The 227993-nt window shown below is 53.5% G+C and carries 219 protein-coding genes, 6 tRNA genes, 4 pseudogenes and 1 riboswitch (2 of these 230 cut by a window edge); of the genes and pseudogenes, 106 read left to right on the top strand and 123 right to left on the bottom strand.

Annotated features, from left to right (window positions below; translation table 11 throughout):
- Window positions 1-586 (bottom strand): IS3 family transposase gene (locus tag AC1RKG_RS09025; RefSeq protein WP_493182808.1). Its coding sequence is split into 2 segments (ribosomal slippage): window positions 1-325 and window positions 325-586, totalling 1113 coding nucleotides; it reaches 526 nt to the left of the window's first position; the frame shifts between segments, so codons are not numbered across the junction.
- Window positions 587-1609: 1023 nt separating this feature from the next.
- On the opposite strand from AC1RKG_RS09025, the gene AC1RKG_RS09020 reads away from it, so the two are divergent.
- From AC1RKG_RS09020 to AC1RKG_RS08930, 19 genes are all read left to right on the top strand, one after another.
- Window positions 1610-2596 carry a nucleotidyltransferase family protein gene (locus tag AC1RKG_RS09020; RefSeq protein ID WP_493182806.1) on the top strand — a complete coding sequence of 329 codons (987 nt, stop codon included), beginning with the start codon at window positions 1610-1612 and terminating at the stop codon, window positions 2594-2596.
- An 11-nt stretch (window positions 2597-2607) separates the two neighbouring features.
- Window positions 2608-3441 carry a hypothetical protein gene (locus AC1RKG_RS09015; protein WP_493182805.1) on the top strand — a complete coding sequence of 278 codons (834 nt, stop codon included), beginning with the start codon at window positions 2608-2610 and terminating at the stop codon, window positions 3439-3441.
- A gap of 43 nt (window positions 3442-3484) precedes the next feature.
- A complete protein-coding gene (locus tag AC1RKG_RS09010; RefSeq protein ID WP_493182803.1) occupies window positions 3485-4210 on the top strand; it encodes a class I SAM-dependent methyltransferase in 726 nt (241 codons plus the stop codon).
- Window positions 4182-5072 carry a putative PEP-binding protein gene (locus AC1RKG_RS09005; RefSeq protein ID WP_493182801.1) on the top strand — a complete coding sequence of 297 codons (891 nt, stop codon included), beginning with the start codon at window positions 4182-4184 and terminating at the stop codon, window positions 5070-5072. The genes AC1RKG_RS09010 and AC1RKG_RS09005 overlap by 29 nt, the downstream gene beginning before the upstream one ends.
- On the top strand, window positions 5020-5859 hold the full coding sequence (locus AC1RKG_RS09000; protein WP_493182799.1) for a putative PEP-binding protein: 840 nt from the start codon (window positions 5020-5022) through the stop codon (window positions 5857-5859). The genes AC1RKG_RS09005 and AC1RKG_RS09000 overlap by 53 nt, the downstream gene beginning before the upstream one ends.
- Window positions 5856-6896 carry a hypothetical protein gene (locus AC1RKG_RS08995; protein ID WP_493182798.1) on the top strand — a complete coding sequence of 347 codons (1041 nt, stop codon included), beginning with the start codon at window positions 5856-5858 and terminating at the stop codon, window positions 6894-6896. Before AC1RKG_RS09000 ends, AC1RKG_RS08995 begins: the two co-directional genes overlap by 4 nt.
- Entirely contained in the window at window positions 6893-7810 is a 918-nt protein-coding gene (locus tag AC1RKG_RS08990) for a cysteine synthase family protein (protein ID WP_493182796.1), read from the top strand. Before AC1RKG_RS08995 ends, AC1RKG_RS08990 begins: the two co-directional genes overlap by 4 nt.
- Complete coding sequence (locus AC1RKG_RS08985) at window positions 7801-8469, top strand: hypothetical protein (protein ID WP_493182794.1); 669 nt, start codon at window positions 7801-7803, stop codon at window positions 8467-8469. Before AC1RKG_RS08990 ends, AC1RKG_RS08985 begins: the two co-directional genes overlap by 10 nt.
- Before the next feature lie 155 nt (window positions 8470-8624).
- Window positions 8625-9266: a hypothetical protein gene (locus AC1RKG_RS08980; RefSeq protein ID WP_493182792.1), complete on the top strand. Its 642-nt coding sequence runs from the start codon at window positions 8625-8627 to the stop codon at window positions 9264-9266.
- Entirely contained in the window at window positions 9238-9960 is a 723-nt protein-coding gene (locus AC1RKG_RS08975) for a hypothetical protein (protein ID WP_493182791.1), read from the top strand. The genes AC1RKG_RS08980 and AC1RKG_RS08975 overlap by 29 nt, the downstream gene beginning before the upstream one ends.
- 6 nt (window positions 9961-9966) lie before the next feature.
- A complete protein-coding gene (locus tag AC1RKG_RS08970) occupies window positions 9967-10536 on the top strand; it encodes a hypothetical protein (protein ID WP_493182790.1) in 570 nt (189 codons plus the stop codon).
- A 5-nt stretch (window positions 10537-10541) separates the two neighbouring features.
- Complete coding sequence (locus AC1RKG_RS08965; protein WP_493182788.1) at window positions 10542-11600, top strand: PLP-dependent transferase; 1059 nt, start codon at window positions 10542-10544, stop codon at window positions 11598-11600.
- 67 nt (window positions 11601-11667) lie between these two features.
- Window positions 11668-13398, top strand: a complete 1731-nt coding sequence (locus AC1RKG_RS08960) for a hypothetical protein (RefSeq protein WP_493182786.1) — start codon at window positions 11668-11670, stop codon at window positions 13396-13398.
- Between the two features lie 43 nt (window positions 13399-13441).
- Window positions 13442-14833: an AMP-binding protein gene (locus tag AC1RKG_RS08955; RefSeq protein ID WP_493182784.1), complete on the top strand. Its 1392-nt coding sequence runs from the start codon at window positions 13442-13444 to the stop codon at window positions 14831-14833.
- The gene (locus AC1RKG_RS08950) at window positions 14833-15729 is read left to right on the top strand and encodes a hypothetical protein (RefSeq protein ID WP_493182783.1); all 897 of its coding nucleotides are present in this window, start codon (window positions 14833-14835) and stop codon (window positions 15727-15729) included. Before AC1RKG_RS08955 ends, AC1RKG_RS08950 begins: the two co-directional genes overlap by 1 nt.
- Entirely contained in the window at window positions 15707-16720 is a 1014-nt protein-coding gene (locus AC1RKG_RS08945; protein ID WP_493182782.1) for a hypothetical protein, read from the top strand. Before AC1RKG_RS08950 ends, AC1RKG_RS08945 begins: the two co-directional genes overlap by 23 nt.
- Window positions 16717-16944, top strand: a complete 228-nt coding sequence (locus AC1RKG_RS08940; RefSeq protein WP_493182780.1) for an acyl carrier protein — start codon at window positions 16717-16719, stop codon at window positions 16942-16944. The genes AC1RKG_RS08945 and AC1RKG_RS08940 overlap by 4 nt, the downstream gene beginning before the upstream one ends.
- 49 nt (window positions 16945-16993) lie before the next feature.
- A complete protein-coding gene (locus AC1RKG_RS08935) occupies window positions 16994-18103 on the top strand; it encodes a hypothetical protein (RefSeq protein ID WP_493182778.1) in 1110 nt (369 codons plus the stop codon).
- Between the two features lie 6 nt (window positions 18104-18109).
- Entirely contained in the window at window positions 18110-19273 is a 1164-nt protein-coding gene (locus tag AC1RKG_RS08930; RefSeq protein ID WP_493182776.1) for a cysteine peptidase family C39 domain-containing protein, read from the top strand.
- A gap of 261 nt (window positions 19274-19534) precedes the next feature.
- Here AC1RKG_RS08930 and AC1RKG_RS08925 read toward each other — a convergent pair.
- Window positions 19535-20645, bottom strand: a protein-coding gene (locus AC1RKG_RS08925) for an IS3 family transposase (protein ID WP_493182775.1) whose coding sequence is annotated in 2 segments (ribosomal slippage) — window positions 19535-20393 and window positions 20392-20645 — 1113 coding nt in all. Because the reading frame shifts where the segments join, the coding sequence is not laid out codon by codon here.
- An 83-nt stretch (window positions 20646-20728) separates the two neighbouring features.
- Between AC1RKG_RS08925 and AC1RKG_RS08920 the strand changes: the two are divergent.
- Window positions 20729-20863 (top strand): annotated as a pseudogene (locus AC1RKG_RS08920) (IS256 family transposase); the annotation flags it as partial.
- Between the two features lie 46 nt (window positions 20864-20909).
- On the opposite strand, the gene AC1RKG_RS08915 reads toward AC1RKG_RS08920, so the two are convergent.
- Window positions 20910-21422, bottom strand: a complete 513-nt coding sequence (locus AC1RKG_RS08915) for a hypothetical protein (protein WP_493182773.1) — start codon at window positions 21420-21422, stop codon at window positions 20910-20912.
- 170 nt (window positions 21423-21592) lie between these two features.
- On the bottom strand, window positions 21593-22645 hold the full coding sequence (locus AC1RKG_RS08910) for a LacI family DNA-binding transcriptional regulator (RefSeq protein WP_081667707.1): 1053 nt from the start codon (window positions 22643-22645) through the stop codon (window positions 21593-21595).
- A 207-nt stretch (window positions 22646-22852) separates the two neighbouring features.
- Between AC1RKG_RS08910 and AC1RKG_RS08905 the strand changes: the two genes are divergently transcribed.
- The 4 genes from AC1RKG_RS08905 (at window position 22853) to AC1RKG_RS08890 (ending at window position 28087) form a co-directional block, all read left to right on the top strand.
- Window positions 22853-23881: an ABC transporter substrate-binding protein gene (locus tag AC1RKG_RS08905; protein ID WP_413510051.1), complete on the top strand. Its 1029-nt coding sequence runs from the start codon at window positions 22853-22855 to the stop codon at window positions 23879-23881.
- A 106-nt stretch (window positions 23882-23987) separates the two neighbouring features.
- Window positions 23988-26216: an ABC transporter permease gene (locus AC1RKG_RS08900; RefSeq protein ID WP_020827658.1), complete on the top strand. Its 2229-nt coding sequence runs from the start codon at window positions 23988-23990 to the stop codon at window positions 26214-26216.
- The gene (locus AC1RKG_RS08895; protein WP_122079807.1) at window positions 26213-27274 is read left to right on the top strand and encodes an ABC transporter ATP-binding protein; all 1062 of its coding nucleotides are present in this window, start codon (window positions 26213-26215) and stop codon (window positions 27272-27274) included. The genes AC1RKG_RS08900 and AC1RKG_RS08895 overlap by 4 nt, the downstream gene beginning before the upstream one ends.
- Before the next feature lie 24 nt (window positions 27275-27298).
- A complete protein-coding gene (locus tag AC1RKG_RS08890; protein ID WP_065424731.1) occupies window positions 27299-28087 on the top strand; it encodes an inositol monophosphatase family protein in 789 nt (262 codons plus the stop codon).
- A gap of 73 nt (window positions 28088-28160) precedes the next feature.
- On the opposite strand, the gene gap is transcribed toward AC1RKG_RS08890, so the two are convergent.
- The 3 genes from gap to AC1RKG_RS08875 form a co-directional block, all read right to left on the bottom strand.
- Window positions 28161-29171, bottom strand: a complete 1011-nt coding sequence (gap, locus tag AC1RKG_RS08885) for a type I glyceraldehyde-3-phosphate dehydrogenase (protein WP_044552338.1) — start codon at window positions 29169-29171, stop codon at window positions 28161-28163.
- Window positions 29172-29249: 78 nt separating this feature from the next.
- The gene (locus AC1RKG_RS08880) at window positions 29250-30224 is read right to left on the bottom strand and encodes a GlxA family transcriptional regulator (RefSeq protein WP_041415496.1); all 975 of its coding nucleotides are present in this window, start codon (window positions 30222-30224) and stop codon (window positions 29250-29252) included.
- 67 nt (window positions 30225-30291) lie between these two features.
- On the bottom strand, window positions 30292-31314 hold the full coding sequence (locus AC1RKG_RS08875; RefSeq protein ID WP_046373166.1) for an LLM class flavin-dependent oxidoreductase: 1023 nt from the start codon (window positions 31312-31314) through the stop codon (window positions 30292-30294).
- Window positions 31315-31471: 157 nt separating this feature from the next.
- Window positions 31472-31574, top strand: a riboswitch (TPP riboswitch).
- A 65-nt stretch (window positions 31575-31639) separates the two neighbouring features.
- Here AC1RKG_RS08875 and AC1RKG_RS08870 point away from each other — a divergent pair.
- Genes AC1RKG_RS08870 through AC1RKG_RS08855 form a run of 4 tightly spaced genes read left to right on the top strand, consistent with a single transcriptional unit; the run spans window position 31640 to window position 34800 of the window.
- Entirely contained in the window at window positions 31640-32320 is a 681-nt protein-coding gene (locus tag AC1RKG_RS08870) for a TenA family protein (protein ID WP_020827664.1), read from the top strand.
- Complete coding sequence (locus tag AC1RKG_RS08865; RefSeq protein ID WP_187961635.1) at window positions 32317-33072, top strand: ABC transporter ATP-binding protein; 756 nt, start codon at window positions 32317-32319, stop codon at window positions 33070-33072. Before AC1RKG_RS08870 ends, AC1RKG_RS08865 begins: the two co-directional genes overlap by 4 nt.
- Window positions 33069-33836 (top strand): ABC transporter permease, encoded by a 768-nt coding sequence (locus AC1RKG_RS08860; RefSeq protein WP_129983864.1) that lies wholly within the window; start codon window positions 33069-33071, stop codon window positions 33834-33836. Before AC1RKG_RS08865 ends, AC1RKG_RS08860 begins: the two co-directional genes overlap by 4 nt.
- A 28-nt stretch (window positions 33837-33864) precedes the next feature.
- Window positions 33865-34800, top strand: a complete 936-nt coding sequence (locus AC1RKG_RS08855) for an ABC transporter substrate-binding protein (RefSeq protein WP_493182770.1) — start codon at window positions 33865-33867, stop codon at window positions 34798-34800.
- Between the two features lie 52 nt (window positions 34801-34852).
- On the opposite strand, the gene AC1RKG_RS08850 is transcribed toward AC1RKG_RS08855, so the two are convergent.
- The gene (locus tag AC1RKG_RS08850) at window positions 34853-35584 is read right to left on the bottom strand and encodes an ABC transporter substrate-binding protein (RefSeq protein WP_260628040.1); all 732 of its coding nucleotides are present in this window, start codon (window positions 35582-35584) and stop codon (window positions 34853-34855) included.
- A 291-nt stretch (window positions 35585-35875) separates the two neighbouring features.
- Between AC1RKG_RS08850 and opgB the strand changes: the two genes are divergently transcribed.
- The 3 genes from opgB (at window position 35876) to AC1RKG_RS08835 (ending at window position 40841) form a co-directional block, all read left to right on the top strand.
- Window positions 35876-38179 (top strand): phosphatidylglycerol--membrane-oligosaccharide glycerophosphotransferase, encoded by a 2304-nt coding sequence (gene opgB, locus AC1RKG_RS08845; protein ID WP_493182768.1) that lies wholly within the window; start codon window positions 35876-35878, stop codon window positions 38177-38179.
- Between the two features lie 164 nt (window positions 38180-38343).
- Window positions 38344-39804 (top strand): AMP nucleosidase, encoded by a 1461-nt coding sequence (locus AC1RKG_RS08840; RefSeq protein ID WP_046373160.1) that lies wholly within the window; start codon window positions 38344-38346, stop codon window positions 39802-39804.
- Between the two features lie 119 nt (window positions 39805-39923).
- Window positions 39924-40841 (top strand): bestrophin family protein, encoded by a 918-nt coding sequence (locus AC1RKG_RS08835; RefSeq protein WP_041415501.1) that lies wholly within the window; start codon window positions 39924-39926, stop codon window positions 40839-40841.
- Between the two features lie 49 nt (window positions 40842-40890).
- On the opposite strand, the gene AC1RKG_RS08830 is transcribed toward AC1RKG_RS08835, so the two are convergent.
- The 3 genes from AC1RKG_RS08830 to AC1RKG_RS08820 are packed head-to-tail and all read right to left on the bottom strand — an operon-like array spanning window position 40891 to window position 46659.
- Complete coding sequence (locus tag AC1RKG_RS08830; protein WP_493182766.1) at window positions 40891-42294, bottom strand: efflux transporter outer membrane subunit; 1404 nt, start codon at window positions 42292-42294, stop codon at window positions 40891-40893.
- Window positions 42291-45464 carry an efflux RND transporter permease subunit gene (locus tag AC1RKG_RS08825; RefSeq protein WP_493182764.1) on the bottom strand — a complete coding sequence of 1058 codons (3174 nt, stop codon included), beginning with the start codon at window positions 45462-45464 and terminating at the stop codon, window positions 42291-42293. Before AC1RKG_RS08825 ends, AC1RKG_RS08830 begins: the two co-directional genes overlap by 4 nt.
- Window positions 45457-46659 (bottom strand): efflux RND transporter periplasmic adaptor subunit, encoded by a 1203-nt coding sequence (locus AC1RKG_RS08820; RefSeq protein ID WP_337047862.1) that lies wholly within the window; start codon window positions 46657-46659, stop codon window positions 45457-45459. The genes AC1RKG_RS08825 and AC1RKG_RS08820 overlap by 8 nt, the downstream gene beginning before the upstream one ends.
- A 288-nt stretch (window positions 46660-46947) precedes the next feature.
- On the opposite strand from AC1RKG_RS08820, the gene AC1RKG_RS08815 reads away from it, so the two are divergent.
- Window positions 46948-47655, top strand: coding sequence for a heavy metal response regulator transcription factor (locus AC1RKG_RS08815; RefSeq protein WP_020827675.1), 708 nt, complete (start codon window positions 46948-46950; stop codon window positions 47653-47655).
- Window positions 47652-49109 (top strand): heavy metal sensor histidine kinase, encoded by a 1458-nt coding sequence (locus tag AC1RKG_RS08810; RefSeq protein ID WP_493183014.1) that lies wholly within the window; start codon window positions 47652-47654, stop codon window positions 49107-49109. Before AC1RKG_RS08815 ends, AC1RKG_RS08810 begins: the two co-directional genes overlap by 4 nt.
- Window position 49110: 1 nt before the next feature.
- Here the strand turns inward: AC1RKG_RS08810 and nac are convergent, their stop codons facing one another.
- Complete coding sequence (gene nac, locus AC1RKG_RS08805) at window positions 49111-50034, bottom strand: nitrogen assimilation transcriptional regulator NAC (protein ID WP_122079815.1); 924 nt, start codon at window positions 50032-50034, stop codon at window positions 49111-49113.
- Window positions 50035-50381: 347 nt separating this feature from the next.
- Between nac and AC1RKG_RS08800 the strand changes: the two genes are divergently transcribed.
- A tRNA-Asn gene (locus AC1RKG_RS08800) sits at window positions 50382-50457 on the top strand.
- Between the two features lie 324 nt (window positions 50458-50781).
- Here the strand turns inward: AC1RKG_RS08800 and AC1RKG_RS08795 are convergent.
- Window positions 50782-50985, bottom strand: coding sequence for a hypothetical protein (locus tag AC1RKG_RS08795; RefSeq protein ID WP_493182761.1), 204 nt, complete (start codon window positions 50983-50985; stop codon window positions 50782-50784).
- Window positions 50986-51152: 167 nt separating this feature from the next.
- Here AC1RKG_RS08795 and AC1RKG_RS08790 point away from each other — a divergent pair, with 167 nt between their 5' ends.
- From AC1RKG_RS08790 to AC1RKG_RS08780, 3 genes are all read left to right on the top strand, one after another.
- Window positions 51153-52130 carry a DUF1852 domain-containing protein gene (locus AC1RKG_RS08790; RefSeq protein ID WP_128865677.1) on the top strand — a complete coding sequence of 326 codons (978 nt, stop codon included), beginning with the start codon at window positions 51153-51155 and terminating at the stop codon, window positions 52128-52130.
- Window positions 52131-52157: 27 nt separating this feature from the next.
- A complete protein-coding gene (locus tag AC1RKG_RS08785) occupies window positions 52158-53189 on the top strand; it encodes a methionine synthase (RefSeq protein WP_493182759.1) in 1032 nt (343 codons plus the stop codon).
- Window positions 53190-53781: 592 nt separating this feature from the next.
- On the top strand, window positions 53782-54381 hold the full coding sequence (locus AC1RKG_RS08780; RefSeq protein WP_130016407.1) for a hypothetical protein: 600 nt from the start codon (window positions 53782-53784) through the stop codon (window positions 54379-54381).
- A 33-nt stretch (window positions 54382-54414) separates the two neighbouring features.
- Here the strand turns inward: AC1RKG_RS08780 and AC1RKG_RS08775 are convergent, their stop codons facing one another.
- Complete coding sequence (locus AC1RKG_RS08775; RefSeq protein ID WP_128865675.1) at window positions 54415-55347, bottom strand: LysR family transcriptional regulator; 933 nt, start codon at window positions 55345-55347, stop codon at window positions 54415-54417.
- Between the two features lie 144 nt (window positions 55348-55491).
- Here AC1RKG_RS08775 and AC1RKG_RS08770 point away from each other — a divergent pair, with 144 nt between their 5' ends.
- Window positions 55492-56379, top strand: a complete 888-nt coding sequence (locus AC1RKG_RS08770; RefSeq protein ID WP_493182757.1) for an SDR family oxidoreductase — start codon at window positions 55492-55494, stop codon at window positions 56377-56379.
- Between the two features lie 249 nt (window positions 56380-56628).
- Window positions 56629-58815 carry a TonB-dependent siderophore receptor gene (locus tag AC1RKG_RS08765; protein WP_493182755.1) on the top strand — a complete coding sequence of 729 codons (2187 nt, stop codon included), beginning with the start codon at window positions 56629-56631 and terminating at the stop codon, window positions 58813-58815.
- 53 nt (window positions 58816-58868) lie between these two features.
- Here AC1RKG_RS08765 and AC1RKG_RS08760 read toward each other — a convergent pair whose 3' ends face one another.
- Together AC1RKG_RS08760 and AC1RKG_RS08755 are read right to left on the bottom strand one after the other, a co-directional pair.
- The gene (locus AC1RKG_RS08760; RefSeq protein WP_371078261.1) at window positions 58869-59318 is read right to left on the bottom strand and encodes a DMT family transporter; all 450 of its coding nucleotides are present in this window, start codon (window positions 59316-59318) and stop codon (window positions 58869-58871) included.
- Window positions 59319-59337: 19 nt separating this feature from the next.
- Window positions 59338-59856, bottom strand: a complete 519-nt coding sequence (locus AC1RKG_RS08755; protein ID WP_187961644.1) for a GNAT family N-acetyltransferase — start codon at window positions 59854-59856, stop codon at window positions 59338-59340.
- Between the two features lie 39 nt (window positions 59857-59895).
- Here AC1RKG_RS08755 and AC1RKG_RS08750 point away from each other — a divergent pair, with 39 nt between their 5' ends.
- Window positions 59896-60465, top strand: a complete 570-nt coding sequence (locus tag AC1RKG_RS08750; protein WP_493182752.1) for a helix-turn-helix domain-containing protein — start codon at window positions 59896-59898, stop codon at window positions 60463-60465.
- A gap of 33 nt (window positions 60466-60498) precedes the next feature.
- On the opposite strand, the gene AC1RKG_RS08745 is transcribed toward AC1RKG_RS08750, so the two are convergent.
- The 3 genes from AC1RKG_RS08745 to AC1RKG_RS08735 all read right to left on the bottom strand — a co-directional run bounded on the left by AC1RKG_RS08745 (window position 60499) and on the right by AC1RKG_RS08735 (window position 62499).
- Complete coding sequence (locus tag AC1RKG_RS08745; RefSeq protein ID WP_020827688.1) at window positions 60499-60786, bottom strand: DUF2623 family protein; 288 nt, start codon at window positions 60784-60786, stop codon at window positions 60499-60501.
- A 156-nt stretch (window positions 60787-60942) separates the two neighbouring features.
- Window positions 60943-61530, bottom strand: coding sequence for a nitroreductase family protein (locus AC1RKG_RS08740; RefSeq protein WP_493182751.1), 588 nt, complete (start codon window positions 61528-61530; stop codon window positions 60943-60945).
- Between the two features lie 87 nt (window positions 61531-61617).
- A complete protein-coding gene (locus AC1RKG_RS08735; protein ID WP_201896449.1) occupies window positions 61618-62499 on the bottom strand; it encodes a LysR substrate-binding domain-containing protein in 882 nt (293 codons plus the stop codon).
- Between the two features lie 121 nt (window positions 62500-62620).
- Between AC1RKG_RS08735 and AC1RKG_RS08730 the strand changes: the two genes are divergently transcribed.
- Both AC1RKG_RS08730 and AC1RKG_RS08725 read left to right on the top strand, forming a co-directional pair.
- Window positions 62621-63256 (top strand): flavodoxin family protein, encoded by a 636-nt coding sequence (locus AC1RKG_RS08730; RefSeq protein WP_493182748.1) that lies wholly within the window; start codon window positions 62621-62623, stop codon window positions 63254-63256.
- A gap of 147 nt (window positions 63257-63403) precedes the next feature.
- The gene (locus AC1RKG_RS08725; protein WP_115058486.1) at window positions 63404-64510 is read left to right on the top strand and encodes a glycosyltransferase family 9 protein; all 1107 of its coding nucleotides are present in this window, start codon (window positions 63404-63406) and stop codon (window positions 64508-64510) included.
- On the opposite strand, the gene AC1RKG_RS08720 is transcribed toward AC1RKG_RS08725, so the two are convergent.
- From AC1RKG_RS08720 to AC1RKG_RS08685, 8 genes are all read right to left on the bottom strand, one after another.
- Window positions 64491-65666 carry an O-antigen ligase family protein gene (locus AC1RKG_RS08720; protein ID WP_493182747.1) on the bottom strand — a complete coding sequence of 392 codons (1176 nt, stop codon included), beginning with the start codon at window positions 65664-65666 and terminating at the stop codon, window positions 64491-64493. The genes AC1RKG_RS08725 and AC1RKG_RS08720 overlap by 20 nt on opposite strands.
- Window positions 65644-66552 (bottom strand): WaaZ-like lipopolysaccharide core biosynthesis protein, encoded by a 909-nt coding sequence (locus tag AC1RKG_RS08715; protein WP_122079831.1) that lies wholly within the window; start codon window positions 66550-66552, stop codon window positions 65644-65646. Before AC1RKG_RS08715 ends, AC1RKG_RS08720 begins: the two co-directional genes overlap by 23 nt.
- A 258-nt stretch (window positions 66553-66810) precedes the next feature.
- A complete protein-coding gene (locus AC1RKG_RS08710) occupies window positions 66811-67929 on the bottom strand; it encodes an alkylhydroperoxidase domain protein (RefSeq protein ID WP_493182744.1) in 1119 nt (372 codons plus the stop codon).
- Window positions 67926-68972: a putative FMN-dependent luciferase-like monooxygenase gene (locus tag AC1RKG_RS08705; protein WP_493182742.1), complete on the bottom strand. Its 1047-nt coding sequence runs from the start codon at window positions 68970-68972 to the stop codon at window positions 67926-67928. The genes AC1RKG_RS08710 and AC1RKG_RS08705 overlap by 4 nt, the downstream gene beginning before the upstream one ends.
- On the bottom strand, window positions 68962-70638 hold the full coding sequence (locus tag AC1RKG_RS08700) for a dipeptide ABC transporter ATP-binding protein (RefSeq protein WP_493182740.1): 1677 nt from the start codon (window positions 70636-70638) through the stop codon (window positions 68962-68964). The genes AC1RKG_RS08705 and AC1RKG_RS08700 overlap by 11 nt, the downstream gene beginning before the upstream one ends.
- Window positions 70635-71525: an ABC transporter permease gene (locus tag AC1RKG_RS08695; RefSeq protein WP_115058480.1), complete on the bottom strand. Its 891-nt coding sequence runs from the start codon at window positions 71523-71525 to the stop codon at window positions 70635-70637. Before AC1RKG_RS08695 ends, AC1RKG_RS08700 begins: the two co-directional genes overlap by 4 nt.
- Complete coding sequence (locus AC1RKG_RS08690; RefSeq protein WP_046373137.1) at window positions 71522-72466, bottom strand: ABC transporter permease; 945 nt, start codon at window positions 72464-72466, stop codon at window positions 71522-71524. Before AC1RKG_RS08690 ends, AC1RKG_RS08695 begins: the two co-directional genes overlap by 4 nt.
- 10 nt (window positions 72467-72476) lie before the next feature.
- Complete coding sequence (locus AC1RKG_RS08685; RefSeq protein WP_493182737.1) at window positions 72477-74102, bottom strand: TIGR04028 family ABC transporter substrate-binding protein; 1626 nt, start codon at window positions 74100-74102, stop codon at window positions 72477-72479.
- Window positions 74103-74277: 175 nt separating this feature from the next.
- Here AC1RKG_RS08685 and AC1RKG_RS08680 point away from each other — a divergent pair, with 175 nt between their 5' ends.
- A complete protein-coding gene (locus tag AC1RKG_RS08680) occupies window positions 74278-74526 on the top strand; it encodes a hypothetical protein (protein WP_044552423.1) in 249 nt (82 codons plus the stop codon).
- Between the two features lie 16 nt (window positions 74527-74542).
- Here the strand turns inward: AC1RKG_RS08680 and AC1RKG_RS08675 are convergent, their stop codons facing one another.
- On the bottom strand, window positions 74543-75172 hold the full coding sequence (locus AC1RKG_RS08675; protein ID WP_493182735.1) for an alanyl-tRNA editing protein: 630 nt from the start codon (window positions 75170-75172) through the stop codon (window positions 74543-74545).
- Window positions 75173-75256: 84 nt separating this feature from the next.
- Here AC1RKG_RS08675 and AC1RKG_RS08670 point away from each other — a divergent pair, with 84 nt between their 5' ends.
- On the top strand, window positions 75257-76192 hold the full coding sequence (locus AC1RKG_RS08670; protein ID WP_020827703.1) for a LysR family transcriptional regulator: 936 nt from the start codon (window positions 75257-75259) through the stop codon (window positions 76190-76192).
- On the opposite strand, the gene alkB is transcribed toward AC1RKG_RS08670, so the two are convergent.
- The gene (alkB, locus tag AC1RKG_RS08665; RefSeq protein ID WP_020827704.1) at window positions 76175-76822 is read right to left on the bottom strand and encodes a DNA oxidative demethylase AlkB; all 648 of its coding nucleotides are present in this window, start codon (window positions 76820-76822) and stop codon (window positions 76175-76177) included. The genes AC1RKG_RS08670 and alkB overlap by 18 nt on opposite strands.
- 139 nt (window positions 76823-76961) lie before the next feature.
- Between alkB and rarD the strand changes: the two genes are divergently transcribed.
- A complete protein-coding gene (rarD, locus tag AC1RKG_RS08660) occupies window positions 76962-77855 on the top strand; it encodes an EamA family transporter RarD (RefSeq protein ID WP_122079838.1) in 894 nt (297 codons plus the stop codon).
- Between the two features lie 37 nt (window positions 77856-77892).
- On the opposite strand, the gene AC1RKG_RS08655 is transcribed toward rarD, so the two are convergent.
- The 11 genes from AC1RKG_RS08655 to citC form a co-directional block, all read right to left on the bottom strand.
- The gene (locus AC1RKG_RS08655; protein ID WP_273854377.1) at window positions 77893-78588 is read right to left on the bottom strand and encodes a 4'-phosphopantetheinyl transferase family protein; all 696 of its coding nucleotides are present in this window, start codon (window positions 78586-78588) and stop codon (window positions 77893-77895) included.
- Between the two features lie 34 nt (window positions 78589-78622).
- Window positions 78623-78985 (bottom strand): HepT-like ribonuclease domain-containing protein, encoded by a 363-nt coding sequence (locus AC1RKG_RS08650; protein WP_493182733.1) that lies wholly within the window; start codon window positions 78983-78985, stop codon window positions 78623-78625.
- Complete coding sequence (locus tag AC1RKG_RS08645) at window positions 78982-79272, bottom strand: nucleotidyltransferase family protein (protein WP_142814853.1); 291 nt, start codon at window positions 79270-79272, stop codon at window positions 78982-78984. Before AC1RKG_RS08645 ends, AC1RKG_RS08650 begins: the two co-directional genes overlap by 4 nt.
- Window positions 79273-79389: 117 nt before the next feature.
- Window positions 79390-80619, bottom strand: a complete 1230-nt coding sequence (agp, locus tag AC1RKG_RS08640; protein ID WP_048762545.1) for a bifunctional glucose-1-phosphatase/inositol phosphatase — start codon at window positions 80617-80619, stop codon at window positions 79390-79392.
- Between the two features lie 150 nt (window positions 80620-80769).
- Complete coding sequence (locus AC1RKG_RS08635; protein ID WP_493182731.1) at window positions 80770-82233, bottom strand: anion permease; 1464 nt, start codon at window positions 82231-82233, stop codon at window positions 80770-80772.
- A gap of 39 nt (window positions 82234-82272) precedes the next feature.
- A complete protein-coding gene (gene citG / locus AC1RKG_RS08630; RefSeq protein ID WP_142816386.1) occupies window positions 82273-83196 on the bottom strand; it encodes a triphosphoribosyl-dephospho-CoA synthase CitG in 924 nt (307 codons plus the stop codon).
- Entirely contained in the window at window positions 83177-83725 is a 549-nt protein-coding gene (gene citX / locus AC1RKG_RS08625; RefSeq protein ID WP_493182729.1) for a citrate lyase holo-[acyl-carrier protein] synthase, read from the bottom strand. Before citX ends, citG begins: the two co-directional genes overlap by 20 nt.
- A gap of 4 nt (window positions 83726-83729) precedes the next feature.
- Window positions 83730-85235 carry a citrate lyase subunit alpha gene (gene citF, locus AC1RKG_RS08620; RefSeq protein WP_044552441.1) on the bottom strand — a complete coding sequence of 502 codons (1506 nt, stop codon included), beginning with the start codon at window positions 85233-85235 and terminating at the stop codon, window positions 83730-83732.
- Complete coding sequence (gene citE / locus AC1RKG_RS08615) at window positions 85235-86155, bottom strand: citrate (pro-3S)-lyase subunit beta (protein WP_020827712.1); 921 nt, start codon at window positions 86153-86155, stop codon at window positions 85235-85237. The genes citF and citE overlap by 1 nt, the downstream gene beginning before the upstream one ends.
- On the bottom strand, window positions 86139-86447 hold the full coding sequence (gene citD / locus AC1RKG_RS08610; RefSeq protein ID WP_142814851.1) for a citrate lyase acyl carrier protein: 309 nt from the start codon (window positions 86445-86447) through the stop codon (window positions 86139-86141). Before citD ends, citE begins: the two co-directional genes overlap by 17 nt.
- A complete protein-coding gene (citC, locus tag AC1RKG_RS08605; RefSeq protein ID WP_020827714.1) occupies window positions 86444-87517 on the bottom strand; it encodes a [citrate (pro-3S)-lyase] ligase in 1074 nt (357 codons plus the stop codon). The genes citD and citC overlap by 4 nt, the downstream gene beginning before the upstream one ends.
- A 331-nt stretch (window positions 87518-87848) precedes the next feature.
- On the opposite strand from citC, the gene dpiA reads away from it, so the two are divergent.
- From dpiA to AC1RKG_RS08590, 3 genes are all read left to right on the top strand, one after another.
- Window positions 87849-88535, top strand: a complete 687-nt coding sequence (dpiA, locus tag AC1RKG_RS08600; protein ID WP_046373127.1) for a two-component response regulator DpiA — start codon at window positions 87849-87851, stop codon at window positions 88533-88535.
- Window positions 88536-88648: 113 nt separating this feature from the next.
- A complete protein-coding gene (locus AC1RKG_RS08595) occupies window positions 88649-91738 on the top strand; it encodes a beta-galactosidase (RefSeq protein ID WP_493182728.1) in 3090 nt (1029 codons plus the stop codon).
- A gap of 113 nt (window positions 91739-91851) precedes the next feature.
- Window positions 91852-91927, top strand: a tRNA-Asn gene (locus AC1RKG_RS08590).
- 430 nt (window positions 91928-92357) lie between these two features.
- Here the strand turns inward: AC1RKG_RS08590 and AC1RKG_RS08585 are convergent.
- A complete protein-coding gene (locus AC1RKG_RS08585; RefSeq protein ID WP_493182727.1) occupies window positions 92358-93215 on the bottom strand; it encodes a DUF4435 domain-containing protein in 858 nt (285 codons plus the stop codon).
- The gene (locus tag AC1RKG_RS08580) at window positions 93216-94466 is read right to left on the bottom strand and encodes an AAA family ATPase (protein WP_493182726.1); all 1251 of its coding nucleotides are present in this window, start codon (window positions 94464-94466) and stop codon (window positions 93216-93218) included.
- 848 nt (window positions 94467-95314) lie between these two features.
- On the opposite strand from AC1RKG_RS08580, the gene katG reads away from it, so the two are divergent.
- On the top strand, window positions 95315-97513 hold the full coding sequence (katG, locus tag AC1RKG_RS08575) for a catalase/peroxidase HPI (RefSeq protein ID WP_493182724.1): 2199 nt from the start codon (window positions 95315-95317) through the stop codon (window positions 97511-97513).
- 130 nt (window positions 97514-97643) lie between these two features.
- On the opposite strand, the gene AC1RKG_RS08570 is transcribed toward katG, so the two are convergent.
- From AC1RKG_RS08570 to AC1RKG_RS08555, 4 genes are all read right to left on the bottom strand, one after another.
- Window positions 97644-99065, bottom strand: coding sequence for an MFS transporter (locus AC1RKG_RS08570; protein WP_234530175.1), 1422 nt, complete (start codon window positions 99063-99065; stop codon window positions 97644-97646).
- A gap of 190 nt (window positions 99066-99255) precedes the next feature.
- Complete coding sequence (locus tag AC1RKG_RS08565; protein ID WP_493182722.1) at window positions 99256-100446, bottom strand: sugar transporter; 1191 nt, start codon at window positions 100444-100446, stop codon at window positions 99256-99258.
- 161 nt (window positions 100447-100607) lie between these two features.
- Complete coding sequence (locus tag AC1RKG_RS08560) at window positions 100608-101549, bottom strand: sugar phosphate isomerase/epimerase family protein (RefSeq protein WP_116690162.1); 942 nt, start codon at window positions 101547-101549, stop codon at window positions 100608-100610.
- 23 nt (window positions 101550-101572) lie between these two features.
- Window positions 101573-102751, bottom strand: a complete 1179-nt coding sequence (locus AC1RKG_RS08555) for a Gfo/Idh/MocA family protein (RefSeq protein WP_048758603.1) — start codon at window positions 102749-102751, stop codon at window positions 101573-101575.
- Between the two features lie 321 nt (window positions 102752-103072).
- Between AC1RKG_RS08555 and AC1RKG_RS08550 the strand changes: the two genes are divergently transcribed.
- Both AC1RKG_RS08550 and AC1RKG_RS08545 read left to right on the top strand, forming a co-directional pair.
- Window positions 103073-104107, top strand: coding sequence for a LacI family DNA-binding transcriptional regulator (locus AC1RKG_RS08550; RefSeq protein WP_130016923.1), 1035 nt, complete (start codon window positions 103073-103075; stop codon window positions 104105-104107).
- A 37-nt stretch (window positions 104108-104144) separates the two neighbouring features.
- Window positions 104145-104831, top strand: coding sequence for an aspartyl/asparaginyl beta-hydroxylase domain-containing protein (locus tag AC1RKG_RS08545; protein ID WP_020827724.1), 687 nt, complete (start codon window positions 104145-104147; stop codon window positions 104829-104831).
- Here the strand turns inward: AC1RKG_RS08545 and AC1RKG_RS08540 are convergent.
- The 5 genes from AC1RKG_RS08540 to AC1RKG_RS08520 all read right to left on the bottom strand — a co-directional run bounded on the left by AC1RKG_RS08540 (window position 104828) and on the right by AC1RKG_RS08520 (window position 109974).
- Window positions 104828-105544, bottom strand: a complete 717-nt coding sequence (locus AC1RKG_RS08540) for an ABC transporter ATP-binding protein (RefSeq protein ID WP_020827725.1) — start codon at window positions 105542-105544, stop codon at window positions 104828-104830. The genes AC1RKG_RS08545 and AC1RKG_RS08540 overlap by 4 nt on opposite strands.
- Window positions 105541-106416, bottom strand: coding sequence for an ABC transporter ATP-binding protein (locus AC1RKG_RS08535; protein ID WP_044552471.1), 876 nt, complete (start codon window positions 106414-106416; stop codon window positions 105541-105543). Before AC1RKG_RS08535 ends, AC1RKG_RS08540 begins: the two co-directional genes overlap by 4 nt.
- Complete coding sequence (gene livM, locus AC1RKG_RS08530; protein ID WP_046373110.1) at window positions 106413-107699, bottom strand: high-affinity branched-chain amino acid ABC transporter permease LivM; 1287 nt, start codon at window positions 107697-107699, stop codon at window positions 106413-106415. The genes AC1RKG_RS08535 and livM overlap by 4 nt, the downstream gene beginning before the upstream one ends.
- 11 nt (window positions 107700-107710) lie before the next feature.
- Window positions 107711-108625 carry an ABC transporter permease subunit gene (locus AC1RKG_RS08525; protein ID WP_020827728.1) on the bottom strand — a complete coding sequence of 305 codons (915 nt, stop codon included), beginning with the start codon at window positions 108623-108625 and terminating at the stop codon, window positions 107711-107713.
- Window positions 108626-108855: 230 nt separating this feature from the next.
- Complete coding sequence (locus AC1RKG_RS08520; RefSeq protein ID WP_020827729.1) at window positions 108856-109974, bottom strand: branched-chain amino acid ABC transporter substrate-binding protein; 1119 nt, start codon at window positions 109972-109974, stop codon at window positions 108856-108858.
- Window positions 109975-110464: 490 nt separating this feature from the next.
- On the opposite strand from AC1RKG_RS08520, the gene AC1RKG_RS08515 reads away from it, so the two are divergent.
- Window positions 110465-110540: transfer RNA gene (locus AC1RKG_RS08515), tRNA-Asn, on the top strand.
- Between the two features lie 113 nt (window positions 110541-110653).
- On the opposite strand, the gene AC1RKG_RS08510 is transcribed toward AC1RKG_RS08515, so the two are convergent.
- Together AC1RKG_RS08510 and AC1RKG_RS08505 are read right to left on the bottom strand one after the other, a co-directional pair.
- Window positions 110654-111445, bottom strand: a complete 792-nt coding sequence (locus AC1RKG_RS08510; protein WP_262033043.1) for a PhzF family phenazine biosynthesis protein — start codon at window positions 111443-111445, stop codon at window positions 110654-110656.
- A 216-nt stretch (window positions 111446-111661) separates the two neighbouring features.
- A complete protein-coding gene (locus tag AC1RKG_RS08505) occupies window positions 111662-112615 on the bottom strand; it encodes a LysR family transcriptional regulator (RefSeq protein WP_262243982.1) in 954 nt (317 codons plus the stop codon).
- 139 nt (window positions 112616-112754) lie between these two features.
- Here AC1RKG_RS08505 and AC1RKG_RS08500 point away from each other — a divergent pair, with 139 nt between their 5' ends.
- Both AC1RKG_RS08500 and AC1RKG_RS08495 read left to right on the top strand, forming a co-directional pair.
- Window positions 112755-113924: a M20 aminoacylase family protein gene (locus AC1RKG_RS08500; RefSeq protein ID WP_115058456.1), complete on the top strand. Its 1170-nt coding sequence runs from the start codon at window positions 112755-112757 to the stop codon at window positions 113922-113924.
- Window positions 113925-113959: 35 nt separating this feature from the next.
- Entirely contained in the window at window positions 113960-114748 is a 789-nt protein-coding gene (locus tag AC1RKG_RS08495) for an ABC transporter substrate-binding protein (RefSeq protein WP_020827736.1), read from the top strand.
- Window positions 114749-114817: 69 nt separating this feature from the next.
- On the opposite strand, the gene tmaR is transcribed toward AC1RKG_RS08495, so the two are convergent.
- From tmaR to AC1RKG_RS08480, 3 genes are all read right to left on the bottom strand, one after another.
- Entirely contained in the window at window positions 114818-115135 is a 318-nt protein-coding gene (gene tmaR / locus AC1RKG_RS08490) for a PTS system regulator TmaR (protein ID WP_020827737.1), read from the bottom strand.
- 161 nt (window positions 115136-115296) lie between these two features.
- On the bottom strand, window positions 115297-116364 hold the full coding sequence (locus tag AC1RKG_RS08485; RefSeq protein ID WP_020827738.1) for an FUSC family protein: 1068 nt from the start codon (window positions 116362-116364) through the stop codon (window positions 115297-115299).
- Between the two features lie 99 nt (window positions 116365-116463).
- Window positions 116464-117231, bottom strand: a complete 768-nt coding sequence (locus tag AC1RKG_RS08480; protein WP_493182718.1) for an N-acetylmuramoyl-L-alanine amidase — start codon at window positions 117229-117231, stop codon at window positions 116464-116466.
- A 214-nt stretch (window positions 117232-117445) separates the two neighbouring features.
- Here AC1RKG_RS08480 and AC1RKG_RS08475 point away from each other — a divergent pair, with 214 nt between their 5' ends.
- Window positions 117446-118192, top strand: a complete 747-nt coding sequence (locus AC1RKG_RS08475; protein WP_020827740.1) for a LexA family transcriptional regulator — start codon at window positions 117446-117448, stop codon at window positions 118190-118192.
- A gap of 40 nt (window positions 118193-118232) precedes the next feature.
- On the opposite strand, the gene AC1RKG_RS08470 is transcribed toward AC1RKG_RS08475, so the two are convergent.
- Window positions 118233-119342 carry an SDR family oxidoreductase gene (locus AC1RKG_RS08470; RefSeq protein WP_046375008.1) on the bottom strand — a complete coding sequence of 370 codons (1110 nt, stop codon included), beginning with the start codon at window positions 119340-119342 and terminating at the stop codon, window positions 118233-118235.
- A gap of 258 nt (window positions 119343-119600) precedes the next feature.
- On the opposite strand from AC1RKG_RS08470, the gene AC1RKG_RS08465 reads away from it, so the two are divergent.
- The 3 genes from AC1RKG_RS08465 (at window position 119601) to sbcB (ending at window position 121609) form a co-directional block, all read left to right on the top strand.
- Complete coding sequence (locus AC1RKG_RS08465) at window positions 119601-119810, top strand: hypothetical protein (protein ID WP_122079862.1); 210 nt, start codon at window positions 119601-119603, stop codon at window positions 119808-119810.
- A gap of 76 nt (window positions 119811-119886) precedes the next feature.
- The gene (locus AC1RKG_RS08460; protein ID WP_046373098.1) at window positions 119887-120081 is read left to right on the top strand and encodes a DNA polymerase III subunit theta; all 195 of its coding nucleotides are present in this window, start codon (window positions 119887-119889) and stop codon (window positions 120079-120081) included.
- Between the two features lie 100 nt (window positions 120082-120181).
- The gene (gene sbcB, locus AC1RKG_RS08455) at window positions 120182-121609 is read left to right on the top strand and encodes an exodeoxyribonuclease I (RefSeq protein WP_128864579.1); all 1428 of its coding nucleotides are present in this window, start codon (window positions 120182-120184) and stop codon (window positions 121607-121609) included.
- 53 nt (window positions 121610-121662) lie between these two features.
- Here the strand turns inward: sbcB and AC1RKG_RS08450 are convergent, their stop codons facing one another.
- Together AC1RKG_RS08450 and AC1RKG_RS08445 are read right to left on the bottom strand one after the other, a co-directional pair.
- Entirely contained in the window at window positions 121663-123030 is a 1368-nt protein-coding gene (locus AC1RKG_RS08450) for an APC family permease (RefSeq protein WP_020827745.1), read from the bottom strand.
- Between the two features lie 533 nt (window positions 123031-123563).
- Complete coding sequence (locus AC1RKG_RS08445) at window positions 123564-124982, bottom strand: glutamine synthetase family protein (RefSeq protein WP_020827746.1); 1419 nt, start codon at window positions 124980-124982, stop codon at window positions 123564-123566.
- Between the two features lie 394 nt (window positions 124983-125376).
- Here AC1RKG_RS08445 and puuR point away from each other — a divergent pair, with 394 nt between their 5' ends.
- From puuR to AC1RKG_RS08415, 6 genes are all read left to right on the top strand, one after another.
- The gene (gene puuR, locus AC1RKG_RS08440; protein ID WP_020827747.1) at window positions 125377-125934 is read left to right on the top strand and encodes an HTH-type transcriptional regulator PuuR; all 558 of its coding nucleotides are present in this window, start codon (window positions 125377-125379) and stop codon (window positions 125932-125934) included.
- 20 nt (window positions 125935-125954) lie between these two features.
- Entirely contained in the window at window positions 125955-127235 is a 1281-nt protein-coding gene (locus AC1RKG_RS08435) for an NAD(P)/FAD-dependent oxidoreductase (RefSeq protein ID WP_493182714.1), read from the top strand.
- A gap of 119 nt (window positions 127236-127354) precedes the next feature.
- Window positions 127355-128866 carry a sugar ABC transporter ATP-binding protein gene (locus AC1RKG_RS08430; protein WP_493182712.1) on the top strand — a complete coding sequence of 504 codons (1512 nt, stop codon included), beginning with the start codon at window positions 127355-127357 and terminating at the stop codon, window positions 128864-128866.
- Window positions 128863-129858 (top strand): ABC transporter permease, encoded by a 996-nt coding sequence (locus AC1RKG_RS08425; RefSeq protein WP_020827750.1) that lies wholly within the window; start codon window positions 128863-128865, stop codon window positions 129856-129858. The genes AC1RKG_RS08430 and AC1RKG_RS08425 overlap by 4 nt, the downstream gene beginning before the upstream one ends.
- Window positions 129859-130104: 246 nt before the next feature.
- Window positions 130105-132099, top strand: a complete 1995-nt coding sequence (locus tag AC1RKG_RS08420) for a ligand-gated channel protein (protein ID WP_020827751.1) — start codon at window positions 130105-130107, stop codon at window positions 132097-132099.
- 58 nt (window positions 132100-132157) lie between these two features.
- Entirely contained in the window at window positions 132158-133105 is a 948-nt protein-coding gene (locus AC1RKG_RS08415; protein WP_493182709.1) for a siderophore ABC transporter substrate-binding protein, read from the top strand.
- 50 nt (window positions 133106-133155) lie between these two features.
- Here the strand turns inward: AC1RKG_RS08415 and AC1RKG_RS08410 are convergent, their stop codons facing one another.
- On the bottom strand, window positions 133156-133944 hold the full coding sequence (locus AC1RKG_RS08410) for an ABC transporter ATP-binding protein (protein ID WP_493182707.1): 789 nt from the start codon (window positions 133942-133944) through the stop codon (window positions 133156-133158).
- Complete coding sequence (locus AC1RKG_RS08405; RefSeq protein ID WP_020827754.1) at window positions 133941-135023, bottom strand: FecCD family ABC transporter permease; 1083 nt, start codon at window positions 135021-135023, stop codon at window positions 133941-133943. Before AC1RKG_RS08405 ends, AC1RKG_RS08410 begins: the two co-directional genes overlap by 4 nt.
- 352 nt (window positions 135024-135375) lie before the next feature.
- Here AC1RKG_RS08405 and AC1RKG_RS08400 point away from each other — a divergent pair, with 352 nt between their 5' ends.
- Window positions 135376-136473, top strand: a complete 1098-nt coding sequence (locus AC1RKG_RS08400) for a GGDEF domain-containing protein (RefSeq protein WP_142814834.1) — start codon at window positions 135376-135378, stop codon at window positions 136471-136473.
- Between the two features lie 55 nt (window positions 136474-136528).
- Here AC1RKG_RS08400 and AC1RKG_RS08395 read toward each other — a convergent pair whose 3' ends face one another.
- Window positions 136529-138007 carry an amino acid permease gene (locus AC1RKG_RS08395; RefSeq protein WP_041414759.1) on the bottom strand — a complete coding sequence of 493 codons (1479 nt, stop codon included), beginning with the start codon at window positions 138005-138007 and terminating at the stop codon, window positions 136529-136531.
- Between the two features lie 200 nt (window positions 138008-138207).
- Window positions 138208-139080 (bottom strand): DNA-binding transcriptional regulator YeiE, encoded by an 873-nt coding sequence (gene yieE / locus AC1RKG_RS08390; RefSeq protein WP_041415520.1) that lies wholly within the window; start codon window positions 139078-139080, stop codon window positions 138208-138210.
- 261 nt (window positions 139081-139341) lie between these two features.
- On the opposite strand from yieE, the gene AC1RKG_RS08385 reads away from it, so the two are divergent.
- Together AC1RKG_RS08385 and nfo are read left to right on the top strand one after the other, a co-directional pair.
- Window positions 139342-140430, top strand: a complete 1089-nt coding sequence (locus AC1RKG_RS08385) for a YeiH family protein (RefSeq protein WP_493182705.1) — start codon at window positions 139342-139344, stop codon at window positions 140428-140430.
- 103 nt (window positions 140431-140533) lie between these two features.
- The gene (gene nfo / locus AC1RKG_RS08380) at window positions 140534-141373 is read left to right on the top strand and encodes a deoxyribonuclease IV (protein WP_493182703.1); all 840 of its coding nucleotides are present in this window, start codon (window positions 140534-140536) and stop codon (window positions 141371-141373) included.
- A 56-nt stretch (window positions 141374-141429) separates the two neighbouring features.
- Here the strand turns inward: nfo and fruA are convergent, their stop codons facing one another.
- From fruA to fruB, 3 genes are read right to left on the bottom strand one after another with little or no spacing between them, the layout of a single operon-like run.
- Window positions 141430-143121: a PTS fructose transporter subunit IIBC gene (gene fruA / locus AC1RKG_RS08375; protein ID WP_414161250.1), complete on the bottom strand. Its 1692-nt coding sequence runs from the start codon at window positions 143119-143121 to the stop codon at window positions 141430-141432.
- Window positions 143122-143132: 11 nt separating this feature from the next.
- Window positions 143133-144074 carry a 1-phosphofructokinase gene (gene fruK / locus AC1RKG_RS08370; protein WP_012145945.1) on the bottom strand — a complete coding sequence of 314 codons (942 nt, stop codon included), beginning with the start codon at window positions 144072-144074 and terminating at the stop codon, window positions 143133-143135.
- The gene (fruB, locus tag AC1RKG_RS08365; RefSeq protein WP_493182701.1) at window positions 144071-145204 is read right to left on the bottom strand and encodes a fused PTS fructose transporter subunit IIA/HPr protein; all 1134 of its coding nucleotides are present in this window, start codon (window positions 145202-145204) and stop codon (window positions 144071-144073) included. Before fruB ends, fruK begins: the two co-directional genes overlap by 4 nt.
- A 247-nt stretch (window positions 145205-145451) precedes the next feature.
- Between fruB and AC1RKG_RS08360 the strand changes: the two genes are divergently transcribed.
- The 4 genes from AC1RKG_RS08360 to AC1RKG_RS08345 all read left to right on the top strand — a co-directional run bounded on the left by AC1RKG_RS08360 (window position 145452) and on the right by AC1RKG_RS08345 (window position 151130).
- Window positions 145452-145874, top strand: a complete 423-nt coding sequence (locus AC1RKG_RS08360; protein ID WP_187961681.1) for a nucleotide triphosphate diphosphatase NUDT15 — start codon at window positions 145452-145454, stop codon at window positions 145872-145874.
- Window positions 145875-146133: 259 nt separating this feature from the next.
- On the top strand, window positions 146134-147294 hold the full coding sequence (locus AC1RKG_RS08355; RefSeq protein ID WP_020827764.1) for a NapC/NirT family cytochrome c: 1161 nt from the start codon (window positions 146134-146136) through the stop codon (window positions 147292-147294).
- Window positions 147295-147306: 12 nt separating this feature from the next.
- A complete protein-coding gene (gene torA / locus AC1RKG_RS08350; RefSeq protein WP_020827765.1) occupies window positions 147307-149787 on the top strand; it encodes a trimethylamine-N-oxide reductase TorA in 2481 nt (826 codons plus the stop codon).
- Window positions 149788-149951: 164 nt separating this feature from the next.
- The gene (locus tag AC1RKG_RS08345; RefSeq protein WP_115060988.1) at window positions 149952-151130 is read left to right on the top strand and encodes a sugar efflux transporter; all 1179 of its coding nucleotides are present in this window, start codon (window positions 149952-149954) and stop codon (window positions 151128-151130) included.
- Here AC1RKG_RS08345 and AC1RKG_RS08340 read toward each other — a convergent pair.
- Entirely contained in the window at window positions 151127-151381 is a 255-nt protein-coding gene (locus tag AC1RKG_RS08340; RefSeq protein WP_044552526.1) for a YkgJ family cysteine cluster protein, read from the bottom strand. The two genes, AC1RKG_RS08345 and AC1RKG_RS08340, sit on opposite strands and share 4 nt — an antisense overlap.
- 284 nt (window positions 151382-151665) lie before the next feature.
- On the opposite strand from AC1RKG_RS08340, the gene mtr reads away from it, so the two are divergent.
- Both mtr and yeiP read left to right on the top strand, forming a co-directional pair.
- Window positions 151666-152910, top strand: a complete 1245-nt coding sequence (gene mtr / locus AC1RKG_RS08335; RefSeq protein WP_020827768.1) for a tryptophan permease — start codon at window positions 151666-151668, stop codon at window positions 152908-152910.
- A gap of 282 nt (window positions 152911-153192) precedes the next feature.
- Window positions 153193-153765, top strand: a complete 573-nt coding sequence (yeiP, locus tag AC1RKG_RS08330) for an elongation factor P-like protein YeiP (RefSeq protein WP_020827769.1) — start codon at window positions 153193-153195, stop codon at window positions 153763-153765.
- A gap of 38 nt (window positions 153766-153803) precedes the next feature.
- Here the strand turns inward: yeiP and uxuA are convergent, their stop codons facing one another.
- Window positions 153804-154994: a mannonate dehydratase gene (gene uxuA, locus AC1RKG_RS08325; RefSeq protein WP_217331650.1), complete on the bottom strand. Its 1191-nt coding sequence runs from the start codon at window positions 154992-154994 to the stop codon at window positions 153804-153806.
- A 336-nt stretch (window positions 154995-155330) separates the two neighbouring features.
- On the opposite strand from uxuA, the gene AC1RKG_RS08320 reads away from it, so the two are divergent.
- Window positions 155331-156812 carry a mannitol dehydrogenase family protein gene (locus AC1RKG_RS08320; protein ID WP_493182698.1) on the top strand — a complete coding sequence of 494 codons (1482 nt, stop codon included), beginning with the start codon at window positions 155331-155333 and terminating at the stop codon, window positions 156810-156812.
- Window positions 156813-156878: 66 nt separating this feature from the next.
- Here AC1RKG_RS08320 and AC1RKG_RS08315 read toward each other — a convergent pair whose 3' ends face one another.
- A complete protein-coding gene (locus tag AC1RKG_RS08315; RefSeq protein WP_041414761.1) occupies window positions 156879-157187 on the bottom strand; it encodes a YmdA family protein in 309 nt (102 codons plus the stop codon).
- Between the two features lie 317 nt (window positions 157188-157504).
- Here AC1RKG_RS08315 and AC1RKG_RS08310 point away from each other — a divergent pair, with 317 nt between their 5' ends.
- The 8 genes from AC1RKG_RS08310 (at window position 157505) to yejF (ending at window position 167778) form a co-directional block, all read left to right on the top strand.
- Complete coding sequence (locus tag AC1RKG_RS08310) at window positions 157505-158479, top strand: CobW family GTP-binding protein (protein WP_187961684.1); 975 nt, start codon at window positions 157505-157507, stop codon at window positions 158477-158479.
- Between the two features lie 52 nt (window positions 158480-158531).
- Window positions 158532-159236, top strand: coding sequence for a phosphatase PAP2 family protein (locus AC1RKG_RS08305; RefSeq protein ID WP_020827774.1), 705 nt, complete (start codon window positions 158532-158534; stop codon window positions 159234-159236).
- 415 nt (window positions 159237-159651) lie between these two features.
- A complete protein-coding gene (mepS, locus tag AC1RKG_RS08300) occupies window positions 159652-160227 on the top strand; it encodes a bifunctional murein DD-endopeptidase/murein LD-carboxypeptidase (RefSeq protein WP_041414762.1) in 576 nt (191 codons plus the stop codon).
- Window positions 160228-160572: 345 nt separating this feature from the next.
- Window positions 160573-162159, top strand: a complete 1587-nt coding sequence (locus tag AC1RKG_RS08295) for a cyclic di-GMP phosphodiesterase (protein ID WP_046373088.1) — start codon at window positions 160573-160575, stop codon at window positions 162157-162159.
- Between the two features lie 89 nt (window positions 162160-162248).
- Window positions 162249-164057, top strand: coding sequence for an extracellular solute-binding protein (locus AC1RKG_RS08290; RefSeq protein ID WP_493182696.1), 1809 nt, complete (start codon window positions 162249-162251; stop codon window positions 164055-164057).
- A 10-nt stretch (window positions 164058-164067) separates the two neighbouring features.
- The gene (locus tag AC1RKG_RS08285) at window positions 164068-165162 is read left to right on the top strand and encodes a microcin C ABC transporter permease YejB (protein WP_048759238.1); all 1095 of its coding nucleotides are present in this window, start codon (window positions 164068-164070) and stop codon (window positions 165160-165162) included.
- The gene (locus tag AC1RKG_RS08280) at window positions 165159-166184 is read left to right on the top strand and encodes an ABC transporter permease (protein WP_020827779.1); all 1026 of its coding nucleotides are present in this window, start codon (window positions 165159-165161) and stop codon (window positions 166182-166184) included. Before AC1RKG_RS08285 ends, AC1RKG_RS08280 begins: the two co-directional genes overlap by 4 nt.
- 1 nt (window position 166185) lies before the next feature.
- Window positions 166186-167778, top strand: coding sequence for a microcin C ABC transporter ATP-binding protein YejF (gene yejF, locus AC1RKG_RS08275; protein ID WP_187961688.1), 1593 nt, complete (start codon window positions 166186-166188; stop codon window positions 167776-167778).
- Between the two features lie 9 nt (window positions 167779-167787).
- Here the strand turns inward: yejF and AC1RKG_RS08270 are convergent, their stop codons facing one another.
- From AC1RKG_RS08270 to rsuA, 3 genes are all read right to left on the bottom strand, one after another.
- On the bottom strand, window positions 167788-168132 hold the full coding sequence (locus AC1RKG_RS08270; RefSeq protein WP_048759243.1) for a YejG family protein: 345 nt from the start codon (window positions 168130-168132) through the stop codon (window positions 167788-167790).
- Between the two features lie 602 nt (window positions 168133-168734).
- A complete protein-coding gene (locus tag AC1RKG_RS08265) occupies window positions 168735-169943 on the bottom strand; it encodes a Bcr/CflA family multidrug efflux MFS transporter (protein WP_041415525.1) in 1209 nt (402 codons plus the stop codon).
- 39 nt (window positions 169944-169982) lie between these two features.
- A complete protein-coding gene (rsuA, locus tag AC1RKG_RS08260; RefSeq protein ID WP_020827783.1) occupies window positions 169983-170696 on the bottom strand; it encodes a 16S rRNA pseudouridine(516) synthase RsuA in 714 nt (237 codons plus the stop codon).
- A 309-nt stretch (window positions 170697-171005) separates the two neighbouring features.
- On the opposite strand from rsuA, the gene radD reads away from it, so the two are divergent.
- Together radD and rplY are read left to right on the top strand one after the other, a co-directional pair.
- Window positions 171006-172763, top strand: coding sequence for a DNA repair helicase RadD (gene radD / locus AC1RKG_RS08255; protein ID WP_048759244.1), 1758 nt, complete (start codon window positions 171006-171008; stop codon window positions 172761-172763).
- Window positions 172764-172925: 162 nt separating this feature from the next.
- Window positions 172926-173210 carry a 50S ribosomal protein L25 gene (gene rplY / locus AC1RKG_RS08250; RefSeq protein WP_020827785.1) on the top strand — a complete coding sequence of 95 codons (285 nt, stop codon included), beginning with the start codon at window positions 172926-172928 and terminating at the stop codon, window positions 173208-173210.
- Window positions 173211-173294: 84 nt separating this feature from the next.
- Here the strand turns inward: rplY and yejK are convergent, their stop codons facing one another.
- A complete protein-coding gene (gene yejK / locus AC1RKG_RS08245; RefSeq protein WP_020827786.1) occupies window positions 173295-174305 on the bottom strand; it encodes a nucleoid-associated protein YejK in 1011 nt (336 codons plus the stop codon).
- Between the two features lie 304 nt (window positions 174306-174609).
- Here yejK and AC1RKG_RS08240 point away from each other — a divergent pair, with 304 nt between their 5' ends.
- The 4 genes from AC1RKG_RS08240 (at window position 174610) to AC1RKG_RS08225 (ending at window position 177645) form a co-directional block, all read left to right on the top strand.
- Window positions 174610-174837, top strand: a complete 228-nt coding sequence (locus AC1RKG_RS08240) for a YejL family protein (protein WP_020827787.1) — start codon at window positions 174610-174612, stop codon at window positions 174835-174837.
- 9 nt (window positions 174838-174846) lie between these two features.
- A complete protein-coding gene (gene yejM, locus AC1RKG_RS08235) occupies window positions 174847-176628 on the top strand; it encodes an LPS biosynthesis-modulating metalloenzyme YejM (protein WP_128864592.1) in 1782 nt (593 codons plus the stop codon).
- A gap of 78 nt (window positions 176629-176706) precedes the next feature.
- Window positions 176707-176783: transfer RNA gene (locus tag AC1RKG_RS08230), tRNA-Pro, on the top strand.
- Between the two features lie 154 nt (window positions 176784-176937).
- Window positions 176938-177645, top strand: coding sequence for an SOS response-associated peptidase family protein (locus tag AC1RKG_RS08225; protein ID WP_493182691.1), 708 nt, complete (start codon window positions 176938-176940; stop codon window positions 177643-177645).
- Here AC1RKG_RS08225 and umuC read toward each other — a convergent pair.
- From umuC to AC1RKG_RS08055, 34 genes and pseudogenes are all read right to left on the bottom strand, one after another.
- On the bottom strand, window positions 177642-178910 hold the full coding sequence (gene umuC / locus AC1RKG_RS08220; protein ID WP_493182689.1) for a translesion error-prone DNA polymerase V subunit UmuC: 1269 nt from the start codon (window positions 178908-178910) through the stop codon (window positions 177642-177644). The two genes, AC1RKG_RS08225 and umuC, sit on opposite strands and share 4 nt — an antisense overlap.
- Window positions 178910-179332 carry a translesion error-prone DNA polymerase V autoproteolytic subunit gene (gene umuD, locus AC1RKG_RS08215; RefSeq protein ID WP_493182687.1) on the bottom strand — a complete coding sequence of 141 codons (423 nt, stop codon included), beginning with the start codon at window positions 179330-179332 and terminating at the stop codon, window positions 178910-178912. The genes umuC and umuD overlap by 1 nt, the downstream gene beginning before the upstream one ends.
- Before the next feature lie 147 nt (window positions 179333-179479).
- On the bottom strand, window positions 179480-180385 hold the full coding sequence (locus AC1RKG_RS08210; protein ID WP_493182685.1) for a hypothetical protein: 906 nt from the start codon (window positions 180383-180385) through the stop codon (window positions 179480-179482).
- A complete protein-coding gene (locus AC1RKG_RS08205; RefSeq protein ID WP_493182683.1) occupies window positions 180386-182683 on the bottom strand; it encodes a hypothetical protein in 2298 nt (765 codons plus the stop codon).
- Entirely contained in the window at window positions 182684-185179 is a 2496-nt protein-coding gene (locus tag AC1RKG_RS08200; protein WP_493182681.1) for a host specificity factor TipJ family phage tail protein, read from the bottom strand.
- The gene (locus AC1RKG_RS08195) at window positions 185127-185558 is read right to left on the bottom strand and encodes an NlpC/P60 family protein (protein ID WP_493182680.1); all 432 of its coding nucleotides are present in this window, start codon (window positions 185556-185558) and stop codon (window positions 185127-185129) included. Before AC1RKG_RS08195 ends, AC1RKG_RS08200 begins: the two co-directional genes overlap by 53 nt.
- Window positions 185551-186021 carry a DUF1833 family protein gene (locus AC1RKG_RS08190; RefSeq protein WP_493182678.1) on the bottom strand — a complete coding sequence of 157 codons (471 nt, stop codon included), beginning with the start codon at window positions 186019-186021 and terminating at the stop codon, window positions 185551-185553. Before AC1RKG_RS08190 ends, AC1RKG_RS08195 begins: the two co-directional genes overlap by 8 nt.
- Entirely contained in the window at window positions 186022-186489 is a 468-nt protein-coding gene (locus AC1RKG_RS08185) for a hypothetical protein (RefSeq protein WP_493182676.1), read from the bottom strand.
- A 40-nt stretch (window positions 186490-186529) separates the two neighbouring features.
- Entirely contained in the window at window positions 186530-189991 is a 3462-nt protein-coding gene (locus AC1RKG_RS08180; protein WP_493182674.1) for a tape measure protein, read from the bottom strand.
- A 60-nt stretch (window positions 189992-190051) separates the two neighbouring features.
- A complete protein-coding gene (locus AC1RKG_RS08175; RefSeq protein WP_493182672.1) occupies window positions 190052-190747 on the bottom strand; it encodes a hypothetical protein in 696 nt (231 codons plus the stop codon).
- Between the two features lie 103 nt (window positions 190748-190850).
- Entirely contained in the window at window positions 190851-191285 is a 435-nt protein-coding gene (locus AC1RKG_RS08170; protein ID WP_493182670.1) for a type II toxin-antitoxin system YafO family toxin, read from the bottom strand.
- Window positions 191286-191299: 14 nt separating this feature from the next.
- Window positions 191300-191929 carry a hypothetical protein gene (locus AC1RKG_RS08165; RefSeq protein WP_493182669.1) on the bottom strand — a complete coding sequence of 210 codons (630 nt, stop codon included), beginning with the start codon at window positions 191927-191929 and terminating at the stop codon, window positions 191300-191302.
- Window positions 191930-192109: 180 nt separating this feature from the next.
- Window positions 192110-192790 carry a DUF6246 family protein gene (locus AC1RKG_RS08160; protein ID WP_493182667.1) on the bottom strand — a complete coding sequence of 227 codons (681 nt, stop codon included), beginning with the start codon at window positions 192788-192790 and terminating at the stop codon, window positions 192110-192112.
- A 54-nt stretch (window positions 192791-192844) separates the two neighbouring features.
- Entirely contained in the window at window positions 192845-193594 is a 750-nt protein-coding gene (locus AC1RKG_RS08155; protein ID WP_493182665.1) for an Ig-like domain-containing protein, read from the bottom strand.
- A gap of 61 nt (window positions 193595-193655) precedes the next feature.
- Complete coding sequence (locus AC1RKG_RS08150) at window positions 193656-194039, bottom strand: phage tail termination protein (protein ID WP_493182663.1); 384 nt, start codon at window positions 194037-194039, stop codon at window positions 193656-193658.
- The gene (locus AC1RKG_RS08145; RefSeq protein WP_493182661.1) at window positions 194036-194434 is read right to left on the bottom strand and encodes an HK97 gp10 family phage protein; all 399 of its coding nucleotides are present in this window, start codon (window positions 194432-194434) and stop codon (window positions 194036-194038) included. Before AC1RKG_RS08145 ends, AC1RKG_RS08150 begins: the two co-directional genes overlap by 4 nt.
- 2 nt (window positions 194435-194436) lie before the next feature.
- Window positions 194437-194784: a hypothetical protein gene (locus AC1RKG_RS08140; protein ID WP_261448212.1), complete on the bottom strand. Its 348-nt coding sequence runs from the start codon at window positions 194782-194784 to the stop codon at window positions 194437-194439.
- Window positions 194785-194955: 171 nt separating this feature from the next.
- Window positions 194956-195354: a DUF7370 family protein gene (locus tag AC1RKG_RS08135; protein ID WP_187961395.1), complete on the bottom strand. Its 399-nt coding sequence runs from the start codon at window positions 195352-195354 to the stop codon at window positions 194956-194958.
- Window positions 195355-195421: 67 nt separating this feature from the next.
- Window positions 195422-195715, bottom strand: a complete 294-nt coding sequence (locus AC1RKG_RS08130) for a hypothetical protein (RefSeq protein ID WP_493182658.1) — start codon at window positions 195713-195715, stop codon at window positions 195422-195424.
- A gap of 9 nt (window positions 195716-195724) precedes the next feature.
- Window positions 195725-196801, bottom strand: a complete 1077-nt coding sequence (locus AC1RKG_RS08125; protein WP_493182656.1) for a major capsid protein — start codon at window positions 196799-196801, stop codon at window positions 195725-195727.
- A gap of 11 nt (window positions 196802-196812) precedes the next feature.
- Complete coding sequence (locus tag AC1RKG_RS08120) at window positions 196813-197265, bottom strand: gp53 minor capsid family protein (RefSeq protein WP_187961397.1); 453 nt, start codon at window positions 197263-197265, stop codon at window positions 196813-196815.
- Window positions 197266-197276: 11 nt separating this feature from the next.
- Window positions 197277-198542 carry a hypothetical protein gene (locus tag AC1RKG_RS08115; protein ID WP_493182654.1) on the bottom strand — a complete coding sequence of 422 codons (1266 nt, stop codon included), beginning with the start codon at window positions 198540-198542 and terminating at the stop codon, window positions 197277-197279.
- A gap of 3 nt (window positions 198543-198545) precedes the next feature.
- Complete coding sequence (locus tag AC1RKG_RS08110; RefSeq protein WP_493182652.1) at window positions 198546-199472, bottom strand: phage minor head protein; 927 nt, start codon at window positions 199470-199472, stop codon at window positions 198546-198548.
- Window positions 199456-200784, bottom strand: a complete 1329-nt coding sequence (locus tag AC1RKG_RS08105; RefSeq protein ID WP_187961400.1) for an anti-CBASS protein Acb1 family protein — start codon at window positions 200782-200784, stop codon at window positions 199456-199458. The genes AC1RKG_RS08110 and AC1RKG_RS08105 overlap by 17 nt, the downstream gene beginning before the upstream one ends.
- Before the next feature lie 21 nt (window positions 200785-200805).
- A complete protein-coding gene (locus AC1RKG_RS08100) occupies window positions 200806-202053 on the bottom strand; it encodes a PBSX family phage terminase large subunit (RefSeq protein WP_493182650.1) in 1248 nt (415 codons plus the stop codon).
- Entirely contained in the window at window positions 202050-202505 is a 456-nt protein-coding gene (locus AC1RKG_RS08095; protein WP_493182649.1) for a DUF2280 domain-containing protein, read from the bottom strand. The genes AC1RKG_RS08100 and AC1RKG_RS08095 overlap by 4 nt, the downstream gene beginning before the upstream one ends.
- Before the next feature lie 31 nt (window positions 202506-202536).
- Window positions 202537-203010 (bottom strand): annotated as a pseudogene (locus tag AC1RKG_RS08090) (putative metallopeptidase); the annotation flags it as partial.
- A gap of 28 nt (window positions 203011-203038) precedes the next feature.
- A protein-coding gene (locus AC1RKG_RS08085) for an IS3 family transposase (RefSeq protein ID WP_493182648.1) occupies window positions 203039-204159 on the bottom strand; the annotation gives its coding sequence in 2 pieces (ribosomal slippage) (window positions 203039-203901 and window positions 203901-204159; 1122 coding nt in all).
- Between the two features lie 70 nt (window positions 204160-204229).
- A pseudogene (locus AC1RKG_RS08080) lies at window positions 204230-204412 on the bottom strand (putative metallopeptidase); the annotation flags it as partial.
- 352 nt (window positions 204413-204764) lie between these two features.
- Window positions 204765-205025, bottom strand: a complete 261-nt coding sequence (locus tag AC1RKG_RS08075; RefSeq protein ID WP_493182646.1) for a DNA polymerase III subunit theta — start codon at window positions 205023-205025, stop codon at window positions 204765-204767.
- Between the two features lie 863 nt (window positions 205026-205888).
- Complete coding sequence (lysC, locus tag AC1RKG_RS08070) at window positions 205889-206095, bottom strand: Rz1-like lysis system protein LysC (protein WP_493182645.1); 207 nt, start codon at window positions 206093-206095, stop codon at window positions 205889-205891.
- A complete protein-coding gene (locus AC1RKG_RS08065) occupies window positions 206055-206435 on the bottom strand; it encodes a DUF2570 family protein (protein WP_493182643.1) in 381 nt (126 codons plus the stop codon). Before AC1RKG_RS08065 ends, lysC begins: the two co-directional genes overlap by 41 nt.
- A complete protein-coding gene (locus tag AC1RKG_RS08060; RefSeq protein WP_493182641.1) occupies window positions 206432-206866 on the bottom strand; it encodes a lysozyme in 435 nt (144 codons plus the stop codon). The genes AC1RKG_RS08065 and AC1RKG_RS08060 overlap by 4 nt, the downstream gene beginning before the upstream one ends.
- Window positions 206856-207173, bottom strand: a complete 318-nt coding sequence (locus tag AC1RKG_RS08055) for a phage holin family protein (RefSeq protein ID WP_493182639.1) — start codon at window positions 207171-207173, stop codon at window positions 206856-206858. The genes AC1RKG_RS08060 and AC1RKG_RS08055 overlap by 11 nt, the downstream gene beginning before the upstream one ends.
- Before the next feature lie 208 nt (window positions 207174-207381).
- On the opposite strand from AC1RKG_RS08055, the gene AC1RKG_RS08050 reads away from it, so the two are divergent.
- Window positions 207382-207954 carry a DUF2441 domain-containing protein gene (locus tag AC1RKG_RS08050; RefSeq protein WP_493182637.1) on the top strand — a complete coding sequence of 191 codons (573 nt, stop codon included), beginning with the start codon at window positions 207382-207384 and terminating at the stop codon, window positions 207952-207954.
- 165 nt (window positions 207955-208119) lie between these two features.
- Here AC1RKG_RS08050 and AC1RKG_RS08045 read toward each other — a convergent pair whose 3' ends face one another.
- The 8 genes and pseudogenes from AC1RKG_RS08045 to AC1RKG_RS08010 all read right to left on the bottom strand — a co-directional run bounded on the left by AC1RKG_RS08045 (window position 208120) and on the right by AC1RKG_RS08010 (window position 212915).
- Entirely contained in the window at window positions 208120-208824 is a 705-nt protein-coding gene (locus AC1RKG_RS08045; RefSeq protein WP_493182635.1) for an antitermination protein Q, read from the bottom strand.
- Window positions 208821-209177, bottom strand: coding sequence for a RusA family crossover junction endodeoxyribonuclease (locus AC1RKG_RS08040; protein WP_060431945.1), 357 nt, complete (start codon window positions 209175-209177; stop codon window positions 208821-208823). Before AC1RKG_RS08040 ends, AC1RKG_RS08045 begins: the two co-directional genes overlap by 4 nt.
- Window positions 209174-210136 carry a DUF968 domain-containing protein gene (locus AC1RKG_RS08035; RefSeq protein WP_493182633.1) on the bottom strand — a complete coding sequence of 321 codons (963 nt, stop codon included), beginning with the start codon at window positions 210134-210136 and terminating at the stop codon, window positions 209174-209176. Before AC1RKG_RS08035 ends, AC1RKG_RS08040 begins: the two co-directional genes overlap by 4 nt.
- Before the next feature lie 581 nt (window positions 210137-210717).
- Window positions 210718-211167, bottom strand: a pseudogene (locus AC1RKG_RS08030) (helix-turn-helix domain-containing protein); the annotation flags it as partial.
- Window positions 211164-211346, bottom strand: coding sequence for a DUF4222 domain-containing protein (locus AC1RKG_RS08025; protein ID WP_187961413.1), 183 nt, complete (start codon window positions 211344-211346; stop codon window positions 211164-211166). The pseudogene AC1RKG_RS08030 and the gene AC1RKG_RS08025, both read right to left, overlap by 4 nt.
- Complete coding sequence (locus AC1RKG_RS08020) at window positions 211336-212076, bottom strand: KilA-N domain-containing protein (RefSeq protein ID WP_493182631.1); 741 nt, start codon at window positions 212074-212076, stop codon at window positions 211336-211338. The genes AC1RKG_RS08025 and AC1RKG_RS08020 overlap by 11 nt, the downstream gene beginning before the upstream one ends.
- A 288-nt stretch (window positions 212077-212364) precedes the next feature.
- The gene (locus AC1RKG_RS08015; RefSeq protein WP_373417521.1) at window positions 212365-212703 is read right to left on the bottom strand and encodes a CII family transcriptional regulator; all 339 of its coding nucleotides are present in this window, start codon (window positions 212701-212703) and stop codon (window positions 212365-212367) included.
- Window positions 212703-212915, bottom strand: coding sequence for a transcriptional regulator (locus AC1RKG_RS08010; RefSeq protein ID WP_115059005.1), 213 nt, complete (start codon window positions 212913-212915; stop codon window positions 212703-212705). Before AC1RKG_RS08010 ends, AC1RKG_RS08015 begins: the two co-directional genes overlap by 1 nt.
- A gap of 41 nt (window positions 212916-212956) precedes the next feature.
- On the opposite strand from AC1RKG_RS08010, the gene AC1RKG_RS08005 reads away from it, so the two are divergent.
- The 14 genes from AC1RKG_RS08005 (at window position 212957) to AC1RKG_RS07940 (ending at window position 220623) form a co-directional block, all read left to right on the top strand.
- Window positions 212957-213619, top strand: coding sequence for a helix-turn-helix domain-containing protein (locus tag AC1RKG_RS08005; protein WP_259217392.1), 663 nt, complete (start codon window positions 212957-212959; stop codon window positions 213617-213619).
- Between the two features lie 742 nt (window positions 213620-214361).
- Window positions 214362-214520 carry a DUF1391 family protein gene (locus tag AC1RKG_RS08000; RefSeq protein WP_187961416.1) on the top strand — a complete coding sequence of 53 codons (159 nt, stop codon included), beginning with the start codon at window positions 214362-214364 and terminating at the stop codon, window positions 214518-214520.
- A gap of 17 nt (window positions 214521-214537) precedes the next feature.
- Window positions 214538-214687: a hypothetical protein gene (locus AC1RKG_RS07995; RefSeq protein ID WP_187961417.1), complete on the top strand. Its 150-nt coding sequence runs from the start codon at window positions 214538-214540 to the stop codon at window positions 214685-214687.
- Between the two features lie 60 nt (window positions 214688-214747).
- Window positions 214748-214903 (top strand): hypothetical protein, encoded by a 156-nt coding sequence (locus AC1RKG_RS07990; protein ID WP_187961418.1) that lies wholly within the window; start codon window positions 214748-214750, stop codon window positions 214901-214903.
- 609 nt (window positions 214904-215512) lie between these two features.
- Window positions 215513-215656, top strand: a complete 144-nt coding sequence (locus AC1RKG_RS07985) for a hypothetical protein (protein WP_020826587.1) — start codon at window positions 215513-215515, stop codon at window positions 215654-215656.
- 2 nt (window positions 215657-215658) lie between these two features.
- Window positions 215659-215895 (top strand): hypothetical protein, encoded by a 237-nt coding sequence (locus tag AC1RKG_RS07980; RefSeq protein WP_493182626.1) that lies wholly within the window; start codon window positions 215659-215661, stop codon window positions 215893-215895.
- A 3-nt stretch (window positions 215896-215898) separates the two neighbouring features.
- The gene (locus tag AC1RKG_RS07975) at window positions 215899-216741 is read left to right on the top strand and encodes a chromosome partitioning protein ParB (RefSeq protein ID WP_493182624.1); all 843 of its coding nucleotides are present in this window, start codon (window positions 215899-215901) and stop codon (window positions 216739-216741) included.
- Window positions 216725-217255 (top strand): hypothetical protein, encoded by a 531-nt coding sequence (locus tag AC1RKG_RS07970; protein WP_493182622.1) that lies wholly within the window; start codon window positions 216725-216727, stop codon window positions 217253-217255. The genes AC1RKG_RS07975 and AC1RKG_RS07970 overlap by 17 nt, the downstream gene beginning before the upstream one ends.
- Window positions 217252-217434 carry a hypothetical protein gene (locus AC1RKG_RS07965; RefSeq protein WP_493182620.1) on the top strand — a complete coding sequence of 61 codons (183 nt, stop codon included), beginning with the start codon at window positions 217252-217254 and terminating at the stop codon, window positions 217432-217434. Before AC1RKG_RS07970 ends, AC1RKG_RS07965 begins: the two co-directional genes overlap by 4 nt.
- Window positions 217431-217952: a class I SAM-dependent methyltransferase gene (locus AC1RKG_RS07960; protein ID WP_493182619.1), complete on the top strand. Its 522-nt coding sequence runs from the start codon at window positions 217431-217433 to the stop codon at window positions 217950-217952. The genes AC1RKG_RS07965 and AC1RKG_RS07960 overlap by 4 nt, the downstream gene beginning before the upstream one ends.
- Window positions 217945-218802: a hypothetical protein gene (locus tag AC1RKG_RS07955; protein ID WP_493182617.1), complete on the top strand. Its 858-nt coding sequence runs from the start codon at window positions 217945-217947 to the stop codon at window positions 218800-218802. The genes AC1RKG_RS07960 and AC1RKG_RS07955 overlap by 8 nt, the downstream gene beginning before the upstream one ends.
- 10 nt (window positions 218803-218812) lie before the next feature.
- Window positions 218813-219157, top strand: a complete 345-nt coding sequence (locus AC1RKG_RS07950; protein WP_493182615.1) for a hypothetical protein — start codon at window positions 218813-218815, stop codon at window positions 219155-219157.
- Window positions 219158-219217: 60 nt separating this feature from the next.
- A complete protein-coding gene (locus tag AC1RKG_RS07945; RefSeq protein WP_493182613.1) occupies window positions 219218-219430 on the top strand; it encodes a hypothetical protein in 213 nt (70 codons plus the stop codon).
- Window positions 219430-220623, top strand: a complete 1194-nt coding sequence (locus AC1RKG_RS07940; protein ID WP_493182611.1) for a phage integrase Arm DNA-binding domain-containing protein — start codon at window positions 219430-219432, stop codon at window positions 220621-220623. Before AC1RKG_RS07945 ends, AC1RKG_RS07940 begins: the two co-directional genes overlap by 1 nt.
- Before the next feature lie 60 nt (window positions 220624-220683).
- Here the strand turns inward: AC1RKG_RS07940 and AC1RKG_RS07935 are convergent, their stop codons facing one another.
- From AC1RKG_RS07935 to AC1RKG_RS07910, 6 genes are all read right to left on the bottom strand, one after another.
- Window positions 220684-221520, bottom strand: a complete 837-nt coding sequence (locus AC1RKG_RS07935) for a hypothetical protein (RefSeq protein ID WP_493182609.1) — start codon at window positions 221518-221520, stop codon at window positions 220684-220686.
- Window positions 221521-221524: 4 nt separating this feature from the next.
- Entirely contained in the window at window positions 221525-221815 is a 291-nt protein-coding gene (locus AC1RKG_RS07930; RefSeq protein ID WP_493182607.1) for a hypothetical protein, read from the bottom strand.
- A gap of 524 nt (window positions 221816-222339) precedes the next feature.
- A tRNA-Thr gene (locus tag AC1RKG_RS07925) sits at window positions 222340-222415 on the bottom strand.
- A 6-nt stretch (window positions 222416-222421) separates the two neighbouring features.
- A tRNA-Ser gene (locus AC1RKG_RS07920) sits at window positions 222422-222509 on the bottom strand.
- 156 nt (window positions 222510-222665) lie between these two features.
- Window positions 222666-222995, bottom strand: a complete 330-nt coding sequence (osmE, locus tag AC1RKG_RS07915) for an osmotically-inducible lipoprotein OsmE (RefSeq protein WP_041414766.1) — start codon at window positions 222993-222995, stop codon at window positions 222666-222668.
- Between the two features lie 67 nt (window positions 222996-223062).
- Window positions 223063-224469, bottom strand: a complete 1407-nt coding sequence (locus AC1RKG_RS07910; RefSeq protein ID WP_187961689.1) for a PepSY-associated TM helix domain-containing protein — start codon at window positions 224467-224469, stop codon at window positions 223063-223065.
- 168 nt (window positions 224470-224637) lie between these two features.
- On the opposite strand from AC1RKG_RS07910, the gene AC1RKG_RS07905 reads away from it, so the two are divergent.
- Window positions 224638-225078 (top strand): DUF2946 domain-containing protein, encoded by a 441-nt coding sequence (locus AC1RKG_RS07905; protein ID WP_187961690.1) that lies wholly within the window; start codon window positions 224638-224640, stop codon window positions 225076-225078.
- 60 nt (window positions 225079-225138) lie between these two features.
- Here AC1RKG_RS07905 and blaSPR read toward each other — a convergent pair whose 3' ends face one another.
- The gene (blaSPR, locus tag AC1RKG_RS07900) at window positions 225139-226035 is read right to left on the bottom strand and encodes an SPR family subclass B3 metallo-beta-lactamase (RefSeq protein ID WP_493182605.1); all 897 of its coding nucleotides are present in this window, start codon (window positions 226033-226035) and stop codon (window positions 225139-225141) included.
- Window positions 226036-226114: 79 nt separating this feature from the next.
- On the opposite strand from blaSPR, the gene AC1RKG_RS07895 reads away from it, so the two are divergent.
- Window positions 226115-227017, top strand: a complete 903-nt coding sequence (locus AC1RKG_RS07895) for a LysR family transcriptional regulator (RefSeq protein WP_493182604.1) — start codon at window positions 226115-226117, stop codon at window positions 227015-227017.
- A gap of 6 nt (window positions 227018-227023) precedes the next feature.
- Here the strand turns inward: AC1RKG_RS07895 and AC1RKG_RS07890 are convergent, their stop codons facing one another.
- Window positions 227024-227491, bottom strand: a complete 468-nt coding sequence (locus tag AC1RKG_RS07890; RefSeq protein WP_414161240.1) for a nuclear transport factor 2 family protein — start codon at window positions 227489-227491, stop codon at window positions 227024-227026.
- Window positions 227492-227603: 112 nt separating this feature from the next.
- Between AC1RKG_RS07890 and AC1RKG_RS07885 the strand changes: the two genes are divergently transcribed.
- Window positions 227604-227993, top strand: the 5' portion of a protein-coding gene (locus AC1RKG_RS07885; RefSeq protein ID WP_122079883.1) for a TetR/AcrR family transcriptional regulator. The gene runs 189 nt beyond the window's last position; the window shows 390 of its 579 coding nt (coding positions 1-390); its start codon is at window positions 227604-227606; its stop codon lies beyond the right edge, outside the window.

Raw genomic sequence — 227993 nt, 5'->3', positions numbered from 1 at the left:
GGCGACGGGTTGCGTACCGGCAGCCGCTGTTTTCCCTTACGACGATAATTCAGTTTCAGCAGGCAGTAAATCGGGTGAACGCGTTTGTGGTTCAAGGTATTGCCCTGCCTGCGCAGCAGCTGGAACAGCTTCTTAAAACCGTAGCGCGGATAGCGTTCTGCCAGTTCAGTCAGCGCATGGATCACCGGTTCATCACGCCGGGCATCGGGCTGATAAAAATAGACCGTCCTGCTCAGCGATAACGTCCTGCAGGCCTGACGTAAACTCATGGCAAATTGCGCTGTCAGATAGCTGACGAGTTCACGCTTTATCGCTAGTTTTAAAGCTTTTTTTCGATGACGTCTTTAAGTGCCCGGCACTCAAGGCTGAGGTCAGCAAACATCTGTTTGAGCATCCGGTTCTCGTCTTCCAGATCTTTGATTTTTTTAATATCGGCCGCTTCCATTCCGCCATACTTTGCCTTCCAGTTGTAATAGCTGGCTTCCGAAATAGCGGCTTCACGGCACACATCCTTGACGGTACGTCCGGCTTCGACGGACTTCAATACGGCGATGATCTGGTGTTCAGTGAATCGGATCTTACGCATAGCGATCTCCTCTGGGGACATAATCAGTATGTCGGAAGATCTCTAAAAGTGAATGGTTCGGATTACAGGGATGCTTACATATTTTCACTTGTGCCACTCTTGGAGCGCTTTTATATCGTTTGGTACTTTCTCGCACCCGACTATATCAGCTTATCAGAGCATAGATATGATGGCGCGCATGCAAGGGCAGCAGCAAAAAATACAGCGCTCCACAGCTCAGAAAGCACGACATAGCAGAATCTTTATCAACAAAATTAAGCGCCATGACATCAGTATTACATTGAAACTTGAAGTGCTAACGATAATAAAGAAACTTGCGAATAAGTCGAAAACGATAGCTAATGGTATCCGCACAGAGCATTAGGCTACAGTTCGCCATACATAGCTAGCAAACCTGATTAAGACAGTCAGTATGTCTGGAATTATAGGAGATAATCCGGCAGCGATGTAAAAACGAGCCTTCCTAACTTGTGGGAGAAAACATTGATTCACACAAAACAATCTCATTTACGGTAGGTAAGTATGCCAAAAACCTCTAAAAGTGAGCGGCGCCATTCAGCAAGATGGCTACGGCTAAAATTTTAGCAACCACTTATAACTTTTTCTTATCGCAATCCTGTTGCCAAAATGTAAACAAAGCCTATAATTTATTTTTAACCATAAAAATCAACATATTGCATTTCATTTTTTTTTAAAATTACATTTATTTACAACGTAAATGTTAAAAAAAATTGAATGTATTTGAAATTTTAAAGATATTTGAAAGGCGGGTGTTTCTAAGTGAAAATGAAATTAGATTACTAAAATCTAAGGGCGGTAGCTTGGAAATAATATCGTATCAACTACTTTGTAGCCATACTTCATATAGAGGATTCAACATGAAAATGAATGATGAACTGGAATTAAATGAACTGGTTGAAGGCGAAGTACTTACTGAAGAAGAGATGATGGTTATCTCTGGCGGTTCGAAAGCCTGATTAAAAGCTCCCCTTAGGGGGAGCAATCAGATAAGCAGGAAGATATATGGTAAAAATCGACTTTTCACATAAACAAAATCTGGAAGTCGTCAGGGCATTATATCGTCTCTACATAGATGATGAGTCATCACTTGACTCTGATATAGATTGGTTAAAATCGGCCAGTCTAGAAGTCATGAACAGGAACAAACTGATTGCAATCTACAAATCGGTAATGGAAAAGTATAGATTACTTCCGACGATTGGAAAAAGAAACTTCAGGATGCTTAAGCTCGTCTGTAATTATGAGAGGTTATTAAGAGAAAAAAGAGAATATCATAATACCGCTCTATTTAACCAGATGAAAAAGGAGAATATCACCTTTGCAGTACGTAAAGGTGAAAGCTTATCGTGTTATTACAAGGATCCAACCCATAGAATATCAGGCGATACTGATATACTCATATATGAAAAAGACAAGCAGAAAACTGTCGAAATACTTGAGAGCCTAGGTTATAAAATGGGTGAGTTTGACCATTATAACGGGAAGATTAAAAACTACCGGCGTGAGGAACTGATAAAGTACCAAATGAGTCCTGATCATTTGCCCCATTACCTACTGATAGATGATGATTATCCTATTTCTGTTGACGTAGCCTGTAGTATTACTTGGCATAAAGATGATTCTTCTTATTCTCCCGAAAAACTGATCGATCCGGCAAGAGAAGAACTTAATGCTGATGCAAAAGTACTTGATACTACTCTGCATCTCTACAGAGAAACCTTCTTGAAGTCATCATTACTAGGGCGTCCTCCATATTTATTGGGATTATTTGACACCGTACTTATTACAAAAAAACAACCATGTGAAATTGAAGATACCAGAGTCACTGAAGTGAAATCATTCTCTTACGATGTATTGGTTAACCACGAACCTTACGAGAGCTTAAATAAGAAATACGCTTATTATTACTCTGCTAGTGAGAGAAAGGAAATGGAAAATAGTGTAATTTACTATATGTTAAGCAACCAGAACATACAGGTTAAAATTTAAATAGGAAAAATATGAATAAGCTCAATGCATGGTTAAATGCAAAAGGAATCAGTAATGACGACCTCATATGTGCATTGGTTATATCTGAGGAAGAAAGTGTCGTGTTAACAGGAAGTTTGCTTGCAGGTTACGGTGATGAGCATTCAGATATCGATGTTTATAAAATTGTCAGCGATGAACAGTTTAAGAAGCTGAGTAGTGGTGGTGATAGTGAAAGGAAGTTTCAACAGCAGCGGCAAAAATTCATAATCAACTATATCAACGTTAAGGGAGTCGAGTTCGACGTTGAAATTCATCCGTATTCAAAAATCAAGAAACTAATTGATGAGTTTGCAAAGATAGACATCGACTCGAAAGAAGGAATTAACGAGAGTTTTGATGGGTTGCCAAGTTTCGAAATCGCAGAGACGATTGAACTTCTAAACCGTCTCAGCATTGGTTTACCGCTTAACAGAAACACAGAGATAATTGACCAGATCGGGTCGATACCAAGAGTTAAATTAGCCAAATGGATGTCCGAAAGAAGGCATATTGATAGTCATGATCTGGGAAAAACCTTCAAAAGGAACCTCAATAAAAAAGAGTATCTCAATGCCTATATAGCACTAACACACCGGATTGACGCAGCTGTAGATTATGTTCTTTTCGCCAAAGGTAAAATCTTCGACAGATGGAAATGGAGAAGTAAAATGGTGAATAGTAGTAAAAATGAAAAGATGATAAAAACTTATCATGACGTATATTTATGCGGAAATATAAAAGAGGATAATCTTGTAAAACTAAATAATCTGATTAATGAGTTTATTAGTTCTGAACAGGCTATCTTACAAAAAAATCAATGTTGAGGTAGTGGACATAACATCAAGTGATTGTACATGGAGAGCGAAAATGCAAAGCAATGACATAATAATAGATATTATCACAGAGAACTTACAATATTTTTCAAAGCAATGTATAAAAACAATCACTAATGACATAGACAATGAAGATTCAAGATTATACAAATCAATAATAAAGAAATTCTATAATGAAATACTAGACAATTGTCGTTCCAATACATTAGCCAAAAGAATTCAATCATATCTCGAACCTACTGATAAAATCATTGATATTATGTGTGGTACCGGAACACTGACAAAAAAAATTGAAAGTTACGGTTACCATATCGATGCTATAGAAAGAGAAAGCTCTCTTTATGGAGTGAAAAATTTTGACTATCAAAACTATAATGAAGACTGTGAGTTAAATCATTATGATGTCAGCCTACTTATTACTGTACTACATCATGAGGAAAAATATTGGGATCTACTTGAGTTGGCAATGGCGCACAGTGATAAGGTTATAATTATAGAGAATGTCATTGACAAAAAGCATACCCAGCAAGTTCATGAAAAAATTGATGAATTCTTCAACCGGATGTTAAATCAATTTGCTGCTGATTGCCCTGGAAAACATTTAAGTGATATTGAATGGCGTATTCTTTTGAGCAGCATTCAGAATTTTAAATTAACTAAGGTTGAAAAAATAGGTTTTGTCCCTGGAATCCCAGTCCCACATTACTTATACATTCTGGAGCGGGAGTGCAATGCAAAAAAAAATGCAAAACTCATATGAAGCAATTTGTAATGGGGAATCTATTGAAGCATTCAATGGAAAAAAAATCTCATTTATACGTGGGGAATATCTTCTCAGAGACGATAACAGACTATTAGACAACCCGGAAAAATACCGTAGAGTAAAAAAATATCTGTACAACCTTTACCAGACTTATCCTGAAACCATGTACAGATTTTCAGATCTTGATTCTGGAGAAATGATTATTGCTGGCTATCACGATAGATTTTATGAAAAAAATACAATATCTGGACGGAGAGGTCACCGTAATGAAAAATTTCTAGCCGAGCACTATAAAAAAGAATTCGAACTAATTATCGATATTTCAGACGCACTCAAACTGCCAGTGTTGAAATTTATCATTCCCTTTATCAGCAGTCTGAGAGAGTTATATACGATCAGGGACTTTTTATACCGGGAAGGGAAAAAAATACGATTTATTCCAATGATTGAAACCCCCTGTATACTGGATGAAATTCTCTCAGCAAAGAGTCTAGAGTTTGACGAAGTGGTTGTAGGGCTAAATGACCTCACTTCACTCTATTATGGGATTACCCGCGAAGAGAATAGTATAAAAATAAGTGATATCTTACTAGAAAAGTTAACGAAGTTGACCGACAAAGTAGATAAGGTGACATTGGCAGGGAACATTACACCTAGGATGGTAACGAGTACAGAGAATAAATTCACAATTGCTATGCACTTATGGAATGGCTGGGATGATGATAGTGCAAGACAAAGAATAATAAAAATAAAAAACACCACACTAAATTTAAAACATGAGCATTTTAAACTAAAAGTGATAGAAGATGAAAAATATAGAATTTATACAATATACGAACAAAATAATCTCAATAAATGACATGGAATCTGTGGAAAATGATATCCATCATAACTTCAGCGTTGCTTTTTTAAGAACAGAATATTATATCCGAAAGAGTAAAGCATGGATAAACTCATACGAATTCAAAAAAAAAATATATAGCGACATAGCATGTCTTATCGAACATGGGTATCAGAAAATATTACTAAGAGCCCCGGACATTCAACTAAATGAACTATCACTCTATGATGCTAGAGTTAAGAAAGAAGATAACTCAATCATTGGTCACAGAGGTATTAGAATGTCCTACCTCTATGATTTCTATTTCACTGATTTTCATGCTTTATGCGATGAGCTGAAAAAAGACTTCAATATAGAAATCGACGTGGTACTGCCCTACGTTACACAGCTAAGAGAATGTGAGAATTATCATCAAACAAATAATTTGTATATAATGGTGGAAACACCTTCAATGTTAATACAGCTCGGAAAACATAAAATATTAAAAAACATAAAAGGCTATATCATAGGCCTTAACGATTTATACTCACTTTACTTTGGTGCTGCAAGACAAATAAATTACTATCGAAATGAAATGTCAGAGTTAGTTGATTTTGTTACAGATACTATTTGTCATGGTGGCATTCAAAAAGATCAGGTGTATTGGGCAGGCTACTATAGTGAAAAAAGTTGCCAGTCAATAGTCGAGCGTGGATTTAAAAACATAATTATCGATCAAAAAGCCTTATCCTCGAAGAATAAATCAATGGATGATGTATGGGGACTCTATGACAAACAACTTGAAAATATAAGAAGGAAACTATGAATATTCAATTGGCGCGAATCAAGATCACCGACCTAACTTTTCAACTGCATACAGTAATCAATAGTTTAAGAAGTGATATTTTATACAAACACTTTGTTGAGGCAAAAGATATCCTTGATGGATGTGACCATTTATATGAACTATCGAGATGTTATGCTTCATTGATGGAGAGAATCGCCGAACTAAAATGTCAATTTCCAGATGAATTTATCACTACAGGAAAAGATTACATCAGTGCTGCCGAGAATCTGAACAAAAAAATATCTGAATATATAGAAACGAGTAACAAGATATTAGATGCCCCTAGTTTGAAAATATTAAATGACTTATCTAACCGCCTTAATATATTTAGTTATCCGTTGTCGGAAAGTCATGAATTGATATATCACTCAGCATTGAATGGTATAAGTCGGAAAAAAAATAAACCAGTCTATCTGGAATCGAAAGGATATGATAAAGTTGAATTTAATGAGAAGTTAAGTACAACATTAACGAATGAAGAGATTAAAGATCTCTGGTTACAACGTGATGAGATAGATGCAGTAGAAACGTTTTTAATTGCACTCGAAGTCCATTTAAATGAAAACGATGTTAAAAATATTGTACGTACCGCCAGATTTGCATGGGATGAAGCGAGGCATCACTACTACGGATTAACAAAATTAGCTGAATGCGGCATTGATGAACATCACTTGCCATATAATATAGTAGGAATAGCAGTAAGGTCAAATCTAGAGCCTTTGCTGGCGCAAGCACAGATTCACTTATTTGGCGAAGTAGGCATTATTAGCAGGATAAAAGAAATCACCACCAATGATTCCGTCATCAGTGCAGATTTTCAGTGGATCTACAATGATGAAAATATGCATGTTAATGAAGGTATGGCACTACTTAAATCTAAAGGTGCTTATGGTAAAGATATCAGAAAAAAAATATCAGAAAATTGCAAAAAATCATTAATAAACCTGAATATATTCGATGAGGAATATATTTCTGCACTTGATGACAAACAATTAAACATGTTGATAGGTGAATGATGATTATTAAATTAAAAAATTTATCAAAAAAATACAATAAGGATATATATGGTTACCTTGGGTTTTGCAATCTAACAGGTTCAATAAAAGATAAACCTGCCTTAATGATGGTAGAACAACTAAAGAGACAAGGTGTTAAAAAAGGAACCTATATTATTGAGGGTACAGCAGGCAACACTGGAACTGGTTTAGCCTGGTATTGCCGTCGTGAGGGATATAAATTTATTGCTGTGGTTCCTGACAAAGTATCATCAGAAAAAATAGAAAAATTAAAAGGAGTTTGCGATAGAGTTGTTATCTGTCCAACAGTGGATAAAGATAACGAAGAGTTTTATATAAAAAAATGCACTGACCTAGAAAAAGAACTATCTGGAATTTATATTGATCAGTTCAATAATCAGAGCAATATTAAAGCTCATGAGGTTTATACTGGACCAGAAATAGAAAAGTATTTTGGTAATAATAAGTTAGATGTCATCGTTTGTGGTGTAGGTACCGGAGGAACACTGAAAGGACTGAGTAACTATTTCAGCACAGGAACATCAAAACCGCATTTTATCATTGGAGATCCGGAAGGCAGTATTTACCATAAAATCATTAATAATCAGATACCAGAAGCACAATATTTTTCCATCGAAGGTATTGGTAGCTCTTACATAACACCATTCTTTGACAAGAATATAGTGAACAAAGCGTATTCCATCCGTGATGACGATGCTTATCTCACATGTCGTGAATTCTATAATGATGAAGGACTATGCTGTGGTGGCTCATCCGGTGTGCAGTTAGAAGCGTTAAAAAAATACTGTCATGAGAACCAAAGTGAAGGTACGCGAGAAAGGATATTAGTGATTTTACCTGATCACGGCGCTAATTATATTGAAAAAATTTATAAGGAGCAGGAATGTATATAGCCGGGCATCTATATGTGGTAAAACAAGCCTTCGACAGACAGATAGATATATTTGAATTAATGCTAGCAGATATCTTCAAAACGCATGATTATTCAGCAATAACAAATAGGAATCAGTTGTTGATTGAAAGTTCACCTTATCTTTACCTTCATCTATTAGGTGATTATCATATACATTTTGGCAATAACTTCAAAGAGTTAAAATCTGGTTGGGTATATCAGAAAATGGGAGTCGCGATAGATACCTATAAAAAAATGACTGAGTTCGGTTATTCAATTAATGATAGCAAACGAGGGATTTGCCACTCTCTAGTTGAATATGCTATTGATATTTATCTCGAAAGAAGAAAATTATCAGTCAGTCTTGATGAAGTAAAAAGTGCATTGACACTGGATAAAGTTTCATCAACTGACTACAGTGATGAAAAAAAAGAGAGTGCTCGACATTATATTTCTAGAATACATCATTCACAAAGTTTCCATGAGATACTCGCAAGAGCAGCAGCAAATAAATTTTTTAAAACTCAGGATCAGAAGGTGATCAATTTCTTTTATAACCAGTTATCTATAATTTATGACAGACTAGACGATGAATCAATAGAGTTAGAACTTAATAATAACATTGATTTTATCAAGAGGAATATAAAATGGAAATCTTAGGTCACTATTATATTGCTAACAAAATAATTCCTTTATTCGAAATAAATAACTACAGTTCGAAGAACATGTATTTAATGTTCCCCAATTACATGCACTGCCACGAGTGGTGCTATCAACACTTATGGAGCCAATCTTGTTGTGAACCGAGAATGGAGATGATAAAGATCCATGCACTTTCAGATTGGTTCATTCACTATGGTGATACAACGGCAAATAAATATAAAATAGGTTGGGCTTATAACAAAATGGATCGTACCATCAAAGCGACCGATAAAGCCTTTATCCGTCTTGCCAGGTTAGGTTATCTTGATTACAAAAAAGGAGACTATCGTTTCTTCTCAGAAAGGAAGGCATTCAATATTTTCCATAGCATTATAGAATATGCGATAGAACTGCATTTTATAGATGAGTTTACTAAAGATAATATTGAATGCATTATTAAATCCTATCAAGATATACAGAACGAAAGCTCTAAACTATTTACATTTATGACTGAAAACAAAATCACTTCAGATCAGACAGAAAACGTTATTAAAAAGTCTATAGAACAGACGTCTACAATTGCCAATGAAAATAATATATTACTATTCCCAATTAACTCAATGCTGGAGAAAGGTAATGTGGAATCGAATGATGAGACTAGAATGATCATTCTAGAGTTAATGGAGGATGTATGTGAAAAAGTCAGTAAAAGTGAAGCATTGGCCGCCCTTGATTATGTCACTTCTAAAGTGATCAATTTTGAGCAATACTATGATGGTGATTTTAATGTTAAGAGTAATTATATTAACGCCTGACCAGTTTTATGTTAAAGGATTGACTGGGAAAACACTTGGTTTTTTAAAAAACAAAGACATTACTCTCAGCTACTTTTATCCAATCAATGTTAATACCGATAATATTCATATTATCTATCCAAATATGAAAAAAAGTCACTGTCCGGTGAGTATGTATTCTTTATCTGCCTCACTAGTATTAATTGTTAATATTCCTGATGGACTCGACCTCACACAGTTAAAGGGACTTAGTCGTTATTACAACATGGAAACCCTCAGAGGATTATCGGCACAAACCAGGAAGTCTTTCTCAGTCGTACATACCTTTGATAAATTTGAAGAAGATGAACAGTTTATCGCAAGTACACTAGGAGTAAAGCTGAGCGAGTTATCCGTTCGGAACATCAACTATAATGATACGCTGGTATTGTTACCAGTATACAACTTGTCAGATGAAAAAAAATTCAGAGCGTTAAAAACATTAAATCTGATGATAGCAGCCCTCAAGCAAGGGTTGGGGCCTGAATTGATTGCCAATAGTATGAAAATCAGAATGTGGTTAGATAAAATTGCGCACCTAGCAAGCTTGCTTGCTGTAGGGAAAGAGCCACAGCAAGTGTTCGGCCTGCTAGAGCAGTTGCGTTCGCTATCGTTACCACTTTCTTCAGTTCACGTGCATATATGCGCACTTGAACGACTCACTGGGGAAGGGTGATTCGCGATGTTGATCTCAAATGGGCGTTGCATCCTTACCGATTTGCCATGGGTAACGGATAGCTATTTTCCAAACATTAGTATTAATCTTGAATATGAAGGTAGTGCGTTATCTGAGCAAGCTATCATTCAGCCACTGTCAGTTTGGAAAAAGAAGTGCGGCCAGACAACAGTAGTTGCCTGCCACAGTTTTACCGTTTGTAAATCATTTTCTGACTCGGCGGCTATAGCAATCAATCAGCTGCTTACAGTTAATAAGCTAACCCCAATGTGCAACCGCTACTTGTGTACTCCGAATGACGATAAGTTTTTTTTGCATAACATTAGTAACGGAGTTTTTTGTTGTTTGGTCCATTTTCCTCTCTATCAACACAATGATGTTTTGCTATCAGCCCTCGTCAGCTGTGATAAGCGTCGGAGAAACGGCAGCAGACTGTTAAACCAACTTGAGAGTCTACTCCCAGATACTGCGACGATATATGCCTTCACAGAGAATGAAGAGAATCATCGTTTCTATCAAGCTAATAACTTCAATCTGACCAGCAGTTTTAAAGCAGTCTATCTCAGAAAAAGGTGAAAAAAATGATGACAAATAAAAATATAAGCCAGTATTATAATAGCATGTCAGAACTGCATGATGATGTTATTTTACAGAAATCAGGTAAAAGTGCCGCTGTATTGTGGGACCCTTTTATCAGCGGTGCAAGAAGACAGGCTGAACTTAATTTTTCTGAGCGAATGGGTTATGCAGATTGTAGACTGGTCAACTGCGGAATGGCAGCTATCTACAATGTCTTGCTGGCTGAAACAAGAAGCTGCATGCGAATTGTAACTTCCTGCAAATCATATTTTGAAACCGAAACTTTTTTCGATCACTTTCTACCATCTAATATTGATCTGATAAGGCGTCAGGATTTCTTCGAGATAAATGACTGTGAAAACAGTGTATTATACATTGAACCCTACATTAATGACCCAGTATCAGGTGCAGTTGTAGAAAGCACTGATGATATTAAGAAATTATGTGAAAAATATAAAAAGGTTATTGTGGATAATAGTCTTTTTGGTCCTGGGCTTAGTCTTTCATCTCTAGAAGTAGATAACCTTATCGTTATTGAAAGTGGGGTAAAACATTATTGCGAAGATTTTGTTTTTGGTGTTATTTTTTTCAACGCCCCTGTTCGCGACCTTGATAAATCTATTCAAACAACAGGAACCGCACTTTGTAGCCTGTTGGTGGAAAAATTTCAACAACATATCGACGCTGCAAACTTCACATATAATCAACGTTGTATCCCAGATATTCATGTTGACAAAATTATATCATCATTTTTTAATGTCAATATTCCTTCAATAGGCAACTGTGTGGCTCCGGTTATTTATTTGGTTGCTAAACCCGAGTATGCCGGGATACTTGATCTTGCCTCTATAGTTGATCTAACCGCAAAAAGTGGCTATCGTGATATTGTCCGCGCAGGTTTTGGGTGGTCTAAAACCTGTATGAGGTCTTATGCGGATGATGGGTTAAATCAAAAAGATGGTTTGAAATATTTGCGTATATCGTTAGGGTGCGAGGGGGTTAAATTTATATTGGGATTATTAGCCTTTCTTGAAGATTTATGTGAAGAGTTATATGGGTAAAACAAGAGGCAAATAATTTATGTTTTATTACATGATGAATTTTAATAACTTCCTTAAGGAAGTTATTATGAAAATAACAAATGGGCGTTCGAAATTATATATAACTATTTTAACTTTTTTTTATTTTTCCACCATAACTATAAGCTCGGTATTTTACTACAGAATAATTGATCCTGAAATATGGCATAGCCCGAATTTATTTACGAAATTGGCAACAAATATTTTACTTTACTATTTTTTTTATAACCTCTCTTTTATTATCTCCAACTTTTGTAGTTCGCTCAGTCAGGCACTTTATTTTAGTCGCATAGAAAAAAGCAATCTATTGCGTGCAACTCTAGAAAGAGATATTAAATCTGTTGGCGAGTTACATAATATAATACTAAACTACTATGTTACACTATCTTTACTTTTGATTACCGGCTTCAGACTCTATAATATAAATGTGCTTTTAATTAGCGTCTATGTTGTAGTTATTACTCTTATAATGTTAGCATTGAAAATATTACAAAGAAAAATTAAGTCTCTTGATAAAAATAGAAAGCGTGTAATCGATCGTTTTATTCATGTAGCAAAATTATCACACTGGAGTTGTGCATTTATTATTCGTTCTTATGAAAATAAGTTGGTCTGGAAATTACAGTTCTATATGACAGTATCCAGGGTAGTCTATAACTTAGCACCACTGGTAGCTCTTATCACAGCACTGTTCCTTACCTATCTTGATATATTGACATTATCACTTCCGCAGATAGCCAGTTTGGTCATCATTAGTACGGTATTAATTGATATTGCGGATGGTACTTCATACCTGATTTTTTACAGCTCACAAATCACTAATGGTATGGAGCGTGTAAAAACCTTCTCATTACAGAAAAACCAGGAAACTTATAACCAATTTAAGTTTCTTCATAGAGATATGCTCAGGTGTTTTATCAAAACCAGACTCAATTTCAAGTCATACTGGCTACAGCAATATCGTACCTACTTTATTCATGGCCAAGCCTCAGGGAGAACACTTTTTTTTCTGGTGTTATCTTTTATTCTTCTGACAGGTTATAGCTTTCTGAAGTTCAAATTTGATATATTTGTTGTAAAAGGAGTCAGTCTGCAAGCATTGATTGGGTTAATTACTCTTTCATTGTTCTCTCTGATGTCAGCTGATTTACTACTTAAACGGTTGTTTTATGTTAATGCAAAAGTCACAATCTTCACTTTGCTGAACAAACTCAGTAGGCGAAGTATTAATAACAAAGATATAGAAGTACTTTCCTATGATACAAAAATCCTTGACGATGGGATTTCTTTTTCATTGACAGAGTTTTTTTTCGCATTGTCAACATCAATGATCTTTATTTACTCCTATCTACAAATGGAAGCCAATCTCTACATACTACTTTTTGTGATTATAATGTTCATGTTCGGACAATATGCATACAGAAAGATCGCCATATTTACTAAGCAAATGGAGGTTTATTTCGTTACCCGTTCAGCAACACTGTTTTCTGCAGATGTAACGAATTACAACTATGCTGTACAAGTCTATTTTTCATCATTATCCTCACAACTGGCCAACACCATAAATAATCGCTCATTTATGATATATTGCTCACTATTAATTTCATCTGTTATTTATTCATTGTCATTTTTCCCCCTCACAACTCATTTTTCAGTGGTGGTAGCAACTGTCTCTCTTCTATTTAAATTGTCACACTCGCTCTCCTACGCAATACGTTATTTGAGCCAACTGGAAGGTTGGTCTATCTCTGTGGCACGAACGACCTCACGAATCTATTGAACGTCATAATTTTTCGTAAAATATTTTTTAAATGCGAGGCAATATGAATATATATTCTTATCTTATTTTAAGTTGCTACAGGAATCGCGATAACACTTTTTTAATTGAAAATGATGAAATTTATACCTATACGGATCTCTTAGAGAGCATGATCAGCACCAATAAAATTCTGAAGTTGTATATCGAGAATAATGATACTACTCATATTGAAATTATTGAAGGCAATGCCTTTTCGCTTACTGTAATTATCATGCTATGTTTATCAATCGGTAAACATGTAAAAATAAAAAATAGTGCCTATACCGAGACACTGCAGAAAAATGGCCAACTTATTATTGATAGCAGAACCTATCAAATAACTAAACACTGCTATGATGAAAGCGAAATTCAACAATTTATGACTGATACTATTGTTGGTGATCTATCTGACATGGCAAAACTATCTTTTTTTTCATCTGGTACATCTTCAGGACACGCGACAGAGATGTTATCAACACCTGAAAATGTTTTTTTCTCGATGATGAGCATATCTTCAGTGTTAAAATATAATAACAGTTCGCGTATTGCTGTTTGTACACCATTATCTTTTGATTACAGTCTCTATCAAATATTAATGTCTCTTTCTTCCGGTGCTACGGTGATCTACTATGATTTTCGTCATTATGCGCATCGAGTATTTGAAAAATTTGTACAATACAATGCAAATTACATGGCACTAATACCCGCTATTCTAAAGCACTATCTCGTTGCAAAAAAAAACAATCCGACACTGGATCCCCCCTCAAATATAACGCTTACTGGGGAAACATTCCCTCAGCATCTCTATGACAGTTGCAAGTTACTCTTGCCTGAGACGCAGATCATTACCATGTACGGCATTACCGAATGTAAACGTATTTCTATCATGCCTCCGTCATCGTGTGTCATCGACAGTCAATGCTGTGGCATAGCGATACCAGGTGTAAGTGTTTCGGTTCGTGATCTTACCACCAACAGCCTTTCAAGTCAGGGAATGGGAGAGTGCATTGTACATGGCGCTAATGTACTTGATGGTTATCACGATTCAGGGCCATGTCAGTTTATGCAGACTAAAGAAGGAAAGATGCTCTTTACCGGTGACCGTATCACTATTACCCCTCAAGGTTATATCTACTTTGAAGGACGTGAAAGCGAAATGTTAAAAATAAATGGTATAAGAGTAGATACACGCCCATTACTTGAAGAAGTTTTTAAAAAATTTTCTTTAAATCTGAAATTAAGGTCTAAAGATAACATCATCCAGGTACTAATCAATCAGTGCATAGTTGTTGACCCGGCGCTAACTGATTTTATAAAGAATTATATTTATACCTGTCATGGTGTGTTGATTAGAAGGGTGGAATTTATGCAAGTAGATGTACTTCCACAAAATTTAAATCTGAAGGAGTCAATATAATGCTTAACGCCGTACCAGTCGATTGCAGAACAAGCTCAATTTTAGGAATATTGAATAACTCTATCTATCAGTCAATTTCAGATTCAGTGTGTTATATTAATATTTTTCTTGATTTTAATAGTAGTAAGCGAAGCATTCGTATTGAACCTGATAATCCTATTTTATCTCTTGAAAGGTTTGGGTTTGAGATTAGCAATCAGTCATACCACTCGGAAGATTTATCTGAGGCGTATGATGAGATTTCACAATCACTCGGAATTGTTATCCAGCACTCATACAGCACACTTTTGCAGAGAATGCGTATGATAAAAGTTAACTTACCCGTGGATATTCCTCATTTGATTTTCAGTCAACAGATGAAGCGTTCAGGCGATAACTTGATATTTAACACTACTGATTCTCGCTTTCGGGTAATGAGCTGGAATCATTTTTTCTTGCGCGATGATGATGAGGTTATTATCTATTTTATCAGACGTAAACCTGACAACTTACTGGATGAAAGTCACTTTAGATACTCAGCAGAAAAATCAATTTTACATTATCTATCTTGTGTTACCACTGATTTAATTAGCAACATTCTTGACCACTTTTATTTAGATGTGATTTCATTGCAGAAATATGAGTCGGCAGCAGTTTGGAACCGTAACGTATGGAAGTTATATATAACACGAGCCTGGTATGCAAAATTCATTCATTCTTTTTATCCATTATGCTCCCAGCATAATGAGTTATCACAGTTGTCAGTGAAATATAAAAACATCAGTGATGATATTGTTGAAAAGGTAATTAAAAATAAAAACTTCAAGTCAACAGAATATATTGAAAGTTTCAGAGGTGTACTTAAAAATGAACGAGAAATCATGTCGAGAATCTATGAGCAAACCAGAAATCATTGAACTAGTTGCCCACAGTAAAAGCATTGAAGAACTTAAGAACGCGATATTAATTAGCAACTTCAATCAACTTTTCTCTCTAAAAATAATCACTAACGATGACATTCCGGGGATTTTAATAAATCTATCAAGGCATTCACTTTCACTAGGGGTGACATTTTCCCAACATATGCAGTCACTGTATGCACTGATACAATGTAATATTAATGACTTTACCGAGGTTGATCTTATCTGTTCTGCGACCACTACAGTAAAGGGTTCTAGCCTTACTGCCTTCGTCGAACTTACCCAATCTGATGGCTTATTGAGTCGCATTTGCCCAGTGGTTAGTTTTTTTAGTCTGGCTTCGCACATTCTTTTCACCGGAAAAATAGCCGATAAACCGGCGTTGATTTTTGCCCCCACCAAAAATTTGAATATCCAAGACCATCAATTTTTGCATGGACTTGGCATGAAGGAAAATAGAATTTCATCTGTTTCATTTTCTCTTCCAGAAGAAGACGGATTGGCAATAACTGATAATATTCAGTTCATTTTAAATGAAGTGATTGCTTATTACGCTCACTATCTCTGGAGCATATGTTGGAACAGCACTTTACGCGCTATGTTCAATGCCACTCTTGAATTGACACGAGACAGAATAACAGAACCTGCCTTTTCACGTCTTAATCAGTTAAATAATATCCTTGTCATTAATGACTCTCTTATTATGAGGCTAGCAAGCATTAACCATGAGAGAATTTCACATATTGATAAGCACCTGGTACTGAACTCAGCTAAAATAGTGATATCTGAAAACGCCTCATTAGGGGCTGATCTATGTCTCCAATCGTTAGGTTTTAAACATGGTTATATGGCGACACAGGGTGAATGGTTTCATCAACAGTATCATGATTTGAAATCGGCGATCTATATGTTTAATAATGACTCACTGTACGACATTAATCTTAAATCCATCAAGCTCTCTTTTCATCTTTCAGGAAGAAAAATATGATAGAAATAATTCAGAATTATCTTTACTCCAATACCGGAAAAAAATTTGGCGAGGAAATCTATCGGATGGATTTTTTTTCTGCCGGATTGGATTCATTGTTACTGGTAGGCCTGATTGTTGAGCTTGAGACAACTAATAACACACAACTCACAGAAGAGGTTTTGAGTGAACTTCTGACCACTTCGGATGCTACATTTGGGAGACTAATTAATGCATTCTCATGACCCCTATTCTATACCTCCAGCCAGTATCACTTATTCAAAACTGGAGATCATGAAAAACATACTCTCCTTGCAAAAGTTCTTACCCGAAACTTCATCTCTTATTTATTCATTGAAGGCTAATAATTACCATGAACTAATAAGTTTCATTGCTGATTTCACACAAGGTTTTGATATTTGCTCTCAGGAAGAGGCTGATATATTAATCAAAAAAAATATTGAAGGTAAAGATATTTTTATAACAGGTTACGATAAGGTAAATATTCAGCAGGAAACACTAATTAAACTGTCATCTCTCCGAAATAATCTTTTTTTTGTTCTAGAATCACCACGAGAGCTAGATTATTTTAAGACACTTATCCAACGTGGCGTGGATGGTAAGGGCTTGTTCAGATTATCTTACTTACCTGGAACTACTTATGGTATCTATAATGGATTACCGAAAGGGCATTTTGGCTTTACCCGACAACAGATTATCGACTGCTTGGCCAGAGGGGGACATTTTAATTATAAGCATATTGTTGGCTTCCACTGTTATATTGGTTCTCAGATCCAGTCTGTAGAGGCGATAATGATTTCACTGGTCAGCGCAATTACTGAAATCAAAGCAATATGCCAGCAGACTGATTTCTACGCCAGCGTTATAAATTTCGGCGGTGGTTTTCCACATGCTTTTGGTACGCAATACCAACCGCTATCCTATCCGGCGTTGCCATTGAAACAGGCTTTACACAGTGAATTGAGTAAGCTTCTTCACTTGCCGGAATCAATCTACTTCGAAAGTGGTCGGGCAATTGTGGGCACCTCAGGACACTTGCAGGTGAGCGTATTGGATTATCACCTGCGTCTAGAGGCTCCATACTTTGTGGTCAATGCAGGTATCTCACAGATTGGGGCTTTACACCTGCTCAGGTCGCTACGCCCTTCGCCGATGTTGTTTTATGCCGGGAAGCCACAGCCCGAGGGGGGAAGACATTTGCAAAAATTTGATGTCTATGGCCCTGCCTGCACTTCACTCGATCACCTCGGTACTGCACTTGTCGACCCTGCACAGTTAAGCAATTTAATGACGCTTTACTGTGACAATATGGGGGCTTATACCGCAAGTGCGGCGTTGAATGGTTTTCATGCCAAGTCTAGAATCGCAGAGAGGTTGATTTGATCGACAATGATGACATCTATTCTTCTCTTCCTTTATCTCTTTGATCAGATAATCAACCGTGCTGTTGTTCATTATAAAGGGGTGATCACGCCTGTTTATCAGCGTGAACAGTATGATTGCGGTCTAGCTTGTGCCAGCACACTCATATCCTGCTATGGAAATTTTGTTTCACTTAACCGCCTTAGAAAGGATTACAAATTAGATGCGAGCGGACTGTCACTGAAATCTTTAGCGGAGATATTAACTAGCTGTGGAATTCCGTGTTGTTGCAAGAAAGTGGCTGTTACCCATTTTTATCAGTTAGCTGGTCCAGTTATTTGCCATTTTAATCAATCACATTATGTTGTTTTCCTTACGTTGATAAATGAGGAGTATTATTACTTTGACCCTGCACGTGGCTTTTGCTACGCCAGTGCCAATGCCTGGCAGGACATGGCTAGCGGCTTTATCCTGTTTCCACTTCATCGAGCGAGCGCGAGGCAAGGATTGAAAAAAAAGTTGACGTCCAATCTATACCGCAGTCTGCCTTTTTACCGTTATATATACCATGATTTTTTGTTATCAATTACGCTGTGGTTCGCTGCATCCAGCTTCCCTGATCATAGCGTGATAATAGGTTTCTGTTATGCAATAATAACTGTAAACTTGTTGCGTATTCATTTGACACATCGTTTATATAGGCTAAGAGCAGAAAGCAGTTATCTGCCGCAAATGACTCGATATCTGTTTCATTACCGAAAGTCACTTTTCCGTCGTCTAAGTTCTAGTTTTTTTTATATTTATTTTGTGCTTACAGTTTTTTTCCTTTTTTCATCTTTATACTGGTTTTCTACGCCCATGCTGATTAGTGGAGCAATAATGATGCCACTAATGTTCTTGGCGTTTTTTCTTCATCGGAACGTATCCGATCGTCACTATATTAAGCGAACGCATGCGGATAAAAACAGTAGACAATATAAATATTTTACAACGACATTAACATTAATAAGAAAGGTCTCTATTTTATTGTTAATCGTCGGCTTTAGCGTCTGCTTTTATTGTTTCCATCATCAGTTTTTAGAAGTTTTGTTACTTTTTTTATATGTCGCATCATCCTCATCATTCCTACTTTTCACTTACCTTGACTTTAAAGAACTATTGTTTATCTCAAATGCTTACGATGTAAAATAGCCATTTATCCAGTAAAGTTAGAAATTAAAAAAAGCATTAACTAAATAAGGATGAAAAATCTGACCAAGCCGTTCATTCACTATAAATAATAATATCTACACAGTACACTGGGCCACGGTTTACCGTGGAAATACCTGAGTCGCTGGCTAACCTAAATAAGAGAGTAAAATATCTGAAGTCACAGATATCCACGTAACACCTTTACTTTAAATGAAAACATAACCCCACCTTTTACCTAATCACATTGTAAGCATACCCGTTTTAGTTCCTCGCACTTTTTGAGACTTCCGTGTTTTCAGCCATCAGCCGGTACTCTTCCGGCGTCAGGTTGTTCAGCGATTCGTGAGGGCGTTCGCTGTTATATTCCGTCAGCCAGCGCTCTGTGATTTCCCGGGCCTCATTCAGTGTTCTGAACAGGTAAAAATCCAGGATTTCTGTCCGGTACGTCCGGTTAAACCGTTCGATGAAGGCATTCTGTGTCGGCTTGCCAGGCTTGATGAATTCCAGCAACACACCATGTTCTTCAGCCCACTGTGCCAGCGTCAGTGAGACCAGTTCTGGTCCGTTGTCCATCCGCATTTTCAGCGGGTAGCCACGGTTTGCCACGATCCGCTCCAGTACCCGGACAACACGTTGAGCCGGGATATTCAGGTCGATTTCTATCGCCAGTACTTCCCGGTTAAAATCATCCACCACATTGAAGGTCCGGAAGCGTCTACCACAGACCAGCGCATCATGCATAAAGTCTATCGACCAGCTCTGGTTAAGTGCCTCAGGCGTCACCAGTGGCGACGGGTTGCGTACCGGCAGCCGCTGTTTTCCCTTACGACGAAAATTCAGTTTCAGCAGGCAGTAAATCCGGTGAACGCGTTTGTGGTTCAAGGTATTGCCCTGCCTGCGCAGCAGCTGGAACAGCTTCTTAAAACCGTAGCGCGGATAGCGTTCTGCCAGTTCAGTCAGCGCATGGATCACCGGTTCATCACGCCGGGTATCGGGCTGATAAAAATAGACCGTCCTGCTCAGCGATAACGTCCTGCAGGCCTGACGTAAACTCATGGCAAATTGCGCTGTCAGATAGCTGACGAGTTCACGCTTTATCGCTGGTTTTAAAGCTTTTTTCGATGACGTCTTTAAGTGCCCGGCACTCAAGGCTGAGGTCAGCAAACATCTGTTTGAGCCTCCGGTTCTCGTCTTCCAGATCTTTGATTTTTTTAATATCGGCCGCTTCCATCCCGCCATACTTTGCCTTCCAGTTGTAATAGCTGGCTTCCGAAATAGCGGCTTCACGGCACACATCCTTGACGGTACGTCCGGCTTCGACGGACTTCAATACGGCGATGATCTGGTGTTCGGTGAATCGGATCTTACGCATAGCGATCTCCTCCGGGGACATAATCAGTCTGTCGGAAGATCTCTAAAAGTGAATGGTTCGGATTACAGGGATGCTTACACCACGACTCAGTACGGAAGGTTATTTATCTTGCGATAAAGGATGCACCGAAAAAATGGAGTCTGCCGATCCAGAACTGGCGGCAGGCGATGAGCCGTTTTATTATCGAGTTCGGTGGCCGCCTGAGCGATCACCTTTAATACGCTGGCAGTTACATAGTGTTACTGACAGGCTCGAATTTATTAACTATTTTCTATATTTTGGTAACATTAATGGATACTCTATCCGCCAATTGTAAGCTGGGAATTCATCCATGTACCACTCGATTGCAACTCTGACGAACATCCGGAATTCATCATCATTCCAAAGATCAATTACTCGCTCTCTACTAAGCCTTCTAATTTGTTTAGAACCCTGATATACCCAACCTAAATAAGAGTCTAATTTAGATTGATTTTTCCCTTTATAATGACCGTGAGGGATTGAAGGGTGAAAATCTACGTCATACTGATGAAAGACCCAATCATTTAAGCCTTTTCTCTTCGATAAAAAGTGAATATCCCCTTTTTCATCTCTACTTATACCTGGCTGAATGTCGACTTTATAAGCAGGCTCATCTGTAGTGGATACGGATGAAGTGCAATCATGATCGTCATTTTCGGGGGGCCAAAAGTCTTCGTCGCTCCATTCTTCCACTAGAAGAATTCGATTAGCCCTCTCATAAATTGTATAGTTTAAAGCCAAAATTGTCTGCTCCATTCAAAAGCATATCACACCGCTAGAACTTCCGTTCCTGGCACCGAGCAGACTGTCAGAGCCCTTTGAATACAATCTCGCTTCGATCAAACACATTCTAGCTACCCTTCGCATACAGAGAACATTGTAGAACGATCGGCAGATGACAAGCCCGAATGGGTAACGGGTTTGTGTCAGGCACCGCGAATGGTGCCGCGCCAGACGAAATCGGCATGATACAGCCGGGTTTCACCCGGTATCTCCTGGCCCAGCGTCGGCATCGTATTCTCTTCCTTCTGCTCTTCCGCCATCAGCCAGGAAACCGCATCCTGAGCAAATAACGCCACCGGCTGGGTAAAGGTGGTGAGGTTATAAGAGGACCACGCCGCCTGCGGAATATCGTCGTAGCCCGCGACGCATAGATCTTGCGGAATGCGTAGCCCAAAACGATGGCGCGCCTCGTCCATAAAACCGCAGGCCAGCAAATCGGTGACGCAGAATACCGCATCAGGGCGTTCACGCCGGGTCAGCAAGCGGTGCGCCAGGATCTGGCCGCTCTCATAAGAGGTGGTGCCAAAACGCTCGACGCTCACCTCCAGCCCCGCAGCTTCCGCCGCCTGCAGAAAACCGCGCTCACGCGCCATCAGGCTTGGCGTACCGGCCAATGAGTTGGCGAATGCAATGCGTCGGCAGCCCGCACGGGCAAACGCCATCACCACCCTGCCAGCCGCCTCTTCGTTATCCAGCCGGATGCTGAGCGAGCCGGGCAAGGTATCGTTACGGTTGATCAGCACCAGCCGCTGTCCGTGTTTGTGGCACAGGCGGGCGATGCCGCTGTCCGGCATGCCGGAGAGTACAAAAGAAGCATCTGCGCGGAAGTTAATCGCCTGCTGCAATGCCTGGGACACGCTGTCATCGGAGCGATCGGTGTTAATCAACATGGCGATTTTTCCCGCATCCTGCAGATGCTGGGTCAGCAATCGCACCAGGCTGGCCCGATAAGGCGTCGCCAGCTCCGAAACGATCAGGCAGACAATGCCGCTGCGGTTGCGCACCAGTCCCCGTGCCAAATGGTTAACGTGATAACCCAGCTCTTCGGCCGCTCGCATTACCCTTTCGCGGGTTGTCGCCGACACGCTAGCGCCGGGCGTATAAGTCCGCGAGACCGCCGAACGGGAGACCCCGGCCAGTTCCGCTACGTCTTTCGCACTGATCATCGCCTTGTCCATCGCCATCTTCACTTCCATCCGTTACGCGCTCTGAGAAAAGTTTGCCGCATTTTGCAAAGCTGTGCAAATTTTTAGCGGTCAATTTGTTTCATTTTTGTGACGAGTAGGTTGAATTGTTTCATCACGCGATTGACAGCGCAATTTTTATCCTCTAGTTATTTGCACACACGTGCAAAAAGAATAGGCGACAACGTATCGCCACCCTACACAACCAAGGAGAACACCATGCAACGCGTTACTCTGATGGCGGTCCTCGCCGCCGGCACAGCACTCTCTGCCCTGCCAGCTCAGGCTGCCGGGAAACTGAATATGATCTGCTCCGCCGACGTGGTGGTCTGTGAGCAAATGACCAATCTGTTTGAGAAACAGCACCCGGATATCAAAGTCAGTATGGTGCGCCTCTCCGCCGGGGAAGCCTATGCACGTATTCGTACCGAAGCCCGCAACCCGCGCACCGATATTTGGTGGGCTGGCACCGGCGATCCGCATATGCAGGCCGCCGACGAGGGGTTAACCCAGCCTTACCAGTCACCGCTGCTGGATCAGCAGCACGACTGGGCGCGCAAACAGGCCGAAAGTGCCGGCTACCGTACCGTTGGCGTCTACGCCGGGGCTCTGGGCTGGGGCTACAACACCAAACTGCTGGCAGAGAAAAAACTCAAGGTGCCCGCCTGCTGGAGCGATCTGCTGGATCCGGCTTACAAAGGCGAAATCCAAATGGCCAACCCGAACTCTTCCGGCACCGCGTACAACACCCTCGCCACGCTGGTGCAAATCATGGGGGAAGAACCGGCCTTCGATTACCTGAAAAAGCTTAACGCCAACATCTCGCAGTACACCAAATCCGGCTCGGCACCGGTGAAAGCGGCGGCACGCGGCGAAACCACCGTCGGCATCGTCTTTATGCACGATGCCGTCGCGATGCAGGTCGATGGCTTCCCGATCAAGGCGATTGCACCTTGCGAAGGGACCGGGTTTGAAATTGGCTCCATGTCGATCGTGAAAGGCGCGCGCAACCTCAAGGAAGCCAAGGTGTGGTACGACTGGGCGCTCAGCGCTGACGCCCAATCGCACATGAAAGACGCTAAATCCTTCCAGTTGCCGTCAAATCGCAACGCGGCTATTTCCGAATACGCACCGCGCTTCGAAAACATCAAGCTGATCGACTACGACTTTAAAACCTACGGTGCGACAGAAAAACGCAAGGCCCTGCTCAGCCGTTGGGATAAAGAGATCGGCGCCAGCGCTCAGTAATTCAAGCCCTTCCCTCCCGCATGCGATGCGCTCTGTAATAAACCGGGCGAGGTCACGCTCGCCCATGCAGGGCGCGGTGAAGGACATATGAACTCTCGAGGTTAAGATGAATGCTCAAAACCGCCGCCTTGACGGGGCCCTCGTGCTGGGCGCACTGGCACTGTTGTTGCTGCCCTGGTACAGCCAGGAGGCCGGGTTCTTCGACTTTGGCTGGCTAACTACGCTGTGGCAGGATCAGGCGAGTGCACCCGCACTGTGGCAAATACTGACGTTTCAACGCCCGTGGCTGGCGATTGCCCTGCTGATGCTGCTGGTTTGCGCACTGGCTCGCCTGCTGAAAATTGGCCGTTTTCGCTCGCAGTTGCTGATCGCTGCCAGCCTGGTCGGCGTGGTCTTTCTGCTGTTTGAAGGCCATGCCATTGGTTACAGCGGCTGGAACTGGCAGTGGAGCGAACACCTGTTCGGCGCACTCAGCGACGGCCAGCCCGCTTTTGGCGCCGGCGCTATTTTACTGATCACCACATTTTTGCTGCTGTTCTCTTTCGCGCTGGCCGAACGCGGCGTGCTGAAGGGCGATGCCTTTGTGGTCGCCGCCATTGTGCTGCTGGTCGCGCTAGTCACCACTTTCGTGCTTTACCCGGTGCTGAGCATGTTTGTCGCCTCGGTGCAGGACGTGGACGGATCGTTCAAGCCCGACGGCCTGATCGCCAATATGCAGGATCCGGCCATTTGGAGCCTGAGCTGCCTGAAGGGCGGCAGCTGCGGTACTGCCTGGCGCACCCTGACGCTGGCGCTGATGACCGCCAGCGGATCCACGCTGCTCGGCCTGGCTTTTGCCCTGGCCGCCACTCGTACGCCGCTGCCGTTCAAAAAAGGGCTGCGCATGTTGACGGTGCTGCCGATCATTACGCCGCCGTTCGTGATCGGCCTGGCGCTGATGCTGCTGTTTGGCCGTGCCGGGGTGGTGACCGAGCTGCTCGCCGGGGTGTTCGGCATTGAACCCGGCCGCTGGCTTTATGGCCTGACCGGTATCTGGATTGCTCAGGTGCTCTCCTTTACCCCGATTGCCTTTCTGGTGTTGATTGGCGTGGTGGAAGGCGTCAGCCCCTCGCTGGAAGAAGCTTCGCAAACGCTGCGCGCCAACCGCTGGCGCACTTTCCGCTACGTTTCCCTGCCGCTGATGGCGCCCGGATTGGCCAACGCCTTCCTGATCAGCTTTATCGAAAGCATGGCGGACTTCGGTAACCCGATGGTGCTGGGCGGCAGCCACGGCGTGCTGTCGACCGAAATCTTCTTCTCGGTGGTCGGCGCGCAAAACGATCCGAGCCGCGCCGCCGTGCTGGCGATTATCCTGCTGTGCTTTACCCTCAGCGCCTTTATTTTGCAGCGCCTGTGGTTGGCAGGGAAAAGCTTCGCCACCGTTACCGGCAAAGGGGATTCCGGCACCCACTGTGGATTGCCGCGGGGCTTGCGCTACGGCGTGTACGCGTTGGTGATCCCCTGGGGCCTGTTCACGCTGGTCATCTACGGCATGATCCTGATCGGCGGCTTCGTGCAGTCATGGGGACTCGACAGCAGCCTGACGCTGGGCCATTACGCTCGCGCCTTCGGTTTCCACTGGAACAGCGGCCAGATCGTCTGGACCGGCGTCGCCTGGAACTCGTTCTGGACCACGTTGGAAATCGCGCTGATCGCCGCCCCGCTCACGGCCATCGTCGGCTTGCTCACCGCCTGGCTGATCGTGCGGCAGAAGTTTGCCGGCCGCCAGACCTTCGAGTTTATGTTGATGCTCAGCTTTGCCATCCCCGGCACGGTGATCGGCGTCAGTTACATCATGGCCTACAACCTGCCGCCGCTGGAAATCACCGGCACCGCCCTGATCCTGGTCGCCTGCTTTGTGTTCCGCAATATGCCGGTCGGCGTTCGGGGTGGGATCGCCGCCATGAGTCAGTTGGATCGCAGCCTGGATGAAGCCTCGCTGACCCTGCGCGCCAGCAGTTTCCGCACCCTGCGCAAAGTGATCCTGCCGCTGTTGAAACCGGCCATCAGCGCGGCACTGGTTTACGCCTTTGTGCGCGCGATCACCTCCATCAGCGCGGTGATTTTCCTGGTCAGCGCCCAGTACAACATGGCCACCTCCTACATCGTCGGGCTGGTCGAAAACGGGGAATACGGCGTGGCCATCGCCTACTCCTCCGTGCTTATCGTGGTGATGCTGGCGGTGATCCTCACTTTCCAACTGCTGGTGGGCGAACGTCGCCTGCGCCGTGCCATCCGTATTACCACACCGCCGGTGACGCCACCACCGGCCTTACATCAGGAGAATGCCGTATGACTGCCATTCGTTCCGGCTCGGTGGTGTTTGAGAACGTCACCAAACAGTTTGCCGATTTCACCGCCTTGCCCGGGCTTTCACTCACCGTCGAGCCCGGCACGCTGGTGACGCTGCTTGGCCCTTCCGGCTGCGGCAAGACCACTACCCTGCGCCTGCTGGCCGGTCTGGAACACCCGACCTCAGGCCGTATTCTGATTGGCGGCAAGGAGGTCACGCATCTGCCCGCCAACGAGCGCGACGTCGCGATGGTGTTTCAATCCTACGCGCTGTTCCCGCACATGAACTCTCTGGATAACGTGATGTACGGCCTGCTCGCCAGCGGCCTGTCGCGCAAAGAGGCACAGGATCGGGCACGTGAAGGGCTGAAATTGGTCGGTCTGGAAAGCATGGGCCAACGCCTGCCCTCTGAGCTCTCCGGCGGCCAGCAACAGCGCATCGCCGTGGCGCGTGCCCTGGTGCTGGAACCGCAGGTGCTGCTGCTCGACGAACCCTTATCCAACCTTGACGAACGGCTGCGTCGCCGCGTCCGCACCGAGATCCGCGATTTGCAGCAGCGCCTCGGCTTCACGGCGGTCTATGTGACCCACGATCAGGAAGAAGCCCTGGCGGTCTCCGATAAGATTATCGTCATGAAAGAAGGGCATATTGCCCAACAGGGCGCGCCGCAGGAGCTTTACCATTCGCCGGCGTCGGTGTTTATCGCCGACTTTATGGGCGAGGCCAATATCCTGCCCTGTGACATACAACAAGTGGTCGGCGGCGAAGCGCTGATCACCCTCGGCAGCCGCCAGTACCGGGTACCGGGTGGTAAGGCGCGTCCCGGCGCAGCGCAACTGTCGGTACGCCCGCAGTTTATCACCCTACTGCCGGAGCAAAGCGGCGCCTTGAACGGCGAAGTCACCCATAGCACCTGGCTTGGGGACCATATCGAATATGAAGTAAAAACCGATCTCGGCGCGCTGTTTATTGTCGATGTGCAGATGGAACGCCAATTGGCACCGACCACCCGCGTGGCCATTGACTTCAAAACTCAGGGTCTGGCACTGATTGCCCAGTGATCCTAACAACGTTAAGGAATGAAGATGAACGAACAGATTACTCAGCGCCTGACGCTGGCAGAACAGGCGGCCCGCGAAGCCGGAGCCAAGGCGCTGGATTATTTTAACCGCCGCGAGAGCCTGGTGATTGAAACCAAACGCGATGCGCAAGACGTGGTTTCGATTGCCGATCGCGAGGTTGAACTGCTGATCCGTGAACACATCACCCGCCAATTCCCGCAAGACGGTTTTCTGGGCGAAGAGTTTGGCCTGCAACCCGGCGATTCCGGTTACACCTGGGTGGTGGATCCGATCGACGGTACCAGCCCATTCGTTAACGGCATGCCGAACTGGTGCGTGTCCGTGGCGGTGATCCATCAAGGCGAGCCGGTGATCGGCGTAATTGTTGCCCCCTGCCAGCAGGAGTGTTTTAAGGCCGCGCGCGGCGCGGGGGCTACCCTTAACGGCAAACCACTGCGGGTGGATCCTAAGCGCACCATGCAAAACCACGTCACCGGTTTTGGTGCCAACAGCTATGTTAAACCGGAACGCGTCGGCGAAATTGCCGCCGCAATCACCGCCGTGGGCGGCAGTTTCTTCCGCAACGGTTCCGGCGCCATGATGTTGGCCTGGGTGGCGGCAGGACGGCTGGTGGGCTATTACGAACCCTACATGCACGCCTGGGACTGTCTGGCAGGTTACTGTCTGGTGAACGAAGCCGGTGGCTGGACCCACCCGTTCAATACCGAAGGAGAACGTTTACTGCGCGGCGGGCCGGTGCTGGCGGTGGCCCCTGGGGCGAAAGAAGAGTTAATGCGTATTGCACAGCTCTGAATTGACGTTGAATAGCCCCCTGATGGGGGCTATTGCCTGAGTGAAAGGACGAACATATTCGACCGCGAGGCATTTACAACCCGCGTTTTTCCATCAGCACCGCCAGATCGACCAGGCGGTTAGAGAACCCCCACTCGTTGTCGTACCAGGCAAGCACCTTGACCAACTTGCCGCCGATCACCAGCGTGGAAAGCCCATCAATAATCGACGAACGCGGGTCGCCTTTATAATCGCTCGACACCAAAGGCTCATCGCTGTAACCGAGAATGCCCTTCAGTGGCCCTGACTCCGCAGCCTGGCGGAAAGCGGCGTTGATTTCTTCGCTGGTCACTTCGCGTTTCAGCGTGACCGTCAGGTCGACGATAGAGACCACCGGCACCGGTACCCGCAGCGAATAACCGGTCAGGCGGCCATCCAGGCTCGGGATCACCTTGCCGAGCGCTTTGGCCGCGCCGCTGGAGTAAGGCACAATCGACTCCGCGGCGGCGCGGGCGCCCCGTAAATCTTTTTCCGGCTGATCGTGCAGCGCCTGGCTGTTGGTGTAGGCATGGGTGGTGTTCATCAGGCCGTACTCAATACCAAAGGCTTGATGCAGCACCTGCGCGGCGGGCGCCAAACCGTTGGTGGTACAACTGCCGTTGCTGACCACCCGATGCTTGGCCGGATCGTACTGATCCTGGTTAACGCCCATCACTATCGTAATGTCGTCGTCTTTTGCCGGCGCAGAGATAATCACTCGCTTGGCGCCACCACGGGTGATGTGCACTTCCGCCTTGGCTTTGTCGGCAAAAAAACCGGTCGCTTCGATCACCACGTCAACGCCCACGCTTTTCCATGGAATGGCGCCCGGATCTCTTTCAGAGAAGACATGAATCGGCCTGCCGTCAAGCAGCAGCTGGTTTTCACCGGCCTCGACGCTGGCCGCCAGCCGGCCCGAGAGCGAATCGTATTTCAGCAGATGCGCCAGGGTTTTGCTGTCGGTCAAATCATTGATCGCCACAACTTCAAAGTCGCTGCGACCTAACGCAGCGCGCAAAACATTCCTGCCGATTCTGCCGAATCCATTAATGCCTACTTTGACCATGATCTACTCCTTCGTTATTGGCTCTGGTGTAAATTTAAGCCGCAGGGAGCATGTCGTAAATGACGTTTGTAGATCAATTTACGCCAAAGTGCGTGAATGGAAGCGATCGCGGTATTCGGTTGGGGTCAGTTGCAGATGCCGTTCGAAAACGCGGCGCAGATTGAGCGCATTGCCGAAACCGCTGCTGGTGGCGATTTGTTCAATGCCTTGTGAGCTCTGTTCCAGACGCTGACGGGCGATGTACAAGCGCCCTTCTTCGACAAATTTGGCGGGTGAAATGCCGGTTTCGCGCGTGAACACACGCGTAAAGTTGCGCGGACTCATGGCAACCCGTTCGGCCAGTTTCTCAACGGAAAGATCCTCGGCCAGATTCTCCAGGATCCAGCTCTGCAGATCGCGGATAGGGCCCGGTGTTTTGGCCTGATTCAGTGGGTAACGGCTGAACTGCGCCTGCCCGCCGGGGCGGCGCAAAAACATCACCAAATCCTGCGCCACTTCGCGGGCCTGCACGAAACCGTAATCGTCCTCCACCAGCGCCAGTGTGAGATCAAACCCGGAGCTGACGCCGCCAGAGGTCCAGACCGCACCATCCTGTACGTAAATCGGCCCATTTTCGACCTTCACTTTGGGGAAGCGGGCCTGCAAGGTTTCCAGCAGCCGCCAATGGGTGGTCGCCCGGCGGCCGTCCAGCAGACCGGCCTCAGCCAGCAGCATCGCCCCACCGCAAACGGAGGCCACGCGCCGCGCCTTGGGGGCCGCACGGCGGAGCCAATCCACCACAAAGGCGCTTTCTTCCTCGGTCGCCCCTTTGCCGGTAACGATAATGGTATCGCGTTCCACCTCAGGGTCGAGATCCGCCAGGCGATGATCGGCCAACAGATTCAAACCGGACGAGCCATGCACCACCCGGTGGGTTTGCGTGGTGACTATCGCCATCTGGTAGAGCGGCGCGTCATCGGGCCGCAAGCGGTTGGCCTGCATCAGGATGTCGGCGATCCCCGCCGATTCGAACAGCATGCCCCCTTCCGGGACGATAATCAGAAATGTATGCATGGCCTTAAAATACAAAATCGACAAAATAAGTCAACAACGCTTCCCGGTTTGAGAAGCGTTTCTCTCATCAGCGCCAGCCCAGCGCCGGGGCGACATGGGTCAGGATCGACTCAATCACGTGGGCGTTGTAGTCAACGCCCAGCTGGTTGGGCACGGTCAGCAGCAAGGTATCGGCTTCGGCAATCGCTTCGTCCTGCGCCAACTGCTTGATCAGCAGTTCCGGCTCGGCAGCATAGCTACGGCCGAATACCGCGCGAGTCTGCTGATCGATATACCCCACCTGATCGCTGTCCTGGCCGCTGTTGCCGAAATAGCTGCGATCCTGCTGGTTCATCAGCGCAAAGATGCTGCGGCTGACCGACACCCGCGGCTGGCGTGCATGACCTGCGGCCTTCCAGGCATCGCGATAAGCGCGGATCTGCTTGGCCTGCTGCACGTGGAAGGGCTCGCCGGTTTCGTCGTTTTTCAGCGTTGAGCTTTGCAGATTCATGCCCAGCTTCGCCGCCCAGATCGCCGTGGCGTTTGAGCTGGCGCCCCACCAGATGCGATCGCGCAGCCCGGCGGAGAAAGGTTCTACCCGCAGCAAGCCCGGCGGGTTCGGGAACATCGGTTGCGGGTTAGGTTCAGCAAAGCCTTCGCCACGCAGCGCTTCCAACAGGACGTCGGTATGGCGGCGCGCCATATCGGCTTCGGTCTCGCCTTCGGCAGGCGTATAACCAAAATAACGCCAGCCATCAATCACCTGTTCGGGAGAACCGCGGCTGATGCCCAGTTGCAGCCGCCCGCCGGAAATCAGGTCGGCGGCGCAGGCATCTTCGACCATATAAAGCGGATTTTCATAGCGCATGTCGATCACGCCGGTGCCGATCTCAATACGCTGGGTTTTGGCGCCGATGGCTGCCAGCAGCGGGAATGGCGAGGCAAGCTGGCGGGCAAAGTGGTGTACGCGAAAATAAGCCCCATCCGCCCCCAGCTCTTCTGCCGCCACGGCAAGATCAATGGATTGCAGCAGCGCATCTGCCGCCGAACGGGTGCCCGACTGCGACGAAGGCGTCCAGTGGCCGAAAGAAAGGAAGCCGATTTTCTTCATGGGGTGATCCTTAGATTCATTAATGACCGGATTACAGTGACAAAAATCGCCCCCTTCCGGCCAGAAATATCGTGGCCGATCGCACTAAACGGATCCTTTTACGCCACGACGCCACACTGCCTGAGCATTGTAATCAAAAAGTAAATATCGTATAACAGGCTCCTCCGAGGGGTGTCCTGTTACGGGCTGAGATGGCGCAAGCCGAACCCTTTGAACCTGATCTGGGTCATGCCAGCGAAGGGACGGTCGGCAATCCCCTCACGGCGGTTGCCTGTTCATACCTCACCTCAGCGCGCCCGGATCTCCACTCACTTTTGGAGGTCCCATGTTTACTCCCTTATTCGATAACGGTCTTTACGGAAAGCTGCGCCAACAGGCCGGCGGTCACTGGCAGGACTATGTGGCACACCCCTTTATTCAGCAACTGGCCGCCGGTACGCTGCCGGAACCCGCTTTTCGCCGCTACCTGACGCAGGATTATCTGTTCCTGATCCACTTTGCCCGCGCCTATGCCCTGCTGGTCAGCAAACTGCGCACCCTGCCGGAAATGCGTGCCGCTACCGCTTCGCTCAATGCGATTGTCGCCGAACTGCCCCTGCACCTGGCCTATTGTGCCGACTGGGGATTGAGCGAACCGCAGATAGCCGCCGAACCCGAAGCGCCGGAAACCCTCAATTACACCCGCTATGTGCTCGATATCGGCCACGCCGGAGATGCTCTGGATCTGCTGGCAGCGTTAATGCCCTGCGTCGCCGGCTATGCCGAAATCGGCCTGCGCCTGCTCAACGATCCCAACACCGTGATGGAAGGCAATCCCTATGCCTCGTGGATCCGCAACTATGGTGATCCCGCCTATCTGAGCGGCGTACAAGCCTCCCTCGACCTGCTGGAAAACGTTGGCCTCCAGCGGGGTGCCCCAAGCCGTCTAAACGAACTGTCGGCGATTTTCACCACCGCCACCCGCCTGGAATCCGCCTTCTGGCAGATGGGGTTGAATGCCCAATGAGCCTCGGCGACACGCAGCACGGCAATGCCCGGCCCGGTATTCAGGTACGGGATCTGACCCTGCGCTTTGGTCAGCAGGTGATTTTCGATGGTCTGAATTTCGATATCGCCGGCGGCAGCTTCGTTGCCCTGCTCGGTGCCAGCGGCGCGGGGAAAACCAGCCTGCTGAAGATCATCGCCGGGCTGGCGAAACCCACCTCCGGTACGGTTATCGGCAGCGATGGCCTACCGATCGCCGGACGTATCGCTTATATGGGGCAAAAGGATCTGCTCTATCCCTGGCTGACAATTGACGAGAATATTAGCCTCGGTGCGCGGCTGCGCGGCGAAAAGGTCGACCGCGCCTGGGCGGAACATCTGCGGGAACGCGTGGGCTTGACCGGCTATGGCCGCAGCTTGCCTGCCGCGCTGTCCGGTGGCATGCGTCAACGTGCCGCTATTGCCCGCACGCTGTATGAGCGCCAGCCGATTGTGTTGATGGATGAACCCTTCTCCGCGCTGGATACCATCACCCGCGCCATGATCCAGCAGCTGGCCGCCGAACTGCTGGCGCAGCATACCGTGCTGCTGATCACCCACGACCCCATGGAGGCCTGCCGCCTTAGCCACCGCCTGCTGGTGCTGTCCCGTTATCCGGCGGGGCTGGACGACAGTCATGTTATCGAGGGCTTACCGCCGCGAGCACCGGACAATCCTCAGTTGCTGAAAAGCCAGAGCGAGTTGCTGCTGCAACTGGTGAGGGCCGCCGGATGAAAACCCTCCCTGAAAGCCGTCTGTCGCGGATGCGTCGCAGCCTGACGGTGTTCGCCGGCCTGTTGCTGCTGTGGGCACTGGCCACGCTGGGCGATATCCCCGCCTTCCTGTTGCCCTCCCCCTCGGCGGTGGCACAGGCGCTGTGGGACAACCGGGCGTACCTCGCTTATCACACGCTGATCACCGCCTCGGAGATCGCCTGCGGTTTGCTGGCCGGGGTTTTACTCGGTGCCACGCTGGCGCTGTGCATGATCTTTTCGCCGCGCCTGCAGCGCTGGTTGATGCCGTTGGTGCTGACCAGCCAGGCGATACCGGTGTTTGCGCTGGCGCCGCTGTTGGTGCTGTGGTTCGGCTTTGGCATGAGCGCCAAAGTGGTGATGGCGGTGCTGGTGATTTTCTTCCCGGTGACTTCCGCCTTCTTCGATGGGCTACGCCGGGTCAATAACGATTATCTCGATCTGGCCCGTACCCTACGTGCTTCTCCCTGGGCCCAACTGCGTCACGTACGGCTGATGGCGGCGCTACCGGCTTTCGGTTCCGGGCTGCGGATGGCCGCCGCCGTCGCCCCTATCGGCGCCATCATCGGCGAATGGGTTGGCTCGGCGGAAGGCCTGGGTTACGTCATGCTTAACGCCAACGCGCGCATGCAGACCGACATCTGCTTTGCCGCGCTGTTTATTTTGGTGCTGATGACCGTCTTGCTATGGGTGACGGTAGACGCGCTATTGCTGCGCCTGATCGACTGGGCACCGGAAAATGATTGATCGCCTCACAACAACAAGGGTAACAACCATGCTTAAAAATACCGTCTGCGGGCTGCTGCTCGGCGCCACGCTGGCAAGCCAGGCCAATGCCGCGGAAAAACTGACGCTGGTGCTCGACTGGTATATTAACCCCGACCACGCGCCCATCATGGTGGCCGAGCAGATCGGCGCCTTCAAGGCCGAAGGGTTGGACGTCAAGATTGTGCCCCCTTCCGACCCGGCGCTGCCGCCGCGCCTGGTGGCGGCAAAACAGGCCGATTTGGCCATCACCTACCAGCCGCAGCTGCACTTTTTTGCCGATCAGGGCCTGCCGCTGGTGCGCGTAGGCACCCTGATTAACTCACCGCTCAATACCGTGATGACGCTGGATAAAAGCATCACCACCCCAGCAGGACTTAAGGGTAAAAAAATCGGCTATTCGGTCAGCGGCATCGAACAAGCCACCTTGGCGACCATGCTTGAGCATGAACACCTCAACCCCAATGAAACCAAACTGATTAACGTTAATTTCCAACTGACCAGCGCCCTGCTGGCGGGCCAGGTCGATGCGGTAATCGGCGGCTATCGCAACATTGAAGCGCTGGAGCTGAAACTGCAGGGCAAAGATCCGGTGGTATTTAACGTGGAAGACTACGGTGTGCCGAGCTACGACGAGCTGATTATCGTCGCCAATCGCGATTCGCTGGCCGAGCCGAAAATCAAAAAATTCCTCGCGGCGCTGAAAAAAGGCAGCGACTATCTGCACGCCCATCCGAAGGAAAGCTGGCTGGCGTTCGCCAAAGCCCATCCGGAACTCAATACCGAGCTGAACAAACAGGCCTGGCAAGCCAGCCTGCCGCTTTTCGCAACCGATCCGGCGAAGCTGGATAAAGCGCGCTATCAAGCCTACGAACAATTCCTGTTCGACAACAAGCTGATCAAAAAAATCACGCCGGTGGAGCAATACGCGGTGGAGCTGAATTAAAGGTTATTCGCTTTATCAGGGGCGCAGTATGCCGCGCCCCTGCCATTCCCCCTCAGGCAGAAGGCGCGACGGTAACGTCACCCTGACCGCTGCGCTGCAAAGCCTGCAGCACCAGGCCACTCGCCTTGCACCGCTCCACAAAATCACGCACATAGGCCGCCCCCGACGCTTTTTGTCGCGGAACCGCCATGGCCTGCTGGATGGCAGTGAAATGCCCGGCCAGCACCCGATACCCCGGGTTTTGCGCTGCGGCAGCCAGCAACGGTTGACGCACGCCCGCAGCCGCATCCAACCCCTGTTCGAGGAACAAGGCGATCGCGTCGGCGGAGGTATCGGCACGCACCAGTTGCGCCTGCTTTAAGGTTCGCGACAGATACAGGTCGTAAGCCGCTCCCTGGCCTACGGCAATGCGCACCTCGGGCCGGTCAAGTTCGGCAACCTGTTGCCAGGGAGACGCCTGGGCCACCAGGTAGGTCCCCTCAATGATCGCATAAGGCGCACTGAACGCGATCTGCGCCGCCCGCACCGGTTCGATGGCCATAAAGGCGATGTTCCAGTCTCCGGTTTCCAACGCGGCAAAAACCTTGCCTGCGGCATCATAGGTCACCAACTCCAGCGCCACGCCCAACTCGCGGGCCAGCGCGCCGGCCAGCGTCACGGATACCCCCTGAGGTTCTCCGTCTGGCCCCCTCTGCGCCAACACCGGATTGCCCAGATTGATGGCCGCACGCAGGATCCCCTGCGGGGCCAAATCATCGAGTACGACGGCGGGAATGCTATGCATGGCTTTCTCCTGAAAAAAGGGTGTAGGTGTTTCGTCAACGCTCTCCGTTAAGGCTAGAGCCAAACCTCGGATGAGCAACATTCAGCCGCTTTTCGCCTCGCTGGCGTGATTCATGTCACACTATTGTCACAAAAACGACCGATCGCACTCTGCCACGCCAGGGCAGTGCAAACACGCATTGACCCTGGCGCTTTCAATGCGCTATACCCTTCCTCTTTCGCGTCGTGCTTGGGTCGGCGGCGTTTGCCAGGGCAGTTAAGATTTCCTTTTTAATCAGACAGGGTACGGTGGATGGTTTCAGCATTAATCTCGTTTGCACTTTTTTTAGCCTCAATTTTAATCTACCGCACCCGTGCCGCCGCCAACCGCTGGTGGCTGGCCACCCTGTTGACGCTGCTGGGCAGCTATCTGATCCTCAACGTGGTGCTGATCGCCAGCAACTACTTTACCGGTGACGGCATTACCGATGCGGTGATCTACACCCTCACCAGCAGCCTGAAGGGCGCCGGCGTCGGCAAATACCTGCTGCCGTTTGTCGGCCTGCTGGCGGTGCTGGCGCTGATCTTCACCCTGTTGACCTGGAGTCTGGTACGGCGCAAGGCGAAAAGCAGCAGCGTGGTTTACAGCGTGCTCGCCGTGCTGCTGGCGCTGTTTTCCGTCGGCACTACTCCCGCCTTTCAGGACATCTCGCTGTTGGTGAAGAGCCAGATTAGCGGCGATACCGCCGACTTTGACACCTATTACAAAGCGCCGAAGAAAACCGTACAGGGCAAAGCGCCGAACCTGGTCTATATCTATGCTGAAAGCCTGGAGAGAACCTACTTCGACCAACAAACCTTCCCCGGCCTGACCGACGAACTGAACCAGCACCGCGAAAACAGCATCGACTTCAGCAATACCCAACAGCTGCCCGGCACCGGTTACACCATCGCCGGCATGGTGTCTTCACAGTGCGGTATCCCACTGTTTGCGCCCTTTGACGGCAACGCCTCCAGCGCGGTATCCACCTTTTACCCGGAAAACGTCTGCCTGGGCGACGTGCTGAAATCCGCCGGGTACGACAACTACTTTTATCAGGGCGCCGAGCTGGCCTTCGCCGGCAAGGACACCTTCCTGAAATCGCACGGTTTTGACCATGCCTACGGCTTTAAGGAATTACGCGGACAGGTCAGCGACCCGGGCTACAAAAATGACTGGGGCTGGTACGACGATACCGTGCTGGACGTGGTGTTCGACAAGTTCGTCGAGCTGTCGAAGCAGAACAAAAAGTTCTCGCTGTTCGCCTTGACCGTGGACACCCATCACCCGGACGGCTTTATCTCCGCCAGCTGCAGCAAAAAGTCGTTCCGTTGGCAGAATAAAGAGAATCGGTCACTGAGCGCAGTGGCCTGCAGCCAACAGCATATCGCCGCGCTGATCGACAAAATCAAGGCGTCCGAGTACTTCAAAAATACCGTTATCGTGGTGTCTTCGGACCATCTGGCGATGAACAATACCGCCTATGACATCCTGACCAAGCAGAAACGCCGCAACCTGTTCTTTATTATCGACGGCACCCGCCCGCAGACCGCGCTGCATAACGAGAAGCGCAGCACCCTGGACAACGGCGCTACCGTGCTGGACGTGATGGGTGGCGATAACTACATTGGCCTCGGTCGCAGCAGCCTGTCCAGCCCAACGCTGGCGACGTTGTTTTTGAATATCGACGAAAAAATCAACGCCTGGAAACCGGCGGTGGTCAAGCAATGGGGCTTCCCGAACAGCATCACAAACTACAGTCTCGACGATCGGGGCAACCGCTTTACCTTCTCCGGCATCACCTTTAAGGTGCCGTTTATTCTGAAGGTGACGGACAACAAAATTGAGCCGATATTTAACGTCTACCTGTCCACGCCGCTGAAAAAACAGCTTGCCGGGCTGGGCGCTGGCGAGAAATTCGTCTGGGTCGACAAGTGTTATGAAATCGGTCGGGTGTGGTCGCCAGAACTGGCGTTGAGCACCGACACCTGCGTCGCGTCGGGCAGCCTGGCCGCCCCACCGCACATCGTGCAGGCCAAAGGGGGCAGCTATCGCGGCAAAATAGACTTTGAGCGTCCGCCAAACGATAGCATCGCCGCCTACCAAAGCGCCGTCGATAAACTGAAAGTCGACGACGCCGCCGTTAAATATCACGCGGACGCCATCGCCTTTATGCTGCCGGGCATGCCGGAACAGGTGAAAGCGATCACCGGCGTTTCCAGCGTCGAAGACTGGGGCCGTTGGTCAGACGCCAACCTGGCGCCGACGGTGAATATTGATTACGTCGATCCCCTGCCATCAGCATTCGATCTGGTGCTGCGCGCCCGCGCCTACGGTAAAAACGTCGGCGAACCTATCTCGGTGCGCGTCGGCAATCAGGAGCAGTTTGTGACGCTCAGCGAACAGGACACCACCGTGACGCTGCGCTTCGACAACCCTGCCGGAGCCAGAAACATCAGCATCACGCCGCCGGCCCCCACGGAGCCACAAGAAGGTGCCAGCGGCGGTTTTGTACCGAAGAAACTGGGTATTGGCCTGGTCTCGCTGAAAGTGGAACAGGCTGCCCCCGCTTCCTGATCATCGCGCTGCATGCGGCGTCCGCGTTATTCGGGGCGAATTTATTCGCCCCCTGCCGTTTCTCCAAAGCTTTTGCGCCCATCTTCGGCTAACCTGTTGCTGTGAATTGATATCGGCATCCGTATGCCTCCCCGCCGCATAGCCGGGAGAACCAAGGAGAGAGTATGAGCAGTCAGCAATCCGGCACCGGCCTCACCCCCGCTCAGGCAGTCGAACAACTGGAAGCGCTGTATGTCGCCTCGGTCGAGGCGCTGCGCCAGGCGGTCGGTGACTTTATCAGCCATGGCAGCCTACCCGATGCGCAGACCCGCGCGGCAGGGCTATTTGTTTACCCTGAGCTGCGCGTCAGCTGGGACGGGAAATCGCCCGGTCAAACCAAAACCCGCGCCTATGGCCGTTTCACCCACACCGGTTGCTATACCACCACCATCACCCGCCCGCACCTGTTCCGCCATTATCTGACCGAACAGTTGACCATGCTGGCCGGGGAGTACGATGCGCATATCGAAGTGCGGCCGTCACAGCAGGAAATACCTTTCCCTTACGTGATCGACGGTTCAAACCTGATGCTGGATCGGTCGATGAGCGCCAGCCTGGCGCAGCATTTCCCCACCACCGAGCTGGCGCAAATTGGCGATGAGACTGCCGATGGCCTGTTTCACGCCACCAGCACCTTCCCGCTTTCGCACTTCGACGCCCTGCGCGCCGACTTTTCGCTGGCGCGGCTGCGGCACTACACCGGCACCCCGGTGGAGCATTTTCAGCCCTTCGTGCTGTTCACCAACTACACCCGCTATGTGGATGAGTTTGTCCGCTGGGCCTGCGCCGAAATAGCCGATCCGGCCAGTCCTTATATTGCGCTGTCGAGCGCCGGCGGCATCTATATCACGCCGGAAACCACCGCACCGGATCAGGCGGTCTCCGACCTGGCCTGGAAAAACCACCAGATGCCGGCCTACCACCTGATCTCGCGCACCGGCCAGGGCATCACGCTGATCAATATCGGCGTCGGCCCCTCCAACGCCAAAACCATCTGCGACCATCTGGCGGTGCTGCGCCCCAGCGCCTGGTTGATGATCGGCCACTGCGGCGGCCTGCGCGAAAGCCAGTCGATTGGCGACTACGTGCTGGCGCACGCCTACCTGCGGGACGACCACGTGCTGGATTCGGTGCTGCCACCAGATATCCCGATCCCCAGCATTGCCGAAGTACAGCGTGCGCTGTATGACGCCACCAAAATGGTCAGCGGCATGCCCGGCGAAGAGGTAAAACAACGCCTGCGCACCGGCACCGTGGTCACCACCGACGATCGCAACTGGGAGCTGCGCTATTCCGCTTCGGCGCTGCGTTTTAACCTCAGCCGCGCCGTCGCGGTAGATATGGAAAGCGCCACCATCGCCGCTCAAGGCTACCGTTTCCGGGTGCCTTACGGCACGCTGTTGTGCGTGTCCGACAAACCGCTGCACGGTGAAATCAAGCTGCCCGGCCAGGCCAACCGCTTTTATGAAGGGGCCATTTCGGAACACCTGCAGATCGGTATCTGCGCTATCGACCTGCTGCGCGCCGAGGGCGATCGCCTGCATTCCCGCAAGCTGCGTACCTTTAACGAGCCGCCGTTCCGCTGATGATGAAGGATCTGGGCCCGCTTCGGCGGGCTTTTTAACTTTTCATACTCAGATCGTTGATGTACCGACCGCAAATCTGTTACAACAGCGGCTCTCATTCCCCAGACATCACCACACATATGATTGTCAGACCTCAGCAACACTGGTTCAGGCGGCTCTTCGTCTGGCACGGTTCAGTGCTATCCAAAATTCTGTTTCGCCTCAGCCTTAACGTGGCGATGTCCATCGTCGCCGTGCTGTGTTTTCAATGGTACGAACATCTGGGGGTCAAACTGACCCTGGCGCCTTTCAGCCTGCTGGGCGTGGCGATCGCTATCTTTCTCGGCTTCCGCAACAGCGTCAGCTATGCGCGTTTCACCGAGGCGCGGTTGCTGTGGGGCAGCCTGCTGATCGTTGAGCGCTCGCTGCTGCGCCAGATCAAGAGTCTTCTACCGCAGCAGGATCAGGCGGCGCGCGAGTTTGCCGCCCTGCTGATCGCGTTCAGCTACTGCCTGAAACACCAGCTGCGCGGCACCGATAGTAGCGCCGACCTGCAACGGCTGCTGCCCAACGTCGATCTGCGAGCGATAGAAAACAGCATGTCCCCCTGCAACCGGCTGCTGTTGATGATGGGCCAATGGCTGGGCGAAAAACGACAATCGGCACAGCTGTCGGACATGCTGTTTCACAGCATCGACCAAAACCTCAACCGGCTGTCGGAGATCCTCGGCGGCTGCGAACGCATCGCCAATACGCCGATCCCCTTTGCCTACAGCCTGATCGTTCATCGTACGGTCTACCTGTTCTGCACCCTGCTGCCTTTCGCGCTGGTGCCGGATCTGCATTACATGACGCCGCTGGTGTCGGTGTTTATCTCCTACACCTTCATCTCGCTGGACTCGCTGGCAGAGGAACTGGAAGATCCGTTCGGCACCGCCGCCAATGACCTGCCACTGAATGCCATGTGCAACGCGATTGAGATCAACCTGCGCGAAATGAACGACGAAACGGATTTACCGGCGGCCGCACGGCCGGACAGCCGTTACCAGCTCAGCTAACCGGCAACCACGTCAGGCGCGGTGAAGGCCGCGCCTGTTGGCAAACCCCTTATTCGCGCCACCCGCCGCCCAACGCACGGTAAAGATCGACGAGATTGGTCAATCGCGCCAGGCGCGTATCGACCAACACCTGCTGCGCCGCATACAGGGAACGCTGGGAATCCAGCACGGTCAGGTAGTTATCCACGCCCTGCTGAAAACGCTGCTGCGACAGGCTGTAAGCGCGTTGATTGGCCGCCACCAACTGCGTTTGCGCCCGGATTTGCTCATCCAGCGTGTCGCGACCGGCCAGCGCATCGGCGGTTTCGCGAAATCCCTGTTGTATCGCCTGCTCATAACGCGCCACCTCAATGCGTTTTTGCACCTCCGCCAGATCCAATCCCGCACGCAAAGAGCCGCCGGAGAAGATAGGCAGCGAGAGCTGCGGCACAAAACTCCAGGCACCGGAACCGGCAGAAAATAAACCGTCCAGGCCGGCGCTGGCCGTGCCGCCGAAACCGGTCAGGCTGAGGGTCGGAAAGAACGCCGCCCGCGCCGCGCCGATATTGGCATTGGCGGCGCGTAGCTGATGCTCTGCCGCTCGGATATCCGGCCGCCGGGTCAGCAAATCTGCCGGTAGCCCGGCCGGAATGGTTTCCGGCAACAGATCGTCCGGCAAGGTGCTGGCCTGCGCCAGACGCGAACTCATCGCCGAGCCCAACGGCTGCCCAACCAACAGCGTCAGGGCATTGGTGTCCTGCCGAACCTGACGCCGATACTGAGCCAAATCACGCTGCGCCGTCCGTACCCCAACCTCCGCCTGGCTGCGATCCAGTTCGGTCGCCACACCGAGCTGGAAGCTTTGTTCCACCAGCCCAAAGGCCGCCTGCTGTGAGCTCAGCGTTTCCTGCGCCAGCGCCAGAAGTTCGCTATCGGCGCGTAGCGTAAGATAAGCGTTGGCGGTTTCGGCGATCAGCGCCAGTTGCGCGGCGGCCCGGGTTTCATCCTGTGCCAAATACAATTCCAACGCCTGCTGGTTGAGGCTGCGAAGCCGCCCGAACAGATCCAGCTCCCACGACAGCGCTCCCCCGACCTGATAGCTGCGCCCCACCGCAGACTGCCCGCCTGCGGACAGACTGCCCGGGGTACGCTGTACCGAACCACTGCCCTGGGCCGCCAGGGTGGGCAGCGTATCTGCCCGTTGAATGCGGTAGCTGGCGCGAGCCGCCTCCACGTTCAGCGCCGCAATGCGCAAGTCACGGTTATTCGCCAGGGCCTGCGTAATCAGCGTTTGCAGCAGCGGATCGCGGTAAAACTCACGCCAACCGATAGCCGCTGCCGTTCCGTCGACCTGCGCGACGCCATAATCCGGATAGGCTGGCGCTACCGGCGCAGCGGGGCGTTGATAGTCCGGCGTCAACGAGCAGCCCGTCAGGGTGGCAGTGGCCAGCATGATAGCCAAAAGTTTTATCATGGCTCGGCTCCCGGCGCCGGGGCAGTTATCTCCGCTTCATCCTCTGCCCGGCGGCGTTCGCTGAGCCGTTTCACCCGAAACAGCCGCAGCATGATGACGAAGAATGCCGGTACGAAGAAAATGGCCAGGAAGGTGCTGGTCAGCATGCCGCCGATCACCCCGGTGCCGATGGCATTCTGACTGCCGGAGCCCGCCCCGCTGGCAATCACCAGCGGCACTACGCCGAGAATAAACGCCAGCGAGGTCATCAGGATCGGCCGCAGCCGCTGTCTGGCGGCCTGCACCGCCGCCTCTACCGGACTGGCGCCGGCTTCGAAGTGCGCCTTGGCGAACTCCACGATCAGAATGGCATTTTTGGCCGCCAGCCCGACGGTGGTCAGCAACCCCACCTGGAAATAAACGTCGTTGGCCAGCCCACGCAGCAACGTGGCCACCACCGCGCCAATCACCCCGAGCGGCACCACCAGCATCACCGCGCTGGGCACGCTCCAGCTTTCATACAGCGCCGCCAGACACAGGAAGACCACCAGCAGTGAAATCGCATAGAGTGCCGGTGCCTGGGCGCCGGACAACCGTTCTTCAAACGACAGTCCGGTCCAGTCGTAGCCCACGCCGGGCGGCATGGTGGCGGCAATGCGTTCCATTTCTGCCATCGCGTCGCCGGAGCTGAAGCCCGCCGCCGGTTCGCCCTGCAGGTTAAACGACGGTGCGCCGTTGTACCGATTGAGTTTCTGCGCACCGTAGGTCCATTCGGCGCTGGCAAAGGCGGAGAACGGCACCATATCGCCGTTGTCGTTACGCACAAACCACTGTTCCAGATCCTGCGGCAGCATGCGTGACGAGGCATCTCCCTGCACATAAACCCGCTTCACCCGACCGCGATCGATAAAGTCGTTCACATAACCCGAGCCCCAGGCCAGCGACAGCGTGCGGTTAATCTCCGTGATCGGCACGCTGAGCGCCCGCGCCTTCTCGCGGTCGATCAGCAGTTCATACTGGGGCGCATCCTCCAGACCGTTGGCACGCACGTTGTTCAACACCGGGCTCTGCCGGGCAGCGGCAAGGAACCTGTCGCGCGCAGCCAGCAATGGCTGATGCCCAATACCGCCGCGATCCATCAGTTGGAAGTTAAAGCCCGCCACGTTGCCCAATTCACGTACGGCCGGGGGCGAAACCACAAAGATACGGGTATCGCGAAAGTCGCGTGCGAACATGGCGTTGAGGCGGGCGGCGACCGCGTCGGCCTTTTGCGAGGCGTCCGGCCGTTGGTCCCAGTCATGCAGGCGAATAAACAGGGTGCCGACGTTCTGCCCGCGCCCGCCGAAGTTAAACCCGGAGATAGCGAACACCGAACGCACACTGTCCTTCTCCATTTTCAACAGGTACTCCGTGGCACCGCGCAAGGTGGCCTGCGTCCGTTCTGCGGTGGCCCCGGCCGGTGCCTGTACCTGCGCGAACAACATGCCCTGATCTTCCTGCGGCAGGAACGAGGTCGGAATGCGGGTAAACAGCCAGCCGGTGGCAATGGCAATCACCAGATAAATCAGTATCAGCCGACGCGGGCGGCCCAGACCGCGCATTACCGAAGCCGCGTAACTGCGGTTGGCCCACTCGACGCGGCGGTTAAACCAGCCAAAGAAACCTTTGCGTGCGGCATGCTCTCCCGGCTTTACCGGCTTGAGCAGCGTAGCGCACAGCGCCGGGGTAAACACCACCGCCACCATCACCGACAGCACCATCGAGGAGACAATGGTGATGGAGAACTGCCGGTAGATCACGCCGGTTGAACCGCCAAAAAACGCCATCGGCACAAATACCGCCGACAGCACCATGGCGATGCCTATCAAGGCACCGGTGATCTGGCTCATCGATTTACGGGTTGCCTGCTTCGGTGAAAGCCCCTCCTCATGCATCAACCGCTCGACGTTTTCCACCACCACGATGGCGTCATCCACCAGCAGGCCAATCGCCAGCACCATGCCAAACATGGTCAACGTATTGATCGAGTAACCGAAGGCCGCCAGCACGCCAAAGGTCCCCAGTAGTACCACCGGCACCGCCAGTGTCGGGATCAGCGTGGCCCGGAAGTTCTGCAAAAACAGGTACATCACCGCAAACACCAGCACAACCGCTTCCACCAGCGTACGCACCACGTTTTCGATCGACAGGCTAATGAATGGAATGGTGTCATAGGCATCCACGGCTTCCATTCCCGGTGGGAAGAAGGGTTTCAGCTCCGCCAGCGTGGCACGCACCGCCTGCGCGGTTTGCAGCGCATTGGCACCGGTTGCCAGACGCACGCCCAGCCCGACCGCCGCATTGCCGTTGTAGTAGCTATCAATCGCGTAGTTCTGCGCGCCCAGCTCAATGCGCGCCACGTCGGCCAGGCGAACCCGCGAACCGTCCGGATCGGTTTTCAGCAGGATTTGGCCGAACTCCTCCGGGGTCTGCAAGCGTGAGGGGCCAATTACCGTGGCATTCAGTTCCTGGCCGGGCAACGCCGGTTGTCCCCCCAACTGACCGGATGAAACCTCAACGTTCTGCTCCTGAATCGCATTGCTGACGTCGGTGGCGGTCAGGCTGTAGTTCACCAGCGCAGCAGGATCCAGCCAGATGCGCATCGCATAAGGCGCACCGAACAATTGGAAGTCCCCCACGCCGTTGGTGCGGCTGATCGGATCCTGTACATAGGAGGCGACGTAATCCGCCAGGTCCTGCCGGGTCATGCGACCATCCGTCGAGACAAATGCCATTACCATCATAAAGTTGGCGGTGGACTTGGTGACGCGGATCCCTTGCTGCTGTACCTCCAGCGGCAACAGCGGTTGTGCCAGCGCCAGCTTGTTTTGCACCTGTACCTGCGCGGTATCGGCATCGGTGCCCTGCGCAAAGGTCAACGCAATGCTCATGCTGCCGTCGGAATTACTTTCGGAGGAAATGTATTGCAGATTGTCGAGACCGTTCATCTGCTGTTCAATCACCTGCACCACCGTATCCTGCACCGTCTTCGCCGAGGCACCGGGATAGTTGACCTGAATGCTGACGGTGGGCGGTGCGATGCTTGGGTACTGCGCCACCGGCAGATTGGCAATCGACAGCAGGCCACACAGCATCATGATGATGGCCAGCACCCAGGCAAACACCGGGCGCTCGATAAAGAATTTAGCCATGCGCCGGCTCCTTACGAGTGCTGCTTAACAGCGTTGTGGCAGCCGGAGCCCACTCCACCGCATTGACCTGTGCGCCAGGCCTGACCTGCTGCACGCCTTCGACAATCACCCGATCGCCCGCCGCCAGCCCGGTCGACACCAGCCAACTGTCCCCCATCGCCCGTTCGGTGGTCAGTTCGCGCAGCTCAACCTTGCCCGCCTCGTTCACCACCAGGGCGGTCGCTTCACCGCGCGGGTTGCGGGTAATGCCCCGCTGCGGCACCAGCAGCCCCCCTTGCGCGGCCATGCCCTCTAACAGCCGGGCTCGCACAAACATGCCCGGTAGCAGCTTGCGTTCCGGATTGGGGAATACCGCGCGCAGCACCACCGAGCCGGTGGAACGATCCACCGTGATTTCTGAAAATTGCAATTTGCCGCCGTGGGCATAGCGAGAGCCGTCTTCCAGTGTCAGAGTGACCGCCGCAGACTGAGGGCCGTCGGCCTGCGCAACCGCGCCGCTTTCAAGCGCACTTCTCAACCGCAAAAGCTGGACGCTGGACTGGGTCACGTCCACATAAATCGGATCTATCTGCTGCACCGCCGCCACCGCCTCGGCCTGCTGCGCCGTCACCAGCGCCCCTTCGGTCACCAGCGAACGTCCAATAATGCCGTCGATGGGTGACAGCACCCGGGTATAAACCAGATTGATACGTGCCGTTTCCAACTGCGCCTCCGCAGACTGCACGTCGGCCACCGCCTGCTGATGAGCGGCTACGGCGTCGTCATACACCTGACGACTGATGGCCCGGCTCTCTGCCAGCGGCCGGTAACGTTGAATCAACAACGCGGCGGTACGCAGCTGTGCCCGCGCTCGCGCCAAGGCCGCATTGCTGCGATCGTATTCCGCCTGAAACAGCCCCGGGTCGATTTGGTAAAGCGGTTGCTGCGCCTTGACCTGCTCCCCTTCGGTAAACAGGCGTTTTTGCACTATGCCCCCGACCTGTGGCCGCACTTCCGCATTGCGAAAGGCGGCAACCCGTCCCGGCAGTTCACTGGTCAGGGGTATAGGTTCGCTTTTCAGCGTTACCACCCCGACCCGTGGCGGTGATGGCGGCGCAGTTGGCGGCGTATCGCGAGCGGCCACCACCAGCCACAAAGAGAGCGAAGTAGCGGCCACCACCACGCCGACAGCAAGAGAGGCGATTTTGAGGCTCATGAGTTCGTATCCTTTTAGATGCTGGGTCAAGGGTTGCGCGGCGCGCCACAAAGCGGCCAAAGGTTACTGTACGAGCGGCAAACTGACCTCAACGTGACCCGCAGATAACATTCGTGTCAGTTAACGCGTTTTTTATCCGACGGCGGCGTTAGCTGACAAAAATGTCAGCCAGCCGTCAGCTTCACGACCACATGACTGTCATAAACTCATCACTGAACATGATGTCTTGTGGCAAGGTGGCGGGTTTCATGATTAATTAATCATCAGGTGATAATGACGGGAGTGGCCATGCGATTACTGTTGGTTGAGGACGAAGAAAAAACCTCGTCCTACGTTAACCGCGCACTGAGCGAACTGGGCTACACCGTAGACGTCGCCGGCGATGGCATTGAGGGCTTGCACCTGGCGGTGCAGCAGGACTATGACGCGGTGATCCTGGATGTGATGCTGCCGGGCAAAGACGGCTATGCGGTATTGGAAGGCCTGCGCGCCAGCAAACAGACGCCGGTGTTGATGCTGTCTGCCCGCGGTTCGGTAGACGAACGCGTCAAGGGCCTGCGCCACGGCGCGGATGATTATCTGCCCAAGCCGTTCTCGCTGATTGAACTGGTCGCCCGCATCCAGGCGTTATTGCGCCGTCGCACCAGCGACGGCATTGACGTCACCCAACTGCAAATCGACGATCTGCACGTGGATCTGCTGGCGCGGCGAGTGACCCGCGGCGGGGAGCGTATCGATCTGACCGCCAAAGAATTTGCCCTGCTCAGCCTGTTGGCTCGCCATCAGGGGGAGATACTGTCCAAAATGATGATCGCCGAACAGGTTTGGGACATGAACTTCGACAGCGACGCCAACGTGGTTGAAGTGGCGATTAAGCGACTGCGCGCCAAAATCGACTCCCCCTATCCGCAAAAGCTGCTGCACACGGTGCGTGGCATGGGCTACGTGCTGGAAAATCGTCCGCTGCATCGCGATGCGCCACGGATAATCGCCTGATGAAAATTTCCATTTCCAGCAGGATGGCATTGATGTTCGCGCTGACCATGGCGCTGATCATGCTGGTGCTGGCGCTGTTTCTGCGCAGTTCGCTGCTGACCTCGTTACAAAACCAGATGCACAACGAGCTGCACTTTCGCCATTCGCTGGTCTCCCCCTTTATCGAAGCCAAAGGGACTGCTCGCGACTGGCCAATGGTGCAACAAAAGCTCAATACCCTGTCCAACAGTGAAGGCAGTCAGGTGAAATACTGGGTGATCAGCGAGGATCCGCGCTATCGCTTCGGCGGTGCTCCACCGCCGGGTACCCACTGGTCAAAACTGCCGGACGGTTTCGCCACTGCCGCCAATCCTGACGGCGATTGCCCGCTGTATATGCTGATCGCAACGCTGCCGCCGCTGGGCGCTCGTCCAGAGGTACGCTATGTGGTGGCGATTGATTCTGCCCCCTATATGGGCACGCTGAGGGAGTTCACCCAGGCGCTGGTGGTGATTTCGCTGCTGGGGATTGGGCTGGCGGCCCTGCTCGGCTACGCCATCTCGCGCTTCGGTATGCGGCCGGTGCTCAATCTCAGTGCACAGGCGCACCGCTTGGTGCCCGGCACAACCGGCCAGCGGCTGGACAGCGCCACCTTACCGGCCGAACTGCGCAACCTGGCGGAGTCTTTCAATGGCGTGCTGGCGCGCCAGGAAGTGGCCTGGCGGCAGTTGGAGAGCTTTAACGCCGACGTGGCGCATGAGTTGCGCACCCCGCTCACCAATCTGATTGGTCAAACCCAGTTGGCGCTGGCTCGTGAACGCAGCGTACAGGAACTGGAAGAACTGCTGCAGTCGAACCTGGAAGAGCTGGAACGCATGACCTCGATCGTCAACGACATGCTGTTCCTGTCCCACGCTCAGGCCGGGCAATATGCTACCCAGTTGAGCGAAGTGTCGCTGCGGGAAGAATCTCTGAAAACGGCGGAATACGTCGAACCTTCGTTTATGGAAAACGATTTGACCATTGAGATTTCCGGAGAAGTGCGGGCGCAGGTTGACCGGCGGCTGTTCCATCGCGCGCTGGCTAACCTGCTTGAAAACAGTGCGCGCCACGCCGTCGCGGGCAGCACCGTTTCGGTACTGCTGCAGGAGCAGCGGGGATTTGCCGTCGTCGCCGTTGCCAACCAGGGCGAAACCATCGCCCCCGAGCACCTGAGCCGGCTGTTTGAACGCTTCTACCGCGTCGACTCTTCGCGCGTTCGCAGCGACATGCACCACGGGCTGGGGCTGTCCATCGTCCGCGCCATTGCGCTGATGCACCAGGGGGATGCCTTCGTCCACAGTCTCGACGGCGTCAACACCTTCGGTTTCTCGCTGGCGCTGTCGCGGCCAGAGGAAAACCCGACGCCACCGGCGCCAAAACCGCTGCCGGCGGCTCCCGCCATCGCCGAGATTAAGCGGGAAAGCCTGTCGTGATTTATTGTACCAACGCCAACACGCGTTTTTCCTGACTGCGGCTTGCGGCGATCGACAGCAGGATCTCTTTCACCACCAACGCCGGCGCCGACAGGGAGTGCTGTGCGGAAATGCACAGCGACAGCGGCACGCTAAGCGACGGAGCGTTGATTCGAGCCATCCAGGCCTTGGCCGGGCCAATCATCGCCCGCGCCACCGATTCGGGTAAAATGGTGGCCCCCAGGCCGCTGGCGATGGCCGCGCTCAAGGTGCTGGAGGACTCGATTTCACCAATCACATTGGCGGCCAGCTTGCGCACCGCCATGGCTTCATCCACCTGGGTGCGTACCACATCACCTTCGCGCGGCAGGAACAGATTCAGGCGCGCAACGTCCAGCAGATCAACGCTGTTACCCGGGTTCGGCACCGCACGCGTCGCCACCAGATAGAGATCTTCTCGCATCAGCGCGGTGGCCTGAAGGCCCGCAGGCATTTTGGCACCGTAGATCACCGCCATATCCAGACTTTGACCGGCAACCTGTCCGGCGAGCGTAGAGCCGATGTTCTCATTCAGACTGAGTAAGATACCCGGATGCTGATCGCGTACCGCCTGCAACAGCGGCAGCGCCAACTGTGATGCCAGGCTACCCGGCGCCAGCCCGATGGACACCTGACCGCTCATCGCCTGGCCGGCGCTGTTGACCGCGCTCTGCGCCTGTTCGCACTGGCGCAAAATGGTCTGTGCATGGGCATACAGGATGTTTCCGGCCTCGGTCGGCATCACGCCGCGCTTGGTGCGGATCAGCAGTTGCTGTTTCAGCTCCCCTTCCAGGGTGGCCAACTGCTGGCTGAGCGCCGGCTGCGCAATATGCAGCACCTCCGCCGCCTGGGTCAGGCTGCCGATATCGACGATTTTCACAAAATACTTCAGACGTCTGAAATTCATATTGCCTCCGTCATGCCGCTGAACTGCGTTGACAGAACGGCAGCAAGATCCGGGCCAGACCGACGAAATAAGAGAAGCCGTCAACTAATCGCCGGAAAAATAAGAAAAAATGATGCTGGTGCTCAATGCCTCCCTGCGATGGACGACCCAGAACGGAGAAGGTTTGCACCAGCGTGAAGCACGCGGAGTGCAGCTCATGGCCGCTCCTGAACCATTGCGCAGCAGAGCATCAATAAAAGCCATAAAAAGCAGCAGGTTGAATAATCTTGCAGCAAACGAAACGGCAAGGCGTTTTCAGGCTTTACAAGCCCGCATCACCCCGCTATTATTCGCCCCGTTCACACGATTCCTCTGTAGTTCAGTCGGTAGAACGGCGGACTGTTAATCCGTATGTCACTGGTTCGAGTCCAGTCAGAGGAGCCATATTAAAGACGCCCGCTTAAGGAAACTTAAGCGGGCGTTTTGCTTTTGGTTTTCTATTTAATTAAAAGCTTCAGCTCAGAATAGCTTCCAGGCTGCCCAGCACCTCGTTCATGATACTGTCAAGTATACGTTCCAGTCGTTTGCCGCTACGAGCCCCCAGGTCAATGGTTCTGGGCTATGTGCGATTTTTAGTCAGACTCCTATGGCATTTGCCTTAACGTAACGAGGCGTACGATAGCAATTATTCTTACGGTTCAAATGATTATGACAATCAGATAAACAAAATGCGGCGCAGATTCCGGATCATGCTGCGCCGGGAATATCTCAGCGATAACGCGAAGGCCTGATTTGCTCTGGTGCGATATCGAGCGCTTCGGCAATCAGCCCCCCCACCTCGCCTTTATCCCCTTCCCATTGGCCTGTTCTGTTGACCGTTTCTGCCCGCAGGATGCCGCTGCGGATCGGTAAGCCCAGGGGGTTGGCAACTCTGCCGATACCCGCCGCTGTCAGATCATGAAGATAGCTCATGTGGTAATGAAATTTAGTCGCTTTCACTCATCCGATGGCTCTGGCATAAAATATGCAACATTAACTTATTGACAACATGAAGACTGATGAGTGAACAAACCAGTAACTTCTACGAAATCAAGAAGCCAATTCAGTTTTCATCTCAGAACTTAGGGTGCAACATCGCGATGAGCAGAGACTTTACATTTACGATTAAGCGCAGCCTTTTCGATGAGGATTATAACCCCTCTGAGAATACGCGTATTACCACCAATTTTGCCAATTTGGCCAGAGGGAAAAATCGCCAGGAGAATCTGCGCAACACATTGGTAATGATTGATAATCGTTTCAATACGTTAGCGCATTGGGACAATCCAAAAGGCGATCGTTACTCTGTCGAGCTTGAAATTATTTCTGTCGAGATGAGTGTTGAAGGCAATGGCAATACCTTCCCAGTGATTGAAATATTAAAAACCAACATTATTGATAAAAAAACTCACCAGCGGATTGAAGGCATTGTCGGGAATAATTTCTCTTCTTATGTGCGAGATTATGACTTCAGTGTATTGCTGCTGGAACACAACAAAAACCAACCTGGGTTTAGCATACCAGATGATTTTGGCGACCTGCACGGCAACATATTTAAGTATTTCGTCAACTCAACGGAGTACAAACAGAATTTTAAAAAGTCACCGGTAATCTGCTTAAGCGTCTCAAGTAAAGACACTTATCAGCGGACGGGTAACCAACACCCTGTATTGGGCATAGAATATCAGCAAAATGACTCCTCTTTGACTGAGAAGTATTTCGAAAAAATGGGATTACAGGTTCGCTACTTTATGCCGAAAAATAGCGTTGCGCCTTTGGCCTTTTATTTCTCCGGCGATTTGTTGAGTGATTACACTGATATTGAGCTTATCAGTACCATCAGCACGATGGAGACTTTCCAAAAAATTTATCGGCCTGAGATTTACAATGCGAACTCTGCCGCAGGGCAATATTATCAGCCAAGCCTGAATCAACAGGATCATTCATTGACGAAAATTGTTTATGACCGAGAAGAACGCAGCCAGTTGGCTATTGAGCAGGGGAAATTTACTGAAGAGCATTTCATCAAACCCTACAAGAATATTCTTGAGCAATGGTCTGCTCACTACGCTCTTTGATTAATCGAAAATAAAAGGTCATTTATTATGAAAATTTTGCTCCCAACTTCTACTGCCGGCAGTTTGCCGAAACCTTCCTGGCTTGCACAACCTGAGACACTTTGGTCACCGTGGAAACTGCAAGATGAGGAATTAATTGAGGGAAAACAAGATGCCCTGCGCTTGTCCCTGGAAGATCAACTGCGTGCAGGCATTGATATTGTCAGCGATGGCGAGCAAACGCGCCAACACTTTGTCACTACGTTTATCGAACACCTGAGCGGCGTTGATTTCGAGAAGCGTGAGGTGGTTAAAATCCGTAATCGCTACGATGCGAGCGTACCAACCGTGGTTGGCGCTGTGGCGCGTCAAAAACCCGTTTTTGTGGAAGATGCCAAGTTTTTACGTCAGCTGACCAAGCAACCCATCAAATGGGCCCTGCCAGGCCCGATGACCATGATCGATACGCTTTATGATAACCACTATAAGAGCCGCGAAAAACTGGCCTGGGAATTTGCCAAGATCCTCAATCAGGAAGCCAAAGAATTAGAGGCTGCGGGCGTCGATATTATCCAGTTTGATGAACCCGCCTTTAACGTTTTTTTTGATGAGGTGAACGATTGGGGGATCGCCGCCCTGGAAAGAGCCATTGAAGGGCTTAAATGTGAAACGGCGGTACATATCTGCTACGGCTATGGCATCAAGGCCAATACGGATTGGAAGAAGACGCTGGGGTCAGAGTGGAGACAATACGAAGAAGCGTTCCCCAAACTGCAAACGTCGAATATCGATATCATCTCGCTGGAATGTCATAACTCGCATGTTCCTATGGATCTGCTTGAACTGATCCGCGGTAAAAAAGTGATGGTCGGGGCCATTGACGTGGCGACCAACAGCATAGAAACCCCGGAGGAAGTGGCCAATACATTGCGCAAAGCCCTTCAGTTTGTCGATGCCGACAAACTCTACCCTTCGACCAACTGCGGCATGGCGCCTTTATCGCGTCGGGTAGCCACAGGCAAACTCAATGCCTTAAGCGCAGGTGCAGAGATCATCCGCAGAGAGCTTTCAGCAAAGTAACTTCGCCCAATATCCTGCTTTCGGCGGATAAATGTGCGAAGTGGTAAACCCTATTTGAGCCCGCTCAGGGAAACTTGAGCGGGCTTCGCGCATTTTTTCCGCCAACGTTGCTACACGTTGCATCGGTTTGCGCAGTGCTGCGCCTTTTAGTCTTTTCTCAACGCGACACACGTTCATCAATTAACTTCACCCTCACTATCGCCAGTAGAGTAAGTGCTATGAAATTTTTCAGACACCTTGTGCGTACGACAAATTTCGTACAATATACGGAGATAAGATGGGATTCAGGGACGTAAAAAAGCTCGCTATACGCTGTCTTCAGCAAGGCGCGTATGACCATGAGGTACGTGGCAACATCGATGTCAAGAATCTGTTCGCCACTGGTCAGGTTGATAAAAACGAGGTAATCGAACTTATCAGGAAAACTTCCGGAGACGCATATCAGTGCCGTCCACATCATCAGGATGCCGCTACTGACGTTCACATTCTTCAACCCTGGAAGTCCGGTTGCTGCTGGTACGTAAAATTTTATTTTATGGAACCCGACGTCATCTTTATCAGCGTGCACCAATAAATCGACAAGGAGTTCAAAGTGAAAATTGTTAAAGAAGGCGATACGCGTGCCGTTCTGTGTCACCACTGCGGGAAATCTATCGCGACTTATCGTTTACGCGATGTGGACTTCAGCGATCGGCGTGGCACGGTGAAGAATATTCTGGCCGCGGTCTGTAACCAGTGCGACTCCGTGGTCAGTGTCCCGGCTCAATCCACACCGCAAATTAAAAGCGAGTTTGAACAAAGCAAGTCGGCGCTGGAAGTCCGGGTTCCAGCGCACTATCTCGATATTCTTAACGTCGCCACGCAGAAAATAGATGCTTCACTGGGCGAAGATTTTCATAAGACGCTGATCTTGTATTACCTTCATGCTCTGACCACCGGCTACTATCATCAGGAAGGACTGAAAGCGCTGTTAGGCAGCGAGCTGGCAAATGCCAAGGCATCCAAACGGCTGTCAATGAAAGTCACTAAAAAACAGCTGGCTGAAGTCAATAGCCTAATGGAACAACAGAACCTGATGCGAAGCTCCGACGTAGTCAAAGCGGTGATCCTGAAAGTTTGTCAGGATATCGTGCAGGAGAAAAACCTGGGCGTGTTGCCGGAATTGCGCAACCTCGCCGCCGCCATTTCCTGAGAATTTTTCTGTCGCTGAAGTGCCTAACGAACCTCAGGCGCGCTCGGTCATGCTGCCATCTGGCCCCAGATTGTCAGTCAGGATCTTCAATAACGCGCGAACTTTCGGCAGCGCCTGCCGGCTCTTGAGCCAGGCCAGATTAATCGGTAATCCATCGGTTGCCAGATGAGGCAATACCTCCACCAGCGAACCCTCTGCAAGTTGCCGTTTCACCAACCAGGTAGGCAACTGCGCTATGCCGTGCCCGGCCAAAACCGCGGTAAGCTGCCCTTCTGCATCGCCGATAGCCACCCGCGCCGGTAACACCCTTTTCTCGCTGTTATTCGCCTGCACGCCGGCAAAATGCCAGGGGGTGAGCATACCGTTGCCTTCGCCGTAAACCACGCAGCTGTGATTATCCAAATCTTGTTCGTTGTTCGGCACGCCGCGCTTTTTCACATAGGCCGGTGAAGCGCAAAAAATATGCCGCTGCGCCCCCAGATAACAGTGTCCTAAAGTATTCGGCCAAATATCCGCGCCGCCGATACGCACAATAATATCGATCCCCTCTATCGCAGGATCGACAAAGCGGTCGGAAAACGAAATATGCGGCATTAACAGCGGATGATGCTCAATCAGCTTGAGGATCACCGGTAAAGCATGCAGACGACCGTAGGCGGCAGGAAGATCGATACGCACCCTTCCCCGTGGCTCGGCATTTTCGGCCTGCATGGCAAGCTCCGCCTCTTCCAGCTCGCCCAATACGCTGGTGCAGGTGCGGTAAAAGGTTTCCCCCGCGTCGGTCAGTGAGAGACGCCGCGTGGTCCGGTTAAACAAGCGAACCTGCAGCCGGCTTTCAAGACGGGCAATGCCTTTGCTGATGGCGGAACCGGTCAAATTCAGGCGTTCTGCGGCGGCCGTAAAGCTGCCCAGATCGGCTACGCAGACAAACAGATCGATACCTTTGAGTCGTTCGGAAGAAAACATAGCCCGTCACCATTAATGAATTTAATTCCATAAACTCGGTAATTTATAGCCTAAATAGGAAATTTATTCCCCGTAAACTCGATCTGGTAATACATCCTCAGGGCCAGGCCCGATTCAACCACAGACCATGACAAGGGTTTATTGATGAGCATAAACAAACCAAGGGTGCTGATTACCGGCGCCACCGGCCAGATAGGCGGCGATACTTTGCGTAACCTGCAGGCAGACACCACCATTGCGCTGGTGGCGGCGGTACGCTCCCCGAAAAAAGCCGAGCCTTTTACCGCTCAGGGCATCAGCACCGTTATTATGGATTTTGATCAAGAAGAAACGCTGGCGCCGGCGCTGCAGGGTATTGACCGCGCCTTTCTGGCGACCGGCTATACCGTCGACATGCTGCGCCAGAGCAAGGTGTTTCTCGATAAGGCGAAACAGGCCGGGGTGCAGCATATTGTGCACCTCGGTGCCTGCGGCCGCGACGACACCACCATTGCTCACTGGGCCTGGCATCAATTGATCGAACGTTATATTGAGGCATTGGGTTTCAGCTTTACGCATTTGCGGCCGGAGTGCTTTATGCAAAATCTGATCGGCTACGGTGGCATTCCCGCGGTGGTCAACGGCGTCATTCAGCAATACACCGGTGATGCTCCCTTCAGTTGGGTCGACGGCGAAGACGTCGCGCTGGCGGCAGCCTGTTCACTGCTGCACCCTGAACAGCATGCGGGCAAAACCTATCGACTGGGTTATGACGCCAAATCCTATGGCGAGATTGCGACCATGTTGACGGAAATACTGGGCCAGCCATTTCGCTATGAAGCGCTCGATTACCGGATTTTCCTGGAGAACATGCGGCAATCTGGCGCCGAAATGGCTTATATGAACTGCGTTGGCGACAATCTGCGCCGCATTGCCGAACGCGATATTCCCGGCGTTGAAGAAACCTTTGACAACTTCCCGACAATTGCCGGCAAAGAGCCGGTTCGTTGGCCAGAGTTTATCCGCAAACACCGGGCCGCTTTCGCCTATTAATTCCTTTTTTATCTGGCCCGTTTGGGGAAAACCAGGCGGGCTTTAGCTTTACATCTGCCCTGCGACACTTAGGCTCACCATCAGAAAAATTTTTTAAATATAAATTTATCAATCAGATAAAAACACACCCCGCCCGAAACGACATTGTGGAGATATTGTGAATTTGCACTTTCCTTACAATAAATGAGAATAGTTATCGTTATCATAATTATTCAATAATATTTGCACATACTTTCAGGGATAAGATGCATGATTTACACACACTCTTTCAAATTGAAACCAGGCGCGATTTTGCTGGCGGGATTAATTAGCGGGAGCGGCTATGCTGCCGATGATTTGGCAGCGGAAAGTGAGGAAATGGTAGTTTTGGCGCCGGCGGAAGAACAATTAAAACAGCAGCCTGGCGTTTCCATTATTACCGCCGAGGACATCGCCAAGGATCCGCCGGTCAACGATTTATCCGACATCATCCGCAAAATGCCCGGCGTGAACCTGACCGGCAACAGCGCCAGCGGCAGCCGTGGCAATAACCGCCAGATCGATATACGCGGCATGGGGCCGGAAAACACGCTGATTTTAATCGACGGCGTCCCCACCACGTCGCGCAATTCGGTTCGCTACAGCTGGCGCGGCGAAAGGGACACCCGCGGCGATACCAACTGGGTGCCGGCGGAAATGGTTGAGCGCATCGAAGTGCTGCGCGGGCCTGCGGCGGCGCGTTACGGTTCCGGTGCCGCCGGCGGCGTGATTAATATCATCACCAAACGCCCCACCAATGACTGGCATGGCAGCCTGTCGCTGTTTACCAATCAGCCTGAAAACGACAAGGAAGGCGCAACGAAACGCACCAACTTTAGCCTCAGCGGCCCGTTGGCCGGCGACGCGCTCACCATGCGCCTGTACGGCAACTTTAACAAGACCGACGCCGATGCGGCGGATATCAACACCGCGCAAAACGGTTCCTATGCTGCCGGTAGCGAAGGCGTACGCAACAAAGACGTCAACGCCCTGTTCTCGTGGAAAATGACCCCGACGCAGATCCTCGATTTTGAGCTGGGCTATAGCCGCCAGGGAAATATCTACGCCGGTGATACCCAGTACAGCAACGGTAATCTCAGCCCGAACGATCTGGTTTCGTCGCTGTACGGACAAGAAACCAACCGCCTGTATCGCCAGACTTACGGCATCACCCATAACGGCATCTGGGATTGGGGCCAGTCACGCGTCGGCGTTTACTACGAAAAAACCAACAATACCCGTCTTCAGGAAGGCTCTACCGGGCGTGTCGAAGGGATGATCAATAGCGACCAATTCAACACCAGTCGGCTGAAAAATGTCAGAACCACCGGTGAAGTGACGCTGCCGCTCAACCTGTGGTTCGAACAAACCATGACCCTGGGGGCAGAGTGGAACCGTGAGCAGCTCGACGATCCGGCCTCTATGCAGGTCACCGATGCCAGCGGCGTCACCATCGGCGATATCTCCGGCGATCCTTCCGGACGCAGCGCCAAAAACAGCGCGGAACTCAGCGCCCTGTACTTCGAAGATAATATCGAAGTCTTGCCCGGCACCCTACTGATCCCCGGCATGCGTTTTGATTATCACAGCAAATTCGGCAGCAACTGGAGCCCAAGCCTGAATGCCTCGCAGGAACTTGGCGACCATTTCAAACTGAAAGCCGGGATCGCCCGCGTCTTCAAAGCCCCAAACCTGTATCAGTCCAGCGAAGGCTACCTGCTGGCCACCCGCGGCAACGGCTGCCCGGACAACATTGCCACGGGGAGCTGCTACCTGATGGGCAATGCCGACTTGGATCCGGAAGTCAGCATCAACAAAGAAGTCGGCCTGGAGTTCACCTATGAAGGGTTCAACGCCGGTATTACCTATTTCCGTAACGATTATAAAAACAAAATCGTTTCCGGGACCGATCTGGTGGGCTACGCCTCTAACGGCTACAACATTCTGCGTTGGGAAAACGGCGGCAAGGCGGTAGTGGAAGGGCTTGAAGGCAACCTGGTGATACCGGTAGTGAAAGATCGGCTGAACTGGCGTACCAACGCCACCTATATGATCACATCGGAAAATAAGGATACCGGGAACCCGCTTTCCGTGATCCCGAAATACACCGTTAACACCATGCTGGATTATCAGGTAACCGACAAACTCTCGACCAACCTCACCTGGACATTCTATGGCCGTCAGAAACCCCGCGAATATGCCGAGATCCGTAATGAAGTCGGTTCGCTGGCGACCAATGAAGTGGGAGCTTACACCGTGGCTGCGATTGGCGTGAATTACGATCTGACCAAGGATCTGCGCCTGAATACCGGTATCAGTAACCTGTTCGATAAACAGCTGTACCGCGAGAACCAAGGGGCATCAACTTACAACGAACCTGGGCGCGCGTATTACGCCGGTATGACCCTGTCATTCTGATCGAATAAATAAGCAGGCCCGTTCGGGGGGAAACCGGGCGGGCTCTTTAGGCGTTAAAAACTTCTTCTGGCCACCAGAAAAGCACCAACCACCAGCAACACGGCCCCCAGCAGCGCGGGCAAATTTTCACGCATTGCCGCCGGCCCGGCCTTATAAATATCGGCCATCAATCCCGCCACCAACTGGCTGGCAACCAGTACGGCAATGGTGGTTGCCGCCCCCAGCTTCTGGTAACCCAAAATGCCGGAAAACACAAAAAACGATCCCAACAAGCCAGGCAACAACATCCACAACCGCAGGGAACCCGTGACTTCGGCCAGAGCCGTGACACCGTTTTTGGCAAACAGCAGGCCCATCAACAACACCAGGCCAACACTGGAGTTGATCACCAGCGTAATCAGCACCGTCGACACGCTCTCTGTAATGCGCACCATCAACAGGTTCTGAATGACCAGGCTGACCCCGGCCGCAACCAGCAGCAATAGCATGATATTCATAGAGATCCCGGTTTTCGCTGTGCCATTAGCGCTTTGGTGGGGCGTTGGCGTCGTCGAGCTTCAGCTGCAGGAAGGTCAAATCCAGCCATTTGCCAAACTTGGCACCCACTTCGCTCATGCGGCCGACCATCTCGAAGCCCAGATTAATGTGCAACTGCACAGACGCGTGGTTGCCGGACTCAATGCCCGCCACCATCACGTGTTTGCCGATCGCCCGCGCCTGCTCAATCAGCGCAATCAGCAGCGTTTTACCTACCCCGCCGCCGCGGCTGTCTCGCCGAACATACACCGAATGCTCGACGGTGTGTCGATAGCCGTCCCACGCCCGCCAATCGCCAAATGAGGCATAGCCCATCACCTCACCCGCTGCGTCAATCGCCACCAGCACCGGGTAGCCCATCCCCTGCCGTTCTGTTATCCACGCGGCGCGGTTTGCCTCGTCGACGCTAAGTTCATTCCAGATTGCCGTGGTGTTCAGCACGGCGTCGTTATAGATAGCGGCAATGCCTGCGCTATCGGTTATAGTCGCGTTACGGATAAGCATGTTGACCTCTTGGTTGACCGTCTACTATCATACTACGATATGGATAATAAATTAGACAACCTAAATCAGCGCATCGGCGCGAGGATCCGCATCGAACGTGAGGCACGCCATTGGTCGCTGTCCGATCTGGCGGAACGGGCCGGCGTTTCACGCGCGATGGTGCACAAAATTGAACGCGGCGACAGTAGCCCAACGGCGATGTTGCTGGGGCGGCTTTCCGGCGCGTTCGGTCTGAGCATGTCCAAACTGATCGCCCGGGCGGAAACGCAGGAAGGCCGGTTGATGCGTACGCAGGATCAACCGCTGTGGGTCGATCCCGACAGCGGCTACGTGCGCCGCCATGTGTCGCCGCAGTCGGATCTGCCGCTCGATCTGGTGCGCATTGAACTGCCCGCCGGGGCCGCGATCCCCATGCCGGCTTCGGCCTATGCCTTTATGCGGCAATTGATCTGGGTTTTGTCCGGCTCGCTGGTGTTTCAGGAAGGCGAAACCCGCCATGAAATGGACCAGGGCGATTGCCTGGAACTTGGCCCACCGACCGACTGCGTGTTCAAGAATGAAAGCGCTGAACTCTGCATCTATTTGGTGGTGGTGATGAACAAGGCCTGAGTCGCTCAGGCCAAAGCGTGGCGGTGCTTAAGGTTATCCTTCCCGGTTGTACCCCGCGCAGAAAAACTTTTCTGCCAGGCGGTTGCTGCCGCCGGTGAAGAACTCACTCATCATCTCGCCGTTAAGATCGTAAGCCCGGCAGAGCAAGCCGGCCTCGAACGCAGCCTGATTTTCGTCACCCAGGCTTTCCGCTAGGTGGTGCGCATAGCCCAATACAAAGCCACGTTTGTAGTCACAACAGAAACGGGACAGTTGCGCAGCAGGCTTGGCGTCCCGCGCGGCTAACCCGGCCATCAGCCCCTTACCGAAGTGATTGTCCATGTACCCTCCCCTAATTTTCAACAATCGCTATATAAAATATTATATAGCGATCATCGCACTCATGGACATACTCACAAAGTTTTACCTCATCTACGCAAGGCAATAAAAAAGCCCGCAGAGGGAACCCTGCGGGCCGATCAGTCTCAGAAAAAGCGATTACAGGGTAAAGTTCAGCCCTTCCACCACCGTCTGCTCCAGCGGCAAACGCCCTGAAGGGATCTCTTTTTGCTGCAGGAATTCAGGCAGCAGGGATTTGTCGCCCGCCTTGCCGATCGCCACCATGCCATGCACCTGATAGTTATCCGGCAGGTTGAGCGCAGCCTTGATTTTATCGTGGTGAACGCCGCCCATGCAGTGGGTCAGCCAGCCTTTCAGATGCGCCTGCAGCGCCAGATTGGCCCAGGCAGCACCGGTATCAAAGGAATGGCTTGGGTTATCCACTTCCTTCTCGCCGTTCAGGCTGGTCGTTTTCGAAATGATCACCACCAGCGCCGAAGCGTGCTGCGCCCAGCCGCGGTTGAATTCAATCAGGAAGTCCAGGTAGCTATCCCAACTGGCCGAACCGTGCTTGCTATAAGCGAAGCGCCACGGCTGGATGTTATACGCCGAAGGCGACCAGCGTGCCGCTTCGAAGAAGCTCAACAGGGTCGTATCGTCGATAGCATCATTCGCCAGCGCGCGCGGCGACCAGCGTTCAATAAACTGCGCATCAATCGGGTGATCGGAAACTCTTGGCTGGCTCATGGACATCTCTCTCATGGGAATGGAATACCAAATTTATCCAATATTCCCATGCCGCACGCCAGAAAAACTTTTATTTTGTGCTGTTCATCAGCCGCCAAGTTCCTGCTGTAGCCAGTCGAGGAATGCCCGTACCGGCGGGTGCCGTTCACGCCCGGGTACACACAACGCGGTGTAGGCCGCTCCCGGCACGCGAATATCCGGCCGATAGGGTACCAGCAAGCCATTACGCACCTGATCGGACACCATTACCGAGCTGGCCAGCACCAACCCCTGCCCGGCCACCGCCGCTTGCAGCGCATAATGCTCTTCGTCATAGGCCCGCAGCGTCGTGTGGCGCTGCCACCAATCGACCCCGGCAGCCAGGCACCAATCGCGCCAGCGGGTTTCGTAGAGGGTGGAATCCCGCCAGCGCACGGTGATCAAGGTTGGTGCAGGTTGCTCCGCCGCACAAAACCCCGGGGCGCCGTAAACGCCAAAACTCTCTTCCAGCCGCGCCGCCTGATACAACTGCGGGTAGTTTGCACTGCTGTAACGAATAGCGATGTCTACGCTGGCGTCCTGCTGCAGATCAATCACCTCAGCGCAGGCCTCCAGGCGTACCAAATAGTGCGGATAGGCCTGATAAAAACGCCCCAGGCGCGGTACCAACCACAGCGCCGCGAAGGAATGGGTAACGGAAACGCACAGCGACCCCGCACTGGGCGTTGGTCGCAGAGCATCCAGCACCGTTGCCACGTCGAGCAATGCGCCGTGCACTCCGGCGAACAAACGCTCGCCCTTTGGCGTCAACCGCACGCCCCGCGGTATCCGATCGAATAATGCAAAACCCAGCTGCTGCTCAAGCGCTTTTATCTGATGCGATACCGCCGTCGGCGTCACCGCCAACTCCAAAGCCGCCTGTTTAAAACTACGCAGCCGGGCGGCGGATTCAAAGGTGCGCAATGCGGTAACCGGCAGCGAGGCAAACATGGTCAGGGCTCCCTACAGATGAATTGAACTCATCCTGAAAGAATAGCCGTCATTTGTCACTACAGCTTTATTCACCCTAAATTGATTCTCGTGTTCTACACCCCCATCAATGGAGAACGACATGAATTCACCTCATCAGTCAAAACGACTTATCGTCCTGGTTGGCAGCCCACGTCGCGACGGCAACAGTGCAACCCTGGCGCAGGCCATCATGGCGGGTGCCGCGGAGGTCGGCACCGACGCCAGCCTGTTTTTTTTAGACGATTACATCAACGGTTTTTTGGTGGATGAGCGCCACGCCACCCCGCCTGCCGACCGTTATGGTGAACTGTTCCTTGAGCATTTTCTGCCGGCGGACGCTGCGGTGTTCTGCACCCCGCTTTACTGGTACGGCATGTCGGCGCAAACCAAAGCCTTTTTCGACCGCTCTTTCAGCTACTACTCCAGCGCCTACCCCGATGCGGAACAGGTGCATCAGCGTATGAGCGGCAAACGCATCGGGCTGGCGGTAGCCTCGGAGGAAACCTATCCCGGTGCCGCGATGGGGATTGTGCATCAAATTCAGGAGTTCAGCCGCTATTCGCATTCCGAATTCGTCGGGCTGGTTCATGGCGCGGGCAACAGCCGGGGCGAAATCAGCCGCGATCCGCGTAACCCGCTGCAAGCCGCCCGCGAGCTGGGGCGCGAGATATTCACTCGTCCCTATTCAGACTACCGAATGGATACGCCGCGCAGCCCGCAGGTTTGGCAAAACTGACGCCGCCCAGGGGCAGCCTTGCTGCCCCTTTATCAAGGTTGCGCAAGCATATGTAGCAAGATATTGCCGCCCATTGGCCCACCAGAACAAACGTCATATGATGCCAGGGTTCAGATCGGCATGCCCATCAACCCAAAGCGGAACAAGATGTCAAAACAGTGGAAAATAGCGGCGGCCAACCTTGGCCTGCGGATGTATACCCGGCTGGGTGGCAACTTTAAGGATAAGGCCCATTTTCAGCCTGAGCAGGTTTTTGAACGCATCGTGATTTTTTCCACCAGCGCCCTCGGCGACCTGATGTTTAACACGCCGGCGATCCGCGCGGTGCGTGAACGCTACCCGGCAGCAAACATCACCCTGATTTCCAGCCACAAGAACAAACAGTTGGTCGCGACCAGCCGCTGCTTTAATCAGGTTATTTATTGGGATCATAAAGCGAAAGACATGCTCGGTGTTATTCGCCAACTGCGCCAACACCGGCCTCAGTTGGCGATTATCCTGCACTCCAAATCCCCTTATGATGTGATGGTCGCCATTACTGCCGGTTGCCAATATGTCTTCAAAGACGCTTACGGTAATAAAGCCACCGGCATGGAGCCCTGGCTGTGTGGCGTGAGCCGCAGCACCGGCGGCCATCTGATTCAACGCAAGCTGGATCTGGTGGCTCAGTTGGGTTGCCAAAGCGACAACACCGAGATGTTTATTCCTGTCGAGTTTTCGCCAGTGGCTAAAGCCGCAGGAAAAATTTCGATCGGCTTGCAAATGGGCGCTTCTGAAACGCTGCGCTGCTGGCCGGTCGCGCAGTTTATTCGTCTGGCGAAACTGCTGCTGGCATCTTCGCCGCACCACCAGATTGAATTAATCGGCAGCCCCAAAGAACTGTCTATTGAACGGGCGTTTATGGCGGGGCTGACGGCAGCCGAGCAGTTGCGCGTGGTCAGCCATATTGGCAAAACCACCCTGCCGCAACTGCTGGCGGTGATGTCGAACATGCAGGTGCTGGTCACTGGCGACACCGGCCCACTGCACCTGGCCATCGCCCTGAAAACACCGACCGTCAGCCTGTTTGTTACCGCCAATCCACAGCACACCGGCCCCTATCAAAACAGTGAATTGCATCAGGTGATGTACGTCCCAGTGGATGAACAAAAGCTCAATGCCGCGCAACGCCAACAGCCGCTCAGCATCATCACTGAAAATGAGGTGTTTGAAAAAGTGACGAACGCGCTGAAAATTAGCGCGCCGGTGGGCTAATCAGCGGAGGCTGGGCAAAGACCATCGCCAGCGGGAACCAAAACAGGTACCAAAACTCGGCTGGGTTCGCGATGACAAACATGCCCTGTGAACAGTAGAAAATCAGCATAAACAGGTACAAAGCCGCTTCCAGGCGGCGACCGGCCCGGAGATGACGCACGGCCAGCTGTGTGCCAAACGTCAATAAAGCGGCAAACAGGCAAAACCCCACCAACCCGCCTTTGAGCAACGCTCCCAAATACAGGCTATGGGTAGTATGAATAAACTCGCCGGTGTAATTGGTAAAGGTCAGCTGCTTATCAAAGCCATAGCCAAAGAACGGTGCCTGTTCGACCAACGACAGGCTGTGCCGCCAGATGCTCATCCGCACAAAGCTCTGTTGATACAGCTCTTCAAAACGCGTAATCAACATTTCACCGATTGGTGAAAACAGCACTGCACCCACGGCAAATAACACCGCGGCCGCAATGGCCAGCAGCGATTTTTTATTCAGCGCCAGATAGGAGGTGGTTAACGCCAACGCCGTCAATAAGGCCATCAGGGGGCCGCGACTTTGGGTGAACACCATAAAAGCGAACAACAGCGGGATCGCTGACAGCGCCCTTTTCTTCCCGGTATCACGGAACACCATCAGGCTTAGAATGATGCCCAACGCCGCATAGCCGGCCAGGTCGATCACGTTGCGCGGGCCAGGGTTGGCTCCGGAGGTTTCTCGGAGAGTATAAATTTCCCGGAAATCAACGCACGCCAGATACAAACACAGCAGCGTGATGCCGGCGATCACGGCGCAAAGCAGCAGGTTGCGCTCCGGACTTTCCAATACGGTGACCAGCAAGGCCAGATAGAGCAGGATATAAACGCTGTGCGTCAGGGTAGATGCCGTATCATCCGACGTGCCGCCCCAAAGATTGCTGACGGCATAATAGGCAAGAAAGCAGGCTGCCAGCGCCATTCCCGCGCTTGCGGCACGCCGGTTAAGCCAGGCAGAGCGAACTCCGGGGCGTGTGGCCAGCGTCAGCAGAAAAAAGAATGCCGCGATGTGGAATAAATTATTGACCCGGGTAAAACCGCAAAAAATGGCGCTAAAAAAAGAAAAGGCCAGCATGGCGTAAAAAGAGAGTCGTTCGGTGAACTCAATTATTTTTGAAAAAATCATTACTATCAACCTTTTCAAAAATACCGGTATCTATTGCGCTGTTTAATGAAAAGTTTCTAATCACCATTTTTCTCATCTTCATTCTCTCACCGGCATGGCTAAATGCCGGAATAATCAGGTCATCGACCTTCTCCGGCAAAAATGTCGGCAACTTATTTTCATGAGTTTCATAAAAACGCGGCAAATTAAAATTATTCATATCCAGCCCGGCAATAAATAGCTGTTTAAACCCAAGAAAGGCAATGATCTGAAAAGCCCAATACACTACCGTGCCGGCATCAAAAACTCCGTGTCGAATATCGTGGCTGAAGGCGATGGTTTTGTTGCCAGGCGAGAAAAAAACGCTGCGGTCTTTGTGATAATGGTCCCACAATGCCGAGAGAGGAATTTGGGGACTGTAAATTTTGCAGCTTGCGTCCTCAACCACTGAAAACCGGCATTTCACGCCTGCCAAAGTGAAGCAATCAATAATTTTCGCCACGCCGTGAACCGTGGTAAAAAGGATTAAATCCGGCGCCTGAATAATGTTTTCGATAATATCCGGCCGCCGATCGATAAACCCCATATCGACAATCACATAAAACCGAAAGTTAACCTTTTGGCTCAGACTAAAAGCCCCATTGACCCCGATGGCCGGCATCTCAGGCAGTTCACTAAAGCGAATGGCGTTCACCGACGGCCCCGTAGCGGTCAATAATATGGGCCCCTTGCAGCTGTCTTTAACAGCTGACAGCGTCACTATAGGAACAGTCTGCTTTTTATAATGCAATTCGGCAATCTCGCCGCTGTCTGCACGTTCGATTTTTACGTAGGGCCAGAGATTTTCATTGTGCCGATAAGGCCGTGAATGAGAATAACGATACACCTGCTTAAGAAAACTGCCCATCGTATCCCTGCCCTGTAAAAATGTATTTGCGCCGAACAGAACTGTCCTGACCGCATTAGATTTATTGTAGGGCTGAGTATCTGAGCATTAATGAACATGGGCAATTATTGCATTTTGAATTCTTCGTAATGTTAACGAAAAGAGGTGTGTGGATTTGTTAACCGAGTTAAAAACCTGTAGGGAACGGTAATAATTATTCTTTAATTGCCTAGGGGCGCATACTTTCGCCCCATTAACGTGGATTGTGCTGAAGGTTGTTTATAGATCGTCGAAAGGCTCGCCGAGCGTCAACATCAGCCGATTGGCCCAGGCGAAGAACGCGGTCGATTGCACCAGATCCAGCAACGCCAGTTCGTCCAACCCTTGCTCGCGCAACGCCGCCAGATGCCCGGCATTGACCTGCGGCGGCGTGGCGGACAGCGCAGCGGCGAAGTCTATCTGCGTCCGCCACGGCTCCCGTTGCCCCTCGCTCAAAATGCCGCCCGGGGGCACATCCAGCAGCCGCTGTACCTCATCCGTTTGCTTGGACAACAGCGCCGCCTTGCGGGCATGCACCGAAGCGCAATAGATACAGCCATTCACCTTACTGGCCACCGTTGCCGCCAGCTCGCGATCCTTACGTTCCAACCCACCCGGCGTGTAGAAAATGGCGCGATCCGCCAACGTTCTCTGCTCCAGCACCGGATGGTTACGCGCCAGCAGGCGGAAATAATCCGAGTCGCTGTGCCCGAAGCGCGTCAAAAGCGCCTGGCCTTGCTCATCAAACTCTGCCAGCGGCTTGGCAGCAATCCAGGGCTCCCAACCCAGTTCCTGGCGGGTAAACACCGGTGGTGCGTGGCGGCCGCCAAGAGTCACGGATTCGGTACGCCACCCGCCAGCCCTGACGGGTGCTCCGCCGGAGCTTTCGAGTGGTTTTCCTTCAAGCTGCCGATAACCCGTCAGCAAGCGGCTCTGGAAACTAACAAAGGCGATCAGCTGCGACAGGGTGACGATAGCGTCCAGCGTCCAGCCGGCCTGTTGCAATGCCTGCAAATGCTGCGCGTCGGCGCTGGCGGGTTTGAACGCCAGTCTTTCGGCGTGATCGAACGCTGCCTGCAAATGCGGGCCAGGCTGAACGCCCCCCTCCTGCTGCAACAAGGTGCCGTAGTGTGCAGCAAGCAGTTTGTCCGCATGCCATTCGCTGATGCGCTGCGCGAGCTGCAACCGTTGCACGACGGGGAAATCGCCGGCATCAGCGGGGGAGAACAGCGCCAGATAGCTGGCCTGAATCGCATCTGTCGCCGCTTGTCGGGTAGCTCTGGCCTGAGCCAATGCAGAATTGGGGGCGATCTCTGCCAGCTCAGCCAGCAAATCTTTAGAGAGCAATGTTGCAGTCATACCTTTTCCTCAGCGTGATGTTCGTAGGAGACGGATGCGGGATTGCGGCGTTGCCAGCCCAGCTCCGGGGCAACGTGGCGGGCGATCAATTCAATAGAACGCAGGATGGTGGCGTGCGGCGGATCGATAGAGTGCACCTGGAATGCCAGATCGGTCACTCGCGCCAGCGCGCTGTCTTTTTGCAATGAAGCAATCACCTGCTCCGTGGTGCCAAGGTGCACGTCAAAAGCGCGGATCAACCCATCAAGCGACTCGTCGGACGGCCGGTGGCCACTGGCACGCAGGCGCTCAAGCCCACGGCTCAACCCTTTGGCGGCAAAGTCCCGCGCCTGTTGGCCGTGGTCGGTTACCAATGCGGTGCGCGATCCCATGATGCGCGGCGCAATGCCGGGCGGCAGCGCCGCCAGATAAGCGTCGATAATCGGGTTCTGCAATTCGTCCAGCGGCAAATCCGGCGCATCTGCCGGGCGCGGCTGAGTACGCGACAGCATCAGGCCGTCACCGGCCCGCCCGGCGCGCTCGCCGCCTTCCACCGAAAAGGTCGCCTGCCAGACCCGTTCGGCCAACTGCGGTGCCGCCGGATACAGGCGGTTATCTTCACCACCCAGGGCCTCACCGCGCCAGGCTCGCAGCAGGGTGCTGAAATTGTCGGCAAACACCGTGTGACGCTGTGCGGCGTCGAAACCGAAGGCGCTGAACGAAGAAGGCGTGCCGCCTGCAGCGATACCGACTTCCAACCTGCCGTCGGACAGCAGATCCAGCACCGCAGTGTCTTCGGCCACCCGAATCGCAGACTCCATCGGCAGCGTGATCACCCCGGTGCCGAGCCGGATATGGCGGGTTCGCGCCGCCACCTGCGCCAGAAACACCAGCGGTGAAGGCAGGCCGCCCTCGTCTTCATGAAAATGGTGCTGCGCCACCCAGGCGCTGTCAAAGCCGGCCCGTTCGGCATGCACGATCTGTTCGGTCGCCAGCCGATAACGCTGCTGCGCACTGCCCTGATCCAGCAGCCGGGTGAAAAAACCGAGTCTTTTACTGCTCATAGAATGCATCCTCAATCTGGGGCTGTTCGGCATAAAGCTGACGGCCGGGAATGGCTTCAATCAGCTGACGTGTGTAATCGCTGCCCGGCATGGCGAACAGCTCACCGGTCGCCCCGCTGTCCACCTGCACGCCGCGGTGCAACACCGAAACGCTGTGGGAAATCTGCCTGACCGTGGCCAGGTCGTGTGAGATAAATAAATAGGTCAGCCCCAATTCCTGCTGCAAATCCTGTAGCAACCGCAGGATCTGCGCCTGAACCGTGACATCCAATGCCGAAGTGGCTTCATCCAGCACCAGTACCCGCGGCTGCAGCACCAGCGCCCGGGCGATCGCCACCCGCTGTCGCTGGCCGCCGGAAAGTTCGCGAGGTTTACGGCTCAGCAATTCGTTCGGCAGCGCCACGCGTTCAAACAAATCTCGCACCCGGCGATAGCGCTCGGCCTGGGTCAGCGGCTCGAAATTCAGCAGCGGCTCTTCAATCACCTGATACAACGTCTGGGACGGATCGAGCGAACCGAATGGGTTCTGATACACCAGCTGAATGCGGCGGCGGAACTGGCGCAGCGCTTCGCCCTTCAAGCGCGTAAAGTCGACGCCGTCGATAATGATTTGCCCGGCGTCCGGCCGTTGGAAACCGAGCAGGCAGCGCGCCAATGTGGTTTTACCGGATCCGGACTCCCCCACCAGCGCATGGGTAGTGCCGCCAGGCACGCTGAACGACACCTGATCCAGCGCCCGATAAGTTTTGCCACCGCTACCGGCCAAGGGGAAATCTTTCACCAGTCCATTGACCTGGATCGCCAGCTCCTGCGTGCGGTGACCGGGTTGCGGCACCACTGCACGGCTCAATGAGGGCACGTCAGCAAACAGCCGGCGGGTATAGTCGCTGGCAGGGGCGCGCAGCACCTCGGCAGTCACTCCCTGCTCCTGTACCCGGCCATGGCGAAATACCAGCAGCCGATCGGCGCGTTCCGCCGCCACCGCCAGATCGTGGGTCACCAGCAGCACCGCAGTGCCAAACTCCTGCCGCAGTTCGTCGATCAGATCGAGAATGCGTTTTTGCACCGTGACATCCAGCGCACTGGTCGGCTCATCGGCGATAATCAACGCCGGTTGCAGCGCAATGGCAATGGCGATCAACACCCGCTGTTTCATGCCGCCGGAAAGCTCGTGCGGATACTGACGCGCCCGCAGCTCCGGATGCATCAAACCGACGCGGGTCAACAACGCCACCACCCGCTGCTGCAGCTGCTTGCGCGGCAGCCGACGGTGAATGTTGATGATCTCTGCCACCTGATCGCCAATGGTTTTCACCGGATTGAGTGAGCTGGAAGGATCTTGTGGGATCAAACTGATTTGCGCCCCGCGCACCGCATCCAGACGCTTTGATGACCAGTGGCTGATGTCGGTGCCGTTCAGCCGTATTGCCCCCTGCTCCAGGCGACCGTTTTCCGTCAGCAAACCAATGATTGCCTGCGCGGTGGTGGTTTTGCCGGAACCGGACTCGCCGACCAGCGCCACCACTTCCCCAGGCTGAATGGCAAACGACACCTGATGCACCACCCGCTGATTGCCAGCCGCGCCCTGATAGGCGATCGAAACCTGTTCCAGCTCCAGTACCGGTGGTGTGGCGCTCGCCCGTTGTAATGCGCTCTGAATACTCATACTGGCGTTCTCCCCAATGCGCGGCTGATGCGGTTGGCCGCCAGAACCACCGCCACGACCGCCAGCCCCGGGAAGGTGGTTAGCCACCAGGCGGTGGAAATATAGTTGCGCCCTTCGGCGATCAGCAGCCCCCACTCTGGCGTCGGCGGTGGCGTGCCGTAACCCAGGAAGCTCAAGGTAGCAATCGCCAGAATCGCGCTGCCGAACTGCAATGCCGAGAAGGCAATTACCGAGGTTAACGAGTTCGGCAAAATGTGCCGCCACAGCACCGCCCAGAAGGTACCGCCGCTGCCATAGGCCGCCTCGACGTAATCGCTGTGGCGTACCCGCACCACCTCGGCGCGCGCCAGGCGGGCAAAGTTCGCTACCGAGGTAATCCCCACGGCGATGGCGGCATTTACCGTGCCGAAGCCCAGCAAAATAATGATGCTCAACGACAGCAGCAGACCGGGAATCGACAGCAACACGTCGACAAGGCGCATCACCGCGTCATCCGCGATGCCGCCCACCGCACCGGCAATCAGCCCCAGCGCGGTGCCCAACAGCAGGCCTAAAGCGACCGCCACCAGCGCGGCGGACAGCGTCTGCGAAGCGCCATAAACAATGCGCGCATAGAGGTCGCGCCCCAGTTGATCGGTGCCCAACCAATGTTCGCCCCCCGGTGCCAAACGCTGCGCCCCGGCAATGCCTTCGGTGCCGCTGTAGGCCGTGAACAGCTGCGGTGCCAGCGCCCACAGCACCGCGATGGCAATCACCGCCCAGGCCAGCAACAGCGTCAGCGGTACACGACGGCGGCGCGGACGGTGCGTTGGCAAAGTGCCTTCGCTTTCCACCGCGCCCAGATCGCGCTCCGGCACGCTGGATTTCTCAAAGGAGATACTGCTCATACGGCGGCTCCTGTATGGGTTTTCAATCGCGGATCCAGCAGCGGGAACAGCAGATCCACCAGCAGATTGAGGGTGACGAAAGCGGCGGCGGAAATCACCACGATCGCTTGCAGCACCGCGACGTCCTGATTCAGTACCGCCTGCAAGGTGAGTTGCCCCAGCCCGCTGCGGCCAAACACGGTTTCGGTGATCAAGGCGCCGGCGATCAGTTCGCCGAGTAAAATACCGGCGATGGTCAGCACCGGCAGCATGGCGTTACGCGCCACGTGCCGCCACAGCACCCGGCTGCGGCTGGCGCCTTTGGCACGGGCCACGGCGACAAAGGGTTGGGTTTGTACCTGGTCGATACTGCGGATCAGGATCTGCGCCAGCGGGGCGGAAATCGGTATTGCCAGCGTCACAATCGGCAGGATCAGCCCTTCCCACTCCCCCGGATTGATCACCGGGATCAGCTTGAGCCGAAAAGAAAACAGCTGGATCAGCACAATGCCCAACCAAAAGGTCGGCACCGAGACAAACAGCGATGGCAGCGACTGCAGCAATGACCTCAGCCAGCCAAAGCGGGTCAAATTGGAGATAAAGGCCAACGCCAACGCCAGGATCAGCGCCAGCGAAAACCCCAATAGCGCCAGTTGCAACGTGGCGGGCAAGTTGGTGGCCAACAGCTCCGTCACCGGCACGCCGGCCTGAATGGAATAGCCGAGATCCCCGCGCAGCACGTTGCCCAGCGCATGCAGATACTGCTGCCACAGCGACACATCGGCGCCATAGGCCGCGCGCATATCGGCGATCTGCGCCGGGCTGAGGCCCATGTCCGGGTTCTGAAACTTAATCAGAATGGCATCACCCGGCAGCACCTGCAGTAAGATAAACGACAGGCTAAAGGTCGCCCACAGCACCAGCAGCGCCTGCCCGATACGCCGTGCCAGATATCGGCTCATCATGGTCTCCTCAGCGTTTTTCCAGCCATGCGCCGTAGAAACTCGGGCGGCCGACCGCTTCAAAACTTACGCCCTTGAGATAAGGCGCTCCGGCAAACACCTGCGGCTCTTCGAAGAACGGGATCACGTAGGCCTGATCGAGCAGGTAGTTTTGCGCTTCGCCGGCAATCTGCAGGCGTTTTTGGGCATCCACCTCTGAATCGATGCCCAGCAGCAGCGCGTTCAGCTTGTCATCTTTAAATGCGCTGTTTTTGCCCGTCCCGCCTTGCTGCAACAGCGCATCGCGGTTGGTCGGGTAGAACTGACTTTTAGTCACATCCGGATCGGCCCGTCCTACTTCCACCACCGCCGCCGGGGTTTTCTGCGGATCCAGGTTATCCGCCACCTTGCTGCCGGCGTCGCCCGCCAGAATGTTCAAGCGCGCGCCAACTTTGCCCCACTGCTGCGAAACCAGCTGTAGCACCGCCTTGTTCTGCGGTTGCGGCAGCGATTCATAAACGTTCAACAACAGTTTTTTGCCATCCTTCTCACGCAGACCGTCGCCGCCCTTCTTCCAGCCGGCTTCATCCAGCAGACGGTTAGCCAGATCCGGGTCGAATTTCAGTTTGGCGGAAAGATCGACAAAACCGGCGGCGGAAGAAGCAATCACCGATTTGGCCTGCGGATAGTTAACGGAGAACAGCGTCTCGACGATCTGCTTGCTGTCGGTGGCGTGCAGCAATGCCTGACGCACGCGCAGGTCGCTCACCAACGGGTTGTCCGGCCGGAAGGCCACGCTGTCATTGACGCCGCGCGTTGGGGCGGCGTAGATAGTGAAACCCTGATCCTGGGTTTGTTTCTCGTCATAGGCCTGGATCTGCCGAATAAAGTCCGCCTGCCCGGCCTGCAATGCGCCAATACGTACGCTGTCTTCGCCGGTCACGATCACCTTGATACCGTCCAGATTGGCGCGCCCCTGCTGCGTCAGCCTGGCCGGGCCCCAGCGGTAATCTTTGCGCACGCTGAGATCCACTTCGCGCCCCAGCGTTTCGGCACTGACCACGAATGGGCCGGAGCCGATGATATGGCGCGCGTCACCCAATTCGTCATAATTACGGTTTAAGGTGCTGAGAGAAACCAGCCCTGACCCTATGGTGGCAGTACCCTGCAGGAAACCCGGCGAAGAGCGCTTGAAGTAGAACTTCACGGTCAAGGGATCGATCACTTCACTGTGGTCATAGTTATTGATCACCTCGGAGACCGGCAGACGTTTCTCTTTGTTGCCCAGGCCATAGGTATCGAAGTTCTTCGCCACCGCGTTGGCGTCCAGCGGCGTACCGTCCGAGAAGGTCACGCCCGGCCGGAGCTTGAAGGTGTATTCGGTTTTGTCGGCATTACTGCTCCAGGATTCGGCGATCCACGGCTCAATCTCCAGCGTTTTGGGGTTCTGGTAGGTCAGCTTGTCGGTGATCTGGTTGAGGATGCCGCCGTTGGGGTAGAAGCCGCCGGAAGGCGGATAAAGGTTGGTGTGCGCCTGCTGTTCCAGGTAGATCAGCGTGCCGCCCTGCACCGACGCCAGCGCCGGAGTAGCCGCCACCGTCAAGCCCAATGCCACTGTTATTCCGCTGGTTAATCTATTGAAAGAGAACTTAAACATAGTGTGCCACGCCTTCTTTATTTCGGAATGTTATGGATTAGATAACAAACCAAATCGGCGGGGAGTTGAACGAACTAATTTCGCTAACCTATGGCGGAAAATGCACAAGGCAGCGACGGTTGGCAGAATGGGTGTTTTGTTATAACGTATCAGAAATCACATCGGGGAGACGAAAATGAAAATTCAGCTTTCGCTGTTGTTCCTTGGCCTGTTGGCCGGTCGGGCCGCCGCGTTTCAGTCCAAGGTGCCCGAGCCACAGCCTGAACAGGCGCGCGCAGCGGAAAACAGCCTGGAGAATATGTTTTACGGTTTTCACGCGATGGACGCGCAGGCGGTCAATATCGGTACCTGCGCCGCGCTGCCGCAGGCGGGATGCCAGTGCGCGTTCTGCACCATGCTGCGGCAGGCCGGGCCGGCGAAATAGCCACCCGGACGACGTTTTAATCTAGCGCGTACTGAACAATCAACTGGCCTTTTTTCACTTTGAGCGCCGTGATGTTTACCGCGCCCAGCTCCGCCAGCGAGGGCACATGGGTACCGCCGCAGCCATAGGTCGGCAGTTCGCCAAATCCCACCTGCCGCAGGCCGTCAACCGCCACCTGTCTGCGCAGAAGGTCTGCCGCAATCAGCCTTGCCAGCTCCGCCTGAAGAAAATCCTGATCCAGCGTTTGTGGCTCCGCGCCCGGAGTGAAAGTGATCCGCCCTTCGCCCGGCCAGTGGTGCGCCTTCACCGGTTGCCAGCCGCGGGTTTCCCCCAGCCAGCCGATCAGATGCCCGGCGGAGTGCCAACGGGTATGCAACCGCCGCTGTTCGCCATCAATCTGCACGCTCACCGGCCCGGCGGCCAACGGCTCGGCGGTGAAATGCAGCACCTTGTCGCCCTGCTGCGCCACGCGTAGCACCGGGATGCCGCCAAGCTTACCGCCGTCGGCCGGTTGTCCGCCGCCCTGCGGGTGAAACAATGTGGCGTCCAGCTCTATCGCGTATCCACCCTCTTCCATCGGGGTACAGGCCAGCACCTGCGCTGCGCCCTGTAATTCGTCGCTGTAATAATAAAGCCGTTCGGTCATGGTTTTTCTCCTGATTAGAGAGCCCATTATATTCATGCCATAATCAAAGGATAATCCGTCAATAACACAATGGACCTTTGCGCTGTGAGCACAAATCTCTCTCATTCGCTGCTGGCCGAAATGGCCGTGTTTGTCCAGGTGGTGGAGAGCGGCAGTTTTTCCGCCGCCGCCCGTCGACTGGGCACATCCCCCTCTGCCGCCAGCCGCAGCGTGGCTAAACTGGAACAGGCATTAGCATTGCAACTGCTACACCGCACCACGCGCAAATTGCGGCTAAGCGAACAGGGCGAAGAAGTATTTCAACGCTGCCGCAGTATGCTGGACGCCGCGCACTCGGTGATGGAGTTCAGCGGGCGCGGTGCAGTAGAGCCTGAAGGGTTGGTCAGCGTCAGCGTGCCCAAGGCGGTAGGGCGCTATGTGCTGCACCCGCATATACCGGCGTTTTTACGCCGCTATCCCAAAGTCGACGTTCGCCTGCGGCTGGAAGACCGCTATATGGATTTGATTGATGATCGGGTCGATCTGGCACTGCGCATCACCGAACGCCCTTCCCCTGGGCTGATTGGCCGCCAACTGATGACCATCGACCACCTGCTGTGCGCCACACCGGCTTATCTGGCACAGCAGGGAACGCCGCGGCATCCGCAGGATTTGGCGCAGCACAGCTGCATTTATCTGGGTGAAACACCGAACGACGCCCGTTGGAAATTCCGCCAGGCCGGGAAAACGGTGACGGTCAACGTACGTGGGCGCTACGCCGCCAACCATACCGGCGTAAGGCTGGATGCGGTGAAACAGCACATTGGCATTGGCAGCCTGCCGTACTTTACCGCCCGTCAGGCGCTGGACGACGGCGAAGTGGTGCAGGTGCTGCCGCAATGGGACTTCCTCAGCAGTTACCACGGCGGGCTGTGGTTGCTGTATGCCCCCAATCAGTACCTGCCGCCCAAGCTGCGGGTGTTTATCGACTATCTGGTGGCCTGCCTGGCGAAAGAGCCGCAGCTAAAGCGCCTTGCGTAAGGTGATATTGATACGGTGCGGCCCCACCAGCGAATGGTAGCCTTCCTTGATCGGCATAATGCCGTGAAAACACAGCCGCGACGGGCCGCCCCACACCACCACGTCGCCGTGCGCCAAAGGAATGCGCTGGGCCCGATCGCTACGTTGCATGCCGCCGAACTGGAATACCGCCGGCAGCCCGAGGGAAACGGAAACGATCGGCGAGCCGAAATCATGCTCGTCTTTGTCCTGATGCAATGACAGCTTGCTGCCCGGATCGTAGCGGTTCATCAGGCAGGAATCCGGTACAAACGGGGCAAAGCCCGCCTGCTGTGCCGCTTCATCCGCCAGCGCCATCAGGATATCCGGGATCGGCGGCCAACGTTTGCCGCTGCGCGAATCGCGCTCCGAATAGCGGTAACCGCGGCTGTCGCTGCTCCAGCCGTTACCGCACCAGCTCATCGCCACCGACATCACATGACCGCCCGGCGTAGTCATGTGCCGCCAGGGCACCTGAGCAATCACCCCATGCACCGCCGCCAGCAGTTCTGGGCCGTGATCGCGCACAAAACCGTGCATCACCACCGCGCCTGGCGCAATCTGTTCCCGCCACGGCGGCGGCACGGAGTCTTCAAAAAGATCGAGGGTCATGACAAAACACCTGTATTAATACACAGTATTTATTTTAACTTGCCGTTGGCGATTGTCCAGCCTGATGCGCCGCATTGTTGTTAGCGCTACACTTCTCTAGAGTAGCGGCAATAAAATCAATAACTTTTCAGGATCGCATGTGATTAAAGGGATCGTTCTTTCCGTCATCGCCTCGGTATTGTTCGGCGTGATGTATTACTACACCTCTACCCTGACCCCGCTTGACGGCGAGCAAGTCTTTGGCTGGCGTACTCTGCTGACGGTGCCGTTTTTGACGCTGTTTATGGTGCTTTCCGCCGACTGGCGCAAGGTCAGCGAGACCTTGAGTTGGATAAAACAGCGGCCGCGCCGCCTGCTGTTTCTGCCGCTGAGTTCGGCGCTGCTGGGGGTTCAGCTCTGGCTGTTTCTCTGGGCACCGCTGCACGGCAAGGCGTTGGAGGTATCGCTCGGCTATTTCCTGCTGCCGCTGACCATGGTGCTGGCAGGACGCCTGATCTTCCGCGATCGCCTTTCGCTGCTGCAAAAACTGGCGGTCAGCTGCGCCATTATCGGCGTCGGCAACGAGTTGTATCAGGTCGGCGGCGTGTCCTGGACCACCTTGCTGGTGGCGCTGGGCTACCCGGTGTACTTTATCCTGCGTCGCCGTTTCGGCACCGACAACCTGGGTGGCTTGTGGTGTGAGCTAACGCTGATGCTGCCGGTCGCCGCCTGGTTCGCTTTCGGGGGCAACGGGCCACTGGCGGCGTTGAGCATCAGCCCGGCACTTTATTGGCAAATCCCGCTGTTGGGGGTGATCAGCGCCGCTGCGCTGGTGTGCTATATCCTGGCCAGCCGTCTGCTGCCGTTCAGCCTGTTCGGCCTGCTGAGCTATGTGGAGCCGGTGCTGTTGGTGGTGGTGGCCTTGCTGCTTGGCGAGAGTATCGGCCGGGATGAATGGCTGACCTATATTCCTATCTGGCTGGCGGTGCTGCTGTTGGTGTCGGAAGGGGCCAGCCACCTGCTGCGCCGCAGGCGAATCCACCGGAAAATGTGACAGTGCAACGCCGAATTCTTGGCTTTATTTTATTGATTTATAAATAAATAAAAGTTGTGACATCGTCACCTTGTTGCCAGTAACGGCCGCAGAAACGGCGACCTGCATGGCACTGCGGCGTAAGGGTTTTGAGCAGTTCCAATTCGAACGTCTGTCGTTGCGTATCCAGCGTGACCAGGCGTGCGTCAAGAAAGTCAAAATAGCAGCGCACCTGCGGATATAGCGCTTTGAACAGGCTCTCTTTGGCGGAAAAGGCCAAGGTCAGCAGGTGGTTAAATGGCTGTAAATGAGCGTGCAGTTGGGCAGATTCCGCCTCGCTAACGATCGCTCGCTGCAGCTCCTCCGCACGCGCGGCGGGAATGAGCGTTTCAACGTCCAGCCCCACGCCGCCCACCCCGGTTTCCGGATGCACCGCGCAAAGCGCTGTGCCTGCATTATGACTGAGCGCACCGGCGATACCCTGCGGCCACTGCGGTGCCCGGTCTTCGCCGCGCAACAGCGTGAAATCCGCAAAACCCAGCGGTGCCAACAAGGTCCGCGCCAGATAACGCCCGGCCAGATATTCCGCCCGCCGCTTTGGAACCGCACGCGCCAGATGTTCGGGGAGCGCCATGCCAATGGCAGCGAAACAGTCATCCTGGTAGTGCGCCACAGAAAAGCGGCAACGGGCAACCTGCCCCGGGTAATCGTCCAGGTTCAACCGTTCAAAGGTGGGAATAAAAGAAGAGAACACGGGTTGTCCCTATTGGGTGTGCTGCAATGACACTTCAGTTTTTGCCTTCGGCATCACGACATAAAGCTTGCAGTTGAATCAATAACTCAGGTAGCGCTGTTTGCACCGTAGCCCAAACAACATCGAGGTTGATATCGAAATAACCATGTGCGATTCGATTACGCATGCCCCGCATACTACGCCACGGCACTTCAGGGTGTTGCTGAGTGAATTGCTCGTTATTGTCCATCACTTTAGAGGCAGCTTCACCTATGATAATCAAACTCATTATTACTGCTTGTTGAGTGCGTTTATCATCGAGAAAGTCCACCTGGCATACACCTTCAACAAAACTGCAAGCATCTGACGCCGCCTGCATCATATGATCCAGGTAATCCCCAAGACGGTTGTCTTTCATACGGGTTGCGCCTCGGCAAGCACCTTGGCCCTAAATTTGAACGGTAAATCGGCGGGCGTTAAGAGATCAACCTGAATGCCCAACAAAGTCTCTAGCTCTGCCTGTAAGCCCCCCAAGTCGAACATCGTTGCGCCAGGCAACGCGTCTACCAGCAAATCGAGATCGCTACCGTCATCATCAGTTCCATGCAGTACCGAGCCAAATACCCGAGGATTTGCCGAACGAAACTGCCCCACCATTTCGCGAACGGCTTGGCGTTTTTCAGCAAGTACGATGGATGGCCGCATTGGTTAGCTCTCCCAGACAGGACTTATTGAAATGCTAGGTGATCCTCGGAGGGGTTTCAAGCCTAATCATTCTTGCCCTTGCCTCTCCCCCGTTACTGAGGGAGAGGCACGACGGGATTACAGAATCCCTTTCATGGTTTTTTCGAAGTCGCTCCAGGCGCAGTAGCCCTGCTTATCGATTGGGCAGCCTTTTAACGCCATCGTCACGCGCTGTGGCGGGGTTTTCAGCGTTAGCGGAGTGGCATTGCGCAACTGGTCGGTGGATTGATACACGTACTCGATTTTCAGCAAATCGCGATCGTTTTTCTTATCGTGCCAGCGCTGGAACACCAGCTTGCCGCCAATCGGCGTTTTCTCATATTGATGCGGCAGTTGGTACGGCTTGAACTCCATCGCCGACAGCAGCGAGGCAATGTTGGAGTCGTGACCCACCAGCACCGTTACCTTCGGCGAATCCGGCTTGCGTTCGCCAATCAATGCGCCGTTGATATACGTCAGCAGCGGTTTGGCCACGTTTTGCGCCACTACCGGCGAGGTAAACAGCGAATCCTGATAGCCGTCCTTCAGCTGCGCCAACTGTTTCCACTGCTGTGGCGTGGTGATTTTGCCCCAGGCCACGTCCTTCATCGGGAAGCCTTCGTAATATTGCAGCATAAAGGCGTCCACCAGCGAGTTCCCTACCCGCAGCGGCCCGGCCACACCCGGCTCTTTGCCCGGCACCGCGCTCATTTTGCTGGCTTCTTTGGTCAGATCGCAGTGCTTGTCGGTTTTACAGGCGCTGGAATCTTTGTAATCGATGATTTTTTCTAATTGCTTGTAGGAGGCGTCCAGCTTCAACGAGGCCAGTTCGGCGTTCATTGCCCCCAGAGCCTGCTGATTGAAAGCTTCGCTGTTGTCAGTGATGATCGGGTTAAAGGTGGGATCCATCTCCCCCATTTTGTCCTGATGATGCACGCTGACGTCACAACCGGGGAAAGCACCGTTGGTAAAGAACTGCGCGGTCGCCACCGTGCGTTGCAAACTGTTGGCATAGACGTAAACGCTGCCGGCGGTCGGGCAGCCTTCCTGCGGCAATACTCCGGTTTGCTTGAGCCACGCATTGAAGTAGTGGCCCATATACACTTCCAGCACCCCGCCCTTGGTGGTCAGCAGACCACCCGGCGTGTCCCAGGCCGGCCAGGCTTTAGGGGTGGACTGCGCCAATACGCTGCCGTTGTTGGCCAGCGGCGCACGCAGGTTATGGCGGCTCATCACCAGCACCTGATCCAATTGATAGTCGTTGGTTTCCGCCAAGGCAGTCCCGGTCATAAATAACGGCAAGCACAGCAATAAAGTTTTTCTTTTCATCCGCAGAGGCTCCAGGATTGTGATTATTTTTAATGTGTTAGCTATTGCTTCGCTATCATGGAGAGGTTAACGCCGAAAGTGTGTGATGAGCATCACAGGGAAAGGTCTGCTCAGCGGCCCTTCGCCGAGGGCCGCTGATAATTTAGAAAATCACATCCACAAACGCATGATCGGCCAGCCGATCAACAACAGCGCGGCGATGTACACCACGCCCAGAATACCGCCCATCCGCCAGTAGTCTTTCGACTTCACGTAGCCACAGCCGTAGATGATAACCCCAGGACCGGTGGCGTACGGCGTCAGCACGCCCATGATGCCGATCGACAGCACCAGCAGCATCGACAGCTGCTCCATAGGCACGCCCGGCAGGCCTTTACCGACGGCAAGGATCACCGGCAGCAGGGTTGCCGTGTGCGCCGACAGGCTGGCGAACAGGTAGTGAGCGAAGTAGAACACCAGGACCAGCGCCACGACCGTCATATTCGGCGAGAATCCGTCCAGATGGGTGCTCATGGTCAGCGCGAACCAGTCGATAAAACCGGAGCGCGTCAGGCCGTTGGCCATCACCACCAGCGTCGCCAGGTTCACCAAGGTGTTCCAGGCGCTGGAGTATTTGGTGATGTCCTTCCACGACACTACGTGCAAGGCCAGCATCAGCGATACCGCCAACAAACAGACCGTGGTGGCATCCAATATCTTGCCGCCAAACACCCACAGACACAGGCTGAGCAGCACCAGGCCAATCAGCGTGTACTCCTTGCGCGTCAGCTTGCCCATTTCCCCCAGCGCGCTATTGGCCCAGGAAGCGACTTCGCTGCTGTGCGTAACGCCCGGTTTGTACAGGTAATAGGAAATCAACGGCGCAATCACCAGCAGCAGCAGACCGACCGGCAGGAAGGCCAGGAACCACTGCATCCAGCTGATATGCACGCCGGCGATTTTGCTGACGAACTCGATACCCAGCACGTTAGGCGCGGCGCCGGTGACAAACATCGAGGAGCTGATGCTGGTCCCGACCACCATCATCCACATCAGGTAACCGCCGATGCGCCGTGAGGAGGGATCGTTGGGGAAGGAATCAAACAGCGGCGGCAGGTTTTTCACCACCGGGAACACGGTGCCGCCGGTACGGGCGGTGTTGGACGGGGTAAAAGGCGCCAGCAGGATGTCGATGATCACCACCGCATAACCGAGCGTCAGGGTACGCTTGCCCATAAACTTCACCAAAAACAGCGCAATGCGTCGCCCCAGCCCGGTGGCTTCGTAGCCGAGCGCAAAGATAAATGCGCCGAACACCAGCCAGACGGTGGTGCTGGAGAATCCGGCCAGCCCCCATTTCAGCGCCTCTTTACCGGCCTTGAAGCCCGGCTCCGCTAATTCCTGCGCCCCGAACAGCACCCAGTTGGCGCTCAGCACGCTGAGGGTCACGGCGATAAAGCTGATCGCCGTCGCCGGGATCGGCTCCAGGATCATGCCGACAATCATCGCCACAAAAATGGCGAAGTAGCGCCAGGCCTGCGGCGGCATGCCGTCGGGCGTGGGTATCCAGAGCAGGATCGCCAGCACCAACAGCGGCACCAGCGCTTTCCAGATTTTTTCCTTGGTTTCGGACATAAGTTTCTCCTGAAGACGGGTTATTTTTTTAGCTATGCCCTAGGGATTCCAAGTTGTGGCTTGAAAGGCGGCGGGCTTAGTGGAATTCGGTAATTGCGCCAGCAGCCAGGTGACGATCAACAGATCGGCACTGCCACCTGGGCTGAGATTGCGGTGAATGCACTCGGCGTCGAACTGCCGCAGGCGTGCTATGCCCTGCTTGCCCTGGGCTCCCCCCTGCGCAAGCAGTTCGCCGGCACGCCGCTGCAACCAACGCAGGCCTTCGAGACCGCCGCGTGAGGCGACGTTGGTGTCATCGTTGTTGGCCATTAGCCACAGCAGGCTGTCCATCAGCGCCGTTTGCTCATCGCACCCGTCGTTCAGCCGTTGCAGGTACAGCGGCAGCGCACCGTTAATCACCCGCTCGAAGCCGGACTCTGCCTCGCCGCGCGCGCCGCTCAGGCCGTGTTGGGCAAACAGCCTTTGGCCGGCGGTCTGCAACGCATTGCGCTGTTGCAGCTCGCGTGCCACCAGCCCACGACACATCGACGCCACTTCGGCGCACAGCGTGGCGGCGTCAATAGGTTGCGGCCTCTGGGACAGGCGACCGAAAGCGGTGCACAGCAGACCGAGGGAAAATACGCTGCCTTTATGGGTGTTGACGCCACCGGTGGCCTGGAACATGTGGTTTTCGCAGGCCAGCCCCAGCGGACGCAGCCTGACCAACTGCTCGGCAGCCGGGCAACGGGCGTCTTCCTGCCCCTGACGGACAAAGCGCGGCAACCAGATGCCGATAGCGCGGGCGCTGCGGTAAAAATGACCGATGTTCATGTCCCGGTGGGCACCGTTGTTGTGGCGATCCACCAGCCCCGGTTTGGGCGTCAGGTTCACTTCGACCAACAGGGCGCGGTAGGCGGCATGGGCAAAGCCACTGACCGGCGCCGATGGGCTACACCGGGCGAGTTCAACGGGTTGAGAGCGCATCATTGAGCATCCTTTCCATTTCCTGCAGCAGCTGTTCGCTGCTGTGTCGCCGCTGACGGGCGCAGATTTTGGCCGGCTGGCTGCACAGCAGGCAGCGGCGCTCCGCCAGCCCCAGATCGCGGCGCGATAAAATACGGCCCTCGGGATCCAGCACGTCGATATCCCACAGCCGACCTATCGGCTGCTGAACCTCCAACTGCATGGCGCAGTCTTTCACCCGTTGGGCATCGGCCTGCAGCGCCATAAACCCTTCGCAACCGGTGGAAAGCGCCAGCGCTTCCGCCTGCAGGCAGTGCCAGTTTTGCGCATGCCCCATTTGCTGCAGTGCCTGCCAGCCGAGGTTGAAGATGTTGCGGGTCAGGGCACTGTCTTTTACCGCACCGGGCACCACCAGCGTCAGCACCAGCAGCGTGGAAGCGTGCTGAGCCTGCCACGCCTGCTGCCGTGCCTGGCGGCACTCGCGGCTGGTCAGCAGTTCCGGCAGGCTGACGGCGCGGTTGGCGGCCAGTTCAGGAGGGACGCAGGTCATCACGTTACTCCGCCACCTGATGCACCACGTCGATCACCGAACCGTCGCGATAACGCACGACCGCCACCACTTTGTCGGTGAAGGCGATCGGCTGCGGTTCGCCGGTCAGCAACAGCGCACGCTGGCGTAGCCAGTCGATGCCAACCACCGGCAGCCCGGCCTCTTGCAGCCGCTGCGCCAACTCCGGCCGCGCCGGGTTAACGGCAATACCGTGATCGGTAACCAAAATGTCGATGCTGGAGCCCGGCGTGACGCAGGTGGTCACCTGCTCGACCAGCGTTGGAATGCGCCCGCGCACTAGCGGTGCGACGATGATCGCCAACCGTGCCGCCGCGGCGGTGTCGCAGTGACCGCCAGAAGCCCCGCGCAGCACGCCGTCGGAACCGGTCAGCACGTTGACGTTGAAGCCGGTATCGATTTCCAGTGCGCTTAGCACCACCACGTCAAGCCGGTCGACCGAAGCGCCCTTCGAACTGAAGTTGGCATACTGATTGGCGCTGATTTCAATGTGGTTGGGATTGCGCGCCAACGACATCGCCGCCGCACGGTCAAAACTCTGCACGTCCAGCAGGCGAGCAATCAGCCCTTTTTCATGCAGATCCACCATGGTTGAGGTAATGCCGCCGAGGGCGAAACCGGCGCGAACGCCACGCGCGCGCATTTTGTCTTCCAGAAAACGCGTCACCGCCAACGAAGCCCCACCGGTGCCGGTTTGCAGCGAGAAACCTTCGGTAAAGAAGCCGGAACCGGCAATCACTTCGGCGGCGCGGCGGGCAATCAGTAATTCACGCGGGTTAGAGGTCATGCGGGTGGCATCGGCACCGATCTTGTCGGCGTCCCCCACTCGCTCGAGTTGAACAATCAGATCGACCCGATCCTGCGCCAGGCTGGCCGGATGATGCGGATAAGGCAGGATCGCTTCGGTCAGCAACACCACGGTGCCTGCGGTATCGGCATCCACTTTGGCGTAGCCCAACGAACCGCAGCAGGCTTCGCCGCTGTAGCCGTTGGCATTGCCAAATTCGTCGCAGGCCGGAACCCCGAGGAAAGCGACGTCTATCGCCAGTTCACCGGACTCGATCAGGTTGACGCGGCCACCGTGGGAGTGAATTTGTACCGGTTCGGCCAGCAGGCCGCGTGAGATGGCATCCGCCAGCGGGCCGCGCAGGCCGGAGGTGTAAATGCGGCTCACCACCCCGTTGCGGATATGGCCGACCAGCGGCGCATGGCATTCGCTCAGCGAGCTGGAGGCCAGCGTCAGGTTGCGGAACCCCATCGCCGCCAGCGTTTCCATCACCTGATTCAGCGCCAGATCGCCGCCGCGAAACGCATGGTGGAAAGAGATGGTCATTCCGTCCTGCAAACCGCTGCGGCGTACCGCCTGTTCCAGCGTATCGCAGCGTTTGATATCGCGCGGCTTGCGCGCCTGCAGGTTGGCCTTGGAGGCATCCTGATAGCAGCGCAGGTCCGCCAGGTTGTTTAGGGTCATCAGTCGTTGTTGGCGTTTCATTATGCTTCCTCTCCGTGCTGAACCGACGCTTCGCGGATGCCGGAAAGCGCTGCGCGTTGCAATACCAGCCGCGCGCGTTCAATCACCGGGCTGTCGACCATCTTGCCGTTGAGCGACACTACCCCGCGCCCTTCCTGCTCAGCCGCTGCCGCGGCATCCACCACCCGCTGGGCGTGAGCCACTTCTTTGGCGGTTGGCGCATACAGGTTGTGCAGCAGTTCAATTTGCCGTGGGTTAATCAGGGATTTGCCGTCGAAACCGAGCTGTTTGATCAGCGCCGCTTCCTGCAGGAAGCCGGTTTCGTTATTGGCATCGGAATACACGGTGTCGAACGCCTGAATGCCCGCGGCACGCGCCGCCTGTAATATCGAGCAACGCGCAAACAGCAGCTCAATACCCTCCGGCGAACGTTCGGTACGCAGGTTGCGCACGTAGTCTTCCGCGCCGAGCGCGATGCCGATCAATCGCGGTGAGGCATGGGCGATGGCGACCGCCTGGGTGATCCCCGCCGCCGACTCAATCGCCGCCAGCAGGCCGGTACTGCCCACCGGACGCCCGCAGTCGGCTTCGATGGCGGCAATTTCGCGATCCATATCCACCACGTCCTGCGCGCTGTCGGTTTTCGGCAGGCGCACGATGTCCGCCCCGCCGCGCACTACCGCCTGCAGATCCGCCAGCCCGTAGGCGGAATCCAGCGCGTTGACGCGCACAATGGTTTCCACTTCCTGATACAGCGGGTGTTGCAACGCGTGATACACCAACCGCCGCGCGGCGTCTTTTTCGCGCAGGATCACCGAGTCTTCCAGATCGAACATCAGCGCATCGGCCTGATAGATAAAGGCGTTGCTCACCATGGCCGCATTGGCACCGGGCACGAACAGCATGCTGCGGCGCAGACGGTGTTTATTCAGCGTTTTCATGATGCGCCCCCCATGGCTGTAGGCCGTTGTCGCTGGCGCGCATCAGCGCGGTTTCCAGCCGGGCCCGCAGCACGCAGTCGAGCGCGCCTTTGTCGTCGACCATCACCTGCACCGGCTCCACCTGATAACGTTGCAGCACCTCCAGCAACGTTTGGCGGATGGCTTCGCCGAACTGTTTCTCTACGCTGCTGGCGATCAGCAGATCGTGTTCCGGCCCCTCGGCGGGGGCGATGCGCACCATGACATCGCTGGATTCCAGCGTGCCGGCCATTGCTTCTCGGATAATTTTCATCTTTCACCTGATTGTGCGGATTCAAAGGGGTGTGCCGCCGGCTTGGCCCGGCGCTGCGTTTGCAAATCTTGCAGGTAATACAGGGTGTCCGGCGGCACCAGCGGCGCGGCGGCGTGAAAGTCCCCGGCGGCCAGCAGCTTGCGCACCCAGGAGGCGGAGATCGCCGTGCCCTGATATTGCAAACGTTCGATTTCCACCAGCGCGATCGGCGGGCTGGGTAGCGCAGGGGTTTCCAGCCAATAACGCATATCGCGGTTGTACTTGGCGGTGACCGCGCAGAAAGGCTCGTTGCCGACGAAGCGGTGGGTAATGCCCAACGCGGGCGCCAGATACTGGCGGAAGATCTTCAGATCGATTTCGGTGTAGCAGTCGTCGGCAATACCTTGATCTTTAATGAAGTAACAGGGGAAGGTGGCGCGTGAAATGACGTATTGCGACCCTTCGTGCACCGTCAGGTTAGGAATGTCTGCGGTGCCCGCCAGCACCAGCCGCCGCCGATCTTCATAGCTGAAGCGCGAGGTATTTTCCTTGACCAAAAACAGGTGCAGCCAGTCGCATTGCGCAGCGGCCTGGCGCACCAGGTATTGGTGGCCGCGGGTAAAGGGGTTGGCGTTCATCACGATACTGCCGATGGTGGTGCCCGGCCGGCGCTGGCCCGCTAACTGAGCGGCATAGCGTTTAAGCCGGCACGGGCTGTTTTCCATCAGCACCACGATGCCCGGTACCCGGGCGATGGGGTAGAAACCGCATTGCTGGAACAGCGGCTCATTTTGGATTTTGGTGTAGATAAACAGCTGGGTGTGATGGCGTTCATAAGCCAGATTCACCAGCTCCGTTGCCAACGTCAGCCCCAAACCTTCGCCGCGCATTTGCGGGCTGATGGCGACGCATTTGATAATATTGTCGGCAATGCCGCCGCAGGCGACCAACTTATCGTTTTGCGTCACGGTAATAAATATTTCAACCGTGGTGTCAATATTCAGATCGTTACTGCGCAGGAAAGCATTAATCTGCGCGATACTTTTATGATCGGACCTTTTGACTCGATTAAATAGGGTGTCGCCCAACATAACACGCTCTCTGGGTTAACTATTAAATAACAAAATAAATACAAAAAAGAGTGTCAGTTAACATTTATCACAGGAATTAAAACCTTAAAAACCATGGAGATAAATCCAACAAGGACACTTAATGAAACAATGGTAAACAGAAAAAAATAGCGAATTATTGACCTATTTCACAAACCCCTTTCGGTTAATAAGTTATTTAATGTTCTTTATTTACTTAATTATTTTTATGGTGTTTATTATTGAGATAATCTTTATTTTACGCGGCAATTAACTTACATTTTCGTAGCATATTGATCGCAATCTGCAAGACGACGGGGAGACGGGATTCACTATGGAATGGCTGAATATACTGATCGTCGAAGACGAAACGCCGCTGGCAGAAATGCACGCGGAATTTATCCGGCAAAACGGCGGCTGCCGACAAATCTGGTTGGCGGGTACCCTGGCGCAGGCCCGTACCATGGTCGAGCGCTTCAAGCCGGATCTGATCCTGCTGGATAACTTCCTGCCCGACGGCCAGGGCATTGAGCTGCTGCGCGAACTGACGCTGAGCGGTTATGCCGGCGGTATCGTCTTTATCACCGCCGCCAGCGACATGGATACCGTGGCCGAAGCTCTGCGCTACGGGGTGTTCGATTACCTGATCAAACCGCTGGCCTATGATCGGCTGGCCCACACGCTATTGCGTTTCAGCCAGCGGCACCAGGCGCTGAAGGATAAGGCACACCTTAACCAGCGCCGCATTGATCAGATGTTCAATACCTACGCCCGCGGCGAGCCTATGGCGACATTGCCGGCAGGCATCGATGAGCTGACGCTGGTTAAAATACGCGGGCTGTTCGAACAGCCCTCGGCCAGCCACACCGCTGAAAGCGTTGCGCAACAGATGGGTTTAAGCCGCACCACGGCACGCCGTTATCTGGAGTTTTGTACCGCCGCCCAGCAGCTGCGCGCCGAAATCATTTACGGCAAGGTAGGCCGTCCGCAGCGGATTTACCGGCCTGCTCAGCCAGAATAAGCGGTTATTTGATCGCCCCTGCAAGCTTGAATGTAACCGCTTTACTTTTTGGGTTCTCCTCAGCATCTTATTCGGCATGATGCCCCTCTACTCTGCCGACAGGACGACCGCCGATGAGTGCTCTGCCCTCTCCTTCCCTGAAAGACCTTATTGCCCGCCGGGACTGGCAAAATCCGGCCTGCACCCATTATCAGCGGCTGGCTGCGCATCCGCCGTTTGCGAGCTGGCGCGATCTGAACGCGGCGCGTGACGACAGCCCCAGCAGCAGCCAGAAAACGTTAAACGGCGACTGGCAGTTCAGCTATTACCGCAGCCCGCAGGCGGTGCCCGAAGCCTGGCTGCGCCAGGACCTGCCCGATGCCGACCGGCTGGCGGTACCGTCCAACTGGCAACTTGCCGGTTATGACGCGCCGATCTACACCAACGTCCGCTACCCGATCCCGGTTAACCCGCCGCTGGTACCGGAAGAAAACCCGACCGGTTGCTATTCCCGCCAGTTTACCGTCGATCCCGCCTGGCTGGCCGAGGGGCAGACGCGCATTATCTTTGACGGCGTCAACTCGGCGTTTTACCTGTGGTGCAACGGCCATTGGGTCGGCTATTCGCAAGACAGCCGCCTGCCCGCCGAATTTGACCTCAGCCCCTGGCTGCAGGCCGGTGAAAACCGACTGGCGGTGATGGTGCTGCGCTGGTGCGATGGCAGCTATCTGGAAGATCAGGATATGTGGCGCATGAGCGGGATTTTCCGCGACGTCAGCCTGCTGCATAAACCCGCCACCCACCTGAGCGATATTCGCATCACAACCCCGCTTTACGACGGCTTCCACCGTGGCGAACTGGTGGTGGAAGCGCACGTCAATCGACCGACACAGCACCGGGTACAACTGCAGCTGTGGCGCGATGGCCAGCTGATTGGCGAAAAAATCCAGGCGCTCGGCAGCGAAATTATCGACGAGCGCGGTGCCTATGATGACCGCACAACGCTGCGTCTGCCGGTGGAACAGCCTGCGCTATGGAGCGCTGAAACCCCAACGCTGTACCGGGCCACGCTGGCACTGTTGGCACCAGACGGGGAAATTATTGAGGTGGAAGCCTATGACGTTGGCTTCCGTCAGATCGACATCAGCAACGGGTTGCTGAAGCTGAACGGCCAGCCGCTGCTGATCCGCGGCACCAACCGGCATGAACATCATCCGCAGCACGGCCAGGTAATGGATGAAGCCACGATGCGCCACGACATTCTGTTGATGAAACAGCACAACTTCAATGCGGTGCGCTGCTCGCACTACCCCAATCACCCGCTGTGGTACCGGCTGTGCGACCGCTATGGGCTGTACGTGGTCGACGAAGCCAATATTGAAACCCACGGCATGCAGCCGATGAACCGGCTTTCCGACGATCCGCTGTGGCTACCGGCGATGAGTGAGCGCGTGACGCGCATGGTGCAGCGGGATCGCAACCACCCCTGCATTATTATCTGGTCGCTGGGCAACGAATCCGGCCACGGCTGCAACCACGACGCGCTTTATCGCTGGGTGAAAAGCCAGGACCCTACTCGCCCGGTGCAGTATGAAGGCGGCGGCGCCAACAGCGCCGCAACCGACATTATCTGCCCGATGTACGCCCGGGTGGGTCAGGATCAGCCGTTCCCTGCCGTGCCCAAGTGGTCGATCAAGAAGTGGATCGGCCTGCCGGATGAACAGCGGCCGCTGATCCTGTGCGAATACGCTCACGCGATGGGCAACAGCTTCGGCGGTTTTGACCGCTATTGGCAGGCCTTCCGCCAGTATCCGCGCCTGCAAGGTGGCTTCGTCTGGGACTGGGTCGATCAGGCACTCACCCGCCGCGATGACAACGGAGATGAGTTCTGGGCGTACGGCGGCGACTTCGGCGACACGCCTAACGATCGGCAATTCTGCCTTAACGGCCTGGTGTTCCCCGATCGCACGCCACATCCGGCGCTGTTCGAGGCGCAACGCGCCCAGCAATTTTTCCAGTTTGCCTTCGATGCCACAACGCTGACGTTGACCGTCAGCAGCGAGTACCTGTTCCGCCATAGCGATAACGAACGGCTGGACTGGCGACTGGAGCTGGACGGCGTAGAACGCGCCAGCGGCAGCTTTGACCTCGCGCTACCGCCGCAGGGCTGCGCCAGCTTCCACCTGCTCGACCGCTTGCCGATACTTCATCAGCCCGGCGAGCTGTGGCTGAATGTGGCGGTGGTGCAGCCCAAGGCCACCGACTGGTCCGAAGCCAACCATCGCTGCGCCTGGGATCAATGGCCGGTACCGCGCACGCTGCATTTGGCGCCGCCGGCAACGAAAGGCCTTGCCCCACAGCTGAACCAGAATGAGCGGACGATTGAGATCGGCCATGGCGAGCAACGCTGGCAGTTTACCCGCGAAAATGGCCTCCTGAGCCAATGGTGGCAAGATGGCGAAGCGCTGCTGCTGACGCCGCTGCAAGATAACTTTATCCGTGCGCCGTTGGATAACGACATTGGCATCAGCGAAGTGGAACGTATCGATCCCAATGCCTGGGTCGAACGCTGGAAGCTGGCCGGCATGTACCGGCTGGAAGAGCACTGCGTGCTGCTGCAGGCCGATCTGCTGAGCGACGGCGTAAGGGTGGTGAGCGAGCACCGGTTCGGGGTAGATGGGGAAACGCTGTTATGCAGCCGCAAACAGTGGTTGTTCGACAGCCAGGGCGCGGTCAGCGTCAGCGTTGACGTCGCAATCGCCGCCAGCTTGCCGCCACCGGCGCGTATCGGCCTGACCTGCCAACTGGCGGACACCCATCCGCAGGCACAATGGCTGGGCCTGGGGCCGCATGAAAACTATCCGGACCGTCGCCTCGCCGCGCAATTCGGGCGCTGGCAACGACCGCTGGAAGAACTGCACACGCCGTACATCTTCCCCGGCGAAAACGGCCTGCGCTGCGACACCCGCCAGTTGCAGTACGGCGACTGGCACGTCGACGGGCAGTTCCACTTTTCACTCAGCCGCTACGGCCTGCGTCAGTTGATGGACTGTAGCCACCAACATCTGTTGCAGCCGGAAGCCGGTACCTGGCTCAACCTGGACGGCTTCCATATGGGGGTCGGCGGCGACGATTCCTGGAGCCCGAGCGTCAATGCGGACTACCTGCTCAGCCGCAGCCATTACCACTATCAGCTGCGGTTAAAACGCGCGGAACTGGGCTAAATCTGCCAAAACCTCAACGGGTTGCGCATTCTGTAAGCAAACAGTCACAGAATGCGTAATCCGCCTTTGACATGCTGCCAACACCCCGTTATGATTCCGGCCGTTCACACGATTCCTCTGTAGTTCAGTCGGTAGAACGGCGGACTGTTAATCCGTATGTCACTGGTTCGAGTCCAGTCAGAGGAGCCATATTAGAGAAGCCCGCTCAGGGAAACCTGAGCGGGCTTTTTGCTTTTGGAGTTTTGGTTGGCGGCTTGGGGTGAAGAGCGGAAGTTGCGACTTATCATTAATAGTCATTGCCGGCCACTTAAATGGCGCCTACCGTAGCCGTGGCGATTCAGTGCAGGTAATTGAGAAGGATGGATAGGTGAGGAACAACGAGATCATGAAGTAAAAGAAAGGCTCCGGCAGGATCTTTTTTAAGCATTTCAATACGATGAAATAACAGGATTTATTTCAGGTCACGTTCACACATTGACCATATCGATTAAAGAAGCCCCCACAATTGCGGGGCTTCATGTTTAAATAAAGTAAAAAAAATCGTTCTCTGAAAACCATAAAACTTCACTTGGCTGCTGTGAGTAATGATGAGATTCCATGGACTACGCTAGCTTAAGTCTTAATGTAAAATTAGTAATTCATTCAAACAGCTATGTAGTTTTGTAGTTCTGAAAGTGTGATGATCGTAACTCATACGCAAATAACTATCTATCTCATCCAGTCGCATGTTCTTATTTATAGATATATCCGTTCCATACATCATTTTTAATATGCATGTGAAATCATGCCCATTGCATATAGAGAAGTGGTCTGGTGACATTAATTCTAATCTACGCACTTCGTTATATAAGTCTGCCGCATTAAAATCCCCACTGGCACGACTTCTATTAAGTACATGGCTTATATATTCATTCTCATCGACTAAAACATCTGTTCTATTAATACTTACGAAATCTCTGTGAGTTATTCCTTTGAAATTAAGGTTGCTGCGTGTGAGATAATTGTACCATTTAAGAAGCCCGATTTTATAACATGCACAAAGGATACTCATCTTTACATCAAGGCAGAATGCTTCAGCCAATTCCCCTTGAATTAGTTTTCTATCCGTGTGTGACATAATGAATTTATCAACTACTCCACCTTTCACTAACATCATTTCAAGATCATGAGCATCAGTATAAAAAACACCTTCGTAATTTATTCCACTCAACTCATCAAAATCAGCGTCACATACACCATACACAGCATCATTCCCTGCATGACGTAATTGACTAACTGCCGATATTACCTCACGCTTTCCATTTTCAGGTGATTCATAAATCATCCTATTATCAAGCCGATATGCATTAAAAAATCGAATATCTGTAATACCCTCTACTACAATCAATATACGACGCCGATACATTTCGCTTCTGAATAAAAGCATCATGCTACTCAGCCAATCATCTTCGCTAACAGCATCGCGTAATGATGTCATTTACTCATCTCCTTTTGAGGACTGTTGGCTTTCACTTTTATTTTTAATCATTTCATATAGATCGTAGGTTAATGCCCAATTCTTACTGATTACTTGTGGTGAGTGGGTAGCAATAATGACCTTTTCATATTCATTAATTTTTTGTATTTTTTTAAGAGAATCCAAGAAAGTTTGTTGCCAAGCGACATGCAGTGATATCTCGGGCTCGTCTATAAGAATTACTTTCTGTGAAACGAGATCGAAAATCAAATTAAAAAGAAGAACTATTTGATTCTGCTCACCCGATGAAAGCATATTACGATCAATGAAATCACCATTTGAACTTTCGAAATAAAATCCATTCTCTCTATCAATCATCACTTTTTTAAAAGCTAAAATCTTTTCATGCAGAATTGATTCAAATAAATCAATCTTTTGATGCAATATCTGAAACGGTGATAATTTTCCTAGGGCATCTTCAATGTATAGATCCAAGACACCTAGATACTCATTACTACTATATAGACTTGTGCTTTTTTCAGGCATTAGATCGTTCTCAGCCTGAATAAGACCATACCGCATGTAATGGCGGCGTTTATCTTGAATACCATTTAAGCGTGTTTGAATATTTTCTGATGAAAATCGTTTTTGTTGTTCTAAACGCTCAAATAATCGGATAGGAAATGTAGCATCTAATTTTTGTGATAATGCAGCAGAATCATCTTGTGCACTTTCCATCAAATATTTTAACCTTCTTGCACATAAATCAATAACTGTTTCATCATCAACTTTGACTTGTAATCGATCTGCACATATGAAAGAAACGTCTTTTTTTGATGTAATATGGCTTAGCACCTTAGAAAACAATGGTTTATCTAGTTGTGTTTTCGGTTTTGGTTTTGGTTTAACTTCCCCCTCATGCCAGCGTATATAATATACATCTTCCATACTGGGTTCATTTTTTTGTAACTTGAGTTTTTCTGACGTTGTTTTACCTGAATTATTATCTAGATGATTCAATATCAAGCCATCTTTATTAGTATCATGAGAAATTGAAACAGAACCACCTTGATAATCAATTTTAATCAAACCAAACTTAAGTTTACAGAGAATGTTTAATTCATTTGCAAGAATACTATTGATAATTTTAAGGATCATCGTCTTACCATACCCATTTGGACCTGTAAGCATAGTAATTTCATGGTTATCTAGGGGGATATCATAATCAAGGAGACCAAATAGTTTGTTTATTTTCAGATGTATTAATTTCAAGTCAAACCCCTTATGTAAACGATTAATTGCAACTATATGTTAAATAAATTCACATGACATGCAATATATCAAAATTATTATTATAATACCATTAGTGTAAACATATGCAAACCTCCAAGCTCTGCGATAACTCATTGATTAAAAACTAATATCTTACTTGTTTTTATTGATGGCTTTTGTCCTAATAGCTTGGAAGTAACACTTCTAAATTTATAACGAATAGTCTTACACCCACTGCATTTTTTGTTGACCTGATAATGTCGGGTGCTGCGGTGCGGGAACTACTTCGCCAGGCGAAACTTGCTTCCCGTTGATTAACATAACTGATTTAGCTACTTCCGCTTCTGACACAAAACAGACCTATCATCTTACCAAAACGCTACCAACCCCCATAGTTTGACTAGAAATCCATTTATCAGCACGCCAACAATTAATTAGCTTATTATTGGATAAGTTATTTTCCATCGGTTAAATCATTTTATAACCTCCCACCAAAGAAGCATTAACCAAGAAATCCCCTTTATTAACGTAATTAACGCAACGCCTCGCTTCCCTTATCACCCCTATCAATAAAACAAAATTCAATAGCCAAAAACTATCACAACATTCAACTATTCCTATTTTATCTATCTGCATCTACTGACTACGCTTAATGCTGAGTGTCGGTAGGCTCCCCGCTGCGAGCCTGACGAAGAGAGCTCATTTTTTATTTTTGTAAATCAGTTGATTAGTTAAACCCTTAGCGCAACACCCGATGTGGGCTTTCGCCCGCGATAGCAAGCTAACGGCTCCCTCAGGCATCAGACATTTCGGGCCTGGCGAGCAACCTACGAAGCAGAGAGCGCAACATGACAACTGAAAGCAAATGCCCCTTTTCGGGCGGCGGTAAACTGAATGCACCGCGCCGCGGCCCTTCGAATCAAGACTGGTGGCCCAACCAACTTAGCCTGAAGCCGCTGCACCAACACTCCCCCCTCTCCAACCCGATGGACCCGGACTTCGACTACGCCAAAGCCTTCAACAGCCTTGATCTGGCGGCGGTGAAACAAGACCTGCACGCCCTGATGACCGACTCGCAGGAGTGGTGGCCGGCAGACTTTGGCCACTATGGCGGCCTGTTCATCCGCATGGCCTGGCACAGCGCCGGGACCTACCGCATCGGCGACGGTCGCGGCGGTGCGGGTGAAGGCCAGCAGCGTTTTGCACCGCTCAACAGTTGGCCCGACAACGTCAGCCTCGATAAGGCCCGCCGCCTGCTGTGGCCGATTAAGCAAAAATATGGCCGTAAAATTTCCTGGGCCGACCTGATTATCCTGACCGGCAACGTGGCGCTTGAATCCATGGGCTTTAAAACCTTTGGCTACGCGGGCGGCCGCGCCGACACCTGGGAACCGGATGATGTTTACTGGGGCTCGGAAAAGATCTGGCTGGAACTGAGCGGCGGTCAGAACAGCCGCTACTCGGGCGATCGCGACCTTGAAGACCCATTGGCCGCAGTGCAAATGGGCCTGATCTACGTCAACCCGGAAGGCCCGGACGGCAACCCCGATCCGGTCGCTGCGGCGCGCGACATCCGCGAAACCTTCGCCCGCATGGCGATGAACGACGAAGAAACCGTGGCGCTGATTGCCGGCGGCCACACCTTCGGCAAGACCCACGGCGCGGGCCCGGCGTCGCACGTCGGTGACGATCCTGAAAGCGCAGGCCTTGAGCTGCAGGGCCTCGGCTGGCATAGCAGCTTCGGTACCGGCAAGGGTAAAGACGCCATCACCAGCGGTTTGGAAGTCACCTGGACCACCACCCCAACCCAGTGGAACCACGACTTCTTCCGGCACCTGTTCGAATACGAGTGGGAGCTGACGCAAAGTCCGGCCGGTGCACACCAGTGGGTGGCCAAAGACGTCGGCGAAACCATTCCCGATGCCTTCGATCCCAACAAAAAGCAGCGCCCGACCATGCTGACGACTGACCTGTCGCTGCGTTTTGATCCGGCCTATGAAAAGATCTCACGCCGTTTCTATGAACATCCCGATCAGCTTGCCGACGCCTTCGCTCGCGCCTGGTACAAACTGACCCACCGCGATATGGGGCCGCGCGCTCGCTATCTCGGTCCGGAAGTGCCGGCCGAAGAGCTGATTTGGCAAGATCCGATCCCGGCGGTCGATCATCAGTTGATCAACGATCAGGATATTGCCGATCTCAAAACGCGGATCCTGGCCTCGGGCCTGCCGGTATCGGTGCTGGTTTCCACCGCCTGGGCATCCGCCTCCAGCTTCCGCGGTTCCGACAAACGCGGCGGCGCCAACGGGGCGCGTATTCGTCTGGCGCCACAAAAGGATTGGGCGGTGAACGAGCCTGCTCAGCTGGCACAAACCCTGGCCACGTTGGAAGGTATTCAGCAGGCCTTTAACCAGGCGCAGACAGGTAACAAACGCGTCTCGCTGGCTGATGTGATCGTGCTGGCCGGTGCGGCCGGCATCGAAAAGGCGGCGATCAGCGCCGGGCACCCGGTGAGCGTTCCCTTCACGCCGGGCCGCATGGACGCAACGCAGGAGCAGACCGACGTCGAATCCTTCGAAGCGATGGAACCGGTGGCCGATGGCTTCCGCAACTACCTGAAGCAGCAATTCAGCGTGCCGGCCGAGGCGCTGTTGGTCGATAAAGCGCAGCTGTTGACGCTGACCGCACCGGAAATGACGGTATTGGTGGGCGGGTTGCGGGTGCTGAACGCCAACGTCGGTCAAAGCCAGCACGGCGTGTTGACCCAACGCCCACAGGCGCTGACCAACGACTTCTTCGTCAATTTGCTGGATATGGGCACCACCTGGAAAGCGGCCAACGAAGACGGCGTGTTTGAAGGGCGCGATAGCCAAACGGGTGCGCTCAAATGGACGGCGACGCGTGCCGATCTGATCTTCGGTTCGCACTCTCAGCTGCGGGCTTTGTCGGAAGTTTACGGCAGCGCAGACGCCCAGGGCAGCTTCGTACGCGACTTTGTCGCCGCCTGGACTAAGGTGATGAACCTCGATCGTTTTGATCTCGCCTAAGAGATATAACGGGCGCAGCATGCAGCGCCCCTACGCCAAACACCAGTGAAGGCTTTGTCAGTAGCCTGAAAGCCCGCTTAGGTCAGCTTAAGCGGGCTTTTTATTTCACAGGATCTCGCGCGAGTAGTACTCAAATATTTTCCAGATCGATGCCGCGCGTTTTCGGGCCAAACACGCCGATCACCACCATCACAATCAGCATACTGGCCACGATAAACGCGATAACCCCCACCGAGCCGCCGTATTGCAGGATGATGCCGATGATCAGGCTGCTGAATACCGTCGACAGTCGGCTGAACGAATAGCAGAAGCCGACAGCGCGGGCGCGTATATAAGTCGGGAACACTTCCGATTGATAAGAATGGTAGCTATAGGTCAGCCAGGCATTGGACCAGGTGATGAAGAAACCGCAAAGGATCAGCCAGACGGGGTTGTTTTGCAGGGCAAACAGCGAGCCGAAGATCACCGTCACCAGGCAGGAAAGTACAATCTGCCACTTGTTTTCCATCTTGTCGGCATAGCGGCTGCACAGCAGCGATCCCAACGGGTAAGCCAGAGTAATAAAGAAAGCATACAGCAAGCTGTGGGTGATGGAGGCTCCCTTTCCGGCCAGCAAAGCGGGCAGCCAGTTGCCAAAGCCAAAGAATCCGATGGCCTGGAAGAAATTCATCACCACCAGCATCAGGGTACGACTGCGGTAACGCGGCGACCAGATATCCTTAAAACTCCCCTGCGCCGGCATTTCGCTGTGTGCTTGCGCGTCATGCGCGGGGAAATCCGCCGTATGGGTGACGCCGCAGCGTCGTTCCATCGCCTGCATCACCTGCCGGACCTCCGGGTAGCGCCGCTGCTGTGCCAGCCAGCGCGGCGATTCCGGCAGGCCTTTACGCACCAGCCAGATCACCAGCGAAGCCACCGCACCGGCGATCACCACGTAACGCCAGCCGCTCAGGCCCAGGATGGTTTGCGGCACCAGCCACCAAGACATTAACGCCACCGTCGGCACCGAGAGAAACTGAATGAAGAAGGAAAAGGCAAACGCCCGGGTGCGCAGATGTGCGGGCACCCATTCGGTCAGGTAAGTATCGATCGTCACCAGCTCAATACCCAAGCCGACGCCGACCAAAAAGCGCAGGAAGATCACCCATTCGGCCTGATGCTGAAAAGCCAGACACAGCGAAAAGATGCCATACCAGGCCAGGGCAAACATAAAGGTGGTGCGGCGGCCAAAGCGGTCGGCATAGGGGCTGAGCAGGCTGGCGCCGATAAACAGGCCAAGGAATGTGGCGGAGGCGAATGCCGCCTGGTCGGAGACACCGAACACGCCCTGCGCTCCGGTATGGAAGATACCTTCGGCGATTAAGCCGGTGCTGATGTATCCGGTCTGGAACAGGTCGTAGAGTTCAAAAAAGCCGCCTAACGCCAGCAAAGCAATAAACCGCCACAGCCCGGCGGAGGTGGGCAATGCATCTATTCTTGCTGACAGATCCCGTTCATGGATCGGCGACTGGGCCGCCCCCACGCTTCCCGCAACCAAAGACTCACTCACCATTAACCTCGCCATAACATAATCGATAGTTTTCTATGCTATCGGCTCGGCGTCGGAGTTAAATATTTAATTAGCAGACTATGAAAAAATTTTAAGCATAAAAAACTGCAGCAATCTGTTTTGCTGAGAGAAAATTCAACCGAAGTAGCAATGCACGACAGCGAACTGATGGCCCGCTGTCGTGCGGTGGGGCTTAGCGGATGTGGTGGTGTTGCAGGCGTTCGCCGCGGTAAAAGTTCAGCACACACCAGCCGAGGGCGATCAGCGCCAGCGGTGCAGCGACAAAACCGATGTTGCCCATGCCCAGATGCTGGCTGACCTGGTTACCCAGCAGCGCGCCGCCGCCTATACCAAAGTTGTACAGCCCGGAGTAGATCGACATCGCCACGTCGGTGGCGTCCGGCGCCAGGTTTAACACCTTGGCCTGCATCGACAGGCCAATCGCCATAATGGCCATGCCCCACACCGCAAACAGCAGCGTCAGGTGATTTTCATTGCCGGAGGCCGGCAACAGCAGCAGCAGGCTCAGCATCAACAGCGCGATGGCGCCGATGAAAAAGCCCGACGGAAAACGTTCGCTGAAGCGGCTAAACAGCAGGCTGCCAATGATACCGGCGGCGCCGAACAGCAACAGCATCAGCGTGGTGAAGTTTTCCGACAGCCCGGCCACGGTCTGAATAAAGGGTTCGATATAGCTGTAGGCGGTGAAATTCGCCGTCACCACGATGATGGTCAGCATATACAGGCTGACCAGCGCCGGACGCTTAAACAGCATCGGCACGCTGGACAGTGAACCGGAATGCTCGCTTTTCAGCACCGGCAGCAGACGCCACAGCAGCACCAGCGCCAGGGTGGCGCAAACCGCGATGCCGATAAAGGTCATGCGCCAACCGAGGATCTGACCAATCACGCGGCCCAGCGGCAGGCCGAGCACCATGGCCAGCGCGGTACCGCCCGCCAGCAGGCTCAACGCCTGCGCCTTTTTGCCCGCCGGGGCAACCCGGATCGCCAGCGAGGCGGTGATCGACCAGAATACCGCGTGGGCCAGCGCCACACCGGCACGGGAAATCACCAGCGTGGTGAAGTTCCAGGCCACAGCGGTCAGTACATGGCTGGAGATAAACAGTATGAACACCCCGATCAGCAGCTTGCGCCGTTCAATTTTGCTGGTGAGCAGCATACACACCAGAGAGGCGGAGGCGACAATCCAGGCGTAAATGGTGATGATCAAACCCACTTGCTCGGTTTGCATTGAGAAACTTTTGGCGATGTCGCTCAGCAACCCCACCGGAATAAATTCGGTGGTATTGAAGATAAAGGCCGAGACGGCAAGGATGACCACGCGCAACCAGGCGGTTGAGCGAGATACCTGGGTTTGTTCCATGTTAAACGGGATCCGGACAGGTGCGGGAAGTAGCGATATTTTAACCAACTGGCGGGGTAAATGCGATATAGATCACACTTTTATTGGCCTGTTTTTTTCGACAGTCTTTTGCCACGCAAAGGCCTGCAAACCTGCAGGCCTTTGGCAGAAATAAACAGGCGTTATTGGCTGATGCAGCGTTGTAACGCCTCAACCGAGGTATTAATACCGGCATCGACCGACATGGTCAGATCCTCCATCTCCAGCGAGACCCAGTCGTTGTAACCCATCATGCGTACCACCGAGAAGAATTCCTTCCACCACTGCAAATCCTGCCCGCACCCGACGGCCACATAGTTCCAGGCACGTTGTGCAACCTGTTCCACCGGCCGTGTTTCCAGCAGCCCGTTGACCGCCACTATCCCCCTTTCCAGCCGCACATCTTTGCCGTGCACGTGGTGGATCGCGTCCCCCAGGCGCCGTGCGACGGCAATCGGATCGGCCCCCATCCAGATCAGATGGCTGGGATCGAGGTTCAAGCCCACCATCGGCCCCACCGCGTCGCGCAGCCTGAACAGCGTGTCAGGGTTCCACACCAGCATCGAGCTGAAATTTTCCAGCGCGAACTTCTCTATGCCGAACGCCTGCGCCTTATCCACCAGCTTCTGCCAATACGGGATCGCCACCTCGTTCCACTGGTAGTCCAGGCAGTTTTTCAGCGTCGGCGGCCAACTGACGGTATAGGTGATCCAGTTAGGGATGCTGTCGCCGGGCGCCGCAGGCGGCAATCCGCTCATCATGACGATTTTTTTCACCCCCAGGCCGGCGGCCAGCGCCAGCGTGTTGTCGGTATCATGGCGGTGTTTTTCGCCCAGCACGCCTGGCTCCAGCGGATTACCGGAAACGTTCAGCGCCGCAATTTTCATGCCGCGGCTTTCCAGCGCTGCCATCAGCCGCCGCCGTTTGCCCGCGTCCTGCAACAGCGCCACGGTGTCCAGATGAGGTGCCGAAGACCAGCCGCCGGTGGTCATTTCCACGCCAAACACCCCCAGTTCGCCCAGGCGATCCAGCATGGCTTCAAACGGCAGGTGGCCCAGGCTATCGGTACAAAAAGAAAGTTTCATGCTATTGCTCCGGATAAATAGGTTTATTCAAAGGCCACCCAACGGGCGCCCTGGTTGGCGGAACGCACGCAGTTTTCAATCCAGCGCACGCCCTCGATCCCGGCGTCGATATCCGGATACACCAGTTGCGCCAGCGCCTGCCGATCGCCGCGGCGGGTAGCGTCGATAGCCAGAGCAAATTTCAGGTAGATGTTGGCCCAGGATTCGGTCAGGCCTTCGGTATGCAAAGCCCCCAGCCGTTCCCAGGCGTTGCAGGTATCGTCCAGATACGCCATGCCGCGATACAGCGTCTGGTTTGGCTGCCCCTGCACCTCGTAGCGCAGCTCGCTGGGGTTGATGTCGCTCCACTCCAGGCTGGCCTTCGACCCCACGATGCGAATGCGCTGGCTGCTCATCGCGCCGGCATTCACCGATGAAGCCCACATCCGCCCTACCGCGCCGCTTTCATAGCGCATCATCACCAGCGCGTTGTCTTCCAGCGGCGCACGCGAGGGAATAAAACTTTGCCGATCGCAGAGCAGCTCGCGGATCTGCATCTGCGGCATGACCAATTGGGAGAGGTAGTAGGTGTGGGTGGAAATATCCCCCAGCACAAAGCTCGGGCCGGAGATCTTGGGGTCAATGCGCCATTTCTGCGCTTCGCTGAGGCGATCCACTTCGTCCGTGGCATTAAAACCGTGGGTATATTGCAGATCCACCATCCGTACTTCGCCAATCTGGCCGTTGGCGATCATCGCGCGCATTTGCAGCAGCAGCGGGTGGCCGGAGAAACCGTAAGTCACGCCGACGATCAGGTTTTTTTCCGCCGCCAGCGCTTTAATTTCATAGGCTTCCTGGCTGGTGAAAAACAGCGGTTTCTCGCAGATGACGTGCAACCCGGCCTGCAGCGCCGCACGGGTAATTTCGTAATGCGTACCGTTCGGCGTCGCTACCGACACCACTTCAATGCCGTCCTCACGCAGCGCCTCTTGAGCGAACAACGTGCGGTAATCTTCATAGCAGCGTTCGGCCGCTACCCCCAGGTTCACGCCAAACTCGCGGCCGCGATCCGGCACGATATCAAACGCGCCGGCCACCAGCTCAAAAGCGGTATTATCCCGTAGCGCCCCGCAGCGATGCTTGTATCCCACCTGCCCCAACCGCCCGCCGCCGACCATTGCCCAGCGCAGAGGGCGCGCCGTTTTTCTTTCGCCATTTAGCATAGTTGCTCCCGAAACCTTGGATTTCACTGTTTTCGTTGCATTGCACCCGGGTGCAAATTTTAACTGCACCCGGGTGCAAAATTAGGTAGCAACTTGACCGCTCAACAAATGCCACTTGCGATGGACTATTGGAGAGGGTTAAAAATAAGTCAAATGCGCCATAATAAATCTGCCAATCAGGATCACAAAATACCGCTAAAAAGATCCGCTGCGTTGTGCCGATGGCCCGCAGGATCCTCGCGCCGACGTCGGCAACTCCCGCATTCGACCACGCTGTGCTAATCTGTTGAACCCATACCGTTTTTTCATCACGAGCGAAAGATGATGGCGAAGAAACCCGGCTCTACCCCGGCGCCTGCAGCACGCAAGGCGACGGCCAGCGATGTGGCCGCCCGCGCCGGCGTGTCTAAATGGACGGTATCGCGTGCCTTTACCGACGGCGCGTCGATCTCACCGCAGGCCATGCAACGGGTTCAAACCGCAGCGCGTGAATTGGGTTATCGCCCTAACCTGCTGGCGCGCAGCCTGTCGAAAAAGAGTACCCGCATCATCGGGCTGGTGGCGGACGAACTGAAAAACCCGCATATCTTTACGCTGCTGGATGAAGTGACCCGGCAGTTGCAAAGCCGCGGTTATATGGCGTTGCTGCTCAATATCACCTCTGAGCACGATTACGAGTCGGTGCTGACGCTGGCGGACCAAATGCAGGTGGACGGGCTGCTGTTCCTCGGCACGCTGCTCAATGACCGGCTGATCAGCCTGGCGCAAGACATTCACCGTATTCCGCTGGTAGTGCTGTATCGCTACAGTGAAAGCCCCTATATCCAGGTGCTGGCGACCCACGGTTATCAGGCTGGGTTCGACATTGGCGAGTTGCTGCTCCAGCAAGATTACCCGCGTATGGGCTATCTGGCGGGGCCAATCAGCGAATCTACCCAGTTGCGCCGCCTGGACGGTTTCCGTGCCGCGCTGGCGCAACAGCAGCGTGAGGTCAACCTGGTGCTGCAGGCTCCGCACTACCAGCGTCTTTGCGGGATGGAGGCCTTTTCGGCCTACCTGGCCGCCACCCCGGCAGAGCAACGGATAGACGCCATTTTTTGCGAGAACGACATTCTGGCAGTCGGTGTTATCGATGCCATACGCGCCACGCCGGGCTGTGCGCCGATTGCCGTGGTGGGCTTTGACGACATTGAGCTGGCGGCCTCCCCCAGCTACCAGCTAACCACTTACCGCCAGCCGATGCAGCAGCTGATAGCCGATGGCATTCACTGCCTGACGCAGGCCTTCGAACCCGGCGGACAACGGCTGTACACCGGCGAATTGATCGTCCGGCAATCACATCTAAAACAACCCTAAGACGGCGAGAAATCGGCTCACTGCTATTGAGGTCACTATGTCAGCTATCTACGATTGGTCTGTGCTTGCTCTTCGCCGTATTTACGATCGTCGCATCAGCAGTTCACCGGTCCTCGACAGCAACCGGCTGTTTCCCGACGCCCAACGCTTTACCGCTCACTGGCAGCAGATACGCGAGGAAGCGCTGACCGTAGCGCAAGATCTGCGTAATATCCCACGTTTTCACGAGATCATGAGCGAACAGGCGTCGATCTCCGCCAACGACGCTCGCGACTGGCGGATGTTTATCATGCAGGCCTATGGGCAGCCGATAGCGCGCAACCTCGCCCGTTGCCCGCAGCTTGCACAATTGATCGCCTCTTCCCCGGATGTGCTTTCAGCCTCATTGTCGTTCCTGGCACCCGGCAAACAGGTGCCCGCGCACCGTGGCCCATTCCGCGGCATTCTGCGCGGCTATCTGGTGTTGTCGATGCCCAAACGCGCCGACGGTGAACCCGCTGCGGTGTTGAAAGTCGACGGGCGGGAGTACCGGCTGAACGAGGGGGAATTTATGCTGTGGGACGACACCTTCGAACACGAAGTGTGGAACGACAGCGACCAGGTGCGCACCGTGTTGTTGCTAGATATCCGCCGCCGCGATTTGCCCCGCGGCCTGCGGATCTTGTCCAGTGGCATCATCGCTCTGGTACGGCTGAACGTGCGCGTGATCCAACGCCAGTTTTAAGCGCCGCCCAGATAAGCCTTCCTCACCTCCTGATTGCTTAACAGCTCCGCGCCGCTGCCGGTCAGCCGGATTTGCCCGTTGACCATCACATAACCGCGATCGGACAGCTTGAGCGCATGGTTGGCGTTCTGCTCCACCAGGAACAGCGTCATGCCGCCACGGGTCAATTCGCGCAGAATGCTGAAGATCTGTTTGACGATAATCGGTGCCAGCCCCAGGCTCGGCTCATCCAGCAACAGCAGCTTCGGGCGGCTCATCAAGGCTCGGGCAATCGCCAGCATCTGCTGTTCGCCGCCGGACATGGTCATCGCCCGCTGGTTGCGCCGCTCCTTCAGGCGTGGAAACAGCTCGAACATGCGCTGCAGGTCTTCATCCACATAGCGATTGCCGACAGTGATGGTGCCCATCAGCAGGTTTTCCTCCACGCTCATGTCCGGAAAGATCCGTCGCCCCTCCGGCGCCTGGGCGATACCGCTGCTGGCAACGTAATGGGTAGAACGCTGGCTGATATCCTCTCCGCGAAACAGGATCTGCCCGCCGCTGATGCGCGGTTGGCCGAAGATCGACATCAGCAGCGTGGACTTGCCCGCGCCGTTGGCGCCAATCAGCGCCACCGTTTCCCCTTCATTGACCTGTAACGAGACCTGCTGCAACGCCTGGATCGGGCCGTAAAACACGTCCACATTGCGAAACTCCAACATCACATTGCTCATCCCGCCAGCTCCTCTTCATCCGCGCCAAGGTAAGCGGCGATCACCGTGTCGTTATGCTGTATTTCTTTCGGCGTGCCTTCGGCGATCACGTCGCCATGGTCCAGCACAATCACCCGATCGGAAATTTCCATCACCATGCCCATATCGTGCTCGATCAGCAGCACCGTAATGCCGTGGTGCTGACGCAGGAAACGGATAATGCGGCTCAGGGTCGCCGTCTCCACCGGGTTCAGCCCGGCGGCGGGTTCGTCAAGGCAGATCATCTCCGGCGTGGTGCACATCGCCCGGGCGATCTCCAGCCGCCGCTGCTGGCCATATGACATCTCCCCCGCCAGCCGGTTGGCGCAGTCCACCAGCTCCACCACTTCCAGCCAGTAAAAAGCGCGATCCAGCGCCTGGCTTTCCGCCCGGCGATAGCCCGGCGTATTGAGCACCCCGGCGACCAGATTACGGTTGCTGAGCATGTGCTGCGCCACCAGCAGATTCTCCACCACCGACATTTCGCGAAACAAACGGATATTCTGGAAGGTGCGTGCCAGCCCGGCGCGATTGACCAGATGGGTCCCGCCGAACATTTTGTAGTACAGGCGCGATCCCAACCGCTTCGGGTTTACCCAGTCGCCGGCGCGAAACTTCTGCCCCAGCACCTGGATCACGTCGGTTGGCCGTTTGTGGGTGTTAAGCAGGATGGCACCGCCGGTGGCGCGGTAAAAGCCGGTCAGGCAGTTGAACACCGTGGTTTTGCCGGCGCCGTTGGGGCCGATCAACGCGGTGATCGAGCCGCGTTCGACCGCCAGATTCACGTCGTTGAGCGCCTTGATGCCGCCAAAATGCATCATCAGATGCTCAACCTGCAAGATTGCGTCGCTCATGGCGCCACCCCCTTGCGTGGCGCAAAGCTGGTTCGGCTGATCCTTACCAGCCCACGCGGTCGCCAAATCATCATCGCCACCATCAGCACGCCAAACAACAGCACGCGGTACTCGGCGAAGCTGCGCAACAGTTCCGGTGCCACCGTGAGCACGAACGCCGCCAGCACCACGCCAATGGTCGATCCCATCCCGCCCAGCACCACGATCGCCAGGATCAACGCCGATTCGAAGAAGGTAAACGAGGTGGGGTTGACGAACCCCTGATAAGTGGCGAAAAACACCCCGGCCAGCCCGGCGGTGGACGCGCCCATCATAAAGGCCGACAGCTTGACCAACACGTGGTTTAAGCCGAGCGACCGACAGGCGATTTCATCCTCGCGCAGGGCTTCCCAGGCGCGGCCGATCGGCATGCGCGTCAACCGGTGCTTGATGTACAGCACCAGCAGCACCACCAGGAACAGCACCGCATAGATAAAGATAAATTTCAGGTTAGGGTTATAAGTGATGCCAAGGAATTCATGAATCGGCACGCCGCCGTCCTTCGCGCGTCGGCCAAACTCCAGGCCAAAAATCGTCGGCGCCGGGACCGAGACGCCATTCGGCCCGCCGGTCAGCGACATCCAGTTGTTCAGCACCAGCCGGATGATCTCGCCAAACCCCAGCGTGACGATCGCCAGATAGTCGCCGTGCATACGCAACACCGGGAACCCCAGCAGCGCGCCGGCCAGCGCCGCCATCAGCGCCCCCAATGGCAGCATCGCCCAGAACCCGAGGCCGAGATACTGGTAGCCCAGCGCCAGCCCATAAGCACCAATGGCGTAGAACGCCACGTAGCCCAGATCGAGCAGCCCGGCGAGCCCGACAACGATGTTCAAGCCCAGCCCGAGCAACACGTAAATCAGTCCCAGTATCGCCACCGTCAGCAGGTATTTGGTGGCGACAAACGGAAACAGCAGCGCGATGACCGCCATTAACGGAATAATCCAGCGCAGGCTGGTCTTGGCGCCGATCGGCCGGACATACACCCCGTCGTTACCGCCGTCAAAACGCGTCAGTAATTTACGGCCCGGTGCAGTTTGCAGAAACAGGCTCAGTAACAGCCGCCCGGCCATCACCACCGCGATAATCCACACCAGACGGTGCGGCTCGAAGTTAAAGCTGTAACCGTTCAGAACGATGCCGACGATCGGCCCAAACACGATCAGGGCAATCAGCCCGGCCAATACGGCGTCCAGCAGGCTGCGCTTAACGTTCAGCCCTGGGTGAACCTCAGAGTGCGACATAAGTTTTCCCCTCAAACCTTAGCGACCATTGGCCGTCCGAGCAGGCCCTGAGGGCGGAAAATCAGGATCACCACCAGCAAACCGAAGGAGAACACGTCTTTGTAATCCGAGTTCACCATGCCGGCGAACTGCGCCTCCGCCACGCCCAGCAGGAGGCCGCCCAGCATAGCGCCGGGTAACGACCCTATCCCGCCCAATACCGCGGCGGTAAAGGCTTTGATGCCGATGATAAAGCCGACGTAGAAATCGAAGGTGCCGTAGTTCATGGTGATCAACACCCCCGCCAGGCCGGCCATGGCGGCGCCGATCACGAACACCAGGGAAATGACCCTATCGGTGTTGATGCCGAGAATTGACGCCATTTTGCGGTCTTGCTGAGTGGCGCGACAAATGCGCCCCAGCCGGGTGTGTTGAATGATGTAAGTGAGGATCGCCATGCCCAGCAGCGACGCGAACAGGATAAACACCTTGGTGTAGGTGATTTGAATCACCCCGCCGTCAAAGTTGAGGCGGAACACTCCATCCAGCAGGGTTGGGATCCCTTGCTGGCGTGGTCCCTGGCTGATTTGCGCGTAGTTTTGCAGGATCAGCGACATGCCGATTGCGGAGATCAAGGGGGCTAAACGGGTAGAGTTGCGCAAGGGTTTGTAGGCGATACGTTCGATCACCCAGCCATACACGCCGGTGATCACGATGGTAAACACCAGCGTACCGAGGATCAGCAGCGGGAACGACTGCAGGCCGAAGAACGACAGCAGCGCCAGCCCGATGGCGCACAGGTAGGCGGAGATCATATACACCTCGCCGTGGGCGAAGTTGATCATGCCGATAATGCCGTAAACCATGGTGTAGCCGATGGCGATCAGGCCATAAACTGCGCCGAGCGTCAGGCCGTTGATCAATTGTTGCAGAAAGAAAACGTCCATAATGAGCAGTCTCGCCTGGTGGGACCGCAAGCAACAGCAGGCGCGGCCCAAGGGAAGAATCGGCGCGGATCCGCAGCACATGCGGATCCGCTTGCTGGTTAATCCTCAATGGATTTCAAACTGCAGCCAGGCGGCAAGTACGTGAATCCCCAGGAGCTTAGGTCCACTAGGTGACTGGGGTGAACGTAGGCAGCCAACAACGCTGCGGCTTGAAAGACGCCGAGGATTGTTTAGAGTTGGTGATATTTGCCTTTGTCGTCCCACTGATAGACCACGTAATCCGATACCTTCAGGTCACCTTTCTTATCCCAGGCCTTTTTGCCCATCACGGTATCCACATCATGAGATTTCAGCCATTCGCTGGCCTTGGCGCTGTCTTTGCCGCCGGTGGCGTTAAAGGCCGCGGCGATCGCCTGAATAGAGGCGTAGGAGTAGAGGGTGTAACCTTCCGGCTCGAAACCGCTGGCGCGGAATTTGGCGATCACCGCCTTGCCTTCCGGGATTTGGCGCGGATCGTTACCGAAGGTCATCAGCACGCCGTTGGTGTACTGCGGCCCGCCGGCAGCGGTCACCAGCTCTTCGGTCACGATACAGTCGCCGGAGAAGAACTTGGCGGTGACGCCCTGCTCACGCATCTGGCGCACCAATGGTCCGGCTTCTGGGTGGCAGCCGCCAAAATAGACCACGTCGGGTTTAACCGAGGCAATTTTGGTCACCAGCGCGTTAAAGTCTTTTTCACCGCGCGACAGCCCTTCATACAGTACCTCTTTCACGCCGCGCTTGTTCATTTCCGCCCTGGCGGCATCCGCCAGCCCCTGGCCGTAGGTGTCCTTGTCGTGGATCACCGCGATGCGCTTGGCTTTCAGGGTATTCAGCATGTAATTGGTGGCGATCACCCCTTGCTGATCGTCACGGCCGCACATGCGGAACATGTTGGTCATGCCGCGCTCGGTGATCTGCGGGTTGGTAGAGCCAGGGGTGATGGCGATAATACCGGCTTCGTCATACACCTCGGAGGCCGGCATGGTGGAGGATGAGCAGAAGTGTCCCACCACCGCTGCGACCTTGTCCTGATCGACCAGGCGGTTGGCGACCGAAACCGCCTGTTTGGGTTCACAGGCGTCATCCCCCTGCACCAGCTTAATTTTTTCCCCTTTAATCCCGCCGGCGGCGTTGATATCCGCTGCCGCCTGCGAGGCACCACGCCAGTACTGATCGCCATAGGTCGCATTCGGCCCGGAGAACGGCCCGGCGACGCCGATAACGATATCGGCCTGAGCATAAAAAGCAGAACCTAAACAACCGATAAGCAGAGCAGCGAGCGGACTTTTAATCAATTTCGATGACATTGTTGTATTCCTCAGCACTGTTTTAGCGAAACGCCCAGAGGCGTGGAGCAGTCACTTTATGTGTAGACGGGGAAAATAATTTGCGCGAGAGCGCAGTCGCATTACCCGAATTTAAGTAAGCAAAAATCCAGCCATTGTGACGGCCAATACATATTTTCTGTTTATTCATCCTACATATCAGAGGGAAAACACGGGGCAATCACTGCCGTCAGGTGGCTCTGTGGGGGGCTCTGGCGGCAATTGTGTGAAAAAACGTCTCGGCGATGTTGGCCACATACAAATCAACCGCAAGATCCTTCGCACCGTAAATGTGCAAAGGCCGGTGCAACATCACGCCAGGGGTTTTACAGTGATAATCAGAGCTGACAGGGGGGATAAATGCCGAAAAACAACGCAACATGTTCATTCCGACAGCAAACGCACTTTTTTCGCAGTTTAGTGCTTTGACAAAGCCGCACCACCCCGCTATTATTCGCCCCGTTCACACGATTCCTCTGTAGTTCAGTCGGTAGAACGGCGGACTGTTAATCCGTATGTCACTGGTTCGAGTCCAGTCAGAGGAGCCATATTAAAGACGCCCGCTTAAGGAAACTTAAGCGGGCGTTTTGCTTTTGGAGATTGGGAGAACGGCGGCTAAGGGTGGCAGCAGACCTTATATTTTGAGCAGCATTCAATAGGTCTAGCGCAACAGCACTTTGCCTATCAAATAGGTTGTTGCCTGTCCGCCGATGTAAACGCGATCGCCCACTAGCTGGCAGCGTAAATCCCCGCCACGCTCTAATCCCTGATGCGCCAACATCTGCGTTTTATTCAGTTTTTCAGCCCAGTAAGGAATGAGCATGCTATGCGCCGAACCTGTAACAGGGTCTTCCGCTACGGCTTCGCCTGGGCAGAAGAAACGGCTAACAAAATCGTATTCACCGTCACCTGGAGCCGTTATACACACCATTTTTCTCAGGGGAAGCATGCCATTGATATTCGGGCGTACAGTTTCGACCTGCTGCCGATTCTCCATTACTACCAGGTAATCACGCGCCACGCGCACTTCTTTGCATTCTGTGATGCCCAACGTGTCCAGCAATAATGCCGGTGGCATGACAGGCTTGGTTTCCCATGCAGGAAAATCGAGCGTCAGCCATTTATCGTTGCGTACCACCGTCAGCGGGCCAACAAATCGGGTAGCAAAATGAATAGTCGAACCTGGGTAATCAAGATGTTCAAAGATAACGTGCGCAGCTGCCAGTGTGGCATGCCCACACAGATTTATTTCAGCCAGGGAGGTAAACCATCGCAACTCAAAGCCAGTATCATTTGCGACAAAGAATGCTGTTTCTGACTGGTTATGCTGCTGGGCCATTTTCAATAATGTCTCATCAGGCAACCATTCTGTTAACGGACATACCGCTGCGGCATTACCGCCAAAAGTCGTGTTGCTAAAGGCATCTATCATGTAAAAATCAATTTGTTGCATGGCGTAAATCTCTAATCGATCTTCGGGCAGCCCACACTCTACCACGCCACGACAACATGCAATTTCGTATTTTTCATGTATCCACATCCCCCCGAAAAAATGAAGATAGCGTCTAACTAACACTGAATACGGTATAGCGTTTTCTTGCGATATGAAGATGTCTGCTTCACGCCCTGAATATCCGGCCCTCTAACCCGCTCGTACCACTCCCTATTCCTAAATCAACAGCCGCACTCGATCATAAATCAGTCGGTCCTCCTGTCGTGCGGAGCGGGCGTGCTGGCGCAGAGTGCGAATCAAGTTATCAATCAGCGCATGGGCGGCGGTACTGAGAATGCTGTTGCGACGAGTCACGATATTCAGCCGTGCCGGATCGCAACTTTCCCGCAGCACCAACGGCTGCAAGCGCCCGGCAAACTGCGGCAAGCCGACCAACGGCGCCGGACACCAGGTACACATGTCCGCCGACTCTACCATCGCCTGCAGCATGCCCAGGGAATGCGCATGAATAATACGATTCGGATCGAGGTGAGCGCCGTGTTGGCTGAACAGTTGATGAATTAAATCGTCATGATTTTCCGGTGTGTAGTTCAGCACCCAATCCTGCTCCAGCAACTGGTGAATCGAGGTGCTTTGGCTCAACGAATGCCCCTGCCGCACCATCACCGCCGTTTCATAATCGAGCAAGGGTTCGCAATGAAACTCCTGCGGTGCCATCGAAACCGGAAGCGGCGTGATGGCAAAATCCATCGTGCCCTCACGCAGTTGTGATTGCGCGTTGGCCATCAGGCTTTCAAACAGTTCCAGTTTCACCTTGGGCATCTTTTTGCGAAAGGCCAACACCGCCGTCGGCAACACCGTCAACATCAACCACGGCGTAATAGCCGCTTTCACCTGCTCTTGCGCTAACCCGCGTAACCCCGCCATTTCATTATTAGCCTGTTCCAGCTGATTCAGCACCAACCGGGCATGCGCCAACAGCGTTTTCCCGTACGGCGTGAACCCCAGACCGCTCGGAGAGCGAAGCAGCAACGGCAGTTCCTGTTGTTGCTCCAGTTCACGCAAAGCGCGCGTAACCGCTGCCTGTGAAAGCCCCAATAGCCTCGCGGCGGCGCGGATACTGCCGCCGTCAGCGCTGGCCACCAATGCCTGTAACTGATGCAGTTTCATGATGCCCCCATGACAACCTATTGTTGTCAGCATAACCGAACGGCGGCTCCCCGACCAACGGGTTGTTTGCTAGTGTCGGGAGTATCTTGTTTTCCGCTTATCGAACGTCGGAAATCGAATATTCAATCAGGATACCGCGATGAACAATCCGCTTGTCTTACCTGAAATAGCGGCAGTTAAGCATGAAATGGTCGCTATCCGCCGCCATATTCATGCTCACCCCGAATTGGGATTCAACGAGTTTGCCACCGGCGAGTTGGTCGCAAAACTGCTGTCCAACTGGGGCTACCAGGTTACACGGGAATTGGGGCAAACAGGCGTTGTCGCCACCTTGCGGCGAGGCTCGGGAAAATCACTGGGTTTGCGTGCCGATATGGATGCATTGCCGATTGAAGAAACCAGCGGATTAAGCTACACCAGCACCCACCGCGGCGTGATGCATGCCTGCGGTCATGATGGCCACACCACTATGCTGCTGGCAGCGGCGCGTTACCTGGCGCAACACTCTGATTTTACCGGGACTCTGCATCTGATTTTTCAGCCAGCGGAAGAAGGCGGCGGCGGCGCCAGAGTGATGATTGAAGACGGCTTGTTCGAACGGTTTCCCTGTGATGCGGTGTTCGCCATGCACAACGTACCCGGCTTTCCGGTCGGCCAGTTGGGCTTTGCCAGCGGCGCTTTCATGTGTTCGGCCGATACGGTCAATATTACCCTGCACGGTCACGGCGGCCACGGCGCGGTGCCGCAGCACACGGTCGATCCGGTGGTGGTTTGCGCCGCCATTGTGATGAGTCTGCAAACCATCGTCTCCAGAAATATCGATCCGCAGGAAACGGCAATCGTGACGGTTGGCGCGATCCAGGCAGGCCGTGCCGCCAACGTGATCCCTGCCACAGCAACCATGACGCTAAGCGTACGCGCACTGGATGCGGGCGTTCGCCAACGACTGGAAAACCGCATTACGGCGCTGGTAGAAGCGCAAGCCGCCAGTTTTGGTGCTCGGGCGGACATTGATTACCAACAGGGTTATCCGGTTTTGGTAAATCACGTGGCGGAAACTGAGCTGGCACGCACAGTCGCATTGGACTGGGCGGGTGAACAGCAGTTGATCCCGTCTCTGCGCCCCTTTACCGCCAGCGAAGACTTCGCATTTATGTTGGAAAAATGCCCCGGCAGCTATATCTCGATCGGCAATGGGGATAGTACGCCCGGCAATTCGCTACATAACGCCGGTTACGATTTTAACGACGAGTGCCTGCCGATTGGCGCCACTTACTGGGTCAAGCTGGTTGAGCGCTTTTTGGCTTAATCCCTTTTGCACACCATTACGCCGAGGAACATAAAATGAAAACAAAGATTAGCCTGGTTCTCCTGCTGCCGCTGGCGTTAAGTTTCGCCGTTTCTGCTGGGGAATTCAGCGGAAAAGTAATTAAACTCGGCGTGGATCCGACCTATCCACCGCTGGAATTTAAAACGCCACAGGGGGCGTTGACCGGATTTGGGGTCGATATTGCACAGGCAATGTGCGATCAAATGCAGGCCAAATGCGTTTGGGTTGAGAGCAGTTGGGATGGAATGATCCCGGGGTTGCTGGCGAAAAAATTTGATGCGATTGCCTCGTCGATGACCATTACGCCGCAGCGCCAGGCGCAGATCGCCTTCTCGGACAAGGTGTCCAATGCGCCTGCACGATTAGTGGCCCGGAAAGGCAGCAACCTGCAACCCACGGCGGCTTCGCTGAAAGGCAAATCCATTGGCGTGCAGCAGGGATCCAGTCAGGAAACTTATGCCAACGCCCTGTGGCGGCCGGCCGGCGTTAACGTGGTGTCCTACCAGAGCCAGCAGGAAGCCAATGAGGATTTGATCAACGGCCGCTTAGATGCTTCGTTGCTGGCCAGCGTCAGTGCCAGTGAGTTTTTCCACACCCCAGCAGGAAAAGACTTTGCCTTTATCGGTGCCGAACTCAGTGACAGCAAATATTTCGGTATCGGTGACGGCATTGGGCTGCGTAAAGAGGATATCGCCCTGCGTAACGCGTTCAATGCTGCGCTGCAGGCGATCATCGCCAACGGCACCTACAAGAAGGTGAACGATAAATACTTTGATTTTGACGTGTACGGCGCAGGCCACTAAAGGGGCTGGACTGGGGATACAGGGAAAACAATAAAAGGGCCAGGCGAATGCCTGACCCGATAAAAACGGTTACTTCACTTCGCCCATAGCCTTCAGCTTTTTGGACAGTTCGCGACGTTCTTTGGACAAATCGGCATTTTTGATGATGTAATCATCAACGCGATCTTCATAGTCGCTGCGCATATTGGCAATGATGCCCTGAACGTCTTCAATGCTCATGCCCGGCTTGATGTACTCGCTCAGGTTATCGAGCAGCAGCACGCGTTTTTGGTTATCACGAACTTTCTTCTCGTTGTCGACAATTTCACGCTGCAGCTTATTTTTACGTCGGAACATACGCACAAACTCCAGAACGTCCTGGAAACTCGGCTTATTTGCATTATCCATCTTCATACCCTTGCTTTAGTAATACACAGATTCATTTGCTTACGGCCACAATGGTACCAAGATACAGGTTTGTGGCGGTCAGACACAACACTCATCGCCCTATCTTACTCACTTTGACGTCATGACAAAAACCCGAAGCGCCCGCTTCATGATCTGACCCCCTATTCACGCCCGCTGGCGGTACACACCTTGAGCAGATCGCCCAGTTCTTCCAACTGTTGCGTCAGTTCCATGCTCAACCATACGTAGCCATAAATTGGCGCTTCGCCGTGCTGACTGAAGCTGGCCTCCTGCATCAGGGTTTTCAATTCGGCGGCAATTTCGCTCAGTTGCCCCGCTTCTGCCGACAACTGTGTCTGCGGGCCGTCACGCATCGTTACTGCCAGCGACTGCAGCGAATTCAGCGTTAGCAGTTGCGCACTGCGCAGCGTTTTGGCATTCAGCATAATAAAGTGGGTTTCGCGCGAGGCCCAATAAGCGTCGGCCAGCAATTCCAGCGTACAAACCAGGTTGCGGCTCAGCGTCTGCACCGCCTCGAAAACCGCTTTGGGGATGTGGGTCTCTTTGCTGCTGGGGACAATCAGGCCGCGTAATTTAACGACCTTATTGAGCAGGTCTTTCAGCTGTGGCTCCAGCCGCGGCCGTTCTATCATATTTGGTGACAGGTACGCGCCGTAGATCTTGCTGACGTTTTCCAGGCAATCCGCCATCTCCATACGCCACAAAATATAAGCACGTTGCGGATAAATGCTGGTGAACAGCAACGCCAACAGCGAACCAAAAATTACGTCACCGCTGCGCCACAGTGCGGTATGCATATCACCTGCCCCCGCACCGCAAACCACCGCCAGCGTGATCCCCACCAGCAGCGCCATGTAGGGCCGCTTACCGAGCGTCAGATAGCCACAGAAAAACATCACCACCCCGCACCACACCAGCATCAGCGGCAATGAGTAAAGCTCGAGATACAGGGCAATCAGCCCCGAGGCGGCGCCAAATACCGTACCTGCGATACGCTGCAACGCCCGTTGCAGCACATTGCCCCAGAACGAGATCGGTCCCATCACCACCACCAGCGTAATCAGTGGCCAGGTGCCTTCCGGCACTTCGAGCAGGCGGATCAGCATAAAGGTCAGGATAAACGCCAGCCCAATGCGCACGCCGTGCACAATGCGGTAATGGCGATAGGTCAGACGTTCGAACGAGGATATTTTTCTGTCGAGGCGCACGATGCATCCCGTTATCAGTGGCGAGAAAGAGCATCAGTTTAGCGGAGGAAAGGGTTGGGAGAAAAGGCGGATAAGGCGTCCCTCATCCGCGCTCAAGCCTTAAGCGGCATATTTATCCACCAGCGCGCGTAAAATGGCGGCGGTTTCGGCATCCATCACACCGTCATACTGCCGTTGACGGAAATGCAGTTGGAAGGCGCGAACCAGCTGGCGGTAACCCTCTGCATTGGTCGCCGCCGAGGTGTCGTACCCGTACCTGGCAAATAGCGCCAGTAAATCTTGCTGTGCGGGTACACCCTGGCATTGATACTCATGCTGATAACGCTGCTTCACCGCGTCGTCATACCAGGCACCGACACCGGCCTGGTACAGCTGATGCCAAGGAAATTGCGGGCCGGGATCGCTTTTGCGGCCGGGGGCAATATCGGAATGTGCCACTACGTTAACCGGCGTGATATCCGGATAGCGCTGCAAAATATTTTGCGTCAATTGAGTTACTGCCGCGATCTGCTGCGGGTTAAAAGGTGGGAAAGTGATGTCCTCGCCATCGCCGCTCGCCAGATTGACGATCTCAATGCCAATCGCGGTATCGTTGAGGTTCGAACGATTGCCCCACTGGCTGGTGCCGGCGTGCCAGGCCCGCTCGACTTCATCGACCAGATTGAAAATCCTTACGCCGCTAAAGCCTGCCGCCTTATAGGTTGGATCTTCGGGATCCGGCACCAGATAATGGGTGCTGACCGACTTGCCGGTCAATGACTGCACCGAGTCGGCAAAATTCTGCGCGGTATAGTGCAGCACCAAAAAGCGCACTCGGTGGCCGAAGCTGGCTACCGAACGGTAGCTGTTGTAATCCATACTGAACATCGTAGATTCCTTGTGGGTTAAACACCTGTGATCCAACCACTGTAAAGGGCAAGAGTATTCGCCCCGGTTCATACTGGCGCAACTTGCAGCGCCCTACAATTCCTTCATGGACCTTGTCCACCCGTCAATGTTTAGCTAATTGCTAAATAAAAGGCAAGCTTAATTTAGCAAAAACGATATTTACCTTTTTGCTAAAGAATGCGATCATCGCCCAATGGAAACCAAAGAAATAAGACGCAATAATTTGCGCGAGCTGATGGCCAGCTACGCCCGTCAGGGCATTAACCAGAACGACTTTGCAGTGCTGGTTGAGTCCTCTTCGCCCACGTTGAGCCAAATCAGCGGTGAAAAGTCCTCCCGCAACCTGGGCGATAATCTCGCCAGGCGGATCGAGGCCAAGCTGAACTTGCCCAAGGGCTGGTTCGACGTGTTCCATGAAAAAGAATTGGTGCGCCCGTTCGATAACGTGGCGGCAGAGTCGGATTTTCAACCTGCCCGCCTCAAGCCGGTGGTGTGGGAAGATACCGAACAGGACAAGGAAGAGTTTGTGGAAATTCCCCTGCTGGATATCAATTTTTCTGCCGGCGATGGCTGTTATGAAATTGTCGATCGTGAAGAGTTTTCGCTGATTTTCCGTCGCTACTACCTGCACAAGATGGGGGTGGCGGTGAATGCCGCGCGGATCATCCGCATTTCAGGATCCAGCATGGAGCCCCGGCTGCAAGACGGCGACGTAGTGGGGATCAATACCGATGATACTCGCATCCGCGAAGGGAAAACCTACGCGATTCGCCACGGTAACCTGCTGCGGGTAAAAGTGCTGATCGAACAGCCCGACGGTGGCGTCACCATTCGTTCGTTGAACCGGGAAGAATACCAGGACGAACACCTGAGCTACCCGCAGCGCAAAGACCAACTGGTGGTGCTGGGGCGCGTTTTCTGGTCGTCTTCGTCCTGGTAATGCGAGGATGCAGCAGGCGCCGCTAACCGGCGCCGTGCTGTTATTTGAAATCCACCACCATCTGCTGCTGAATGGACAGGCCCCGGGTCGACTGCACGCAACAGGCGATGTAGTCGGTAAAACGCGGCGGTTTCGGCATGCCCAGCTTAAGGATTTTGTCATTGCTGAACCGCACGTTGAGCATGGCAAAAGATCCATACAGGCGCATCGCTTTCAGCATCAGGCGTTCATTACATGGCCCGAAAATATCTTTGAGCTGCTTGCGCATTTTCAACAGGGCTTCATAACTGACCTGCGCATAGTGATCGCCGAGCGGAGGCTTCTCCAGCGCAGCGGCAATGGCGCGATCGATATCCGCGAAGCTAACGCTGCTCTCTTCACCGGCGGAGATATGATAAACGTCGTTATCCAGCGTTTCGCTGTTCAACAGCATCACCATCGCATCAGCACAGTAATCAACCGGGATCACATCGATATTGTCCTGCAGCGAACACATAAACTTGCGCAGCATCAGCGCCATGCTGAACACCCAGAAAATACTGCTGGAAGGCTGACAGCCCAGGCGAGTATGCCCTACCACGATCGAAGGACGCGCAATCACCAGCGGTAGCTGCGGGCAATGTTGACGCATGAGCTGCTCAATGGTGGATTTGGAACGGGTATATTCCACCAAATGCTCGGCCGTTTCTTCAAATTCACCGCTCTCCGCTACCAGTGAACCGGGTTCCGGCGCGCAGGACATTGCCGTCCCCACATGCAGGAAACGTTTTAATCCAGACACCTGCGCCATTCTTTTGGCGAATGCCAAAGTGCCTTCCACGTTAACCTTCCAAATAAGGGGGTTATTACCGAAAGAGGCTACGGCGGCACAATTAATAACGTGCGTTACATTGTTAATCCTTGTGTCTGCTAAAAAGTCAGCTGGCTCACTCAGATCCCCCAACAATATATTTTCTATCGTGATTTTAGAAAATAGTTCGGCTTCAATATTAAACTTCTCCATATTCATCCGAATACGGTCTAACCCCTGCTGTGCATTATCAGCCCGCACTAACAGAAGATAGTTAATCGCCTGATTTTCTTTCAGTAATTTCTCAAGCACTGCACCACCGAGAAAGCCGGTAGCGCCGGTTAACAGCAGAGTTTTCATAATGTGCACCCACATTGGTATTGAATGCTGCTGATTGTATGTGGGGATAATTAAACGGATATTAAATAAAACTCAGTGGCACAAACTTATCTTTTCTTAATATTATCTTAAGGAATGTTTTGAAACATGGCTGCGGCATTTGGTAACACATTAATAAGAAAACAACCATAATAAACACCGCCGTTGACAAAGCATTGATATAAACTCTGATTTAATTCTCTGGTAAATGTTATTCCCTTTTATCATCCGGAGTTTTTTATGAGCTATAACCAAAAAGTCTGGTTGGGCGTCCTGGTCCTGTGCAGCCTTTTCTGGCTGGCGGTGATTGGTGGTGTGTTATCAGCCCATAAAGCCTTTGATCGCGCACAAATGCAAAATCAGCAGGAATATACGGCCAAATACTCTCAGCATTATCAGGGGACTGCGGCATCAGGCCAGCCCCTGCAGGCACGCTCACACACTTCATGAGCCTCCCCCCTGAATGGGGTAGGGACAAGTCAGGTTAACGATCCTATGATGCCCTTACAATCACAGGGAGAATCATATGGGGCGAAAGCTGGATAGCTTACCGCAAGCAGAACGTGAAAAGATTGAAGCCGATTTACTCGCTCTCAGCGTTATTTATAACGAACGTTATGGCATCAGCACCAACAACAACGGTGCCAGTGCCGAAGAACAAGTGCCCGATTATTTACGCCCCTACTTTCGTCTGCGCCTGAACTACTATCGCAATGCGTAATCCCGCGCATTTCGGCGATTAACGCTAACGACTGCTTGGCATCGCACATCTCGCCGTTACAATAGAGCAATATTTCCTACGCCACCTGAGAGATGCGAATTTGAGCAGCAAGGCACCGGCCACATTTTATATTCACGATTATGAGACCTTCGGCAAAAGTCCCTCCCTGGACCGCCCGGCGCAGTTTGCCGGTGTGCGTACCGATATGGATTTCAACATTATCGAAGAGCCGTTGGTCATCTACTGCACCCCGGCCGATGACTACTTACCCGATCCTGAAGCGGTGATGATCACCGGTATCACGCCGCAACTGGCGCTGGCCAAAGGCGTCAACGAGGCCGAATTTGCACGCCAGATCCATCAGGCGTTCAGCGTGCCTGGCACCTGCATTCTCGGTTACAACAATATCCGCTTCGACGACGAAGTCAGCCGTAATATTTTCTACCGCAGCTTCTACGATCCCTACGCCTACAGCTGGCAGAACGGTAATTCGCGTTGGGATCTGCTCGATGTCATGCGCGCCTGCTATGCGCTGCGCCCGGACGGCATCGTGTGGCCAGAAAACGAAGATGGCTTCCCCAGTTTCCGGCTGGAACACCTGACTCGTGCCAACGGCGTCGAGCATGAGCATGCCCATGACGCCATGTCGGACGTTTACGCCACTATCGCCATGGCCAAACTGGTCAAGCAGGCACAACCACGACTGTTTGATTTCCTGCTGCAACACCGCAATAAGCATAAGCTGAACGCCCTGATCGACATCGCTGAGATGACGCCATTGGTGCACGTTTCCGGCATGTTCGGCGCCGCGCGCGGCAACACCAGTTGGGTATCGCCGCTGGCCTGGCACCCGGACAACAAAAACGCCGTCATCATGTGCGATTTAGCCGGTGACATGACGCCATTACTGACGCTGAGTGCCGATGAACTGCGCGAACGGCTGTATACCCGCCGGGAAGATCTGGCGCCCGAACAATCGCCGGTACCAATCAAACTGGTGCATATCAACAAGTGCCCGGTATTGGCACCGGCCAAGACCTTGTTGCCGGAAAACGCCGAGCGACTGGGGATCGACCGTCAGGCCTGCCTGCAAAACTTGCAGTTGCTGCGCCAGCATCCGGAGGTGCGCGAAAAAGTGGTGGCGTTGTTCGCCGAAGCCGAACCTTTCAAAGGCTCTGACGACGTCGACGCCCGGCTGTATGACGGTTTCTTCAGCGATGCCGACAAGGCTGCGATGAAAATCATCCAGCAAACCAAGCCGCAGAACCTGCCGGCACTGGATCTGACTTTCAGCGATGGGCGCATGAAGGAGCTGTTGTTCCGTTTTCGTGCCCGCAACTACCCCAATACGCTGGACGACGCCGAGCAACGCCGCTGGTTACAGCACCGCCAGGAAGTATTAAGCGCCGAGCGAGTGCAGAGCTACGTGCTGCAACTGGAGTCGTTGTATAACCTGCATGAAGGCGATAAAGAAAAAACCGCGCTGTTGAAAGCGCTGTTTGAATACGGCAAAGAGTTGGTGGGGTAACAAAAACAATAAAGGGCGCCAAGGCGCCCTTTTTAATGCTTAGCGATAAAGGCTTAAGCCACGTCTTCGCTAGCCTGCGGTACCGGCAGACGGAAGCTGCGCGTCACGAAGGCCAGATAAATCAGACCAATCGCCGCCCATACCAGACCCAACGTCATTGAGCTGGCTTCCAGATTGATCCACAGTGCGCCAACAGTTAGCGCCCCCAATACCGGCAGGATCAGGTAGTTGAAGGTATCTTTAACGGTACGGTTCAACTTGTCGCGGATATAGAACTGCGAGATAACCGACAGGTTCACGAAGGTGAACGCCACCAGCGCACCGAAGTTAATCAACGCCGTCGCAGTCACCAGGTCAAACGACACCGCAGACAGTGCAATCACGCCGACCAACAGCACGTTCAGCGCTGGAGTACGCCATTTCGGATGCACATAACCGAAGAAACGCTCCGGGAAGACGCCGTCACGGCCCATCACGTACATCAGGCGTGAAACACCGGCGTGCGACGCCATGCCTGAAGCCAGCACGGTTACGCAGGAGAACACCAGGATCACCGACTGGAAGAACTTACCGGCCACGTACAGCATGATTTCCGGCTGGGACGCATCAGGATCTTTGAAGCGCGAGATATCCGGGAAGTACAGCTGCACGAAGTAAGACACCACGATAAAGATGATGCCGCCGATCAATGCCGTCAGGAAGATAGCTTTCGGGATCACATTCTCTGCATCTTTGGTTTCCTCAGACAGCGAACTGATACCGTCAAAACCGAGGAACGAGAAGCACAAAATGGTCGCGCCGGTAATCATCGGCACCACGTGCGCATTCTCAGACCAGAACGGGCGGCTGCTGATCAGCGTGCCTGCACCTTCGCCATGCGAAATGCCATTCACCACCAGGAACAGGAACACGATCATGATCGCCACCTGCACCACCACGATAATGGAGTTCAGGTTTGCTACCAGCTTAATGCCACGCAGGTTGAAAATCGTCATCAGCCCGACCAGCGCTGCCACGAAGATCCACGAAGGCACGCCCGGGAAGATGGCTTCCAGGTAAATTTTTGCCAACAGAATGTTGATCATCGGCATGAACAGGTAGTCCAGCAGTGATGACCAGCCCACCATAAAGCCGACGTGCGGGCTGATGGCCTTCTGGGCATAGGTATAAGCAGAACCGGCGGACGGGAATTTCCGTACCAGTTTGCCGTAGCTCAATGCGGTAAACAGAACCGCCAGCAGAGCAAAGGCGTACGCCGTCGCGACGTGACCATCGGTCAGGCCGGAGACGATGCCAAAGGTATCGAAGATGGTCATTGGCTGCAGGTAAGCCAGGCCCATCATCACTACCGGAACTAAAGTCAGGGTTTTACGCAGCTGTGCGCGTTGAGCCGGTGCGGCGCTGATGATGTTATCGGACATTGCGCAGCCCCCCCTTACCTTCTGCCTTGCGGAATATAGACACGCCAAGACTTAAGGTTGCGGGGAAACTTCGCAACTTGCGACTGAATTCAAAAAGAAGGGGATTGGAAGCTGGATAACGAGTCAAGGCTGCCTTGGCTGCTCCATAATCGCTGCGACCGCAGCGGAAACCGGCGGGCACCGGTGCTAAAGTGAAAAATTGCCCCATCTTTCTTATCCTCATGAGTCACGACCATAAAGTTTTGTTTGATCGCGCACGAAACTATTTATCTATCCGGATCGGTGTCCGGCCTCGCTTGGTGTATGAAACGCACAGTTTGTAGAACATAAATGCAAAAAAAATAACCGACGCGTTAAAACGTCGGCTATCTGCATTAGGGATATTTTGCACCAAAAACCCTCCTGATGACAAGATCAGGAAGGCTTCTTAAACAAATTCTTTTCGCGATCGTTCGGAAAACAACCCTTACAGGTGAATTAATCCGCTATCGTTCTATCGCACATCAAGGTAATGCCACACATTTTACGCCCCTTCAGGCATTTTTCAACATCCAATCAATCTCGGTTTCAGTCACCAGACGCTCAAATTGCATCAGTTCATCCATCTTGCAGGCATGGTAAACGTGGGCAAAACGTTCGCCCAGATACTGCGTCAAGGCTTGCTGATGCTCAAACTCGTACAGCGCGTCGCTTTGGCGAATGGGGAACGGCACCCCTTCTTGTTCAAGACCATTACCGGTCACCGGCTCAGGCAATGGCAATTCATTGTCCAGCCCGTAAAGTATGCCTGACAGGATCGCCGCCACCACCAGATAAGGGTTGGCATCTGCCCCCGCTACGCGGTATTCCACGCGATGATTCTCCGGCTCGCCGCAGGGAATGCGCAGCGCCACAGTGCGATTGTTGTGCCCCCAGGACGCCTGAGTGGGTACATACATGCCCGGCTGGAAGCGGCGAAAGGCATTCACATTGGGAGCCAGTAGCGCCATCGAGGCCGGCATCAGGGTGATCATCCCCGCCAGCGCACGGTGCAACAGCGCCGAGTCTTCGCCATCGGGTTGCACGAACAGATTATTGCCGTTGCCGTCCAACATGCTGATATGCACATGCATGCCGCTACCGGCGTATTCCTCATAGGGCTTGGCCATAAAGGTGGCGTGCAGGTGATGATTTTCCGCCACCAGCCGTACCAGGCGTTTCAACGACAGCGCGTGATCGCAGGCCAGCAGCACGTTATCGGTATGCTGCAGATTTACCTCAAACTGGCCGGGTGACGCTTCCGCCACCGCACCGTCCGCCGGTAAGCCCTGCATCTGCGCCAGGGTGTCGATGTCGTTGAGCACTTCGGCAAAATGATTCAGATTGTCCAGCGAGTAAACCTGGCTCTGCATATTGCGCTCCTGGGTGCCGGGCGCACAGGGCGGTTGCAAATACCCCTCAGAGTCTCGCTGTCGATCAATGAGATAGAACTCCAACTCTACCGCTACCACCGGGAACATGCCGCGCTGGCGCAATGCCTGCCAAACTCGATTCAGGACATTACGGGGTTCAACGTCAAAGGGAGTACCATCTTCATCCAGCATGGTCAGCAACACCTGACCGATATTGTCCGGATCCGCCGCTGACGGCGTCAGCGTTCCTGCCACCGGCATACACACGCGGTCCGGTTCGCCCAGTTCCTGACCCAGGCCCGCCTCTTCCACCACGTTGCCCAAAATATCCATAGCGAATACCGAGGCGGGGAAGTAGCAGCCTTTTTCCAATTTTTTCAGTCCGGAGACGGGAATACGTTTACCGCGGAAGGAACCATTCAGGTCAGTGAGAAGGATGTCGATATACTGCGTTGAGGGATGGCGTTCCAAATAGTGAGCAACTTCACGTTGGAACGCGCTACTTCGCCTCTCTTCATTATGCTGCGCAAAATTTTCAACTGCTGCGATATTGGTTTGCATACATCACCCGCCATTATGCTTTGAGAACGCTGCTGCGTCCGCCTGCCGATAGGTTCAACACATGGTCTGATTTCTCTGTAGACTGCGCCACAGCGGGCGCTCAAAATAACATCCATAATATGAAACATAGCCTTAACACAAATAGTTTGCAAATGTTACAATCCTGTTTGATTATTCGCCACCGGCTGCTAAATTGATAAAATATTGACCGAAAAGGCGTTAACACTCTTTTTACGTGCAGAATTTCGTCCGCCAGAACGGGGGTGGTCATGGGCAATATATTTTCCAATTCCGACACAACTACCGATATCATGCTGTGCCGATATCACTCAGGCAGGCACCTGATACCCATATTCATTTCTGCCTGTCGTCCCTACCAGAAGGAAGTACCGCTATGAGCGAAGTCAGCTTGGCGCCGGGTAAGCGCCTGTCACAGATCCGTCTGCAATTGGGTTTGTCGCAGCGCCGGGTCGCCGAACTGTCCGGGTTAACCCACAGCGCAATCAGCACCATCGAACAGGATAAAGTCAGTCCGGCTATCAGTACGCTGCAAAAGCTGCTGAAAGTTTATGGGCTTTCGCTGTCTGCCTTCTTTGCCGAACCTGAAGCCGCCAATGAGCCCAAAGTGGTCATAGAAGCCGAGGATCTGATTGAGATAGGCAGCCAGGGGGTATCGATGAAGCTGGTGCATAACGGCAGTCCAACGCGCAATCTGGCGATGATGCTGGAAACCTATCAGCCCGGCACCACCACCGGCGAAAAAATTAAGCACCAGGGCGAGGAGATCGGCACCCTGCTGGAAGGTGAGATCATGCTGACGATCAACGGCCAGACCCATTGCCTGACCGCCGGTCAAAGCTATGCCATCAACACCGGCATTCCACACAGCTTCAGCAATACCTCGGCGCGCGTCTGCCGCATCGTCAGCGCACATACCCCGACTACCTTCTGACCTTGTTCGGCGGAGGCCCCATGACGGAACACGTTGCCAGTTATTATGCCGCCACCGCCAACACGTTCGCGCCCTACTCGGCGCTGAACGAGGATATCCGCTGCGACGTCTGCATTATTGGCGGCGGCTTCACCGGCCTGTCGTCGGCGTTGCATCTGGTCGAGGCCGGTTATGACGTGGTGGTATTGGAGGCCGCGCGCATCGGCTGGGGTGCCAGCGGCCGCAACGGCGGGCAGGTAGTCAACTCTTACAGCCGCGATATCGACGTCATTGAAGCGCGTTATGGCGCTGACACCGCCGCCATGCTCGGCAGCATGATGTTCGAAGGCGCAGAGATTATCCGCAAGCGCATCGATCAATACGCCATCGCCTGTGACTACCGGCCCGGCGGTATCTTCGCCGCTTTGAACTCTAAACAAAGCCACGTGCTGCAGCAGCAACAGGCCCGCTGGCGGCGCTATGGCAATAACCAATTGGAATGGCTGGATCGGCAGGCTATTCGCCGCGAGATCGCCAGCGATCGTTACATTAGCGGGCTGCTGGACCGCAACGGCGGCCATTTGCACCCGCTCAATCTGGCGCTGGGCGAAGCCGACGCGGTGCGCCGTCACGGTGGGCGGCTGTTCGAACAGTCAGCCGCCACGCGCATTGATTACGCGGAACCGGCAAAGGTGCATACCGCCCAAGGCTCGGTCAGCGCCAACTTTGTGATCGTTGCTGGCAACGCCTACCTTGGCGATCGGCTTGAACCGCGGCTCAGCCGATTGAGCATGCCCTGCGGCTCGCAAATTCTCGCCACCGAACCGTTATCCAAAGATATGGCGCTGTCGCTGCTGCCCAATAATTTCTGCGTCGAAGACTGCAATTACCTGCTGGACTACTTTCGTCTGACCGCCGACAACCGGCTGCTGTATGGCGGCGGCGTGGTATATGGCGCTCGCGATCCCGCCGATATCGATCCGCTGATCCTGCCCAAAATGCTGAAAACCTTCCCGCAGCTGAAACAGGTGCGCATTGATTACCGCTGGAGCGGCAACTTTCTGCTGACGCTCTCGCGCATGCCGCAATTCGGTCGCCTGGAAAACAATGTCTATTATATGCAGGGTGATAGCGGCCACGGCGTCACCTGCACTCATTTGGCCGGCAAGCTGATCGCCGAAGTGCTGCGCGGTGATGCCGAACGTTTTGACGCCTTCGCTCGCTTGCCACACCTGCCCTTCTTTGGGGGCCGCCAACTGCGTGTGCCTTTCACCGCCCTGGGGGCGGCCTATTATGCGTTGCGCGACCGCCTGGGGTTCTAGCGATCCGCCAGGAATTTTTTCATCTCAGTTATGCCTTTTAGTTTGTTGCGAAATACGCAATCTGTGTTACAAAAGACTTACTTTGGCCATCTAAACACCTAAACGTCTTTAATTACACTATGCCAACCCCTACGCCCTCACGCCTCGAGATGCGCAATATCTCGATCGCCTTTGCCGGCTTCAATGCCCTGCAAAACGTCGATTTCACCCTGCAAGGAGGCTCAACACACGCATTGGTCGGGGCCAACGGGGCAGGAAAATCCACCTTGATGGCGATCCTTTCCGGCGCGCACGACCATTATCGCGGCGAGATTTTTATCGACGGCCAGCAAGTGGATATTCATTCCCCGCTGCAGGCCCGGCAATATGGCATCCACGTGGTGCAGCAGGAAGTGGACGTGGCGTTGATCCCCACGCTATCCGTGGCGGAAAACATCATGCTCGATTGGCTGAACGAACCGGGCCATCTGCTTAACTGGGCGCAGTTGTACCGCCAGGCGTCGCAGCTACTGACACAGCTGGATTTGACTATTAACCTGCGCCAGCGTTTGTCGGAGTGCACCCTGGCGGAAAAACAGCAGGTGCTGCTGGCACGCGCGCTCTCCCACCGCTGTCGTTTTCTGGTGCTCGATGAACCCACCGCCCCGCTCGATCGCGCCGAAAGCGAACGCCTGTTTCGCGTGGTGCGCCGCCTGCAGTCCGAAGGTATCGGCGTGGTGTTTATTTCCCACCGTATCCACGAATTGAGTGAAATTTGCGACCGCCTGACGGTGCTGCGCGATGGCCGTCACGTCAGTGAGGATGCCATGCAGGGCCTGACCGGCGAGCAGATCGTCGAGAAAATGCTCGGTCACCGGTTGGACGATATTTTCCCGCCCCCACGCCCACCGCACGGTTCTCGCCCGCTGCTACGGGTGGAAGGCCTGCACGATCGCCATAAGCTGCGCGACGTCAGCCTGCAACTGCATCAGGGGGAAATTCTTGGCATCGCCGGGCTGGCCGGTGCGGGAAAAACCGAACTGTGCAAGGCGTTATTTGGCGCCTCACCGGCGCGAATTGAACGGGGTGAACTGCTGGGGAAACCCTGGGCCCCCCACGCTCCACATCTTAGCGTCGAGCAAGGGCTGGCGCTGGTGCCGGAAGAGCGGCGTAAAGAAGGCATTTTTATCGACGAAGCTATTCCGATGAACCTGAGCGTCAGCGCCGACGACAGCTTTTCCCGCTGGAGCCTGTTCAGCCGCCGCCAGGAACTGCGTTGGGCGCGCGACATCATGCAGCGCCTGAATATTCGCGCCTCCGGCCCGCAGCAGAAGCTGGCGCGGCTTTCCGGTGGCAACCAGCAAAAGGTAGCGATTGGCAAATGGCTGCGCGGCGACGCTAGCGTACTGATTTTCGACGAACCAACCAAAGGTGTGGACATCAAGGCCAAACAAGAGCTGTTCACCCTGATCGACGGCCTGGCACGCAACGGCAAAGGCATTATTTATGCTTCCGGCGAGTTCTCGGAGCTGGTCGGCCTGTGCGATCGCATCTGCGTGTTGTGGGATGGCCGGGTCGTCGCGGAACTGAATGCCGCCGACATTGATGAAGAAACCCTATTACTGTATTCCACCGGAGGAACCCCAACGTGAGTAAAGAATTGTCCCTGCAAACTGCGCAACCCTGGCGCCATCAGCTGTTTGAGTTTCTCTACAAATGGGGGATGTTACTCACCGTTGTCGCGCTGATTGCCCTGTTCGGGATAGCGTCGGACAACTTCCTCGATCCGAACAACATCATCAATATTCTGCGTTCGATTGCCATCGTCACTGTCATCGCCATCGGAGTATCGATATCGCTGTCGGTCGGCGGTTTCGATCTTTCCGTTGGTTCCACCGCTTCACTGGCCAACGCCCTGGTGGTTTCGCTGTTCGTCTGGTACGGCTTCGGCACCACCGGTGCGATTGTGCTGACGTTACTGATTTGTACCCTGGTCGGCCTGTTCAATGCATTCCTGATCGTGGTGTTGAAAATCCCCGATATGCTGGCGACGCTGGCCAGCCTGTTTGTGATCCAGGGCGTGGCGATGACCTACAGCTACGGCGGATCAATCACCCAGAATATGCTGCTGCCGAACGGCGATATGGCCGAAGGCCTGATCCCGGAGGTCTTTTCCTCACTGGGCCAGGTGCCGGTGATCGTGTTGATCATGCTGGCAGTCACGGTAGTGGTGCAGCTTTTCCTGTCGCTGACCAAACATGGCCGCCGCATGTATGCCATTGGCGGTAATCCGGAAGCCGCGCGCCTGTCGGGCATTCGGACAGTACGTTACAGGGTTGCCGCCTATGTTATCTCTGCCCTTCTGGCCTCGCTTGGCGGCATATTACTGGCGTCACGTATCGGCTCTTCGCAGGTGAACGCCGGTGGCGGTTATCTGATGGATGCGGTCGCTGCCGCTTACATTGGTTTCTCGCTGGCCGGCTCCGGCAAGCCCAACGCGCTCGGCACGCTGGTGGGCGCGGTGATCCTCGGCGTGTTGCAAAACGGCCTGGTGATGCTCTCCGTTCCCTACTATGCCATGGACATTATCAAAGGTTTGGTGTTGGCCCTGGCGCTGGCAATCACCTACATCCAGAAACGCTAACCCCTCTCTCTCGGCGCAGGTTCTGCTGCGCCCTTTTTCCCTTATATTCATGCGGTTAATGATTCCCCTCGCCTAAACACATACAAATGATACGAATTATCATTTGCGTTTACATTTTGTCGAAAATCCTTACAATAGCCTGACGAAACGGCGAACCCCGCAATGACGGGGCAAGTTTCTAATTATTATTCAACACGTTAAAACGACACTTTGTCGATTTACATCAGACCAGGAAAGGTTTGCCTCATGGAAAAGCCACGTTATAACAAATTAACCGCATTGATCATTGCTACATTGACCAGCGCCGGCGCCGTCGCTGCGCAACCAGACGCTCAGGACACCATGGTGGTAACCGCTTCCGGTTTCCAGCAGAAAATCCAGGACTCCCCGGCGTCCATTTCGGTCATCCCACGTCAGCAAATTGAAGACAAAGCCTACCGCGATATTACCGATGCGTTGAAGGACGTGCCGGGCGTCGTTGTTACCGGCGGTGGCAGCAGCAGCGATATCAGCATCCGCGGCATGTCCTCCAAATACACCTTGATCCTGGTCGACGGCAAACGCGTAGACACCCGCGGCACCCGCCCGAACAGCGACAACGCAGGCATTGAACAAGGCTGGCTGCCGCCGCTGGAAGCGATTGAACGCATCGAAGTGGTACGCGGCCCGATGTCTTCGCTGTACGGCTCCGACGCCATGGGCGGCGTAATCAACGTCATCACCCGTAAAACCTCCACTACTCAGGCATGGAAAGGTTCACTGCACGGTGACGCCACCTTCCAGGAAAACAGCAATTCCGGCGATATTTTCCAGACCAACGCCTACGCTTCCGGCCCGCTGATTGAAGGCCTGCTGGGCCTGCGGGTCAATGGCCTGCTGTCGCGCCGCGCCGAGGACCAAATCCTCAACGGCTTCAATGAACAGCGTATGCGCAGCGGCACCGCGGTATTCAGCCTGACGCCAAACGAACAGAACGACTTCGATTTCGAAATCGGCCGCTCTTTGCAGGATCGAAACAGTACGCCGGGCAAATCCATGGCGACCGAAAACTGCCGCAACAAAAAGTGTACGCCGAACAGTGCCAGCGACAGCCTGTACACCCGTACCAACTACGCGGTAACCCACAACGGTTATTACGACTTCGGCAACACCACCAGTTATATTCAGCGCGAAGAGACCAACAACCCCGGCCGCGATATGAAGATGTACAACACCATCTTCAATACGCAAACCCAGTTTGATCTCGGCAGCCATATGCTGAACCTGGGCGGCCAGTACCGTTACGAAAAATTGAGTGATGGCGGTAATCAGTTAGCCGCAGCCGATAAGCTGAACCAGCTGACGCGCTGGAGCTGGGCGCTGTTTGCCGAAGACGAATGGGCGATGACCAACGACTTCAGCCTGACCAGCGGTATCCGTATGGATCAGGACCAGAACTACGGCAACCACTGGACGCCGCGCATGTATGGCGTTTGGCACCTGACCGAGCAATTTACGTTGAAAGGCGGCGTCTCCGCGGGCTATCGCTCACCGGATCTGCGCCAATCCTCTGCCGGCTGGGGGCAAATCACCGGCGGTGGCCGCACTTCAATCATTATCGGTAACCCGGATCTGAAGCCAGAGAAGAGCCTGAGCGAAGAGATCGGTGTGATGTGGGATAACCTGCAAGGTCTGAACGCCAGCGTTACCCTGTTTAACACCGACTTCAAAGACAAAATCACCGAAGTGCGTCGCTGTGACAGCGGCGACGGCGACGCGCAGTGCATGATCGGCAATACGCCGTATTACTTTATCAGCGACCGTACTAACGTCGATAAAGCCAATATGCGCGGCGTAGAAGCCACTTTCGGTTGGGAAATCACCAAAGATTGGCAGTTGACCACCAACTATACCTACACCACCTCCGAACAGAAGAGCGGGGATTTCCAGGGCAAACCGCTGAACCAAATGCCGAAGCATATGGTTAACAGCGTCCTGGACTGGCAGGCCACGCATGACGTCAGCCTGTGGTCGCGCGTTAACTTCCGCAGCAAGACTTCGGACTACATGAGCCGTTCTTCGATGGCCAAGAGCACGCCGTCTTATACCTTTGTTGACGCCGGCCTGAGCTACCAGGCGAATAAAAATCTGATGGTGACCGGCGGGGTTTACAACATCCTCGACAAGACCGTCGATTACGATAACTACAATACCGTTCTGGATGGCCGCCGTTACACCGTCGGCATGACCTACAACTTCTGATGCCACTTTGGGCGCGCGCTGCGCGCCCTTTTTATTTCTCTCACCCAAGGAAGCCACAATGACATTACGCCGCTCCCCTATGGTTCTCGCCCTGCTGGCCTGTATCGCGCTGGCCGGCTGTAACGGCAAGGTTCGCACACCGGCCGCGGATGCCCCTGCGACCGTCAGTTTTCAACATCTGAACGGCACCACCGAAGTGAAAAAGCACCCACAGCGCGTAGTGGTGCTGGACTATGCTTCGCTGGAAACATTGCAGTTGCTGGGCGTAGAGCCGCTGGCACTGCCGGGCAACCGCACCATGCTACCGGACAGCCTGAAACAGTACCAAAATGCCAAATACCTCAATGCCGGGACCCTGTTTGAGCCGGATATGGCCACGCTACGCGCTGCCAAACCGGATCTGATCCTGATCGCCGGTCGTTCCTCCAAGGCCTATGCCGAACTCAGCGGCATTGCGCCGACGTTAAATATGGCAATCGATCCGCAGGATCAACTGGGCAGCCTGAAACAGCGCACCCTGCAACTGGGTGAGCTATTCGATAAACAGCCGCAGGCTCAGGCTGCAGTAGACAAACTGGACGCCGCGATTGCAGCGATCAAACCGCAGGTGGCCAAAGCCGGGCGTGGCCTGGTGGTGTTGTTCTCCGGCGGGAAAATCAGCGCCTACGCGCCCAAGAGCCGCTTCAGCTTTACCTATGACGCCCTCGGGTTCCAGTCTGCGCTGCAGAGCGACAACGCCGATGTCCGCGGCAATAAACTCACCCCGGAACAAGTGGCTCAGTTGAACCCGGACTGGCTGTTCATTATCGATCGCGATGCAGCCACCGGTCGTCCGAACGCGGTAGCTCCGCAGAAGATCCTCACTACCACGGCGTTGAAAAATACCGTAGCGGTCAAGAAAGGTCAGGTGGTTTATCTGCCGGCGGCTGAGGTCTATCTTTCCGGCGGCATCATCACCAGCCAGCATATCGTCGAACGCGTCGCCGAGGCGCTGAACAAGAAGTAATAAAAAACCCGGCGCTGTGAAGTGCCGGGTTTTTTGCTATCCACCAGGGATCAAATAGACGGTTGGTTCACCAATCCGTCAATCAGCACCTGCGGCGTTCCCTGCGAGCAACGCTCAATGCGCCCACGAACGCCATACACCCGCGCCAGACTCTGCGGCGTGATCACCTCTTCCGGCGCACCGTCGGCAATCAATTCGCCATCCTGCAGCATCAGCACGTGATCGCCATGACGCAGCGCTATATTGATGTCATGCACCACCACCACCGTGATGATATTGCGTTTGCGCGTCTCTTTGCGTACCAAATCCATCACGTGGAACTGATAGTTAAGATCGAGCGCGCTCAGCGGTTCATCCAGCAGCAGCAACGAAGGCTGACGGATCAGCGACTGCGCCAACCCCACCAACTGTTTCTGTCCGCCGGAAAGCTGATCGAGATAGCTCAGCGCCAGGTGGGCAATGCCAAGCTGCTCCAGCAGCGCCATTACCTCGGCCTCGCTGCCGGCATTGCTGCGGCCGCCCGAAGCGCGTTGCGCCACGATGATCGATTCCAGCACGTGCAGATGCACACCGGCTGGCAATGACTGTGGCAAATACACCACCTTCTCCGCACGGCGGGCGAATGGCATCTGCATCAAATCGATGTCGTCCATCCACAGTTTCCCCTGTGCAGGGTTTAAACCCGCCAGCGAGCGCAGCAGCGTTGACTTACCGCTGCCGTTCGGCCCCAGCAGCACGGTGATTTGCCCGCGTGGCAGCATCGGAACCGCCAGGTTGCTGATAACCTGACGCTTGGGGTAGCCAGCGGAGAAGCCTTCAATACGCAATCCCTGATTCATACATTCCCCCGATGACGCAGAATAATGCTCAGGAAGAACGGCACGCCCACCAGGGAGGTAACGATGCCCACCGGAATGATAATGCCCGGGATCAGGTTTTTCGACGCCACGGAGGCCATCGACAGTACCAGCGCGCCAATCAACGCACTGGCCGGCAGATAGAAACGGTGATCTTCACCGAAGATCATTCGGGCGATGTGCGGCGCCACCAGACCGATAAAACCGATAGGCCCAACAAAGGCCACCGCCAGCGCGGAAAGAATGCTGATGCGCAACAGGGTCGTCAGGCGCAGACGGCGCACGTCGATACCGAAGCTCACTGCCCGATCTTCCCCCAAACGCAGCGCGGTCAACTTCCACGAGCTCATCATCGACAATGGCAGCAGCACGACGAATACGCCGAGCAAAATGCCCAGTTTGTCCCACGAAGCCCGCGCCAGGCTGCCCATAGTCCAGAACACCAGCCCCTGCAGCGTGTCTTCGCTGGCAATAAACTGCATCATGGAAACCAGGGCGTTAAAGGTGAACACCAGCGCGATGCCGAACAGCACCACGCCAGAGGTGGCCACCCGTGTCCAACGCGTAATGCCGTCCAACATCAATGCGGCGAACAGGGCGAAAATAAACGCGTTAGCGGAAATAAACCATTGATCGGGGATGCCCGGAACGCCAATCCCCAACACGATAGCCAGCGCCGCACCGAAAGCCGCGGCAGAAGAGACGCCGAGGGTAAAGGGGCTGGCCAGTGGGTTGTTGAGGATGGTCTGCATTTCTGCACCGGCCAGGCCAAGCGCAAAGCCCACCACCACCGCCATCAAGGCGTAAGGCAGGCGGATATCCCAGACGATAACCCGCGTGCCGGCGTCGGCCGCCGCAGGATCAATCAGGGTTTGCCACAGGGAAGACAAAGAGAGCCCGGATGGGCCCATGGTAAAATCCAGCAGCAGCGAACCCATAATCGCCAGTGCCAACACCCCCATCATCAATAAACGGTGGCGGAGAATATGGTGATAACGCCCCATGGCGTTGACGTCGGGTTTACCCTTGGCGTCAGGCATAGGATCGGTGGATACGCTCATTATTTCGGATACCTGTTACGACAATGACCACAGCGGCGCGGAAACGGCCGCCTGAACGGAATAAGCAGCCGCTAACAATAAAGCAAACGATAATACTTATCAATCATATCAATAGCTATTACCTGCCATATAAAGATGTAACACTTTATTTTATAACGTTATTAACCGACCCCTTGCCATACCCTCGCCGCAGTGCCCAGGGTTAACAATTCCGAAAATATCGCCCCACTCTGCACAGCTGTGACAAATTGCAATAAAACCACATAGAATCCAAATCCTGACTGGTCACTGGCGCCCGCGCCGGGCCGGATATTTAGGGCCGATTTTCGGGACCCTTATCAAAGAGGCTGCAATGAGAAGTCGAACACCTGCGTTAACGCCTAAAAAACCCGCCCTGTTGCACTGGCTGGTGCAAAGCCCACGGCTGGCTGATGACGCCAAATTACAACGCCAGATGCGGCTTACCTTGGTGCCTTCTCCCGCCACGCCATGGTTGAATGCCGCCGGGGTGGCGCTGCTGCTGCTGGGCTATATCTGGCTGAGCCACAAAGCGATCGGCGTGGGTCTGTTGCTGCTGCTGTTGTTGCTAACCGGCGGACGTTGGTGGCTGGCGCGAGCCAATCCGCTCCGTTGGCCCAACGCGATGCTGGTGACGGTACTGCTGTGGTGCGCACTGGTGGGCGCTGTCGCCCTGATGGCCATGCTTTCTGGCCGCATGGTGCTCATCTTGTTTGCCGGCTTGCTGATTACCGGACTGGCCTTCTGGCTGATGCAACGCCACGCCGCAGCACCGCGTTTTGCCCTGCTGGAAATCATGGTGCTGACGCTGCCCTATTTGCTGGCCGCGCCGCTGTCACGCGTGCAAAACCTGTTTTTACTGGCGGATATCATCCCGCTGTGGCTAGTGTTGGCCCATGGGTTAACCACGTCTTATCATCGTCAGCTCGCTGAGCGCGTCACCCTGAGCGCGGAAAAACAGCAAGCCGCCCATCAGGATCATTTGACCGGTTTCCTCAACCGTGCAGGGGGTGAAGCCGTGATGCAGGATATTTGTCGTCCTTCGGCAACGGTGCATCCGCTTTCCCATCTGTTTATTTTCGACTTTACCCCGCTGGCGGCGTTGTATCAGAGCCACGGCGTGCAGATCGGCGATGACGTGCTGCGCACCATCGGCGAACGCCTGAAAATGTTGGTGCGCCCCAGTGATTTTGTCTGCCGCTATACCGGCGGCCAGTTTCTGATCCTGGTTCACGACCTGCCTTACGGTTCCGAAGGTGAATTTTTGGCACGCTTCATTCCGGCGCTGGAAGCCCCCTACGTTTTTGGCGCATTCGGTGAGGTATCGCTGCAGCTCAATACCGGCGTATTGGCGTTAACCCAGGATTATCAATCGGTTGACATTTTGATGACCGCGGCGCAGCGGGCGCTGACGGTAAAAGGGAAGGAATAGCTAGTCAGGGGATAAGGATAACGCGGCGGGCTCCCGCCGCGTTTCATACAAGACGTTAATTCACGTCCATTTTCGGGAATTCCATTTCGCTGTACTTCACGACACGGGTGCCGCGCGTCAGCTTGTAACCGAACCAAATGATCAGGAACAGCGGAATGCCGATGTAGGTCGCGGTCACGCCGTACCAGTCGATTCGATCTTGCAGGAATGCCTGATAGTTCTGACCCAACGTGATGATCAGGCACAGCACAAAGGCAAAGATCGGGCCCAGCGGGAAGAAGCCGGAACGGTAAGGTAAGTCGTTCAGGTCATGCCCCTGGATCATATAGCCACGACGGAAGCGGTAATGGCTGATGGCAATCCCCAACCAGGCAATAAAGCCGGTCATACCCGAGGTGTTCAGCAGCCACAGGTAAACCGACTGGTTGCCGAACATCGAACTCAGGAAGCACAGGCCCGCAACCACGGTCGTCGCATACAATGCATTACGTGGCACCCCGCCCTTCGACAGTTTGGCGAAGATACGCGGCGCTTTGCCTTCCGACGCCAGAGTAAACAGCATACGGGTTGAGGCGTACATCCCGGAGTTACCGGCAGACAATACCGCCGTCAGGATCACCGCGTTCATCACCGCCGCCGCCGACAGCAAACCGGCATGCTGGAACACCAGGGTGAACGGGCTGACGCTGATGTCTTTCACATCATTGCGCAGCAGGCTCGGATCGGTATAAGGAATAATCAGGCTGATAATCAGGATCGCGAAGATATAGAACAGCAGGATACGCCAGAACACCTGACGCACCGCGCGCGGGATATTTTTGCCCGGATTTTCAGATTCGCCGGCCGCGATGCCGATAAGCTCGGTACCCTGGAACGAGAAGCCGACAATCATCGCCACGCCTATCATCGCCGAGAACCCTCCGGCAAACGGCGCGTCGCCGATGGTCCAGTTCTGCCACCCCGCGTGCTCGCCCCCTTTGAGGATGCCGAAAATCATCAGCACGCCAATGGCGATAAAGATGATGACAGTGGTCACTTTGATCAGTGAGAACCAGTATTCTGCTTCGCCGAAACCCTTAACCGAAATGTAGTTCAACAGGAACATCAGGCACAGGAACAGCGCGCTCCAGATCCAACCCGGAGTATCCGGGAACCAATAGGTCATGACCAACTGCGACGCTACCAGGTCAACGGCGATGGTCACCGCCCAGTTGTACCAGTAGTTCCAACCCAGCGCGAAGCCAAAGCCTTCTTCCACATATTTGGCGCCGTAGGTGGAGAAAGAACCGGATACCGGCATAAAGGCCGCCAGTTCACCCAGGCTGGTCATCAAGAAGTACACCATCAGCCCGATCAACGCATAAGACAGCAATGCCCCGCCTGGGCCTGCCTGCGAAACGGTCGCCCCAGAGGCGACAAACAGACCGGTGCCGATAGAACCACCAATAGCAATCATGGTTAAGTGCCGCGCTTTCAGCTCGCGCCGCAATCCGGGTGCTGGTTGCCCCGATGTTTTTATATCCTGCTGAGCCATTCTTACCCTATCTGCTGGTCAAAAAAAATAAGGGCGGATTGTAACAAATACCCGCCGGCGAACTAGTAACATTGCACTGATATAAGATAGCTTCATAATTCAGGGCTAATTATTAGCAACGGCCCTCTAGGCCTTACTTACTGTCATTAATGTGACAGGGTGCAGATTTTTATGCTTCGTTTCTGCTTGCGGAGGCATTTTCAGGACGCAAGCGTGCAGTAGCTGAGAAAACGCTGCAGGGCATTGGAGATGTGCTTTTGCCGGTGATGGATCAGATAAAGCGTTCGCATCAAGGGCGGCAACGGCAGTTGCAGTTCCACCAGCGCGCCGCTGGCCAACTGTTCCCCTATCACCCGCCGCGACAGGCAACTGATACCAATGCCGTGGCGAACCGCATGTTTGATCGCTTCCGAGTTCCCCAGCTCCATCACCAGCTGAAAGTGCGGCAGATGCGCCAGTAACAGATGATCCAACACTTCACGCGTGCCCGAGCCCCGTTCACGCAGGATCCACGGCGCATTCGCCAACATCGCCAAGGTTAAAGGCTGGCCCGCCAGCGGATTGTCCGGTGCAGCGAACACCACCAGCTCATCCTCCAGCCACGGCTGGGTGACCAGCTCCGGCATATGGCAAGGGCCTTCGATCAGGCCTAAATCGACCCTAAAATCTGCGACCGCGACAATCACGTCCTGACTGTTTCCCACATTGAGCTCCAGCGGCGTGGCGGGAAAATCTTGCCGATAACGGGCAATCATCTCCGGCAACATATAGTTGCCGATGGTACTGCTGGCCGCTATACGCAGCGCACCACCGTCATGACGGAAGAGTTGCTCAATCTCTCCGGCCTGCTCCAGCAACGCCAGCGCCTTCGGGTACAGCAGCCGCCCATGCTCATTGATGACCAGACGTTTACCGACACGATCGAACAACTGCACGCCCAGCTGCCCTTCGAGGTCGGCCAGCGCCGCACTGACTGCCGATTGCGATAACGCCAGAACTACCGAGGCCTGCGTGGTCGAACCGCTTTTCAGCACTTCGGTAAAAACTTCCAATTGACGTAAGGTGATATGCATAAACTTCTCGATATACAAAAAAGCGGCCTGTCAGTAAAGCCACTGAAACTAATGCTAAATCTGCGCCACTGGCCGGCAGCAACGCACAGGGTGAATAACACTAAGGTTATCACGTTTGCAGAAATCGACATGGGGGTCACTCATGCTTCAGGCCGCAGACTAACCACTTATTCAGATAGGTTATAAATATATAATCAATTTCTCTTTTATGTCGCCAGCACGTAGTCTTTGGCTCAAGGATTTGATGACAAGGGCTGACTTATGGCGACCAATACCACACACGATTTTCCAACGCGGCAATTTCCGCTATTCGGTCTACCTCGGCTGGTGCCGGGGCTGCTGCTAACCGGTGCCATCACTGCGCTGGCGGTCTGGGTAGGTGATATTCCCTGGGTAGCCGGGCTGGGACTGGGCGCGCTGACGCTGGCGATTTTGCTCGGTATTTTAGTCGGCAATACGCTGTATCCCTGGCTACAGCCGAGCTGCCACGGCGGTGTTCAGCTCGCCAAACAGCGTTTATTGCGTCTGGGTATTATCCTTTACGGTTTTCGCCTGACGTTTCAGCAAATTGCTGACGTAGGCACCACCGGCATCATCATTGATGCATTGACCCTGAGCACCACTTTCCTGCTCGCCTGCTGGCTGGGTAAAAAAGTGTTCGGTATCGACAGCCAGACCGCGATGCTGATCGGCGCCGGCAGCAGCATTTGCGGCGCGGCGGCCGTGATGGCGACCGAGCCGGTGTTGAAAGCCGACTCCAACAAGGTGGCGGTGGCGGTAAGCACCGTGGTGGTCTTCGGTACGCTGGCGATCTTCGCTTATCCGTGGCTGTATCAGTTGAACGAGCATTTCCAGTGGCTGCCGTTTAATCAGGAAAGTTTCGGCATCTTTACCGGTTCAACCATTCATGAAGTGGCGCAGGTGGTCGCTGCCGGGCACGCTATCGGGCCGGATGCTGAAAACGCCGCGGTCATCGCCAAAATGATCCGCGTCATGATGCTGGCCCCTTTCCTGCTGCTGCTCTCAGGCTACATCAGCCGCAGCCGTAGCGCAGGAAGCACCGGTAGCCAGGCGGAAAAATCCGCGATAACCATTCCGTGGTTTGCGGTGCTGTTTATCGCCGTTGCCGGGTTGAACTCATTCGACCTGATCCCGGCGGCGCTGGTAAAACACCTGATTACCGCCGATACCTGGATGCTGGCGATGGCCATGGCGGCGCTGGGGTTGACCACCCACATCAGCGCGGTGCGCCAGGCCGGGGTTAAGCCAATCCTGCTCGCCACGCTGCTGTTCGCTTGGCTGATTGTTGGCGGCGGCGCCATTAACCTTCTGGTGCAGTATTTTATCTGATTTGCTTCCCTTCAGGCCCGCAACCGCGGGCCTGCGCTTTTCCTGCCATTCAATCCTTCCGCTATCAATGCCATAATGACGCCGATTACACAGGAGAATGAAAATGAAGTTTGTCGGTGCACATGTCAGCGCGTCAGGCGGCGTGGATCAGGCGGTTATCCGCGCGCACGAATTGGAGGCGACCGCATTCGCCCTGTTCACTAAAAATCAGCGTCAATGGAAGGCCGCCCCGCTGCCTGCCGACGTGATCGATAAGTTTAAAAGCGCCTGTGCGCAGTACGGCTACGGCCCAGGGCAGATCCTGCCGCACGACAGCTATCTGATTAACCTTGGCCACCCGGTGACCGAGGCGTTGGAAAAATCCCGCGAAGCCTTTCTTGATGAAATGCAGCGCTGCGAACAGCTGGGGCTGACCCTGCTGAACTTCCACCCAGGCAGCCACCTGTTGCAAATTGAGGAAGACAAATGCCTGGCACGCATCGCTGAATCCATCAACATGGTGCTGGACAAGACCGAGGGCGTGACGGCGGTTATCGAAAACACCGCCGGTCAGGGCAGCAATCTGGGCTTCAAATTTGAACATTTGGCGGCGATTATCGATGGCGTGGAAGACAAGAGCCGCGTCGGCGTTTGCATCGATACCTGCCACGCCTTTGCCGCCGGTTACGATTTGCGTACCGAAGAAACCTGCGAGCAGACGTTTAAAGAGCTCGGCGACATCGTGGGGTTCAAGTACCTGCGCGGCATGCACCTGAACGACGCCAAGAGCGAGTTTGGCAGCCGCGTCGACCGTCACCACAGCCTGGGTGAAGGCAAGATCGGTAAAACAGTATTCAGCTATATCATGCGTGACGATCGTTTCAACAATATCCCGCTGATCCTGGAAACCGTAAACCCGGATATCTGGGCGGAAGAGATCGCCTGGCTGAAGGCACAGCAATAATTGCCAGATAAAAAAACCGGAGCCTGAGCTCCGGTTTTTTATTGCCTGCGCCAGCGTTAAGCTACCGTAGCCGCAGGGACTTCAGCGCGTTTCAGCAGTGCGTAAGACACCCCCGCCAACAGCGTACCGGCAACGATCGCCACCAGATACAACAACACCGGTGTGATAGCGCCAGGGATCAGCAGAACGAACAACCCACCGTGCGGTGCCATCAGCTTGGCGCCGAATGCCATCGACAGTGCGCCGGTCAATGCGCCACCCGCGATGCAGCATGGCAACACGCGCATCGGATCACGGGCGGCGAACGGAATGGCGCCTTCGGAGATAAAGCACAGGCCCAACACCAGCGCTGCTTTACCGCCTTCCTGCTCGGACTTCTCGAACTTGCGACGCGCCAGTAATGTTGCCAGCCCCATCGCCAGCGGTGGCACCATACCGGCCGCCATAATGGCCGCCATAGGGGCATATACCGACGAGCTCAGCAGCGCCACACCAAAAGCGTAGGCCGCCTTGTTAACCGGACCACCCATATCGGTACACATCATGGCACCGAGGATCGCCCCCAGCAGTACCGCATTGGCGGTACCCAGTGATTGCAGCCAGTGAGTCAGGCCTTCCATAATTTTCGCTACCGGCGTACCGACGATGAAAATCATGATCAAGCCGACAATCAGGCTGGCGACCAAGGGAATGATCAGGATCGGCTTCAGCGCTTCCATACTCTGCGGCAGACGCAGTTTGGTGCTGATAAATTTGGCCACATAGCCCGCCAGGAAACCGGCAATGATACCGCCGAGGAAACCGGCGCCGGTGCTGACGGCCAGCATGCCGCCAATTAACCCTGGCGTCAGGCCCGGACGGTCAGCGATCGAGAAGGCAATAAAACCGGCCAATACCGGCACCATCAGCGCAAAGGCTGAGCCGCCGCCGATCTGCATCAACGCCGCTGCCAGCGTGCCCTTGACTTCGAATGCCTTGATACCGAACACGAACGACAGTGCGATACACAAACCACCCGCCACCACCATCGGCAGCATGTAAGACACGCCGGTCAACAGGTGACGATACGGGCCGGCGCTCTCTTTCTTCTTACCGGCGGTGGCCGGCGCACCGCTTTTTTGCGGTTGGAAAATCTCGGCTTCGGCCTGCGCCTTGTCCAGTTCCTGCGCCGTTTTTTTCAGCGCCAGGCCGGTAGAGGTACGGTACATCGGCTTGCCGGCAAACTTATCCAGATCCACTTCAATGTCCGCCGCCACGATCACCAGGTCGGCCGCCGCCACTTCTTCTGGCGTAATGGCATTGCCGGCGCCGACGGAGCCGCGGGTTTCAACTTTCACCCACCAGCCACGCTTTTTGGCTTCGCTTTCAATGGCTTCGGCCGCCATAAAGGTATGGGCCACGCCGGTCGGGCAAGCGGTGATCGCCACGATACGTTTTTGACCGGCGGCTTTAGCCGGTTCGACGGCTGCCGCGGCCGGTGCCTGATAGGCTTTCGCTTCGGCCATCGCCTGCGCCAGGAAGGCTTCCGGCTCACGCACCGCATGCGCCACGTCACCCACATAAACCCGTTTGCCGTTCAGCGCGGCGTCAGCAGGTACAGTTTGCCCTGCCACCACCACCAGTTCAGCGTCGGCGGCTGCCTCAACCAACGTCAGGCCGGTTTTCACCGCAGCAGCGCCAAGCATGCGTTTCGCCAGGTGACTACGTGCCTGCCCCAGCGAATTGTCTATCATCAGCAGTGTTTTCATTCTGCCTCCTGCTATTGATTAAAAGGTTTCAGATCGACACGCGCCATCATCGCGGCCAGCTGTGGACGGTCGGTCACGCCAACGTTGCTCTGGCTTACCGCCAGCGCAGCCACGGCGGTGGCCAAACGCAAAGTGTGTTCACTGGATTCACGCATCAGCAGGCCGTAAATCAGGCCGCCGACCATCGAGTCGCCGGCACCCACGGTGCTGACCACTTCGCAGGCCGGTGGCTTGGCAATCCAGGCGCCGGACGCGTTGACCCACAGCGCGCCTTCGGCACCGAGGGAGATAACCACGTGGGCAATGCCCTGATCGCGCAGCGCATGCGCCGCTTCGACCACGTCAGCCAGCTGCGGCAACGGACGCCCGGCCCAAATTTCCAGCTCGCGGCGATTAGGTTTCACCAACCACGGCGCCGCTTTCAAGCCGGCAACCAGGGCTTCACGGCTGCTGTCGAAAATGATGCACGGGCACTGGGCGCGCAAACGGATCATCCAGTCGGTGAAAGCGTCGGGATCGACCCCCGCCGGCAGGCTGCCGCTGACCGCGACCATGTCGAACTGGCCCAGCCAGCTCAGGGAATCGGTCACGAAACGTTCCCAGTCCTGCCCGCTGACTTCAAAACCGGAGAAATTGAAATCGGTGACTTCACCGTCTTTTTCGGTCAGTTTGACGTTAATACGAGTGCGTCCCGGCACCACCTGGAAGCGGTTGGCAATGCCCAGATCGCTGAACAGCAGTTGGAAACCGTCCTGGTTGTCTTTTCCCAGGAAGCCGCCCACCGTCACATCAATACCCAGATCCTTCAGCACCTTGGCGACGTTGATGCCTTTCCCGGCGGCGTGAAGGCCGGCGGTTTTGACCAGGTTCACTTCACCGCGCTCGATCTCCGGGCAAAAGCCCACCAGATCGTAAGCCGGATTCAAGGTAATTGTTGCTACTCTTCTGCTCATGCTGCGCCCTCGCCCAGTCCTTCGTTAATCGCTTCACCGATCGCCTTCAGCGCCGTTTCAGCATCTTCACCTTTGGCGGTAAAACGCAGGTGATGTCCTTTTTTCACGCCCAACGCCACCACCTTCATCAGGCTACGTCCGTTGGCCGGTTTGCCACTGCCATCCAGGTTAGTGACGGTAATTTCACTGCTGAATTGCTTGATCACATTGACCAGCGCCGTGCCCGGACGGGCATGCAGGCCGTGTTCGTTACGGATCACGTACTCAGCGCTCAGCGTGGTGTTTTCTTCTTCCACCTCACTGGTCAGCAATGCCAACAGGGTGACGGCATCCGCGTTCAGCAAGCGTTCAGCTTTGTTCGCCAACAGCAGATCGCTGAGGTAATTCAGCACCGCCAGCGGCTGCTGGTCGGCCACCGACAGCGTCAGCAACAGCGCAACCTGCTCGCCCTCTTCGTCAAACGGCTGCGCCGGACGGCTTACCGTAGCCGCGCTAGCCAAGTTGCCTTCGGTGCTGTCGCTCAGCCAAATGCCCTGCCCCAGATTCAGCGGCTTGCGGGTGATGACGTCGCTGACGAATTGAGCGTTAACCGCACCAATTTTCTGCAGGCGGCCCGCATTCAGCGCCTGCAGCGTCATCAGGCTGTCGGCGGCCACGTCTAGCACAATCAAGGAAGCGTCGAACTTGAATTCCGCCGTCAGCTTTTCGCCCATCAACAAGCTGCGTAACTCTTCTGCCGAGGTGGTTTTCGCCAGCTGTTCGGCTACGCTGTCGTCGCTCAGAACGTGGGTCAACTGACGCAACAGCGCCAGGTGTTCATCGGAACGTGCGGCAATGCCGATCACTACGTAAGCAGTTTGGCCTTCGCCCCACTCGATACCCTGAGGGAACTGAAACACCTGCACGCCGGTGTTCAGCACCAGATCGCGGGTATCGGTAGTGCCATGCGGGATGGCGATACCGTTCCCAAGATAAGTGGAGGTTTGCAGCTCACGCTGCAACATGCCGTCCACGTAAGGCGCGCTGACGCAGCCGGCCTTGGTCAGTGCGGCAGCCACCTGACGGATGGCTTCCTGTTTGTTACTCGCGGTAGCACCCAGGTGAATATCTTGCTGTGACAACTGGAACATGATTCTCCTCTCCTGCTGAATTGAATCGTTTCAGCTTCGTTGGGAAAAAGGAGCGTTACCGGTACGACATTATCGCGCCCATAACGCTGAAACGTTTCAAGGAGTGTGTAAGGCCCCATGAGCGAAAGCAAGTTTTCTCAATTTTGACGTGATAGATTTTTGACCTTACGCACACTTTTCCAGAAGGGTTACCCGTTGCAGCGCTAAAATGACATACTGTGCTGAAATTTTGCTGACGGAGGGAAACATGACTGTAGTGGCGGGCGTAGGCGTAATCATTGTCAATGAACAAGGGGAAATTTTGCTGGGCAAACGCTGCGGCAAGCACGCCCCCTTCTGGTCCATCCCGGGCGGGCATCTGGATGCTGGCGAAACCTTTGAACAGTGCGCACAGCGCGAGATCGCCGAAGAGACCGGGCTGATCATCGCACCACCGAGCTTTGTCGGCATCAGCAATAATCTGCAAACCTGGCGCGTCGAGGGAAAGCATACGGTTTCCATCTGTTTGCTGACGCCCCATCCTGGCGGGGAAGCCGAGCTGAAAGAACCGGAAAAATGTGCCGAATGGCGCTGGTGCCTGCCGGAAGCATTACCTGAACCGCATTTTGAAGCCAGCCGTAATGCCATTCATCTGTGGCTGACGGGCCAAACTTACCTACCGGCAAAATAGCTGTTTTCAATCACGGTTTCTCTCTCCCTTCCGTGATCTCGCTCATAGTCTGATAAATCCACATGAAAAATGCGTTATATAATCCAGAATATAACGCTGAAAAATCCCCCGAACGACCATTTTTCTTCTAAAAATACCCCTATAGTATTAGATGACTTTACCAATAGTACCTATACTTCCTCAGGTATGTCGGCGCTCGTCCGGCACTTTTTTTTGGCAAGGTTTTCCTTGGTATTTCATAATTATAAGCGGATTCAATATGACCAATAAACTCACTGGCTTGATAAAAAAGCACCGCTGGGGATGGCTGTGGATTTTGCTGCTCGGAATTATCCTCGGGGCAGCATTATTGGCGGGTACCGCCACCGTATTCCATAAAACCAGCGACACCGCCTTCTGCGTCTCCTGCCACACCATGCAACAACCGCTGGCCGAATATCAGGGCAGCGTTCACTTCCAAAATACCAAGGGCATTCGCGCTGAATGTGCCGACTGTCACGTTCCCCATGAGCCCCTCGACTACCTGTGGACCAAAATCCGCGCGGTAAAAGACATTTATGGCGAGATGGTGGGCACCATCGATACGCCTGAGAAATACGAGGCGCACAAGCTGGCCATGGCGCAGTCGGTCTGGAAAACGCTCAAAGAAAACGACTCCGCCACCTGCCGCTCTTGCCACAGCTTTGACGCAATGGACATCACCGCCCAACGGCCTGAAGCGCGTATCCAACATCCGGTGGCCATCAAACAGGGTGAAACCTGTATCGACTGCCATAAAGGGGTCGCGCATATCCTGCCGGACATGAGCGGTGCAGCCCAGGCCGGTGCCGCCGAGTTGGCGAAAGCCGCCGCTGAAACCTCGCCAACCGCCACCACGTTGTACACCATTGCCACAGAACCCTTCTTCCTCAAACCGGACGACAGCCACAATGCCGGCAACCTGATGCCATCAACCGAAGTGCAGGTGGTGAAACAGGAAGGCGACAAAGTGCTGGCCAACGTCACCGGCTGGCAGCAAGACGGTGTCGCTGAAGTGTTCTACGCCGCGCAGGGCAAACGCATCCTCAGCGTGCTGCTGGGTGAAGACGCTCGCAAACTGCTGAAAACCGGCACCACCATGACCGATGCCGAAACCGGTCTGGTATGGCATCAGGTTTCTCTGCAAGTTTGGCTGCCACGCAAACAACTGATCGACGATCAGCAAAAGATCTGGCGCTACACGGCAGATATGATGTCGGCCAACTGCACCGGTTGTCACGGCCTCACGGCCCTCGATCGCTTCAACGCCAACCAGTGGATCGGCGTAATTAAAGGTATGGCTCCACGCACTTCGCTGACGCAGGAACAGCTGCGCGTTCTGACACAGTACGTGCAGAAACACGCCAGTGACATGCAGCCAGCCGCACCAGCCAAGCTTTAAGGGAGAAGCGAAATGAGCAAATATCAACAACAAGCGTTAAAAATGAGCCGCCGCCGCTTCCTGACTGGCGCGACCGCACTGGCCGCAGCACCGCTCCTGGCGGGCCTGTGGCCCAAGTCAGCGTTGGCCCAGGCCATCAGCCAGGCGCTGCCGCAATTCGTCGTGTTGCGTCAGGCGCAAAAAGGCATTTTGACCGGCGCGCACTGGGGCGCCTTCGAAGCCATCGTCCAGGACGGTAAAATGGTCGGCGTGCAGCCGGTCAAAGACGATCCTTATCCGAACGAACTGATCACCATGGCGCCCTATCAGGTGCACGCCGAAAACCGTATCAAATACCCGATGGTGCGCAAAAGTTGGCTGGAAGGCGGCCCTGGCAGCCGTACCGAACTGCGTGGTCGTGACGAGTGGGTACGCGTCAGTTGGGACAAGGCGATTGATTTGGTCTGTGGTGAGATCACCCGCTTGCAGAAAGACCATGGCCCGCAGTCCATTTATGCCGGTTCTTATGGCTGGAAAAGCGTCGGGATGCTGCATAACAGCCGCACGCTGCTGCAACGCCTGATGAACCTGACCGGCGGCTTCCTCGGTTACGCGGGCGACTACTCCACCGGTGCCGCGCAGGTGATCATGTCGCACGTGGTGGGCTCCATGGAGGTTTACGAACAGCAGACCGCCTGGCCGAACGTGATTGAAAACAGCCAACTGGTGGTGCTGTGGGGCTGTAACCCGATGATCACGCTGAAAAACAGCTGGAACGTCCCGGACCACTACGGCCAGACGGGCTTTGAGGCGCTGAAGAAGAAAGGCACCCGAGTGATCAGCATTGATCCGGTACACAACGACAGCGCCAAATTCGTCGATGCGCAGTGGATCGCTCCGCGTCCTTATACCGACGGCGCCATGCTGATCGGCATCGCCCACACGCTGCTGACCGAGAAGCTGCATAACCCGGACTTCCTGAAAACCTACACCGCCGGTTTCGACAAGTTCCAGGCCTATCTGTTGGGTGAAACCGACGGTACGCCGAAAACTGCCGAATGGGCGGCCGATGTGTGCGGCGTCGATGCTGACGTGCTGCGTCAGTTAGCACGCGACATGGCGAAAAATCGCACCATGATCATGGGCGGCTGGGGGATCCAACGCCAGCATCATGGCGAACAGCAGCATTGGCTGTTGGTTACCGTGGCGGCGATGCTCGGCCAGATTGGCCTGCCGGGCGGCGGCTTCGGCTTCAGCTATCACTACTCCTCCGGCGGCAGCCCGACGGCGAAAGGCGGCATTATTTCCGGTATCTCTGCCGGTAACGCACCGAAGAACTCACCGGCACCGATCCCGGTGGCGCGCATCGCCGAATGCCTGACCAACCCGGGCAAGACAATTAATTTCAACGGCGCACAGGTCACCTACCCCGAGGTGAAAATGGTGTATGTGGCGGGCGGCAACACCTTCCACCAGCATCAGGACACCAACAATCTGGTCAAGGCCTGGCAGCGGCCGGACACCATCGTGGTGAACGAACCTTATTGGACCGCCACCGCCAAGCATGCCGATATCGTTCTGCCGGCCACCACCAGCTACGAACGCAACGATCTCGAAATGGGCGGCGATTACTCACAGCTGTATGTGTTCCCGATGCATCAGTGCGTCGCGCCGCAGCATGAATCACGCAGCGATTTCGATATTTTCGCGGCCATGGCGGCCAAGCTGGGGGTGCAGGACGCCTTTACCGAAGGCAAAGATGAAACTCAATGGCTGAAAGGCATGTACGATGACATGAAAACTCAGGCACGTGCTGCCCGGGTAGCCCTGCCACCGTTCGACATGTTCTGGGAGTCCAACAATTACGTGCGCTTCCCGGTGCCGGAGGCCAATACCCAATGGGTGCGTTTCGCCGACTATCGCGAAAACCCGCTGCTCAATCCACTGGGGACGCCATCCGGTAAAATCGAGATCTACTCCGACGCCATTGCCAAAATGAAGTATCAGGATTGCCCAGGTATTCCGACCTGGATGCCACCGCATGAATGGTATCGCGGCCCGGAAGCGGTGAAATACCCGCTGTCGCTGAACACCGCGCACCCGATCAACCGCCTGCATTCGCAGCTCGACAACACGCCACTGCGCAAGAAATACGCGGTAGCCGATCGGGAAGCGATTGTGATCCACCCGCAGGACGCCCAGTCACGCGGCATTGCCAATGGCGATCTGGTGCGGGCCTTTAACGATCGCGGCCAGATCCTGGTGGGTGCGGTGGTGAGCGAAGACGTGCGCCCTGGCGTGGTGCGCATCAGCGAAGGTGCCTGGTTCGATCCGGCCGATCCGTCACAGCCGGGTTCGCTGTGCAAGAACGGCAACGTCAACTGCCTGACCTTCGACGTCGGCTCCTCCAGCCTGGCTCAGGGTAACTGCGGGCAAATGGCACAGTTGCAGATCGAGAAGTATCAGGGCGAGGTGCTGAAAAACACCGCGCACGACGTGCCGGCTGGCGCCTAACGTCGAAGTTTGTCATACCCAGGGCGATGGTGACATCGCCCTTTTTTTAGCCTTATGCAGGAAAGAACTTTTTACCATTAAGCAGAATGAAACCGGTTTTTGTTCTTTTTAAACAGGCGTATTATGCGCGCGACTCCCTCATTTACGGCTATTTGCTGACCTCTATGCCTACTTCAACTGCGGTAACGCGACGCTCGCCCGATCTGACTTCGCTGGCCTTTTTAGTGGTGGCGTTCCTCACCGGGATTGCCGGTGCGTTACAAACCCCGACGCTGAGCCTGTTCCTGGCAACCGAGGTGAAGGTGCGCCCTTCCATGGTTGGATTATTTTTCACCGGCAGCGCGGTGATCGGCATCCTGGTCAGCCAGTTTCTCGCTCGACGTTCGGATCAAAAAGGGGATCGCAAAACGCTGATCTTCCTCTGCTGCATGTTAGGGGCACTGGGCTGCGTACTGTTCGCCTGGAACCGTAATTATTATCTGTTGCTGGCAGTCGGCGTAATGCTGACCAGCTTCGGCTCCACCGCCAACCCGCAGATGTTCGCTCTGGCGCGCGAACACGCCGACCGCACCGGCCGCGAAGCGGTGATGTTCAGCTCTATTCTGCGGGCTCAGGTTTCTCTCGCCTGGGTTATTGGGCCGCCTATCGCCTTCGCGCTGGCATTGGGATTCGGTTTTAAGGTGATGTATCTGGCCGCCGCAGCAGCGTTTATCCTGTGTGGCGTGCTGGTGTGGAAAATGCTGCCGTCGATGCGTAAAACGCCGGTGGCTTCCAGCACCACGCTGGAAGCTCCGCGGAAAAATCGCCGCGATACGCTGCTGCTGTTTTTAGCCTGCACCTTTATGTGGACCGCCAACAGCATGTATTTAATCAATATGCCGCTGTATATGGTGCATGAGCTGCAACTGCCGGAAAGGTTGGCCGGAATATTGATGGGGACGGCGGCCGGGCTGGAGATACCGACCATGTTGCTGGCCGGCATGGTAGCGAAGCGCTTCGGTAAACGTTTCCTGATGCGTTGCGCGGTGGCGGCGGGCCTGCTGTTTTACTTCGGGTTACTGTTTATCACCGGCACCTGGCAACTGATTGCCCTGCAATTGCTCAACGCGGCGTTTATTGGCGTGCTGGCAGGCATTGGTATGCTCTATTTTCAAGATTTGATGCCCGGTCAGGCCGGCGCGGCAACCACTTTGTTTACCAACACTACGCGCGTGGGCTGGATTTTTGCCGGTTCAATCGCCGGCGTGGTGGCGGAGGTCTGGAACTATCACGCGGTGTTTTATTCCGCGTTGGCGATGGTGGTCGGCGCGGTGCTGTGCCTGTGGAAACTGAAAGACGCTTAAGGTGCAGTATCCGCTTCCAGCTTGATCAGATAGACCAATGCCTGGTCGCGGTGGTCATGGCACATTTCGCGGCTGGCCTGCAGGCTGCCGCAGACCTTGGGCCGCAGCGGTGAATGAAACAGGCCACAACGCAGCTGCTCGCTCAGATGAATGCAGCGGGTGTTGGCGGGCTTGCCGTTAGGCATGCCGGGGATCGGGCTGGATATTGAAGGCGCAATACAACAGGCGCCACAGTCGGTACGACAGTCCATCAGCGAGTCTCCCGGTGGGCTGGCGGAATTGAAGCGCGACAATATCAGTCGCGCTCATCGGCCGCCAGCATAATCCGTGTTGGCGCGCGAATCTTTACATCTCGCGTTTTAAATCGTGAATCGCCCCGTTTTCTCACCCGCCCGCAAATTGCCATAAGCTCCCCTTCCTCCGCCAATTAATGCATGAAACAAGCGTATTAGCGGCTTTACATGCGCCAACCGCACATGTACCATTGAGCTAGTACAAAAGAATCCACGGCCGACGAGGCCAATCAGGAGCAAAAATGTCCGCGGACACCATCCAGAAGCTTTCCCGCCCTTCAGTGCTTGGCGGCGCGATGATCATTGCAGGCACCGCCGTCGGCGCTGGCATGTTCTCCATTCCCATCGTCACTTCTGGCGTGTGGTTCAGCGGCTCCGTCGCGCTGCTGGTTTATACCTGGGCCTGCATGCTGATTTCCGGCCTGATGATCCTGGAGGCCGCCCTGCACTACCCAAGCGGCGCCAGCTTCCACACCATCGTCAAAGATCTGCTGGGTAAAGGCTGGAACGCCATTAACGGTATTTCCATCGCCTTTGTCCTGTACATCCTCACCTATGCCTATATCTCCGCCGGTGGCTCGATTATCGCCCACACGCTGGAAGGTATCGTCGGCGTCGGGCAGTCCACCGCCGGGTTGGTGTTTGCCGTGGTGGTCGCGTTTATCGTGTGGCTCTCCACCCGCGCCGTTGATCGCCTGAGCACGATCCTGATCGGCGGTATGGTGATCACCTTTGTGATGTCGGTGGGCGACATGTTCACGCATGTGCAGCCGGCAGTACTGTTCAACCGCGGTGACGACCAGGCCAGTTACCTGCCTTACGCCTTGGCGGCGCTGCCTTATCTGCTGACCTCCTTCGGTTACCACGGCAACGTGCCGGGACTGGTGAAGTACTACCACAAAGACAGCGGCGCAGTCGTGCGCAGCCTGGTGTACGGCACCCTGCTGGCGCTGGCGATCTATATCCTGTGGCAGTATGTGATTCAGGGCAACATCGCCCGCGATGCCTTCAAACAGGTGATTGCCGAAGGCGGCAACATTGGCAGCCTGCTCAAGCAGATGGGCAACGTTTCCAGCAGCCAGACCGTCGGCCAGCTACTGAACGCCTTCTCTTATATGGCGCTGGCGAGCTCATTCCTCGGGGTGTCGCTGGGGTTGTTCGATTACCTGGCAGACTTCTTCAAATTCAGCGATGACACCGTCGGACGCAGCAAAACCGCGCTGGTGACGTTCGCGCCGCCGACCATTGCCGCCCTGCTGTTCCCGAACGGCTTCCTTTACGCCATCGGCTTCGCCGGCCTGGCCGCCACCGTTTGGGCGGTAATAGTGCCGGCCATGATGGCGCGTGCCAGCCGCCGCCGCTTTACCGAAGCGCAATATCGCGCTCCCGGTGGCTACGGCATGATCCTGTTCATCATTCTGTTCGGGGTGATCAACGCCGTCGCGCACGTGTTGGCATTGCTGGGTCTGTTACCGGTGTTCCAGTAATACCGTAGGGGATGGCGCCAGCCGTCCCCTTAGTCTGATGACAAACACCCGAAAAACGTGGTTTTCGGATGTTTGAGGTAAATCAGAAGACACCATCCTTTGTTTTTATTTGCCCCCAGAACAGAACTTTTAACTGCAAAGGACGTTGTCAGCAATTTGAGGGGATGGCGGCCGCCGTCCCCTTTTTCTGTCACTGTTTTTGCTCGATCTGCTTGCCTGAAATCAGCGGCGCGAGTAACTTGTCGCAACTTCCCAAATACTCTTCATTGCAGGTTATTTTATATGGCAAAAGCTAACGAAATTAAGCGCGGCATGGCGATCAACTACAACGGCAAACTGCTGCTGGTGAAAGACATTGATGTGCAAAGCCCAAGCGCGCGCGGTGCCAGCACCTTGTACAAAATGCGCTTCTCTGACGTCCGCACCGGGCTGAAGGTTGAAGAGCGTTTCAAGGGCGACGATATTCTGGACACCATTAGCCTGTCACGCCGCAAGGTGAACTTCTCTTATATCGACGGCGAAGAATACGTGTTTATGGATGACGAGGATTACACCCCGTATATCTTTAAGAAAGACCAGATCGAAGATGAACTGCTGTTTATTCCTGAAGGCGGTCTGCCGGGCATGCAGGTACTGACCCTGGATGGCCAGGTGTTGGCGCTGGAACTGCCGCAGACCGTGGATATGGAAATTGTCGACACCGCACCGGGCATCAAAGGTGCCTCTGCCAGTGCCCGCAACAAGCCGGCCACCATGGCGACCGGCCTGACCATTCAGGTACCGGAATACCTCAGCGCCGGTGACAAAATCCGCATTCATATTGCCGAGCGCCGCTACATGAGCCGCGCTGACTAGTCGATACTCTGGGGCCAGTGTGGCCCCTTTTTAATGGCTTAAGGCAAATCCGGGAAGAAGCGGCGTTTAAGCGCCAGCTCCACCCCGCGCAGTTCCGCCAACCCCTTCAAACGACCAATCGCCGAGTAGCCCGGGTTGGTTTTTTTCTTCAGATCGTCCAGCATCTGGTGTCCATGGTCGGGACGCATCGGGATCGGCCGGCGATCGCCTGCCTGATGGCGCCGTTGCTCCTCAGTGAGGATCGCCTCGATCACCGCCACCATGTCCACGTCGCCTTGCAGATGCGCACCCTCGTGGAAACTTTTCGGGTTTTCTTCGCGACAGGTAGCACGTAAATGGGTGAAATGGATGCGATCGCCGAAGGTTTCGATCATCCGCACCAGATCGTTATCGGCCCGAACGCCGTAAGAGCCGGTACACATGGTGAAGCCGTTATACCGGCTGTCGACCGTTTGCTTGAACCACTGCATATCTTCAATGGTAGAGACGATGCGCGGCAACCCCAAAATCGGCCGCGGCGGATCGTCCGGATGCACCGCCAAACGCACGCCAACCTCCTCCGCCACCGGCACAATGGCGCGCAGGAACACCGCCATATTCTCTCGCAGCTGCGCCTTGTCGATCCCATCGTACTCCGCCAGGCGGGCGCGGAATTGATCGAGGGTATAGCCCTCTTCGGCCCCCGGTAATCCGGCGATAATATTGCCGGTTAGCTTGGCAACCTCCGCCTCGTTCATCGCGGAAAAATAGGTTGCAGCCTGCTCCTGTTCTTGCAGCGTGTAATCCTGCTCTGCGCCAGCGCGTTGCAGGATATGCAGATCAAAAGCCGCGAAGGCGGTCTGATCGAAACGCAACGCTTTCGACCCGTCCGGCAGTAAATACTCCAGATCGGTGCGCGTCCAGTCCAGGATCGGCATAAAGTTGTAGCACACGGTGTCGATGCCGCAGGCCGCGAGGTTACGCAGCGATTGCTGATAGTTAGCGATATGCTGCCGGTAATGGCCGCTGTGGGTTTTGATCTCCTCATGCACCGGGATACTTTCCACTACCGACCACACCAAGCCTTTCTCCGCCAATAGGGCCTGACGGGCCTTGATCTCTTCGACCGGCCACACCTCGCCATTCGGGATATGGTGCAAGGCGGTGACGACGCCAGTGGCGCCGGCCTGGCGCACATCATCAAGAGAGACCGGATCGTTCGGCCCATACCAACGCCATGTTTGTTCCATTATTTATCCTTGTAAAAATTGCCCAGTATCGCGGAAGTGATAAAGATCGCCCTGCTCCGGCCATCTTGTTATACCAAAATAAAATAGATATCGGTTATCTTTCACCTTACTCTTTCGCCAATTGCTGTCAAAAGTGAAACCGCGATTGGTTGATCCACTTCACGGATCTGGCTTATTTTGCACGCGCGCATGTAATTAGTGCGCTTACAGCCTTACACTGGCGGCAGAAAATTCGTGCATCCCCGGTAGAAGGAGCGCCGTATTCTGCACAAAAAAACTGGTCTGATAACTTTTAAAGTTAACCGCCAACACATCTACTCAGCCTTGGAGCTTTGCATGAAGACTATCGCCAACACGCCGCTTCCGGATGCCGTCCAGCAGCCAGGTTACGATCGCAGCGCATTACAGAGCCGCATGGTGCACATTGGATTTGGCGCCTTTCACCGCGCCCACCAGGCGCTACTGACCGATCGAGTGTTGAATCGTCAGGGCGGCGACTGGGGGATCTGCGAAATCAGCCTGTTCGGCGGTGATAATTTGTTCCGGACGCTGCGCCAGCAGGACCATCTTTACAGCGTGCTGGAAAAAGGCGCGGCGAGTAATCAGGCTATCGTGATCGGTGCGGTGCATGAGAGCGTACACCGCAAGCTGGAAGGGATTGGCGCCGTATTGGAAAAGCTGGCGGAGCCACAGGTGGCGATTGTCTCGATGACCATTACCGAAAAAGGCTATTGCATTGAACCCGGCAGCGGAAAACTGGATCTTCAACATCAGGCGATCCACGCCGATCTGGCGAATCCCGGCGAGCCTTCCACCGTGCCGGGGATCCTGGTGGAAGCGCTGCGCCTGCGTCTGGAACGTGGGCTGCCCGCCTTTACCCTGCTCTCTTGCGACAACATCCCGGAAAACGGCCACGTGCTGCGTAACGCGATCGTCGGTTTGGCCGAAGCGCGCGACGGCGCGCTGGCCGACTGGATTGCCCGCGAGGTGAGCTTCCCCAGCACCATGGTAGACCGTATCGTTCCCGCCGCTACGCCAGAGACGCTGGATGAGGTGGCCGAGGCGCTCGGTGGCGTTCGTGATGAATGCGCCATCGCCTGCGAACCCTTTATCCAGTGGGTCGTTGAGGATAAATTTGTCGCCGGCCGCCCGGCCTGGGAACGGGCCGGTGCGCAGTTGGTCAATGACGTGCTGCCTTTTGAGCAGATGAAACTGCGCATGCTGAACGGCAGCCACTCTTTCCTGGCCTATCTCGGGTATCTTGGGGGCTATCAGTACATCAACGACTGTATGGGCGATGAGTCTTATCGCCGCGCCGCACTCCACCTGATGCTGGCTGAACAGGCGCCGACGCTGAACGTTAGCGGTATCGATTTGCCCGCCTATGCAGCACAGCTGATTGAGCGCTACAGCAACCCGGCGTTACAACACCGTACCTGGCAAATCGCCATGGACGGCACGCAAAAATTACCGCAGCGTATGCTGGACTCGGTGCGTTGGCATCTGCAGCATGGCGGCAGCTATGCCGGTCTGGCTCTCGGGGTAGCAGGCTGGATGCGCTATGTCGGCGGCGTGGATGAGGCCGGGCAGCCAATAGACATCCGCGATCCGTTATTGGCTACGCTGCAACAGACAGTGGCTTCAACGCCGGATGATGAACAACGGGTAAAAGGCCTGTTGGGTCTAACGGCTATTTTTGGTGAGCCGTTGGCGGCCAACGAGGAATTTGTCACGGCGGTCACCCGCGCCTACTTGTCATTACGCGATCGCGGTGCGCGTCAAACGGTGCAAAACTGGGTGTCGACTCAGTTGGCTTAGCCATTGAACAAGAAGTAAAACGGGGAAAATGACGATGCCGGATATCATCCGGCATCGCCGAACGACTTAACGATAAACTACCGTCATCACTGCAAGTTTTTTCTGTTGATCCACCCACTTCATTTCGGTCGAACCTAAATTCAGCGGCAGTTCTTTGCGTGTAGCATCAAATTTCGACAGGGCCTGTTGGTCTTGATAGTGCTGCCCATTTCGGTAACATTGCGTATTGGCCGTTGAAGCGGTAACTTTCACCGTACAGGGGCTTTCCACAATAGATCCGACAAAACGAATAACTCCGCCAGTGGTTCCTGCATGACTTACTGCCGTCCATGAAAACAACATTCCTGCGATCAAAAATAACCGAAAGACATTCATGGCAACCTCATTTTTTGTTAAGCCAATTTAAACATAGAGGATCTTCTTAGGAATAATCGCAAGGTAAGGGCATTTATTTGGCGGGTAATCGGGCAATTAACAAAGTTAAAACAAGCTACTAACAACTATTTCCCTTAGGTAATATCCGGTTTTTGCTGGGATTTTTCCTAATGATGATCGCCATTTTGTTGCTTTAAAATGACGTATCTCAATCTGTCGGATTTGTGACTTAACGCAGGGAGAGCAGCGCCATCCTGCCTGGTGAAGTAGAATGGCCAAACTATTGCCCTTAAATTCATTAACATCAGGAATAATTAATGACTAAAACTAACCTGATCACCGGTTTTCTAGGCAGCGGCAAAACCACCACCATCCGCTATTTGCTGGCTAACAAGCCGGAACATGAACGCTGGGCGGTGCTGGTGAATGAGTTCGGTGAAATTGGCATCGACGGCGCGCTGCTGGCTGACAGCGGCGCAGTGTTGAAGGAGATCCCTGGCGGCTGCATGTGTTGCGTGAACGGGCTGCCGATGCAGGTCGGGCTGAACATGTTGCTGCAACAAAACAAGCCTGATCGCTTGCTGATCGAACCCACCGGGCTCGGTCATCCGAAACAGATCCTGTCATTGCTGACGCAAGACAGTTACGCCGGTTGGATCGATCTGCAGGCCACGCTGTGCCTGTTGGATGCACGCCAACTCAGCGAACCGCGCTACCGCGACAACGAAAACTTCCGCGATCAACTGGCGGCCGCCGACATTATTCTGGCCAGCAAAAGCGACACCTATCAGCCGCAAGATCTGATGGCCCTGCAGCAATGGATGGAACAGGATGGCCACCAGCGTCCGCTTTATCATATTGAACGCGGTCAGGCCGATGTCGCGTGGCTCGACCAACCTCGCACTAATCGTACAGAATTACCCGATGCACAACATCATCATAGTCATGCCAAAACGCAGGGCCTGGCCGCATTGCGACTGCCGGAAACTTCCCGCTGGCGTCGAGCGCTCAACCAGGGCCAGGGTTTTAACAGCTGTGGTTGGATTTTTGACGCCGATACGGTGTTCGACACCGTTGGCATTATGGAGTGGATACGTCTGGCGCCGGTCGAACGCGCCAAAGGTGTGGTACGTATTGCTGAAGGTACACTTTTAATCAACCGTCAGGGGCAAGATCTCAATATCGAAACGCGCCCTGTTACACCGCTGGACAGCCGAATTGAACTGATTCACAGCGAGAATGCGGACTGGAACGCGTTGCAATCCAAGCTGTTTAGTATTCGTTTAAGTTGAGATCTTTACCGTTAATGCCCTTTTACTCTTTAGACAGACTACAGGTTATGCCATGACTCGCCGCAACTTACCCCTCATCATTTTCTTCAATATATTGGGCATTGTGCTGTTCTTGTCCTGGTTTTTGCCGGCGAATCACGGTTATTGGTTTACTCTGGATTCGGAAATTTTCTTCTTCTTTAATCGTCATCTGGCTACCGATCCCGGTTTTTTACATCTGGTGGCTATCACCAATAACCGCGCCTTTGACGTCATTTCGCTGCTGGCCATGGGGCTTCTGTACCTGTGCTTTTACCTGCAGCAGGATGGCGCCGGCCGTCGCCGCTTGTTGATTACCGGCGTTGTTATGCTGCTGACCGCCGTGGTGCTGAACCAGCTTGGGCATTTGCTGCCGGTCAAACACCCTAGCCCGTCGCTGAGCTTTGAGAATATTAACCGCGTCAGCGAACTGACCGGTATTCCGACTAAAGACGCTTCAGGCGACAGCTTCCCCGGCGATCACGGCATGATGCTGATGATATTTTCCTGCTTTATGTTGCGTTACTTCAACCGTCGCGCGTTCGCCGTCGCACTGCTGATTACGGTGGTATTTTCATTGCCGCGCGTGATGATTGGTGCCCACTGGTTTACCGATATTGCCGTCGGCTCGCTGTCGGTGGTGCTGGTTGGCGCCAGCTGGTGTCTGATGACGCCGTTTAGCGATGTGCTGATCCGGGGTCTGAATCGCCTGCTACCCGGTAAACACCGTCCAGCATAGTCATAACTATTGGTTATGATCCCCAGGAGGCCCGCCGGCCTCCTGATTATTTCCCCACCGCATTTCGTTTATTTCCCCATCAGCGCGTTAACGCTTTCGCCACCTGATTTCACGCAAAACCATCACAACGGACAATCAGCGTTTTTTATATGAAGATTTACATTATGTTACATCACAAATTCATATAAAAAAGGGTGGAAAAAGGCTCGCAATCCCCAATTCGTTACGGTAATCTCGGATGCGTTTGTGCCTGGTTTAACCTGACTCAGCTTCAAATCCACTAAAAATGTGCGTTCCAGCACGTTTTCAGAGGTAACTGATTGTCGTTAAAACAGCTGCAGATTAGTCTCGTTCCGTTTGGCATTTTTCAGGTAGCGACTGACGTCGTTAAGGACTTCAAGGGAAAACAATAACAATGGTCAAATCTCAACCGTTTCTGAGATATTTTTTGCGGGTAGTACCTGCAATTGCCGCAGCGGTAATGCTCTCCGCGTGCAGCACGACTCACACTTCGAACTTGAATAACGCACAAACTGAGATGCGTGCAGTTAATGACAAAGACGGTCTTTTACTGCAAGCCTCTCAGGATGAATTCGAAGCAATGGTCCGTAACGTTGACGTCAAGTCAAAGATTATGGATCAGTATGCAGACTGGAAAGGCGTTCGCTACCGTTTAGGCGGTGAAACCAAGCGCGGCATCGATTGCTCGGCGTTTGTACAGCGTACTTTCCGCGAACAGTTTGGCATGGACTTACCGCGTTCGACCTACGAACAGGAAGACATGGGCAAGAAAATCTTGCGCACCAAACTGCGTCCTGGCGATCTGGTGCTGTTTCGCGCCGGTTCAACCGGGCGCCACGTCGGCATCTATTTAGGTAACGATCAATTCGTTCATGCCTCTACCAGCAACGGCGTGATGATTTCGAAACTGAGCGATAACTACTGGAATAAACGTTATCGCGAAGCCCGCCGGGTGCTTACCAGCAGCTGACGGCGCATGACCTGATTGTCCTGAATACCAAACGAGCGATAGAACGCTGCCTTCGGGCAGCGTTTTTTTTTGCACTGCAGTCTGCTCCGGATTGAGATCTTATTATCCGTTCGCCGCGCTTTGCCCCTACCCCAGTATTTCGCGATATTATTTGTAGGAAACTACGCACCGATGAAAAACTCACCTATTATCGTCAAATGGGATAATGGTAGTCATGCCTGATTTAAACGATTAACAACCGTTAAATAATCGATGAATAATGACTGCAACAGCGCCGTTGGGATATATTACGCAGTCACTCTATAACAAAAACAAATTGATACGCCGTGCTCAGGGGGCAGGTTTATGGGCTTGAAAAGGGCATTTGCACGCCACGTCTCTCACAGACGACGCAGTTTGGCTAAAAGCGCCATCGTAGCCCTGGTCTTTTTTATCCTGTTCATGGCGATTACACTCTCTCTGATTGACCACCAGCGCACGCAATATCAACATCGGGTCGAGCAACGCACGCAAAAATTCACAGCCGATACGCTTAATGATCTGACAACCATCATGCAGCAGTTAATGCCGCTGATTGACCGCCCCTGTTCTGCCAGCCAACCGGATATTACTTACCAGGCTGCTTTCCATTCCGGCGTACGCACTTTTATGCTGGTAAAAAATGGCTTTGCCTATTGCTCTTCGGCCACCGGCGAAATGATGCTGGCGCTGAAAAACATCTATCCGGAGATTGACCCACATCAGTCGTTGGATCTCAAATTGCAGCAGGGAACGCCGCTGGTACCGGGGAAACCGGCAGTAGCCGTCTGGTTACGTCAACCTGGAAAAGAAGACACCGGTGTGCTGGCGACGCTGGATATCGCGCTTATGCCCTATCAGTTGTTTACCTCTCGCCCGGAGCGGGCACCGGCGATCGCTATTATCCTGGGCGATCGTGCGCTGACCAGCTTTAGTCCGAATTTAATGCCGGTGAACCAGTTACCGAACGAGAAAGCCGATCGCATCTCTATCGCCGGCACGCCGATGACCATTCTGTTTTATAACCAAAAGCTGACGCCCAACGATATTCGTCTGACTCTGATGGGCAGTCTGGTACTGTCATTAATGATCGGCGTGCTCTGTTATTACATGCTGTTGCTGCGCCAGAGCCCGGAACGCGCCCTGATGCGCGGTATCAAGCGCAACGAATTCTTTATCGAATATCAGCCGGTGTTCCATACCCAAAGCGGCACCATCGGCGGGCTGGAAGCCTTGATCCGCTGGCAGCATCCGATTGAAGGCCGCATCCCGCCGGATCTGTTTATTCCCTATGCCGAAAGCGAAGGACTGATTGTGCCGCTAACGCGCCATCTGTTCCGCCTGATTGCCGAAGATGCACCCAAGCTGGCGACGGCGCTACCGCAGGGGGCCAAGCTCGGTCTGAACATCTCCCCTTCCCATCTTAGCGCCCCCTCCTTCCATCACGACGTGTATGAATTGCTGGCGCAACTGCCGGGCGATTACTTTACGTTGGTCTTTGAGATTACCGAGCGCGGCATGGTGGAAGAAGGCAATGCGCTGGCGGAGTTCGACTGGCTGCACCAGCAGGGCATCGAGATCGCCATTGATGATTTCGGTACCGGCCACAGCGCGCTGATCTATCTGGAACGCTTTAGCATGGATTATCTGAAAATAGATCGTGGTTTCGTTAACTCCATCGGCCAGGACACGGTCACCGCCCCGGTCCTGGACGCGGTGATTTCGCTGGCGAAAAAGCTGAAGATGCAAACCGTAGCGGAAGGCGTAGAAACCGCAGAACAGGTGAGCTTTCTGCAGGAACAGGACGTGAATTTCATGCAGGGATATTATTACAGCAGACCACTGAGCATCGACAACTTCGTGGCCTTCTGCAATGCCCATACCGTAATGGATCATCAGGCGCTAAAGGGCTGATCTTTTAACTTCTTTACCCTGCGGCGCGGCGGCAAATGTTATGCTGGCCGCAGGCTTAATTGACTTTACAGCAGGAGCTTACCGTCAAGATGTCCGTGCGCGTTTTTGCTGCCCTGGTGCTCTCAGCACTGAGTTTCGGTCTGCAGGCTGAAACCCTCAATGAAAGCTATGCTTTCGCCCAACTCGGTGAGCCCAAGTACTCCACCGATTTTAGCCATTACGACTACGTTAACCCGGCGGCGCCCAAAGGTGGCGATGTGCGGCTGGCAGCGATTGGCACCTATGATAACTTCAACCGCTACGCCCCCCGCGGCGTGCCCGGCGAACGCACCGACGCATTGTATGACTCTCTGTTTACTACCTCGGACGATGAAATAGGCAGCTACTACCCGCTGATTGCCGAATCTGCTCGCTTCCCGGCCGACATGCGCTGGGTAGAGATCGATATCAACGCCCGCGCCCGCTTCCACGATAGCACGCCCATCACCGCCGCCGACGTGGCCTTCACCTTTAACAAGTTTATGACCGAGGGCGTACCGCAGTTTCGCGTCGCCTACAAAGGCATTACGGTCAAGGCTATCTCACGTCTGACGGTACGTATCGAATTCCCGCAGCCGGATAAAGACAAACTGCTGGGGCTGTTTAGTCTCCCCATATTGCCGCAAAGCTTCTGGAAAGATCACAAGTTGAATGACCCCCTGAGCACGCCGCCGCTCAGCAGCGGGCCGTACAAGATTTCCAGCTACCGGCTAGGCCAATATATTACCTATCAGCGCGTGCGAGATTATTGGGCGGCTAACCTGCCGGTTAACCGTGGCCGTTTTAACTTCGACAGCATACGCTACGACTACTACCTGGACGATAAAGTTGCGCTGGAAGCCTTTAAGGCCGGTGCCTATGACTTCCGCATTGAAGGCTCGCCAAAAAACTGGGCAACCCAGTACCAGGGGGGCAATTTCGCCCGCAACTATATAATCAAACAGGACGAAACCAACCAGTCGGCGCAAAATACCCGCTGGATGGCCTTCAACATGAGACGCCCGCTGTTTGCCGACCCCAAGGTTCGCGAGGCGATCACGCTGGCGTTTGATTTTGACTGGATGAACAAGGCGCTGTATTACAATGCCTATCAACGCACCAACAGCTATTTCCAAAATACGCCTTACGCCGCCAGCGGTTATCCTGACGCGGCTGAATTGGCGCTGCTGGCACCGCTGAAGGGCAAGGTACCGGCGGAAGTCTTCACCAGTATCTACCAGCCACCGTCCTCCGACGGCAGCGGCAACGATCGCCAGAACCTGCTGAAAGCCACGCAGTTGCTGAACCAGGCCGGCTGGGAAGTGAAAAACCAGCGGTTGGTGAACAGCAAAACCGGCCAGCCCTTCAGCTTCGAACTGATGCTGCTGAGCGGCAGCAACTTCCAGTACGTATTGCCGTTCCAGCACAACCTGAAACGGCTGGGCATCGATATGCAGATCCGTGAGATCGACATATCCCAGTTCACTAAGCGTATGCGAGACGGTGATTTCGACATGATGCCGACGGTCTATTTGGCTATGCCCTTCCCAAGCTCCAGCCTTGAGACGCTTTGGGATTCCAAATACATCAACTCCAGTTGGAATACCCCCGGCGTCACCGATCCGGCCGTCGACAGCCTGGTCAGGCAGATCGCCGCGCACCAGGGCGACGAGAAAGCCCTGCTGCCGCTGGGCAGGGCGTTGGATCGGGTACTGACCTGGAACAGGTACATGCTGCCGATGTGGTATTCCAATCACGATCGCTACGCGTACTGGGACAAATTCTCCACGCCGCCTATCCGCCCGGCCTATGTGATCGGCTTCGATAACTGGTGGTTTGACGTCAATAAGGCGGCGCGTTTGCCGACTCAACAACAATAAGGAATCTGCGATGGCGGCTTATTTAATTCGCAGACTGCTGCTGATTATCCCCACCCTGTGGGCGATCATCACCATTAACTTTTTTATCGTGCAAATTGCGCCCGGTGGCCCGGTCGATCAGGCCATCGCCACTATCGAAATGGGCCAGAGCAGCGGCTTCGGCGGCGGCGGAATAGGCGACGGCCTGGGGCATGCGCGCACCGGCGTTGCCAGTGCCACGGACAGTCAATACCGCGGCTCCCGCGGGTTGGATCCGGAAGTGATCGCCGAAATCACCAAACGCTATGGCTTCGACAAGCCGCTGCACGAGCGCTATTTCACCATGTTGTGGAATTACATGCGCCTCGACTTCGGCGACAGCCTGTTCCGCGGCGCGTCGGTGATGCAGCTGGTCGGTCATAGCCTACCAGTCTCCATTACGCTGGGGCTGTGGAGTACGCTGATCATTTACCTGGTGTCGATCCCGCTGGGGATCCGCAAAGCCGTACATAACGGCAGCGCCTTCGACACCTGGAGCAGCACCCTGATTATCATCGGTTACGCCATTCCCGCTTTTCTGTTCGCCATTCTGATGATTGTGCTGTTCGCCGGTGGCAGCTATCTCGACTGGTTCCCGCTGCGTGGTCTGGTTTCCAGCAATTTCGATACCCTGCCGTGGTACAGCAAAATCACCGACTACCTGTGGCATATCACCCTGCCCGTTCTGGCGACGGTGATTGGCGGTTTCGCCACCCTGACCATGCTGACCAAGAATTCGTTCCTCGACGAGATCCGCAAACAGTACGTGGTTACCGCCCGCGCCAAAGGGTTGGACGAGAACAAAATCCTTTATCGTCACGTGTTTCGCAATGCCATGCTGCTGGTGATCGCCGGCTTCCCGGCGACCTTTGTCAGCATGTTTTTCACCGGTTCTTTACTGATCGAGGTGATGTTCTCGCTTAACGGGCTGGGCCTGTTGGGCTATGACGCCACGCTGCAGCGCGATTATCCGGTGATGTTCGGCACGCTGTATATCTTCACGCTGATTGGCCTGCTGTTGAATATTCTCAGCGATATCACCTATACCCTGGTCGATCCGCGTATTGATTTCGAGGCCCGCCAATGAGCCGCTTAAGCCCAATTAACCAGGCGCGCTGGGCACGTTTTCGCAGCAACCGCCGCGGCTACTGGTCGCTGTGGATTTTTCTGGTGCTGTTTGTCCTCAGCCTGGGGGCCAACCTGATCGCCAACGACAGGCCACTGCTGGTGCGCTACGAAGGGCGCCTGTATCTGCCGTTCATCATCGACTACAGCGAGACCACCTTCGGCGGCGAGCTGAACACCGCCACCGACTATCAGGATCCCTTCGTAAAAAAACAGATCGACAGCCACGGCTGGGCTGTTTGGCCGCCGATCCGTTTCAGTTATGACACCATCAATTTCGCTACCGAAGTGCCCTTCCCCTCCGCGCCTTCACGCCACAATCTGTTGGGCACCGACGGCAACGGCAGCGACGTGCTGGCCCGCGTGCTGTATGGCTTTCGTATTTCGATGCTGTTCGGACTGGCGTTGACGCTGTTCTCCAGCGTGATTGGCGTTTGCGTCGGTGCCGTACAGGGCTACTACGGCGGGCGCATAGACCTGTGGGGCCAGCGCTTTATCGAGGTGTGGTCGGGCATGCCGACGCTGTTTTTGATCATTTTGTTGTCGAGCATCGTACAACCCAATTTCTGGTGGCTGCTCGGCATCACCATTTTATTCGGCTGGATGAGCCTGGTGGGCGTGGTGCGCGCCGAGTTCTTGCGTACCCGCAACTACGACTATATCCGCGCCGCACGCGCCATGGGGGTGCAGGATCGGGTCATTATGTATCGCCATATGCTGCCCAATGCGATGGTGGCGATGCTGACTTTCTTGCCGTTTATTCTGTGCGGCTCCATCACGACCCTGACCTCGCTCGACTTCCTGGGTTTCGGCCTGCCAATAGGCTCCCCGTCGCTCGGCGAACTGTTGCTGCAGGGCAAGAACAACCTTCAGGCGCCGTGGCTCGGCATCACCGCTTTCCTGGTGCTGGCGGTGCTGCTGTCTTTACTCATTTTTATCGGCGAAGCGGTACGCGACGCCTTTGACCCCAGCAAGGCGCATTAATATGGCTAGCACTCCTCTGCTTTCAATTCAGGATCTCGGCGTGGCTTTTCGTCAGGGAGAGGTATTGAACCCGGTGGTCAACGGCCTTTCGCTGCAGATCGAAAAGGCAGAGACGCTGGCGTTGGTGGGTGAGTCCGGTTCAGGCAAAAGCGTCACTGCGCTGTCGGTATTGCGCCTGCTGCCCTCGCCTCCGGTGGTCTATACCGCCGGCGATATCCAGTTCAACGGCAATTCGCTGCTGCATGCGCCAGAGGGCGAGCTACGCAAGGTGCGCGGCAACCAGATTTCGATGATATTCCAGGAGCCGATGGTGTCGCTCAATCCGCTGCACACCATTGAAAAACAGCTGGCCGAAGTACTGGCGCTGCATCGCGGCATGCGGCGCGACGTCGCACGCGGCGAGATCATCCAATGCCTGGATCGCGTCGGTATCCGCAATGCCAAAGGACGGTTGAAAGACTATCCGCATCAGCTTTCCGGCGGCGAGCGGCAGCGGGTGATGATCGCCATGGCGGTGCTGACCCAGCCCAAATTGCTGATCGCGGATGAACCCACCACCGCGCTTGATGTGACTATCCAGGCGCAAATTCTGCTGCTGCTGAAGGAGCTGAAGCAGGAAATGGGCATGGGGCTGTTGTTTATCACCCACAACCTGAATATTGTGCGTCGCCTGGCGGACAACGTGGCGGTGATGCGCCAGGGCCAATGCGTTGAGCAGAACGACCGTGTCCGCCTGTTTAGCCAGCCGCTGCATCCTTACACCCAGCAATTGCTGGCGGCGGAGAACGTGGGCGATCCGCTGCCATTGCCGGCGGATGCCGCTCCGCTGCTGAAGGTGGAAAACCTGCAGGTCAGCTTCCCAATCAAGCGCGGTTTGCTGCGCCGCACGGTCGGTCATCATTATGCACTGAAGGATTTGAGTTTTGAGCTGAAGGCCGGGGAAAGCGTTGGGCTGGTAGGAGAATCTGGTTCGGGGAAAAGCACCACCGGGCTGGCGCTATTACGTCTGCTGAGTGCCAAAGGCGCCATGTGGTTTAACGGCCAGCCACTGCACCAGTTCAGCATGAAGCAAATGCTGCCGTACCGCAGTCAGATGCAGATTGTGTTCCAGGATCCTTTCTCGGCGCTGAACCCTCGGCTGAACGTGCTGCAAATTATTGCCGAAGGTCTGGAAGTACACCAGAAACTGAGTGCCGAGCAGCGAGAACAGCGGGTGATTGAGGTGTTGCAAGAAGTGGGATTGGATCCTGCTTTGCGCCACCGTTACCCAACCGAGTTTTCCGGCGGCCAACGCCAACGTATCGCCATCGCACGTGCGCTGATTTTACAACCGCAGTTGCTGATCCTGGATGAGCCAACCTCGTCGCTGGACAAATCGGTGCAGGCGCAAATCCTGACGTTGCTGAAATCACTGCAACAACGCCACCGGCTGGCCTATCTGTTTATCAGCCACGATTTACAGGTAGTGCGTTCGCTGTGTCATCAGGTCATTGTATTGCGACAGGGAGAGGTGGTTGAGCAAGGCGATTGTCAGACGATCTTTAACTCGCCCGCCGCCGCTTATACGCAGCAGCTGTTGCAGTTGGCGGACTAGCGGCGGGAGTCAGAAAGGGTATTGCGCACTCATGGGTTCGGCGATAGCGGCACCGACGTTTTTGAGCCGGCACAGGGTGGTACTTTCGTCACAGCGTTGCACAAACAGGCAAGGCTCCCCTTCCCACTCCACGATGGCGCAGTCGACCTGAATCTCCTGCAAAGACAGATTAAGCTGCTGCATGACCTGCCAGGCGTCAGCCCCTTCATGGCTGAGCAGTTTCAGGCCAATCAGGTTGTTATCTTCGTCTATTCCGCTGATCGGAATCGGTTCGACCTTGACGCCGGTAGAGCCTGATAGCCAACGATAACTTTGCGGCAAGCGATGCACTACCGAAAGTTGGATACTTTCCACATGAAATCCCTAGTTTGAAAAATGAAACGCTTTTAACCTGACAGGGTAACTAAGTTATAGCCGCTGCGTCCCGACTCTGCCGCCCATGAATGTTATTTAAATGTAAATAATGTCACAAACAGTTAACTTACCCCTGCGCTTACTGATGTCCGGCCGTTTTCAGACACTCTGCGTTGTCGTTTCACAGCATTTTGCGACTCAGCTCGCATTTTTGCGTTATATGTAACCCTTTCCCGCCGCAATCTCAACTCTTTTTTCTCTCAATGCGGTTACTTTTCGCTCTTTATAATTTTACATTGTGGAAACATTTAACTTCTTGACGCCGAGTTCAACCTTAAGTTAATGCCTTGATTATCAATGACCCTAACCTAAACACCCGCCGATTTCCCTTCAAAACCCGGAGTGTAAATACCCGCCGCCGCTTGCCACAGGCAGAGCAATTTATTTAACAAAAAGCACACAGCATGAACGGCAACCTGTTGATTGGCGCGTGGAGGCTTAGCAATAAACCGACTGACGTCATTGAAGTTCAGGGAGGCATAACGGAAGGTGCAACCCACTCAGGCCCAAACGTAACGTTGAGCCTGAGTCAGGGAGGAGAACTACGGCGTGTTCGGTGAGGCTTTATGGCGCGGCCGGCTGGCGTATAAATAGAACAGTACCGCAACGATACTGCACAACGCCATCGACGAGACCATCGGCCAGGCGCTCTTGCCGGGCGCCATCGCCAGTATCGCGCCCACCAGCGCACCAATACTGAAACGTAGCGTACCGGCCAGAGAGGAAGCGGTGCCCGCCATATGCGGGAAATCGTCGAGGATCACTGCCATGGCGTTTGACGAAATCATGGCGATACAGCCCAGATACACCGCCACGCCCAGCACCAACGCCCAGAAGCCCAGGCCGATTGCGCTAACCGCCAGTAACCACAACCCCATCGCCAATTGAACAAACAGGCCCAAACGGAACATTTTGATCGCCCCCAGCCGCCGCACATTGCGGCTGTTGACCAGCGTCGTCAGGAACAAAAACACAATGTTCAGCGCAAAATAGTAACCAAAATGCTGCGGCGATACGTGATTAAGCTCGATATACACAAACGGCCCGGCGCTGAGGAACGAGAACATGCCGGCAAACGAGAAGGCGCTGGCCAGCATGTAACTCAGCACCCGCTTGTGTCGGAACAATGAAGCGAAGTTGCCCAGCGTGGTTCGCAGATGAAATTTCTGCCGTCGCTCCTTCGGCAGCGTCTCCTTGATAAAGAACGCCACCAGCAACGACCCGATCAGCGCCGCCGCGCCCATGGTCCAGAAAATCGCATGCCAACTGAACCACAGCAGCAGCGCACCGCCGATCATCGGCGCCAGCAAAGGGGCGATGGTCATCACCAGGATGACAAACGACATCATGCGTGAGAATTCGTCCTTGGTGAACATATCGCGCATCAGGGCGTTAATCACCACGCTCGCCGCCGCCGCAGACAGCCCGTGCAGGAAACGCAGGTTGATCAACTGGTCGATCGACTGCGCCATCGCACAGGCGCCGCCGGCAATCGCGAAGATCAGCGTTCCCCACAGGATCACCGGCTTGCGGCCGATACTGTCTGACATTGGCCCGTAGAACAGCTGCCCCAAAGCAAAGCCGAGCATATAGGCGCTGAGCGTCATCTGCACGCTGCCCGCCTCGACGCCGAACTGTTTGGCAATCACCGGCATACTGGGCAAATACATGTCGATAGCCAATGGCATCAGCATGGAAAGCAGGCCCAGAATAAAAATCAAACCGAGGTGAGATGACCGGTTCTGTTGCACGTTCAACGACTCCTTCATCAGCCGTAGTAGAGTAATGAATTAATCCTGCAGGTGCGGTGCGCCCACGCTGGCAATCTCTTCTTCGGTCAGCGGACGGTATTCGCCCTCGGCCAGATCCTCATCCATCACGATGGCACCGATACGTTCGCGGTGCAGTTCAATAACCCGGTTGCCGACCGCCGCAAACATGCGTTTCACCTGGTGATAACGCCCTTCGCTGATGGTCAAACGCACCAGGTTGTCTTCTATCTTTTCCAGTTGCGCAGGACGGGTCAGATCTTTTTCGTTATGTAATTGCACGCCTTCGGCAAAGCGCTGCGCGGTGTCTTCCGCCAGCGGATGCTCCAGCGTCACCAGATAGGTTTTCTCACAGTGGTGTTTCGGTGAGGTGATGCGATGCGACCATTGACCGTCGTCGGTCATCAGCACCAAGCCGGTGGTATCGATGTCCAGACGACCGGCGGCGTGCAGCTTATAGGCAACCGGCTCATCGAGGAAATACAGCACCGTCGGATGATCGGGATCGTCCGTAGAACACACGTAACCCTGCGGTTTATTGAGCATAAAGTAGCGCGGGCCCGTGAGCTGCTGCAGCGGGTTGCCGTCAAACGCCACCACCTGCTCCGGAGTCAGTTTCAGGGCTCCGCTCTTAACCACTTCACCGTCGACGGTGACGCGTTTGGCCCGAAGTTCACGCGCTACCAGCGCACGGCTAACACCTAACTGCTGAGATAAAAACTTGTCCAGTCGCATTGAATCTGCTTTGCCTGTCGTTGTTATGATCGCATTGATCGTATTGCTAAAATATGACACCCACCGTTGCACCAGGTGCAACAGGGCAGGTTCGAAGAGGGGGGAACAGCGATTACTGTCACACGAGTATAGCGGCGGAAACGGCCCCCTGACAGAGGTAATTTCCACGCTTCTCGCACCGCGCGCGCTCAGAAGGCATAATAATAGAAATTTTTTAGCCATCAGGGGAGTAGAATGTCACTGTTTTTGTGGGTTCAGATGTTACAAAACCTGTTCCCGATGGCCCTTCTCAATCCACGGCGTTAATTTATGGCCTTTACTCTGCGCCCCTACCAACTGGAAGCGGTCGAAGCCACCATTAAACATTTCCGCCAGCACCCGCAGCCGGCGCTGATTGTGCTGCCGACCGGCGCCGGTAAAAGCCTGGTGATCGCCGAGCTGGCGAAGCGCGCGCGCGGCAGGGTCCTGGTGTTGGCCCACGTGAAAGAACTGGTGGCGCAAAACCACGCCAAATATCGCGCTTACGGACTGGAGGCGGATATCTTTGCCGCCGGTCTGCAGCAAAAAGACAGCGCCGGTAAGGTGGTATTTGGCAGCGTTCAATCGGTGGCGCGCAATCTGTCGCTGTTCGACGGCGCATTTTCCCTGCTGATCATCGACGAATGCCACCGCATCAGTGACGACGACGAAAGCCAGTACCAACAGATTATTCAGCATCTGCAGAAAACCAACCCACAGCTGCGGCTGCTGGGACTGACCGCCACCCCGTACCGGCTGGGAAAAGGCTGGATTTATCAGTATCACTATCACGGCTTTACCCGCGGCGATGCCAGCAGCCTGTTCCGCGACTGCATTTATGAGCTGCCGCTGCGTTACATGATCAAGAACGGCTATTTGGTGCCGCCGGAACGGCTGGACATGCCGATTGTGCAGTATGACTTCAGCCGTCTGGAGGCCAGAAGCAACGGCCTGTTCAGCGAGGTGGACCTGAACCGCGAACTGAAGCAGCAAAATCGCATCACTCCGCATATCATCAGCCAAATCGTGGAATACGCCGAAACGCGTAAGGGGGTGATGATTTTCGCCTCCACCGTTGAGCACGCCCGTGAAGTTCACGGTCTGTTGCCGTCAGGCGAGGCCGCGTTGGTCAGCGCAGAAACCCCTGCCGCCGAGCGTGATGCCCTGATTGAAGCGTTCAAACAGCAGCAATTGCGCTATCTGGTGAATGTGGCGGTACTGACCACCGGTTTTGATGCACCGCATGTTGATCTGATCGCCATCCTGCGCCCAACAGAGTCCGTTAGCCTATATCAACAAATCGTCGGCCGCGGGCTGCGGCTGGCCCCCGGCAAAGAGGATTGTCTGATCCTCGACTACGCCGGGAACCCGCATGACCTGTTCACGCCGGAGGTGGGGGTCAGCAAGCCGCACAGCGATAGCCAACCGGTGCAGGTATTTTGTCCCGGCTGCGGCTTCGCCAACCTGTTCTGGGGCAAGTGCACCGAGAATGGCGATATCATCGAACATTACGGTCGCCGTTGTCAGGGTTGGCTGGAGGACGATGAAGGCCATCGCGAGCAGTGCGATTACCGTTTTCGTTTCAAAAGCTGCCCGCACTGCGGTGCGGAGAACGACATTGCCGCCCGCCGCTGCCATCAGTGTCAGGAGGTGCTGGTCGATCCCGACGATATGCTGAAGGCGGCGCTGAAGCTGAAAGACGCTCTGGTATTACGCTGTGGCGGCATGGAGTTGCAAAGCGGCCGCGATGAAAAAGGCGAGTGGCTAAAGGCGACCTATTACGACGAAGATGGCACCAGCACCAGCGAACGTTTTCGTTTGCAAACGCCGGCTCAGCGCAAAGCCTTCGACATGCTGTTCCTGCGCCCACATCAGCGTGCGCCTGGGGTGCCGTTCGCTTGGCAAAATGCCGCCGACGTGCTGGCCCAGCAAGCGCTGCTGCGTCATCCGGATTTTGTTGTGGCGCGCAAACGCGGGCAATTCTGGCAGGTACGAGAAAAAGTGTTCGATTATCAAGGACGCTTCCGCCGCGCCAATGAGCTGTACTGATCTTTGCCCCTTGCAAATCAGGCAGGTTTCCATTGCCCTGTGGGCGGCTTTCCGTTAAAATGCCGCCCGCTTTGCCTGGGTTCGCCCGGTGCTAAAGCAGGTTATCGAACTTGCTACTGGGTCGCCTGTAGCAGGGTAAATTTTCTTTTAAGAGAAAAAACAATGTTCACTATCAATGTAGAAGTACGTAAAGACCAGGGTAAGGGTGCGAGCCGCCGCCTGCGTGCAGCAAATAAATTCCCAGCTATCGTTTACGGTGGCGAAGAAGCTCCAGTTTCCATCGAGCTGGACCATGATTCTGTTAAGAACATGGAAGCTAAAGCAGAATTCTACAGCGAAGCTGTAACTCTGGTTATCGACGGTAAAGAAACCAAAGTTAAAGTTCAGGCTGTACAGCGTCACCCGTTCAAGCCGAAGCTGACCCACATCGACTTCGTTCGCGCGTAATCGCAACGTATTCGAGCTTTTCGGGACGCCGAAGTAGAAAACGCCGCAATTGCGGCGTTTTTTATTGTCTGCGATCCGGCGAAATTATTTGTTGCCGCCGCCCAAACGACGTTGTAACTGATCGCGCAGGTTCGGCGGCGTGCCTTTAATGGTTAACGTGTCGGTCGCCGCATCCCAGAATACACGTTCCCCCAGCAGCATGGCGTCAAAATTCATGCTGATGCCGCCGCCGCTGCCGGCAAACTTGGTTAACTGACGCAGCGTACCGCGATCGGCCGGGAAGCTGTCTTCCAACTGATAGCCCTGCTCGCTGGAAAACTGCAGAAAATCTTTCTCGCCCACCGGCGCAATCTCTTTCGACAGCTCCTGCAGCTCGATCTCTTCACCGGCCTGCAGCTGCTCGTTGCAATAGCTGTAAACCTGCTGGCGCACCGACTGGCGTTCATTTTTGTCCAGCTGCGCATCGGCACAATAATCGTCAACCGCCTGCAGTAAGCCGCGGTTCTGCGCCTTGGTGTCCAGCCCTTCCGCCGCCGCCAGGAAGTCCATAAAGAAATCGGAAACCTTACGGCCCACACGTCCACGCAGGAAGGTCAGGTAACGGGTCGATTCTGGATTGGTTTCCCACTCGGTCAGATCGATACGCGCGACGATGTCGGCGTGGTTGATGTCCAGATAATGGGTGGTGTTGATATCCAGTTCTTCGTTAACGCGCGAACTGTTGCGGCTGTTGAGGACCGCAATCAATAAATACTCCGCCGCCAAATAGCGGTACTGGCCAAACAGCACCACGCCACCTTCGGCAAACGGATATTTGGCCAGCTCATCGCGCAGACGGCCGGTCGCTGCACGGCTGAAAGCCAGAAAGTCTTTGTCTTCCTTACGGCAGGTGCGCAACGCGTCCGCCAGTTCACTGCCCTCGTTGAACAGGCCGTAAGCCTTGCTCTTGGCGCTGTAGACACGATGCAGCTCTTCCATCATCTCTTCTACCGCCGCATTGGTGGGCAGCAGAGTATCGCGCAGCACCACGTCCAGCGTTTGTTCGTCACGTTTGATCAACTGGTGCAGAGCAATCTGGTCGATATCCAGACTCATGGTAAATCCTCCTGTTCTTTTAGCGCGTATTCAAACACTGAAGGCCCCCGCGCTGCAACTTTAAAGCAGTGTTCAACCCGTCGACGATCAATATATTTCCACCATCCATACAGGCGCTAAATACCTCGATTCACCGACGTATTACAGGCTATACACCGGCAATCGCGCAGAATCATTGATATGGCCCGCAGGCTCCTCTCGCCACGCTAGGGTTTGAAAGACAAAGGGAATCGATAAAAGAGCAGAAAATCACTGTCCTATACGGTAAGATATGGGACTTTGTCAGGCTTTGAGCGCAATTTTTATGCCACAATCATCCCGTTACAGTGACGAACACGTCGAACAACTGCTCTCCGAGCTGGTTAATGTTCTGGAAAAACACCATACTCCCACCGATCTGTCTTTGATGGTGCTGGGCAACATGGTGACTAATTTGATCAATACCAGCGTTGCTCCGGTTCAGCGGAAGACGTTGGCCAGATCGTTTGCAGAGGCTCTGCAAGCTTCTATTCGTGAAGATAAAGCGCATTAATAAATACTTATGGTGACAAACCGTCAGCGTTATCGTGAAAAAGTCTCCCAGATGATCAGCTGGGGGCACTGGTTCGCCTTATTCAATATCCTGCTCGCCCTCGGGCTGGGTAGCCGCTACCTGTTTGTCACTGACTGGCCCTCTTCCCTGTTGGGCCGGGTTTATGCCCTGGTCAGCTTACTGGGGCATTTCAGCTTTATCGTTTTCGCCGGCTACCTGCTGGTTATTTTCCCGCTCACCTTTGTGGTGATGTCGCAGCGGTTGTTGCGATTTATCTCCGCCGCGCTGGCCACCACCGGCCTGACGCTGTTGCTGGTCGACAGCGAGGTCTTTACGCATTTCCACCTTCACCTTAATCCGGTGGTGTGGGAACTGGTGGTCAACCCGGATCAAAGTGAGCTGGCGCGCGACTGGCAGCTGATGTTTATCTGTGTGCCGGTGATCTTCCTGGTGGAGATGCTGTTTGGCACCTGGAGCTGGCAAAAGCTGCGCAGCCTGAACCGCCAACGTTTCGGCAAGCCTCTGGCGGTGCTGTTTATCAGCGCCTTCTTTGCCTCGCACCTGATTTATATCTGGGCCGATGCCAATTTCTATCGCCCGATCACCATGCAGCGGGCGAACCTGCCGCTGTCGTATCCAATGACCGCGCGTAAATTCCTTGAGAAACACGGCCTGCTCGATTCGCAAGAATATGAACGTCGGCTGGTGCAGCAAGGGAATCCGGAAGCCGTTGCGGTGGAATATCCTCTTAACGACCTCAGCTACGACGACAAAGGCAGCGGTTATAACCTGCTGATGATCGTGGTAGACGGCGTACGTCAACAGGATATGAAGCAGGATATGCCTGCCCTCAGCCGCTTCGCCCAGGAAAACATTCGCTTTAGCGATCACTACAGCTCTGGCAATCATGCAGATACCGGCCTGTTTGGCCTGTTCTACGGCATTTCGCCGACCTATCTGGACAGCATTCTTGCCGCGCGCAAACCTTCCGCTCTGATCAGTGCGCTAAGCGCCCAGGGTTATCAATTTGGTTTGTTCTCATCCGACGGCTTTAACGCCAGCCTGTATCGCCAGGCGCTGTTGACCGATTTCACGCTGCCGGCACCTGTCCAGCAAAATGATGCGGTGACCACGCAGCAGTGGCAACGCTGGTTGGCCGATCAAAACAGCAACGCTCCGTGGTTCTCTTACATCAACTTCCGCGGTGCAGAACCGGCAGCCAATGAGAAAACCCCTGCCCCGGCTGACTTTATTCAGCGCTACCGGGCCGGCGCACAGGATGTGGATGCGCAGATTGCCCAGGTGCTCAACACGCTCAAAGAGCGTGGCGTACTGGATAAAACCGTGGTGGTGATCACCGCAGAGCACGGCGTTGAATTTAACGACACCGGTAAAGGTTACTGGGGCGCAGGCCGCAGTTTCAGCCAACAGCAGCTACAGGTGCCGTTGATTATCCACTGGCCGGGTACGCCAGCGCAGACCATCAATAAACTGACCGGTCACAATGACGTAATGCGTACGCTAATGCAGCGTTTGCTGCACGTGAAAACGTCCCCGAAAGACTACTCGCAGGGTGAAGACCTGTTTACGGCCCAACGCAGAAACAACTGGGTGGCTACCGGTGATAACAGCCTGTTGGTGATCACCACACCAACGCAAACCCTGGTGTTGGACAGCAGCGGCAATTACCATGCGTACGATAAAAACGACAAAGAGATCAAAGACGAAAAACCACAGCTCGCTCTGTTGCTGCAGGTATTGACCGACGTGAAGCGCTTTATCGCCAACTAATCGCTTAAAATACAAGCAGTCAGGCGAATTCGCTCTTGCTTTGAGATTGGGAAAGGGTAGTATTATTTCCCACAGCGTCGGCATGTAGCGCAGCTTGGTAGCGCACCGTCATGGGGTGTCGGGGGTCGGAGGTTCGAATCCTCTCATGCCGACCAGAAATCCTTAGAGAAACCAACCATTTGCGGTTGGTTTTTTTATTGCCAGAATTCCACCATGGTAAACTGATGGTAAAACCATGGTAAAACCTCCCCCAAACACTCCGTTTTAATCTCCTATACTTACCTAAATCAGCATCAAAAAGGTTTGGTTATGTGTGGCCGATTTGCCCAAGTACAGACCCGCGCCGACTATCTAGACGTACTCGCCTCCGATCTTGAATTTGCCAGCGCGCTGGATAACGTTCCGATCGCTCGCTTTAACGTAGCGCCAGGAACCCGCGTGCTTTTACTTAATCAACGTGACGATAAATTGCACCTCGATCCTATTGAGTGGGGTTACGGCCCGGATTGGTGGCGGGAAATGAAACGCCAGCCGGTTATCAATGCCAGAGTTGAAACCGCAGCCACCAGCAGAATGTTTAAACCATTATGGGATCACGGCCGGGCGCTGGTGATGGCAGATGGTTGGTATGAGTGGAAGAAAGACAAGCACGACGCCAAAGTAAAGCAGCCTTACTTCATCTATCATGAATCGAAATCGCCGATATTTTTCGCTGCAATAAGCCGCCTTCACCCCGATGAAAATGATCCTCCTGATGATGACGGTTTTGTCATTGTGACCAGCTCTAGTGAATCTGGCCTACTCGATATTCATGATCGGCGTCCCGTTGTTTTACCGCCGGCGGCAGCGCGCGAATGGATGGACCCGAGCACGAGCTCAGAGCGCGCTGAAGAACTGGCAAAGGAAGCGGCCACGCCTCCCGATGATTTTTCATGGTATCCAGTAGGTAAATCAGTCGGCAACATCCGTAACGATAATGCCGAACTGATAAAACCAATCTCAAGCCCGCTGGTTTAATACACTCGCGCACGGGGAAGATCACTGAGTCGGGTGGTATATGCCGGTGAAAGCAGCTCACGCTTCATTGACCACGCCTGGTCTGCTCCTTGTCCTGCGAACCATAGCTTTGCCCTACCCGAGTTGTTGATACGGTCAAGTACGCCCATCAACTGCTCACTGTTATGCCGCGGCTGATATTCATCGAACAGCCCAAGCTGGGCAACACCCTGGCTGAAGAAGTCTTGCAGCATTACCCCGCCTTTCTGATACCGATGACCGGGTTGCCAAATCGCATCAAGGCAGCGCATAGCCGCGGCAATTATGTCCCGGGTATCCTGCGTCGGCGTACTCAATTTTATACTGGCCGTATTGCCGTAGTATTCCTCATTGATGGCGAACGGACTGGTTTTAAGCCAGGCACTGACATGCCGGCAATATTGCCGCTCTTCACGGAGCTTCTCCGCCGCGCGCGTCGCGTACATGCAGATCGCCTGATGCATCTGGTTATATTCTGTGATGCGATCACCAAAGCTTCGGCTGCAAATGATCTGCTGCTTCGTCGGTGCAAATTCTTCGAGTTCAAGGCAAGGCTGGCCACGTAGTTCACGCACAGTCCGCTCAATCACAACGCTAAAGTGTTTTCGGATCATCGTAGTGCTGGCGTCGGCCAACTGCAGCGCGGTTTCGATACCCATCATATTAAGCTTTTTCGATATCCGCCGGCCGATCCCCCAGACCTCATTCACTGGCAGTAAGTCCATTAGTTTGCGCTGGCGCCCTTCGTTGGACAGATCAACAACCCCGCCAGTCTTGTCCCACTTCTTAGCCGCAAAGTTCGCCAACTTCGCCAGTGTCTTGGTTTGGGCAATGCCAACCCCGACAGTTAGCCCGGTATTACGTAACACTTTAGCCCTCACCTGGCGGCCGTAGGTTTCAAGGTCGATACAGTTACGCACGCCAGTCAGATCCATGAAACTCTCATCGATCGAGTAAATCTCAACACGTGGCGCCATCTCTTCTAAAACGGCCATCACTCGCTGTGACATGTCAGCATAGAGTTCATAATTGCTGCTGAACGCTATGCCCCCGACGCTCTCAAATTCGCGCTTAATTTTGAAATAAGGCTCTCCCATCTTCAGGCCCAACGCCTTCGCCTCTTTGCTCCTGGCTACCACGCATCCATCGTTATTAGACAGAACCACGACTGGACGCCCACGTAAATCAGGACGCCACAGCGTTTCACAACTCGCATAGAAGCTGTTCACATCGGCCAGGGCGTACATTATTTAAGCCTCGTTATTGATGACACAACGACGCCTACAACTTCAAGGTCATCGCCGGCATCCTGCAGAACAATCGGCTCATATTTGGGGTTCATTGGTTCAAGCTGAGCGCAAGGGTGTAAGCACAAACGCTTCACTGTGAATTCTCCTGCGATACTCGCGATCACAATATCACCATGCGCAGGGGCGATACTCCTATCCACGACGAGCATAGATCCCTCAGTTATACCGGCCTCAAGCATTGAGTCACCGGTAGCGTAAATAAAATAAGTCGCGTTAGGATGACTAATGCAGTACTCGTTAAGGTCTATGCGAGCGCTAACGTAGTCTGCTGCTGGACTGGGAAAACCCGCCGGTACTTTGTCAGAGTACAGAGGAAGTTCAAGTTTGGTTGGGTTGGGTGTTGGATAAAAGAATGTCATAGCCTTGCCTTGTTACTGTGTTTTTATACAGTATAAACGCAAGTTTTTGGCGGGGGAAAGTTCGGAAATCTCTTAGAAAGGTAGGATATTGATCGGTAAAGAAAGATAGTTTTGATGAATAGCCGGGGTCCATCCCGGCATAATGGACTACATACCCAGGCGTGAAGCAAGCACAGCATCAGATTCATCAGCCGTATGCAGATATAGCGCGTCCATAAATGCTCCATAGCAAGCACCAACGCTACCGGCACCCTGCTGCCCTCCAACAAGTAAAGGAGCAGTATAACCGCTCAAGTCTGCGAGCTTACCTGTAGTGGCTACTGGTGATTGTGCTGATAATTTCCCTTTCTCATATCCCTCAATAACACCTGAGGAAACCTTAAACAATCCAGATGAAGGGATATAGTCCGCATAAAGTGTTGTGGCCGCCGCAATCGCACCGCCAGTTCCTGCTGGCCAAGCACTATCACGCGTACCGTAACGCCATGCTTCTGTTGTCGCCTGATTGTTCGTGATCATTGTGCGCATGAATGCCAATGACAGATTGTTAATGTTGTATCCCATATGGATGCCATTATTATCAGCCCGATCCAGATCACTCATGCGCCCAGCGATCAGATACGTTTTACCTTTTTGAATAATTTGGTTAGCGCGACTTTTCAGGAACCAGCCACCGCCAGAAGTGATCTGAATGATGACTGCTCGAGCGGTTGCATCGTAAGTCATAGCGCGTGGCGGAGTGCCCTGGGAACCTGCGAGCAAATCACCGGAGGCACCAAGCAGGTTATATACCACCTGAACATTCCCTGAGCCATCAACTTTAAGGCCAAAAGCTGGAACTGCGCAGACAGTTGCACGGTCATACATCCCGTTACTCAGGAGAAAATTAAAACGCGCCAGACACCCTGTTTCATCTGGAATAGTTCCTCCATCAGCAACTACGCGGGCCTTATAGGCATTGAACAGTGCCTGCGGGTCTAGTATAGATGCTGATAAATCGAGGGCTGGGCGGAAACCCGCATAGGCTTTACCTGTGTTAATTGCTGCTGTCATTTAAAATTCTCCGGTCAGTGGAAGGCGATCAAGGCATGCCCAGTTATAAAGCGGGAAAGGCTGGCCGTTTTTTGTAATCCAGCGCGATTTTCGTGGGGATGAATCCCTAAAGCATGTCAGCGGATAAATTGAACCATTTGAATGCGGTGTGGTATTGGTGAAGCCAATAAGCAGCATATCGCTATCTGCAGGGGCTTGGTCAAATTCGACACGAATTATATTGCCATCAACAACAGAAACGCTCTGTACTGTAGCCGAATTATTTTCAAGTCCAATTCCTTTATTTAGGCAATCGGCAATGAATGTTGAATCGATAACAATTGGTGCGAATGGCACATCACAGAGTAAATCAACAGTAGAACCGTTACGTGTTAATGATTTAACTTTCAGCCCAGTCCAGGTTCCCTTTCTTGCAGGGTCATAAAGATGCCAATAAATTGCCTGAGCCGTATACTCCCCCTGCAATACTTTCCCATTGGCGTTGATATGGCTCAAATCTACGCCATATAACCAATTAAGAAGGTATTTAGGGCCATACATTATTGCAGTAGATGCGTTCTGCCGTACATAATTGAGTTGATCTGTGGCTGCAACCGAATACGGCTGAACTACTACCGGCGTACCAATAGGGTTTCCAGCTTCATCGACTGGCTGGTTTTTCGTGTTAATCCTGCTGCCAAGCTGACCAATTACAGTGATAAAGTTTTCTTGTTGCCCAGATATCTCCTTAAAGTCCACCTGAAGGCCAGAAAAATAGGGGTTCATTTTCGCTAAGTAGTCACCAGGGTTTTGTGAACTACCGTTGTCGTTATCGGTTTCACCATGTTCGAACGTCAAAAACTTGAAGGTATAAGGCTTACCTACTCCATCGGCGGCATTCTTCGCTAACTGAACATATTTGACACCGTTTTGATAAGGAATTGTTCCCTTGCTGATCTGAGCAAACGAACGCCCACCAGCAGCGAACGGTGAATGAATGAAAACCTGATTACCAGGATTTTCGGAAAGCAACGCGTTATAAAGCGGCAATACGTTTCCCTGACGGTATGTCGGATATTGCAAATCGTTCAGGTTGGTTAAATCCTCTTCTACCACCGCGTCTGTACCTTCCCCCTCAGGTTTACCATTGGCACCGGCTAACGCCCTCCCACGAAATGCAGGGTCACGGTTCACAATATTGGAGCCAGCTTGGTCGTACGGTGTATTGAGCGACTGCCCTGCAGAACCTCCACCGTGAATTTCCTGCGCCTCTAGCGGCATTTCCCTTACTGATGGGACATACATAACCCCTGAGCCTGTTGTCGCCTCACCGCCTGGCATATAGCTGAGCACAAACCCTGATGTAGTTAGCTTCTGCGCAGTGAGAACCGGCCGCTCAGACCAAACTACATTTCCACGCCATGCCGCTGCTGGCACCCCGCCTACAGTTTTTATCGTTACTAACGACTCTCCGAGATTGTCTTGTAGAGGCCCTTCAATTCCTGCCACATGCAAGCCGCCATCGTCATCAATCGCAAAGAGTGCCGTTTTCATATCTGAAGTGAAAATGACAAACTGGAAGCCTACGACACGGCGCGAGAATGTGGTTGAGCAAATAGCATCCAGCCGATCCTGCAGGATGTCATCCATACCAACCATTCGAAGATCACCGTTATCATTAATGGTCAACAGTCCATCAATGCCATTTTTAGCAACGAGGACGTATTGCATATTCTGATAACGGTTCGCTATATTCTTCGGAATCAGTTGCTCAATATAATCCTGAATAGACGATTTCAATCCTGCAAGCCACAACCCGAAGTCATTATCGAGTGCCATAGCTGTTTCTGATGGCCCACCAGCACCTTCTAAAGACCACTGCCAATCAGAAGATGCGTAATTTTTCAGAGTTTTTGTTTTGTTATTTAAATGAGAAATGGCAGCAAGGTTATCTAAAGCCTGTTGATATACCATCTGTACAAATTGCTCACTTGATATTTTAACCCCGGTAGGAGTGATTATCCCACCAATGTTTTGATATTTTTCAGCAACAATATTTTCATCTGCTGACCAAATAAAAAAGAAAGCCCCCTCTTGTATTTCGCCTGAAGTTATAGCCGCTGCAGCTTGCTCTGCAGTGTATGTTTTCCCAAGCGGTGATAGATTGTTACGGATGCCAGTCAGAGTAAATCTTTCAATCCCAAATCTGTCTACGTACTTCTCAGCGCCAGAGTTAACTACCTCATCAATTTTCTCAGCGTTAAATTTTAAATCAGTAACATCATTACTTGGTATTGGTTTGCTGGTAGGTGTAGTCATTTACGCTGTAACCTCGTAATTATACATTTCATCGTTATATTCAGACATGGTTAACGAGGTAGTCCCGTCGCCATTGGGTTTCTTTTCGGTGATCGTCCACTTGGTCGCATCCATCTCCACTTGCGTGGCGATGACATAGCGGGAGGGTGACTGCACGTTGTAGCCATCAAAGATATTGAGGGTTATTGCCGGTACTGCTGCGGTGAATCCGAATATCGTGTCGCTACGTGGAAATGCCTGGACTCTCGCAGTAGGGGTTCCATTTGCATCGGTGACAATGACAAACATGTCTCCCTGCCATTCAATGCGTTCGCTTGTGTCAAAATCATTCCCATTCCTGGCAACGATATACCCATCCTGCTGATTGGCATCGTAGATGTCAGGTACCTGGACCATCTGCCCTACGTTTACCCACTCCCCATCAGACAAGGCCCTTATCGACATCGTTTGTCGGGAATAAAGCAACCGCCTAACCTCTTTCATCGCCCTATCACGCGCCTGATAAGCATCCCTGACATAAAGCATGTCGAACTTCTTCGCCTTGACTGGCTCGCCCTCTTCTATGGTTGAACCGGTGATCCGATAGCGAATGAATGCCTGTTTGTTTGTTGTTGGGTTCTTGTAAGTGACCTGCACACCGTCAAATCCACCAGGGAGTGTCATGTCGTATGAGAGGCTGTAATCCTCCGCCTTGGTGTTAGCACGGTTGAACACCGTAACCGCGTTAGGCTTGCGCTCGTCACGCGTAAACGACAACACACCGTCATCCCAGAACGCAGTGACCGTGGCCGCGTCACAAATGGTCTGCACCCTTGCCCCAAGAGATATATCTTCATCGTCAAACGTGTAATCGAAGTAGCCTAGCCGCGGATCCGGGAGGGATGCGGCTATCGAATACAACTCGTAAATGTCGATGCTGGATTCAGCCTGCCCACCCATTTTTAACCAAGTGTGCAACACTGCATCTGCAAACGAGCGTGACGGCCTTTCGGTGTAATCGACAGTCTGGGTTGCAAGGTCATAACTGATAACGTGACGGGTGATGAGCGCGTTGTATTTCCGGTCGCGTGAACTTGTTGCTCTTTCCGTCGCTGTTACAGTGACCGTAACCAGTGTGTCATTTGGGTAAGTGACGTTGTTTCGCGTTCTGACAATATGAACAGCTTCAACTTTAAGGACGGAGTGATCATTGCTGTTATTCGTTCTGACAAATTGCAATGCATAACGCCCATAGCCAGCGGCCGGAGTTATCTTAAATGTTCCGTATTTGGTGTCTGAATTCTCATCATCGTTGTTCAGACCAATGTTGAGTAGCTCAGATGTGCCGGGTAGCTGGTTATTGTCATCATCAACTTTCCACCACGTCACTGTTGTCCTGGCATAATCACCATGACCCAACTGAGCCTGAAGGTGTATCCAGAGCTGCTCCCCGGCCACTGGAGAGAAAGACGGGCCGATCACCAGAGGCTCGTTATCATTCAGCGTGAATATCGTCGTGTTGATAACCGCATCACCTGGTATCTGCCCAATGTCATTGCCGCCCAAGTTTGAAAAAGTAAACTCATAAAAATGTTGTGGATCTATCGGAGCACCATCATCGGTAGTCGTAGCATTGGTTAGGTCAGCAAACACAGTGATATCCCGCGTTACTGGGCCAGATACCGTGTTGTAGGTGACGTTAACCACGAATGACACTGAGTGCGGTTTCGGCAGATCATAGAAGTAGTCGAAGTCACTATTTTGCTTAATTTTCACCTTGGCCTGACCGGCAACGAATTCTCCTGAAACCATATCCGTGGTTGTCGTAGCCGTTTCAGCAGGGAAGTCTTCGCTCTCGTTTGGCCCTGGCAATTCCTGACCGTCGATATCATCGAACGCAAAACCTTCATTGATGACCGGTATGTTTTGGCCTGGCTGGAAGATCTGGTATGAGGCACCCGCTAGAGCACCAAGATTCGACTCTGAGTAGCGAACAGACGTCACGTCATACTTGCCCAGGCCAAAGTTCATCCACTCGGTCACCTTTTTGATGTTATTGGTGTACTCGAATAGAGACTCCTGGATCAGGTCTGGAAACGCCCTCACCTGACCGTAGTTATCAGGCTTTGCCTCACCGTTACGGGCAATGTTTGTTTGCCCTTTCAGGCTGTTATTCGGTGAAGTCTTAGAGTTGTTTGTGGCTGCGTTGGCGCTGGGCTGCTTGATGAGTGACGAAAGGATTTTTTGGGTAAACTTTATCGGGTTGAAGTGTTCAAGTGGGTTCAAGATTGTGCCGAGTGCGCCACTCTTTGGCTGGTCAAACACGCTGATGATATCGCCCTGGTTCAGCGGAAAGTTAAGTTCATCATCAGGTTTAAGCTTTACTCCGTTCCTCAGTATCTCAACATCACAATGCAGGTTGGCCGCTTTCAGCCAGGGGTAAAACATGCTGCCTGCAGCGAGGTTATGTCGCTCTTTCGGTATCCCCGGCACGCGCTGAACTTCGATCAACGGCATAGTCGTAAAACTCCACTTTGGTGAACACTTTTTCTAACGTCCGAAGCTTGTCGAAACGCACCTGTCCAGACTCGCCACGGCTATGGAATGCTTGGCCATTCACCACCAAACCAACATGCTTTGGCTCCGCGCCGTAATACGCGATAAATATGCTACTGTCGGCGGCCTTCTCTGCCTGCCGCCAGAACACAACATCACCCGCGAAACACGTCAGGAAGTCGCTACCGGCTTCGTAGTCCGGCGTTTGGTGTATCTCAATACCCAACACATGGCGGTAATACAAAACGACGAGCCCCCAACAATCAGCCGCCTCAAATGAACACGCCCGATCGCGCCACGGCTTACCCTCCATGGCGGCCACAAAGTCAGTTTTATGCATTGGCTAGCCCTGGGAAGTCAGTTGTGTTGTAGAGGAAGGCGATGTTGTTGTTCAGCGGGTTCTGCAGCGTCAGCGAACACGTGACATCACTCTCATCCATCGACACGTCTTTAACGTAGAGCGTCCATGGCTTGAGGGGCGTATTCATGTCAGCGGCATCAAATCGCTGGTACGTGGCCGATATTGGCGTTATCCGTGAAAAGGTGCGCCACAGTTTCAACTGCTGCTTAAAGTCCTGCGCCAGGCGGCCAAACTTCACTGTGGCGTTGATCACCGGCGTGTTGCTCTGCTGGCTCTCTGATACATCCATCCGGCATGGCGTGTAGACCTGCCCCGCAAACGTCTTCGGGTAAATCTGGCGATTCACCAGGCGGATATAGCCAAAGGTCGAGTGATAGAACGTCATGGTGTCGTACAGGATGCGGTTAGGCCGCTGAGACTGAAATTCGCGTAACGTTGGCATTTAAAACTCCGGCATGTCGCGGTTAACCACTTCATCAATGATCCCCCACTGGTAAGGAGGCAGCTCTACAATGACGTCTGAGAATTCATCATCCGGGTTGTAAACCTTCCGGGTGATAACGTTACCCGTCCAGGTCGTCGTGTTGCCGTTGATGCTTGTCTGTACCGGCGGGGCCACAAAATGAAGCTCCTGCATCTGCAGACCAGAACCACCAAGATTGCACAGCATGGTGAACCACTGGTTGCCGTTATCGAGATAGCGAGGGCTGCGATACCACTGCTCAAATGCTCGGTCTTCCTGCAGCGTGAAAATCCAGTTCAGTGACCAGGTGGTTTTAAGGTCATCGGTCAGCCGCTGGAAGATGGGAGCGCCTACTGCAGGTTGGTCAGTGCGAAACCCCGCATCAATCGTGCGGCTCTTGTTGGCCTTCTGAGGAAGGGATAGCCAGTCGGGATAAGGTATTGCCACGGTTTTCTCCCGGTAATAAAAAACCCGCCGGAGCGGGTCGTTAGCTTGTCGCCCTGCGAGGGGCCTGATGGTTTCGTGAGATGCCTTGGCTTATCGGCCCTCCGTTGTCCAGGTCAGCAACTATTACATCGATAGTGACGCCGTTGGCTGTGTTGGTTGCTTGAGCATCCACCGTTCCAGACGTGTAATTCTGAATATTGATGACTACTCCGCCGCCGCCACCGCCGCCCTGCATGTCCTTATTGCTGATCACCTTCCCGTTATCGCCGGGGATCATGTACTGGCTGCCGTTCGATGCCTGGTAGATTTCAGGCATGCCACCCTCACCTACCTGATACATGCTGCCAGCAGACACAGGGCCGCCATTCTTACGCTTACCGGCTATACCGCTGGATAACGCCATAGCCGCAATTACAGCACCAATACCAATCGCAGCTGCTCCACCAAATGAACCGATAGAGGCAACGATGGCTGCCGGTGTCCACGCCGTTGTAGTGGCCGCAGCCGCAGTAGTGCTCGCTGCAGTCGTCGTAGCCGTCCCTGCGACTTGCGCAGCCGTTACTGCCGCTATCCCTGACGTCTGGGCTGCTGTACCCATTATCGCAGCACGAACCTGCTGCAATCCCATTTCAACAAACGTCTGAATGACACTACTCAGAACGGTATCAGCAAGCCCCCTCATGGCATCAGAGGCTGATTGCGTCCCCGTGATGATGCCGGATAGCGCCGAACTAGCACCTTGTCCAAACGAGTCAACAGCAGCTCCGAGAGCCTCATAGCCAATACTCTGCTGAGTGAACAGCGCCCATTGAGCATTAACACGGTCAGTCTCATACTGCCGATCTGCAGCGGCACGCAAAGCTATAGCCTGATCATGCGACAACGTTCCGGCAGTCTCAAACTGCTGGATAAGTGCTAATTTCTTGGCATTCTCATTTGCCAGCGCCTGTACTGGGTCAACTGAACCTGCTGCCTCCTGCTGTGGTGTCACAGCCTGTCCGGAACGTATCTGTGCCAAAGCAACCTGATGCTGCTGTTCAAGTTGCTCAGATGTGGCGTTGTACTGTTCCTGGCTGATTTTCTTCGCAGCAAGAGCGGTATTTAAATCCTTGACGTCCTGCGTATAGCTGGCGTTCTCTCGCGCCTCCGGCAGTAGTTTCTCGGCGGCGGCCTGCGCCTTGATGGCGTTTGCCGTGTCCCACTTTTTCGCCGCATATTCGCCAGCCAGGGAGATTTGTGTTTGCGTCGCTCCCTTTCCTAGTGATTGCTGCGCTGCCAGGATCGCCTGCTCACGACCTAATTCACTAATGGATCCTGCAGCAAGGTCCGACTGCTGTTTCAGGTTTGCCAGCTTCTGGGCAATGCTTTCAGCCTGATTTGCTGCTTTTGTCCCTTCGGCCGTGCTTTCCTTGGTGGCTTTCTTTTGCTCCTGAATTGCTTTGGTAGCATCGAACTCCGCTCCAGCGCGTTGACGAGCCAGCAGGATATCCTGCTCAAGACGGTCCTTGCTTGCCCCATCAGTATTATCTTTTCCTGCCAAGTTCCGAATATCTTGTTCAACTTTAAGTTGCGCCCTTTTCCTGTCGTTAAGCTCACTTTGAAGTTCGACTTGCTGCTCTTGCTTATCAAGATAATCCTGAATGTTTTGTGGGCGCTCAATCTTGATGCTGGATGAATTAAATTTATCCTTCGCCTTCGATGCAATATCCAAGGCATTTCCGAGCTGATTAAACAGCCCAGCAGACACGCTAGCTTCGTGCCCGTCGCGTTTAAGCAGGTCAATACCTTGCACAAGAGTGCCATTGAGCTGTGCGCGTAATATCCCTGCCTTGCTTACCGTCTGACTTAGCTTCGATTGTTCGGACTCAACCTGTGCGGTTAATTGAATATGCTCGCTTTCAAGCTGATTAACCTTCGATATGGCATCTGAATAAAATAGGTTCCCTTGAGACAACCCCGATACAGCTGCCTTAGCATTTTCAAGCCTAGCTGTGAGGCCTGCCAATCTCGCTTCGCTATTCTTAACTTCGCCAGATTGAACATTTATTGATTTTGTTGCCTTATCAATTTCAGCAGCGAGCTGGACATTGCTCATAGTTCGCATCTTCGCGATCACACCATCAAGCTTGTCTGCAAAATCGATAGCTTCTTGTTTTGCTTGCTGTGTTTTCTGGTAGAAATAGAATAATGCCGCCCCAGCTATCATTGCGAACCCAGCGGGCCCGCCAATTAATGCCAGTGCATTTCTAGCTAACCCGCCAATAGTCGTGGTTGCCATCGCTGCCGCCGTGGTTGCTGTTCTCGTGGCGGCTGATTGTGCCAACTGAGCCTCAGCAAATGCAGCTGATCGCTGGATGGCAATAGACTTTGTTGCGTTGAGATTTTCTAAAGCAAATGCCTCGGCGGACGATCCTTTAGCAACGTTATATTCAGCTTGCGCCAAAGCTAGCGATGATAATGCTGCTTCTTTATCTAACAATGCCTTCCTTGCCGTTACGGTCGCAGCATTCGCTGCTGCTGCTGCTGAAGAGGACACAGCTACTGCCTGAGCCCTCGCGGCCAGCATGTCACTTACTTTTGCCTGAGTCGCCAAAGCCAACGCACCAACATACCGACCACCAAGAACCGCAGAAAAAGCAGTTACCACGCTGGCCGCAATATCAATGTTCTCACTTAACGAAATAACCGTATCATTGAATACTTTCAGGCCTGTCTGTACTGATGTTGATTCACCAACGAACTTGGTGATGTTGTTACCCGCTACCTGGAATGCTTGCCCCATAGTCATTACTGTGTTGCTGAACTCTTTGGCTATTGCATCCCCTTGACCAAGAAGTCCTTTTACAACTACATCGGTGGTTAACTTACCTTCCGCCGCCATCGATCTGAGCTGACCAATTGTAACGCCAAGTGAATCGGCCAATGCCACTGCAATGCGAGAACCATTTTCTGAAATGGAGTTAAATTCCTCACCACGAAGAACCCCAGAGGCAAGCGCCTGCGATAGCTGAATCATGGTTGAACTGGCCTCTTCCGCCGTCGCGCCTGATACCACCAGCCCTTTATTTATTGTCGTGGTAAGTTTTGCGAGGTCCTCCGTACTGGTTCCCGCACTTCGTGTAGCCCGCTCTAAACGACCATAAAGCGCCGCGGTTGCTTCAAGTCCCGATCGCGCACTCTGGGAAATATCAAATACCCGTTGTGTGACATCTGCTAACTGCTCAGAAGGCCGTACTGCGTTTACCAATTTGTTGCTTACATCAACCCAGGCATTGGCATACTGAGCAACCTGTTGGACTGACAGCGCGGCAGTTAGACTTGCAGCTACACGAGACAGGGATAGGAATGATTTTTCGGCAACACCAACTGACTTCCCAGTAGCAAGAAATCGCCCTTCCATTTCATCAAGGTTAGCGTTAATTTTTCGCTGGCCCACCAGCAAAGCCTGCGACTCAAGCTCCACCTGGTAGACAATGCTGCCTTCGTTGGTTCCACTCGCCATTTACCTATCTCCGGGCATAAAAAAACCCCGCCGCAGCGAGGTTTACAAGTATTGGATATCTTAGAAATACCCATTATCTCTGCAGGTTTCTATTGTTGCTTGCACTTCATATTGATCGCCACCAACAGCTATTACACCAGCCCCTGTAGCATTCCCTTTTTTGTCATGCATTATCATTGCCATAAATGGAGTATCACCAGCATACCCTCCATAGGAGTTTTTGGAGTTAACCAATCCGCAATAAGCCCCATCACCATTTGAGACATAGTACGAATGCTTAAACTTGGCACTATCAGGGTCTTTTAGACTCCCTTTAATTGCCTTCTCAACATATGATTTTTCTGCTTGAGTGATATTTCTTTTTTTCCAGTTTGTTGGCTTAACTTTTTTCTCTGCAACTGTGCTTGGTGCCTTATCTAAAGAGCACTCGGCCCACTGCTCAGTTGTTTTAGCAATCGTGTCAGAAACAGCAAAGCTCTTAAAGTCCTGGCTCATTACATATGCTTTGCTGGCATCTGAAACTTTCCAAGCAGTTTTAATGTCATCCTTCATCTGAGGACTTAAAAGATAAGTACCATTTGGCCTATAAACCTTCATAGCACCATTATTCACTTCAACTTTTGCGTGTTCTCTGCCAATCATCTGCCCCATCTTCCCGTTGACTACAGCCGCTTTAGAATAAATACAGCTAAATGTATCTGCAGCCAGTGCGCCAAGAGGCATGATCGCCAAAGCGAGAATTACAAGTTTCTTCACATCCCTATCCCCATAAGTAATTATTGGATAGATGGTAGCAGAGGGCGCGGCGCTGGCAACGAAAACGAGAGGGCAAGAAAGCAAAAACCCACCTCAGGGTGGGTTAGTTTTGATCTCTAAAATCAGTCGCTACTCGGCATAGGTACGACATTACTTCATGCCTCCTTGCCATTGAATGAGCATCCGGGTGCATGATTGCCAGTAGAGAGTATTTGTTCTCATATAGCTCACCTTGCACGTATACCAGACAAGCATCGTTCAGAGGATCACCCATGCGGCATTTTCTATCAGCTTGTGGACGCTTTGCTGGGAAACTGTTTGGTGGTAGGCATAAATGAATATGCATAACCCCTGCTTTCAATGCTGCGTGAGGTTGCGTATACGCAACGTCAGTTCCAAAGTAATGAGGAAGATCTCCAGTAGCTTTGTATCTAATGAAGTCTTCTAAAATCGTAGCCTCTAAACTCGGAAACTTAGTGAATACGTCATCAAAGAAAGCGCTTTTAGTTTGTTGATTTATAGAGGCATCAATATGCACGTTCTTCCCGCTTCTTAATGAAACGACATTGAACCAAGCTTTTCGGTTGTCATCGAAGCCAAGATACGTAGGTGATCAAGGTTCGTGCTTCCCTCGAAGACTTTAGGAGTTTCAACCAGACTCTTAGTATACTTGTTCAGCCTAGTCACAGCAGAGCGCGCCTTAGCAACTGCTCTCCAGTAACTGCGCATTTCTGTGATCACAAAAGTAGGCAAGTCACTTTGCTCTGCAATTTTTTTCACAGCCACTTCAAATGCGCGCAAGAACATTTCACACGCTTCTGTAGTCTCAGTGCCATTTTCGGCAACGAGAGTTCTGGCCTCATCAGATTTTGCGTTTATCAGAGCAACATAGTAAAAGTCTGCCTGCTCAGTCAGTTTAAGAACAGCTTCTTTTCCTGTTGAAAGCTCATGTGCAAACTTTTCCATACCATCTGGTGATACCGAATCGTTTTCAAACGAACTACCCAGCACAGGAGCAGGGTGCAAAATGAATTCCTGTGCCATAACCGCAGGTTGCGCAAGCGCACCGCATAGTGTAGCTAATGTCATGACATTGAATGGATTCATATTTACCTCTAGATAACTGCAAAAAAACCACCGACATGTTGCTTCATCGATGGCTGCATGCGTGGTTGCAGCCACGTCACTTACCGAGAAGTGTATTACCTTAGTCATATTGTTTCAATGTCGACAGCGCCTTTTCTTACCTTCTATTGCCTTCTATTGCCTTCTATTCGCCTTGTAGTACATCGAAAAAATCAAGCGACCCACCCTATACTCATGAAAATCCGTCATCAAAATGGATTTGACTTCGTTTTTTGGCTATCGATTTTTTTGCGTTTTCATCATCGCCTTCCAGCGCTTCTCATCTTCGTCCATAACCTGGTCATACTCTTCACGTGTGAAGCCTTTCTGCTCAGGATATTTGGCAGCAAGAAGATGCTGGAACTCAGTCATCGTGAGCTGTTCAGCTTCCACTCTCGGCATGTTGAAGTGGTTCCGAGCGGCGCTTATGTACTCAAACGCATTGAACTCGTTCACGTAACTGTTCGACTCATGACGCTGCAGCTTGCGTACCTTTGCCTTTCCGATAATGCCGTGAGTAATGAGGGCTTGCCCAAGCACGATGATGTCGCTTACCGGCATCTTTCCATGGCGAAACACAAATGCCCGCTTTCCTCTTTTGCTCGGTCTTAGCTCCCCCACCAGCGCACTGATATCTTCATCACAGCATGCCTGCATGACGATCATTCCCGCAAAGATGGCGTCGCTACTGAAAGAAGGTGCGTTAATATGGGTAAGTAACCACCCAGGGACCTCGCCATATGCCCCTATGGCAGCCTCAAGCAATCGCGGTGCGTCACTGGTATGCAGCTCAGCAAAACGCTCTACAATCGCCGCAGGCGAACCTATACGCGACATGTTGGCGAACGACGGCCTAAAGAAGTAATCGCGGTCTGTATCGGAGATAAGCATCTCGCCAATTTCGGTGAACGGTATCATTGATTAAACCTCGAATAATTATCATCAAGGGCACGTGCATGCCCTTTGTGATAGTTACGCGGTGACAGTGATCGCGCTGGTCGATGTTTTAGCGCCATCGTTAGAGGTGAAAGTGATAATCGCCGAACCAGTGGAAACACCAGTAACCAGACCTGATTGGTTAACCGTGGCCTTGCCGGTAGCAGAAGATGACCAGGTGCCGGTTTTATCACTGGCGTCAACAGGCGCAAACGTGGCAGTAAGTTGTTGCGTGGCACTGACGGCAATACTGGCGGTTGATGGAGCAACAGTTACGCCAGTAACAGGAATATCATCGCCAACTTCAAACACCACGGTATCGGCATCGGCAACTTTCCACTCACCAGAGAAAGTGGAGATATCAGTGCCGCCGAAATCACCAGACCAGGATGTGGTGTTGAAGTACCCCATGATGTAGGTACCAGAATCTTCGCCTACGAAGTCGAAACGAAGCCATAAGGTTGGCTGCCGCCCCGCCTGCACTTCATCAAAGATGTACTTAGAGATATGAATCGCACCGATCTCAGTGGTTTTGTCCTTTTTACGGAACTCACCCTCCCCAGAAATGGTGAAATCCATGTTCGTTACAAGGCTCTCAACGAGCCCTTTGGTGTCGTCCGCCTCTGACGTCACCGTGTTAGGGGAGAAGTCGAACCCTTTAGTTGTCAGCGCACCAAGGCGCTTCCAGTCGCTTAGAGCAGGCAGTGCATCAGCACAGCCGAATGCAGCACGAAGAACGGCAACTTTACCGATCAGCTTGCCGGTGTCATTTGGACAACCTTGCATGTGTTACCTCTTCAAATAAAAAAGGCCGCCCGTAGGCAGCCAGATGGATAGATATGTGCGGTTATTCGCCGTAGGTGCAGCAGACCAGCAGTCGGTAAATGATACGGCCTTCTGCCGACACAATAGGTGCAGGAAGCCCACCAAGTAACCTCATGGCCCCAACGCAACTATCAGCGCCTTCCTGGTCACTGATGAAATCAGCAATTCTGTTCGCTGCAGCATCAGCTTCAGCGTTCTTGCCCTTCGCGCCAACTACATCGACCATCACGAAAAAATCACCACCACGGTCATGTTGAACGTCAGATCCACCGCCTGAGCGGAACACAATGAAGGCATCGGATGGCTTGCCTGTGTCATTCCACATCAGAATTTGGATGGTGAAACCAACAGTAAGCCCTGCATCTTCGAAGTGGTCACGGAGGCGGCGATACATTGGAGGGGTCACAGCTTCATCTCCTTCCGGATTATGTCATCCACCTGGCGTCGAGTTTTCTCGGCCGCTTTTGTCAGGAATTTGGGTTCGCCAGACGGATCCCAATAATTACCTCGGTTGTTTGGCCGAGGCAGTCCCTTCATGATGCCACTGGCGTTGTGAACGTAGACGGCGTAGTTAGCGGAATACCCAATGCGGCCAGTAATGCGCGTACCGTTAATCATGGTTTCTTGGAACTGTGAGTTCACCAGGGTGCCGGTATCCATCGGCGTCATCAGTGCTGACTCTGCACCGATAATGAACATTGCGGATTTGATTGCCCTAACCGCTTTACGTGTCCGAACATCCTCTACCACAGCATCCAAACGCCGCTGTGCTGCCTTGATGCCCTTTATCTTTACCCCCATGGTTACGCTCCAGTAAGGATGGCGATATCTTCAGCGAGGCGTTCAAACGTATCGGCATACCGCAATACCTGCATGACTTCATCAGCACCTGCAGCGATCGGGTCTACAGCTGTAGACTTTCCAATTAATAGGTAGTCGCCAGCCTTAGCCCCCACAAACTCAGTCCAGACGGTATTTTTTACCGTTATCTCAGAACCGATATTGCTCAGTTTTTTCGATAACCCACCTTCGTAATCGCACATGATGATTTCAGGCATTGCCCATCCAAGTGGATCGCCCGCTTCACTGTTGCCAAGGTTGCGCCAGAAAGTGGCCTCTGCTGTATACGACCAATCAGCTACAGAAGACATGTCACTCCCTCCAACTAACCACTGATGGCCGTTCAGTTGCGATTCGAGGGCAATTGATTGTCCATTCACCGCTACTGCTCACGAAGCCAGTGGCTTGCTTATTGGTGTCGGTTTTTATCCAGACTCGTTCAAACGGCTTTGGTAAACGTTCGGCTACCGGAACCCACATCATCACTTGCCCCCACACATACAGCCGCCCTTCCCAATCCAGAGTCCAGCAAAGGCTTTATTTGTTGGGTCAGGTGGAGTTATCGATGCAGCGCAACCGTATTTGTCGAGCCCGCGCAGTAGGTTCAGCGCTCCCTTCCAGCGGTCGGAGAATGCTTGATAACGGAATGAACGTGACGCGCCACTTGGCGCTGTTTGCGAGCTGATGTATTTATCACCCTGGCCCAACCCCATCAGCGCTAATAGATAGAGTTGAATGAGCAACGCTGTCGATTCAGGATAATGCTCATCCAGACACGCCTGAATGCTGTTAGCCTGATCCACCAGCGCGGACAGGACGAAATCAGGCAGAGTGATACCCTGTGACTGCAAGTATTCTTTGGCCCTTTCGATAGTCACCATGGCTGATTCCTGGAAAGAGTTACCCCGCCGAAACGGGGCATAAAAAAACCGCCTTTAGCGGCGGCTGTTATTCAGCAGGGAACAATTTTTCAAGTTCACCATCAGGCAGCAACTCGGCAAGCCGATCCGCACCAAGGTTACCCTTGAATTCGATACCCAGCTCAGTCAGCCGGGTCGCAATAGTCTCTTTCCGAGACTTGGTTTCGTTACCCGCGCCAGGGGTTGCCGGTGTCAATTCACCACCAGCCTCACCAAGCATCGGACGAACGTTGGCTTTCAATGCTGGGTGCACTTTTTCCAGCTCCAACACATCACCGACTTTCACGCCATTCCAGGGGCGAATTACTTCGTACTTAGCCATACTCACCCCTTACGCCAGATTGGCACCGTAGACAACACCGGACAGGCCCTGATCATCTGCGGTGATTTGCAGACCTTCAGCGGACATGATCTGGAAGTTATAGTTAACGTTCGGAAGTGGGCGCGGCAAAGGAATAACCCCCTGAGCCATACCAATCAGAGGTGAGATAACATCGCGGCGGCGCTGATAGGCAATAAACTCGTTACCAGACAGTGCAAACGTGGGACGAACCTCTTTCACCGGTGCAAATGGCAGGATAGCCTGCAGCACAGTCCCAGTAATTACCCCATTCACGACATAGGGCTGAGCATAGTTAGCCCAGATTTCAGGACTCACCCACTGGATATCATATTGGGCAACTTTGTTAGTACGTGCTGTAGTACCAAAAGCACCTTTCCCGTAAAACTCAATCAATTGAGCCTGTGTAGCGGTAGTGAGGTTGATATTCGCACCGCCCGCGCCTGCACCAAGATTAATTTTCTTGGTGTTACGGTGGTTCTTCATGCCCTGGGCTGGATAACCTTGCACCTGAATATTGGAATCACCAGACAGGTAATAGGCTACCCGGCGTTTGTTCACCTTCTTCAGCTTGGCCGACTGTGAATCCAGAACCAGATCGATACCAACGGAGTTCATACCTGCCGCATGACGCCAGTTAACACCATAGCCCGCGGTGAATACCGGGATTGGGTCACCATCGCTATCGTATTCAGTGTGGTCAAACGAGAATGGAGCCTGGCCATCAATGCTGACTGAAACATCATCAGCGATATCCCCTACCACGTTATAGAGCTTGGCTGTCTTACCTACTGGCAGCACTGTTTGAACGCCCATCAGGTCATTGATGATTTCCATCCCTTCTTCCTGATCGCGCATTTGGAGGATCTGGTTATCAACTTCAGCCCAGAACTCACGAGCAAAACCACCAACAGCGTTACATGCCAGCATCTCTGGCGTCATGTGCGCACGGTTTACAGCGATCATGGAATTGTTGGTGGCGTTCCAAATGTTACGGTTCGCCCACAGCTCATTCCAGTGACCGCCAAGGCGGCTGTTTGCAGCCAATGTTTCTTTGGAGAAATACATAAATTTTCCTTTTACGGTGCAGGCGCTGCTGCGACGGTGCCAACGCGCATACGCACGCGAATGAAATCGGTAGTGCTAGCCGCAATAGTTGCTTCATCCTGGCTATAGCCGATCACTGAGTCAGTATCAGCGGTTGCCAGCGTGAATTGACCATTTGCGCCGAGCTTGATCGGGCTGTCCTTTTTATACGCACCAGGTACGCACAGCAGAGCCAGTTCACGGCCTTCTTCCACGTAATTACCTACTGCAGAGTCCCCGGCAGGGACAGCTTCCGTGATTTTCAGCCCCTGATGGTAAGCAACGTCGATGATGTAGATACGGCCTTTAAGCGCGGCTGCCTGAGCAAACTCATCGCTGGCGTTGATGACAGCAGCAGTGCCTGGCAAAAGTGCCGCGGCAGTGGTGCGGGTTTCGGTCTTGTACAGAGACTGACCGTCGATATTTACGCGACGATAACGTGGCATTGGCTGCCCCCTTATTTGAAATATGTATCGGCAACAGGCGCGCCGGTTTCTTGCTGATGCTGGCCGGAGTTACCTGCCAGAGGAGCGGCTTCGCCCAGAGACTTGAACATTACGTCCAGAGCGTCACCTTTGAGCGCGTTGGCTACGACGTCGCCATGAACCTTAGCAACAGCTTCACGCTTGGTTTGTTCTTCAGCGCGAGAGTTTGCGGTCAGTGTTTCGGCCAGTTGAGTATGGTTGGCCTGTAATGCATCAACTTTTTCAGTGATCGGTTTGAGCGCATCGGCGAAGTTGGCAGCCAGGCCTTTGCCGATTTCGGTGATCAGCTCTTGTTTCTCTTCAGTGGTTAAAGGCATGTCGCCCTCCGTTTGGTGGTTTGGTGCAGGTTGTCCCTGCGGAGTGAATAAGGATTTAACTTTGTTGGCGACGACCGTCACCCAGGACTCTTGGCGCGCTACCGGTGTGCCGGCATCGTCAAAGGTGATCTTCCCGCCGTCAGAGGAATAACCGTAGACTTGTGCGGATCCGCCATTACGCATGATTACAACTTGCGAATCGGTAAAGTCAGCAACCCAGGCATACTCATTTTCACCGGGCGCAAATTTTGCTTTTGCGGCCCTATCAAGTCGCAACTCTCGATCACGATAAGACTCGCCTACCAGCGCACCGGAATTTGCCTTGAGTGGCATCGCAAGGTCGGCGTTAACCATTAGGCCAACACCCTGCTCCGGTGTCGCTGCGCCTACCTCATGCAACAGAATGGCATCGTGATCCATGCCGTGAATCTTCGCTACCCATTTGGCACCGGTAGACATCTGCTGCTCGTTTGGCTCTAACTGATCAAGGAATACCGCTACGCTTGTATGAATCGGCGGAACATCTTCACCGCGCTCAATTGCAGCGACACGTTCGATCAGTTCCCTGCCGCCTTCGCTTTGATTGGCGATCTGGGTATCAACCCATTTTTCCAGGTAAATTCGGTTGCCTGACTTTTTAACGTTCCGGTTCCAAGCCCCGATATGGCCCTGATTGATACCTTCAGGAGAAAAGGCGGAGATGAATGCACCGTTGAGTTGAGGATGCCCCAATGGTGCCAGGGTGCCTTCCAATCCTGCGTAATGAGCATCGATTTCGCTGGCCGTATAGAGCCCATCATTCATGACGACGTTTGCCGGTAGCGTGTAGCTTGGCAAAATAAGATGTTCGCGCCCGTTGTACGTCTCACGGCGAATAGCCTGACTATTTACCTTCGTGGTTACGTTAACTTGAACTTTCATTGATTAGCCCTCTGCCCATTTGTAGCCTCTCTCCTTCATGTCACTTAGCGTCTGCTTAGCTTTATCGATGATCGAAGGGGTGAGAGGGTTTCCTTTGTCATCCACCAGCACGGAAAGCTGAGAGCACTTGCAGTTGATGGCGTTGCCGTTTTTGGTGTACCACTCCCTAACCTCATCTTGTGTGTACAGATGCGCATGCCTGGCGGCGTGTGTGGCGCGGGTTGTGGGGCTTAGTGCAGAGATATGCAGCAGCTTTGTTTTGATGCCGTAGCGGTCTTGTGCGTCTTGTGCTTCGTCCCAGCGAGCGCGCCGGAGAGCGGTGGTGATTTCGGTTCTGGCTATGCGATTAGCACGCCGGGTTTCAATGCCGGTTTGCTCGTTCAAGTTTTTAGCCACGTCCCGAGGGTTGAGCCCCCTGGCAATACCGTCTGTCAGAATGCGCGCCATGTCGCTTTTTACTTGCGCGCTGAGCCCTTTCATCATTTCGAATTCACGGGCTCTAACCAAAATCATGCGAAGCTGATACGGCTCGCTTAACAGGATGCTGGGTACATCCTGCTGACCGGCAGCATAAGCAGAGGATTGCTGGGAAAGGTTGTAATATTCCTGAGCGGTGCCGCGCTGGTATGCCACGGAGACGTAGCGCCCAAAGAGCCAGAGGTTAAACTCTCCGCCTTCCAACAGAATGTCATCCACCAGCGCCTCTCCGTTCTGCAGCAACATTGAGAGAAGGCCCTGATCAAGCCGGAAGGTATAACGTTCGTTGACTACAGGTTCTGAGGGGATCCGGTTAAGAATATCGATGTAGCCTTTCGCTATCAGCTTCATGCGCTTTGCAAACTCACGCATGGCACCTCGCTCAAGCTTATCGACTCCGGTGGGGTCTTTAATGTTACTCGGCAATATTGGAGGCTTAGGTTTCCTCGTCATCCCCTGTTTCTCCAAGCGGACCACCGCTTTCGGTCTCGAATCCTGCAGCAGTTCGAACTTCGTCACCACTGAATGGGGCCACATCTCCACTTTCCACCATGGCCTTGTTCACCTCAGCCATAGTTTTGGAGTCAGCCAAGCGTTCAGCGCGCGTCTGCTGATTGAGGTCATCCCAAATAACCGTCTTCTGTCCAACTAAGTCGATAATTTTCAGGTCAATCAGCTTGTCGCAGAAGTCCTCAATTTCAAACGACAGATCGCCGCGGCGGCTCTGGCAGCGACCGTTCATATACTTCTGGTCTTCTGTGCTTGAGCGCTCAGCCTGTTGGTTCCCCACCAGTATCCGCGTCGGGATATCAACGCCAGCAGAAGCCGTCTGCAGGTTTACGTTATAGGTCGGGCTGGGGTCTGATACTGGCGAAACCAGCGAAGTTACATTAGCCCCCTGGAGACTCATCAGCACGTCGTTACCGCGGTTCATCTCGCGGGCAGCCTCGTTGAACTTGTCCTGCAACTCATCAACACTCACGCCATACATTGACGCGAGACTTCCAAAGTCGATCTCTTTGTCGAAGCTAAGTGCAAGCTGGCGCGCTGCGTTCTTCAGGAATGACTCGCCAGATCCGCCTTCTACTTTCTCCAGGCTGACGAAAGCGTTATACGCTGGCTCCAGGAAGCCAATAGCATCGTCGGTGTAGTCGCCGAGGATAAATATTCGGTCAGGATGAATATCAACACGGCGGGTCGAACCATTCGACAGGCGTTCGGTGTACTGCCACATCTTCGGCTTGCCATAGGTTTTCGAATTAAGCCCACCATCCCATTCGCTAACATTCAACGAACCCGCCCAGGCCACCGTCACTTTTTCCAGCCCGCGCCCTTTCGTGGCTTCGAGGTTCCAGGCTTTGTCGTCGCGAATATGCAACAGAATGCCAGAGTAACGTCCGACGAGTCTCCGGCGGTCAGCCTCGGCAAAAGCACGCCATAACCGGTTAGTGAATACCTGTTTGAGCTTTTTCTCCCAGGATGTTTCCTTGCGCTTCTCGTCTGACTTATCACCCTCAATAATTTCCGGGTTTGTTTGCCAGCATTTCCCTACCAGCTTTTCTACTGCGCCATGAGCTATGCCGCCACGGCGATAAAGTGAATAGAGGTTTTCATAAGTGATCTGGTCAGGAAAACCGTATTCGCACCATGCTGAGCCGCGCTTATTGTCCAGGCCCATCGATGGCCCCAGCATCCCCATACGGGCACGCTCAATCCTGGCGTCGTTCAACGCGTGGTTGACGGCCAGTTGGAGGTTTTTATTCATGTCGATTCCGTTATGGAGTTATTACCGGAGGCGTTTAGGGAGCATTACTCCCATTGATTGAGGCTTACGTTTGATATACCCGTCCAAACCGTACCGAATACCGTCCCAGCAGTGTTCATTGCCATCCGCAAGCTTTGGCAATACTTCGCCAGTAATGCGATCTGTTTTGTAAGACCACAGCCGCGCTTCACGCGCCACATTCTTACAGCGAGGGTGAATGACTATCTCGTCAAAACCGCGAAGATGGGCTATCCCGTCCTCAACGCTACCCTGCCACTTTTCGGCGGAAGAAATGTTAAACCCCTGCCGCTTTAGGTGGCTGATTGTTTCTGGTCGAGCTGAGTCTGCTTTAATGGGCCAATCCCGCACGCCGGGTATGGTGTCGTAGAGATCCGGCATGTGATCCAATTCTGTGTGAACGCCATATGCCTCATATTCGATATAGAGACGATTGTGCAGAATGAACGAGCGGATCAGGGTGTTTGGGTCTTTAGCGAAGCCGAAGTCCGCACCGAAATGCAGCCGCTCCGCTTCTTTCCAGAGGTTATCGGAGAATTCAGCTATTCGGTATTTACCAGCCAGCACCTGCTTATCGGAGTTTTCGAGATAAGCTCCTTCCCATACCCATGCATACGTTGCAGGGTCGAGTCGGCGCTGGTCATTAATGCGCTCACCCTCTAACACGTCAGGAAACCATGGGTTGTCTGTGTAGTTCATTTCGACTGTTATGCAGTCATCACCGGCTTCTTTCCGAAACCGCTTATCTGTTGCGCTACCGTCGCGCTCTGGGTTCCAGGTAACCCAAATCTCTGATCCTTCTTCGCGCACAGTGGGGCTGAGCTTCTGCCAGGCTATTTCACTGACTGACTCAGCCTCATCAACCCAACAGAGCAGGATCCGCGCCTTAGACTTGATGCTGTCGAGGTTATGACGCAGGCCGCAGAATACGTAGTTCACGCTCTTGTCGATGGTGCGAATGTACTTCTCACCGATATCGAAGTTAGCAGCCAGCCATGGAACAGACAGAATCGCTTGCTTCACTTCCTGCATGCTCGACTCTTCCAGTGAGTTCATAAATTCACGTGCGCAAAGCACAACACCGCTCTCGCCGTTCATCATCGACTGGTAGGCTTTCACCGCTGTCATGAGGGCGAACGTACGCGTTTTTGCACTTCCACGGCCACCATGAGAGCAGCGATAACGCTTATTAATGGCAATGAATAATGGAGCTAGTTTTGCTGGGATCGGTAGTTGTACGACTTCACTCATGATTTTGGCTCAATAGGGAGAAGCTGAATCACGGTCGGTTTTGGCGTCATGCTCCCGTCAGGGCTAGTGTGTTCTACCTTTTGTTTGTTGCTATACGCGTCACCAACCTCTTTAGCCGCCTGCTCCATTAGCTGGGCTGTCATCCCGTAGTTTTTTGATTTCTCGGTGTGGGCGGCCATCCGATCAAGGACACGCAAGCGATAAGCTTTATTGGCTATAGGTATGTCGGCTATTTCATTCTGAAAGCGTGACCTGGTCTCATAGAATAGCCCTACCCATTTCTTTGCGAGCCCCTTCCCGCTAGCCTTAGTTGGATCATGCGACTCGGCCTGTTGCGGGGTAATTTTGATGCCAAACTCTTTTTGGACGGACTCCACCACAATTGACAGGGTATCGAAGCACGCAAGCGATTGAATGATGAAGGCTTTTACATCTGGTTTTAATGCAGCCATAAATCACCATTCTTCCAAAGCATTCCAAAATTTACGCCAGCCGCAACATGCAGTTACCGCATGCCCTGGCAATGTTTAGGTGTGCCACCTCCGCAGGCTTGTTTGCCGCATCAACCAATTCCTGAACTTCTACGCTGGCACCGTACCGCCGAACCACACCAACAAACTCTTCAACGTCGTGGCCACGCAGCTTGAGCACCGGCTGGCCTTCTTTGTTGAACTTCGGCGCGCCAAAATCATCAGTGGCCTGGGCGATGTGGTAGAGCTCATGCTCAACCAATGCGCAGAACTCCAGATCAGAACACTGTGAGCAGTAATCCGCAGCCAGTGTGATGATGAACTTCGGAATTTCGCCGAACCATTCATGCATCTGCTGTTCCATTCTGGCCTTCTGCCAGCCACCTGCACGCATGGTTACCTCTTCGGCCTGCCCGAGCACGTACCGCCCTTTCTTTTCGAAAGCAGATGATGCCCACATGAACTGGATATCAGCATCCATCAGGTTGACCTGCCCCCAGTATTAGATACAACCGTTAGTTAGTAATGTCGGTTTGTTTATCTTCACATTTTCCATTCCGCCACCGTGCTGCAAACTCTGATGGCGTCTGATAATTCAGTGCTGAATGTGGACGACACTCGTTATAATCCTGCCGCCAGTTATTAATGATTTTCCTTGCATGAACGATATCGCTGAACCAGTGCTCATTCAGACATTCATCGCGAAATCGTCCGTTAAAGCTCTCAATAAATCCGTTCTGCGTTGGCTTGCCCGGCTGGATTAAGCGCAACTCAACACCATGCTCAAAAGCCCATTGATCCAGTGCGCGGCAAGTGAACTCCGGCCCCTGGTCAGTTCTTATCGTCACCGGATAGCCCCGGAACAGTGCAATGCTGTCCAGAATTCGCGTGACCTGAACGCCTGAAATGCCGAATGCGATGGTAATTGTCAGACACTCCTTCGTGAAGTCGTCCACACAGGTCAGGCACTTGATCCTGCGACCGGTGGCCAGTGCGTCCATGACAAAATCCATCGACCAGGTCAGGTTGGGCGCCGCCGGGCGGAGCAGAGGCAGACGTTCTGTTGCCAGCCCTTTACGACGTCGCCTGCGTTTTACGCCCAGCCCGCTCAGATGATAAAGGCGGTACACGCGCTTATGATTAACATGAAGGCCTTCACGGCGCAGTAACTGCCAGATGCGGCGGTAGCCAAAACGCCTGCGCTCCAGTGCCAGCTCAGTGATGCGCCCTGATAAATGCGCATCAACCGCCGGACGCTGAGCCTCATAGCGGCAGGTCGACAGGGACAAACCTGTAAGCCTGCAGGCACGACGTTGCGACAGACCGATCGCATCACACATAAACTCAACGGCTTCCCGCTTCTGGTCTGTCGTCAGTACTTTCGCCCCAGTGCCACCTGAAGTGCCTCCTTATCCAGCATAGCTTCGGCAAGCAGCTTCTTGAGTCTGGCGTTCTCTTCCTCAAGCAACTTCAGGCGCTTAACCTCGGGTACTTCCATGCCGCCATACTTCTTGCGCCAGGTATAAAAGGTGGCGTCGGAAATGGCGTGCTTGCGGCAGAGCTCACGGGCAGAAACCCCGGCTTCAGCCTCGCGGAGAATACTGATGATCTGTTCGTCGGAAAAACGCTTCTTCATGGGGGTGTCCTCATGTGGCTTATGAAGACATTACTAACATCGCGGTGTATTAATCAACGGGGAGCAGGTCAAGGTGACCGTGGTCAGGGTTGTGCAGGCTGCCGGTGTCGCTCAGGATTTGGCTTATGAGCCACTCTTTAACTTCGTTTGCTGGAACAAGGCCGATGTATGGCATTAGCTGATGGGACTCTATGAACTGCAGGGGCGGAGATGGTCGCCTATCATGGCCCTCGTTCTGCGCGGGCTTTTCCATGAATTCCTCCCATTAAAAAAACCCGCCGTAGCGGGTTTAGTTAAGTTGCCATAGTAATCGGCGGTTTGTTGTCTCCCGCTATCAGCGATAGCGGAAAATGGTGAAGCCTGTCTCGGGGTCCCAGAAAATGAGCTCAGCGGCATCAGTTTCTACTGGAATCTCCCAAGGCTTCAAATGGTAGAAATCTGTCTTCCCGGCCATTGGTGTCTCCTTGCAACTATAGATGGAGAGTTTATCCATCCTCGCACTTATTTAGTCTGCGAGGCATAGGTATGGCTGAAACACTAAAAAAAGGCACTTTCCTGGCTGACTCGACTAAGTCGAACAGTATTTTTTGCGCGATTTTATTTGCTTATCTTTTCCCGTTGGTCTCAGCCATTTGCAGATAAACCGGCGCAGAGCCGTTTGGTAACCTCTTGCTCACCTCTCGGTAATGCGCCACACGCTCACGAAAGTATTCACGCAAATGCTCAGGCTGCTCTCGCTCCACCTGGTCAGCTATCACTGGCTGGTTCATGCGCTCTTTGTACGCTACGCCTGAAGCAGCCAGGTCTACGTTTGTCTTGTCCATGTCCTCTTTAGAGAGGTTGGCAAGGTTGAATGATTTGGTCATTGGGGTCCTCCTGTTGGGGAGAATTATACATCATCACGCAACAGCCTCGGAAAGCCGTTCTGTGATAAGCGCTGGTATTTGGATAAACCCTGACTATAGGCAATAGCCGACAGAATAGATTACGAAAAGCGCTCAGAATCTCTGAAAGCTGATTAGTTAAATCTATAAAACACATTACGAAACAATAACCTAAGGAGGCCTTATGTCAGATTCCGATATCTTAAACGCTATCGTTCAAGGGTTAAAGCTATTAACTGAGCTTGCAAAAATCGCACTTCACTACATCCGCTACAAATTACCTATCCGGAAATAGCCGCAGTATCAGCCACGCCTCGCGGGGTTGCCTCGCTACTTCCGTCTTTTCGAATGCCACGACGTTAACGGATTCTGCTTACCACCTTTCGACTTTTTGTAACTTTGCTTGCGCATTACGCAGCACCTGGATAGATGCTCTGTGATGGGCAATAAAAAAACCGCCCGTAGGCGGTTGGTGTAGGTGAAAGGCAGGCCAAGCTAATTGCGGATTACCGTCATTTCCAAGTATCCCTACTGACACCGTGGCCAGCGTGGGGTTCGAGAATGGCAGCGTCACCTGAGCCCCTTGGCTTTTCATGTATTAACCTCATCGCGTGACCAACAAGGCGGAAGACTCCAGCGTCCCAGACGCGGGTGGTAATGCTCTCAAGATGGTTACCCACCTTGGCCGATCTCCCTGCTCACTATCCTCTCTATTCTGTTACCCCTGGCTCAGGAACCCTGATGTCACGATCAGCGGTTGCTTAAGGGGAAGTCCAAAAACTGGGTCAAATAGACCTCCATGAACTTTCCGTGGGCTAACAGTAAGATAATATCCAAAATACGTTTTACTTCAAGCGTTCGCCATTGTGGATAACTGACCTCCACTTCTGAAGTGTTTCCACTTGTCCTGCGCAGATGCTGAGCGCTGATTGTAGTTTCAGCGTGTAACTCACCGCGTCACCCCAGTTTTTCCCTTGTAGACTTGGCTGCTCGCATGGTGTGAATACTATTTCAGGGGGTAACAGGACGACTTGCTGGGGTGTCGGTGGCATTCTGCTGCAGGAGCTCAACAACAGCGGCAGGCATAGCACTATTGCCACATTTGTCGTTTTTAAGTGCTTCACGTAATACCCTCTGGTAGCGTTCACCCTGCTGGCGCAGTTGCTGCTCTCTTTGCTGTTGCTCTGCTGCTAAGGCTCTGTTCTTCCGGTCTTGTTCTTGCAGGGTTGAGACTAGTCCTGACTGCTGCGCCAGCGTTGTTTCCTGCTGTTTGACCTTCTCGCCCGCCTTTACTGCATTACCGTGAAAGTAAAACGCAAGCCTGCCAACGATAATCAGTGCCACCAGCAACAAGCCAATTGCCATCGTGCGAAAGCTGAACGAGGTATTCATGAGAGAAACATTTCACGCTCTGCCGCGCGGCGCTTCACCAATCCCGGCATAACCTTGCCGTCGCTGAGTTTCCAGCGCAGGAATTGGTCAGCAGCACCTTGCACATCACTCACATTGAATTTCTTCACCAGTGTGGACTGTGCGAATGCAGGCCCGCCGATGTTGAACGCTAGCGATACCATCGCGTCGAACTGGTTCTGCGTCATTGGGCGCTTAATGGCACTGTTTACCGTCAGCTCAAATACGGCCAAGTCATCGGACAGGAATTTCTCTGCCTGCTCCTGGGTGATGCGGTCGCCCTGCTTCACTCCCTTGGTATGGCCCCAGCCAATCGTCCACGGCTTACCACCAGTACCAGGATCCGGATAAGCCACCAGGCGGAGGGATTCAAACCCCTTGATGAAATCACGTCTTTTGTTGCTAATCCGCATTTGCTTCACCTGATGCTTTGTTTAGGAAACGGCGTTCAAGCGCCTTGATCAGCGATGCACCAGACCAACCAGCCATGCCACACACACCGCCCATGATCTCCGAAGGCCATTCGTAATGAAGAGCTATCATGACCATTGTCAGACCTGCAAAAATGGACACGAACAACTGTAAGAATAATGTCCGCCAACTGAAGGCTTCACCGTTGAGCACCTTGAACGAATAGCTGGCAACCGCCCCCAGCAACGTCATGCCAAAGGCAATCAGCATGGAGAGGATGTTTGGTTCATTTTTCCATGGCATTTTCATAACCTCCCCCTGCCGGGGCATAGCCCGATCATCGGGTGAAGAAAAGGAGTTAGCGCCGCGAATGCGGGGCGACATATGTCAGTGTGTGAGGCATTGGGCGCTAAATATGGGAAAGGCCACACGAAGGCAGCCTTTGGATTAGAAAAATAAAAATTTATTACATATGATGGAAAGCTAAGCTTATCAGTCTTTTATATGTGACCATATCATGCCTATTTTTTACACTGCAGATCGTTCTGGCCAACTTTCAAGTGGCCTTATCATCAACCCCACCCCATTGCCAGATGTATCCTTGTTAAATACACAGCTTAAGGCTAGTGATATTGAATTACAGGGGTTCATTGCACGGTATTACCCATTCGGCATATCTCGCCATGGAAGCAATTATTTACTCCAAAACTCACATCGCACCGTCAATTTTGGCAATGGCAACCTCAAAACCTTCGTGGACGTTAGCTGCTCTATTGAAGCAACTTATGAAATGGCCCGCCAAATTTACGCACCAGAGGCACCATCACGAATGTGCTGTATGTTCGCAACTGAAACAGCACAAGAGGCAAGAGCATTCGGAGTTGATCATGGAAATGGGCCCGCTAACATTTATGAGGTCCATCCAAGGGCAAGAACATTCAAAGCAGACATGAATCTCCTTCACTTTTCCGTAAACATGGTGGAAACACTTGCGTTGGCTGAAAAATATTGGACTCAGCAAAGTACTCAAAGCCCAAGCTATGAGATTTTGGTAGAGCTTCCGGCTGAAATTGGGGCCTTAGTCCAGTGATATTAAATGCAAAAAACCCGCTCGGAGGCGGGTTCTTTTGATATGGCGGTGGTGATTTGTCAGCCCGTAGGCATTGAAATCCCATCATTAAGAGTAAATCTAGCCATTTTTATTCAATAATGCAAGAGTTGGTTGATAAAATTTTAAAACATGCCGCTATCTTTTTTAATTATGCACATTTGAAGTTACTCTACCCAGCACACCCTCAGCCGCCTCAGCGTCCTGGTAACACTTACTGATCAACATCTGATAGAAGCGCTGCCAGTTCCTGTTCCATGTCGGCTGGCTCAGGCCAGGTATTAATCCCTTCACCACTTTGTAAGCTGGGGCTGTCGTGGTTGGCTTCAATCCTGTTCCGTGGCATCTACTGCAGGTTTTTTCTACGGCCTTGCCTCCTGCCTTTGTGCCCGCTATGTCGTATACCTTTCCACTACCGCCACATCTACACCTAGCCCGCTCAATGTCTGCCGTTCTACAGAAGTCATCCACTGCCAGTTTCGAAAGCAACACCATGCAGCGAGCCATTTGTCTACCCGCAGCCTTTCCCACCAGCTTTGGGGCCTGCTTAATCGCATGTTGTGCCAATCGCTCTATCGCTTTTTCTCTCTCTGATTTGTCTTTATTAAATTTTGCATAGAGAAGACTAAGCCCCTGAGCCTCCCTTGACTGCGTGATCCCCAGGGCTACCATGACATCGGTATAGCCTCCTTGCCCGCCAGCATGGCATTGTGATGCGCGAACCACACGCCGTTCCTGCTGTACGCCGTCCTTATCAGTCGTCAATTTTGATTGAGGTTTGGTTTCCGGTGCCATGCTCATAATCGAAGGAGATTTCGGGCTGCTGGCTAAAAGTGCGTGCTCTATTCTCATGCTATTTCTCCAATAATTATTTGGCCTACTTCGCCCCAAACCTTTGTTACTCGACCGTCCCAGATCCGGCAGTCGTCCTCAAAAATTGCATCCAACAGAGCCTTTTCCAGGTTGTCTTTGTCTGGCTTCTGCTGATGCGGCTTGCCGGCCATCTCAGCGCGTTTCTTCTTGCTCCAGCTATCTGGCATGGGTAATACAAACGTCACGTGATAGCCGCTCTCAGGCAACGATATGCGGTGCAATCTCACTTCGTCGCAGAATGCCCTGTAGCGGAGAACTGGCGGGCGCTTGGCCCACCGGTCTTTTTGTGTTTGGCGCGGTTTAGGAATTGGTGTGATGAGGTAATTCTTCATGCGATAGCCCCAATGCCAAATGAGAAATCCAGAAACTCAAACAGCAGCTCTACCTGGCTGCCATGCTCTGCTTCCCACGCAGCAACATCCTTGTGCAGCGCGTCGTGACATTTTCGACACATGGGGATAGTGAAAAAGTCGTGGGCCTTGGTTGCAATTCCACCCTGTCCATGTCCGATAATGTGGTGAGGGTCATCGGAGCGGCCACCGCAGCCGCAGCACGGACGCGTTTTTACCCATCGGGTGTACTTGCTGTCTTCTGCTCGGGTTCTTTTCGGAAGCAGTACGAATGCACCAGGGACGCCTTCATCAACCTTAAAAACTTTCATTGCGGTCTTTGCCAGAATTTCTGTAGGTGCAGGCCCAACAGCCATTTCGGATTCCTTGCGTGCTCCAGATACCCTTACCGGGTTCGGTAACGCCAAGAGATGCGCTGATATCTCATTCGGTATCAGATCAACCACGCCAGAAATGGTCGCCCATAGAACAAGCTCCGGAATGGTTAACTGACCTTCAGACTTGAGCCGCCATTTCGCTGTTTCAACAACCCAGCGCGCCATGTTCACGTTCGCTATTGCATCAAGCTTTGGCGATGTATGCCCGTCAGTCCTGTTGTCACAGCTCCAGCAGATACGCATGGCAGCATGACCATAACGACGCGTGGTCAGGTTGGACGAGTGGCTTTCGCTGGAGTATTGGCATTTGGTGAAACGCGTTGCCCAGGCTTCCATCGAGTTGATACCACCAGCAGCGTTGATAACCCGTTCATGCTGAAAGAATGGCTGCAGGCGCGGGTCGTTCGCTATCTCATGCTCTACCTTCGGTAAAATTCCGTCTGGGAGGTCTTTCATTTCGTCCGGAAGTGTTGATACCAGCACGCGGCCTGTCAGGTGTGAGAGCAACTCACCACCAGCCTTGATCATCGCGATGCCCAGATCGCGCTGTACGTTAGATTTCACTATTGCTCTCATGCCTGCGCTCCTGCCATTGCGTATGCTCGGGTTAAAATTGGACGCCACATCTGGCGGGCCTTACTTTCGTCAACATTGCCAAAGCCGTTTTTGCGTACCTGCTGCTGAGCTCGTTTTTCTGCAGCGTTAGCTGGCATCGCGGCATCACGGATTAAGCGGTCAAAAGACTCATCAAAATCTATTTCTGGAGCATCGCCAGCCGGGAGTTCCTGACGCTGTTGTTCGACGGCATCGGCCATAGCTGCTTTGCGAGTGCGCTGTACATTCCAGGTGTTGGCCGCAGCCAGGTAGCCGCTGAAACGAACCGGGTCAAAAATCATCTTTGCACTCAGCATGTGCCCCATTGCAGGATTGCTCAGCAGCAGGCTGGCACGGTGTTCTGCTACCAGCTTCAACTCATCCACGGTGTTTCCCTCAACCAGGCGCTCTGTGATTTCTCTCAGGGTGTTAACCCGCTTCGGTGTCTTGCCGTTGATTTTCTCATTCAAAAAATCCAGCACTTCCCCAGCCATGCCCGATGTATCCGCCGCAGGTTGTTCGCTCTGGGGGGCTTTAGGGGGTTTTTCTTTTGGTTCAATGACTGGTTCAAGAAAGTGACTGGTTCTGGTGCCATCAGGTGACATAGGGGGTGTGCTTTTTGACGGCACAGGGGGTGCCACCTGCTGACATAGCCCTGTGCTTTTTGGCGGCATAGGGCTATGCTTTTTGACGGCACAGGGGGCTATGCTTTCTGACGACACAGGGGTATCCAGCGTCAGGTAATACAGGTTAGAGGTGTTACCTTTGCCGTTGTTAACACCCAAACGGTTCTCTTTGGTGATTAAACCCATCTTAATCAACGCCTCAATGTGCGCCCTCACAGCGCTTTTGCTGCACTCGCAGTGGTCAGCGACATGCTGATAGGAAGGCCAGCACTCGCCCTTGTCGTTAGCGTTGTCGGCTATCTTGATCAGCACCAGCTTGCGCAGTGGGTTACCCACTTTGATGCTCATAGCCTGCGCCATCAGGTTCATGCTCATACTTCGACTCGCTTAAATTTTTCTCTAAATCGCTCAAGTGGCTGCATGCATTCATACGGGTAGCCCTCTCGCATAAAAATCACTTGTTGCGCAGCCCGATCCCACAGAATGACGGTCACGCGTTTACCGTGGTCATCAAGGTATTTCCGGTTTAATGGCACAGAGTGATTAGTTGTCATGGAGTTCTTTCATCTCGAAACGACCGAGGCGCGGGTGATACCAGTATTTGCTTCTGCAGGCCCGCGTGGACGTCTTCCGCACCTCACTGAGTGCAGTAAGAAAGTCATCCTCTTTGGCTACCGTCGCATTCGTCAGAATTCCGCCAGGAGCGTTAAAGGGGATTTTCTTGCTGGGGACATGAAACGAGCAGATTAGAGCCCTAACTTTGCTATCAGACAGCCCAGACAAAGCCACCAAGTTGCGAACCGTCTGCCAGCCAGGTGGTATAGCGCCGGTTGAGATGTCCTCTATCTGCTGAGTTACGCCATTGACCTGCTGCTGCAGCGCCTGCATCTGGCGTTGTTGTTGAGCAGCGTTCGTAGCCATGGCGGCTATCATTTCCATTTCAGATAGAGCAGATGGGGCTTGCACGGCGTCAAACGTGCGGATCACCTTCAGGTTGAAAGTCGCGCTAATCCACATGGCGTACGAATAAACGAGCTCTTTGCAGGCATAGCTGCCCTGCTCTAATCCGCCACGAATAACGTTAATTGGTTGATTTTCAATCGAGGGAGGAATTCCCCCCTCGGTCAAAAGGCGCACCAACTCCTGCGTTTGCTGCGTCGCATACCAATATTTCGGCTTATGTCTTTCCTCGCCACCAGCAGCACGATGCAAGTCATTCAGGCAGTAACGCCCAACGGCATCTTGACGAATAGCGGTCTTTTCAATCACAATCAGGTTGTTCATAGCAGAACTCCAAATCAGATTAGTGAAGGCCGCGCAGCTGTAACTGCTCGGCTTTTTGCTTTCTTACCCGCCTTCTCTGGCTTTTCTTCCTTCGTACAGCTCGCAAGCGCAAACTGCCTGGCACGGGTGAGACAGTCGTTGAATGCCATCCCCTTGCGGCTCACCTGCGACATACGGCGATAGTGATCAGCACCATAATTTGCCCCCCCCCTGAGCGACTGCCTCGCTGAACCCTTCAGCCACCAGCTGCCGCTTGATGTTGTCGTAAACAAAAGTGTCCCAGGCCATTTAGTCCCATCCCAGCGGCCCTGGTCGGCTGCGCTCAGCTTTCAATCCGATATCAGCCAATGTTTCGACCGACGCCAAATAATCCCGAGAAACCAAAACCGCTTCAGGAGGTGCAGCCTGAATTCCCAGGAATGCCAGCTCCTTGGCCATCGCTGCAAAATGCCCCTCTCCTTTACGGCGACTTGCAGTCGACTCACTAATCCCTAAGTGCTCCGCGTAAGCCTTTTGCCCTACCGATGCAAGCCGGTTGAGCAATACGCCTTCAATCTCAACTGCGTTGATAATTGGCGGTTCTAACTTTCGTGCTATTGCATTGTTTTCCATTGATAATTCCCTCATCAGTTTGCATCCAGCAGATCGGCCAAGTCAGGACGAATTTCAAGAGCTTTAACCTGTCCGCCAGTGGCATTAACTATTGGCTTTACGTAACGAGCATCAATGCCGCCACCGTGGAGCCAGCGCCAAACTGTTGGCTGTTTCACGCCACAAAGAGATGCGAGTTTTTGTTGGCTTCCAACGATGCTTACTGCCTTTTGAATAGCTTCGTTCATTACTTAATCCTTAAACGTATTAATCATCATGGATAATAGCAATGAGTATTTTAATTAGCAATAGCAATTCGAATTTGACGCTTAATACGCACGGCTATAAATTCGCTGGTATGAAAACGACACTTGCAGAACGCCTTAACCAGGCGATGGCCTTTCGTGACAACATGACTCAGGCAGCACTTGCTGAGGCATCTGGCGTTGCACAACCTACGATTTGGCGATTGACGAAAGGGAAGGCAAAAACATCAGGTAAGCTGGTAGACATTGCGAACGCTCTTGGCGTAAATGTCGATTGGCTAGCTAACGGCGTTGGTGAGATGACAGGCACTGATAGCCCTCCTTCGCCAAGGCTTGATCGTTCTAGCCAGATACCGGTATGGGATGAAAATGGTGAAACGGATGACTTTGTTATCTCGCCAAAAGGGAAACCACTCCCGTCGTGGAAGGCTTATATTCTCAAGCGAAACAGTGGGTGTTCTGAAGCTCCAGCAGGCTCTATTGTTATTGCTGACGCCAACATCGCTCCAGGTACAGGTGATTTAGTTCTAGCCAAAGTAAATAACTCGGTATCAGCCTATCGCTTCCTGGATGGTGGTGCTTTCGGCTTCTTATCCGTGGATGATTCTCGCGTACCGCTCATCGAATTAACGCCAGATTCATTGATAGGAGTCGTGGTTTTACTACTCCGTGACTTCAGGATGTAACCACTAAGACCCTGCTCTGGCAGGGTTTCTGCTTTATAGACCCCCGCAGAACTACGAACCAACATCTCAACCATACTTCCCCCGGGATCAAAAATAGCTGTCAAGCCTTAAAATACTGTTTATATATACAGTTATTTTTATAATTAACTCTTTTTAAAAGAAAATCAATCCATTTTGCCCTGCCACCCTCCCCACAAAACATCGCATACAAATCCTCAATACCAATTTTTATCAACTAAATTCACTTTCGAAACAACGAATTATACCCATTGCTATTGAATCATCACCAATACCTATTGCTATTAAAAATACTCATGGCTATTATTCATTCCATCGACAGCAACAACGTCACCCCAAACCACCGGGACGCTCTTTAACAATCAGGTTTAGTCACCCAGCGTTGAGCAGAGAGATCTGCATAACTCAGTACCCGGCAGTACCCAGCCCTTACGGGGGTATGGCACAGCTGGCATGCGGCGGACAGCACTGGGTGACGATTTATCAACAAAGGAGATCAAGCCAATGAAGCAGTAAAGCGGCTAATGGCCTAGCGGGCCAGCCGCGCGACGACGGTGTTACAGGTCGGGTTCCCACGGCGACGCAGTGAGGGAAAGGAGGCGTAAAGCATCACTCAGTAACCGGTTAGCGCCCGGCGAACGCATCAGCAGCTTCAAATGACGAGTGGATTTACTCTGCCGCTGCCAATACGGGGCGGTAGGCATAAAACCACTGAGGATTAGCGATGAACACTACTCACGATATGGGCAACAACGAAACAGTAAAGACAGGCGTTTTCCCCAACGGAGACGGCACGTTTACCGCGATGACATTCACCAAGAGCCGCGACTTTAAAACTGCAGCAGGCGCAAAACGCTGGTTTGCTCGCCAGATGGCCGACTAACAGCAGAGGGTTACACGATGAAAATTACAATCATACGATTAGTTTCTGGTGAGTACGGACGCCGCTGGTATCACCGCTTTAAATGGCTGGATCGAGCATTCGACCGCGCACCAACAATGCGCCGCAAGATGTCATGGGCAGCAAAAGAACTGAATGCCGCTAAGTGATTTTACCGCTGCCCTTGCGTGCGAGGGCTTCGGCAAAACCACTATAGCAGAGGTTACACGATGCAACTCGAACAGAACGCCAATTGGCAGACCAAAGCTCGCGGCGACAACGACAGCGAATATCAGATTTACCTGGCCTGCGCTGATGACGGCAAAGGCAACGAATTCATGACCGGCAAGCCGTTGAAAACTTATGACGAGTGGCTGGTCAGCTAACACCCACCGCGCCCTACGGGGCGCACTGAGGCAATCATGACTTCTAATCAAATCGTCTGGACTGGCGTGGTTGTCTTCTGCGTCGCGTTCTGGTCGGTAATTGGCATTCTCATCGCCGGGTAATACCGGCGTCTCACTTATCTGGTGGCGCATCATTCCGGTTCTAATTTTAACCTACACAGTATAAATCCCCGGTTCGATGCGCCACCAGGTGCGTGAGTCATCACAAGCCTGCTCCGTAACACCTCCATTGTCATCCTTTGCCCCGCTAGCCGGGGCTCTTTTTTACATCAATAAAGGCGCTGCCCACCGCTCCAGAGTGCTGGAAACGTAGGGAAACCGAGCGCGCGCATCAACTCAGGCAGTGCCTTTATCCATGTAATTTTCATTGAGAGGACATGTTATGCAAACCACCACACAATGCTGTGAGCACTGCGGTAAGACACGCGACGTAGAGAAGAAAGGCGTAAGCATTCAACGCTACGAAGATGGCAGATATAAGACCGTGAGAATCCTCGTCTGCGCCGACACTTGCTCCAGCTTCTATGTCACCCGCAACAACATTAAAACCCTGCAGCGCCGCCTGCACACAATGCAGCGGAGGCCAGCATGGTAACGCTCAACGCTCGCATCCAGCATAAGTACGACCTCACCGGGGGCGATTTTGCCCCTAAACGCCACCACGGCAAGCACCTCTTCTATCTGCTTATTTTTACCCTGTGCCTGCTCACTGCTGGCGCTGTTTGGAGTTAATCATGGAAAAGAAACCTCTCCCGCCGAGCCTGTGCGAACCGCGTTACCACATTGGCACCATCGTGAATTACTCAGATCACCGGGGTAAGGATGTTCAGGGCCAGATAGTCAGCGCCTGCGCACGTTGGACGGGTTTTAAAGACGGTTCGGCGTATGTCCTGACGTATGCCATTACCCGCCCTTCAAGCAGTCGCCTACAGCACCACAGCGAAAGCACAATCCACGGAGAGGTTGAATAACAGATGGCTAACTCATTTAAGCAGATGGCAAAGGACGGCACGATAAAACGTCCTGATGGGCGCATGACTATGAACCTGGACGATATCCATGTTCAGGAAGGTTTTAACAAACGCGTCGAGAACGAACACACCCTGGCTGAAGATGAAAAACTCTTTCAGCATCTGATGAGCGGTAAGCCAGTGCCGCCGCTTGAAGTAAGAGTTCGTGACGAGGGTGGTGTTTGGGTTGTCGAAGGCCACCGCCGTCGCCGTGCTTATAGCCGCTGTCGTGACGCAGGTAAGCCAGTAGAGCGCATACAGATCATTCCGTTCACTGGAAATGATGTAGAGCGTATCGCTCGCATCATGAACAGTAACACCCAGCTCCCCCTATCCCCTTACGAGCAGTCGCTCGTCGTGAAAGAGCTGGCAGGGTTCAACCTTTCTCCTGATGAAATCGCCGCGTTGGTCGGCAAGAGCCGCGCTACGGTCGATAAGTTACTGGCATTCAGTCAGGCCAATCACGACGTTCAGATGCTTGTTAGAGAGGGTTCTGTTGCCGTTGACGCCGCTGTAGACCGCGTAAAAGAGCACGGTGAAGCTGCAGGAAAAGTGCTTGCCGGTGACGTCGAAAAGGCCAAGAAGGCAGGCAAGAAGAAGGTCACCAAGTCCTTTATCACTCCCCTATTCAGCGCCAACCGCGCACGCAGATTATGCGAACTGCTTTATGACGCTGCCCCTATGCTCCGTGAAGAGGGTGACGTTCTGCTGCTGACACCGGGAACCAGAGAGGAAATAAACAAAATCCTCAACGAGTACAGGCAACAGAACGCTGCCCAGGAGGCCTGCGATGATCAAGCGCTTTAACCCTGACTTTTCCCTGAGCATTTCTCATGAGCTCGCTTACATGCGTGAAACCCCGGAGGGCGGCTACGTGGCGCACGGTGACTATGCAACGTTGTTTTCTGAGCTGGAAGTTGTGAAGGCTGAGCGCGATGCGCTGGAACGCCAGCTTTTAATGTCTGAAGCCAAATGCAAAGGGTACTTTTCTGATGCTGCAGCAGCGCTGGTGAGGTGCGATGCACTGGCTGTGGAGCGCGATGCTGCACGAAATGCGCTGGCCTCAATATACAAGACCGCGACCGGAGAGCTTCCAGAGTGGAGCAACTGGCACGTATACCTGGACGACATTGTTGAAGAGGTAGGTGCCAAACTTGCCGCTCTCCAGGCGCAGGGAGTGGAGAAGCTCATCAATCTGAAGATGGAACAGCTTGCCAACATGCATCCAGATACCCACGCATTTGGCGCTGCAGCCGAGTCTCTGCGCGCTCAGATTAACGAACTGCAAGCATTCTCCACCAAGCTGCGGGAGGTCAAATGAAAGAGCTCAACTTTGACCCATCCGACCCAGACAAAATGAGACTACCCGCTGGCAAGACCTGCGGAGACTGCGCTCATATACGCCGCTGCAAGGCAATTTTCGGCCACGTTGAAACTGACACCTATTGCGACTGGTCGCCATCGCGCGCGGTATTCATGGATAAAGTGGAGGCCAAATGAAAGAGCGCCCAGTGATGCCAGAACTCGAAGGCAAAAGCATTCTCGACATGTGCTGTGGCTCCCGCATGTTCTGGTTCGACCGTACCGATCCGCGCGTAGTGTTCGGTGATATTCGCGATGAGTCATTCAGGCTTTGTGATGGTCGCCCTTTGCATATCAAACCTGATGTGCTGTTGGACTTCCGCGAACTCCCGTTCAATGACGAACAATTCAGTTTGGTTGTCTTCGATCCACCGCACCTTGAGTTTGCCGGTGAAACCAGTTGGCTCCGCGCAAAGTACGGCGTACTCAACCGAGAGACTTGGCGAGACGATCTGGCCAAAGGCTTCAGCGAGGCATTCCGGGTGCTGAAACCCATGGGAACGCTGATTTTTAAGTGGAACGAAACGCAGATTAAAACCAGTGAAATTCTCGCACTGACAGACCAGAAACCAACTTTTGGTCACCCGTCAGGCAAGCGAGCTAATACTCACTGGATCGCGTTCTTCAAAGACGCCGTGGAGGCCCAGCATGGCTAATTTCATGCAAACCTTCATTCCGCGTCGGCAATTCAAGCACAACCCTCAGCGGTTGAATGTGCTTTCCAGCGGCGGCGGCACTCAGAGCAACGCCATTATCTGCCTTATACATGCAGGAGCGCTGCCAAAGCCTGATGTGATTGTTATGTCAGATACTGAGCGTGAAGCTAGCAATGTGTTTGCGTACCAGGCCCAGCATATCAAGACGCTGTGCGATGAAATTGGCATCGAATATCACATCGTTCCGAAAAGCCTTTATGCGACTTACGACATTGTCGGGCCTAACGAAGATGAACCACTGCCGGGATACTTCTCCACGCGGAACGGGCGTGACGATAACGGGTGGTGCACTGGCAAGAAACCTGCGTTCTGCAGTGATAAGTGGAAGCGCGAGGTGATTCAGCGATTCCTAAATTATAAGTACGGCGAAAAGTATCTCACCAAGCGCGGTGTTGATATGTGGATGGGGATCAGCATCGAGGAAGCAGCACGACGCATGAAGGTCAATGATGGGAAGTGGCGACGCCGGTACCCGCTAATCGAGATGATGCTAACAAAGCAAATGTGCATCCAGTGCGTGGAGGATTACGGTCTTCCAACTCCTCCAGCTTCGCTTTGTTGGATGTGCCCTAACCGTGACGATGACCTGTGGCTGTTCAAGAAAGAGAACGTGCCAGAGGATTTCCAACGCGCCTGTGACCATGAGAGGAAAATCCAGAAAACGTGGCCCTGGTTGTGGCTAACAAAGTACGGAGTACCTCTCGCTGAGGCGCCACTAATAGCTAGCGGTGGCAAGGGCTCACAGATGGACCTTGTCCAATTCTGCGATTCTGGAATGTGTTTCGTTTAGGAGGTAATCGATGGCTAAGACGGATGCTGAACGTAAAGCCGCACAACGCGAGCGTCAGCGGAAAGCGGGAGTTGTTCCTTTTGAGCTAAAGCTGGATCAGCAGGAGATCGATATGTTGCGGGAGAACTGCGCGGCCCGGCGGCCGCAGCGTGACCCATATGACATGGACGAGTACATCACCATGCTGATCAGGAAGGATAATGCCGAGTTAAAAAAGCAGTTGGCGGCTCGTGATAACCGGTGCTGCGGTAAGTGCAAGGACAAGCTACCGGGCGATCCTGATGGTTGTTACTTCCTCGGTGATTCTGAGTGCTGGCAAACATACGGATGGCACGAAACAAAGTTAACAGTGTGACATGTCACGATTGAATTCATGCCCGTATGCGGCGGGCTTAACGTGTGGAGGATTACAACCATGGCAGATAAATTAATGCGAGCCAGCAAATGGCTAAAGCGTGAATTTGAAGAGGGCTCGATTCCTGATAAGCGAACCGTTAAACGCTGGATCGAGCACGGACAACTTCGAGGAAAGGTAATAGACGGTATGTCATGGGTTTATTCATCTGAGCGTTGGGGGATTCAATCTGAAGTTTCTCTGGCCGTTAATCAACTTATCAGGGAGTCATAATGGCTGCCCGCCCGCGCCGACGGGAAAATCGGCATCTTCCTGATTTACTGTATTTTGATAAGGCGACGGGAGTTTATCGCTTCACTCTTGTAACTGGAAAACGTAAATCACTCGGCAGTGATCGCGCTATGGCGATCGCTATCGCGCGTGAATATAACAACAGGATGCGCCCTGAAACGTCAGTATCAATCGACTCACTAATACGGGAGTCTGGCGGAATTCAAGGTGAGGCATTGCCTTTCGCTGAACATATCGACCGCATTATGGAGCGCACAATAAAAGACGAACAACCGTCTGAGAGCACCCGGGATGACTGGAATAACGATGCGATCCGTGTAAAAGAGTTTTTCGACAAGATCCCGGCATGCGATATCGAGCTGGAACACGTCAACGCATATATAAAGGAATACCACGCTGATGCATCTGCAAACGTGCAAAACCGGAAAGTCAGTTTTCTGAAGAAGCTCTTCAGCTATGCGGTCGATGAATCGCTGATGCTGGATAATCCAGCCACCCGTAAGAAAATGCGCAGGATTGAAGAGAAAAAAAGGCAGCGTTTGTCTTTCGACAATTTTATGGCCATTCGCAGATCTGCAGCCCCATGGTTAAGAACTGCAATGGACTTAGCCTTACAAACGACACATGCCAGACTCGAAGTAGCAAGGATTAGGTATTCAATCCGCGAACCCAAAAATGGAATATGTGGTTGTGTCTGGTTTGAACAGCCAGAGAATGGCATATACGGAACGTTGTATATCCACCGCCAAAAGGTACAAAAAAAGGAAGCTTCACATGTTGCGATCCCTATTGGCAAGGAGCTAAAACGCATAATTGATGATAGTCGTGATAATGTGGCCAGTCCGTTTGTTGTTCACAGGATTCCAGATCGGCAGGTTAAACGCAGCAAAGAGGTTTCACATCCAACGCAGGTCGCACCAGATTATCTGAGTCGTTCGTTTTCTTCGCTGCGTGATAAACTTGGGCTGTACAATCATCTAAGGATGGAAGAAAGACCAACGTTCCACGAAATACGAGCTCTTGCAGCATACCAGTTTGATATTCAAGGTATAGATCCACAAGGAAGGATGGCACACAGTGACGCCAAATCAACCAAGATATATACCAGTAACCATATCAACTGGGTAATGGTTCCCCATGGAGAGATTAAAGCTATTAGTACCGACTCAAAATAATATTGAGTCGGTACTCATTCCTACTGAGGAAATTATCAAAATTGCAAGAGGATAAAAGTTTTAAGTAGCATCAGCTGCATCAGTTCTCAGATCGATGGTTCCTTGCTCAAAGGAGCCATTAACCTCGTCGAAAACTGCAAAATCAAACCAAGATAAATGGGAAATCTCGTCAGATTTGATAAGAATGTCCATGTTAGCTACTTTATGAATTTTCTTGGAATCAGCAGTCGCTGCAGAAGAGACTGATACTTCTGAGGGATAGGAATTAGTAAATGTTATAGAAAGTGTATCATTATCTCTATAACCAGACATAATAGGAAAGATAGATATGTAGCCATTTGGGGCTTCGCTTTCAGTAGGTTCTTGAATGCCATTAACGATTCCAACATATACCTTTCTTGAAGAAAGCGTAACCAAAATTGATTTCTTTGGGCTACTCTCTATAGCATCCAACAACATACTATCAAGCGTTGAGTTAGATATGGTTTTTCTTAGGATTCGCAATTTTTTTGCGTGAAATATATCTTCATGGTGCTGTTTCTCACAAAAGAATCCTAATATTACATTCTTAAACCAAACAATAAACACCCAAAGTAAAGATGTAATTATGGAGGCTATAGATATTAACGCAAGCCATGTTTCCACTTTATTCTTATCAATTGTTTTTTTGACATTCAATATTTCAGAAACTATTGCAATTGGATGGTAATCTGGAAAAATAAACTTCGTAATTAATGCTACTGCTAAAACAAAAACGACACTCATTGTTCCATGAGCAGCAACTTTTAAATATAAAAGCTGCCCATCATAACGATGCAACTGGTAATAATGATATAAGTTAGCGACTACAAGGATATAGCCGCTAACAAGAATAGGTATCAGTAGTAATGCAAACAATTTCTTATGCCTTCGCTTTATCTTTTTGTTCTAAAGCCTGTTCTTTAACAGCTGCAACATCTGCATTTTTTGCAAAGGATGCACGCCTACGACCTGCCTCAAACCCTGCACTGTATGCATTATTATTCATGATCTTACGACCCACTATTGCTGCAGCACGTTTTTGCATGTCCTGAACCTCAGGAAGCATTGCAATTTCCTCAGATGGAATGTACGCGCCCCCCCGGTCACCGACTCTGATGCGAGCATAACCTTTTTGCACTACTCCAAAGATATGATTTTTATTGTTTGCCATAAGAGCCTCCTGACAAGCTTGAGGTTTCGCTTCAATGATATGTCAAGCATAGTTCTGTGGCAATTGTTTAACATTCTAAATGTTGTCGATTGTTTAGATATGTGGGGTAAAACATAATTTAACTCTTTGATCTATATATAGAGGATTATGCTAAAAATGCACTGTTTGTTTGTACATACAAACACCTCACACCACCAGCTATAGCGCGACTTTCAGCGCTTTGAAAGCGGCGTCATGGGGTGTCGGGGGTCGGAGGTTCGAATCCTCTCATGCCGACCAAATTAATGAGAAAAGCCTGCTTTAAAGCAGGTTTTTTTTCGTCTGTCATTTACGAAATTGGCTCCTTTAATCTAATCGGCCTGTTCTCACGCCTGGCCGCTACGGGGTTATATTCCCCCATTGTTGGGCTATGCGCGCTTAGAGACTGGCATTAGGTACTAACTATAGGAGCCAAAACGAAAAACCCCAGCAATCGCGAAGATTACTGGGGTCCGTAGACGCTTTGAGCGTCGGTACTGCTTATATGGTGCCGGCTACCGGAATCGAACTGGTGACCTACTGATTACAAGTCAGTTGCTCTACCTACTGAGCTAAGCCGGCTAAATTTGGCGGAAGGACAGAGATTCGAACTCTGGGAGCTGTTACACTCGACGGTTTTCAAGACCGTTGCCTTAAACCACTCGGCCATCCTTCCAATGGGCGCAGATATTAGCGCTACCGTTATGAAATGTCTATCGTTTCATGAAAAAAAATGCAGGAAAAAGTGCGTTTGCTTAAACTTCAAGCCGCTAACGGTTAAAAAATGAAAAACCCCGCAAAAGCGGGGCTGGATTGCTCACTTAATCGGGGATTATTTAGGCTGTGAGTCGTAATCAGAACAGGTCTGATAGCCTTTGTTCATCACATGTCCGGTATCGCTGTAGCTAACAAAATAGGTTTGCACTTTCCCGTCACGCGGCGCTACCGCATAGGTATCGCAAGTCCCCTGAGCGTGAACCAAAGTCGCCGTGGTTGACGGTGGACCGGCAATGGCACGAACCTGCTGTTTGGTCATCCCTACTTTGACATCACTGACCACAGGCTCCTGAACGTAACTGGCGGCCCTGTCATAAGCCGTACAGCCGGCAAGAATAGAAAATGTCGCTGCTGTGCAAACGGCTAAAATCAGCTTGTTCGTCATGACTTGTCCTCTTGGAGTACGTTTGTTGTACTCTAAGTCTAGAAGAGGAAAGGCTTTTCTACAAATTTCACTTTGTCGATAGGTGCGGTTTACGCCGCCGCGTAGCCAGATACCACAGCAAATCACACAGCAGAAACATCAGTAAACTGACGCCCATCACCGGTAAACAAAAGCCCAGCAGCAGCGTCAGGCAGACAATCAGCAACAGCGGCCCTTTTGGCGTTTTGCGCAGCAACATAAAGGGGGAACGGGCAGGTTTACGTACTACTCGCGTTGGCCGACCTCGCCACCACATCAGGTACCCCATCACCACCATCGCCACCAACCCGGCGGCAAAGACCACCAGCACCAGCTCATTGACCAGGCCAAACAGGACGCCCATATGCAAATCGATTCCCCAGCGCGTTAATTTTGCCGCGAGCGGGTATTGTTCAAAACTGACGCGATCGGTAATGGCCAGGGTTACGGGATCGATAGCAACAGCATCAACCTGCGTCGGCCAACGGCGATCGATCTCCATGACCGTCCAGGCCTGCCCCGCCATCGCCGGCTGCTTGATTTCAACCCTGGCGGCGTCGATACCGGCCTGCCGTGCACCGACCAGGGCCCTGTCATACATGGCGCCATCCTGAGGCGGTTCCGCCCTGACCATCATATGCTCATGGTGTTCCGCATGATCGCCGGCAGGCACAGCGTCCTGCCCGTTGATCGCCGTAGACAGCGAGGGCGTCGACCAGCCGAATTGCTGGCGCAGCACGCTGATGTTCTCCCCGGCCCACTGTGACCAGGTCAGCCCGGTGGCAGAAAAGAACAGCAGGCCGACCAGCAGCAGTACGCCACTTTTTTCATGTAACCTGCGTAAACCACCACGCTGACGCGTTACCTTCTTACGCCTGCGCGCCCCCCAGAGGATCAGCCCCCCCAGCGCGGCAATCCATAGCCAGGAGGCTGCCAACTCGCTGTAATTGCGCCCTACATCCCCCAGCAACAGACTGCGGTGAAATTGGTCCAGCCAGGTGCGCAACGGCAATACGCCGCTGGTACCATAAACCGTCATTACGCCGTGCGTCTGCGCCGTAACCGGATCAACAAACACCGCCAAACGTTCCGAAGCCTGAAGCCCTGCGACGTTAAACAGTACCCGGGTATTCTCGCCCTCCGCCGGAGAAGGACGCACTGCCGACAGAGAAGCTTTTGATGGCGCTATCGCCTGAGCGGCCATAATCTGCTGTTTTAACGGCAGTGCCGGACCGGTATTGTCGTTATACAACTGCGGGGCATAAAGCCGTGATTCAATTTGCGGCGTCAAGGCATAAAATATGCCACTCAATGCCGCAATAAGTAAAAACGGCCCAACAAAAAAACCAATATAAAAATGAATCCGCATAGCCAACGGAATAAACCAACTACGAGTGGTCACCTGCGGGTTAATATTCTGCGCAGCAGCAGGCAACGCAATATTGCGTTCAGACATGATAAGTCATCCGTGGTCAAATGGAATTACCCGGAATCTACCCGAATTAAATTCATTTAACAAACAGATTTCTTCTCTGTTTAGCTTAATTCTCATCAATGTTACAATAGTGGAACAACTGCTGACATTGTCATTCCTTTACGCTTTAACCCTGCAAGGACGCTCCTGGTGAAACTGTCAATTCAACATATGCGCACGCTAGCCTGGCTGGGCCTGTTCGCTATGTTGATGATATTCATCGCGCCATCAATCTCCACCCATCTTGCAAAAAATAGCATGGATAACAGCGAGATGACCGGCATGCCCATGAGTGCGGAGCATGCTGGACACAGGACAATGATGAGCCAGAACCTCGCCGATAGCCCGCCGGCAGGGCACAACATGGCGGACATGAGCACCGGCGACTGTTTTAACTTCTGTGGCTACTGCAGCCTGTTTCATCATAGCCCGCCACTGGTCATTTTGCCGTCAGCACTCCCGGCGATCAATATTCAACGCGCGCCATCCCTTATTCAAAATCTTTTTCACATTATTATCCCCTCTGCCTTTTCGCCTTATCAAACCCGGGCACCACCTTTCATCCTCATTAATTTTATTAAATATATCTAAACCACATGCCTTATTTTATTGGGTAGGGTTAATTGCGCCAAAATAAAATAGAAAGATAACTTAATCTTTACTTTGCTGCTGTTTTAACTGCGTCTCAAAATCCCGTTGAGACTGTTGCACATATTGCTGTAACCCCAGCCGATCGACAAAAGCTTCCCGATCGCCAGCCTGAAGTCGCACCATTTTATTTTCCAGATCGAAGCGCGTTCCCTTATTGGCGATAAAAATATCCGCGTGCTGCTGGGCCAAAAGCCTAAAGCTGCTGCGGATGTCCTGCACCAGACTCGGGTAGTTTTTGTTATCGACCAGATAGTAGTCCGGGGTTGCCAAACTGTCGGCATAGACCAGCCGATAGGTTTTCCCGCTCTGCCGCAGCGTGGTCGTCCATGAAGTGGCGCCAGGCAAATGCCCCGGCGTCATTAACGCCGTAAATTTCAGCCCGCCCAAAGTAACGCTATCCCCTTGCCCGACGATAATGTCGACCTTCACCGGAGGGAAACCAAGTGCATCTCCCAAGGCAAAATCCTGTTTTCCTCCCCGTGCCAACTGTTGGGTATTGGCGGCGCTGGCAACCACTTTCGCCCCGCTCCAGGCTTTCAAACGAGCGATGCCTCCAGCCTGATCGAGACGTGCGTGACTGTTAAGAATGAATCGCAAGTCCTTGATGTTGAAACCCAATGCCTCAATATGGGATTTTATCACCGGTGCACTGGCATCCAACCCCGCGTCAATAAGAATCAATCCTTCCGGCGTGCTGAACAGCACGGAAGAAAGGTTGCGTGTGCCGACATAATACACCTGAGGGAAAATCTGGAATGGCGCCACCGGCTGCGCCCATTGCTCAAACAGTGAATAGGGCGGCGCACTGGACAACGGTTGCGCAGGATCGAGCTGTGCCTGAGCGTTAAAGCACAGTGAGAATGTCATAGCCATCAGATAACCCATGTTTTTTTTCATGTTTCAGCTCTACGGGGAAAAACAGGGCTGAAGTATACTCAGCCTAATATTGAAACGTATTCAATTTAAAAGGCTATTAATGAATATCCTGCAAATGGACATGAACCTGCTGAAAGTGCTCTACCTGTTGACCAGCACCGGATCCAGCCAGAAAACGGCGGATAAGCTCGGTATCAGCACTTCTGCCGTCAGTCACGCCCTGGCCCGCTTGCGTGAGGTGCTGGATGAGCCTCTGTTCCGGCGGGAAGGGCATCGCCAGGTGCCGACGCTGTTTGCCCTGTCGCTTAAAGAAACGCTAACGCCCTTGTTCTCTTCGCTGGACAGTGAATTGTTCGGCTATGTGCCGGACGCGCCACGGCATTTCACCCTGGTTGTGCCGCCGGCACTGCATCCGATCTTATTGCCGTTGCTGGCGCAGAAAAGCACGCTTGCCAATGCCGATATCCGCTGCCAAAACTTTGAGCGACGTTCATGGCGCACTGAGCTGCTGGAAGGCGCGGTAGATATGGTGATTGCCGTTGGCGATCACCAACAGCGCACCAGCGCGCTGCGTTATGAGCTTATTGGCAGCACCCGCCTGGTGGCGGTATTCGGATCGCCGTTGCGCCAGGTATTAGGTCACAAAAGCGGGCTGACATTTGGTGAACTGGCAGACTACCCGCACTATTACTGCCATCCCTGGCCACAGGCAGAGAACGAACTTGACCGTCAGTTGGAACGCCAGGGTTTACAACGCAGGATCCAGCTCAGCTGTGCCGATTACGCGCAGTTGCCACCGGTACTGCGCGCAGCGCCACTGATGGCGGTAGTTCCGCAACCCTGGTTCAACGCACAGCAGGACAAGCAGGGACTGTACGCCCTGCCGATCCTGGACGATCTGGCGATTGGTTATCTGTTTTCACACTATCGCCAGGGTGAAATCGAGTGGAAAAAACGGCTGATCTCCTCTCTCCATGCGGAACTCAAACCCTATTATCACTAACGGTAATCAGAAGCCAAACTCGCTCAGGGACGCAATATCATCCGGGCGGCGACCGAGCGGCCAGTGGAATTGCCGATCCTGCTCGCGGATCGGCATATCGTTGATGCAGGCGTGTCTGTTGATCATCTGGCCATCCGTATTGAACTCCCAGTTCTCGTTACCAAAACTGCGGTACCAGTTGCCGGAGTCATCACGCCATTCGTAAGCAAAACGCACTGCGATGCGCGCCCCGTCAAATGCCCATAATTCTTTGATCAGCCGATATTCCAATTCCTTTGCCCACTTGCGTTGCAAAAAAGCGCAGACAGCCTCACGGCCATCGACAAACTCCGCCCGATTACGCCAATGGGTATCGACCGAATAGACCTGTGCTACCCTTTCCGGATCGCGGCTGTTCCAGGCATCTTCCGCCAAACGGACTTTCTCAATCGCCGATTCACGGGTAAAGGGCGGCAAGGGGGGTTTAATGCTCATAGCTTACCTCGGAGGTTAAATTGATGTAGACAAGTTTGTCTACATCATTAAGCTAGCGCATATAGACAGAGTTGTCTACAATCGTTAAAATCAATGCTCAGGAGATATTTCAATGTCCGCTCCCCCTCAGGTTCTTCCCCCGCGCCAGCGTATCCTGCTGACAGCCCACGATCTGTTTTACCGCGATGGAGTACGCGCGACCGGTATCGATCGCATCATTAGCGAATCTGGCGTAGCAAAAGTGACCTTTTATCGCCATTTCCCCAGCAAAAACGAGTTGATTGAGGCGTTTCTGGCTTACCGCCATGAGCAATGGTTGAGCTGGTTCAGTCAGTCACTGGCACAGTATGTCGAGCAGTTCGGGGATGTCTTACCTGCCTTGGTGCCTTGTCTTGAGGAATGGTTTAGCGATCCGCACTACCGCGGCTGCGCTTTTATCAATACGGCGGTTGAACTGGCGGATATGTTGCCGGAAAGCCTGGACATCGCCCGCCGACACAAG

Source organism: Serratia sp. GW822-FHT06D09 (assembly GCF_058799515.1).
The sequence above is the reverse complement of the archived record's forward strand: the minus strand, read 5'-3'. Positions and strand labels throughout refer to the sequence as shown.

Bases quoted from the DNA above. Each gene is read 5' to 3' on its own strand.
- AC1RKG_RS09020 (WP_493182806.1), top strand. From the start codon at position 1,610: ATGGTAAAAATCGACTTTTCACATAAACAAAATCTGGAAGTCGTCAGG.
- AC1RKG_RS09015 (WP_493182805.1), top strand. From the start codon at position 2,608: ATGAATAAGCTCAATGCATGGTTAAATGCAAAAGGAATCAGTAATGAC.
- AC1RKG_RS09010 (WP_493182803.1), top strand. From the start codon at position 3,485: ATGCAAAGCAATGACATAATAATAGATATTATCACAGAGAACTTACAA.
- AC1RKG_RS09005 (WP_493182801.1), top strand. From the start codon at position 4,182: ATGCAAAAAAAAATGCAAAACTCATATGAAGCAATTTGTAATGGGGAA.
- AC1RKG_RS09000 (WP_493182799.1), top strand. From the start codon at position 5,020: ATGAAAAATATAGAATTTATACAATATACGAACAAAATAATCTCAATA.
- AC1RKG_RS08995 (WP_493182798.1), top strand. From the start codon at position 5,856: ATGAATATTCAATTGGCGCGAATCAAGATCACCGACCTAACTTTTCAA.
- AC1RKG_RS08990 (WP_493182796.1), top strand. From the start codon at position 6,893: ATGATGATTATTAAATTAAAAAATTTATCAAAAAAATACAATAAGGAT.
- AC1RKG_RS08985 (WP_493182794.1), top strand. From the start codon at position 7,801: ATGTATATAGCCGGGCATCTATATGTGGTAAAACAAGCCTTCGACAGA.
- AC1RKG_RS08980 (WP_493182792.1), top strand. From the start codon at position 8,625: ATGATAAAGATCCATGCACTTTCAGATTGGTTCATTCACTATGGTGAT.
- AC1RKG_RS08975 (WP_493182791.1), top strand. From the start codon at position 9,238: ATGTTAAGAGTAATTATATTAACGCCTGACCAGTTTTATGTTAAAGGA.
- AC1RKG_RS08970 (WP_493182790.1), top strand. From the start codon at position 9,967: ATGTTGATCTCAAATGGGCGTTGCATCCTTACCGATTTGCCATGGGTA.
- AC1RKG_RS08965 (WP_493182788.1), top strand. From the start codon at position 10,542: ATGATGACAAATAAAAATATAAGCCAGTATTATAATAGCATGTCAGAA.
- AC1RKG_RS08960 (WP_493182786.1), top strand. From the start codon at position 11,668: ATGAAAATAACAAATGGGCGTTCGAAATTATATATAACTATTTTAACT.
- AC1RKG_RS08955 (WP_493182784.1), top strand. From the start codon at position 13,442: ATGAATATATATTCTTATCTTATTTTAAGTTGCTACAGGAATCGCGAT.
- AC1RKG_RS08950 (WP_493182783.1), top strand. From the start codon at position 14,833: ATGCTTAACGCCGTACCAGTCGATTGCAGAACAAGCTCAATTTTAGGA.
- AC1RKG_RS08945 (WP_493182782.1), top strand. From the start codon at position 15,707: ATGAGCAAACCAGAAATCATTGAACTAGTTGCCCACAGTAAAAGCATT.
- AC1RKG_RS08940 (WP_493182780.1), top strand. From the start codon at position 16,717: ATGATAGAAATAATTCAGAATTATCTTTACTCCAATACCGGAAAAAAA.
- AC1RKG_RS08935 (WP_493182778.1), top strand. From the start codon at position 16,994: ATGAAAAACATACTCTCCTTGCAAAAGTTCTTACCCGAAACTTCATCT.
- AC1RKG_RS08930 (WP_493182776.1), top strand. From the start codon at position 18,110: ATGATGACATCTATTCTTCTCTTCCTTTATCTCTTTGATCAGATAATC.
- AC1RKG_RS08915 (WP_493182773.1), bottom strand. From the start codon at position 21,422: ATGGAGCAGACAATTTTGGCTTTAAACTATACAATTTATGAGAGGGCT.
- AC1RKG_RS08910 (WP_081667707.1), bottom strand. From the start codon at position 22,645: ATGGAAGTGAAGATGGCGATGGACAAGGCGATGATCAGTGCGAAAGAC.
- AC1RKG_RS08905 (WP_413510051.1), top strand. From the start codon at position 22,853: ATGCAACGCGTTACTCTGATGGCGGTCCTCGCCGCCGGCACAGCACTC.
- AC1RKG_RS08900 (WP_020827658.1), top strand. From the start codon at position 23,988: ATGAATGCTCAAAACCGCCGCCTTGACGGGGCCCTCGTGCTGGGCGCA.
- AC1RKG_RS08895 (WP_122079807.1), top strand. From the start codon at position 26,213: ATGACTGCCATTCGTTCCGGCTCGGTGGTGTTTGAGAACGTCACCAAA.
- AC1RKG_RS08890 (WP_065424731.1), top strand. From the start codon at position 27,299: ATGAACGAACAGATTACTCAGCGCCTGACGCTGGCAGAACAGGCGGCC.
- gap (WP_044552338.1), bottom strand. From the start codon at position 29,171: ATGGTCAAAGTAGGCATTAATGGATTCGGCAGAATCGGCAGGAATGTT.
- AC1RKG_RS08880 (WP_041415496.1), bottom strand. From the start codon at position 30,224: ATGCATACATTTCTGATTATCGTCCCGGAAGGGGGCATGCTGTTCGAA.
- AC1RKG_RS08875 (WP_046373166.1), bottom strand. From the start codon at position 31,314: ATGAAGAAAATCGGCTTCCTTTCTTTCGGCCACTGGACGCCTTCGTCG.
- AC1RKG_RS08870 (WP_020827664.1), top strand. From the start codon at position 31,640: ATGTTTACTCCCTTATTCGATAACGGTCTTTACGGAAAGCTGCGCCAA.
- AC1RKG_RS08865 (WP_187961635.1), top strand. From the start codon at position 32,317: ATGAGCCTCGGCGACACGCAGCACGGCAATGCCCGGCCCGGTATTCAG.
- AC1RKG_RS08860 (WP_129983864.1), top strand. From the start codon at position 33,069: ATGAAAACCCTCCCTGAAAGCCGTCTGTCGCGGATGCGTCGCAGCCTG.
- AC1RKG_RS08855 (WP_493182770.1), top strand. From the start codon at position 33,865: ATGCTTAAAAATACCGTCTGCGGGCTGCTGCTCGGCGCCACGCTGGCA.
- AC1RKG_RS08850 (WP_260628040.1), bottom strand. From the start codon at position 35,584: ATGCATAGCATTCCCGCCGTCGTACTCGATGATTTGGCCCCGCAGGGG.
- opgB (WP_493182768.1), top strand. From the start codon at position 35,876: ATGGTTTCAGCATTAATCTCGTTTGCACTTTTTTTAGCCTCAATTTTA.
- AC1RKG_RS08840 (WP_046373160.1), top strand. From the start codon at position 38,344: ATGAGCAGTCAGCAATCCGGCACCGGCCTCACCCCCGCTCAGGCAGTC.
- AC1RKG_RS08835 (WP_041415501.1), top strand. From the start codon at position 39,924: ATGATTGTCAGACCTCAGCAACACTGGTTCAGGCGGCTCTTCGTCTGG.
- AC1RKG_RS08830 (WP_493182766.1), bottom strand. From the start codon at position 42,294: ATGATAAAACTTTTGGCTATCATGCTGGCCACTGCCACCCTGACGGGC.
- AC1RKG_RS08825 (WP_493182764.1), bottom strand. From the start codon at position 45,464: ATGGCTAAATTCTTTATCGAGCGCCCGGTGTTTGCCTGGGTGCTGGCC.
- AC1RKG_RS08820 (WP_337047862.1), bottom strand. From the start codon at position 46,659: ATGAGCCTCAAAATCGCCTCTCTTGCTGTCGGCGTGGTGGTGGCCGCT.
- AC1RKG_RS08815 (WP_020827675.1), top strand. From the start codon at position 46,948: ATGCGATTACTGTTGGTTGAGGACGAAGAAAAAACCTCGTCCTACGTT.
- nac (WP_122079815.1), bottom strand. From the start codon at position 50,034: ATGAATTTCAGACGTCTGAAGTATTTTGTGAAAATCGTCGATATCGGC.
- AC1RKG_RS08795 (WP_493182761.1), bottom strand. From the start codon at position 50,985: ATGAGCTATCTTCATGATCTGACAGCGGCGGGTATCGGCAGAGTTGCC.
- AC1RKG_RS08790 (WP_128865677.1), top strand. From the start codon at position 51,153: ATGAGCAGAGACTTTACATTTACGATTAAGCGCAGCCTTTTCGATGAG.
- AC1RKG_RS08785 (WP_493182759.1), top strand. From the start codon at position 52,158: ATGAAAATTTTGCTCCCAACTTCTACTGCCGGCAGTTTGCCGAAACCT.
- AC1RKG_RS08775 (WP_128865675.1), bottom strand. From the start codon at position 55,347: ATGTTTTCTTCCGAACGACTCAAAGGTATCGATCTGTTTGTCTGCGTA.
- AC1RKG_RS08770 (WP_493182757.1), top strand. From the start codon at position 55,492: ATGAGCATAAACAAACCAAGGGTGCTGATTACCGGCGCCACCGGCCAG.
- AC1RKG_RS08765 (WP_493182755.1), top strand. From the start codon at position 56,629: ATGATTTACACACACTCTTTCAAATTGAAACCAGGCGCGATTTTGCTG.
- AC1RKG_RS08755 (WP_187961644.1), bottom strand. From the start codon at position 59,856: ATGCTTATCCGTAACGCGACTATAACCGATAGCGCAGGCATTGCCGCT.
- AC1RKG_RS08750 (WP_493182752.1), top strand. From the start codon at position 59,896: ATGGATAATAAATTAGACAACCTAAATCAGCGCATCGGCGCGAGGATC.
- AC1RKG_RS08745 (WP_020827688.1), bottom strand. From the start codon at position 60,786: ATGGACAATCACTTCGGTAAGGGGCTGATGGCCGGGTTAGCCGCGCGG.
- AC1RKG_RS08740 (WP_493182751.1), bottom strand. From the start codon at position 61,530: ATGAGCCAGCCAAGAGTTTCCGATCACCCGATTGATGCGCAGTTTATT.
- AC1RKG_RS08735 (WP_201896449.1), bottom strand. From the start codon at position 62,499: ATGTTTGCCTCGCTGCCGGTTACCGCATTGCGCACCTTTGAATCCGCC.
- AC1RKG_RS08730 (WP_493182748.1), top strand. From the start codon at position 62,621: ATGAATTCACCTCATCAGTCAAAACGACTTATCGTCCTGGTTGGCAGC.
- AC1RKG_RS08725 (WP_115058486.1), top strand. From the start codon at position 63,404: ATGTCAAAACAGTGGAAAATAGCGGCGGCCAACCTTGGCCTGCGGATG.
- AC1RKG_RS08720 (WP_493182747.1), bottom strand. From the start codon at position 65,666: ATGATTTTTTCAAAAATAATTGAGTTCACCGAACGACTCTCTTTTTAC.
- AC1RKG_RS08715 (WP_122079831.1), bottom strand. From the start codon at position 66,552: ATGGGCAGTTTTCTTAAGCAGGTGTATCGTTATTCTCATTCACGGCCT.
- AC1RKG_RS08710 (WP_493182744.1), bottom strand. From the start codon at position 67,929: ATGACTGCAACATTGCTCTCTAAAGATTTGCTGGCTGAGCTGGCAGAG.
- AC1RKG_RS08705 (WP_493182742.1), bottom strand. From the start codon at position 68,972: ATGAGCAGTAAAAGACTCGGTTTTTTCACCCGGCTGCTGGATCAGGGC.
- AC1RKG_RS08700 (WP_493182740.1), bottom strand. From the start codon at position 70,638: ATGAGTATTCAGAGCGCATTACAACGGGCGAGCGCCACACCACCGGTA.
- AC1RKG_RS08695 (WP_115058480.1), bottom strand. From the start codon at position 71,525: ATGAGCAGTATCTCCTTTGAGAAATCCAGCGTGCCGGAGCGCGATCTG.
- AC1RKG_RS08690 (WP_046373137.1), bottom strand. From the start codon at position 72,466: ATGAGCCGATATCTGGCACGGCGTATCGGGCAGGCGCTGCTGGTGCTG.
- AC1RKG_RS08685 (WP_493182737.1), bottom strand. From the start codon at position 74,102: ATGTTTAAGTTCTCTTTCAATAGATTAACCAGCGGAATAACAGTGGCA.
- AC1RKG_RS08680 (WP_044552423.1), top strand. From the start codon at position 74,278: ATGAAAATTCAGCTTTCGCTGTTGTTCCTTGGCCTGTTGGCCGGTCGG.
- AC1RKG_RS08675 (WP_493182735.1), bottom strand. From the start codon at position 75,172: ATGACCGAACGGCTTTATTATTACAGCGACGAATTACAGGGCGCAGCG.
- alkB (WP_020827704.1), bottom strand. From the start codon at position 76,822: ATGACCCTCGATCTTTTTGAAGACTCCGTGCCGCCGCCGTGGCGGGAA.
- AC1RKG_RS08650 (WP_493182733.1), bottom strand. From the start codon at position 78,985: ATGAAAGACAACCGTCTTGGGGATTACCTGGATCATATGATGCAGGCG.
- AC1RKG_RS08645 (WP_142814853.1), bottom strand. From the start codon at position 79,272: ATGCGGCCATCCATCGTACTTGCTGAAAAACGCCAAGCCGTTCGCGAA.
- agp (WP_048762545.1), bottom strand. From the start codon at position 80,619: ATGAAAAGAAAAACTTTATTGCTGTGCTTGCCGTTATTTATGACCGGG.
- AC1RKG_RS08635 (WP_493182731.1), bottom strand. From the start codon at position 82,233: ATGTCCGAAACCAAGGAAAAAATCTGGAAAGCGCTGGTGCCGCTGTTG.
- citG (WP_142816386.1), bottom strand. From the start codon at position 83,196: ATGCGCTCTCAACCCGTTGAACTCGCCCGGTGTAGCCCATCGGCGCCG.
- citX (WP_493182729.1), bottom strand. From the start codon at position 83,725: ATGACCTGCGTCCCTCCTGAACTGGCCGCCAACCGCGCCGTCAGCCTG.
- citF (WP_044552441.1), bottom strand. From the start codon at position 85,235: ATGAAACGCCAACAACGACTGATGACCCTAAACAACCTGGCGGACCTG.
- citE (WP_020827712.1), bottom strand. From the start codon at position 86,155: ATGAAAACGCTGAATAAACACCGTCTGCGCCGCAGCATGCTGTTCGTG.
- citD (WP_142814851.1), bottom strand. From the start codon at position 86,447: ATGAAAATTATCCGAGAAGCAATGGCCGGCACGCTGGAATCCAGCGAT.
- citC (WP_020827714.1), bottom strand. From the start codon at position 87,517: ATGTTGGGCGACACCCTATTTAATCGAGTCAAAAGGTCCGATCATAAA.
- dpiA (WP_046373127.1), top strand. From the start codon at position 87,849: ATGGAATGGCTGAATATACTGATCGTCGAAGACGAAACGCCGCTGGCA.
- AC1RKG_RS08595 (WP_493182728.1), top strand. From the start codon at position 88,649: ATGAGTGCTCTGCCCTCTCCTTCCCTGAAAGACCTTATTGCCCGCCGG.
- AC1RKG_RS08585 (WP_493182727.1), bottom strand. From the start codon at position 93,215: ATGACATCATTACGCGATGCTGTTAGCGAAGATGATTGGCTGAGTAGC.
- katG (WP_493182724.1), top strand. From the start codon at position 95,315: ATGACAACTGAAAGCAAATGCCCCTTTTCGGGCGGCGGTAAACTGAAT.
- AC1RKG_RS08570 (WP_234530175.1), bottom strand. From the start codon at position 99,065: ATGGTGAGTGAGTCTTTGGTTGCGGGAAGCGTGGGGGCGGCCCAGTCG.
- AC1RKG_RS08565 (WP_493182722.1), bottom strand. From the start codon at position 100,446: ATGGAACAAACCCAGGTATCTCGCTCAACCGCCTGGTTGCGCGTGGTC.
- AC1RKG_RS08560 (WP_116690162.1), bottom strand. From the start codon at position 101,549: ATGAAACTTTCTTTTTGTACCGATAGCCTGGGCCACCTGCCGTTTGAA.
- AC1RKG_RS08555 (WP_048758603.1), bottom strand. From the start codon at position 102,751: ATGCTAAATGGCGAAAGAAAAACGGCGCGCCCTCTGCGCTGGGCAATG.
- AC1RKG_RS08550 (WP_130016923.1), top strand. From the start codon at position 103,073: ATGATGGCGAAGAAACCCGGCTCTACCCCGGCGCCTGCAGCACGCAAG.
- AC1RKG_RS08545 (WP_020827724.1), top strand. From the start codon at position 104,145: ATGTCAGCTATCTACGATTGGTCTGTGCTTGCTCTTCGCCGTATTTAC.
- AC1RKG_RS08540 (WP_020827725.1), bottom strand. From the start codon at position 105,544: ATGAGCAATGTGATGTTGGAGTTTCGCAATGTGGACGTGTTTTACGGC.
- AC1RKG_RS08535 (WP_044552471.1), bottom strand. From the start codon at position 106,416: ATGAGCGACGCAATCTTGCAGGTTGAGCATCTGATGATGCATTTTGGC.
- livM (WP_046373110.1), bottom strand. From the start codon at position 107,699: ATGTCGCACTCTGAGGTTCACCCAGGGCTGAACGTTAAGCGCAGCCTG.
- AC1RKG_RS08525 (WP_020827728.1), bottom strand. From the start codon at position 108,625: ATGGACGTTTTCTTTCTGCAACAATTGATCAACGGCCTGACGCTCGGC.
- AC1RKG_RS08520 (WP_020827729.1), bottom strand. From the start codon at position 109,974: ATGTCATCGAAATTGATTAAAAGTCCGCTCGCTGCTCTGCTTATCGGT.
- AC1RKG_RS08510 (WP_262033043.1), bottom strand. From the start codon at position 111,445: ATGCAACAAATTGATTTTTACATGATAGATGCCTTTAGCAACACGACT.
- AC1RKG_RS08505 (WP_262243982.1), bottom strand. From the start codon at position 112,615: ATGAAACTGCATCAGTTACAGGCATTGGTGGCCAGCGCTGACGGCGGC.
- AC1RKG_RS08500 (WP_115058456.1), top strand. From the start codon at position 112,755: ATGAACAATCCGCTTGTCTTACCTGAAATAGCGGCAGTTAAGCATGAA.
- AC1RKG_RS08495 (WP_020827736.1), top strand. From the start codon at position 113,960: ATGAAAACAAAGATTAGCCTGGTTCTCCTGCTGCCGCTGGCGTTAAGT.
- tmaR (WP_020827737.1), bottom strand. From the start codon at position 115,135: ATGGATAATGCAAATAAGCCGAGTTTCCAGGACGTTCTGGAGTTTGTG.
- AC1RKG_RS08480 (WP_493182718.1), bottom strand. From the start codon at position 117,231: ATGTTCAGTATGGATTACAACAGCTACCGTTCGGTAGCCAGCTTCGGC.
- AC1RKG_RS08475 (WP_020827740.1), top strand. From the start codon at position 117,446: ATGGAAACCAAAGAAATAAGACGCAATAATTTGCGCGAGCTGATGGCC.
- AC1RKG_RS08470 (WP_046375008.1), bottom strand. From the start codon at position 119,342: ATGAAAACTCTGCTGTTAACCGGCGCTACCGGCTTTCTCGGTGGTGCA.
- AC1RKG_RS08465 (WP_122079862.1), top strand. From the start codon at position 119,601: ATGAGCTATAACCAAAAAGTCTGGTTGGGCGTCCTGGTCCTGTGCAGC.
- AC1RKG_RS08460 (WP_046373098.1), top strand. From the start codon at position 119,887: ATGGGGCGAAAGCTGGATAGCTTACCGCAAGCAGAACGTGAAAAGATT.
- AC1RKG_RS08450 (WP_020827745.1), bottom strand. From the start codon at position 123,030: ATGTCCGATAACATCATCAGCGCCGCACCGGCTCAACGCGCACAGCTG.
- AC1RKG_RS08445 (WP_020827746.1), bottom strand. From the start codon at position 124,982: ATGCAAACCAATATCGCAGCAGTTGAAAATTTTGCGCAGCATAATGAA.
- puuR (WP_020827747.1), top strand. From the start codon at position 125,377: ATGAGCGAAGTCAGCTTGGCGCCGGGTAAGCGCCTGTCACAGATCCGT.
- AC1RKG_RS08435 (WP_493182714.1), top strand. From the start codon at position 125,955: ATGACGGAACACGTTGCCAGTTATTATGCCGCCACCGCCAACACGTTC.
- AC1RKG_RS08430 (WP_493182712.1), top strand. From the start codon at position 127,355: ATGCCAACCCCTACGCCCTCACGCCTCGAGATGCGCAATATCTCGATC.
- AC1RKG_RS08420 (WP_020827751.1), top strand. From the start codon at position 130,105: ATGGAAAAGCCACGTTATAACAAATTAACCGCATTGATCATTGCTACA.
- AC1RKG_RS08415 (WP_493182709.1), top strand. From the start codon at position 132,158: ATGACATTACGCCGCTCCCCTATGGTTCTCGCCCTGCTGGCCTGTATC.
- AC1RKG_RS08410 (WP_493182707.1), bottom strand. From the start codon at position 133,944: ATGAATCAGGGATTGCGTATTGAAGGCTTCTCCGCTGGCTACCCCAAG.
- AC1RKG_RS08405 (WP_020827754.1), bottom strand. From the start codon at position 135,023: ATGAGCGTATCCACCGATCCTATGCCTGACGCCAAGGGTAAACCCGAC.
- AC1RKG_RS08400 (WP_142814834.1), top strand. From the start codon at position 135,376: ATGAGAAGTCGAACACCTGCGTTAACGCCTAAAAAACCCGCCCTGTTG.
- AC1RKG_RS08395 (WP_041414759.1), bottom strand. From the start codon at position 138,007: ATGGCTCAGCAGGATATAAAAACATCGGGGCAACCAGCACCCGGATTG.
- yieE (WP_041415520.1), bottom strand. From the start codon at position 139,080: ATGCATATCACCTTACGTCAATTGGAAGTTTTTACCGAAGTGCTGAAA.
- AC1RKG_RS08385 (WP_493182705.1), top strand. From the start codon at position 139,342: ATGGCGACCAATACCACACACGATTTTCCAACGCGGCAATTTCCGCTA.
- nfo (WP_493182703.1), top strand. From the start codon at position 140,534: ATGAAGTTTGTCGGTGCACATGTCAGCGCGTCAGGCGGCGTGGATCAG.
- fruA (WP_414161250.1), bottom strand. From the start codon at position 143,121: ATGAAAACACTGCTGATGATAGACAATTCGCTGGGGCAGGCACGTAGT.
- fruK (WP_012145945.1), bottom strand. From the start codon at position 144,074: ATGAGCAGAAGAGTAGCAACAATTACCTTGAATCCGGCTTACGATCTG.
- fruB (WP_493182701.1), bottom strand. From the start codon at position 145,204: ATGTTCCAGTTGTCACAGCAAGATATTCACCTGGGTGCTACCGCGAGT.
- AC1RKG_RS08360 (WP_187961681.1), top strand. From the start codon at position 145,452: ATGACTGTAGTGGCGGGCGTAGGCGTAATCATTGTCAATGAACAAGGG.
- AC1RKG_RS08355 (WP_020827764.1), top strand. From the start codon at position 146,134: ATGACCAATAAACTCACTGGCTTGATAAAAAAGCACCGCTGGGGATGG.
- torA (WP_020827765.1), top strand. From the start codon at position 147,307: ATGAGCAAATATCAACAACAAGCGTTAAAAATGAGCCGCCGCCGCTTC.
- AC1RKG_RS08345 (WP_115060988.1), top strand. From the start codon at position 149,952: ATGCCTACTTCAACTGCGGTAACGCGACGCTCGCCCGATCTGACTTCG.
- AC1RKG_RS08340 (WP_044552526.1), bottom strand. From the start codon at position 151,381: ATGGACTGTCGTACCGACTGTGGCGCCTGTTGTATTGCGCCTTCAATA.
- mtr (WP_020827768.1), top strand. From the start codon at position 151,666: ATGTCCGCGGACACCATCCAGAAGCTTTCCCGCCCTTCAGTGCTTGGC.
- yeiP (WP_020827769.1), top strand. From the start codon at position 153,193: ATGGCAAAAGCTAACGAAATTAAGCGCGGCATGGCGATCAACTACAAC.
- uxuA (WP_217331650.1), bottom strand. From the start codon at position 154,994: ATGGAACAAACATGGCGTTGGTATGGGCCGAACGATCCGGTCTCTCTT.
- AC1RKG_RS08320 (WP_493182698.1), top strand. From the start codon at position 155,331: ATGAAGACTATCGCCAACACGCCGCTTCCGGATGCCGTCCAGCAGCCA.
- AC1RKG_RS08315 (WP_041414761.1), bottom strand. From the start codon at position 157,187: ATGAATGTCTTTCGGTTATTTTTGATCGCAGGAATGTTGTTTTCATGG.
- AC1RKG_RS08310 (WP_187961684.1), top strand. From the start codon at position 157,505: ATGACTAAAACTAACCTGATCACCGGTTTTCTAGGCAGCGGCAAAACC.
- AC1RKG_RS08305 (WP_020827774.1), top strand. From the start codon at position 158,532: ATGACTCGCCGCAACTTACCCCTCATCATTTTCTTCAATATATTGGGC.
- mepS (WP_041414762.1), top strand. From the start codon at position 159,652: ATGGTCAAATCTCAACCGTTTCTGAGATATTTTTTGCGGGTAGTACCT.
- AC1RKG_RS08295 (WP_046373088.1), top strand. From the start codon at position 160,573: ATGGGCTTGAAAAGGGCATTTGCACGCCACGTCTCTCACAGACGACGC.
- AC1RKG_RS08290 (WP_493182696.1), top strand. From the start codon at position 162,249: ATGTCCGTGCGCGTTTTTGCTGCCCTGGTGCTCTCAGCACTGAGTTTC.
- AC1RKG_RS08285 (WP_048759238.1), top strand. From the start codon at position 164,068: ATGGCGGCTTATTTAATTCGCAGACTGCTGCTGATTATCCCCACCCTG.
- AC1RKG_RS08280 (WP_020827779.1), top strand. From the start codon at position 165,159: ATGAGCCGCTTAAGCCCAATTAACCAGGCGCGCTGGGCACGTTTTCGC.
- yejF (WP_187961688.1), top strand. From the start codon at position 166,186: ATGGCTAGCACTCCTCTGCTTTCAATTCAGGATCTCGGCGTGGCTTTT.
- rsuA (WP_020827783.1), bottom strand. From the start codon at position 170,696: ATGCGACTGGACAAGTTTTTATCTCAGCAGTTAGGTGTTAGCCGTGCG.
- radD (WP_048759244.1), top strand. From the start codon at position 171,006: ATGGCCTTTACTCTGCGCCCCTACCAACTGGAAGCGGTCGAAGCCACC.
- rplY (WP_020827785.1), top strand. From the start codon at position 172,926: ATGTTCACTATCAATGTAGAAGTACGTAAAGACCAGGGTAAGGGTGCG.
- yejK (WP_020827786.1), bottom strand. From the start codon at position 174,305: ATGAGTCTGGATATCGACCAGATTGCTCTGCACCAGTTGATCAAACGT.
- AC1RKG_RS08240 (WP_020827787.1), top strand. From the start codon at position 174,610: ATGCCACAATCATCCCGTTACAGTGACGAACACGTCGAACAACTGCTC.
- yejM (WP_128864592.1), top strand. From the start codon at position 174,847: ATGGTGACAAACCGTCAGCGTTATCGTGAAAAAGTCTCCCAGATGATC.
- AC1RKG_RS08225 (WP_493182691.1), top strand. From the start codon at position 176,938: ATGTGTGGCCGATTTGCCCAAGTACAGACCCGCGCCGACTATCTAGAC.
- umuC (WP_493182689.1), bottom strand. From the start codon at position 178,910: ATGTACGCCCTGGCCGATGTGAACAGCTTCTATGCGAGTTGTGAAACG.
- umuD (WP_493182687.1), bottom strand. From the start codon at position 179,332: ATGACATTCTTTTATCCAACACCCAACCCAACCAAACTTGAACTTCCT.
- AC1RKG_RS08210 (WP_493182685.1), bottom strand. From the start codon at position 180,385: ATGACAGCAGCAATTAACACAGGTAAAGCCTATGCGGGTTTCCGCCCA.
- AC1RKG_RS08205 (WP_493182683.1), bottom strand. From the start codon at position 182,683: ATGACTACACCTACCAGCAAACCAATACCAAGTAATGATGTTACTGAT.
- AC1RKG_RS08200 (WP_493182681.1), bottom strand. From the start codon at position 185,179: ATGCCGTTGATCGAAGTTCAGCGCGTGCCGGGGATACCGAAAGAGCGA.
- AC1RKG_RS08195 (WP_493182680.1), bottom strand. From the start codon at position 185,558: ATGCATAAAACTGACTTTGTGGCCGCCATGGAGGGTAAGCCGTGGCGC.
- AC1RKG_RS08190 (WP_493182678.1), bottom strand. From the start codon at position 186,021: ATGCCAACGTTACGCGAATTTCAGTCTCAGCGGCCTAACCGCATCCTG.
- AC1RKG_RS08180 (WP_493182674.1), bottom strand. From the start codon at position 189,991: ATGGCGAGTGGAACCAACGAAGGCAGCATTGTCTACCAGGTGGAGCTT.
- AC1RKG_RS08160 (WP_493182667.1), bottom strand. From the start codon at position 192,790: ATGATACCGTTCACCGAAATTGGCGAGATGCTTATCTCCGATACAGAC.
- AC1RKG_RS08155 (WP_493182665.1), bottom strand. From the start codon at position 193,594: ATGCAAGGTTGTCCAAATGACACCGGCAAGCTGATCGGTAAAGTTGCC.
- AC1RKG_RS08145 (WP_493182661.1), bottom strand. From the start codon at position 194,434: ATGGGGGTAAAGATAAAGGGCATCAAGGCAGCACAGCGGCGTTTGGAT.
- AC1RKG_RS08140 (WP_261448212.1), bottom strand. From the start codon at position 194,784: ATGTCTTCTGTAGCTGATTGGTCGTATACAGCAGAGGCCACTTTCTGG.
- AC1RKG_RS08135 (WP_187961395.1), bottom strand. From the start codon at position 195,354: ATGGTGACTATCGAAAGGGCCAAAGAATACTTGCAGTCACAGGGTATC.
- AC1RKG_RS08130 (WP_493182658.1), bottom strand. From the start codon at position 195,715: ATGGCTAAGTACGAAGTAATTCGCCCCTGGAATGGCGTGAAAGTCGGT.
- AC1RKG_RS08125 (WP_493182656.1), bottom strand. From the start codon at position 196,801: ATGTATTTCTCCAAAGAAACATTGGCTGCAAACAGCCGCCTTGGCGGT.
- AC1RKG_RS08120 (WP_187961397.1), bottom strand. From the start codon at position 197,265: ATGCCACGTTATCGTCGCGTAAATATCGACGGTCAGTCTCTGTACAAG.
- AC1RKG_RS08115 (WP_493182654.1), bottom strand. From the start codon at position 198,542: ATGAAAGTTCAAGTTAACGTAACCACGAAGGTAAATAGTCAGGCTATT.
- AC1RKG_RS08110 (WP_493182652.1), bottom strand. From the start codon at position 199,472: ATGACGAGGAAACCTAAGCCTCCAATATTGCCGAGTAACATTAAAGAC.
- AC1RKG_RS08105 (WP_187961400.1), bottom strand. From the start codon at position 200,784: ATGAATAAAAACCTCCAACTGGCCGTCAACCACGCGTTGAACGACGCC.
- AC1RKG_RS08100 (WP_493182650.1), bottom strand. From the start codon at position 202,053: ATGAGTGAAGTCGTACAACTACCGATCCCAGCAAAACTAGCTCCATTA.
- AC1RKG_RS08095 (WP_493182649.1), bottom strand. From the start codon at position 202,505: ATGGCTGCATTAAAACCAGATGTAAAAGCCTTCATCATTCAATCGCTT.
- AC1RKG_RS08075 (WP_493182646.1), bottom strand. From the start codon at position 205,025: ATGACCAAATCATTCAACCTTGCCAACCTCTCTAAAGAGGACATGGAC.
- lysC (WP_493182645.1), bottom strand. From the start codon at position 206,095: ATGCCACCGACACCCCAGCAAGTCGTCCTGTTACCCCCTGAAATAGTA.
- AC1RKG_RS08065 (WP_493182643.1), bottom strand. From the start codon at position 206,435: ATGAATACCTCGTTCAGCTTTCGCACGATGGCAATTGGCTTGTTGCTG.
- AC1RKG_RS08060 (WP_493182641.1), bottom strand. From the start codon at position 206,866: ATGCGGATTAGCAACAAAAGACGTGATTTCATCAAGGGGTTTGAATCC.
- AC1RKG_RS08055 (WP_493182639.1), bottom strand. From the start codon at position 207,173: ATGAAAATGCCATGGAAAAATGAACCAAACATCCTCTCCATGCTGATT.
- AC1RKG_RS08050 (WP_493182637.1), top strand. From the start codon at position 207,382: ATGCCTATTTTTTACACTGCAGATCGTTCTGGCCAACTTTCAAGTGGC.
- AC1RKG_RS08045 (WP_493182635.1), bottom strand. From the start codon at position 208,824: ATGAGAATAGAGCACGCACTTTTAGCCAGCAGCCCGAAATCTCCTTCG.
- AC1RKG_RS08040 (WP_060431945.1), bottom strand. From the start codon at position 209,177: ATGAAGAATTACCTCATCACACCAATTCCTAAACCGCGCCAAACACAA.
- AC1RKG_RS08025 (WP_187961413.1), bottom strand. From the start codon at position 211,346: ATGACAACTAATCACTCTGTGCCATTAAACCGGAAATACCTTGATGAC.
- AC1RKG_RS08020 (WP_493182631.1), bottom strand. From the start codon at position 212,076: ATGAACAACCTGATTGTGATTGAAAAGACCGCTATTCGTCAAGATGCC.
- AC1RKG_RS08015 (WP_373417521.1), bottom strand. From the start codon at position 212,703: ATGAGGGAATTATCAATGGAAAACAATGCAATAGCACGAAAGTTAGAA.
- AC1RKG_RS08010 (WP_115059005.1), bottom strand. From the start codon at position 212,915: ATGAACGAAGCTATTCAAAAGGCAGTAAGCATCGTTGGAAGCCAACAA.
- AC1RKG_RS08005 (WP_259217392.1), top strand. From the start codon at position 212,957: ATGAGTATTTTAATTAGCAATAGCAATTCGAATTTGACGCTTAATACG.
- AC1RKG_RS08000 (WP_187961416.1), top strand. From the start codon at position 214,362: ATGAACACTACTCACGATATGGGCAACAACGAAACAGTAAAGACAGGC.
- AC1RKG_RS07995 (WP_187961417.1), top strand. From the start codon at position 214,538: ATGAAAATTACAATCATACGATTAGTTTCTGGTGAGTACGGACGCCGC.
- AC1RKG_RS07990 (WP_187961418.1), top strand. From the start codon at position 214,748: ATGCAACTCGAACAGAACGCCAATTGGCAGACCAAAGCTCGCGGCGAC.
- AC1RKG_RS07985 (WP_020826587.1), top strand. From the start codon at position 215,513: ATGGTAACGCTCAACGCTCGCATCCAGCATAAGTACGACCTCACCGGG.
- AC1RKG_RS07980 (WP_493182626.1), top strand. From the start codon at position 215,659: ATGGAAAAGAAACCTCTCCCGCCGAGCCTGTGCGAACCGCGTTACCAC.
- AC1RKG_RS07975 (WP_493182624.1), top strand. From the start codon at position 215,899: ATGGCTAACTCATTTAAGCAGATGGCAAAGGACGGCACGATAAAACGT.
- AC1RKG_RS07970 (WP_493182622.1), top strand. From the start codon at position 216,725: ATGATCAAGCGCTTTAACCCTGACTTTTCCCTGAGCATTTCTCATGAG.
- AC1RKG_RS07965 (WP_493182620.1), top strand. From the start codon at position 217,252: ATGAAAGAGCTCAACTTTGACCCATCCGACCCAGACAAAATGAGACTA.
- AC1RKG_RS07960 (WP_493182619.1), top strand. From the start codon at position 217,431: ATGAAAGAGCGCCCAGTGATGCCAGAACTCGAAGGCAAAAGCATTCTC.
- AC1RKG_RS07955 (WP_493182617.1), top strand. From the start codon at position 217,945: ATGGCTAATTTCATGCAAACCTTCATTCCGCGTCGGCAATTCAAGCAC.
- AC1RKG_RS07950 (WP_493182615.1), top strand. From the start codon at position 218,813: ATGGCTAAGACGGATGCTGAACGTAAAGCCGCACAACGCGAGCGTCAG.
- AC1RKG_RS07945 (WP_493182613.1), top strand. From the start codon at position 219,218: ATGGCAGATAAATTAATGCGAGCCAGCAAATGGCTAAAGCGTGAATTT.
- AC1RKG_RS07940 (WP_493182611.1), top strand. From the start codon at position 219,430: ATGGCTGCCCGCCCGCGCCGACGGGAAAATCGGCATCTTCCTGATTTA.
- AC1RKG_RS07930 (WP_493182607.1), bottom strand. From the start codon at position 221,815: ATGGCAAACAATAAAAATCATATCTTTGGAGTAGTGCAAAAAGGTTAT.
- osmE (WP_041414766.1), bottom strand. From the start codon at position 222,995: ATGACGAACAAGCTGATTTTAGCCGTTTGCACAGCAGCGACATTTTCT.
- AC1RKG_RS07910 (WP_187961689.1), bottom strand. From the start codon at position 224,469: ATGTCTGAACGCAATATTGCGTTGCCTGCTGCTGCGCAGAATATTAAC.
- blaSPR (WP_493182605.1), bottom strand. From the start codon at position 226,035: ATGAAAAAAAACATGGGTTATCTGATGGCTATGACATTCTCACTGTGC.
- AC1RKG_RS07895 (WP_493182604.1), top strand. From the start codon at position 226,115: ATGAATATCCTGCAAATGGACATGAACCTGCTGAAAGTGCTCTACCTG.
- AC1RKG_RS07890 (WP_414161240.1), bottom strand. From the start codon at position 227,491: ATGAGCATTAAACCCCCCTTGCCGCCCTTTACCCGTGAATCGGCGATT.